Annotated in this window: 206 protein-coding genes (2 of these 206 only partly in view); 150 read left to right on the top strand and 56 right to left on the bottom strand. The window is 73.5% G+C overall.

What is annotated here, in order from left to right; translation table 11 throughout:
* The 3 genes in view from C1N80_RS13970 to C1N80_RS13960 are tightly spaced (at most 2 nt apart) and all read right to left on the bottom strand, a layout consistent with a single transcriptional unit that may run on beyond the window.
* A protein-coding gene (locus C1N80_RS13970; protein ID WP_137771330.1) for an ATP-binding cassette domain-containing protein crosses the window boundary here: on the bottom strand, nt 1-588 show its 5' portion. The gene continues 489 nt to the left of window position 1, outside the view; only the first 588 of its 1,077 coding nucleotides appear in the window; the start codon lies at nt 586-588; the stop codon falls past the left edge of the window.
* A 2-nt stretch (nt 589-590) separates the two neighbouring features.
* Entirely contained in the window at nt 591-1,448 is an 858-nt protein-coding gene (locus C1N80_RS13965; RefSeq protein ID WP_240811148.1) for an ABC transporter permease, read from the bottom strand.
* Nucleotides 1,441-2,244 carry an ABC transporter permease gene (locus tag C1N80_RS13960; RefSeq protein WP_370297010.1) on the bottom strand — a complete coding sequence of 268 codons (804 nt, stop codon included), beginning with the start codon at nt 2,242-2,244 and terminating at the stop codon, nt 1,441-1,443. Before C1N80_RS13960 ends, C1N80_RS13965 begins: the two co-directional genes overlap by 8 nt.
* Before the next feature lie 125 nt (nt 2,245-2,369).
* On the opposite strand from C1N80_RS13960, the gene C1N80_RS13955 reads away from it, so the two are divergent.
* From C1N80_RS13955 to C1N80_RS13915, 9 genes are all read left to right on the top strand, one after another.
* Complete coding sequence (locus tag C1N80_RS13955) at nt 2,370-3,650, top strand: dicarboxylate/amino acid:cation symporter (protein WP_137771328.1); 1,281 nt, start codon at nt 2,370-2,372, stop codon at nt 3,648-3,650.
* A 120-nt stretch (nt 3,651-3,770) separates the two neighbouring features.
* A complete protein-coding gene (locus C1N80_RS13950; protein ID WP_137771327.1) occupies nt 3,771-5,972 on the top strand; it encodes a molybdopterin oxidoreductase family protein in 2,202 nt (733 codons plus the stop codon).
* Nucleotides 5,969-7,447 carry an FAD-dependent oxidoreductase gene (locus C1N80_RS13945; protein ID WP_137771326.1) on the top strand — a complete coding sequence of 493 codons (1,479 nt, stop codon included), beginning with the start codon at nt 5,969-5,971 and terminating at the stop codon, nt 7,445-7,447. The genes C1N80_RS13950 and C1N80_RS13945 overlap by 4 nt, the downstream gene beginning before the upstream one ends.
* Before the next feature lie 48 nt (nt 7,448-7,495).
* Nucleotides 7,496-7,948 (top strand): metalloregulator ArsR/SmtB family transcription factor, encoded by a 453-nt coding sequence (locus C1N80_RS13940; protein WP_240811147.1) that lies wholly within the window; start codon nt 7,496-7,498, stop codon nt 7,946-7,948.
* On the top strand, nt 7,948-8,865 hold the full coding sequence (locus tag C1N80_RS13935) for a cation diffusion facilitator family transporter (protein WP_137771325.1): 918 nt from the start codon (nt 7,948-7,950) through the stop codon (nt 8,863-8,865). The genes C1N80_RS13940 and C1N80_RS13935 overlap by 1 nt, the downstream gene beginning before the upstream one ends.
* A gap of 99 nt (nt 8,866-8,964) precedes the next feature.
* Nucleotides 8,965-9,762, top strand: coding sequence for an SDR family oxidoreductase (locus tag C1N80_RS13930; RefSeq protein ID WP_137771324.1), 798 nt, complete (start codon nt 8,965-8,967; stop codon nt 9,760-9,762).
* Nucleotides 9,763-9,776: 14 nt separating this feature from the next.
* Nucleotides 9,777-11,597 carry an ABC transporter ATP-binding protein gene (locus tag C1N80_RS13925; RefSeq protein ID WP_137771774.1) on the top strand — a complete coding sequence of 607 codons (1,821 nt, stop codon included), beginning with the start codon at nt 9,777-9,779 and terminating at the stop codon, nt 11,595-11,597.
* Nucleotides 11,598-11,696: 99 nt separating this feature from the next.
* The gene (locus C1N80_RS13920) at nt 11,697-11,996 is read left to right on the top strand and encodes a hypothetical protein (protein ID WP_240811146.1); all 300 of its coding nucleotides are present in this window, start codon (nt 11,697-11,699) and stop codon (nt 11,994-11,996) included.
* 59 nt (nt 11,997-12,055) lie between these two features.
* Nucleotides 12,056-12,877 carry a phosphotransferase gene (locus tag C1N80_RS13915; protein ID WP_137771323.1) on the top strand — a complete coding sequence of 274 codons (822 nt, stop codon included), beginning with the start codon at nt 12,056-12,058 and terminating at the stop codon, nt 12,875-12,877.
* A gap of 176 nt (nt 12,878-13,053) precedes the next feature.
* Here C1N80_RS13915 and C1N80_RS13910 read toward each other — a convergent pair whose 3' ends face one another.
* A complete protein-coding gene (locus tag C1N80_RS13910; protein ID WP_137771322.1) occupies nt 13,054-13,959 on the bottom strand; it encodes a MurR/RpiR family transcriptional regulator in 906 nt (301 codons plus the stop codon).
* Complete coding sequence (locus C1N80_RS13905; RefSeq protein ID WP_137771321.1) at nt 13,956-14,909, bottom strand: N-acetylmuramic acid 6-phosphate etherase; 954 nt, start codon at nt 14,907-14,909, stop codon at nt 13,956-13,958. The genes C1N80_RS13910 and C1N80_RS13905 overlap by 4 nt, the downstream gene beginning before the upstream one ends.
* A 332-nt stretch (nt 14,910-15,241) precedes the next feature.
* Between C1N80_RS13905 and C1N80_RS13900 the strand changes: the two genes are divergently transcribed.
* Complete coding sequence (locus C1N80_RS13900) at nt 15,242-16,345, top strand: BadF/BadG/BcrA/BcrD ATPase family protein (protein WP_137771320.1); 1,104 nt, start codon at nt 15,242-15,244, stop codon at nt 16,343-16,345.
* Nucleotides 16,346-16,386: 41 nt separating this feature from the next.
* On the opposite strand, the gene C1N80_RS13895 is transcribed toward C1N80_RS13900, so the two are convergent.
* Together C1N80_RS13895 and C1N80_RS13890 are read right to left on the bottom strand one after the other, a co-directional pair.
* Entirely contained in the window at nt 16,387-16,659 is a 273-nt protein-coding gene (locus C1N80_RS13895) for a 2Fe-2S iron-sulfur cluster binding domain-containing protein (RefSeq protein ID WP_137771319.1), read from the bottom strand.
* Between the two features lie 124 nt (nt 16,660-16,783).
* A complete protein-coding gene (locus tag C1N80_RS13890; protein ID WP_137771318.1) occupies nt 16,784-17,191 on the bottom strand; it encodes a hypothetical protein in 408 nt (135 codons plus the stop codon).
* A gap of 179 nt (nt 17,192-17,370) precedes the next feature.
* Here C1N80_RS13890 and C1N80_RS13885 point away from each other — a divergent pair, with 179 nt between their 5' ends.
* The 5 genes from C1N80_RS13885 to C1N80_RS13865 all read left to right on the top strand — a co-directional run bounded on the left by C1N80_RS13885 (nt 17,371) and on the right by C1N80_RS13865 (nt 25,880).
* A complete protein-coding gene (locus C1N80_RS13885) occupies nt 17,371-19,239 on the top strand; it encodes a serine hydrolase domain-containing protein (protein WP_137771317.1) in 1,869 nt (622 codons plus the stop codon).
* Nucleotides 19,240-19,354: 115 nt separating this feature from the next.
* The gene (locus tag C1N80_RS13880; protein WP_137771316.1) at nt 19,355-20,098 is read left to right on the top strand and encodes a response regulator transcription factor; all 744 of its coding nucleotides are present in this window, start codon (nt 19,355-19,357) and stop codon (nt 20,096-20,098) included.
* Nucleotides 20,095-21,642 carry a cell wall metabolism sensor histidine kinase WalK gene (locus C1N80_RS13875; protein ID WP_137771315.1) on the top strand — a complete coding sequence of 516 codons (1,548 nt, stop codon included), beginning with the start codon at nt 20,095-20,097 and terminating at the stop codon, nt 21,640-21,642. Before C1N80_RS13880 ends, C1N80_RS13875 begins: the two co-directional genes overlap by 4 nt.
* A gap of 279 nt (nt 21,643-21,921) precedes the next feature.
* Nucleotides 21,922-25,221 (top strand): isoleucine--tRNA ligase, encoded by a 3,300-nt coding sequence (gene ileS / locus C1N80_RS13870; protein WP_137771314.1) that lies wholly within the window; start codon nt 21,922-21,924, stop codon nt 25,219-25,221.
* A 230-nt stretch (nt 25,222-25,451) separates the two neighbouring features.
* Complete coding sequence (locus C1N80_RS13865) at nt 25,452-25,880, top strand: hypothetical protein (RefSeq protein WP_137771313.1); 429 nt, start codon at nt 25,452-25,454, stop codon at nt 25,878-25,880.
* An 82-nt stretch (nt 25,881-25,962) separates the two neighbouring features.
* On the opposite strand, the gene C1N80_RS13860 is transcribed toward C1N80_RS13865, so the two are convergent.
* Nucleotides 25,963-27,492 carry a WXG100 family type VII secretion target gene (locus C1N80_RS13860; protein WP_137771312.1) on the bottom strand — a complete coding sequence of 510 codons (1,530 nt, stop codon included), beginning with the start codon at nt 27,490-27,492 and terminating at the stop codon, nt 25,963-25,965.
* On the bottom strand, nt 27,489-28,304 hold the full coding sequence (locus C1N80_RS13855) for a hypothetical protein (RefSeq protein WP_137771311.1): 816 nt from the start codon (nt 28,302-28,304) through the stop codon (nt 27,489-27,491). Before C1N80_RS13855 ends, C1N80_RS13860 begins: the two co-directional genes overlap by 4 nt.
* Before the next feature lie 233 nt (nt 28,305-28,537).
* On the opposite strand from C1N80_RS13855, the gene C1N80_RS13850 reads away from it, so the two are divergent.
* The 26 genes from C1N80_RS13850 (at nt 28,538) to C1N80_RS13725 (ending at nt 52,680) form a co-directional block, all read left to right on the top strand.
* Nucleotides 28,538-29,908, top strand: coding sequence for a folylpolyglutamate synthase/dihydrofolate synthase family protein (locus C1N80_RS13850; RefSeq protein WP_137771310.1), 1,371 nt, complete (start codon nt 28,538-28,540; stop codon nt 29,906-29,908).
* Nucleotides 29,909-29,910: 2 nt separating this feature from the next.
* A complete protein-coding gene (locus C1N80_RS13845; RefSeq protein WP_137771309.1) occupies nt 29,911-30,366 on the top strand; it encodes a DUF4233 domain-containing protein in 456 nt (151 codons plus the stop codon).
* A gap of 76 nt (nt 30,367-30,442) precedes the next feature.
* Nucleotides 30,443-30,868 carry a nucleoside-diphosphate kinase gene (gene ndk, locus C1N80_RS13840; RefSeq protein ID WP_137771308.1) on the top strand — a complete coding sequence of 142 codons (426 nt, stop codon included), beginning with the start codon at nt 30,443-30,445 and terminating at the stop codon, nt 30,866-30,868.
* Nucleotides 30,869-30,982: 114 nt separating this feature from the next.
* A complete protein-coding gene (locus tag C1N80_RS13835) occupies nt 30,983-31,201 on the top strand; it encodes a hypothetical protein (protein ID WP_137771307.1) in 219 nt (72 codons plus the stop codon).
* Nucleotides 31,202-31,292: 91 nt separating this feature from the next.
* Nucleotides 31,293-32,747: a signal recognition particle-docking protein FtsY gene (ftsY, locus tag C1N80_RS13830; protein WP_137771306.1), complete on the top strand. Its 1,455-nt coding sequence runs from the start codon at nt 31,293-31,295 to the stop codon at nt 32,745-32,747.
* 258 nt (nt 32,748-33,005) lie between these two features.
* A complete protein-coding gene (locus C1N80_RS13825) occupies nt 33,006-34,370 on the top strand; it encodes an ammonium transporter (protein ID WP_137771305.1) in 1,365 nt (454 codons plus the stop codon).
* Nucleotides 34,367-34,705: a P-II family nitrogen regulator gene (locus C1N80_RS13820; protein WP_137771304.1), complete on the top strand. Its 339-nt coding sequence runs from the start codon at nt 34,367-34,369 to the stop codon at nt 34,703-34,705. The genes C1N80_RS13825 and C1N80_RS13820 overlap by 4 nt, the downstream gene beginning before the upstream one ends.
* Nucleotides 34,695-37,040 carry an HD domain-containing protein gene (locus tag C1N80_RS13815; RefSeq protein ID WP_137771303.1) on the top strand — a complete coding sequence of 782 codons (2,346 nt, stop codon included), beginning with the start codon at nt 34,695-34,697 and terminating at the stop codon, nt 37,038-37,040. Before C1N80_RS13820 ends, C1N80_RS13815 begins: the two co-directional genes overlap by 11 nt.
* Before the next feature lie 82 nt (nt 37,041-37,122).
* Nucleotides 37,123-37,347 (top strand): hypothetical protein, encoded by a 225-nt coding sequence (locus C1N80_RS13810; RefSeq protein ID WP_137771302.1) that lies wholly within the window; start codon nt 37,123-37,125, stop codon nt 37,345-37,347.
* Nucleotides 37,348-37,620: 273 nt separating this feature from the next.
* Nucleotides 37,621-39,204 carry a signal recognition particle protein gene (gene ffh / locus C1N80_RS13805; protein ID WP_137771301.1) on the top strand — a complete coding sequence of 528 codons (1,584 nt, stop codon included), beginning with the start codon at nt 37,621-37,623 and terminating at the stop codon, nt 39,202-39,204.
* A gap of 44 nt (nt 39,205-39,248) precedes the next feature.
* Nucleotides 39,249-40,442 (top strand): amidohydrolase family protein, encoded by a 1,194-nt coding sequence (locus tag C1N80_RS13800; protein ID WP_137771300.1) that lies wholly within the window; start codon nt 39,249-39,251, stop codon nt 40,440-40,442.
* Nucleotides 40,443-40,467: 25 nt separating this feature from the next.
* A complete protein-coding gene (locus tag C1N80_RS13795) occupies nt 40,468-41,787 on the top strand; it encodes an Nramp family divalent metal transporter (RefSeq protein ID WP_137771299.1) in 1,320 nt (439 codons plus the stop codon).
* 212 nt (nt 41,788-41,999) lie between these two features.
* The gene (rpsP, locus tag C1N80_RS13790; protein ID WP_137771298.1) at nt 42,000-42,482 is read left to right on the top strand and encodes a 30S ribosomal protein S16; all 483 of its coding nucleotides are present in this window, start codon (nt 42,000-42,002) and stop codon (nt 42,480-42,482) included.
* Between the two features lies 1 nt (nt 42,483).
* Nucleotides 42,484-42,726, top strand: coding sequence for an RNA-binding protein (locus C1N80_RS13785; RefSeq protein WP_137771297.1), 243 nt, complete (start codon nt 42,484-42,486; stop codon nt 42,724-42,726).
* Between the two features lie 97 nt (nt 42,727-42,823).
* On the top strand, nt 42,824-43,672 hold the full coding sequence (locus C1N80_RS13780) for a hypothetical protein (protein WP_137771296.1): 849 nt from the start codon (nt 42,824-42,826) through the stop codon (nt 43,670-43,672).
* Nucleotides 43,669-44,229 carry a ribosome maturation factor RimM gene (gene rimM / locus C1N80_RS13775; RefSeq protein WP_137771295.1) on the top strand — a complete coding sequence of 187 codons (561 nt, stop codon included), beginning with the start codon at nt 43,669-43,671 and terminating at the stop codon, nt 44,227-44,229. The genes C1N80_RS13780 and rimM overlap by 4 nt, the downstream gene beginning before the upstream one ends.
* 3 nt (nt 44,230-44,232) lie before the next feature.
* Nucleotides 44,233-45,003: a tRNA (guanosine(37)-N1)-methyltransferase TrmD gene (trmD, locus tag C1N80_RS13770; RefSeq protein WP_137771294.1), complete on the top strand. Its 771-nt coding sequence runs from the start codon at nt 44,233-44,235 to the stop codon at nt 45,001-45,003.
* 278 nt (nt 45,004-45,281) lie between these two features.
* On the top strand, nt 45,282-45,632 hold the full coding sequence (gene rplS, locus C1N80_RS13765; RefSeq protein ID WP_103385149.1) for a 50S ribosomal protein L19: 351 nt from the start codon (nt 45,282-45,284) through the stop codon (nt 45,630-45,632).
* 15 nt (nt 45,633-45,647) lie between these two features.
* Entirely contained in the window at nt 45,648-46,232 is a 585-nt protein-coding gene (lepB, locus tag C1N80_RS13760) for a signal peptidase I (RefSeq protein ID WP_240811145.1), read from the top strand.
* A gap of 78 nt (nt 46,233-46,310) precedes the next feature.
* Nucleotides 46,311-47,081 carry a signal peptidase I gene (gene lepB / locus C1N80_RS13755; RefSeq protein ID WP_137771293.1) on the top strand — a complete coding sequence of 257 codons (771 nt, stop codon included), beginning with the start codon at nt 46,311-46,313 and terminating at the stop codon, nt 47,079-47,081.
* The gene (locus tag C1N80_RS13750; RefSeq protein ID WP_137771292.1) at nt 47,078-47,896 is read left to right on the top strand and encodes a ribonuclease HII; all 819 of its coding nucleotides are present in this window, start codon (nt 47,078-47,080) and stop codon (nt 47,894-47,896) included. Before lepB (C1N80_RS13755) ends, C1N80_RS13750 begins: the two co-directional genes overlap by 4 nt.
* A complete protein-coding gene (locus tag C1N80_RS13745; RefSeq protein ID WP_137771291.1) occupies nt 47,893-48,195 on the top strand; it encodes a DUF2469 domain-containing protein in 303 nt (100 codons plus the stop codon). The genes C1N80_RS13750 and C1N80_RS13745 overlap by 4 nt, the downstream gene beginning before the upstream one ends.
* A 93-nt stretch (nt 48,196-48,288) precedes the next feature.
* The gene (locus C1N80_RS13740) at nt 48,289-48,786 is read left to right on the top strand and encodes a YraN family protein (protein ID WP_137771290.1); all 498 of its coding nucleotides are present in this window, start codon (nt 48,289-48,291) and stop codon (nt 48,784-48,786) included.
* Between the two features lies 1 nt (nt 48,787).
* Nucleotides 48,788-50,356 (top strand): YifB family Mg chelatase-like AAA ATPase, encoded by a 1,569-nt coding sequence (locus tag C1N80_RS13735; protein ID WP_137771289.1) that lies wholly within the window; start codon nt 48,788-48,790, stop codon nt 50,354-50,356.
* Nucleotides 50,353-51,531 (top strand): DNA-processing protein DprA, encoded by a 1,179-nt coding sequence (gene dprA, locus C1N80_RS13730; RefSeq protein WP_137771288.1) that lies wholly within the window; start codon nt 50,353-50,355, stop codon nt 51,529-51,531. Before C1N80_RS13735 ends, dprA begins: the two co-directional genes overlap by 4 nt.
* A gap of 132 nt (nt 51,532-51,663) precedes the next feature.
* Nucleotides 51,664-52,680: a tyrosine recombinase XerC gene (locus C1N80_RS13725; RefSeq protein WP_137771287.1), complete on the top strand. Its 1,017-nt coding sequence runs from the start codon at nt 51,664-51,666 to the stop codon at nt 52,678-52,680.
* A gap of 75 nt (nt 52,681-52,755) precedes the next feature.
* Here C1N80_RS13725 and C1N80_RS13720 read toward each other — a convergent pair whose 3' ends face one another.
* A complete protein-coding gene (locus C1N80_RS13720) occupies nt 52,756-53,490 on the bottom strand; it encodes a murein hydrolase activator EnvC (protein WP_137771286.1) in 735 nt (244 codons plus the stop codon).
* A gap of 420 nt (nt 53,491-53,910) precedes the next feature.
* Here C1N80_RS13720 and rpsB point away from each other — a divergent pair, with 420 nt between their 5' ends.
* From rpsB to C1N80_RS13665, 11 genes are all read left to right on the top strand, one after another.
* Nucleotides 53,911-54,825 (top strand): 30S ribosomal protein S2, encoded by a 915-nt coding sequence (gene rpsB / locus C1N80_RS13715; RefSeq protein WP_137771285.1) that lies wholly within the window; start codon nt 53,911-53,913, stop codon nt 54,823-54,825.
* 99 nt (nt 54,826-54,924) lie between these two features.
* Complete coding sequence (gene tsf, locus C1N80_RS13710) at nt 54,925-55,749, top strand: translation elongation factor Ts (protein ID WP_137771284.1); 825 nt, start codon at nt 54,925-54,927, stop codon at nt 55,747-55,749.
* Between the two features lie 115 nt (nt 55,750-55,864).
* Nucleotides 55,865-56,620, top strand: coding sequence for a UMP kinase (pyrH, locus tag C1N80_RS13705; protein WP_137771283.1), 756 nt, complete (start codon nt 55,865-55,867; stop codon nt 56,618-56,620).
* 107 nt (nt 56,621-56,727) lie between these two features.
* Nucleotides 56,728-57,294 carry a ribosome recycling factor gene (gene frr, locus C1N80_RS13700; RefSeq protein WP_137771282.1) on the top strand — a complete coding sequence of 189 codons (567 nt, stop codon included), beginning with the start codon at nt 56,728-56,730 and terminating at the stop codon, nt 57,292-57,294.
* Nucleotides 57,295-57,307: 13 nt separating this feature from the next.
* The gene (locus tag C1N80_RS13695) at nt 57,308-58,234 is read left to right on the top strand and encodes a phosphatidate cytidylyltransferase (RefSeq protein WP_168198118.1); all 927 of its coding nucleotides are present in this window, start codon (nt 57,308-57,310) and stop codon (nt 58,232-58,234) included.
* Entirely contained in the window at nt 58,231-59,493 is a 1,263-nt protein-coding gene (gene rlmN, locus C1N80_RS13690) for a 23S rRNA (adenine(2503)-C(2))-methyltransferase RlmN (protein WP_137771281.1), read from the top strand. The genes C1N80_RS13695 and rlmN overlap by 4 nt, the downstream gene beginning before the upstream one ends.
* 79 nt (nt 59,494-59,572) lie before the next feature.
* Nucleotides 59,573-60,121: a DivIVA domain-containing protein gene (locus tag C1N80_RS13685; protein ID WP_137771280.1), complete on the top strand. Its 549-nt coding sequence runs from the start codon at nt 59,573-59,575 to the stop codon at nt 60,119-60,121.
* Complete coding sequence (gene dxr, locus C1N80_RS13680) at nt 60,118-61,329, top strand: 1-deoxy-D-xylulose-5-phosphate reductoisomerase (protein ID WP_137771279.1); 1,212 nt, start codon at nt 60,118-60,120, stop codon at nt 61,327-61,329. Before C1N80_RS13685 ends, dxr begins: the two co-directional genes overlap by 4 nt.
* Nucleotides 61,326-62,663: an RIP metalloprotease gene (locus C1N80_RS13675; RefSeq protein ID WP_137771278.1), complete on the top strand. Its 1,338-nt coding sequence runs from the start codon at nt 61,326-61,328 to the stop codon at nt 62,661-62,663. The genes dxr and C1N80_RS13675 overlap by 4 nt, the downstream gene beginning before the upstream one ends.
* A 112-nt stretch (nt 62,664-62,775) precedes the next feature.
* The gene (ispG, locus tag C1N80_RS13670; protein WP_137771277.1) at nt 62,776-63,930 is read left to right on the top strand and encodes a flavodoxin-dependent (E)-4-hydroxy-3-methylbut-2-enyl-diphosphate synthase; all 1,155 of its coding nucleotides are present in this window, start codon (nt 62,776-62,778) and stop codon (nt 63,928-63,930) included.
* An 8-nt stretch (nt 63,931-63,938) separates the two neighbouring features.
* A complete protein-coding gene (locus C1N80_RS13665) occupies nt 63,939-64,784 on the top strand; it encodes a DUF4081 domain-containing GNAT family N-acetyltransferase (RefSeq protein WP_137771276.1) in 846 nt (281 codons plus the stop codon).
* Nucleotides 64,785-64,799: 15 nt separating this feature from the next.
* Here the strand turns inward: C1N80_RS13665 and C1N80_RS13660 are convergent, their stop codons facing one another.
* Together C1N80_RS13660 and C1N80_RS13655 are read right to left on the bottom strand one after the other, a co-directional pair.
* Entirely contained in the window at nt 64,800-65,387 is a 588-nt protein-coding gene (locus tag C1N80_RS13660) for a hypothetical protein (protein ID WP_137771275.1), read from the bottom strand.
* Nucleotides 65,388-65,469: 82 nt separating this feature from the next.
* Nucleotides 65,470-66,771, bottom strand: a complete 1,302-nt coding sequence (locus C1N80_RS13655; RefSeq protein ID WP_240811144.1) for a hypothetical protein — start codon at nt 66,769-66,771, stop codon at nt 65,470-65,472.
* A gap of 113 nt (nt 66,772-66,884) precedes the next feature.
* On the opposite strand from C1N80_RS13655, the gene C1N80_RS13650 reads away from it, so the two are divergent.
* The gene (locus C1N80_RS13650; RefSeq protein WP_137771274.1) at nt 66,885-68,666 is read left to right on the top strand and encodes a proline--tRNA ligase; all 1,782 of its coding nucleotides are present in this window, start codon (nt 66,885-66,887) and stop codon (nt 68,664-68,666) included.
* Between the two features lie 36 nt (nt 68,667-68,702).
* On the opposite strand, the gene C1N80_RS13645 is transcribed toward C1N80_RS13650, so the two are convergent.
* Nucleotides 68,703-69,818 (bottom strand): DUF4439 domain-containing protein, encoded by a 1,116-nt coding sequence (locus C1N80_RS13645; protein ID WP_137771769.1) that lies wholly within the window; start codon nt 69,816-69,818, stop codon nt 68,703-68,705.
* A 153-nt stretch (nt 69,819-69,971) separates the two neighbouring features.
* On the opposite strand from C1N80_RS13645, the gene rimP reads away from it, so the two are divergent.
* The 7 genes from rimP (at nt 69,972) to truB (ending at nt 77,617) form a co-directional block, all read left to right on the top strand.
* On the top strand, nt 69,972-70,553 hold the full coding sequence (gene rimP, locus C1N80_RS13640) for a ribosome maturation factor RimP (protein ID WP_137771273.1): 582 nt from the start codon (nt 69,972-69,974) through the stop codon (nt 70,551-70,553).
* A 1-nt stretch (nt 70,554) separates the two neighbouring features.
* Nucleotides 70,555-71,544 (top strand): transcription termination factor NusA, encoded by a 990-nt coding sequence (gene nusA, locus C1N80_RS13635; protein WP_137771272.1) that lies wholly within the window; start codon nt 70,555-70,557, stop codon nt 71,542-71,544.
* A gap of 186 nt (nt 71,545-71,730) precedes the next feature.
* The gene (locus C1N80_RS13630; protein ID WP_137771271.1) at nt 71,731-72,030 is read left to right on the top strand and encodes a YlxR family protein; all 300 of its coding nucleotides are present in this window, start codon (nt 71,731-71,733) and stop codon (nt 72,028-72,030) included.
* Between the two features lie 96 nt (nt 72,031-72,126).
* The gene (gene infB / locus C1N80_RS13625) at nt 72,127-75,024 is read left to right on the top strand and encodes a translation initiation factor IF-2 (RefSeq protein WP_137771270.1); all 2,898 of its coding nucleotides are present in this window, start codon (nt 72,127-72,129) and stop codon (nt 75,022-75,024) included.
* Nucleotides 75,025-75,087: 63 nt separating this feature from the next.
* Entirely contained in the window at nt 75,088-76,221 is a 1,134-nt protein-coding gene (locus tag C1N80_RS13620) for a TRM11 family methyltransferase (protein ID WP_137771269.1), read from the top strand.
* Nucleotides 76,218-76,715, top strand: coding sequence for a 30S ribosome-binding factor RbfA (gene rbfA / locus C1N80_RS13615; RefSeq protein WP_137771268.1), 498 nt, complete (start codon nt 76,218-76,220; stop codon nt 76,713-76,715). The genes C1N80_RS13620 and rbfA overlap by 4 nt, the downstream gene beginning before the upstream one ends.
* Nucleotides 76,712-77,617, top strand: coding sequence for a tRNA pseudouridine(55) synthase TruB (gene truB, locus C1N80_RS13610; RefSeq protein ID WP_137771267.1), 906 nt, complete (start codon nt 76,712-76,714; stop codon nt 77,615-77,617). Before rbfA ends, truB begins: the two co-directional genes overlap by 4 nt.
* A gap of 112 nt (nt 77,618-77,729) precedes the next feature.
* On the opposite strand, the gene C1N80_RS13605 is transcribed toward truB, so the two are convergent.
* Nucleotides 77,730-79,265, bottom strand: a complete 1,536-nt coding sequence (locus tag C1N80_RS13605; RefSeq protein ID WP_137771266.1) for a L,D-transpeptidase — start codon at nt 79,263-79,265, stop codon at nt 77,730-77,732.
* A gap of 278 nt (nt 79,266-79,543) precedes the next feature.
* On the opposite strand from C1N80_RS13605, the gene C1N80_RS13600 reads away from it, so the two are divergent.
* From C1N80_RS13600 to C1N80_RS13575, 6 genes are all read left to right on the top strand, one after another.
* Nucleotides 79,544-80,560 carry a bifunctional riboflavin kinase/FAD synthetase gene (locus C1N80_RS13600; protein WP_137771265.1) on the top strand — a complete coding sequence of 339 codons (1,017 nt, stop codon included), beginning with the start codon at nt 79,544-79,546 and terminating at the stop codon, nt 80,558-80,560.
* Between the two features lie 150 nt (nt 80,561-80,710).
* A complete protein-coding gene (gene rpsO / locus C1N80_RS13595) occupies nt 80,711-80,980 on the top strand; it encodes a 30S ribosomal protein S15 (protein ID WP_137771264.1) in 270 nt (89 codons plus the stop codon).
* A gap of 200 nt (nt 80,981-81,180) precedes the next feature.
* Nucleotides 81,181-83,427: a polyribonucleotide nucleotidyltransferase gene (locus C1N80_RS13590; RefSeq protein ID WP_168198117.1), complete on the top strand. Its 2,247-nt coding sequence runs from the start codon at nt 81,181-81,183 to the stop codon at nt 83,425-83,427.
* Between the two features lie 170 nt (nt 83,428-83,597).
* Nucleotides 83,598-84,935: a pitrilysin family protein gene (locus C1N80_RS13585; protein ID WP_137771262.1), complete on the top strand. Its 1,338-nt coding sequence runs from the start codon at nt 83,598-83,600 to the stop codon at nt 84,933-84,935.
* A gap of 53 nt (nt 84,936-84,988) precedes the next feature.
* Nucleotides 84,989-85,759, top strand: coding sequence for a 4-hydroxy-tetrahydrodipicolinate reductase (gene dapB / locus C1N80_RS13580; protein ID WP_137771261.1), 771 nt, complete (start codon nt 84,989-84,991; stop codon nt 85,757-85,759).
* A 20-nt stretch (nt 85,760-85,779) separates the two neighbouring features.
* Nucleotides 85,780-86,205, top strand: coding sequence for a hypothetical protein (locus C1N80_RS13575; RefSeq protein WP_137771260.1), 426 nt, complete (start codon nt 85,780-85,782; stop codon nt 86,203-86,205).
* Between the two features lie 25 nt (nt 86,206-86,230).
* Here C1N80_RS13575 and C1N80_RS15670 read toward each other — a convergent pair whose 3' ends face one another.
* Both C1N80_RS15670 and C1N80_RS13565 read right to left on the bottom strand, forming a co-directional pair.
* Nucleotides 86,231-86,545, bottom strand: a complete 315-nt coding sequence (locus C1N80_RS15670; RefSeq protein ID WP_137771259.1) for an AzlD domain-containing protein — start codon at nt 86,543-86,545, stop codon at nt 86,231-86,233.
* The gene (locus tag C1N80_RS13565; protein ID WP_137771258.1) at nt 86,542-87,336 is read right to left on the bottom strand and encodes an AzlC family ABC transporter permease; all 795 of its coding nucleotides are present in this window, start codon (nt 87,334-87,336) and stop codon (nt 86,542-86,544) included. The genes C1N80_RS15670 and C1N80_RS13565 overlap by 4 nt, the downstream gene beginning before the upstream one ends.
* 82 nt (nt 87,337-87,418) lie before the next feature.
* Between C1N80_RS13565 and C1N80_RS13560 the strand changes: the two genes are divergently transcribed.
* The 11 genes from C1N80_RS13560 (at nt 87,419) to C1N80_RS13510 (ending at nt 100,802) form a co-directional block, all read left to right on the top strand.
* Nucleotides 87,419-88,162 (top strand): HAD family phosphatase, encoded by a 744-nt coding sequence (locus C1N80_RS13560; RefSeq protein WP_137771257.1) that lies wholly within the window; start codon nt 87,419-87,421, stop codon nt 88,160-88,162.
* Nucleotides 88,163-88,240: 78 nt separating this feature from the next.
* Nucleotides 88,241-90,847, top strand: coding sequence for an asparagine synthase-related protein (locus tag C1N80_RS13555; RefSeq protein WP_137771256.1), 2,607 nt, complete (start codon nt 88,241-88,243; stop codon nt 90,845-90,847).
* Between the two features lie 131 nt (nt 90,848-90,978).
* Nucleotides 90,979-91,917: a 4-hydroxy-tetrahydrodipicolinate synthase gene (dapA, locus tag C1N80_RS13550; protein WP_137771255.1), complete on the top strand. Its 939-nt coding sequence runs from the start codon at nt 90,979-90,981 to the stop codon at nt 91,915-91,917.
* Complete coding sequence (locus tag C1N80_RS13545) at nt 91,914-93,608, top strand: ribonuclease J (protein ID WP_137771254.1); 1,695 nt, start codon at nt 91,914-91,916, stop codon at nt 93,606-93,608. The genes dapA and C1N80_RS13545 overlap by 4 nt, the downstream gene beginning before the upstream one ends.
* Before the next feature lie 150 nt (nt 93,609-93,758).
* Nucleotides 93,759-96,689: a DNA translocase FtsK gene (locus C1N80_RS13540; protein WP_137771253.1), complete on the top strand. Its 2,931-nt coding sequence runs from the start codon at nt 93,759-93,761 to the stop codon at nt 96,687-96,689.
* A 61-nt stretch (nt 96,690-96,750) separates the two neighbouring features.
* Nucleotides 96,751-97,338, top strand: coding sequence for a CDP-diacylglycerol--glycerol-3-phosphate 3-phosphatidyltransferase (gene pgsA, locus C1N80_RS13535; protein WP_137771252.1), 588 nt, complete (start codon nt 96,751-96,753; stop codon nt 97,336-97,338).
* 4 nt (nt 97,339-97,342) lie between these two features.
* Nucleotides 97,343-97,855, top strand: coding sequence for a CinA family protein (locus C1N80_RS13530; RefSeq protein ID WP_137771251.1), 513 nt, complete (start codon nt 97,343-97,345; stop codon nt 97,853-97,855).
* Between the two features lie 272 nt (nt 97,856-98,127).
* On the top strand, nt 98,128-98,427 hold the full coding sequence (locus C1N80_RS13525; RefSeq protein ID WP_103384859.1) for a helix-turn-helix domain-containing protein: 300 nt from the start codon (nt 98,128-98,130) through the stop codon (nt 98,425-98,427).
* Nucleotide 98,428: 1 nt separating this feature from the next.
* Nucleotides 98,429-98,653 (top strand): DUF3046 domain-containing protein, encoded by a 225-nt coding sequence (locus tag C1N80_RS13520; RefSeq protein ID WP_137771250.1) that lies wholly within the window; start codon nt 98,429-98,431, stop codon nt 98,651-98,653.
* 298 nt (nt 98,654-98,951) lie between these two features.
* On the top strand, nt 98,952-100,064 hold the full coding sequence (recA, locus tag C1N80_RS13515; protein WP_137771249.1) for a recombinase RecA: 1,113 nt from the start codon (nt 98,952-98,954) through the stop codon (nt 100,062-100,064).
* A 3-nt stretch (nt 100,065-100,067) separates the two neighbouring features.
* Nucleotides 100,068-100,802 (top strand): regulatory protein RecX, encoded by a 735-nt coding sequence (locus C1N80_RS13510; RefSeq protein WP_137771248.1) that lies wholly within the window; start codon nt 100,068-100,070, stop codon nt 100,800-100,802.
* A gap of 111 nt (nt 100,803-100,913) precedes the next feature.
* Here the strand turns inward: C1N80_RS13510 and C1N80_RS13505 are convergent, their stop codons facing one another.
* The 4 genes from C1N80_RS13505 to C1N80_RS13490 all read right to left on the bottom strand — a co-directional run bounded on the left by C1N80_RS13505 (nt 100,914) and on the right by C1N80_RS13490 (nt 104,253).
* A complete protein-coding gene (locus C1N80_RS13505; protein WP_137771247.1) occupies nt 100,914-101,780 on the bottom strand; it encodes an amino acid ABC transporter permease in 867 nt (288 codons plus the stop codon).
* On the bottom strand, nt 101,777-102,424 hold the full coding sequence (locus C1N80_RS13500) for an amino acid ABC transporter permease (RefSeq protein WP_137771246.1): 648 nt from the start codon (nt 102,422-102,424) through the stop codon (nt 101,777-101,779). Before C1N80_RS13500 ends, C1N80_RS13505 begins: the two co-directional genes overlap by 4 nt.
* Before the next feature lie 138 nt (nt 102,425-102,562).
* The gene (locus C1N80_RS13495) at nt 102,563-103,438 is read right to left on the bottom strand and encodes a glutamate ABC transporter substrate-binding protein (RefSeq protein ID WP_137771245.1); all 876 of its coding nucleotides are present in this window, start codon (nt 103,436-103,438) and stop codon (nt 102,563-102,565) included.
* A 32-nt stretch (nt 103,439-103,470) separates the two neighbouring features.
* Nucleotides 103,471-104,253 (bottom strand): amino acid ABC transporter ATP-binding protein, encoded by a 783-nt coding sequence (locus tag C1N80_RS13490; protein ID WP_137771244.1) that lies wholly within the window; start codon nt 104,251-104,253, stop codon nt 103,471-103,473.
* Nucleotides 104,254-104,422: 169 nt separating this feature from the next.
* On the opposite strand from C1N80_RS13490, the gene miaB reads away from it, so the two are divergent.
* Nucleotides 104,423-105,982 (top strand): tRNA (N6-isopentenyl adenosine(37)-C2)-methylthiotransferase MiaB, encoded by a 1,560-nt coding sequence (gene miaB, locus C1N80_RS13485; protein WP_137771243.1) that lies wholly within the window; start codon nt 104,423-104,425, stop codon nt 105,980-105,982.
* A 68-nt stretch (nt 105,983-106,050) separates the two neighbouring features.
* Here the strand turns inward: miaB and C1N80_RS13480 are convergent, their stop codons facing one another.
* Nucleotides 106,051-106,536 (bottom strand): YbjN domain-containing protein, encoded by a 486-nt coding sequence (locus C1N80_RS13480; protein WP_240811143.1) that lies wholly within the window; start codon nt 106,534-106,536, stop codon nt 106,051-106,053.
* A 156-nt stretch (nt 106,537-106,692) separates the two neighbouring features.
* Between C1N80_RS13480 and miaA the strand changes: the two genes are divergently transcribed.
* Nucleotides 106,693-107,619 (top strand): tRNA (adenosine(37)-N6)-dimethylallyltransferase MiaA, encoded by a 927-nt coding sequence (gene miaA / locus C1N80_RS13475; RefSeq protein WP_137771242.1) that lies wholly within the window; start codon nt 106,693-106,695, stop codon nt 107,617-107,619.
* A 9-nt stretch (nt 107,620-107,628) separates the two neighbouring features.
* Nucleotides 107,629-108,525: a diaminopimelate epimerase gene (gene dapF / locus C1N80_RS13470; protein WP_137771241.1), complete on the top strand. Its 897-nt coding sequence runs from the start codon at nt 107,629-107,631 to the stop codon at nt 108,523-108,525.
* Between the two features lie 39 nt (nt 108,526-108,564).
* Here dapF and C1N80_RS13465 read toward each other — a convergent pair whose 3' ends face one another.
* On the bottom strand, nt 108,565-109,179 hold the full coding sequence (locus tag C1N80_RS13465; protein WP_137771240.1) for a class I SAM-dependent methyltransferase: 615 nt from the start codon (nt 109,177-109,179) through the stop codon (nt 108,565-108,567).
* 160 nt (nt 109,180-109,339) lie between these two features.
* On the opposite strand from C1N80_RS13465, the gene hflX reads away from it, so the two are divergent.
* Together hflX and C1N80_RS13455 are read left to right on the top strand one after the other, a co-directional pair.
* On the top strand, nt 109,340-110,881 hold the full coding sequence (gene hflX / locus C1N80_RS13460; RefSeq protein ID WP_137771239.1) for a GTPase HflX: 1,542 nt from the start codon (nt 109,340-109,342) through the stop codon (nt 110,879-110,881).
* Between the two features lie 35 nt (nt 110,882-110,916).
* Nucleotides 110,917-112,932, top strand: a complete 2,016-nt coding sequence (locus tag C1N80_RS13455) for an ATP-dependent DNA helicase (protein ID WP_137771238.1) — start codon at nt 110,917-110,919, stop codon at nt 112,930-112,932.
* Between the two features lie 160 nt (nt 112,933-113,092).
* On the opposite strand, the gene lexA is transcribed toward C1N80_RS13455, so the two are convergent.
* Nucleotides 113,093-113,803: a transcriptional repressor LexA gene (lexA, locus tag C1N80_RS13450; RefSeq protein ID WP_137771237.1), complete on the bottom strand. Its 711-nt coding sequence runs from the start codon at nt 113,801-113,803 to the stop codon at nt 113,093-113,095.
* Between the two features lie 278 nt (nt 113,804-114,081).
* On the opposite strand from lexA, the gene C1N80_RS13445 reads away from it, so the two are divergent.
* Entirely contained in the window at nt 114,082-114,369 is a 288-nt protein-coding gene (locus tag C1N80_RS13445) for a peptidoglycan-binding protein LysM (RefSeq protein ID WP_240811142.1), read from the top strand.
* Nucleotides 114,370-114,395: 26 nt separating this feature from the next.
* Complete coding sequence (gene nrdR / locus C1N80_RS13440) at nt 114,396-114,854, top strand: transcriptional regulator NrdR (RefSeq protein WP_137771235.1); 459 nt, start codon at nt 114,396-114,398, stop codon at nt 114,852-114,854.
* Nucleotides 114,855-115,068: 214 nt separating this feature from the next.
* Here the strand turns inward: nrdR and C1N80_RS13435 are convergent, their stop codons facing one another.
* Nucleotides 115,069-117,318 (bottom strand): AAA family ATPase, encoded by a 2,250-nt coding sequence (locus tag C1N80_RS13435; protein WP_137771234.1) that lies wholly within the window; start codon nt 117,316-117,318, stop codon nt 115,069-115,071.
* A 134-nt stretch (nt 117,319-117,452) separates the two neighbouring features.
* Here C1N80_RS13435 and C1N80_RS13430 point away from each other — a divergent pair, with 134 nt between their 5' ends.
* Nucleotides 117,453-118,412 carry a proteasome assembly chaperone family protein gene (locus tag C1N80_RS13430; RefSeq protein WP_137771233.1) on the top strand — a complete coding sequence of 320 codons (960 nt, stop codon included), beginning with the start codon at nt 117,453-117,455 and terminating at the stop codon, nt 118,410-118,412.
* Between the two features lie 126 nt (nt 118,413-118,538).
* Nucleotides 118,539-118,742: a cold-shock protein gene (locus tag C1N80_RS13425; RefSeq protein WP_137771232.1), complete on the top strand. Its 204-nt coding sequence runs from the start codon at nt 118,539-118,541 to the stop codon at nt 118,740-118,742.
* A 118-nt stretch (nt 118,743-118,860) separates the two neighbouring features.
* Here C1N80_RS13425 and C1N80_RS13420 read toward each other — a convergent pair whose 3' ends face one another.
* Nucleotides 118,861-119,709 (bottom strand): spermidine synthase, encoded by an 849-nt coding sequence (locus C1N80_RS13420; protein WP_137771231.1) that lies wholly within the window; start codon nt 119,707-119,709, stop codon nt 118,861-118,863.
* Nucleotides 119,710-119,859: 150 nt separating this feature from the next.
* On the opposite strand from C1N80_RS13420, the gene C1N80_RS13415 reads away from it, so the two are divergent.
* The 26 genes from C1N80_RS13415 to C1N80_RS13290 all read left to right on the top strand — a co-directional run bounded on the left by C1N80_RS13415 (nt 119,860) and on the right by C1N80_RS13290 (nt 149,608).
* Complete coding sequence (locus tag C1N80_RS13415) at nt 119,860-120,315, top strand: SAV_6107 family HEPN domain-containing protein (protein WP_137771230.1); 456 nt, start codon at nt 119,860-119,862, stop codon at nt 120,313-120,315.
* Nucleotides 120,316-120,372: 57 nt separating this feature from the next.
* Nucleotides 120,373-121,683 (top strand): DNA polymerase IV, encoded by a 1,311-nt coding sequence (dinB, locus tag C1N80_RS13410; RefSeq protein ID WP_137771229.1) that lies wholly within the window; start codon nt 120,373-120,375, stop codon nt 121,681-121,683.
* 136 nt (nt 121,684-121,819) lie between these two features.
* Nucleotides 121,820-122,215 (top strand): DUF3040 domain-containing protein, encoded by a 396-nt coding sequence (locus C1N80_RS13405; protein ID WP_137771228.1) that lies wholly within the window; start codon nt 121,820-121,822, stop codon nt 122,213-122,215.
* 488 nt (nt 122,216-122,703) lie between these two features.
* The gene (mraZ, locus tag C1N80_RS13400; RefSeq protein WP_137771227.1) at nt 122,704-123,135 is read left to right on the top strand and encodes a division/cell wall cluster transcriptional repressor MraZ; all 432 of its coding nucleotides are present in this window, start codon (nt 122,704-122,706) and stop codon (nt 123,133-123,135) included.
* Nucleotides 123,136-123,306: 171 nt separating this feature from the next.
* On the top strand, nt 123,307-124,296 hold the full coding sequence (gene rsmH, locus C1N80_RS13395) for a 16S rRNA (cytosine(1402)-N(4))-methyltransferase RsmH (protein WP_137771226.1): 990 nt from the start codon (nt 123,307-123,309) through the stop codon (nt 124,294-124,296).
* A 1-nt stretch (nt 124,297) separates the two neighbouring features.
* Nucleotides 124,298-124,813, top strand: coding sequence for a septum formation initiator family protein (locus C1N80_RS13390; protein WP_137771225.1), 516 nt, complete (start codon nt 124,298-124,300; stop codon nt 124,811-124,813).
* 113 nt (nt 124,814-124,926) lie between these two features.
* Nucleotides 124,927-126,618 carry a penicillin-binding protein 2 gene (locus C1N80_RS13385; protein ID WP_240811313.1) on the top strand — a complete coding sequence of 564 codons (1,692 nt, stop codon included), beginning with the start codon at nt 124,927-124,929 and terminating at the stop codon, nt 126,616-126,618.
* Nucleotides 126,612-128,180, top strand: a complete 1,569-nt coding sequence (locus C1N80_RS13380) for a UDP-N-acetylmuramoyl-L-alanyl-D-glutamate--2,6-diaminopimelate ligase (RefSeq protein ID WP_137771224.1) — start codon at nt 126,612-126,614, stop codon at nt 128,178-128,180. The genes C1N80_RS13385 and C1N80_RS13380 overlap by 7 nt, the downstream gene beginning before the upstream one ends.
* 2 nt (nt 128,181-128,182) lie before the next feature.
* A complete protein-coding gene (gene murF / locus C1N80_RS13375) occupies nt 128,183-129,649 on the top strand; it encodes a UDP-N-acetylmuramoyl-tripeptide--D-alanyl-D-alanine ligase (RefSeq protein ID WP_137771223.1) in 1,467 nt (488 codons plus the stop codon).
* Nucleotides 129,646-130,746 carry a phospho-N-acetylmuramoyl-pentapeptide-transferase gene (gene mraY, locus C1N80_RS13370; RefSeq protein WP_137771222.1) on the top strand — a complete coding sequence of 367 codons (1,101 nt, stop codon included), beginning with the start codon at nt 129,646-129,648 and terminating at the stop codon, nt 130,744-130,746. Before murF ends, mraY begins: the two co-directional genes overlap by 4 nt.
* Nucleotides 130,743-132,242, top strand: a complete 1,500-nt coding sequence (gene murD / locus C1N80_RS13365; protein WP_137771221.1) for a UDP-N-acetylmuramoyl-L-alanine--D-glutamate ligase — start codon at nt 130,743-130,745, stop codon at nt 132,240-132,242. The genes mraY and murD overlap by 4 nt, the downstream gene beginning before the upstream one ends.
* Entirely contained in the window at nt 132,239-133,618 is a 1,380-nt protein-coding gene (ftsW, locus tag C1N80_RS13360; protein WP_137771220.1) for a putative lipid II flippase FtsW, read from the top strand. Before murD ends, ftsW begins: the two co-directional genes overlap by 4 nt.
* Nucleotides 133,615-134,700: an undecaprenyldiphospho-muramoylpentapeptide beta-N-acetylglucosaminyltransferase gene (gene murG / locus C1N80_RS13355; protein WP_137771219.1), complete on the top strand. Its 1,086-nt coding sequence runs from the start codon at nt 133,615-133,617 to the stop codon at nt 134,698-134,700. The genes ftsW and murG overlap by 4 nt, the downstream gene beginning before the upstream one ends.
* 35 nt (nt 134,701-134,735) lie before the next feature.
* The gene (murC, locus tag C1N80_RS13350) at nt 134,736-136,238 is read left to right on the top strand and encodes a UDP-N-acetylmuramate--L-alanine ligase (protein WP_137771218.1); all 1,503 of its coding nucleotides are present in this window, start codon (nt 134,736-134,738) and stop codon (nt 136,236-136,238) included.
* A 230-nt stretch (nt 136,239-136,468) separates the two neighbouring features.
* A complete protein-coding gene (locus C1N80_RS13345; protein WP_240811140.1) occupies nt 136,469-137,461 on the top strand; it encodes a cell division protein FtsQ/DivIB in 993 nt (330 codons plus the stop codon).
* A 176-nt stretch (nt 137,462-137,637) separates the two neighbouring features.
* Complete coding sequence (gene ftsZ / locus C1N80_RS13340) at nt 137,638-138,939, top strand: cell division protein FtsZ (RefSeq protein ID WP_137771216.1); 1,302 nt, start codon at nt 137,638-137,640, stop codon at nt 138,937-138,939.
* Nucleotides 138,936-139,670: a peptidoglycan editing factor PgeF gene (gene pgeF, locus C1N80_RS13335; RefSeq protein WP_137771215.1), complete on the top strand. Its 735-nt coding sequence runs from the start codon at nt 138,936-138,938 to the stop codon at nt 139,668-139,670. Before ftsZ ends, pgeF begins: the two co-directional genes overlap by 4 nt.
* 167 nt (nt 139,671-139,837) lie before the next feature.
* Complete coding sequence (locus C1N80_RS13330; protein WP_137771214.1) at nt 139,838-140,320, top strand: cell division protein SepF; 483 nt, start codon at nt 139,838-139,840, stop codon at nt 140,318-140,320.
* Between the two features lie 6 nt (nt 140,321-140,326).
* Nucleotides 140,327-140,617 carry a YggT family protein gene (locus C1N80_RS13325; RefSeq protein WP_137771213.1) on the top strand — a complete coding sequence of 97 codons (291 nt, stop codon included), beginning with the start codon at nt 140,327-140,329 and terminating at the stop codon, nt 140,615-140,617.
* An 82-nt stretch (nt 140,618-140,699) separates the two neighbouring features.
* Nucleotides 140,700-141,434, top strand: a complete 735-nt coding sequence (locus C1N80_RS13320) for a DivIVA domain-containing protein (RefSeq protein WP_137771212.1) — start codon at nt 140,700-140,702, stop codon at nt 141,432-141,434.
* Complete coding sequence (gene lspA, locus C1N80_RS13315; RefSeq protein ID WP_240811139.1) at nt 141,431-142,039, top strand: signal peptidase II; 609 nt, start codon at nt 141,431-141,433, stop codon at nt 142,037-142,039. The genes C1N80_RS13320 and lspA overlap by 4 nt, the downstream gene beginning before the upstream one ends.
* Nucleotides 142,036-142,965 carry an RluA family pseudouridine synthase gene (locus tag C1N80_RS13310; protein ID WP_137771211.1) on the top strand — a complete coding sequence of 310 codons (930 nt, stop codon included), beginning with the start codon at nt 142,036-142,038 and terminating at the stop codon, nt 142,963-142,965. The genes lspA and C1N80_RS13310 overlap by 4 nt, the downstream gene beginning before the upstream one ends.
* A gap of 26 nt (nt 142,966-142,991) precedes the next feature.
* Complete coding sequence (locus tag C1N80_RS13305; protein ID WP_137771210.1) at nt 142,992-143,738, top strand: hypothetical protein; 747 nt, start codon at nt 142,992-142,994, stop codon at nt 143,736-143,738.
* A 151-nt stretch (nt 143,739-143,889) separates the two neighbouring features.
* On the top strand, nt 143,890-147,459 hold the full coding sequence (gene dnaE / locus C1N80_RS13300) for a DNA polymerase III subunit alpha (RefSeq protein ID WP_137771209.1): 3,570 nt from the start codon (nt 143,890-143,892) through the stop codon (nt 147,457-147,459).
* A gap of 13 nt (nt 147,460-147,472) precedes the next feature.
* Complete coding sequence (locus C1N80_RS13295) at nt 147,473-148,303, top strand: endonuclease/exonuclease/phosphatase family protein (protein ID WP_137771208.1); 831 nt, start codon at nt 147,473-147,475, stop codon at nt 148,301-148,303.
* Between the two features lie 93 nt (nt 148,304-148,396).
* Nucleotides 148,397-149,608, top strand: coding sequence for an acyl-CoA dehydrogenase family protein (locus C1N80_RS13290; protein WP_137771207.1), 1,212 nt, complete (start codon nt 148,397-148,399; stop codon nt 149,606-149,608).
* 72 nt (nt 149,609-149,680) lie between these two features.
* Here C1N80_RS13290 and C1N80_RS13285 read toward each other — a convergent pair whose 3' ends face one another.
* Nucleotides 149,681-151,282 carry a flotillin family protein gene (locus C1N80_RS13285; protein WP_240811138.1) on the bottom strand — a complete coding sequence of 534 codons (1,602 nt, stop codon included), beginning with the start codon at nt 151,280-151,282 and terminating at the stop codon, nt 149,681-149,683.
* Between the two features lie 181 nt (nt 151,283-151,463).
* On the opposite strand from C1N80_RS13285, the gene C1N80_RS13280 reads away from it, so the two are divergent.
* Complete coding sequence (locus tag C1N80_RS13280) at nt 151,464-152,801, top strand: MFS transporter (protein WP_168198115.1); 1,338 nt, start codon at nt 151,464-151,466, stop codon at nt 152,799-152,801.
* Between the two features lie 118 nt (nt 152,802-152,919).
* On the opposite strand, the gene pgi is transcribed toward C1N80_RS13280, so the two are convergent.
* On the bottom strand, nt 152,920-154,620 hold the full coding sequence (pgi, locus tag C1N80_RS13275; protein ID WP_137771206.1) for a glucose-6-phosphate isomerase: 1,701 nt from the start codon (nt 154,618-154,620) through the stop codon (nt 152,920-152,922).
* A 188-nt stretch (nt 154,621-154,808) separates the two neighbouring features.
* Here pgi and C1N80_RS13270 point away from each other — a divergent pair, with 188 nt between their 5' ends.
* The 7 genes from C1N80_RS13270 to C1N80_RS13240 all read left to right on the top strand — a co-directional run bounded on the left by C1N80_RS13270 (nt 154,809) and on the right by C1N80_RS13240 (nt 163,370).
* Nucleotides 154,809-156,458, top strand: a complete 1,650-nt coding sequence (locus tag C1N80_RS13270; RefSeq protein ID WP_137771205.1) for an ABC transporter substrate-binding protein — start codon at nt 154,809-154,811, stop codon at nt 156,456-156,458.
* Between the two features lie 119 nt (nt 156,459-156,577).
* Complete coding sequence (locus C1N80_RS13265) at nt 156,578-157,507, top strand: ABC transporter permease (RefSeq protein WP_137771204.1); 930 nt, start codon at nt 156,578-156,580, stop codon at nt 157,505-157,507.
* Nucleotides 157,497-158,453, top strand: a complete 957-nt coding sequence (locus C1N80_RS13260) for an ABC transporter permease (protein WP_137771203.1) — start codon at nt 157,497-157,499, stop codon at nt 158,451-158,453. The genes C1N80_RS13265 and C1N80_RS13260 overlap by 11 nt, the downstream gene beginning before the upstream one ends.
* A complete protein-coding gene (locus C1N80_RS13255) occupies nt 158,450-160,261 on the top strand; it encodes an ABC transporter ATP-binding protein (protein WP_137771202.1) in 1,812 nt (603 codons plus the stop codon). Before C1N80_RS13260 ends, C1N80_RS13255 begins: the two co-directional genes overlap by 4 nt.
* A 162-nt stretch (nt 160,262-160,423) precedes the next feature.
* The gene (gene typA / locus C1N80_RS13250; protein ID WP_137771764.1) at nt 160,424-162,340 is read left to right on the top strand and encodes a translational GTPase TypA; all 1,917 of its coding nucleotides are present in this window, start codon (nt 160,424-160,426) and stop codon (nt 162,338-162,340) included.
* Nucleotides 162,337-162,789, top strand: a complete 453-nt coding sequence (locus tag C1N80_RS13245; RefSeq protein WP_205750647.1) for a hypothetical protein — start codon at nt 162,337-162,339, stop codon at nt 162,787-162,789. The genes typA and C1N80_RS13245 overlap by 4 nt, the downstream gene beginning before the upstream one ends.
* The gene (locus C1N80_RS13240) at nt 162,786-163,370 is read left to right on the top strand and encodes a CDP-alcohol phosphatidyltransferase family protein (RefSeq protein ID WP_137771201.1); all 585 of its coding nucleotides are present in this window, start codon (nt 162,786-162,788) and stop codon (nt 163,368-163,370) included. The genes C1N80_RS13245 and C1N80_RS13240 overlap by 4 nt, the downstream gene beginning before the upstream one ends.
* Here the strand turns inward: C1N80_RS13240 and C1N80_RS13235 are convergent.
* Nucleotides 163,309-163,569 (bottom strand): acetyltransferase, encoded by a 261-nt coding sequence (locus C1N80_RS13235; protein WP_137771200.1) that lies wholly within the window; start codon nt 163,567-163,569, stop codon nt 163,309-163,311. The two genes, C1N80_RS13240 and C1N80_RS13235, sit on opposite strands and share 62 nt — an antisense overlap.
* A 140-nt stretch (nt 163,570-163,709) precedes the next feature.
* Between C1N80_RS13235 and fdxA the strand changes: the two genes are divergently transcribed.
* From fdxA to C1N80_RS13220, 3 genes are read left to right on the top strand one after another with little or no spacing between them, the layout of a single operon-like run.
* Nucleotides 163,710-164,039: a ferredoxin gene (gene fdxA / locus C1N80_RS13230; protein ID WP_137771199.1), complete on the top strand. Its 330-nt coding sequence runs from the start codon at nt 163,710-163,712 to the stop codon at nt 164,037-164,039.
* Nucleotides 164,039-165,199, top strand: coding sequence for a succinyldiaminopimelate transaminase (gene dapC / locus C1N80_RS13225; RefSeq protein ID WP_137771198.1), 1,161 nt, complete (start codon nt 164,039-164,041; stop codon nt 165,197-165,199). Before fdxA ends, dapC begins: the two co-directional genes overlap by 1 nt.
* A gap of 29 nt (nt 165,200-165,228) precedes the next feature.
* Nucleotides 165,229-166,626: a citrate synthase gene (locus C1N80_RS13220; protein WP_137771197.1), complete on the top strand. Its 1,398-nt coding sequence runs from the start codon at nt 165,229-165,231 to the stop codon at nt 166,624-166,626.
* Nucleotides 166,627-166,824: 198 nt separating this feature from the next.
* Here the strand turns inward: C1N80_RS13220 and C1N80_RS13215 are convergent, their stop codons facing one another.
* Nucleotides 166,825-167,760: a hypothetical protein gene (locus tag C1N80_RS13215; protein ID WP_137771196.1), complete on the bottom strand. Its 936-nt coding sequence runs from the start codon at nt 167,758-167,760 to the stop codon at nt 166,825-166,827.
* A 1-nt stretch (nt 167,761) separates the two neighbouring features.
* Complete coding sequence (dapD, locus tag C1N80_RS13210) at nt 167,762-168,739, bottom strand: 2,3,4,5-tetrahydropyridine-2,6-dicarboxylate N-succinyltransferase (protein WP_137771195.1); 978 nt, start codon at nt 168,737-168,739, stop codon at nt 167,762-167,764.
* A 179-nt stretch (nt 168,740-168,918) separates the two neighbouring features.
* On the opposite strand from dapD, the gene C1N80_RS13205 reads away from it, so the two are divergent.
* Nucleotides 168,919-170,298 (top strand): APC family permease, encoded by a 1,380-nt coding sequence (locus C1N80_RS13205; RefSeq protein WP_137771194.1) that lies wholly within the window; start codon nt 168,919-168,921, stop codon nt 170,296-170,298.
* Between the two features lie 10 nt (nt 170,299-170,308).
* Here the strand turns inward: C1N80_RS13205 and C1N80_RS13200 are convergent, their stop codons facing one another.
* Nucleotides 170,309-171,262 (bottom strand): hypothetical protein, encoded by a 954-nt coding sequence (locus C1N80_RS13200; protein ID WP_137771193.1) that lies wholly within the window; start codon nt 171,260-171,262, stop codon nt 170,309-170,311.
* 48 nt (nt 171,263-171,310) lie between these two features.
* Between C1N80_RS13200 and C1N80_RS13195 the strand changes: the two genes are divergently transcribed.
* From C1N80_RS13195 to C1N80_RS13175, 6 genes are all read left to right on the top strand, one after another.
* Nucleotides 171,311-173,092: an FAD/NAD(P)-binding domain-containing protein gene (locus C1N80_RS13195; RefSeq protein WP_137771192.1), complete on the top strand. Its 1,782-nt coding sequence runs from the start codon at nt 171,311-171,313 to the stop codon at nt 173,090-173,092.
* Nucleotides 173,089-174,225, top strand: a complete 1,137-nt coding sequence (gene dapE / locus C1N80_RS13190; RefSeq protein ID WP_168198114.1) for a succinyl-diaminopimelate desuccinylase — start codon at nt 173,089-173,091, stop codon at nt 174,223-174,225. The genes C1N80_RS13195 and dapE overlap by 4 nt, the downstream gene beginning before the upstream one ends.
* 10 nt (nt 174,226-174,235) lie before the next feature.
* Complete coding sequence (locus C1N80_RS13185) at nt 174,236-175,534, top strand: polysaccharide deacetylase family protein (RefSeq protein WP_137771190.1); 1,299 nt, start codon at nt 174,236-174,238, stop codon at nt 175,532-175,534.
* Between the two features lie 23 nt (nt 175,535-175,557).
* The gene (locus C1N80_RS13180; RefSeq protein ID WP_137771189.1) at nt 175,558-176,313 is read left to right on the top strand and encodes a TIGR00730 family Rossman fold protein; all 756 of its coding nucleotides are present in this window, start codon (nt 175,558-175,560) and stop codon (nt 176,311-176,313) included.
* Nucleotides 176,310-176,483 (top strand): hypothetical protein, encoded by a 174-nt coding sequence (locus C1N80_RS15585; protein ID WP_168198113.1) that lies wholly within the window; start codon nt 176,310-176,312, stop codon nt 176,481-176,483. Before C1N80_RS13180 ends, C1N80_RS15585 begins: the two co-directional genes overlap by 4 nt.
* A gap of 78 nt (nt 176,484-176,561) precedes the next feature.
* Nucleotides 176,562-176,732 (top strand): DUF3117 domain-containing protein, encoded by a 171-nt coding sequence (locus C1N80_RS13175; RefSeq protein WP_137771188.1) that lies wholly within the window; start codon nt 176,562-176,564, stop codon nt 176,730-176,732.
* Between the two features lie 74 nt (nt 176,733-176,806).
* On the opposite strand, the gene C1N80_RS13170 is transcribed toward C1N80_RS13175, so the two are convergent.
* Nucleotides 176,807-177,460, bottom strand: coding sequence for an O-methyltransferase (locus tag C1N80_RS13170; RefSeq protein WP_137771187.1), 654 nt, complete (start codon nt 177,458-177,460; stop codon nt 176,807-176,809).
* Nucleotides 177,461-177,606: 146 nt separating this feature from the next.
* Here C1N80_RS13170 and C1N80_RS13165 point away from each other — a divergent pair, with 146 nt between their 5' ends.
* A complete protein-coding gene (locus C1N80_RS13165; RefSeq protein WP_240811137.1) occupies nt 177,607-178,017 on the top strand; it encodes a twin-arginine translocase TatA/TatE family subunit in 411 nt (136 codons plus the stop codon).
* 34 nt (nt 178,018-178,051) lie between these two features.
* On the opposite strand, the gene C1N80_RS13160 is transcribed toward C1N80_RS13165, so the two are convergent.
* The 4 genes from C1N80_RS13160 to C1N80_RS13145 are packed head-to-tail and all read right to left on the bottom strand — an operon-like array spanning nt 178,052 to nt 182,660.
* Nucleotides 178,052-179,200 (bottom strand): P-loop NTPase, encoded by a 1,149-nt coding sequence (locus tag C1N80_RS13160; protein ID WP_137771185.1) that lies wholly within the window; start codon nt 179,198-179,200, stop codon nt 178,052-178,054.
* Nucleotides 179,197-179,811 (bottom strand): DUF1003 domain-containing protein, encoded by a 615-nt coding sequence (locus C1N80_RS13155; protein WP_137771184.1) that lies wholly within the window; start codon nt 179,809-179,811, stop codon nt 179,197-179,199. The genes C1N80_RS13160 and C1N80_RS13155 overlap by 4 nt, the downstream gene beginning before the upstream one ends.
* 3 nt (nt 179,812-179,814) lie before the next feature.
* Nucleotides 179,815-181,122 (bottom strand): magnesium transporter MgtE N-terminal domain-containing protein, encoded by a 1,308-nt coding sequence (locus C1N80_RS13150; RefSeq protein ID WP_137771183.1) that lies wholly within the window; start codon nt 181,120-181,122, stop codon nt 179,815-179,817.
* The gene (locus tag C1N80_RS13145) at nt 181,119-182,660 is read right to left on the bottom strand and encodes an aminopeptidase P family protein (protein WP_137771182.1); all 1,542 of its coding nucleotides are present in this window, start codon (nt 182,658-182,660) and stop codon (nt 181,119-181,121) included. The genes C1N80_RS13150 and C1N80_RS13145 overlap by 4 nt, the downstream gene beginning before the upstream one ends.
* A gap of 37 nt (nt 182,661-182,697) precedes the next feature.
* On the opposite strand from C1N80_RS13145, the gene C1N80_RS13140 reads away from it, so the two are divergent.
* Complete coding sequence (locus C1N80_RS13140; protein ID WP_137771181.1) at nt 182,698-183,594, top strand: PHP domain-containing protein; 897 nt, start codon at nt 182,698-182,700, stop codon at nt 183,592-183,594.
* Nucleotides 183,576-184,205: a MarC family protein gene (locus C1N80_RS13135; RefSeq protein ID WP_137771180.1), complete on the top strand. Its 630-nt coding sequence runs from the start codon at nt 183,576-183,578 to the stop codon at nt 184,203-184,205. Before C1N80_RS13140 ends, C1N80_RS13135 begins: the two co-directional genes overlap by 19 nt.
* Nucleotides 184,206-184,300: 95 nt before the next feature.
* Here C1N80_RS13135 and C1N80_RS13130 read toward each other — a convergent pair whose 3' ends face one another.
* The 4 genes from C1N80_RS13130 to C1N80_RS13115 are packed head-to-tail and all read right to left on the bottom strand — an operon-like array spanning nt 184,301 to nt 188,576.
* Complete coding sequence (locus tag C1N80_RS13130) at nt 184,301-186,043, bottom strand: DEAD/DEAH box helicase (protein ID WP_168198111.1); 1,743 nt, start codon at nt 186,041-186,043, stop codon at nt 184,301-184,303.
* Nucleotide 186,044: 1 nt separating this feature from the next.
* The gene (locus tag C1N80_RS13125) at nt 186,045-187,679 is read right to left on the bottom strand and encodes a metallophosphoesterase (RefSeq protein WP_168198110.1); all 1,635 of its coding nucleotides are present in this window, start codon (nt 187,677-187,679) and stop codon (nt 186,045-186,047) included.
* A gap of 13 nt (nt 187,680-187,692) precedes the next feature.
* Nucleotides 187,693-187,914 carry a DUF3107 domain-containing protein gene (locus C1N80_RS13120; protein WP_137771178.1) on the bottom strand — a complete coding sequence of 74 codons (222 nt, stop codon included), beginning with the start codon at nt 187,912-187,914 and terminating at the stop codon, nt 187,693-187,695.
* A gap of 47 nt (nt 187,915-187,961) precedes the next feature.
* Nucleotides 187,962-188,576 (bottom strand): TetR/AcrR family transcriptional regulator, encoded by a 615-nt coding sequence (locus C1N80_RS13115; RefSeq protein ID WP_137771177.1) that lies wholly within the window; start codon nt 188,574-188,576, stop codon nt 187,962-187,964.
* Between the two features lie 89 nt (nt 188,577-188,665).
* Here C1N80_RS13115 and C1N80_RS13110 point away from each other — a divergent pair, with 89 nt between their 5' ends.
* Both C1N80_RS13110 and C1N80_RS13105 read left to right on the top strand, forming a co-directional pair.
* Complete coding sequence (locus C1N80_RS13110) at nt 188,666-191,845, top strand: UrvD/REP family ATP-dependent DNA helicase (RefSeq protein WP_137771176.1); 3,180 nt, start codon at nt 188,666-188,668, stop codon at nt 191,843-191,845.
* Nucleotides 191,842-195,099, top strand: a complete 3,258-nt coding sequence (locus tag C1N80_RS13105; RefSeq protein WP_240811136.1) for an ATP-dependent DNA helicase — start codon at nt 191,842-191,844, stop codon at nt 195,097-195,099. Before C1N80_RS13110 ends, C1N80_RS13105 begins: the two co-directional genes overlap by 4 nt.
* 26 nt (nt 195,100-195,125) lie before the next feature.
* On the opposite strand, the gene C1N80_RS13100 is transcribed toward C1N80_RS13105, so the two are convergent.
* A complete protein-coding gene (locus C1N80_RS13100; RefSeq protein ID WP_137771175.1) occupies nt 195,126-196,178 on the bottom strand; it encodes a phosphotransferase in 1,053 nt (350 codons plus the stop codon).
* A gap of 49 nt (nt 196,179-196,227) precedes the next feature.
* Here C1N80_RS13100 and nudC point away from each other — a divergent pair, with 49 nt between their 5' ends.
* The 3 genes from nudC to C1N80_RS13085 all read left to right on the top strand — a co-directional run bounded on the left by nudC (nt 196,228) and on the right by C1N80_RS13085 (nt 199,890).
* Nucleotides 196,228-197,151: an NAD(+) diphosphatase gene (gene nudC, locus C1N80_RS13095; RefSeq protein ID WP_137771174.1), complete on the top strand. Its 924-nt coding sequence runs from the start codon at nt 196,228-196,230 to the stop codon at nt 197,149-197,151.
* Nucleotides 197,151-199,241 (top strand): ATP-dependent DNA helicase UvrD2, encoded by a 2,091-nt coding sequence (locus C1N80_RS13090; protein WP_137771173.1) that lies wholly within the window; start codon nt 197,151-197,153, stop codon nt 199,239-199,241. Before nudC ends, C1N80_RS13090 begins: the two co-directional genes overlap by 1 nt.
* Nucleotides 199,242-199,602: 361 nt before the next feature.
* Nucleotides 199,603-199,890 (top strand): WhiB family transcriptional regulator, encoded by a 288-nt coding sequence (locus C1N80_RS13085; RefSeq protein WP_137771172.1) that lies wholly within the window; start codon nt 199,603-199,605, stop codon nt 199,888-199,890.
* 144 nt (nt 199,891-200,034) lie between these two features.
* Here C1N80_RS13085 and C1N80_RS13080 read toward each other — a convergent pair whose 3' ends face one another.
* The gene (locus tag C1N80_RS13080; protein WP_137771171.1) at nt 200,035-200,193 is read right to left on the bottom strand and encodes a DUF5679 domain-containing protein; all 159 of its coding nucleotides are present in this window, start codon (nt 200,191-200,193) and stop codon (nt 200,035-200,037) included.
* Nucleotides 200,194-200,676: 483 nt separating this feature from the next.
* Here C1N80_RS13080 and C1N80_RS13075 point away from each other — a divergent pair, with 483 nt between their 5' ends.
* A complete protein-coding gene (locus tag C1N80_RS13075; protein ID WP_137771170.1) occupies nt 200,677-201,291 on the top strand; it encodes a M48 family metallopeptidase in 615 nt (204 codons plus the stop codon).
* Here the strand turns inward: C1N80_RS13075 and C1N80_RS13070 are convergent.
* Nucleotides 201,270-201,896 (bottom strand): NUDIX hydrolase, encoded by a 627-nt coding sequence (locus C1N80_RS13070; RefSeq protein WP_137771169.1) that lies wholly within the window; start codon nt 201,894-201,896, stop codon nt 201,270-201,272. The genes C1N80_RS13075 and C1N80_RS13070 overlap by 22 nt on opposite strands.
* The gene (locus tag C1N80_RS13065) at nt 201,886-203,349 is read right to left on the bottom strand and encodes a zinc-dependent metalloprotease (RefSeq protein ID WP_137771168.1); all 1,464 of its coding nucleotides are present in this window, start codon (nt 203,347-203,349) and stop codon (nt 201,886-201,888) included. Before C1N80_RS13065 ends, C1N80_RS13070 begins: the two co-directional genes overlap by 11 nt.
* A gap of 83 nt (nt 203,350-203,432) precedes the next feature.
* On the opposite strand from C1N80_RS13065, the gene C1N80_RS13060 reads away from it, so the two are divergent.
* The 5 genes from C1N80_RS13060 to C1N80_RS13040 all read left to right on the top strand — a co-directional run bounded on the left by C1N80_RS13060 (nt 203,433) and on the right by C1N80_RS13040 (nt 211,173).
* Complete coding sequence (locus C1N80_RS13060; RefSeq protein WP_240811135.1) at nt 203,433-204,509, top strand: PDZ domain-containing protein; 1,077 nt, start codon at nt 203,433-203,435, stop codon at nt 204,507-204,509.
* Between the two features lie 11 nt (nt 204,510-204,520).
* Complete coding sequence (locus C1N80_RS13055) at nt 204,521-205,207, top strand: HAD family phosphatase (protein WP_137771167.1); 687 nt, start codon at nt 204,521-204,523, stop codon at nt 205,205-205,207.
* A gap of 142 nt (nt 205,208-205,349) precedes the next feature.
* Entirely contained in the window at nt 205,350-207,032 is a 1,683-nt protein-coding gene (gene ettA, locus C1N80_RS13050) for an energy-dependent translational throttle protein EttA (protein ID WP_137771166.1), read from the top strand.
* Nucleotides 207,033-207,256: 224 nt separating this feature from the next.
* A complete protein-coding gene (gene glgP, locus C1N80_RS13045) occupies nt 207,257-209,824 on the top strand; it encodes an alpha-glucan family phosphorylase (protein WP_137771165.1) in 2,568 nt (855 codons plus the stop codon).
* A gap of 35 nt (nt 209,825-209,859) precedes the next feature.
* A complete protein-coding gene (locus tag C1N80_RS13040) occupies nt 209,860-211,173 on the top strand; it encodes an extracellular solute-binding protein (protein WP_137771164.1) in 1,314 nt (437 codons plus the stop codon).
* Nucleotides 211,174-211,252: 79 nt separating this feature from the next.
* On the opposite strand, the gene C1N80_RS13035 is transcribed toward C1N80_RS13040, so the two are convergent.
* Entirely contained in the window at nt 211,253-212,200 is a 948-nt protein-coding gene (locus C1N80_RS13035; RefSeq protein ID WP_137771163.1) for an acyl-CoA thioesterase II, read from the bottom strand.
* Nucleotides 212,201-212,241: 41 nt separating this feature from the next.
* Between C1N80_RS13035 and C1N80_RS13030 the strand changes: the two genes are divergently transcribed.
* Nucleotides 212,242-212,721, top strand: coding sequence for a thioesterase family protein (locus C1N80_RS13030; protein ID WP_240811134.1), 480 nt, complete (start codon nt 212,242-212,244; stop codon nt 212,719-212,721).
* A gap of 31 nt (nt 212,722-212,752) precedes the next feature.
* Here the strand turns inward: C1N80_RS13030 and C1N80_RS13025 are convergent, their stop codons facing one another.
* The 6 genes from C1N80_RS13025 to C1N80_RS13000 form a co-directional block, all read right to left on the bottom strand.
* Nucleotides 212,753-213,247 carry a globin gene (locus tag C1N80_RS13025; protein WP_137771161.1) on the bottom strand — a complete coding sequence of 165 codons (495 nt, stop codon included), beginning with the start codon at nt 213,245-213,247 and terminating at the stop codon, nt 212,753-212,755.
* A 13-nt stretch (nt 213,248-213,260) separates the two neighbouring features.
* Nucleotides 213,261-214,205 (bottom strand): mechanosensitive ion channel family protein, encoded by a 945-nt coding sequence (locus tag C1N80_RS13020; RefSeq protein WP_137771160.1) that lies wholly within the window; start codon nt 214,203-214,205, stop codon nt 213,261-213,263.
* 46 nt (nt 214,206-214,251) lie between these two features.
* Nucleotides 214,252-216,807 carry an aminopeptidase N gene (pepN, locus tag C1N80_RS13015; RefSeq protein ID WP_137771159.1) on the bottom strand — a complete coding sequence of 852 codons (2,556 nt, stop codon included), beginning with the start codon at nt 216,805-216,807 and terminating at the stop codon, nt 214,252-214,254.
* A 295-nt stretch (nt 216,808-217,102) separates the two neighbouring features.
* Nucleotides 217,103-217,720 (bottom strand): DUF402 domain-containing protein, encoded by a 618-nt coding sequence (locus tag C1N80_RS13010; RefSeq protein WP_240811133.1) that lies wholly within the window; start codon nt 217,718-217,720, stop codon nt 217,103-217,105.
* A gap of 234 nt (nt 217,721-217,954) precedes the next feature.
* A complete protein-coding gene (locus C1N80_RS13005; RefSeq protein WP_137771157.1) occupies nt 217,955-219,841 on the bottom strand; it encodes an ABC transporter ATP-binding protein in 1,887 nt (628 codons plus the stop codon).
* Nucleotides 219,838-221,610: an ABC transporter ATP-binding protein gene (locus C1N80_RS13000; RefSeq protein ID WP_240811132.1), complete on the bottom strand. Its 1,773-nt coding sequence runs from the start codon at nt 221,608-221,610 to the stop codon at nt 219,838-219,840. The genes C1N80_RS13005 and C1N80_RS13000 overlap by 4 nt, the downstream gene beginning before the upstream one ends.
* A 91-nt stretch (nt 221,611-221,701) precedes the next feature.
* Between C1N80_RS13000 and C1N80_RS12995 the strand changes: the two genes are divergently transcribed.
* The 4 genes from C1N80_RS12995 to C1N80_RS12980 are packed head-to-tail and all read left to right on the top strand — an operon-like array spanning nt 221,702 to nt 224,916.
* Entirely contained in the window at nt 221,702-222,310 is a 609-nt protein-coding gene (locus tag C1N80_RS12995) for a DsbA family protein (RefSeq protein WP_137771156.1), read from the top strand.
* Nucleotides 222,311-222,344: 34 nt separating this feature from the next.
* A complete protein-coding gene (locus tag C1N80_RS12990) occupies nt 222,345-222,833 on the top strand; it encodes a ribose-5-phosphate isomerase (RefSeq protein ID WP_137771155.1) in 489 nt (162 codons plus the stop codon).
* Nucleotides 222,833-223,885 (top strand): Fpg/Nei family DNA glycosylase, encoded by a 1,053-nt coding sequence (locus C1N80_RS12985; RefSeq protein ID WP_137771154.1) that lies wholly within the window; start codon nt 222,833-222,835, stop codon nt 223,883-223,885. Before C1N80_RS12990 ends, C1N80_RS12985 begins: the two co-directional genes overlap by 1 nt.
* Before the next feature lie 11 nt (nt 223,886-223,896).
* On the top strand, nt 223,897-224,916 hold the full coding sequence (locus tag C1N80_RS12980) for an alpha/beta fold hydrolase (RefSeq protein WP_137771153.1): 1,020 nt from the start codon (nt 223,897-223,899) through the stop codon (nt 224,914-224,916).
* Here the strand turns inward: C1N80_RS12980 and C1N80_RS15580 are convergent.
* Together C1N80_RS15580 and C1N80_RS12975 are read right to left on the bottom strand one after the other, a co-directional pair.
* Nucleotides 224,906-225,046 (bottom strand): hypothetical protein, encoded by a 141-nt coding sequence (locus C1N80_RS15580; RefSeq protein ID WP_168198108.1) that lies wholly within the window; start codon nt 225,044-225,046, stop codon nt 224,906-224,908. The genes C1N80_RS12980 and C1N80_RS15580 overlap by 11 nt on opposite strands.
* Nucleotides 225,047-225,080: 34 nt before the next feature.
* Nucleotides 225,081-225,416: a deaminase gene (locus tag C1N80_RS12975; RefSeq protein ID WP_240811131.1), complete on the bottom strand. Its 336-nt coding sequence runs from the start codon at nt 225,414-225,416 to the stop codon at nt 225,081-225,083.
* A gap of 60 nt (nt 225,417-225,476) precedes the next feature.
* On the opposite strand from C1N80_RS12975, the gene C1N80_RS12970 reads away from it, so the two are divergent.
* Nucleotides 225,477-225,944, top strand: coding sequence for a GNAT family N-acetyltransferase (locus tag C1N80_RS12970; protein WP_137771152.1), 468 nt, complete (start codon nt 225,477-225,479; stop codon nt 225,942-225,944).
* Here C1N80_RS12970 and C1N80_RS12965 read toward each other — a convergent pair.
* The 3 genes in view from C1N80_RS12965 to C1N80_RS12955 are tightly spaced (at most 10 nt apart) and all read right to left on the bottom strand, a layout consistent with a single transcriptional unit that may run on beyond the window.
* Nucleotides 225,917-226,309 (bottom strand): ankyrin repeat domain-containing protein, encoded by a 393-nt coding sequence (locus tag C1N80_RS12965; RefSeq protein WP_137771151.1) that lies wholly within the window; start codon nt 226,307-226,309, stop codon nt 225,917-225,919. The genes C1N80_RS12970 and C1N80_RS12965 overlap by 28 nt on opposite strands.
* Complete coding sequence (locus C1N80_RS12960) at nt 226,306-228,339, bottom strand: ATP-binding cassette domain-containing protein (protein WP_240811130.1); 2,034 nt, start codon at nt 228,337-228,339, stop codon at nt 226,306-226,308. The genes C1N80_RS12965 and C1N80_RS12960 overlap by 4 nt, the downstream gene beginning before the upstream one ends.
* Nucleotides 228,340-228,349: 10 nt before the next feature.
* Nucleotides 228,350-228,388 carry the 3' end of an ECF transporter S component gene (locus C1N80_RS12955; protein ID WP_240811129.1) on the bottom strand. The gene runs 552 nt beyond the window's last position, so 39 of the gene's 591 nt are visible here — the last part of the coding sequence; the start codon falls outside the window, past its right edge — the gene reads right to left on this strand; it ends in the stop codon at nt 228,350-228,352.

Raw genomic sequence — 228,388 nt, 5'->3', positions numbered from 1 at the left:
CCCGATCGTCGGCTCGTCGAGCACGACGAGGGCGGGGGAGTGCAGCAGCGCGGCGGCGACCTCGCCGCGCATCCGCTGGCCCAGCGACAGCTGGCGCACGGGCCGGTCCAGGAACTCCTCGAGGCCCAGGCCCTCCACGAGCCGCTCGAGCCGCCGCTCCCGCGCCGAGTCGGTCAGGCGGTGCATCGCGGCGAGGATCCGGTAGGACTCGCGCAGCGGCAGGTCCCACCACAGCTGCGAGCGCTGGCCGAAGACGACGCCGATCTCCCGCGCCAGGTGCCGCCGCTCGGGGACCGGCTCGCGGCCCAGCACGCTCACGCTCCCGGAGGTGGGGCGCAGGATGCCGGTCATCATCTTGATCGTCGTCGACTTGCCCGCGCCGTTCGCGCCGACGAAGCCGACGGCCTCCCCGCGCCGCACGGTGAGGGTGAGGTCGTCCACGGCGCGCACGGTGCGCCGCTCACGGCGCAGGGAGCCGGGGCGACGGGAGCGCACGGCGAAGTCGCGGCGCAGGGCGTCCAGGACGACCGCCGGGGCGTCGCCGGCCGCGGCGGGGGAGTCGGTGGTCGAGGTGGGGGACGTAATCATGGTCAGCCTCCGGCTCCGGTGTAGCGGCGCACCCCGGCGCGCCAGAGCAGCGACGCGAGGGTCCAGGTGAGGATCCCCGCCGGCACCCCGAGCCATCCCGACCATGCCGGGATGAGGGCGGGGCCCGGCAGGTCCAGCAGGGTCAGGGTGGGGGCGTAGGCGATGAGGGTCGCGGGGACGACGAAGGTGAAGAAGGCCCGCAGCGGCAGCGGGAACACGGCGCCCGGGTTCGTCGCGACGTAGTTGCCGCCGTAGGTGAAGGCGTTCGCGAACTCACGGCCGTCGACCAGCCAGAACTGCATCGCCCCCGCCGTCGTCAGCAGCGCCGCGAACACGGCCGCGCCGGCGAGCGGCGCGGTGAGGGCGAGCAGCAGGGTCAGCGGCGTGGGCGAGAACCCGGCGACCACGAGCGCGATCACGTAGGTGGACAGCCCCACCAGGATCCGGCCCAGGCGCCGCAGGGAGAGGTCCATGCTCGAGATCTGCAGCAGGACGGGCAGCGGCCGGATCAGCAGCGTCTCGAGCTTCCCCGAGCGCACCATGGTGGAGAGCCCGTCGATCTCCCCGAAGAAGAGGTCCGCGAGGCCGAAGGCGAGGGCGCCGAGACCGTACACGACCGCCACCTGGGTGAGGGCCATCCCGCCGAGCACCCCGACCTGCGAGAGGATCACCCACAGCTCGAGGAACTCGGTGCCCACCACGAGCATCTGGCCGAGGACGTCCGCGACGAAGCTCGTGCGGAACGAGGCCTGCGAGCGGATCCGGGACGCGTAGAGCAGGCCCATGACGCGGGGCAGGGAGAGCGGCCGCTCCGCGCGTGCGGCGGAGGCGGCGGGAGTGCTGCGGGCGTGATCAGCCACCCTGCACCTCCAGGGAGCGCACGCCGATGCGCAGCATGAGCACGGCGGCGACCGTGAGCACGAGCGCCCAGGCCGTCTGCTCGCCCAGCAGCGCGAGCGCCTCGATCGGCGGGATCCGGCCGGAGAGCGCGTCGATCGGGGTCTGCACCATCGAGGGGAACGGAGTCGCGCGGGCGATCGCGGCGAGCCAGTCCGGGAACCAGGCGATCGGGATGAGGAAGCCGGAGAGCAGGTTCATCACCGCCATGTAGACGACGCTCAGCCCGCGTGTCTCGACGAGCCAGAAGGAGGCGAGGTTGATCATCGCGTCCCCGAGGAAGGCGACGGTGATCGCGAGCAGCAGGCAGGCGGCGCCCACGAGGTAGGAGAGCGGGTCGCTCGGCAGGGCGAGCCCCGTGAGCACGGCGCCGACGAGCATCGGCGGGATGCCGCGGGCCAGCAGCAGGAACCCGGCGCGGCCCAGCTTCTGCGCGTAGAACATGCCGAGCAGGTGGGTGGGGCGCAGGAGGTCCACGGCCACGTCGCCCTGGTGCACACGCTGGGAGATCTCGCGGGTGCCGAAGGCCTCGATGGGGGCGAGCAGGGCCTGCCCGAGCCACACATAGGTCGCGGCCTGGAGGGCGTCGTAGCCGCGCAGCTCCCCGCCCGCGGCGTGGATCGCGGCGAGCAGGATCGAGGCGCGGATCAGCCCGAAGACCGAGTTGGTGAACACTCCCGCGGCCGTCGCCATGCGGTAGGTGGAGTACTGCCGGAAGGAGGCGCGGGCGACACTCCAGTAGGCAGACACTCGCGGCATAGTACGCAAGCGTGGCGCCGATCACAAGGGGCGTCGCCGTCGGATCCGCGGATTCTCCTGCGGCGCGCTCCCGCCCCCGCCTACCCTGACCCGGTCCCCACCCCCGCACGGAACCGGATCCCCGCATGACCTCCTCCGTCCCCGCGCCCGCACCCCTCAGCGCGCCCGACGCCCCCGGCGACCTCGCCGGCCCTGCCCGCCGCAGCCGGTTCGGCCTGCTCCCGCGCATCCTGCTCGCGATCGTCCTGGGCGTGCTCCTGGGCCTCGTGATGCCCGAGGCGATCGCCCGCGTCTTCACGACCTTCAACGGGATCTTCTCGAGCTTCCTGGGCTTCCTCATCCCGCTGATCATCGTGGGGCTCGTGACCCCGGCGATCGCGGAGCTCGGCCGCGGCGCCGGGAAGATGCTCGCCGCGACCACGGGCATCGCCTACCTCTCCACGATCCTCGCGGGCGGCTTCGCCCTCACCGTCGCGCTGCTCGTGCTACCGCGCATGCTCGACGGGGTCAGCGTCGGCTCCCTCGACAACCCCGAGGACTCCGCGATCGCCCCGTACTTCGAGATCGGGATCCCCCCGGTCCTCGACGTCATGACCGCGCTCGTGCTGAGCTTCTGCCTCGGCATCGGGCTGACGGTCGTGCGGCCCGGCGCGCTGCAGGAGTCCTTCGTGCAGCTGCGGGACATCGTCGTGAAGACCATCGAGGCGGCGCTCATCCCGCTGCTGCCGATCTACATCTTCGGCATGTTCCTGGGGCTGACCATGAACGGCCAGATCTGGATCGTCATCGGCACCTTCCTCGCGGTCATCGTGCTCGTGTTCACGATGACGATCCTCGTGCTGCTCGCGCAGTACGGCGTCGCGGGCCTCGCGACCGGCCAGAACCCGCTGCGCATGCTCGCCCGGATGGCGCCCGCCTACGCGACCGCGCTCGGCACGAGCTCCTCCGCGGCGACGATCCCCGTCACCCTCGAGTGCACGAAGCGCAACGGCGTGCCCGCGGCGATCGCGGACTTCGTCGTGCCGCTGTGCGCGACGATCCACCTCGCCGGCTCCACCCTGAAGATCACCACCTTCTCGGTGGCGATCATGATCATCACCGGCATGGACCTGAACCTGCCGGTGCTCATCGGGTTCGTGTTCATGCTGGGCGTCGTCATGATCGCGGCGCCGGGCGTGCCCGGAGGGGCGATCATGGCGGCCGCCGGGATCCTCTCCTCGATGCTGGGCTTCGGGGAGGCCGCGGTGGGGCTCATGATCGCGAGCTACATCGCGATCGACTCCTTCGGCACCGCGACGAACGTGACCGGCGACGGCGCGATCGCCGCGGTCATGGGGCGCCTGTCCCGGGGCCGCGTCTCGGGAGACCTCTCGGCCGACGAGGCCCCGCACGTCCAAGGCGTCTGAGCGCAGCGGCGGCGGCCCGGACGGCGAGATCGCCGGGCCTCCGTGACCGGATCGTGACCCGGCGTCCCGGGCGGTGACCCGGGGCCGACGCCACCCCGCCCCGCCGCGCACGCTCGGCCCATGCCGAGCACTCCGAGCGCCTCCGCGGGCACCGCCCCGTCGGGGACGGCGACGCACTGCCCCTACTGCGCGCTCCAGTGCGCGCAGACGCTCACCCCCGTCGCCGGGGGCGGAGCCGACGGCGCCCCCGTGCTCACCGTCGAGGGCCGTGACTTCCCCACGAATCAGGGCGGACTGTGCCGCAAGGGATGGACCTCCGCGGAGGTCCTCACCGCCCCCGACCGGCTCACCGCCCCGCAGCTGCGCGGCGCGGACGGCGTGCTGCGCGAGGTGAGCTGGGACGCGGCCCTCGACCACGTCGAGGCCCGTCTGCGCGAGCAGCGGGAGCGCCGCGGGGCGGACGCCGTCGCCGTGTTCGGCGGCGGCGGGCTCACCAACGAGAAGGCCTACGCGCTGGGCAAGTTCACGCGGGTCGTCCTCGGCTCACGGCTCATCGACTACAACGGCCGCTTCTGCATGTCCGCCGCGGCGACCGCCTCCAACCGCTCCCTGGGTCTGGACCGCGGGCTGCCCTTCCCGCTCCCGGACCTCGCCGGCGCGGACTGCGTGCTGCTGCTCGGATCGAACCTCGCCGCGACCATGCCGCCCTTCGTCCAGCACCTCGAGGGCGTGCGCTCCCGCGGCGGCCTCGTCGTCACGGACCCGCGCGGATCGGCGACCGCGGCGCTGACCGCGGAGGGCGCCGGCGTGCACCTCGCCCCAGTTCCCGGCACGGACCTCGTGGTGCTGCTGGCCCTCCTCCACGTGGTGCTCGCGGAGGACCTCGTGGACCACGAGTACCTCGCCGCGCGCACCACGGGCCTCGAGGCGCTGCGGGCGAGCGCCGCCGCCTGGTGGCCCGAGCGCGCGGAGGCGGTGTGCGGCGTCCCCGCTCGGCGGCTGCGGCAGGTCGCGCGGATGCTCGCCGACGCATCCCCGTCCCGCGGCGGCCGCGGCGCCTACGTGCTCACGGGCCGCGGGGTCGAGCAGTCCACCCAGGGCACCGCGACCGTCACCGCCGCGATCGACCTCGCCCTGCTGCTGGGCCTCGTGGGCCGTCGCGGCTCCGGCTACGGGCCGCTCACCGGCCAGGGCAACGGGCAGGGCGGCCGCGAGCACGGGCTCAAGGCGGATCAGCTGCCCGGCTACCGGAAGATCACCGACCCGGAGGACCGTGCGCACGTCGCCGCCGTCTGGGGCGTGGACCCGGAGTCCCTGCCCGGCCCGGGCGTCCCCGCCGTCGAGCTGCTCGGCATGCTCGGCAGGCCGGTCGGCCCCTCCGCGCTGATCGTGTGCGGGGCGAACCCCGTCGTCTCCGCGCCGGACGTCTCCCGGGTGCGGGAACGGCTCGCCGCGCTCGACCTGCTCGTCGTCATGGACACCGTCCCGTCCGAGACGGCGCTGCTGGCCGACGTCCTCCTCCCCGTCACCCAGTGGGCGGAGGAGGAGGGCACGATGACGAACCTCGAGGGCCGCGTGATCCGCCGCCGCCGGGCGCGGGAGGCCCCGGGCGGGGCGCGCAGCGAGCTGTGGATCCTCCGCGAGCTCGCCGCGCGGCTCGGCGTGCCGACCGGCTTCCCGGCCGAGGCCTCCGCCGTGTTCGACGAGCTCGCCCGGGCCTCCGCGGGCGGCCGCGCCGACTACTCCGGCCTGAGCCATGAGCGGCTGGACCGCGAGGGGTCGATGCACTGGCCCGTCCCCGGCCCGGACCATCCGGGGACGCCGCACGCGCTGCTCGACGGCTTCCCGACGGCCGACGGCCGTGCTCGCCTGCTCCCGGTGACCCACGAGGACCCGGCCGATCCGCTCCGGGCCGATGCCCCGCTGCACCTGGTCACGGGGCGCCTGCTCGAGCAGTACCAGTCCGGGGCGCAGACCCGCCGGGTGCCCTCCCTGCTCGCCGCGCGGCCCGCGGCCTTCGCCCAGATGCACCCCCTGCTCGCGGACCTCCTCGGCATCGAGGACGGCGAGGAGGTGCTGCTGCGCACCCGCAGCGGCGAGCTGCGGGTGCCGGCGGAGGTCACCGAGGAGATCCGGCCGGACACCGTCTTCATGCCCTTCCACTACCCCGGGGAGGGGAGCGCGAACCTGCTCACGGGCAGCGCGACCGATCCGCTCTCCGGCATGCCCGGCTTCAAGGTGACGGCGCTCGAGGTGCTCCCCGCGCCCCGGCCCGTCCCCGTCCCCGATGTGGTCACCGTCCAGCAGAGGAGCATCGTATGAGGATCGTCGTGATCGGCCACGGCATGGTCGGATCCCGGGTCGCCGCGGATCTCGCGGCGGCGGACCCGGGTGCGCGCCTGACGGTGCTCGGCCAGGAGGACCACGACCCCTACAACCGGGTCCAGCTCTCCTCGGTGGTCGCCGGGAAGGCGGATCCTGCCGCGCTCGCCCTCGAGCAGGTGGGGCCGGAGCGGGCGCGCGTGCTGCGCGGCGTGCGGGCCGTGCGCATCGACCGGGCCTCGCACCTGGTCCACGACGAGCTCGGGGAGGCGCATCCCTACGACCGTCTGGTGCTCGCGACGGGCTCGGCGGCGCGGATCCCCGACGTCCCCGGGCTGCGCGCGCCCGGGGGCGCCGCGGAGGAGTCGCCGCTCGTGGACGGCGTGAGCCCGCTGAAGGACCTCGACGACGCGGAGCGGATCCTCCGACGCTGCGACGGCGGCGGCGAGGTCGTCGTCCTCGGCGCGGGCGTGCTCGGCATCGAGGTCGCCACGGGACTCGCCGGCCGCGGTGCGCGGGTGACCCTCGTCCATCACCGCGAGCGGCTCATGGAGCGGCAGCTGGACCGCGACGCCTCGGAGATCGTGCACGGCGCGCTCGAGACGCTCGGCATCACGGTGGTCACCTCGGCGAGCGCGACGGGCGTCGACGCGCCGGAGGGTCGTCTCGAGACGGTGCACCTCTCCGACGGCTCGGCGCGGCCCGCGGACCTCCTCGTGCTGTGCACGGGCACGGTGCCGCAGACGGCGCTCGCCGAGGCGGCGGGCCTCGAGTGCGGGGCGGGGGTCCTGGTGGGGGAGGACCTCGCGTGCCCGGGGGACCCGGACGTCTTCGCGATCGGCGACTGCGCCCAGCCGCCCGAGGGGGCGAGCGGGCTCGTCGCCCAGGGCTGGGAGCAGGCGCGCCGGCTCGTCGAGTCCTGGAGGCCGCGGGAGGAGGAGTCGCGGGCGCCCGGGCCGCCGCGCGGGACGGGCGGGGACCTGGTGCGGGTCAAGGCGGTGGGCCTCGCACTCGTGACCATGGGCCGCATCGAGCGGCCGGGGCCCGGTCTGCACGCCCCGCGGTCCGTGCGGCTCGCCGATCCCTCGGGCGGCCGCTTCACCGAGGTGGTCGTGCACGAGGGGCGCCTCGTCGCGGCGACGATCGTGGGCGACGAGGACGCCGCGGCGGAGCTCAGCGCCGCGTTCACCCTGCGGACGCCGGTCCCGCGGGACCCGGTGCACCTGCTCGCCCGGCCTCTCGCCGCACGGGCCGCGGCCCCGGCGGCCTCCGCGGCGGACATGGCGGAGGACGACGTCCTGTGCCAGTGCAACGGCGTCACCAAGGGGACCGTGTGCGCGGCGGTCGCGGGGGGCTGCGGGAGCACGGCGGAGGTCTCGCGGGCCACGCGCGCGGGCACCGGCTGCGGCACCTGCCGCTCCCGGATCCAGGAGCTGCTGGACGCCTCCCGCGATCGGGAGCCCGCTCCCGTGTGAGCGGAGCCCCTCTTGCCCTCGCGGGAGGGCGACTCCTACCCTTGACGTATGAACGTCTCGTCAGATGATCAGGTGACGGTGGTCGACCCCGGCTCCGCCGTCGGCCCCGATCCTGAGGTCGTCGACGCCGTGGACTCCGACGCCGTGGACCCTGACGCCGTCGGGCACGCCCGCGCGCACCTGCCGGCGCCCGCCGCGGTCGCGGACGTCGCGGACGTCCTCTCCCTCCTCGGCGAGCCGCACCGGCTCACGCTCCTGCTCGCCCTGCGCGGCGGGGAGCTGTGCGTCCACGACCTCGCCCTCACGGCCGGCCAGTCCGAGTCCGCGACCTCGCACGCCCTGAAGCTGCTGCGCGCCCACCGCATCGTGACCCCACGCCGCGAGGGGCGCCGCATGTACTACCGGCTCGAGGACCCGCACGTCCTCGAGCTGCTTGACCTCGCCCTCACCCACACGGCGCACTCGCCGCTGCGCCATCCCGAGCGCGGGGAGGGAGCCTGATGGGACACAGCCATTCCCACGGCGGAGGTGCGGAGGCGCTGAGCGCCGGCGGCCGCCACCGCTCCCGCCTCGCGATCGCCCTGGTGCTGATCGGCGGCTTCTTCGTCGTCGAGCTCGTCACCGCCCTGCTCACCGGATCGCTCTCGCTGCTCTCCGACGCCGGTCACATGGCCGCGGACGTCCTCACCCTCGCCGCCGCGCTCGGCGCCGCGACCGTCGCCGGCCGCGGGGACCGCAGCGGGCGCCGCAGCTTCGGCCTCTACCGGATCGAGGTCTTCGCCTCCCTCTTCGCCGTGCTCGTCATGCTCGCCGTCGCCGCCTGGGTGCTCATCGAGGCGATCGGGCGGCTCGGGACCGCACCGGAGATCGGCACCACCGGCATGCTCGTCGTCGGCGTGCTGGGACTCGCCGTGAACCTCGTGGTCATGCGGATCCTCTCCGGCGGCGCGCGCGAGAGCCTCGCCGTCAAGGGCGCCTACCTCGAGGTCCTCGCGGACACCGTCGGCTCGATCGGCGTCGTCGTCGCCGGTGTGCTCGTCGCGCTCACCGGCAGCGCCCTCGCGGACACCGTCGTCGCCCTCGCGATCGGCGCCTTCGTCGCCGTGCGCGCCGTGATGCTGGGCCGCGAGGTGCTCGGCGTGCTCGCCCAGGAGACGCCACGCCACCTCGACCCCGCGGCGGTGCAGGCGGATCTCGCCGCCCTGGACGGCGTCACCGAGGTGCACGACCTGCACCTGTGGACCCTCACCTCCGGCATGGACGTCGCGACCGCCCACCTCCGGGTCGAGGAGCGGGCGGACGCCCACGGCGTGCTCGACGCCGCCCAGGAGCTGCTCCGCACCCGCCACGGTCTCGAGCACTGCACGCTCCAGATCGAGCCGGAGGCCCACCGCACCGACGAGGAGTCCGCGTGGTGACCCGTCCGCCCGCCGCCCGGTCCGCTGTCCCGCCCGCACGTCCCCGCGCCGCCGGGACGCCGGCGCCGCGCACCGACCCTGCGACGTAGGCTCGGCGCCATGACCTCCGCCGCTGCCGCAGACCGCCCCGCCCCGTCCTCCGCGCCCCTGACCGCCGTCGTCACCGGTGCCTCCTCCGGCATCGGCCGCGCGACCGCCGCCCGCCTCGTCGCCGACGGCTGGCGCGTGCTCGCGATCGCCCGCCGCGAGGAGCGCCTCGCCGCGCTCGCCGAGGAGACCGGCTGCGAGGTGCTCGCCGTGGACGTCACCTCCGACGACTCCGTCGCCGCCCTCGCCGCCCGCGTCGAGGAGCTCTTCGGCGGCACGCTCAACGCCGTCGTCCACGTCGCCGGCGGCGCCCTCGGCGTCGAGCCCGCCGCGGAGGCGGACCTCGAGAAGTGGCAGGGCATGTACGAGACCAACGTGCTCGGCGCCGTGCGCGTGACCCGCGCCCTGCTGCCCGCCGTGCGCCGCAGCGGCCGCGGCGACCTCCTCTTCCTCACCTCCGTCGCCGGGCACGAGGCCTATCCCGGCGGCTCCGGCTACAACGCCGCGAAGGCCGGGGAGCACATGCTCGCCGCCGCCCTCCGGCTCGAGCTGAACGGGGAGCCGATCCGCGTCATCGAGATCGCCCCCGGCATGGTCCGCACCGAGGAGTTCTCCCTCGTGCGGCTCGGTGACCAGGGGAAGGCCGACGCCGTCTACGACGGGGTCGAGAACCCGCTCACCGCCGAGGACTGCGCGGACGTCCTCTCCTACGCGCTGAACGCCCCGCACCACGTGAACCTCGACCTCGTGACCGTGCGTCCCCTCGCCCAGGCGGCCGCCCACCGCGTGGCCCGGCACCAGGGGCTGTGACGGTCCACCCCGGCATGGGCGGGCCCGGCACGGGCGGCGGCGGAGGCGGTCGCGGGGGCCCCGAGCTGCGCCTCGCCCCCGGGCAGAAGGCGGACGTCCGACGGGTGCTCTCCCTGTTCCGGCCCTACCGTCGGACCCTGCTCGCGGTGCTCGCGCTCATCGCCCTCGGCGCCGCCGCCGGCGTGGTCTCCCCGTTCCTCGTGCGGGAGATCGTCGACGTCGCCCTGCCCGATCGCCGCGAGGACCTCCTGCTGTACGCCGTCGGCGGGCTGATCGCCGTCACGATCGTCTCGAGCGCCCTCGGCGTCACCCAGGCGATGCTCTCCACCCGCGTCGGGCAGTCCGTCATGCACGACCTGCGCGTCGCCGTCTACGGTCACCTGCAGCGGATGGGCCTCGGCTTCTTCACCCGCACCCGCACCGGCGAGATCCAGTCCCGGATCTTCTCCGACATCGGCTCCATGCAGGCCGTCGTCACGAACGTCATGACCCAGATCGTCTCGAGCGGCGCCGGGATCCTCATGGCGGTCGTCGCGATGCTCGCCCTGGACTGGCGGCTCACGCTCTTCTCGCTCATCGCGCTGCCCTTCGCCGTATGGATGAACCGCCGCGTGGGATCGCGCCGCCGCGTGATCGTCAAGCAGCGTCAGGAGAAGGCCGCGGACCTCTCCGCCGGGATCCAGGAGTCCCTCTCCGTCTCCGGCATCCTGCTGGGGCTCACGATGGGCCGCACCCGCGCGCTCGTGGACGCCTTCACCGCGGACTCCCGCGGCCTCGGGGACCTCGAGGTGCGCTCCGAGATGGCGGGTCGCTGGCACATGGCCGTCTTCACGACCCTCATGGCCCTGTTCCCGGCGCTCACCTATCTCCTCGGTGGGCACCTGCTGCTCGCCGGCGGCGGCGTCACGATCGGCACCCTCGTCGCCTTCATCGCCCTCCAGTCGAGCCTGTTCCCCCAGGTGAACGGGATGCTCCGGGTCGCGGCGCAGGTGAACTCCTCGCTCGCCCTGTTCACCCGGGTCTTCGAGTACCTCGACGCGCCGCTCACGGTGGTCGACGCACCCGGCGCGGTCGCCCTGGACCCCGCACGGGTGCGCGGCGAGATCCGCCTCGAGCACGTCGACTTCACCTACCCCGGAGCGGATTCCCCGTCCCTGCACGACATCGACCTCACGATCCCCGCGGGCCGGCACACGGCGCTCGTGGGCACGACCGGCTCCGGGAAGACCTCCACCGGCTACCTGCTCGCCCGGCTCTACGACCCGAGCGGCGGGCGGATCACCCTGGACGGCCACGACCTGCGGGAGCTGACCCGCGAGTCGCTCGCCGCGAGCCTCGGCGTCGTCACCCAGGAGACCTACCTGCTGCACGCGAGCATCGCGGAGAACCTGCGCTTCGCCCGCCCCGGCGCGAGCGACGCCGAGCTCGTCGCCGCGTGCGAGATCGCCCAGATCCACGAGCACATCTCCTCCCTCCCCGACGGCTACGCGACCGTGGTGGGGGAGCGCGGCTATCGCTTCTCCGGCGGCGAGAAGCAGCGCCTCGCCCTGGCCCGAACGATCCTGCGGGACCCGCCCGTGCTGCTCCTGGACGAGGCGACCTCCGCGCTGGACACCGCGACCGAGCGCGCCATGTCCGGGGCGCTCGACGCCGTCTCCCGCGGCCGCACCGTCATCTCGATCGCCCACCGGCTCTCCACGATCCGCGACGCGGACCAGATCGTCGTCCTCTCCCACGGCCGGGTCGTCGAGCGCGGCACCTACGCGGAGCTGCTCGCCGCGGGCGGCGCCTTCGCGGAGCTCGCCGCGCGGGACACGGACCCCGCGGAGCGCTGAGGAGGCGGGGCGCGCCTCGTCGGACGTACGACGAAAGGATGACGGCGTCTCCTCCGGCGAGGGGATGTCCGGGGCGGCGGGGACGAGGAGGATCGGGTCATGTCGCCCGTCCTCGAGCCTCCCGGCCCGAGGAACCCTGCCGTCGACGAGGACACCATGACCACGCTCACGCACCACGAGGACCCGGACCTCCGCGAGGGGGCGACCCTCACCCGCGGCGGCCGCCGCGCCATGGGCCGTCCGCTGCTCTTCGCCGTCCTGCTCAGCGTCGCCTCGCTCGTCGTGCTGGGGCTGCTCGTCGCCGGGCCGGCGCTGCCGCTCGCGGCCGCGATGCCCGTCGCCGCGGGCGCCGCGGTGCTCGTGGTCCTCGCCTGGGCGCTCGCCGGCCCCCGCCTCTGACCTCCCCGCCGCCGTCGGCCACGTCCCGGGGCGTGCAGGGCCGCCACTACGCTCCCAGTATGGAACCGGAGATCCCGCTCGCGGGCGGGAACGCCAGCGCGGGCGTCATGCGGGTGGGGGACACCGTGCGCAAGCCCTGGACCCGGCACTCGCCGGGGGTGCTCGCGCTCATGGGCACGCTGCGGGACCGCGGCGTGGACCTGCCGGCGCCGCTCGGGCAGGACGAGCAGGGCCGCATGGTGACCGAGTACGTGCCCGGCGCCCTCGCGATGGACTCCCCGCCGCTGAGCCGCCCGCAGCTCGCCGAGGTCGGGGCCATGGTGCGCCTCATCCATGACGCCTGCGCCGGGCTGAGCGCCCAGGAGCTGGGCCTCGGGCCGGCCCTCATCCCCGTCGCCGACGCGGACCTCGTCTGCCACGGGGACCTCACCCCCTGGAACCTCGTGCTCGGGCCGCGGTGGGTCTTCATCGACTGGGACGGCGCCGGCCTGAGCACCCGCGCCTGGGACCTCGCCTACTCCGCGCAGGCCTTCACGCTCAACGACGTCACCGCCGATCCGCACCGCGCCGCCGAGGACCTCCGCGCCTTCGTGCTCGGCGTCGACGGGGCCGACGGGACGGCAGGACGGGGACACGAGGCCGACGCGGCCGACGGGACCACCGGGCGGGGCTACGGTGCCGATGCCGCGCTGCGGGCCGAGCTCGCGGCCCTGCTGCCGCGCCGGGCGCAGGCGATGCACGACCACCTCGAGCGCGCCCACCGCAGCGGCTGGGAGCCGTGGGGCTCGATGTACCTCGAGGGCCACGGCGCGCACTGGGCGGGAGTGGCCGCGCACCTCGAGCGGCACGCGGAGATCTGGCGCGACGCGCTCTGCTCCTGAGCCGGGTCCGCGTCGCCACCGGAGCCCAGGGGCCATCGGCACCCCAGAGGCGATGGGCACCTCAGGGAGCATGGCGGGCCGATCATGCTTCCTGACGTGCCAATACTGGGCCGTGGGCCGTGGGCCGTGGGCCGTGGGCCGTGGGCCGTGGGCCGTGAGCACCGACGGGGCCCGGCTCAGCGGCGGCGGCCGCCCCGGTCCAGGCGGCGCGCCGCGATCGCCTCGCGGGTCCGGTCGAGCGCCCTGCCCGCCTCCTCGTGGTGCCGCTGCGCGACCGTCACGAAGATGATGTCCACGAGGGTCAGCTGCGCGAGGCGGGAGGCCGTCGCGCCGGAGCGGAAGGGCGACTCCTGGGCCGCGGTGAGCAGAGCATGGTCCGCGAGGGAGACGAGCGGGGAGCCGGCGGTGTTGCTCAGCGCGACCGTCCGCGCCCCCGCCTCCTGCGCGATCCGCAGCGCGTCGACGACGTCGATCGTGTCGCCGCCGTGGGAGATGCCCACGGCGACGTCCCCCTCGCCGAGCAGCGAGGCGGCGGGCAGGCCCTCGTGGGCGTCGCTGTAGGCGGCCGCCCACAGGCCGATCCGGGAGAGCTTCTGTTGGAGGTCCGTGGCGGCGAAGGCGGAGGCGCCCACCCCGAAGGTCGCGACCCGGCGAGCGGAGGAGAGCAGCGCCGTGATCGCGGCGAGCTCGCCGGTGTCGACGCGCTCGCAGGTCTCGGTCACGGCGCGGGAGTCCGCGAAGGCGATCTTGGCGATCACCTGGTCCAGGGAGTCGGTGGGATCGATGTCGCGGTGGAGTTCCGCGGATCCCCCGTTCGAGGCGTCGCGGCCGGAGGCGTAGGCGAGGTCCGCGCGCAGGGCGAAGCGCAGCTCCCGGTAGCCGGAGAAGCCGAGGTCCCGGGCGAGGCGCACGACGGAGGCGGGGGAGGAGTCCGCGGCCTCGGCGAGACGGTCGATGGACAGCTCCGCGGCGGCCGCGGGATCGGCGAGCATGACGTCGGCGATGCGGCGCAGCGCCCCCTGCATCCCGGGGGCGATCGCGCGCAGCGTCGTGAGCACCTGCTCGTGCCCGGCGGCGGTCATCGGCGCGCCTCCGTCAGCAGCGCGACCGCGGCGCGGATCCCGGCCGGGTCGCCCGCCCGCGAGGGATCGGGGGGCCGGGCGGCGGCGGCGTCCCGGGCGGCGGGGACCTCGGCCCCCGCGAGCAGGGCGACGAGCGCCACCCGGATCGAGCCCTCCGCCTCCTCGAGCACCTCGGCGGCGTGCTCGGGCGCCGCGCCGCTCGCCTGCACGAGCATGCGGACGCTGCGGGCGCGCAGCTTCTGATTGCTCGCCCGCATGTCGATCATGAGGTTCGAGTAGGTCTTCCCCAGCCGGACCATCGTCGCGGTGGAGAGGGCGTTCAGCAGCAGCTTCTGCGCGGTCCCGGCCTTCATACGGGTGGAGCCGGTGACGACCTCGGGGCCGACGTCGGCGAGCAGGGCGTGATCGGCGAGATCGGCGAGCGGGGCCTGAGGATTCGCGGCGATCAGGGCGGTGACCAGTCCCTTCTCCCGGGCGGCGGTCAGCGCGCCGCCCACGTAGGGCGTGCGGCCGGAGGCGGCGAGCCCGATCACGACGTCGCGGGGGCCGCACTGCTCGCGCACGAGCGCGGCGCCGTCCTCGGCGGAGTCCTCGGCGCCCTCGCCGGCGACGACCATCGCGCGCGGACCGCCCGCGAGGTGCGCGGTGAAGTGGTCGGGGCCCACGTTGAACGTGGGCGGGAGCTCGGCGGCGTCGAGCACGGCCAGACGCCCCGAGGTGCCCGCGCCCACGTAGTGCACGGTGCCGCCGGCGGCGATCGCGGCCACGCAGTCCTCGACGAGCGCGGCGAGCGGCGCGGAGAGCGACTGCACGGCGGTGATCACGGCGGCGTCCGCCTCGAGGATCCTCGCGGTGAGCTCGGCGGCCGGCAGCGTGTCGAGGTCCTCGGTCGCCGGATTGCGCTCCTCGGTGGGGGAGGCGAGGTCCAGCAGCGACTGCCATGAGCTCATCGCCGGTCTCCTTCCGTCGCACGCACCGGGACGGGGCGCCGCTGCGTGGTCGTGCCGCACATCATCGCGTGCCGGCCGTCCGGGGCGCGTGCTGTCCACGGGATGGTGCGTGTGCCTCCGGGTGGGGAGGCACGACGGTCGCCGGCGCGGCTCCCCGGGGCGGACGATCCTTCATGATGGTCACCTCCGGGACGGGGTGCGGCGCGCACGCGTGGCCGGCGACGGGACCGCCACCGTGCGGAAAGAACTTTCGGATGAAAGACTTCGCAGGAAAATAGCATGCGGGATCGGGGATCTCCAGGAGACACCCCGGCCATGGACGAGGAGGCGCGATGGGCGGCGGGACGAGCCGGGGGAGCACGCTGCTGCTCGGGGCGGACGTCGGCGGGACCCACGCCCGCCTGCGGCTCCACCTCCTCGACCCCCGCAGCGGGGAGGCGGGGGAGGAGCTCCTGCGCCGCGAGGGGCCCGGCGCGAACCCCGGCTCCGCGGCCCCCGGGGCGCTCGAGGCGCTGCTGGACCTCGTCGCCGCCGCGCTCGTCGAGGGCGCCGCCCTCCTCGCCGGGGCGGATCCCGAGGGCGCCGCCCCGAGCGGCCCCGGTCCATCGTGGGCCGAGGGTGCAGGACCTGCGGTGCGCGCGGTGGTCGTGCTCGGCATCGCCGGGGCCGGGCCGGCCCGGCACGGGTGGGTCGAGCGCGCCGTGCGGGAGGGACTCGGGCAGCGGCTCGCCGCCCGTTCCTCGGCGCCGTGTGATCAGGACCTGCTGGACCCGGCTGACGTGCACGTCGTGGACGACATGGTCACGGCCTTCGCCGCGGGCGGGACCGGCGGGGACGGCCTGCTCCTGCTCGCCGGCACGGGCGCCGCGGCGGTGCGCTTCGCGGGCCACCGCCCGGTGGAGCGGTCCGACGGGATGGGCTGGCTGCTCGGCGACGCGGGCTCCGCGGTGTGGATCGGCCGGGAGGTGCTGCGTGCGGCGGCCGCGGACCTCGACCGGCGCGGCCCCTCCACGGCGCTCACGACGGCGGTGCTCGGGGAGCTCGGTCTCCCTGCGCCGAGGGAGCCGGGGGCGGGTGACGTGCGCCAGGCGATGATCGCGGCCGTCGACCCGCTCGCCCCGGCCGCCTGGGGGCGCTTCGCACCGCGCGCGAGCGAGGCGGCGGCCGCCGGTGACGCCGTCGCGGCGAGGATCCTCGATGGGGCCGCGGAGGCGCTGCTCGGCACGCTCGACGCGGTGCGGGACACCGGAGCAGGGGTCGGAGGGACCGTCGTCATGACGGGATCCGTGCTCGAGCGCAGCGGGACGGTCCGCGCGGGCGTCCGGGCCGGGCTCGAGATGCGGGGGCTCAGGACGGCGCGGGGCGCTGAGCCCGTCCACGGGGCGCTCCGGCTCGCGGCCGAGCACGCCGCCCGATCGGCGGGCCCGGCCCGCTGATCGCGCTCCCCGCCGGATGACCGGCGGGGTTCAGCGAAGGATCAGACGTCGATCTCGATCTCGCCCACGCCACGAGAGACGCACGTGGTCATCTGGGTGTCGTGCTCGTCGTCCATGAGGAACTCGTCGAGGTGCTCGACCTCGCCGGAGACCAGCGGCACGACGCAGGTGCCGCACACGCCGCCCTCGCAGGAGTAGTCCATCGAGATGCCGGCGTCGAGGAGCGCCTGGAGCAGGGATTGGCCCTCGGCGACCTCGACAGTGACCCCCGACTTCAGGCACTTGGCGGTGAAGGGCTCTCCGAACAGCGACATCCTCGCTCCTTGATGGTCGATCCGGGCCCCGGCCGATGCCGGGCGCCGTCGCACCAGCATCCCACGCACGGCCCCTGCGTCGCAGGTGAGGATCACCTCACCCGCGGCGCCGCGCAGCGGCGGATCAGGCCTCGAGCTCCTGCTCGCGCTGCGTCACGGCGGCCTCGGGCGCGGCATCGACCCAGTCGGCCGCGCGCACGGGATGGGGGGCCTCCGCCGAGGCGGAGGGCGGCGAGGAGGCGAGCGTGCTCGGCTCGAGGGCCAGGGCGGCCGGCCCGAAGGTCATCACGAGCAGCGCGGCGGCGCCCAGCGAGGCGGCGCCGGCGCCGAGGGCGGCGCGGGCGAGGGTCGACATCGACCGTCCCGTCGGCTGCACGACCTCGGCGAGCGGCGCCTCGACGGCGGCGGCCACGGGCTGCGCGTGCGCACCGCCGGAGTGCGCACCCGCCGCGCGGGCGAGCGCGTGGGAGCTCGCAGGCATGTGGGCGGGAGAGGGGCGGAGCGGGGGGTCGGGCTCGCGCGGACTGCTCATCGGGACCTCCGGTGATCGGGGCGACGAGGCGGCTGCCCCGTCGACGTGGTCCATCCGACCGTCGCGACCTGTGGGGGCTCTGTGCGAGGAGGGCCGGTTCCCTGAGAGCGTGCCGCACCGGCCAGGGGTGCGGGTGTGACGGTTGCCACAGGGCGGGCTCCGCCCTACGGTGGGCGGGCATGACCTCCTCCTTCCCTCGTCGCACGGGCCTCATGGCCGCCGCCTTCGCCGCAGGGCTCGCCGCGCCCGTCCCCGCCCTCGCGATGGGCGACCCCTCGCCGCCCAAGCCGAGCCCGCGGGCCGCCGCTGCGGCCGCCGTGCCCGCCTGGGACCGCGGGCGTCGCCCCGCCGGCCGTCACCCGTGGGACCGACGACCGGGGCACCCCCTGCATCCCTCCTCGCCGCGCGCCGCCGGCCTCGACGAGGCGTGGATCGAGAAGGTCCCGGGGATCCTGCGGGCCGCGATCGCGCAGGACCCGCCGCGCTTCGCTGGGGCGAGCGTGCTGGTCGCCGTCGGCGGCGGCATCGTCCTCGAGCACGCGGAGGGCGACGCCCTGCGCTGGGCGGACGCCACCACGCAGCTCCCGGAGACCGAGCGGATCCCCGCCCGCACGGACACGATCTTCGACCTCGCCTCCCTCTCGAAGCTCTTCACGGCGACGGCCGTGCTCCAGCTCGTCGAGCAGGGCCGCGTCTCCCTCGAGGACCCGGTGGCCCGGCACGTGCCCCGCTTCGGCGAGAACGGCGAGCAGCAGATCCTCGTGCGCCACCTCCTCACCCACACCGGCGGGCTGCCCGCCTTCCTGCCGCTGTACAGCGACTGGCCGGACGAGGCCTCGCGCTGGGACGCGGCGCTCACGGCGACCCCGGCCGCAGCCCCGGAGGAGGGGTACCTCTACAGCGACCTGGGCCTCATCGCGCTCGGCCGGATGGTCGAGGAGCTCAGCGGGCAGCGCCTGGACGCGTACGTGCACGACCACATCACCGCGCCGCTCGGCATGACGGACACGATGTACACCCCGGACGCCTCCCTGCGCCCCCGCATCGCCGCGACCGAGTACCAGGAGTTCTACGGCGAGCTCGTGCACGGCCGCGTCCACGACGAGAACGCCTACGCCCTGGGCGGCGTCGCGGGCCACGCGGGCGTCTTCTCCACCGCGAAGGACGTCGCGGTCTTCGCGAGCATGCTGCTGGGCGGCGGAAAGCACCGCGGCGCCCGCGTGCTCGAGCGGGCCACCGTCCAGGACATGTTCACCGACCGCATCGCGGGGATCACCGGGGAGGGCGGGGCACGGCGCGGCCTCGGCCCGGAGCTCGCCGCCTGGTCCTACCACGCAGGGCTCACGAGCCCCTTCAGCGGTGCCCACACCGGCTTCACCGGAACCTCGCTCGTGATCGACCCGCTCACCGACACCGTCATCGTGCTCCTCACCAACGCCGTGCACCCCACCCGCGAGTGGTCCAGCACCAACGCCGTGCGCCGCGAGGTCTCGACCGCCGTCGCCCGTGCCCACGGCCTGCTGTCCGCGGAGGCCGGATGGCTCGCCGGCCAGGAGGACGCCCGCACCGCGACGCTCACCGTCGCCGCCGACCTCCCGGCGGCGGCGGAGCCCGCGCGGCTCGAGCTCGAGCTCTTCGCCCACCTCGAGACCGCCTACGACACCCTGCGCATCGAGGCCAGCGCCGACGGCGGCGCCACCTGGGCGCCCCTCGCCGGTGCGCTCGAGCGCCGCGACCGCGACCGGGGCCGGCCCGTGGAGGACCTCGTCGAGGAGCGGATCGAGCTCCCGGACGGCGTCGTCACCGGCTGGGGCGGCCGCCTCACCTGGCGCGGCGGATTCGACCTCGTCGACGCCGGCGGCGCCGCGCTCGCCGGGGAGGTGCAGGTGCGCGCCGCCGTCACGACCGACAAGGCCGTCCGCGGTCTCGGCGCGCTCGTCGGCCGGATCGCGATCACGCGGGGAGGGGAGACGCTGCTGGACACCGACCGCGAGGCGGATGCCGCCGCCGTCAGCGCGGACGGCTGGGAGCGGGTCGGGCGGAGCTGACGCCTGTGCGCGCGCTGTGGGGACCGCCAGCGGTCGCTGTGACCTGCTGGGTCGCCGGTGTCCCGGGCGCGATCGCCGATTAGTCTCTGAGCAGCATCCCGCCAGGAGGTCCCCCGTGCCCGACAACGCCCTCGCCGCCCTCGCCGCGCTTCCGCGCCTCGAGCACCCCGACGGCAGCCCCGTCCGCGTGCTCGTCGTCGAGGACGAGCCCACCATCGCCGATCTCCTGCGCTTCCCGCTGCAGATGACCGGCTGGGACGTGCACCTCTCGGGGGACGGCCTCGACGCCGTGCGCCAGGCCCGTGAGCTGCGGCCGGACGTCCTCGTCCTGGACCGCATGCTCCCCGGGATCGACGGGGTCGAGGTGCTGCGCCGCGTGCGCGCCCTGCACCCGGACATCCCGGCCCTCATGCTCACCGCGATGGACGCTCCCACGGACCGCATCGAGGGCCTCGCCGCCGGGGCGGACGACTACGTCACCAAGCCCTTCACGATCGAGGAGGTGCTGCTGCGCCTGCACCGCCTCGTGCAGCGCTCCGGCGTCGTCGCCCAGGGGGCGGAGGAGCTCGTCGTCGGCGACCTCGTCATGAACGTCGACACCCACGAGGTGACCCGCGGCGGGGAGGTCGTCCCGCTGACCGCGACCCAGTACCAGCTGCTGCAGTACCTCATGGAGAACCCGCAGCGCGTGCTCTCCAAGGCGCAGATCCTCGAGGCGGTGTGGAACTACGACTTCGGCGGGCAGGCGAACATCGTCGAGCTGTACATCTCCTATCTGCGCAAGCGGATCGACGCGGGCCGGGAGCCGATGATCCACACGGTGCGCGGCGCCGGGTACGTCCTCAAGCCCGCCGGATGAGGCGCCGCCCGCTGACCCTGCGAGCGCGGCTCCTCGCCCTGCTCGCCGCGACGGTCGCCGTGGTGTGCCTCGCGATCGGGGTGATCGCCCACGTCTCCGTGCGCGGCCAGCTCTACGACGAGCTCGACGGCCAGCTCGAGCGCGCCGCCTCCCGGGCGCTGGTCCGCGAGGGCGTGGTCACGACGCCGCAGGACGGACCGGACCCCTCCGGTCTGCCCTCCGCGCCGACGGGCGGGGACCCCGGCAGCGGCGAGTACGAGCTGACCGTCGCGCTGGAGGACGGCGAGGTCACCTCCGCCACCTGGCGCGACCAGTCCGGGGACCTGAAGGACCTGGGCGCGGAGGACCTCGCCACGCTGCGCACGGCCCTCGCGGACCTCGACCCCACCCCGATCGGCTCGACCGGGCACGACGGACGCACCACCGTGTCCCTGAGCATCGGGACCTACCGGGTGCTGCTGACCGACGGCGGTTCCGGGGCCGGAGGCTCCGACGACGGCGGCGCCGGCACGGGAGGATCCGGTGCCGGCGCGGACGCCACCGCGATCGCGACCGGCCTGCCCGTGGACCCCGTCCGCGAGACCCTGCTGCGCCTGGACCTCACCCTCCTGGTCGCCACCCTCGCCGCGCTCGCCGCCGCGGGGATCGGCGGCTCCGCCCTCGTGCGCCGCACGCTGCGCCCGCTCGACGGCGTGGCCCGGCTCGCGGGGGACGTCGCCCGCACCCCGCTGGACCGCGGCAGCGTGACCCTCACCGAGCGGGTCCCCGAGCGCTACGCCGTGCCCGGCACCGAGGTGGGGGAGGTGGGCCGCGCCCTGAACCACCTGCTGGACAACGTCGAGGGGGCGATCGACACCCGCCACCGCAGCGAGGAGCGCATGCGCCGCTTCGTCGCGGACGCCTCCCACGAGCTGCGCACCCCGCTCACCGCGATCCGCGGCTACACGCAGATGCTGCGGCTCACGGAGGACCTCACCGAGCAGGGCGGGCGCTCCGTGGACCGTCTCGACGCGCAGTCCGCGCGCATGACCTCGCTCGTCGAGGACCTCCTGCTGCTCGCCCGGCTCGAGGAGGACGCCCCGCGCCAGCACGAGGAGGTCGACCTCGGCGAGATCGCGCTCGAGAGCGTCATGGACGCCCGTGCGACGGCCCGCGAGCACCGCGTCGACGTCCACGTGCCCGACGCCCCCGTCACCGTCCGGGGTGACGCCCGCCAGCTCACGCAGGTGATCGTCAACCTGCTCTCCAACGCCCGCAAGCACACCCCTGCCGGCACCCACGTCTCCGTGCGGCTCCGGGTCGCGGGGGAGCGGGCGGTGCTCGAGGTCGAGGACGACGGCCCGGGCATCGACCCCGAGATCCTGCCGGACGTCTTCTCACGTTTCACCCGCGCCGATCGCGCCCGCTCCGGGAGCGAGAACACGACGGGCCTGGGCCTGTCGATCGTCCGCGCGATCGCCGAGGCGCACGGGGGCACGGTCGAGGTCGCCTCCCGGCCCGGCCGCACCGTGTTCACCCTGTCTCTTCCGCTCGGCGCGGGATGACCGTGCGCGGCGCCGCGCGTACACTGTCGCGCATCGGCACCGACCCGGCCATCACCGGAGAGCCGCGGGAAGAACAGCGCACCGGCCCCGTGCCGCGCGCCCAGTAGAACCCGCCGGGACCAGCCCGTCACAGCTGAGGAACAAGGGGGCGCCCCGCACCGGCACGGCCGGCGAGGGACGCCAACCGAGGTGGTACCGCGCCACCGGCCCCGCGCCGGGAGCGTCCTCGGGCAGCAGATGTCCCGCCGCCGTCCCCTGTGCTTCCTCGGAGGTCCCCCCATGGTCTACCCGGTCTCCGGCGACCCGCTCGTCCCCTCGCCGAACCTGCCCGCCCTGGAGAACGCGATCCAGGAGTTCTGGCGCACCGACGACACCTTCCGCGCCTCGATCGCGCGGCGCGAGGACGCCGAGGAGTTCGTCTTCTACGACGGCCCGCCCTTCGCCAACGGCCTCCCGCACTACGGGCACCTGCTCACGGGCTTCGTCAAGGACGTCATCCCGCGCTTCCGCACCATGGACGGCCTCAAGGTGGACCGCCGCTTCGGCTGGGACACCCACGGTCTCCCCGCCGAGCTCGAGGCCATGCGCGAGCTGGGCATGACGGAGAAGGCGGAGATCGAGGAGATGGGCGTCCAGGCGTTCAACAACGCGGCGCGCTCCTCCGTCCTGAAGTACACGAAGGAGTGGGAGGACTACGTCACCCGCCAGGCCCGCTGGGTCGACTTCGAGAACGACTACAAGACCCTCGACGTCTCCTTCATGGAGTCCGTGCTGTGGGCCTTCAAGACCCTCCACGACAAGGGCCGCGCCTACGAGGGCTACTACGTGCTGCCCTACTGCTGGAACGACCAGACGCCGCTCAGCTCCCACGAGCTGCGCATGGACGACGACGTCTACCAGGACCGCCAGGACCAGACCGTCACCGTCACCTTCCCCTTCACCGGTCAGAAGGCGGAGGAGCTCGGTCTCGCCGGCGTCAAGGCCCTCGCGTGGACGACGACCCCGTGGACCCTGCCCACGAACTTCTCCCTCGCCGTGGGCCCCGAGCTCGGCTACGCGGTGCTGCCCGCCGGTCCGCTCGGCGCGGCCGACGGCACCGCCGCGGGGGAGGGCCGCTTCCTGCTCGCCGCGGCGCTCGTCGGCGCGCACGCCAAGGAGCTCGGCTACGCCGACGCCGAGGAGGCCGTCGCCGCGATCGAGCCGCGCACCTATCGCGGCGCCGAGCTCGAGCACATGGCCTACGAGCCGCTGTGGACCGTCTACTCCGAGGACCGCGAGCAGTGGGGCACGCAGAACGCGTGGATCGTCACCGTCGCGGACTACGTCTCCACGGACGACGGCACCGGCGTGGTCCACCAGGCCACCGCCTACGGTGAGGTCGACCAGCAGGTCAACGCCGAGTACGGCATCCCCGTCATCGTCTCCGTGGACGACGGCGCCCAGTTCCTGGACTACTTCCGCGGCACGGCCCTCGACGAGATCGCCGGGCTGCAGGTGTTCGACGCGAACCGCCCGATCATCCGCATCCTGCAGCGGCAGGGGCGGCTGCTGCGCGAGCAGTCCTACGTGCACTCCTACCCGCACTGCTGGCGCTGCCGGAAGCCGCTGATCTACAAGGCCGTCAGCTCCTGGTACGTGAAGGTCGCCGATCAGCGCGAGCGCATGCTCGAGCTGAACGAGCAGATCGACTGGGTGCCCGGCAACGTCAAGCACGGCCAGTTCGGCAAGTGGCTCGAGGGTGCCCGCGACTGGGCGATCTCCCGCAACCGGTACTTCGGCTCGCCGATCCCGGTGTGGAAGAGCGACGACCCGAACCACCCGCGCGTCGAGGTGTACGGCTCCCTCGCGGAGCTCGAGGAGGCCTTTGGGACCCTCCCGCGGGACGAGCACGGCGAGGTGAACCTCCACCGCCCCTACATCGACGAGCTCACCCGCCCGAACCCGGACGACCCGACGGGCCGCTCCACCATGCGCCGCATCCCCGAGGTGTTCGACGTCTGGTTCGACTCCGGGTCGATGCCCTTCGCGCAGGTGCACTACCCCTTCGAGAACACCGAGTGGTTCGAGTCCCACAACCCGGCGGACTTCATCGTCGAGTACATCGGGCAGACCCGCGGCTGGTTCTACATGATGCACGTGCTCTCCACGGCGCTGTTCGACCGCCCGGCGTTCACCTCGGTGATCTGCCACGGCATCGTGCTGGGCGAGGACGGGCAGAAGATGTCCAAGTCCCTGCGCAACTACCCCGACGTGCGCGAGATGTTCGAGACCTACGGGGCCGACGCGATGCGCTGGTTCCTCATGTCCTCGCCGATCCTGCGCGGCGGCAACCTCGTGGTCGACGAGCCGAAGATCCGTGAGGCCACCCGTCAGGTGGTGCTCCCGTTGTGGAACGTCTGGTACTTCCTGGCGCTCTACGCGAACGCGGCGGGGGAGAAGGACGCCGAGGGCCGGCCCACCGGGTACACCGGCCGGGAGCGGCACGAGTCGGACGACGTCATGGACCGCTACCTGCTCTCCCGCACCGGGGACCTCGTGCGGGTCGTGCGCACGTCCCTGCGGGAGCTCGCGATCGCGGACGCCGCCGAGCAGATCCAGGACCACCTGGACATGCTCACCAACTGGTACGTGCGCCGCTCGCGCGACCGGTTCTGGGAGGGCGACGAGCAGGCGATCGACGTGCTCTCCACGTGCCTGGAGACCCTGCTGCGGGTCGCCGCGCCCCTGCTGCCGATGGTCACCGAGGAGATCTGGAAGCAGCTCACGGGCGGCCGCTCCGTGCACCTCACGGACTGGCCGGACGACGCCCTCTTCCCGCGGGACGAGGCGCTCGTGGTGCAGATGGACGACGTCCGCGCGATCGCGAGCGCCGGCAACGCGGTGCGCAAGAAGGCGGGCCTGCGGGCCCGCCTCCCGCTCGCGGAGCTCACGGTGGTCCACCAGGATCCCGCGTCCCTCGAGGCGTTCACCGAGATCCTCGCCGACGAGCTCAACGTCAAGTCCGTGCGGCTGCTCGACGCCTCCGGCGACGAGGCCCGCGAGATGGGCGTGGAGCAGCGGCTGAGCGTCAACGCCCGTGCGGCGGGGCCGCGGCTCGGCAAGCAGGTGCAGGTCGTCATCAAGGGCGCGAAGAGCGGGGACTGGTCCCAGGCGGAGGACGGCACTGTCACCTCCGGCGGCATCGACCTGGTCGAGGGCGAGTACACCCTGGACCTCGTCGCGGGCTCCGGCTCCGCGACGCAGGGCCGGGCGATCGGCGTGCTCCGCGGCGGCGACTTCCTCGTGCTCGACACCGAGGTCACGCCGGAGCTCGAGGCGGAGGGCATCGCGCGCGACGTGGTCCGTGCGATCCAGCAGGCGCGCCGCGAGGCGGGGCTCGACGTCTCCGACCGCATCGCCCTCACGGTCGCCGGGGACGAGGCGGTCGTCGCCGCGGTCTCCGCGCACCGCGACCTGGTGGCCGGCGAGGTGCTCGCGACGCAGCTCGAGGTGCCCGCCGATCCTGCCGCGGGCGCCCATGCCGCGACCGAGAAGGTCGCGGGCGGCACGGTGACCGTGTCGGTGGCGCTCCTGTCCTGAGCGACGGTCCCCGGGGACCCCGCGCCGCACCCCGTCAGGGGCTGCGCGCGGGGCCCTCCCGTTCCGGGGGCTCTCCGCTCGGCGTCCTCCCGGCCGTCGCGGGCCGCCGGGCGGAGACCTCGTGCGCGGCGGACCCGCCGGGCAGCGCGGTCGTCCACATCCTCGGGCAGGCCGCGCGCAGTAGGCCGGGGGATGCGATGCTCGGACCAGGACCTGACGAGGAGGCGATGATGGTGGCACGACGCGGACTCCTGGGCGGCGCCGCCACGGCGGCGGCGCTGCTGCTGAGCGGATGCGGCCTGGGGAAGGTCTCGCTCGAGAAGGCGCTGAACCGCGCCGCCGAGGACGTCGACGGCGTGACCTCCGCCGGCCTCGAGGTCGGCTTCGAGGCCGAGTTCCGCCGGTACGTGCGCGGGAGCGTCGAGACCTCCGCCGCGTCCGCGGAGGAGGCGCTGGAGACCTTCGGCGCGGTGATGGCGGCGATCGTCGCCGCGGCCTACGAGCACAGCGGTCGCGAGGAGCAGCGCGACCGGCAGGCGGGGGCGATCACCCTGCTCGACGCGTCGGGCGCCGAGTACGACATGTGGGACCTGCGCCCGGAGCTCGAGGCCGAGCGCGGGCGGCTCGACGGGGTGCTCCTGTCCGACTTCGAGGGCTGAGCGCCCGCGTCCACCTGCGCACCGACCGTGCCCCCGGCGCCGTGCACGGCTCCGGGCACGCGCCCCGTGCCGCCCGCCGTCGTCACGGCTCCCCGCGCCCCACGGTCACGACCTGGGAGGAGAGCACCTCCGTCCCCTCGCCGAGGTACGTGCCGGTGAGGTCCCGCTGCAGCGCGGAGAGTGTGGGATCGCCCGCGGTCGCCCGGCCCACGCTGCCGGCGTAGCCCTGATCGGGGTCGTGACCGGGCCCGACGGTGTCGTGGTTCCGCTCGAGCACCGGCACCGGGTTCCAGCTCGTGCCCGGGTACGGGTCCAGCGTCACCTCGTGACGGTTCGGTGCGGTGAGGTGGCCGCCGTCGACCTGCAGCCCGCCGAGGTCCGTCTCCGCGATGAGGTCGCCGCCGAACCCGCCCGCGCCGAGCGAGGCCTCATGTCCCACGTTCACGCTCTGCGTGCCGGCCTGGGCGGGGACGACGGTCTGGATCGGGGAGCCGACGGAGAAGGTGTGCGTGACGTCGTAGCTGCCGGGCGCCCCGCTCGCGCTGTTGAACGTGGGATCGGCGGCCAGATGGCTCGCGATGATCCCGCCCTGGGAGTGGCCGACGATCATGACCTCGGCGCCGTCCGGCACCTGCGCCGCGGTGAGCGCGGCACGCACGTCGTCCATCGCGGCCGGGTCCTGCCCCGCGACGAGACGCAGGTTCGATCCCCAGTCGCGGGAGTTGCCCTGGCCGCCGTAGGCGCCGGGGACCTCGGTGATCCCGGATCCCTCGGTGGGCGGGACCTGCACGAGGTAGACGCTCTCGCCGCCGTCGGCCGGCCGGATCCGCTGGATCCCGATCTGCCCGGCCTCGACGGCGGCCGCGCCGCCCGGTCGCAGGGCGTCGTTCGCGACGACGAGGTCCTGCAGGGTCCGCGGTCCCTGCGCGGGCAGCGGCTCGGTGCGGACGTCCGTGACGATGCCGCCGGGGCGGTCGTCGAGGAACGGGGTGTCCTGCCCGGTCGCCGCCTCGTAGAGCCCGACCCCGGCGGATCCCGCGGTGAGCAGGGAGGCGGCGCCCAGCTCGGCGAGGGTGGGCACGCGCTCGCCGGTCACCCAGTCCTCGAGGATGCCGCCCAGGTGGTCGGCGTCCCGCTGGAACTGCGCGATGCCCTCGGTGCGCATCCCGAGCGCGTCGAGCCCGCCTTCGAGCAGGTCGATGCCGGCATCCAGCCCGTGCCCCAGGGCGTCGGAGGCGGCGCCGGCGAGGTCCGCGAGGGGGCCGTCGCCTGCGCCCGGACCGTCCGCCCCGGGACCGGGCGCGCCCGGTGACCGGGGAGCGTCCCCGCCGGGCAGCCCGGCGTCGTCGCGGGAGGCGGCGTCCTGGGCGTCGGCCTCCGCGAGCGAGCGGAGCGAGCGCGCCGAGAGCTGCTCGCCGAGATCGCGCAGGCGCGTCGTGGCCACGTGCTCCCAGCGCTCGCGGAAGGCGTGGGCGTCCTCGCCCTCCCAGGCGACGGCGTGCACGGCGGCGTCGAGCCGGAGGCGGAGCTGCTCGACCTGGGCCGAGGAGTCCTGCAGGTGCCGGGCATGGTCGCGCACCTGCGCGGGGTCCATGCCGCAGAACGCGCTCATCGCCGATCGCCCGTGCTCGGGGCGGTCGTCGCGGCGGCGGCGAAGCGCACGCCCTCCTCGATGACGGCCAGCAGGCTGCCCGTCACGTCCCCGTCGTCCACGGGGAGGACCGGGCCGAGAGGAGCGTCGCTCGCGTCGGTGCGGTACAGGCCGCGCGCTCCGCGCACCCACAGCCGCGACCAGCTGACCGGTCCAGCGAGGGCGCGGTGGCGCGGGTCGTGCAGCGTGAGGGAGGCCGCGAGCCGAGGGCCCCGCGCGGTGAGCGCGTCCCGCAGCGGGGAGGGGAGGTCCCCGAGGGCGCCGAAGGCCGCCTCCGGGGACGCCCCACGGGCGAGGGACTCCCGGGCGCTCGCGACCTGCTCATCGGTCAGGCGCAGCGCCTCCGCCTCGCGTCCCACCTCCTGCCGGGGCACCGATGGGGCGATCCCCGCCCGGTCGAGCAGGGCGGTGATCCGCGCGGGGAGCGCCTCGAGCTCCGCATGCTCCAGGAGCGCGGTCCCCGCCCCGTGGGACTGCTCGAGCGTGACCCGCTGCGGGGCGAGCGAGGCGCGCAGCCGGTGCGTGCCCTCGCGATCCGTCACGGCGAGCACGAGCAGGGCCCGTGCGGTCAGCTGCGCGGTGATCAGCGCGAGCTCCTCGGGCGAGCCGGGGCCGGCGGTCGCCCCGCTCGGTGCCGTGCCCGGGGACGCCGGGGCATGCTCGCCGCGACGGTCCAGCAGGGCCCGGTACACGGGGTGGAGATCCTCCGGAGGGACGCCGCCGGCGACCGCCCGGGCGGCGGCCTCCTCGAGCGTGACCTGCAGCTGGCTCATCGTGCGCCTCCTCGCTCCCGACCCGGGCGGTCCCGGATGCTGTGCTCCCGGCCGAGGCTACGGTCGCGCCCGCCGCCGGCCCATGGGGAGAACTCCCCGTGTGGACGCAAGGACGATGGGGAGGAACGGCCGCGGGGTCCGCCTCGTCACACGGCCGCTCCCGCACCGCCGGCGGCCGGGGCCGCCCTCGTAGACTGGCCGGCGTCCCGCTCAGCCGTCGAAGGAGCCCCTCCGTGCCCCCGAAGTCCCATCGGGTCCTCTCTCCCGAGCTGCGCGAGGTCTACGCCGCGCTCCTCCGGCGCGCCCCCGAGAACCGCATCGAGCCGGACCTCTCCCGCATCCGGAGGGTCATGGAGCTCATGGGGGACCCGCAGCGCTCCTACCGCACCGTGCGCATCGCCGGGACGAACGGCAAGACCACGACCGCGCGGATCCTCGAGCGGATCCTCCGCGAGGCGGGCCTGCGCACGGGTCGCACCACGAGCCCGCACCTGCACTCCCCGGCGGAGCGGATCGCGATCGACGGCGAGGCGATCGACGACGAGGGCTTCGTCCAGGCCTACGAGGACGTCCTGCCCTTCGCGCTGATCGTCGACGAGGAGTCCGCCGCGGCGGGCGGCCCCCCGCTGACCTTCTTCGAGTACCTCACCGCCATGGCGTTCCAGGCCTTCGCCTCCGCCCCCGTGGACGTGGCCGTCGTCGAGACGGGCCTCGGCGGGACCTGGGACGCGACCGGTGTCGCGGATCCGGACGTCGCCGTGATCACCCCGATCGGTCTGGACCACCAGGAGTACCTGGGGGACACGATCGAGCTGATCGCGGGGGAGAAGGCCGGGATCCTCACCGAGCGCGCCATCGCCGTGCTCGGGGCGCAGGTCGAGCCCGAGGCCATGGACGTGCTGCGCGAGCGGGTCACGGAGCTCGGCGCGGAGGCCGCCGTGCAGGACGAGCAGATCGGCGTCATCGCCCGCACCCCGGGCGTGGGCGGCCAGATGCTCACGCTCCAGGGGATCGCGGGTCGCTACGAGGAGGTGTTCCTGTCGCTGCTCGGCGAGCACCAGGCGAGCAACGCGCTGCTCGCGGTCGCCGCCGCGGAGGCGCTGCTGGGCGGGGGCACGATCCCGCTGGACGGCGAGATGCTCTCCGCCGCGCTCTCGACGGTGACCTCGCCGGGTCGCGCCGAGGTCGTGCGGCAGTCGCCGACCATGATCGTCGACGCCGCCCACAACCCGGCGGGCGCGGAGACCCTCGTCGCGACCGTCCGCGAGAACTTCCGCTTCACCCGCACCGTCGGCATCGTCGGCATCCTCCAGGAGAAGGACGCCGAGCAGATCCTGGCCGTGCTCGAGCCGCTCCTGGACCAGGTCGTCGTGACGGCGTCCTCCTCCCCGCGCGCCATCCCGGCCGACGTCCTCGCCGACCTCGCCCGGGACGTGTTCGACGACGAGGACCGGGTCGTCGACACCGCGAGCCTGCCCGACGCGATCCAGCTCGCGGTGGACCTCGCCGAGCAGGAGGGCGACCAGTTCGGCGGCGTCGTCGTCGCCGGGTCGGTGACCCTCGCCGCCGAGGTCCGCGAGCTGCTCGGCGCGGAGGGGGAGTGACCATGGCCGATCGCACCGCCGGCGCGCCCCGCCGCTCCCCGCTCGCCGCGCTCGCGCCCTCGGGGCGCGCGCACGGCGCCCAGCGCATGTTCGCCGCGACGACGCTCACCGTCGAGGCGGTCGTCGTGTTCTTCGCCGTCCTCGTCGCGCACCAGCTGGTGCCGGACGAGCGCGCCCTCACCTGGACCTGGGGTCTGCTCACCGTGCTCGCGCTCGTCGCCTGCGGCGGCCTGCTGCGGCGCGGCGCGTGGCCCTACCTGGTGGGCGTCGCGCTGCAGGTGCCCGTCATCCTGCTGGGGCTCCAGGTGGGGCTGATGTGGGTGGTCGGCACCTTCTTCGCCCTGCTCTACGTCTACGGCCTGTTCGCGGGGCACCGCTTCGACGCGGAGAAGGACGCCGTGGACGCCCGGGTCCTCGCCGAGCGCGGGGCCGACGGCGCCGAGGACGCCGACCGCTGAGCTCCGTCCCCTCGGCGCCCGGCGTCGGGGGAGGGGCGTCGGCCGTCCCAGTCCGCGTCGCCGGTACCCTGGTGCCATGACCGCACAGCGCACCCTCGTCCTGCTCAAGCCCGACGCCGTCCAGCGCGGCCTGCGTGGGGAGATCATCCGTCGCATCGAGGCGAAGGGCTACGACATCGTCGCCCTCGCCCAGCGCACCGCCACCGCCGAGGAGCTCGCCGCCCACTACGCCGAGCACGAGGGCAAGCCCTTCTACCCCGGCCTCGTGGAGTACATGGGCGCCGCCCCGCTCGTCGCCCTCGTCGTCGAGGGCGTCGAGGTCATCGCGGGCTTCCGCTCCCTCGCCGGGGCGACCAACCCCACCGCCGCCGCCCCGGGGACCATCCGCGGCGACCTCGCCCGCGAGCAGGACCTCCCCGTCATCCAGAACCTCGTGCACGGCTCCGACTCCGAGGAGTCCGCCGCTCGCGAGATCGGCATCTGGTTCCCCGAGCTGGGCTGATCCGCCCCGTCCCGGGCGCTCCGGCGCCCACCGAGCGATGAGAACTCCGTCGCACTGCGCCGCGCCCGCCCGGATCTCCCGGTCACGGGCGGGCTCGGCGTGCACAATGTGGGAATGACCATGACGCTGGTGACCGTCGTCTTCCTCCTGGTCGCCCTGGTGGTGGCCCTGGTGATCCTCGCCGCCGTCGCGCTGCCCAACCTGCGCGGTGACCGCGACGGGGATCCTGCCGCGTATTTCCAGGCGAGCGCGGAGCGCCGCTCCGCCGCGCGTCACAGCTCGCGCACCTCCCGCACGGACGTCTCCGGACGCTCGGGGACCGCGGATTCCTGATCCCGGGTCCGGGACGCCTCCCGGGGACCGCCGCCTAGACTGGCCGCTGGCCCGCCGCTTCGACCGGCTTCCCCGACCTCGGAGGTGACCCGTGGATCCGAACGACATCCTCGCCCTGATCGCCGGAGGCGGTGGCGTCTTCCTGGTGATCGGCGCCGGCGCCTGGGCCGTGCTGCGCGGCCGGGGCGGCAAGAGCCCCGACGCCGGCACGGACGACCAGCAGGGCCCCGAGGGCACCGGCTCGACCGGGGCGCCGACCGCCACGAAGGAGCGCCCCGCGGCGCCCACCTGGGCGGACACGCTCTCCGCACCGGCCGAGCCCGCGGCGCCGCCCGCCGAGGACACCGCCGCCGCCCCCACCGAGGACGCCCCGACCGCCGAGGCGCCCGAGCAGACCGCCGCACCGGCGGGCGACGAGGCGACCCGCGCCGACGCGCCCACCGCGGCGGAGCCCGCGACGGCGGCCGTCGAGCCCGATGCCGCGGAGCCTGCCGCGCAGCCCTCCGCGCAGGAGTCGGCCGAGGAGTCCGCCCCGGTCGAGGACGTCGCCGGCACCCCCACCACCGAGCGCCCGTCGGTCGCGGTCATCGAGACCCCCGAGGCCCCGCAGGACCGCATGGTCCGCCTCCGCGACCGGCTCTCCCGCTCCGGCTCGATCGGCCGCGGCATCCTCGGGCTGCTCACCCGCTCCACCGTCGACGAGTCCACCTGGGACGAGATCGAGGAGACGCTGCTGCTCGCGGACCTCGGCCCCGACGCGACCGACGAGCTGCTCGCGAACCTCCGCCGCCGCATCCAGGTGCTCGGCACCGAGGACCCGGCCGCCGTGCGCGAGGTGCTCCGCGAGGAGCTCGTGGGCCTCGTGGACCCGCAGCTGGACCGCCGGATCGCCGCGACCGTGCGCACCGCGCCGGACGGCGAGACCGTCCCCTCCGTCATCCTCATGGTGGGTGTCAACGGCACCGGCAAGACCACGACCGTCGGCAAGCTCGCCCGCGTGCTCGTGGCCGCGGAGCGCAGCGTCGTCCTCGGCGCGGCGGACACCTTCCGCGCCGCCGCCGCGGACCAGCTCGCCACCTGGGGCTCCCGCGTGGGGGTCGACACCGTGCGCTCGGACAAGGACGGCGCCGATCCCGCCGCCGTCGCCTTCGACGCCGTGAAGCAGGGCATCGACCAGGGCGTCGACGTCGTCATCATCGACACCGCGGGGCGCCTGCAGAACAAGAAGGGCCTCATGGACGAGCTCGGCAAGGTACGCCGGGTCGCGGAGAAGGGCCTGCACGGCGACCAGGTCGCCGAGGTCCTGCTCGTCATCGACGCCACCACCGGGCAGAACGGCATGCAGCAGGCGCGCGTGTTCTCCGAGGCCGTGAACATCACCGGCATCGTCCTCACCAAGCTCGACGGCACCGCGAAGGGCGGCATCGTCGTCAACGTGCAGCGCGAGCTCGGCGTGCCCGTGAAGATGGTGGGCCTCGGCGAGGGGATGGACGACCTCACCCCCTTCGACACCTACTCCTTCGTGGACGCCCTGCTGGGCGACTGAGCCACGGATCCGGCGAGGGCCGGTGCGCGTCCCCGGCCAGGGGCGCGCACCGGCCCTTCCTCGTCCCCCGGGCTCCGGGGCCCCGGGGAGACCCTGTCGTGTCCACCGTCCGGATCGTCGTATCACGGAATGATCACGGCGCCCTCTCGGCATAGGCGAATCTCGGCAGTGCTCACACCATGAGACACACGACCGATCCGGTCGGACGGTCCGTGCGCAGGCGCGCCGGCACCGCCCACTGAACAATCTGGAGCCGACATGGAGTCCTTCACCCTCGACACGGGGGCGACCGCGTGGATCCTCGTCAGTGCCGCCCTGGTGCTGCTGATGACCCCCGGTCTCTCCCTGTTCTACGGAGGCATGGTGCGTGCGCGCACCGTCCTCAACATGATGCTGATGTCCTTCGGGGCGATGGCCGTCGTCGCGATCGCCTGGGTCCTCGGCGGCTACTCGATCGCCTTCGGCAGCGACATCGGCGGGCTCTTCGGCAACCCGCTCGAGTTCCTCGGCCTCTCCGGCACCGACGAGCAGTCGATCCTCGCCGGGAGCGGCGTGCCCTTCCTCGTCGCCGCCGGGTTCCAGATGACCTTCGCGATCATCTCCACCGCGCTGATCTCCGGCGCGATCGCCGATCGCGTCAAGTTCGGCACCTGGATGGTCTTCGCGCTCGTGTGGGTGCTCGTCGTGTATGCACCCCTCGCGCACATGGTGTGGGGCGGCGGCCTGCTCGGCGCCGACGGCATCTTCGCCTCGATCGCGGAGCCCGTCGATTTCGCCGGCGGCACCGTGGTCCACATCAACGCCGGCATGGCGGGCCTCGTCCTCGCGATCGTCGTCGGCGCCCGCAAGGGCTTCGGCAAGGAGCCGATGAAGCCCCACAACCTGCCGCTGGTCATGCTCGGCGCCGCGCTGCTGTGGTTCGGCTGGTTCGGCTTCAACGCCGGCTCCGCCGGCACGGCCGACGGCACCGCGGGCCTCGCCTGGGTCAACACGACCGTCGCGACCGCGGGCGCCATGCTCGGCTGGGCGCTCATCGAGAAGATCCGCGACCGCCACGTGACGAGCCTCGGCATGGCCTCGGGCGTCGTCGCCGGTCTGGTCGCGATCACCCCGGCGGCCGCCGCGCTGAACCCGGTCACCTCGATCGTCCTGGGTCTCGTCGCCGGCATCGCCTGCGCCCTCGCCGTGGGCCTGAAGTACCGCTTCGGCATCGACGACTCGCTCGACGTCGTGGGCGTCCACCTCGTGGGCGGCCTCGTGGGCACCGTGCTCATCGGCGTCCTCGCCTCCGACGGCGGCCTGATCTTCGGCGGCGGCGTGAGCCTGCTGCTGGTGCAGATCCTCGTCGCGGCCTCCGCGCTCGTCTTCTCCGGCGTGCTCACCCTGGTGATCGCCCTGGCCCTGAAGTACACGATGGGCTGGAGGATCTCCGAGGCCGACGAGGCCGCCGGCATCGACATCACCCACCATGCGGAGTCCGGATACGATCTGGGCAGCTCGCTGATCACCCGGCGTGACCGCATCGCCCCGGCACCGGCGGCCCCCGCCGCGCCGACCGGCTCGGCGCCCACCCCGTCGACCACCGAGGACCCGCAGCCCGCCACCGCAGGAGACGCCCGATGAAGCTCATCACCGCCATCATCCAGCCGCACGCCCTGCAGGCGGTCACCGACTCCCTGCGCGAGTACGGCGTCAGCGGTCTGACCATCACGGAGGTCGCCGGATGGGGCCGCCAGGGCGGTCACACCGAGGTCTACCGGGGCGCGGAGTACACGATCGACACCATCCCCAAGGTGAAGGTCGAGGTGCTCGCCGATCCCGCCGACGAGAAGGACATCATCGACCTCGTCGTCGCCTCCTCCCGCACCGGCCGCATCGGCGACGGGAAGGTGTGGACCACCGAGGTCGGCACCGTCGTCCGTGTCCGCACCGGTGAGCGGGACGCGGATGCCCTCTGAGGAGCTCCCCGGCCGCCGGTTGACCCAGGTCCTCCACGCCGGCTTCGCGGATCCCACCGCCGGCCCCCAGCGCAGGCTCGATCAGGCGTCGCTCGTCGACTCCTGGCTGATCGAGCTCTGGCAGGGGGCCGGCGCCCCCGCGTCCGGCGCGGCGCTCGCGGCGATCGGCTCGCTGGGCCGGCGCGACCTGGGCCCCGGCAGCGACCTGGACCTCGTGCTCCTCGTGGACACCGAGGTGATGAGCGCCGAGGAGTCCGCCCGGCTCGCGAGCGCCCTGTGGTACCCGATCTGGGACTCCGGCACCTCGCTCGACCATGCGATGCGCAGCCCGCTCGAGTGCGAGCAGGTGGCCCGTGAGGACCTCCGCGCCGCGATCTCCCTCCTGGACCTGCGGCTCGTCGCGGGGCAGGCGGAGCTCGTGGACGACGCCGCGCACCGCGTGCGCGGGCAGTGGCGGCGCGGGGCGCGACGCCGCATCGGTGAGCTCGTGGACCTCGCCCACGACCGCTCCGACCGGTACGGCCCCCTCGCCCACTCCACGGAGCCGAACCTCAAGTCCGATCGCGGCGGCCTGCGGGACGTGACCGTGATCCGCGCGATCGCGGAGAGCTGGCTCGCGGACCACGACCACGCGGTGGTCGACTCCGCCGCCCGGGTCCTGCTCGACGCCCGGGACGCGCTGCAGGCCGTCACCGGGAAGTCCGGGACGCGGCTGGGCCGCGCTGACCAGGACGCCGTCGCCGCGCTCACCGGCCACGCCACCGCGGACGACCACCTCGCGGTGCTCGCCGAGGCCGCCCGCGCGGTGAGCTGGGAGCTGCACCGCACGATCCGCGCCGCGGAGGCGGCCGTCGCCCCCGGCGGCTCCTCGACCCGCGGCCAGGGCTCCGAGCGCCGGCCCGCGATCACGCGCGTGGGCAACGGTGTGATCGTGCAGGCGGGGGAGATCTCCGTGGACCCGCGCGGCACCGACCCGCTGCGAGACCTCGCCGCGGTCCGTCACGCCGCGACCACGGGCCTGCCGCTCGCGGACGCGACCCTGGACCGCATCGCCCAGAGCCCCGAGCGTCCGCTCTCCGCCGCCCAGCGGGACGTGTTCGTCGACGCCCTCGCAGGGGAGCACATCGCCGACGTCTACGAGGCCCTCGACGTCAAGGGCATCTTCGAGCGCTGGGTGCCGGGCTGGCACGACGTGCGCAACCGCCCGCAGCGCTCCGCGGTGCACCGCTTCACCGTGGACCGCCACCAGATCGAGACGGTCAAGGAGGTCCAGCGCTTCCTGCCGAAGGTCGCCCGACCGGACCTCCTGCTCATCACCGCGCTCGTCCACGACCTCGGCAAGCGGGCCGACGCCCGCGACCATGCCGCGGAGGGTGCTCCGCTCGCGGAGGCCGCCGCCCGTCACCTCGGCTTCGACGAGACGGACACGCGCACCATCACGACCCTCGTGCGTGAGCACCTGACCCTCGTGGCGCTCGCGACGGGCCGCGACCTCGCCGATCCGGCGACGCTCCAGGACCTGCTGACGAAGATCCGCTTCGACCCGACGATCCTCGAGCTGCTCCGCGCGCTCACCGAGGCGGACGCCATCGCGGCCGGCCCCGCCGCCTGGTCCACCTGGCGCTCGACCCTCGTCGACCACCTCACGGACCTCGCCCGGGACGCCCTCACGGGCAGCTCTCCCGCCCCGCGCCTGCTGCTCACGCCGCAGCGCTCGGTGCAGGAGGCGGTGCGTGCCTCCGTGGAGCGCAGCGGCAGCGCGCAGGTGCTGTACCCGGCGCCCACCGAGGACGAGCCGATCTCGCAGATCTGCCTGGGCGCGCCCGATGGTGCCGGCGTGTTCGCGGCCATGGCGCGTGTGCTCGCCCGCCAGCGGATCGACGTGCGCAGCGCCGTCGTCGTCACGATGAACGGGATCGCGGTGAACACCTGGTGGGTCTCCGGCACGCAGGAGGACCTCCCGCACCCCACCGTGCTGCGCCAGGCGCTGGATCGGGAGCTCAAGCACCGCGACCGGGCGGACGCCCGCGTGCTCGAGCTGCCGCCCGCCCCGCCGCCCCGCACCACGGACGACACGCCCGTCGTCACCCTGCTGCCGGGCGCCTCGAGCGAGGCGACCGTCGTGCAGGTCAACGCCCGCAACCGTCCGAGCCTGCTCGCGGACGTCGCGGAGACGATCACGGTGCACCGCCTGCAGCTGCGCAGCGCGCACGTGATGACGCTGGGTCAGCGCGCGATCGACGTGCTGTACCTGACCGACGAGCGGGGTCGCGCGCTGGACGCGCCGACCGTCGGCCGCATCATCGCCGGCCTCATGGACGCCGCCGCGACCTGATCGGGCTCCCGTCCCCGGGGAGCAGCTCCCCGGGGGTAGGGTCCTGGGCACGGGACGGACCATCGCGAGGAGGCGGTCGGCGATGCAGGAGCAGGAGAGCCGGAGGCCCCGGCTGCGGCGCGCACCGTCGCTGCCCGAGGTGTTCCCGGGGCAGAACGAGCGGGCCGACGGCATCGAGATCGCCTACGAGTCCGGGGCGACGGAGCACGTCGACCCGACAACGGGATCGTCGTTCCTGGACAGCGGGACGATCACGCTCACCACGTCGGCGTCCGACGAGGGAGACGCGCCGGCCGACCGGTCCTGACCGCTCCCGACGGTCGGAGGGGCGGCGGACCAGGCCGATGCACGGCGTGACATCGGCGACGGCCAACCGTCGGACCCGGCGCCGCCCGGTTACCGCACCTCGCGCCCTCCCCCTCCAGCTCCAGGGCGATCACGCCCCCACGGGCCGCCGGCGACGGGCACCAGGCGCGAGGGCGCTCCTGTGTCCCTCGACTCCGCGGGCACCGTGCGCCTCGGTCTCCCCGGGCATGGCCACTACACTGGGGCGGTCCACACGACCTAGGGGAAGCTCTTCGTGTTCAACAACCTCTCCGATCGCATCACCGCCAGCCTCAAGGGGCTGCGCGGTCACGGCCGTCTCACCGAGGCCGACGTCGACAAGACCGTCCGCGAGATCCGCCGCGCCCTGCTGGACGCCGACGTCGCCGTCCCGGTGGTGCGCGAGTTCACCGCCCGGGTGCGCGAGCGCGCGCTGGGCGAGGAGGTCTCCAAGGCCCTCAACCCGGCGCAGCAGGTCGTCAAGATCGTCAACGACGAGCTGGTGCAGATCCTCGGCGGCGCCACCGGCGAGCTCCACTTCGCCAAGAACCCGCCCACCGTGATCATGCTCGCGGGCCTCCAGGGCGCCGGCAAGACGACCCTCGCGGGCAAGCTCGCCCGCTGGATGAAGTCCGAGGGCCACACGCCGATGCTCGTCGCGGCGGACCTCCAGCGACCCAACGCCGTCAACCAGCTGCAGATCGTCGGTGAGCGGGCCGGCGTGCCGGTCTTCGCGCCGGAGCCCGGCAACGGCGTGGGCAACCCCGTGCTCGTCGCCATGAACGGCGTCTCCACCGCCCAGTTCCAGCAGCACGACGTCGTCATCGTCGACACCGCGGGCCGCCTCGGCATCGACGAGGAGATGATGCAGCAGGCGCGGGACATCCGCGACGCCGTCAACCCGCACGAGACCCTGTTCGTCGTCGACGCGATGATCGGCCAGGACGCCGCCCGCGTGGCCGAGGCGTTCCGCGACGGCGTCGGCTTCTCCGGCGTGGTCCTCTCCAAGCTCGACGGGGACGCCCGCGGCGGTGCGGCGCTCTCGATCACCGGGGTCACCGAGCGGCCGATCCTCTTCGCCTCCACCGGTGAGGGCCTCGAGGACTTCGAGCGCTTCCACCCGGACCGCATGGCCAACCGCATCCTCGACATGGGCGACGTGCTCACCCTCATCGAGCAGGCGGAGAAGAGCTTCGACCAGGCGGAGGCCGAGAAGGCCGCGAAGAAGCTCGCGAGCGGCGAGGACTTCACCCTCGACGACTTCCTGACCCAGATGCAGCAGATCAAGAACATGGGCAGCATCAAGAAGATGCTGGGCATGCTGCCGAACATGGGCCAGTACCGCGAGGCGCTGGACAGCTTCGACGAGCGCGAGGTGGACCGCATCGAGGCGATGATCCGCTCGATGACCCCCGCGGAGCGCAACGACCCCAAGATCATCAACGGCTCGCGCCGCAACCGCATCGCCAAGGGCTCCGGCACCACCGTGCAGGCCGTCAACCAGCTCCTCGAGCGGTTCAAGCAGGCCCAGCAGATGATGCGCACCATGGGCAAGGGCATGGCCGGCGGCGGCATGCCGGGGATGCCCGGCGGCCCCGGCATGGGCATGGGCAAGAAGTCCCGCGGCAAGCAGCAGGCGCCCAAGCAGGCCAAGAAGGCCAAGTCGAAGAACCCGGCGAAGGCCGCGCGCGAGCAGGCCGAGGCCGCGAAGAAGGCGAGGTCCGGCGAGGGCCAGGGCGGATCCGCCTTCGGTGGCGGCGCCCCGTCCGGCCAGGACGTGGCGGACTTCGACCCCGGCCAGCTCCCGCCGGAGATGCAGAAGCTGCTCGGCGGCCGCTGAGCCCGTCGGCGCCTCCGGGCGGCGGGAGTCGCTAGCCTCGGGGCATGCGCACCGAAGCACGCTCCGCACACGCCGCCCGTGAGGCCTTCTCCGCCGGGCTCCGCCCCGGTACGGAGAGCCCGTCCTACGCACGGGAGGCGCCGGACCACACCGTTCTCCACCTCACGGGCCCGGTCCTGACCGGCCCCGATCAGGAGATCGGCGGCGCCTGGGTCGTCGGAGGCAGGATCCACCACGAGCGCCCCGAGCTGCCCGCCGGGACGGAGATCCGGGAGATCGACGGCGTCGTCGTCCCCGGCCTCGCGGACCTGCACTGCCACATCGGCATCAGCGACGAGGGCACTGCCACGAGCCTCGACGAGGCCAGGGCGCAGGCCCGCACCGACCGCGACACCGGGGTGCTGCTAATACGCGACGCCGGATCGATCACCGACACCGCACCCCTGCAGGGGGAGACGGACCTCCCGCGGATCATCCGCGCCGGCCGGCACGTGGCCCGCACCCGCCGCTACCTCATCGGCTACGCCCACGAGGTGGACCCCGAGGACCTGCCCGCGACGGTCGCCGCCGAGGCGGAGCGCGGCGACGGCTGGGTGAAGCTCGTGGGGGACTGGATCGACCGAGGCGTGGGGGACCTGACGCCCACCTGGTCCGGGGAGGACTTCCGGGCCGCCGCCGAGGCCGCGCACGCCCACGGCGCCCGCATCACCACCCACACCTTCGACGAGGAGACGCTCCCGCTCGTCCTCGACGCCGGCTTCGACTGCCTCGAGCACGCGACCGGCCTCACCGCGGGGACGATCTCCCGCGCCGCCGCGGCCGGCGTCCCGGTCGTCACCACGCTCGTGAACGTCGACGAGTTCGAGACGTACGCGAGCCAGGGCGAGCGGAAGTTCCCCGCCTACGCCGCCCACATGCGGCGCCTGCGCGCGGCCCGCCACGAGCGCACTCGCGACGCGCACGACGCCGGAGTGCAGCTGCTGACCGGCACCGATGCCGGGGGAGTGCTCGGCCACGGCATCATCCACGACGAGCTCGACGCCCTTGCCGCCTGCGGGCTGGACGCCGCCGCGATCCTCGACGCGGCCACCTGGGCGCCGCGCGCCTACCTGGGCGTGCCCGGCCTCGAGGACGGCGACCCCGCGGACCTGCTCGTCCTGCCCGGCGACCCGCGGACCGACCACCGGGTGCTGCGCGAGCGCCGCCACGTCGTCCTCGCAGGTCGCGTCGTGGCCTGAGCCCGGGGCACGGTAGCGTGCAGGGATGCACTCCGACGACGCAGCGCACCCCGGCCCGACCACCGGAGGGACCGACACGATGCCCCCGCCCCGCTGGAAGCTCATCGGCCCCGGCCTGGTGGTCGCCGCGACCGGGATCGGCGCGGGCGACCTCGTCGCGACCCTCGTCGCGGGCTCCCGCTACGGCTACGCCCTGCTGTGGGCGGCCGTCGCGGGCGTGATCATCAAGATCGTGCTCGTCGAGGGCGCGGGCCGCTGGACCCTCGCCACCGGGCACACGATCTTCGAGGGCTGGCGGCGCGTGGGCCGCTGGACCTCCTGGTACTTCGGGCCCTACATCATGATCTGGGGCTTCGTGTACGGGGCGACCGCCATGAGCGCCTCCGCCCTGCCGCTCGCGGCGCTGGTCCCGCAGCTGCCGGGACTCGGGGACGTCGGCTGGATCGCGGACATGCCCTTCATCGTCTACGCGATCCTCTCGGGCCTGATCGGCGCCGCGCTCGTCTGGATGGGCCGCTACCACCGGCTCGAGAATCTCGTCGCGGTGCTCGTCGGCATCATGTTCCTCACGGTCGTCGGCGCCGCCGTCGTGACCCTGCCGAACATCCCGCAGATCATCGGCGGGCTCGTCCCGCGCATCCCCGACGGAGGCCTGCTCTACACGCTCTCCATCGCGGGCGGCGTCGGCGGCACGATCACGCTCGCCGCCTACGGCTACTGGCTCGCGGAGAAGGGCTGGTCCACGCCGCGCTGGATGAAGGTCATGCGGATCGACAACGCGATGGCCTACGTCATCTCCGGCGTCTTCGTCGTCGCGATGCTGATCGTGGGTGCGGAGCTGCTGTACTCCTCCGGCGTCGCGATCGACGAGGGCGACCGCGGTCTGCTCGACCTCTCCGACGTGCTCGCCGCGCGCTACGGCACCGCCTTCAGCTGGGTGTTCCTGCTGGGGTTCTGGGCCTCGTCGTTCTCCTCCGTGCTCGGCGTCTGGAACGGCGTGTCGATCATGTTCGCGGACTTCTGGGGCCACGTGCGCGGCAAGGAGGAGGGGCATCCGGACCGGCAGATCGGCGGGCGCTACTACCGCTTCTACATCCTCTGGCTCACCTTCCCGCCGATGCTCCTGCTGCTGCTCGGAAAGCCGGTGCAGGTGATCATCGCCTACGGCGTGCTGGGCTCGTTCTTCATGCCCTTCCTCGCGATCACGCTGCTCGTGCTCATGAACTCCCGGCACATGCCCGCGGCCTGGCGCAACCGCCCGCTGGGGAACATCGTCCTCGGCGTCGTGACGCTGCTGTTCGTGGTGCTCGGCGTCAATCAGCTCGTCGATGCGATCGCCGGTTGACCGGGTGCGGGGGAGCGGCGGAGCGCTGTGCCCCGCCGCACATCCCTCCCGGGTGGAACCGGTCGGGGGCGAGCTGGCATAATCACTCCCTGTATGCGCCGCGACCGGCCCTCTACCCGTCGCGGCACAGCACCCCGAGCACCGTCAGCGCCCGCATACCCCACAGGCAGCGGCGGGACTCACCCGAACATCCTGAAGGAGAGTCCACACACGTGGCTGTCAAGATCCGTCTGAAGCGCATGGGCAAGATCCGTGCACCGTTCTACCGCGTCGTGGTGGCCGATTCGCGCAAGAAGCGCGACGGTGCCGTGATCGAGGAGATCGGCAAGTACCACCCCACCGAGAACCCCTCGTTCATCGAGATCCAGTCCGAGCGTGCGCTCTACTGGCTCGGCGTGGGCGCGCAGCCCACCGAGCAGGTCGCCGCGCTGCTGAAGATCACCGGCGACTGGCAGAAGTTCAAGGGTGAGGGCGACGCCGCCGGCACCCTGAAGACCGCGGAGGCGAAGAAGTCCGCCGAGGAGCTCATCGCGGAGGCCGACAAGGCCGCCTCCACGTCCCGTGAGGGCGCGAAGAAGGCCAAGGCCGAGGCGGAGGCCCCCGCGGCCGCCGACGAGGTCGAGGCCGGCTCCGAGGAGGCCCCCGCCGAGGGTGAGTCCACCGAGGACGCCGCGGCCGCCGCCGACGAGGCCTGAGATGAGCTCTCGCGCCGAAGCCCTCGACCATCTGGTCCGCGGGATCGTCGACAGCCCCGACGAGGTCCAGGTGACCGAGAAGTCCACCCGTCGCGGTCCGCTGCTCGAGGTGCGGGTCGGCCCCGCCGACCTCGGTCGCGTGATCGGGCGCTCGGGCCGCACCGCCCGGGCCCTGCGCACCGTCACGGCGGCGCTGTCGGACGATGACGTGCGTGTGGACATCGTCGACGTCGACCGGCGCTGAGGTGCCTCACCCCTCTCACGAGAGCGGCATGGCCGGGTCCGCCCGGCGATGCCGCTCTCGTGCGTTGCCCGGCCGGAGGGCCTCGCTCTCCCGGACGGTGACGGGGACGCTCGCCGTCCTCACCGCGGCCGCGCTGATCTCCGGCTGCGACCCCGTCGGCGCGACCGGCGGCTCCGACGCGGGGGCCGGGAGCACCGGTCCCTCCACGGACCCGTCCCGCACCGCCGCGTGCACACGCTTCTTCGGGGACGCCGACTACGACGAGGCCCCGGCCTGGCGCGTTCTCGAGGCCGCCGCCGTGATCACCTCCACCGATGACGGCCCCTCCGACGGCAGCCCGGCGACCGCCGTCGCGAGCGGGGTCGAGACCGCCTTCGCCGACGCCCCGGAGGACACCCGTGGGGCCGCGGCCGACGTCGCGACCTGGCTGCGCACCGCTCCCGCCCCGGGGGAGCACGCCGACCTCGACACCTTCGCGGTCACCTGGCGGGGTCTCGCCGAGTCCTGCACCCCCGACTCGACGGCGGCCACCTGGGCCGCCGGCCACGGCCAGCAGGGCGCCAAGCCCGCGGCGCTCGTGTGCGCGGAGACCTTCACGGCCCCCAGCACGCTGAGCGTCTTCGCGGACCGCGAGCAGGTCGCCCCGCACCTGACCGCGATCGCCGGCGCCTCCCCGCAGGCCGTCCCCAAGAGCGCCGCGACCGAGGTCGCCGAGGCCTCCGACCTGCTCACCGCGCAGAGCGTCGCCGTGGACGATCCCGCGGTCGCCGCCGCGCTGCGCGAGGTGCGCACCCCCTTCCAGGACGCGCTGCAGGGAGACCTCGACTCGCCCGGGCTCCACGACCCCCTCACCGAGCTCGGCGCGGCCTGCACCGCGGCCGGCTACGACGTCCCCGACCCGCTCGCGGGCGCGGACCCCGACCCTTCCGACGGAGGAACCGCATGAGCACCCGAGAGGTCATCGTCGCGACGATCGCCCGCGCCCACGGACTGCGCGGGGAGGTGGGGCTGATCCTGCGCACCGACGTTCCCGAGGAGCGCATCGTCCCCGGCGCCGTCTTCACCGCGGTGACCGCGGGAGGGGAGCGCACGCTCACCGTGGCCTCGGTGCGCAGCCAGCAGGACCGCTGGTACGTGCGCTTCGACGAGGTCGCCGACCGCACCGACGCCGAGTCGCTGCGCGGCGTCGAGCTCCCGATGACCGTCGACGAGGAGGTCGAGGCGGAGGAGGACCCCGACGCCTGGTACCCCGATCAGCTGACGGGCCTCGCGGTGCGCCACGTGGACGGTCGCGAGCTGGGCACCGTCGTCGACGTCCAGCACTACCCGGCCCAGGACCTGCTCGTGGTGCGCACCCCTCAGCGCGCCCGCGTGCAACTGCCGCTCGTCGAGGAGCTCGTGCCGGAGGTCGACCTCGAGTCCGGTGTGGTGATCGCCGACCCCCCGGGCGGCCTCTTCGAGGAGCTGCCCGCCGACGTCGATGACGAAGCCGGTCGGGGCTGACCCGTGCGCATCGACGTCCTCACGCTCTTCCCGGAGTACCTCGCCCCGCTCGAGCTCTCGCTGATCGGGAAGGCCCGTCGCGAGGGGATCGTGGACCTCCACGTCCACCAGCTGCGGGACTTCACCCACGACCGCCACCGCACCGTGGACGACACGCCGCTCGGCGGCGGCGCCGGCATGGTCATGAAGCCCGAGCCGTGGGCGGAGGCCTTCGCGGCCGTGCAGGCCGCGGGCCGCGCGGAGCTGGGCGAGCAGGCACGCCCGCTGGTCGTCTTCCCGAACCCGGCCGGGGCGCCCTTCGCGCAGGCGACCGCCCAGGAGTGGTCGGGGCGGGACTGGATCGTCTTCGCCTGCGGGCGCTACGAGGGCATCGACGAGCGCGTCTACGAGCATCTCGCGGACGGCGGCGTCGAGGTGGCCCTCGCGAGCCTCGGCGACTACGTCCTCAACGGCGGCGAGGTCGCGGTGCTCGCGATCACCGAGGCGATCGTGCGCCTGGTGCCGGGCGTCGTCGGCAACGCGGAGAGCCTCGTCGAGGAGTCCCACTCGGAGGGCCTGCTCGAGTACCCGCTGTACACCCGTCCGGCGTCCTGGACGGATCCCGACGGCACCCTCCGCGAGGCGCCGGAGATCCTGCTCTCGGGGGACCACGGCCGCATCGCCGCCTGGAGGCGCGAGCAGTCCCTCGCCCGCACCGCGCAGCGCCGGCCGGACCTCCTCGAGGCGTCCGAGCGGCGCGGCGACGCCGGGGCCGTGACCAAGCCGACACGGTGACCGCCCGCTGACCAGCGTGTTCGGCGGGCCCGATGCTTGCCGCGGCCCGTGTGCGCTGGCACAATGGGTCCTCGTGCGTGTCGCGCGCCCCCCTGCCTCAGGGGAGGGGCGCAGGAAGCGGCCGGGCAGGTCCGTGGCGATGGGAGTCGCCGCCAGAGGCCCAGCACACCGGCACGAGGGGTCCGCCCCTCGCCGGATCGATGGTTCATCACGGTCCCCCGTCCCGGGAGACCCGCGAACATGCTGTCCGACCTGAGGCGGAGGGCTGGAGAAGAACGATGCAGAAGCTCGACGAGCTCGACAAGGCGTCCCTGCGCGAGGACATCCCCGCGTTCCGCGCCGGTGACAACGTCAAGGTCCACGTGAAGGTCATCGAGGGCAACCGCTCCCGTGTCCAGGTCTTCCAGGGCTACGTCATCGGCCGCCAGGGCCACGGCGTGGGCGAGACCTTCCGGGTCCGCAAGATCTCCTTCGGCGTCGGCGTGGAGCGCGTGTTCCCCGTGCACGCCCCGACCATCGAGAAGATCGAGGTCGTCACCCGCGGCGACGTGCGCCGCGCGAAGCTGTACTACCTGCGCAAGCTCACCGGCAAGAAGGCCCGCATCAAGGAGAAGCGCGAGCACTCCTGAGCCACGGCTCTCCCGGTGACCGATCAGGTCCACGACGGACGGCGGCGATCCCACCTCACGGTGGCGGTCGCCGCCGTCCTCGTCGTGCTGCTCCTGCTCGGCGCCCTGCTGGTGCGCCAGTTCGTGGCCCAGCCGTTCACGGTGCCCTCGGCCTCGATGGAGCCCGCCCTGCAGCCCGGCGACCTGATCCTCGCGGACCGCTCCGACCGCGACACCGCCGAGCGCGGCCAGGTCGTCGTGTTCGACGGCTCCGGCTACTTCGGGACCGACGGCGCCGGGGCGAGCGGCCGCTTCTGGGTGAAGAGGGTGATCGCCGTGGGCGGTGACCGCGTCACCTGCTGCACGGACGCCGGGGCGATCACGGTGAACGGGGAGGCGCTCGAGGAGCCGTACCTCCCCGCGGGCACCGTCCCGAGCGAGATCCCCTTCGACCTCGAGGTGCCCCAGGGGCGCATGTTCGTGCTCGGCGACAACCGGGGCGATTCCACGGATTCGCGGAACCTGCTCGGCGCGCCCGGCGGCGGGATGATCCCCGTCTCGCGGGTCGTGGGGAGCGTCGACGCGATCGCCTGGCCGCTCTCGCGCCGCGGCGCGCTCTGACCGGGGTGATCGGGTCACGCGGTGTCCCTCGCCGTGGCGCGGCGGGGCCATGCAGGAACCGCGGCTAGGATCGCGGTGATGAACGAGCCCGATGAACCCCGCAGCGACGTGACCTCCCCGGAGGCGCACGGCGACGCCGAGCACTCCCACCGCGCCGGCGCCCCGCGGGCGGCCCGCGAGCGCCGACGGATGCCGCTCTGGCTCGACATGGTCGTCACCATGGCGGTCGCACTGGTCATCGCGGTGCTCGTGAAGACCTTCCTGATCCAGCCGTTCTACATCCCGTCCGAGTCGATGAGCCCCACCCTCGAGACGAACGACAAGATCCTCGTCTCCAAGCTGACCCCCGGGGTCTTCGACCTCCAGCGCGGCGACGTCGTCGTCTTCGCGGACCCGGGGAACTGGGTCGAGGGGGACGCGACGGAGGACCCCACCCCGCGGGTGCGTCTGATGATGCTGCTGAGCCTCGTCGGCCTCGCACCGGATCCCTCCCAGGACCACCTCGTCAAGCGCCTCATCGGCCTCCCGGGCGACCACGTCGTCTGCGAGTCCGCGGACTCGCAGCTCGAGGTGAACGGCGTCGCCCTCGACGAGCCCTACATCAACCCGGCGACCACCGCCTGCCAGGGCGCCTTCGACGTCACGGTGCCCGAGGGGAAGGTGTGGGTCATGGGCGACAACCGGCACGCCTCCGCCGATTCGGCCTGGCACGAGATCCAGGGCGAGGACGGCTTCGTCCCCCTCGACGACGTCACCGGCACCGCCGAGGTCGTCTTCTGGCCCGCGAGCCGCTGGACGGGTCTGAACGACGGCCACGACGCCTTCTCCGACGTCCCCGACCAGCCGTGAGCCCGGCCGGCCCGGCCGTCGTCCCCACTCTCGACGTCGAGCGCGCCCTCGCCGCCGCCTGCGGCCCGGGGGAGCGGATCGTCGTCGGCATCGACGAGGTGGGCCGCGGCGCCCTCGCGGGCCCCGTGACCCTCGGCGCCTGCGCCGTGCGCGCCGTGGACGGCGAGATCACGCCGCTACCCGCAGGGGTCCGCGACTCCAAGCGCCTCACCGCGCGTCGCCGCGAGGCGCTCGTGGAGCCGATCCGCGAGAGCGCCCTCGCCGTCGCGACCGGCTGGGCGAGCGCCGCGGAGATCGACGAGGCGGGCATCATGACGGCCCTCACCCGGGCCGCGCTGCGAGCGCTGGACGGCCTCGAGCTCCCCGACGGCGCACGGATCGACGCGATCCTGCTCGACGGCGACGCCGACGTGCTCACCCCCGCGCTCGTCTCCCGCGGCGGGCACGTCCCGCGGATCGCGCTGCAGGTCAGCGCCGACCGCGACTGCGCGAGCGTCGCCGCGGCGAGCGTCGTCGCGAAGGTCGCGCGGGACGCCCACATGGTCGCGCTGGACGAGGAGCTGCCCGCCTACGGCTGGGCGGGGAACAAGGGCTACGGCTCCGCCGCCCACCGGGAGGCGATCGACGCCCTCGGTGCGAGTGACCACCACCGCCGCAGCTGGCGCCTGGGCTCCGCGCCGAAGCCCGCCCGGTCACCTGCCCCCGCTCCGGTCCGGTCGTCGGCGCGCGTCCAGGCTCCGGTGAGGCAGGCCCCTCTCACTGGCGTACTGTGGGACGACCCTGATCCCGGGACCGGCGTGGAGGAGCGAGAGTGAACAGTCAGGACCTCGAGAACTACGAGTCGGATCTCGAGCTTCAGCTCTTCCGGGAGTACCGCGACGTCGTCAGCCTCTTCACCTACGTGGTCGAGACGGAGCGCCGCTTCTACCTCGCCAACCAGGTGGATCTGCAGGTGCGCTCCGCGGGCGGCGAGGTCTTCTACGAGCTGCGCCTCGCGGACGTCTGGGTGTGGGACATCTACCGCTCCCACCGCTTCGTGCGGTCCGTGCGCGTGGTGACCTTCAAGGACGTGAACATCGAGGAGCTGTCCAAGCCGGACATCTCGCTGCCCTGACGCGGCATCCGATCGTTCCTCCCCAACGGCCCTCCGTCCCCAGTCCGGGATCCGAGCGGGCGCGGGAGCCTGGCACCGCCCAGGCTGTCCCGCATGAACAGCGCCACCGCCGCCGGCGGACCCCGGACCGAGGCCCCCTCCCATGCCGCAGGGCGACCACCGACCGCGCAGGGGCCCGCTCCTGCCCTCGTCCCGCCGCCCCTGCCGCCGCGTCCTCCCCGCCCCCTACGCTCCCTCTCCACGGCGGAGCTCGGCCGCCGCGGGGAGGACATCGCCGCTGAGCGTCTCGAGGCCGAGGGATGGCTCGTCGTGGAGCGGAACCTGCGCCTCGGCCGGCGCGGCGAGCTCGACATCATCGCCCTGGACGGGGACACCCTCGTCTTCGTCGAGGTGAAGACGCGCCGCAGCTTCGTCACCGGGGTCCCGCAGGCCGCGGTCACCCCGGACAAGCTCGCGCGGCTGCGCCGCCTGGTCGGCACCTATCTGATGGAGCGCTCGACCCCGCATCGCGACGTGCGCATCGACGTGATCGCCGTGCACGTGCACCTCGACGGCACGGTGCTCGTCGAGCACCTGCGGGCGGTCGGCTGAGATGGGCCAGGCGCGCACGCTCTCGGTCGCGCTCACGGGGCTCGAGGGGACGCTCGTCGAGATCGAGGCCGACGTCTCCCCGGGGCTCCCCGCCTTCTCCCTCGTGGGACTGCCCGGACCCTCGACGCTGCAGGCCCGTGAGCGGGTGCGGGCCGCCTCCGCGCGCAGCGGGATCCACCTCGCCCAGCGCCGGCTGACGGTCAACATGACCCCCGCCTGGATCCCCAAGCACGGATCGGGCTTCGACCTCGCGATCGCGATCGCCCTCGTCGCCGCGCAGGGCGACCTGCCCTCCCGGGGCATCGAGCGCACCGTCCACCTCGGCGAGCTGGGTCTCGACGGCCGGCTGCGGCCCGTCCCCGGTGTGCTCCCCGCACTCGTCGCCGCCCGCGGCCTCGGGATCGACCGTGCCGTGGTGCCGCTGGAGAACCTCGCCGAGGCCCGGCTCGTGGACGGCATCTCGGTGGACGCCGCCGGGGACCTCGCGACGGTCCTGCACCGCTGGGGCGCCCGGATCACCCCGGGCCCGGACCCCACGGACCGTCCGGGCGGGGGCGACGACGGCGGCCCCGATGGGAGGGACGGGGCGGACGCCGACGGCACCGGTCCCCGCTCCACCCTGGACTTCCGCGACGTGCTCGGGCAGGAGCAGGCCCGCTTCGCCGCCGAGGTCGCCGCCGCGGGCGGCCATCACCTGCTGCTCACCGGGCCGCCCGGAGCGGGGAAGACGATGATCGCCGCCCGGATCCCCGGGATCCTCCCCGATCTCGATACCGAGGACTCCCTCGCGGTCTCCGCCATCCACTCCGTCTGCGGGCGCTTCGACGCGCGCCAGGGGCTGCGACGGCGCCCGCCGTTCGAGAGCCCCCACCACACCGCCACGGCCGCCGCCGTAGTGGGAGGCGGATCGGGGATCGCCCTGCCCGGTGCGATCTCCCGCGCCCACGCCGGCGTGCTCCTGCTCGACGAGGCGCCGGAGTTCCCGGCGCGGGTGCTCGAGGCGCTGCGGGAGCCGCTCGAGACCGGCGACATCACGCTCCACCGCTCGGGCGGCGCCGCCCGCTATCCCGCACGCTTCCAGCTCGTGCTTGCCGCCAACCCGTGCCCCTGCGGCATGTCGTACGGGCACGGGGAGGCCTGCAGCTGCTCGCCCCTTCAGCGCCGCCGGTACCTCCACCGCCTCTCGGGCCCGATCATGGACCGCATCGACATGCGCCTCGACGTCCCACCCGTGGACGTGCACCTCCTCGACGGCGCGGCGGGGGAGTCCTCCGCCGAGATCGCGCTCCGGGTCGCCGCGGCCCGCGAGCGCCAGCGACGGCGCTTCGCCGACAGGCCCTGGCACCTGAACTGCCAGATCCCCGGGCCGGACCTGCGCCGTGACCTCGCCCCCGAGCCCTCCCAGTCCCGACTGCTCGACCACGCCCTCGCCCAGGGACGGCTCTCGCTGCGCGGCCACGACCGCGTGCTGCGCCTCGCCTGGACCCTTGCGGATCTCACCGGCGCCGAGAGGCCCGAGGCCGAGCACGTCGGCACCGCCCTCACCCTCCGTGACGAGGACCGACGATGAGCGGCCCCTCCCCGGACCTCCTGGCCCGCGTCACCTGGTCACTCATCGCCGAGCCCCTCGACGAGGTCGCCCTCGCGCTGCGCCGGCACTGCGGGCCGGTCGACGCCCTCGACCTGGCCCGCACCGGGACCGCCCGGGAGCTCCTGCGCCGCACCGGGACAGAGCCGAGACCGGGTGCCGAGCGCGCGGCGACGGAGGCGCTCTCCCGCTGGCGGCACCGGCTGAGCTCGCTCGACGTCGGCGCGGTGCTCGCCGACGCGGGCCGGCGCCGGCTGCGGGTGCTCACCCCCGAGGCCCCCGATTGGCCCGGGCAGCGGCTCGCGGACCTCGCGCACGAGCAGCCGTCCTGCCTGTGGCTGCGCGGGGACGGCGACCTCGGCGAGCTGCTGGGACGCCCCGTCGCGGCGATCGTGGGCTCCCGCGCCTCGACCCGCTATGGGGAGGACGTCGCGACCTCGTTCGCCGCCGGTCTCGCGGCGAGGGGTGCGGCCGTCCTCTCCGGCGGCGCCTACGGGATCGACGCCTCCGCGCACCGCGGAGCGCTCCATGCGACCGGCGGCGCGACGGCGGCGGTGCTCGCGGGCGGGCTGGACCGCCTGTACCCGCGGGGCAACAGCGACCTGCTCGAGCGGATCGCCGCGCGCCACGTGCTGATCTCCGAGGCGCCGCCGGGTACGGCCCCCACGCGCTGGCGGTTCCTCGCCCGCAACCGCCTCATCGCGGCGCTCGCGGACGCGACCGTGGTGGTCGAGGCGTCCTGGCGCTCCGGGGCGCTCTCCACCGCGCGCCGGGCCGATTCCCTGCGACGCGTGGTCGCGGCCGTGCCCGGACCGGTGACCTCCGCGGCGAGCGCCGGCTGCCACCGGCTGCTGCGGGAGAGCGACGCCGTGCTCGTGACCGAGGTGCAGGACGTCCTCGAGCTGCTGCCCGGCGGGGACCCCGCGGGGGAGGGCGGCTTCGCCGTGCAGGACCGGCTGGACCTTCTCGAACCCGCGGACCGCCGGGTCCTCGACGCGGTGCCTCCCCGCTCCTCCCTCGACCTGGCCGGCATCGTCCGCGAGGTCGCGCTCCCCGAGCCGCAGGTGGCCGGAGCGATCGCGAGGCTCGAGCTCCTGGGCCACGTGGAGCACGCCGGGGACCGGATCCGGCGCCCCCGGCCGGAGCGGCGGGAGTAGGGCATGGCCCGGACGCCGCCTCCGTCGGGGAGCGTCCGCGGCGTCGGCCGCGGAACGGGACGACCGAGTCGCCGGAGACGCCACAGGAGCGGGGTGCCGGCCCCGGCAGGGCACGTGGGGGACACTGGAGCCATGTCCGCCACCCGCGAGGAGCATCCCGAGGACCTCCGCGTCCTCGAGGCCTTCGCCGACCACCTCCAGCTCGAGCGCGGCCGCTCCGAGCACACCGTGCGCGCGTACCGGCGCGAGGCGGCGGATCTCCTCGCCCATCTGCGAGAGGTCGAGCGGATCGACCTCGCGGGTATCGACATCATGGCGCTGCGCTCCTGGCTCTCCGCCCGCGCGGAGACCGGGGCGAGCCCCTCGACGCTCGCCCGCTCCGCCGCCGCCGCACGCACCTTCTGCACCTGGCTCGCCGCCTCGGGACGGACTCCCCACGACGTCGGCTCCCGCCTCCGCGCCCCGCAGCGGGGCCGGCACCTGCCCACGGTGCTCTCCGCCCAGCAGGCCGGGCACCTGCTCGACGACACCGAGCATCCCGAGCCCTCCGGGCGCGTCCAGCCCCGCGAGCATTCCGGGCACTCCGAGCGCGGAGAGGCGACGGAGACCCCGGAGACCGCGGACCCGACGGAGCGGGCGCTCGCGCTGCGCGACGCCGCCGTGCTCGAGCTCCTCTACTCCTCCGGACTGCGCGTCTCGGAGCTCGTGGCGCTGGATCTGCGCGGCATCGACCGCGATCGCGGCACGGTGCGCGTCCGCGGCAAGGGGGACAAGGAGCGGGTGGTGCCCGTCGGGCGGCCCGCGCTCGCGGCGATCGCCCTCTGGGAGCAGGAGGGCCGCCCCGTGCTCGCGGCCGGACCGGGCCGATCGGGGGAGGCGCTCTTCCTCGGCGCCCGGGGGGCACGGCTCGGGGATCGCGCCGTGCGCACGATCGTGGACCGCTCCGCGAGGGCTGCCGGGATCGACAAGCGGATCAGCCCGCACACGCTCCGCCACAGCGCTGCCACGCATCTGGTGGAGGGCGGTGCGGACCTGCGCAGCGTCCAGGACTTCCTGGGCCACTCCTCCCTGCAGACCACGCAGATCTACACGCACGTCAGCGCCGAGCGGCTCCGGCGCACCGTCGAGCAGGCCCACCCCCGGGCGTGATCCGGGGCCGATCGCGTGCCCCGGGCGGAGTGGGCGCCGGCCGCACGAGGAGCGGGCGTCGGCAGCGGTGCCGTGTCAGTCCGCGGTCGCCGCGCGGCCACCAGCGCGCACCGACGACCCTCCCGGAACAGGGGCCACCCGTGACGACGAGGGCCCGGCGGTGGCGAGCGCATCCCCGCTGAGCAGGGGAGCGGGCCCCGCCCCGGCGCCGCCCGAGCCGACCCCGTCCCAGCGCACGAGCACGCTCGGCCCGCGCATCCCGAGCAGGAGCAGCGGGTCGAGGTACTCCTCCCCGCGTCGCGCCCCGAGGTGCAGGCAGGTCGACGGGGCGCAGTGCGACAGTGCACCGTCGACCGCCCCGATCGTCCCGAGCGTCGACCCCGCCCCCACCGGGTCCCCGGCGGAGACCGTCGCCGCCACGGGCTCGTAGGTGGACAGCAGCCCGTCGGCATGGCGCACCGAGACCACGCCCCGTCCGGCGACCTTCCCCGCGAAGTGCACGGTGCCCGCCTCCACGGCATGGACCTCGGCCCCTGCCGGGACGCCGACGTCGATACCGCGGTGGCCGCTTCCGTAGCGGTGCTCCGGGGCCTCGAAGGCGCGCAGCACGGGGTGCGGAGGGGCGGCGGGCCAGCGCCACCGGTCCGACCCCTCCGCGCCGGCCCCGGGCTCGGGGAGCGCGAGGAGGGTGAGCGCGACGAGCACGACCACCACGAGGAGCCGCCGCAGCACAGGCGGGGGCGCCGGGCGGGGGAGAGGCCGGAGGGGCGGCATCGGCGGGTGCGGGGAGGGCAGGCGTGACCGGGGCATGCCGCCATCGAAGCGGGCCGGGGCGCATCGCGGTCCCCGGGGAGCCCGGCGGTGGACGGTGCGCGCCGGGGGAGGAGAGACCGGCCGTCCCTCCCCGGGGCATGCGCATCCACCGCCGCCACGTGACGCAGGACGCGCCATGCGGTGCCTCGGCGTCGGATAGACTGCTCCCAGCATCCGGTCCGTCCGGATGACTTCGCGTGCCCACCAGGGTCCGCCGGCCGACGGTCCTCGATCGTCCTCGGAGCCGCTGATCCCCGGATCGGTGACCGGGGCGGGACGAGGCGGCCGGTGACCCGGGCACCAGGCCCCGCACCACCCGGTCGCGGGGAACAACCGAGAATGCAGGTCCTGCGCGAGGACCACGGATGCCCCGACAGGTACGCCGTGCGAGCCCAGGGCCAGAAGAGGACACCGATCATGGCAGTCGTCACCATGCGCCAGCTCCTGGAGAGCGGCGTGCACTTCGGGCACCAGACCCGTCGTTGGAACCCCAAGATGCGCCGCTTCATCTTCACGGAGCGCAACGGCATCTACATCGTCGACCTCATGCAGACCCTGTCGTACATCGACAAGGCCTACGAGTTCGTGCGCCAGACCGTCGCCCACGGCGGCACCGTGCTGTTCGTCGGCACCAAGAAGCAGGCCCAGGAGTCCATCCAGGAGCAGGCCACCCGCGTGGGCATGCCCTACGTGAACCAGCGCTGGCTGGGCGGCATGCTCACCAACCTGCAGACCGTCTCCCAGCGGGTCAACCGCCTCAAGGAGCTCGAGCAGATCGACTTCGACGATGTGGCCTCCTCCGGCCGCACCAAGAAGGAGCTGCTGATGATGCGCCGCGAGAAGGAGAAGCTCGAGAAGACCCTCGGCGGCATCCGCGACATGGGCAAGGCGCCGAGCGCCGTGTGGGTCGTGGACACCAACAAGGAGCACCTGGCCGTCGACGAGGCGCAGAAGCTCAACATCCCCGTCGTCGCGATCCTGGACACCAACTGCGATCCCGACGAGGTCGCGTACCCGATCCCGGGCAACGACGACGCGATCCGCTCCGTCACCCTGCTGACCCGCGTCATCGCCGATGCCGTGGCCGCCGGCCTGCAGGAGCGTCACGCGAAGTCCACCGGCGGCGAGAAGAACGTCTCCGCCGTCGACGCCGAGCCGCTGGCCGAGTGGGAGCGCGAGCTCCTGGCCCAGTCCGAGGTCCAGCAGCAGGATGCCCCGGCCGAGAAGTCGGTCGAGGCCGAGGCGCCCGCCGCCGAGACCGCGGAGGCCCCGGCCGCCGAGGCCCCGGCCGCGGAGGCCGCCGAGTCCACCGAGGCTCCCGCCGCCGAGTGACCCGGCGGGGACGGGGACGCCGCCCGGCGCCCCCGTCCCCCTCCGGGCGCTCCGCCCGGCCCCTCCCCTCACCACGCACCTCCCACCAGGAAGAGGACCATGGCTAACTACACGGCAGCCGACATCAAGGAGATCCGCGAGTCCACCGGCGCGGGCATGCTCGACGTCAAGAAGGCTCTGGACGAGGCCGATGGCGACAAGGCCAAGGCCGTCGAGCTCATCCGCATCAAGGGTCTCAAGGGCATCGCCAAGCGCGAGGGCCGCACCGCCTCCGAGGGCCTCATCGCCGTCGACGTGCGCGACACCGAGGGTGGCCAGACCGGCACCCTCGTCGAGATCAACTCCGAGACCGACTTCGTGGCGAAGAACGACAAGTTCGTCGCCCTCGGCGACGAGGCCGTGGCCGCCGCCGTCGAGTCCGGCGCCTCCGAGCCGGCCGAGCTGGCGGAGACCCCCTTCGGCGAGGCGCTCACCAACGCCGGCGCCACGATGGGCGAGAAGATCGAGGTGCGCCGCATCGGCCGCGTCTCCGGCGAGGCCGTCTCCTCGTACATGCACCGCACGAACAAGGACCTGCCCCCGCAGGTCGGCGTCCTCGTCGCGACCGACAAGGCCGGCGCCGAGGTGGCGCGCGACGTGGCGATGCACATCGCCGCGTACTCCCCGACCTACCTCACGCGCGACGAGGTCCCCGCGGACGTCGTCGAGAACGAGCGTCGCATCGCCCAGGAGACCGCCGAGAACGAGGGCAAGCCCGAGAAGGCGATCCCCAAGATCGTCGAGGGTCGCCTCAACGGCTACTACAAGGAGAACGTCCTGCTCGACCAGGCGTTCGCCAAGGACCCGAAGCAGACGGTCGGCAAGGTCGTCGAGGCCGTCGGCGGCACCGTCACCGGTTTCGTCCGCTTCCGCGTCGGCAGCTGACACCCAGCATCACCCGGCGCGCGTGAGCGTGCCCACCCGCGAGCGGCCCCGCACCATCGGTGCGGGGCCGCTCCGGTATCCTCGCCCAGGACCCAGTGCGCGCGGAAGGATCGTCATGACCCAGACCATCACCTCCACCCTCCCCGTCCTCCCGAGGAAGCAGGGGGGACGCCGCGTCCTCCTCAAGCTCTCCGGCGAGGCGTTCGGCGGCGGGAAGGTCGGCGTCGATCCCGACGTCATCTCCAGGATCGCAGCAGAGATCGCCGAGGGCGTCGCCCAGGGCGTCGAGTGCGCGATCGTCGTCGGCGGCGGGAACTTCTTCCGCGGCGCCGAGCTCTCCCAGCGCGGCATGGACCGCCAGCGCGCCGACTACATGGGCATGCTCGGCACCGTCATGAACTGCCTCGCGCTCCAGGACTTCCTCGAGCAGAAGGGCGTCACCACGCGCGTCCAGACCGCCATCACGATGGGCCAGGTCGCGGAGCCCTACCTGCCGCTGCGCGCCGTGCGCCACCTCGAGAAGGGCCGCGTCGTCATCTTCGGCGCCGGGGCCGGCATGCCCTACTTCTCCACCGACACCGTCGCCGTGCAGCGTGCGCTCGAGATCGGCTGCCAGGAGGTGCTGATGGCGAAGAACGGCGTCGACGGCGTCTACACCGCGGATCCGCGCACCGACCCGAGCGCGACCAAGCTCTCCGCCATCACCTACAACGAGGCCCTGCAGAAGGGTCTCAAGGTCGTCGACGCCACCGCCTTCAGCCTGTGCATGGACAACAGCCAGCCGATGATGGTGTTCGGCCTGGACGCCCCCGGCAACATCACCCGGGCCATGCTCGGCGAGCGCATCGGCACGGTCGTCACCGGCGACTGACCCCGCGTTCCCGGCTTCCCACCGGGTCGTCCCCGCGCGCACCGGCGCATGCGGGACAATGGACCTGATCCACGAGCAGATTCTGAGCAGAACGAGGACACAACGACATGAGCGACGACATCCCCGGCATCCTCAAGGACGCCGAGTCCAAGATGAGCAAGTCCATCGAGGTGACCAAGGACGAGTTCACCGCGATCCGCACCGGGCGGGCGACGGCCGCCATGTTCCAGGGCATCGACGTCGAGTACTACGGCGCGCCGACGCCGCTGAACCAGCTCGCCTCCCTGCAGTTCCCCGAGGCGCGCACCGTCATCGTCACCCCGTACGACAAGACCGCCACGACCGCGGTGGAGACGGCGCTGCGCGAGTCCGATCTCGGCGTGAATCCCACGAACAACGGTGACAACCTCCGCGTCGTCCTGCCCGCCCTCACCGAGGAGCGCCGCCGCGACTACATCAAGCTCGCGAAGAACAAGGCGGAGGACGGCCGTGTCGCCATCCGCGGCTCGCGCGGCAACGCGAAGAAGGCCATCGAGAAGCTGGTCAAGGACAAGGAGATCGGCGAGGACGAGGGCACGCGCGCCGAGAAGGAGCTCGAGGCGCTGACCAAGAAGCACATCGAGCAGATCGACGAGGCGCTCGCCGCCAAGGAGACGGAGCTCGCGACGGTCTGACCGTCCTCCTGCGATGACTGCGACCGCTGAGCCCGCGGGCCGACCGGCCGCCCCGATGACCCTCGGGGCGGCCGTCGCCGTGCCCGGCGAGGGGAGCGGCGGGGGAGCGGTGAGCGAGGAGGCGCCGAAGCGGCGCGGACCGGGACGCAACCTCCCGGCCGCGATCGCCGTCGGCCTCGTGCTCGTCGCCGTCGTGCTCGTGAGCCTCTTCGTCGTCCCGCAAGCCTTCCCGGTGCTCGTCGGGATCGCGATGGTCCTCGCGGGGCTCGAGCTCGTGCGCGCGCTCGGCGAGGGCGGCCTGCGGGTCCCGCCGGTGCCCCTGCTCGTGGGGATCGCCGGGATCGTCGTCTCGACCGTGGTGCTCGGACCGGAGGGGCTGCTCATCGCGACGGCCGCGGCGGTCTGCGTGATCATCCTGTGGCGCGTCACGGAGTCCATGGGGCTCTCCGCGCTGCGGGACGTCACCGGCGGCGTGTTCGCCCTCGCCTGGGTCGCCTTCCTCGGCTCCTTCATCCTCCTGCTCCACGACCGCGAGGACGGGGCGGTCCTCGTCCTGCTCGCGATCTTCGTCCCTGTCGGCAACGACGTGGGCGGCTACATCTCCGGCGTGCTCTTCGGCTCGCACCCCATGGCGCCGAGCATCAGCCCCAAGAAGAGCTGGGAGGGGTTCGCGGGCTCCCTCGTGCTCGGCACAGGCATCGCGATCGGCATCTCCGTCCTCGCCCTGGACCTCGACTGGTGGATCGGCGCCGTGCTCGGCGTGGTCCTCGTCGTGATCTCTACCTGCGGCGACCTCGCCGAGTCCCTGCTCAAGCGAGACCTGGGCATCAAGGACATGGGCCACCTGCTCCCCGGCCACGGCGGCGTGCTGGACCGCATCGACTCGATCCTCCTCGCCGCTCCCACCACGTTCATCCTGCTGGAGGTCCTCCTGCCATGACCAGTCCGTCCTCCGCCGCCCCCGGCGGCAACCCGGACCTCTCCCGCGAGGCCGTCCCCGGCCAGGCGATCGCGCTCGCGCCGGGGCAGCTGCAGCTGCGCCCCACGCGCCGCGGCAAGCCGCCGGCCCACCTCGCGGACCTCACCCTCGCCGAGCGCGTCGAGGCGGTGAAGGAGATGGGTCTCCCGGGCTTCCGGGCCAAGCAGCTCTCCGTGCACTACTTCGAGCACTTCACGACCGACCCCGAGGACCTCACGGACATCCCCAAGGACCTCCGCGAGCGCCTCGTGGAGCGCTTCTTCCCGACGCTGTTGGAGCCGGTCTCCCGGCAGTCCGCGGATCACGGAGCGACCCAGAAGTTCCTGTGGAAGCTGTTCGACGGCTCCCTCGTGGAGTCCGTGCTCATGCGCTACAGCGACCGGGTCACGCTGTGCATCTCCTCCGAGGCCGGCTGCGGCATGAACTGCCCCTTCTGCGCGACGGGGCAGATGGGCCTGACCCGCAACCTCTCCGCCGCGGAGATCCTCGAGCAGGTCCGGGTGGCGAACAGGCTGCTCGCGAGCGGCGAGCTGCCGGGCGGCCCGGGCCGCGTCTCGAACATCGTCTTCATGGGCATGGGGGAGCCGCTCGCGAACTACCGCCCCGTCGCGACCACCTGCAAGCGGCTGAACGCGCCCGCGCCGGAGGGCTTCGGCATCGGCGCCCGCCACATCACCGTCTCCACCGTCGGCCTCGCGCCGGCCGTGCGGAAGCTGATCAAGGAGGAGATCCCGGTGACCCTCGCCGTCTCCCTCCACGCCCCGGACGACGAGCTGCGCAACGAGCTCGTCCCGATCAACACGCGCTTCGACGTCGACGAGATCCTCGACGCGGCCTTCGAGTACTTCGAGGCGACCGGCCGGCGGGTGAGCATCGAGTACGCCCTCATCCGGGACATCAACGACCAGGCGCACCGGGCCCAGCTGCTCGCGGACCGCCTGATCGCGCACGGCGGCGCCCACTGGATCCACGTGAACCCGATCCCGCTGAACCCCGTGAAGGGGTCCAAGTGGACGGCCTCGGACCCGCGGGACGAGAAGCGCTTCGTGGAGATCCTGCGGGAGAACGGGATCTCGGCGACGATCCGCGACACCCGCGGCAGCGACATCGACGGCGCCTGCGGCCAGCTCGCCGCCGAGGTCATCGAGACCGACGAGCACCGCGCGGACCGCGAGGCCCGCGTCGCCCGCGTCGAGGCCGTCGCCTCCCAGGCGGAGTGACCGCCGCGCCGCCTCCCAGGCGGCCCCCGGCCCCGCCGCTACAGTGGGGCACCGACAGCACCGAGGAAGGACCCATCTGGTGAGCACATCGTTCGAGCGCGTCTCGCGGTTCAGCGTCGGGTACGACATGCACGAGGTCGACGAGTTCCTGGCCCGTGCCCGCACCGCCTACGAGGGCCGCGAGGCCGGCTTCGACGGGGCGGACATCACCTCCGCGAGCTTCGGCACCGAGCGCGGCGGCTACGACATGCGCGTCGTCGACGAGGCGCTGGACCGTCTCTCCGACGCCTTCGCCCTGCAGGCCCGTGACGATGCGATCGCGGAGAAGGGCGAGGAGTCCTGGATCGCGGAGCTCACCGAGCGCGCGGAGGTCCTCAAGGAGCGCCTCGAGCGTCCCGCCGGGGAGCGCTTCGCCCCGGGGGCCGACGGCGAGGCCGCGTACGACCGGGCCGACGTCGACGCCCTCTGCGACCAGCTCGTCGCGTACTTCACCGAGGGGCACCCGATGAGCGTGGACGACGTGCGCCGCGCCGCCTTCCGTCGGCGCCGCGGCGGTGACGGCTACCGCGAGGCCGTCGTCGACGTGTACCTCGACCACGTCGCGGACGTGATGGCCTCCGTGCCGTGACCTCCGCCCCGTCACGCCGGCTCGTCCTGCTCGGCTCGACCGGCTCGATCGGCACGCAGACCCTCGATGTCGTCTCCCGCTACCCGGGCACGGCCCGCGTCCACGGCCTCGCCGTTGGCGGCTCCCGCCCGGAGCTTGTGGCCGAGCAGGTCCTCGCGCACCGCCCGGAGCGGGTCGTCGTCGCCGATGCCGCACAGCTCGACGCGGTCGCCGCGGCCGTGACCTCCGCGTGCACCGCGGAGGGGATCCCCGCCCCGCACCTGGACGCCGGGCAGGAGCAGGTGACCGCCCTCGCGGGCGCGCTCGGCGACGGGGACGTGGTCCTCAACGCCGTGACCGGCTCGGTGGGCCTGCTGCCCACCCTCGCCGCGCTCGACTCCGGCGCACGGCTCGCCCTCGCGAACAAGGAGTCGCTTGTCGTGGGCGGCCCCCTCGTCACGCGCGCCGCGGCCCCCGGGCAGATCCTCCCCGTGGACTCCGAGCACACCGCGATCGCGCAGGCCCTCGCGGGCGTGCGACCCGACCAGGTGGGCCGGCTCGTCGTCACCGCCTCCGGCGGCCCCTTCCGCGGCCGCACGCGGGCCGAGCTCGCCGACGTCACCCCCGATCAGGCGCTCGCCCATCCCACCTGGGCGATGGGGCGCGTGATCACCACGAACTCCGCGACACTCGTGAACAAGGCGCTCGAGGTGATCGAGGCCTGCTTCCTCTTCGACCTGCCCGAGGACCGCGTCGACGTCGTCGTGCACCCGCAGTCGATCGTGCACTCCATGGCGACGCTCGTGGACGGCTCGACGATCGCGCAGGCGAGCCCGCCGGACATGCGCCACGCGATCGGCTGGGCCCTCGCGCATCCCGAGAAGCTGCCCGGCCTCGCGGCGCCGCTCGACTTCACGGCGGCGCAGTCCTGGACCTTCGAGCCGGTGGACGAGGAGACCTTCCCGGCGATCCGCCTCGCCCGCGGCGCCCACCGCGAGGGCGGCGGTGCGATGGCCGTGCTGAACGCCGCCAACGAGGAGGCCGTCGACGCCTTCTTCGAGGGTCGGCTCGGCTTCCTCGGCATCGTCGACCTGGTCGCGGAGGTCCTCTCCCGCCCCGACCGCCCCCGTGCCGATCTCGCGGGCGGCGCCGCCGCGCTGCTCGAGGTCGAGGCCTGGGCCCGCCGTGCCGCGCAGGAGCAGATCGCGCTCGCGGGGTCCGCCTCGTGAGCGTCCTGCTCTTCGTGCTGGGCATCGTGCTGGTCGCCCTCGGTCTCGGGGTGTCGATCGCGCTCCACGAGCTCGGGCACCTCCTGCCCGCCAAGCGCTTCGGCGTCAAGGTCACGCAGTACATGATCGGCTTCGGCCCCACGGTCCGCTCCTGGCGCCGCGGGGAGACCGAGTACGGCCTCAAGGCGATCCCGCTCGGCGGCTACATCCGCATGATCGGCATGTACCCGCCGCACAAGGGGGAGCCCGAGGGCACCGTCCGCGAGGACTCCACCGGCATGTTCCAGCAGCTCGCGGACGATGCGAAGGAGTACGAGTCCTCCCAGTACGGGCCGGAGGACGCGCACCGCACCTTCGTCGCCCTCAGCGTGCCCCGCAAGCTCGTGGTGATGCTCGGCGGGCCGGTCATGAACCTGCTCATCGCGACCATGCTCATGACGGTCCTCGCCTGCGGGATCGGCATGCCGGAGGTCACGCCCCGGGTGCAGTCGGTCTCGCAGTGCGTGCTGCCGGCGGACGCCGCGGCCGACGCCTCCTGCGCCGGCGAGCAGGAGGCCCCGGCGATGGCCGCAGGCATCCGCCCCGGGGACGAGATCCTCCGGATCGACGGCGCCGAGATCTCCACCTGGGACGACGTCACCACCGCGGTGCGCGCCGCGGGCGGCCGCGAGATCGACGTGGTCGTCGAGCGGGACGGGGAGCGCCTGGACCTCACGGCGACCCCGATCCTCGACGACCGCCCCGTCTACGCGGCGGACGGGAGCGCGGAGACCGACGAGAACGGTGAGTACGTCACCGAGGAGGTCGGCTTCCTCGGGGTCTCCGGCACCCCGGCGCTCGTGCGCCAGTCCCCGCTCGAGGTGCCGGGCATGGTGGGCAGCGCCTTCGTCGGCACGGCGAAGGTCGTCGTGACCCTCCCGGTGCGCCTGTACGACGTGGCCGTCGCTGCCTTCGGCTCCGGGGAGCGGGATCCGAACGGCCCCGTCGGTGTCGTGGGCGTCTCCCGTCTCGCGGGGGAGATCGTCGCGGCCGACGAGCCGGGCTTCGCCCTCCAGCAGAAGGTCGCGTCGCTGATCTCGATGCTGGCCTCGCTGAACATGGCCCTGTTCGTGTTCAACCTGGTGCCGTTGCTGCCCCTGGACGGCGGGCACGTGCTGGGCGCGCTCATCGAGGGCGTGCGCCGTGCGTTCGCCCGGCTGCGCGGCCGTCCGGACCCGGGCCCCGTGGACATGTCGCGGATGCTGCCGCTCACCAACGCGGTCGCCCTGCTGTTCATCGGGATGACGGTGCTGCTGATCTACGCGGACGTCGTCAACCCGATCACGCTGTTCTGAGGCGGGGCCGACGCGATGTCGGCTGTGCGCGGGGCCACGCGGGGCGTGGGGGAGTGGTGGAGGTGTCGCACCTCGCCTCCCCCTCGGGGCGCGGTGGGGCGATAATGGAGCGGTGACTTCCGTGAGCCTCGGCATCCCCTCCGTCAAGACGCCCCCGCCGGTCCTCGCCCCCCGGCGGAGGACCCGCAAGGTCAAGCTGGGCGACATCTTCGTGGGCGGCGACGCGCCGATCACGGTGCAGTCGATGACGACGACCCCCACCCACGACATCAACGCGACGCTCCAGCAGATCGCGGAGCTGACCGCCGCGGGCTGCGACATCGTCCGCGTCGCGTGCCCCCGGCAGGAGGACGCCGACGCGCTCGTCGCGATCGCCGCGAAGTCCCCGATCCCCGTGATCGCGGACATCCACTTCCAGCCCAAGTACGTCTTCGCCGCGATCGAGGCGGGCTGCGCGGGGGTCCGCGTGAACCCCGGCAACATCCGTCGCTTCGACGACCAGATCAAGGACATCGCGAAGGCCGCGAAGGACCACGGCACGGCCCTGCGGATCGGCGTGAACGCCGGCTCGATCGACCCCCGCATGATGAAGGGCGACCGGGTCACCCCGGAGGCGCTCGTGGCCTCCGCGAAGTGGGAGGCCTCGCTGTTCGAGGAGCACGACTTCCACGACTTCGGCATCTCCGTGAAGCACAACGACCCGGTGATCATGGTCGAGGCCTACCGGCAGCTCTCCGCGGAGGGCGACTGGCCGCTCCACCTCGGTGTCACCGAGGCCGGCCCCGCCTTCCAGGGCACCATCAAGTCCTCCGTCGCCTTCGGCATCCTGCTCGGCGAGGGCATCGGCGACACGATCCGCGTGTCCCTCTCCGCCCCGCCGGTGGAGGAGGTCAAGGTCGGCAACCAGATCCTGCAGTCGCTGAACCTCAAGCCGCGCAAGCTCGACATCGTCTCCTGCCCCTCCTGCGGCCGCGCCCAGGTCGACGTGTACACGCTGGCCGAGGAGGTCACCGAGGGCCTCAAGCACCTCGAGGTCCCGCTGCGCGTCGCCGTCATGGGCTGCGTCGTCAACGGGCCGGGCGAGGCGCGCGAGGCGGATCTCGGCGTCGCGTCCGGCAACGGCAAGGGCCAGATCTTCGTCAAGGGAGAGGTCATCAAGACCGTGCCGGAGGCGGAGATCGTCGAGACCCTGCTCGCAGAGGCGAACCGCATCGCCGCCGAGATGGGCGAGGGCGCCGAGGGCGCGCCGTCCGTCTCCGTGAGCTGAGGTCACCGGTGTTCCGCCGCGGGGGCCGCGTGCGCCCGCTGCGGGGCGCGGCGGTCGACCCCGCCCTCTCCCTCGCGCTCGAGGAGCCCGTGCTCAACACCCTGGGCGGTGCGCGCCTCGCGGAGCTCGCCCGTGCCGGCAGCACCGCCGCCGAGTTCTCCGTGCTGGGCGAGGACGACGCCCCCGAGGGTCTGCTCTGGCACGGGGTGAACCTGTCGCCGCTCGGGGCAGGGACCGAGGCGCTCGAGGAGTTCGGCCGCCATCTCGCGGGCCGCTCCCGGCGCTCGAGCTCCGTGGTGGGCCCGCGGCAGGCGGTCGAGGCGATGTGGGCACCGATGGCGCCCACCTGGGCGGGCCAGGTGCGGGAGTACCGCTGGAGCCAGCCGCTGCTCGTCGCGGACGAGACGCCCGCGGCCCTCGCGGACGTCGGCCTGCGCCGCGCGCGCCCGGGGGAGGAGTCCGCCGTGTTCCCCGCCGCGGTCGCGATGTTCCGCGAGGAGGTGGGCGCCGATCCCACGCGCGGCGACGGCGGCCGCTCCTACGGGAACCGCGTCACCGAGCTCATCCGCGCGGGCCGCACCTACGTCGTCATGCACGACGGGCTCGTGCTGTTCAAGGCCGACGTCGGCGCGATCTTCGGTCCGGTCGCCCAGGTGCACGGCGTGTGGGTGCGACCGGGGCACCGCAGCCGCGGCCTCGGGCGGGCGGCGATGGCGCAGCTCGTCTCGCAGGTGCGCGCGGACCTCGCCCCGCAGGTCTCCCTCTACGTGAACGACTTCAACGAGCCCGCGCGCCGTGCCTATGCGGCGGCCGGGTTCCACGAGGCCGGGGAGCTCTCCACGATCCTGTTCTGAGCGGTGAGCGCCTCCTCACCGGGTGCCGAGCCCCGTCCGGGGCCGGGAGCCGCGGTCGGCGACGAGGAACACGGCGCCGTAGGCGAGGGTGCACGCGGCGAGCGAGAGCCCCGCGAGGGCACGCGCCGCGGCCGCGTCGAGGGCGCCGGTCGTGGCGAGCAGCAGGGCGGCACCCGCGCCCGCGACGCCGAGGGCCGTGGTGAGCAGGTGCAGGCGGGAGCGCTGGACCAGCCGGAACAGGGCGAAGTGCGCTGCGACGACGAGGGCGACGGCGGGCATCACGAGCTCTCCGCGTCCGGCGCGGGCGAGCAGCAGGGTCACCCCGGCGATCACGACGACCTCGATGAGCGCGAAGAGCCCGACGACCGGGCCGGGGACGCCCCTGGACCCGGCGCGCCCTGGAGTCCCCGCCGGCGGGTCCTGGCGCCCGCGCCGGCCGGTCCCCAGCACGGCGGCCAGCGCGACGCCGGCCCCGGCGAGCAGGCCGAGCGCGGAGAGGATCGGAGATGCCTGCCAGGCGTTCGTGGACCAGGCACAGGTCATGACGCCCATGAACAGGGCCATCGGCAGGAGCGGGGTCGCGGGCGAGGGATCAGTGCGCATGACCTCAGCCTCGCTGGGCGAGCGCGCCTCCCGCCGTGGGTGCCGTCATGGCGGCACCGTGACAACGGTCAGGGTCGGGAGGTCAGCCCTCGCGCAGCGCGTCGATCGTGAGGATCGTGTTCGCGGCCGTCCAGGCGAGCGGGGCGACGGCCGCGGGGCGCCCGTCGTAGAGCACCTTCTCGCTGAGCGAGCCGGCGGCGGTGCGGTGCTCGGCGAGCCAGGTCAGGAGCGAGCCCGCCTCGTCGTCGGCGCCGGCGCGGGCGAGGCCCAGGGCGAGCAGGCTCGTGGACGGGGTCCAGCTGATGCCGTCCTGCTTCCAGCGGGCCCCGGGGGCGATGCCGCCGGCGGGCCGGCGGAGCAGGTCCCCGAGACGCGTGAGGTCAGCGGTGGGGACGAGGTCCGCGGCGCCGAGCGCCGTCGGCAGGGCAAGGGCGGAGTCGGCGCCCCCGCGCCGGGCGTAGCGCTGGTACCCGGCCGGCCCGAACTCCTCGCGCAGCAGCGCGGTGAAGGCCTCCGCGGCCTCGGCGTCCCCGCTCTCGCCGGTGACGGTCGCAGCGGCCTGCCAGCCGGCGAGGGTCGTCGCCATCAGGGCGAGCGTCACCGAGCGCTCGCGCAGCTCCCAGTAGTCGGGGGAGACGGGCGGCAGCTGCTCGCCGTGGCCGGTGCCCGAGCGCAGCAGGTCCCGCGAGCGGGTGACGAGGCGCTCGAGCCCGGCGGCGGCGGTCGCGCGCCGCTCGGGGGTCGGCAGCGCCTCCAGGACCTCCGCCACCGCCCAGAGGACGAGCCCGGTCCCGTCGAACTGCGGGGGCCGGTCGTCCGGGGCACGGCCGGTGGCGAGGTCGTAGCGGGCCTCGAACCAGCTCCCCTCCCGCTGCAGGGACTGCAGGTGGGAGAGGATGCCGAGCGCCTCGTCGTGCAGCCCGGCGCGGGCGAGGGCGACCGCGCAGAAGGCGCCGTCGCGCGGCCACAGGTAGCGCCAGCTGCGCGACCATCCGGCGACCGGGGCGGGGGCGTCGTCGCCCAGCACCCAGAGGTCCGCGAGGGCGGAGGCGGCGAGCTCGGCGTGCGCCGCGGGCACCGTGTCCAGCCACGGCCGTGCCGTCGCCATGAACGCGTCGGCGCGGCGGGCGGGCGCGGCGTCCTCGGGGACGGAGGCGAGCAGCCGGGTGCCCGGTCGCAGTCGGGAGGCGGGGATCGAGGAGTCGCCGCCCACCAGGTGGCGGCGACCGTCCGCGGCGATCGCGACGGTCGCCGAGAGCAGCGGCGCCTCGGTGCGGGGATCCTCGCGCAGGGCGAGGGCCCCGGCGCCGAGCGCGCCCGCCCCGAGCAGCCCGCCGCCCAGGAGCAGCGACCGGCGGGCAGGGAGGGAGGAGGTCCCCTCCATGGCATGCACCTCCCTGCTCGTCGCGCGTGCGCACCAGCGTACGTGCGCGCCCTTACCATGGTCCCGGTGCCCGCGCGAGAGCCGGCCGCCCCCCACGTCCGAAAGGCCCCTCCATGATCCGCATGTCCTCCTCGTTCGTCCGCACGCTGCGCGAGGACCCGTCGGATGCCGAGGTCGCGAGCCACAAGCTGCTGGTGCGCGCCGGGTACATCCGCCGCTCCGCCCCGGGTGTGTACACCTGGCTCCCGCTGGGCCTGAAGGTGATGCGCAAGGTCGAGCAGATCGTGCGCGAGGAGCAGGACGCGATCGGAGCCCAGGAGCTGCTGTTCTCCGCGCTGCAGCCCCGCGAGCCCTATGAGGCGACCGGTCGCTGGGAGGAGTACGGGCCCACGCTGTTCCGTCTCCAGGACCGCAAGGGCGCGGACTACCTCCTCGCCCCCACCCACGAGGAGATGTTCGCCCTCGCGGTGAAGGACCTGTTCAGCTCCTACAAGGACCTCCCGGTCATGCTCTACCAGGTCCAGCACAAGTACCGCGACGAGGCGCGCCCCCGCGCCGGGCTCCTGCGCGTGCGCGAGTTCGTCATGAAGGACGCCTACTCCTTCGACGTCGACGACGCCGGTCTCGACGCCTCCTACGACCGTCAGCGCCAGGCGTACCAGCGGACCTTCTCGCGCCTGGGCCTGCCCGTCGTCATCTGCCAGGCGGACGCGGGCGCCATGGGCGGCTCCCGCTCCGAGGAGTTTCTCCACCCCACGCCCGTCGGCGAGGACACCTTCGTGGTGACCGACGGCGGCTACGCCGCGAACGTCGAGGCCGTGACGACCGTGGCACCGGCGCCGCTGTCCGCGGAGGAGATCGCCGCGCTGCCCGCGGCCCATGTCGAGGAGACCCCCGGCGCCTCGACCATCGCGGCGCTCACCGACTTCTCCAACGCGACATACCCCGGTGGCGGCTACGTCGCGGAGGACGGCAGCTGGACCCGCTACGAGATGCTCAAGCACCTCGTCTACCTGCTCACCTACCCCGACGGCAGCACCGAGCCGCTCGTCATCGCGCTGCCCGGCGATCGCGAGATCGACGAGAAGCGCCTCGAGGTCGCGGTCGCCCCGGCGGTCGCCGCGCCCTTCACGGAGGAGGACTTCGCCCGTCACCCCGTGCTCGCCAAGGGGTACATCGGCCCGGCGGGCCTGGGCCTGGAGTCGACGTCGAAGATCCGTTACGTCGTGGACCCGCGGGTCTCCGAGGGGACGCGCTGGGTCGCCGGCGCGGGCGAGGCCGGCAAGCACGTCTACGACCTCGTCTTCGGCCGCGACTTCACGGCCGACGGCATGATCGAGGCGGCCGAGGTGCGCGACGGCGACCCCGCGCCCGACGGCTCCGGTCCGCTGCGCCTGACCCGCGGCATGGAGATGGGCCACATCTTCCAGCTGGGCCGCAAGTACGCCGAGGCGCTCGACGTCAAGGTCCTCGACGTGAACGGCAAGGCCGTCACGGTCACGATGGGCTCCTACGGGATCGGTGTGACCCGTGCGGTCGCCGCGATCGCCGAGCTGCACCACGACGACAAGGGCCTCGCGTGGCCGCGCTCCGTCGCACCGATGGACGTGCACGTGCTCGCGACGGGCAAGGACGAGGCGATCTTCGCGAAGGCCGCGGAGCTCGCGGAGCAGCTCGAGGCCGCCGGCTACGACGTGCTCTACGACGACCGTCCCAAGGTCTCGCCGGGCGTGAAGTTCAAGGACGCCGAGCTCATCGGCATCCCCACCACCGTGGTCGTGGGCCGCGGGCTCGCCGAGGGCATCGTCGAGGTCCGCGACCGCGTCGCGGGATCCGTCCAGGAGGTCGCGCCCGAGGCCGTCGTCGGGACGGTGCGCGCGCTCGCCGACGCCTGATCCCACGGACGGGACGACGCCCGGGGCGCCGACGGCTCAGCCGTCGGCGCCCCGCTGCGTGATGTCCAGGGAGGGCAGCGGATCCATCGCGCCGGTGAGCGGGGCGAGCACGCCCGCCTCCGCGAGCGCGGCCGCGATGCCGAGCGGGCGCCGAGCGAAGGGCGCCGCGCCGGTGAGGGCGAGATGCGCGTCGAGAAGCGCCGTGGAGACCTGTGCGGGGAGCTTCGCCGCGGTGTCCTCGTCGAGGGGCTCGACCGGCAGGGCGTAGACCGCCTTCCGCTCCACCACGGGGGCGCCGTCCTCCTGCGCGGCCGCCGCGAGGGCCGCCGCCCGGTCCCGGTGCAGCGTGCTCGCCTCCTCGTGCGCGGTGCGCTCCTCGTCCGCGGTGCGCGCTGCGAGGACCTCGTGCACGTATCCGGCGTACCACTCCTGGTCCTGCGCCGCCTCGATCGTGAGGTGGTAGTCGGACTCGGCGCCGATGGACGGCGGGTCGGTCTCGGGCACGGTCCGGGTGGGGACGATCTCCTCTGCCGGGGGCAGCGCGGCGACCTCGCCCGATCCGCTCGCCGCGACGAGCCGCAGCGCCGCCCAGTGCACGTGCGCGCCGATGGCGGCGACGGGCCGGGCGAGGGAGCCGGAGACCTGGCGTGCGGCCGCGGTGCACAGCACGCGCAGATCGGACAGCGCCGCGACGAGGGCGGCGGCGTCGGCGGCGGGGGAGGCGGAGGGGGAGACCGTCGCCGTCGGGGAGCCGGCGGCCTCGGCGCTCGCGGCGTCCTCGAGCTCCGCGCCGGTGCGCAGGGAGTCCCGCTGCGCCGGCAGGACGCCCACGAGCTCGGAGAGCACCTCGGCGGCCGCCGCGTCGGTCCCCGGATCCGTCGCCTCCTCGACGGCCCGGGCCCCGGCGAGGCAGGTCTCGAGGGAGGCGAGCAGGTCCTCGCGGTAGAGGTCGTCGATGCCGGGAGGGGGAGGGGTGTAGGGGGCCGGCCCGCCCAGGCGCACCGTGCCGCAGCCCGCGAGCGCGAGCAGACCGGTCGACGCCCCGGCCAGGAGCACGGCGCGGCGCCCCGGCCGCGGCACCGGGGCCGGGCGGGCGGGCGTCGCCCGGCGGCCGGGGGCCGGACGGCCGGGGTCTGAGGGATCGGCGAGCATGCGGAGCACGGGAGGATTGTCGCACCGGAGGCCTCCCGGGGCGCGTTCAGGGCGGTGGACCACTATCCTGGAGCGGTCCCCGCCGGCACCCCGGCGCCCGGACCCCACGCCCCGCCCCGCGCGGGTGCCATACGCAGGAGGAGAAGAGCGCCGATGAGCACCCTCGACCCGTATCCGGCCCTGCGGGAGGCCGCGGAGCGCCTGCTCGCGGACCACGATCTCGTGCTCGAGGACATCGAGGTGCGGCCCCGCTCCGGGACGCCGGAGATCCGCATCGTCGTCGACCTCCCCGAGGACCGCTCGGGCAGCGTGGACCTCGACACCGTCGCCCTCGTCTCCCGTGCGCTGAACGACATGGTCGACGAGGACGATGCGCTGCTGGGCCCCGATCCCGCGCTGCTCGAGGTGACCACGCCCGGTGTGGACCGCCCGCTCACCGCCGCTCGCCACTTCCGTCGCGCCCGCGGCCGCCTCGTCGAGCTGCGCACCGCGCAGGGCGAGGAGCACCGTGCCCGGATCCTCGCCGTGACCGAGGCCGAGGCGGTGCTCCTGCGCCCGGAGGCGGGCCGCGACGACCGCGGCCGGCCGCGCAGGCTGCCCGCCGGCACCCCCGACCGCCTCGAGATCCCCGTGGCCGAGGTCGAGTCGGCACGGGTGCAGATCGAGTTCGACCCGCCCGCCGATCTCGAGCAGCTGCTCGCCGAGGCCGGCCACACCGCACCGAAGGAGAGTTGAGATGGACATCGACATGGGGGCGCTGCGCGCGCTCGAGCGCGAGCGCGAGATCAGCCTGCCCGTGCTGCTGGACGCCATCCGCTCCGCGCTCCACGCCGCGTACCTCCACACCGACCACCCCGTGCGGGACTCCGAGGTGCTGATCGACGAGCGCACCGGTGAGGTCGCCGTCATCGCCCGCGAGCGCGACGCCGAGGGCAACGTCCTCGAGGAGTGGGACGACACCCCGGAGAACTTCGGTCGCGTCGCCGCCTCCACCGCGCGCCAGGTGATCTTCCAGCGCATCCGCGACCTCGAGGACGACGCCGTGCTCGGCACGTACGCGGATCGCGAGGACGACATCGTCTCGGGCATCATCCAGCAGGGCCGCGACCCGCGGATGGTGCTCGTGGACCTCGGCGAGGTCGAGGCGGTGCTCCCGCCGCACGAGCGCGTCCCCGGGGAGGACTACTCCCACGGCAAGCGCCTGCGCGCGTACGTCACCGAGGCCCGTCGCGGCCCCAAGGGTCCCCAGATCACGCTCTCGCGCTCCCACCCGAACCTCGTGCGGCGGCTGTTCGCCCTCGAGGTCCCCGAGGTCGCCGACGGCTCCGTCGAGATCGCCGGGATCGCCCGCGAGGCGGGGCACCGCACCAAGATGGCGGTCCGCGCGACCGTGCCGGGACTGAACGCCAAGGGCGCCTGCATCGGCCCGATGGGCGCCCGCGTGCGCGCCGTGATGAGCGAGCTCAGCGGCGAGAAGATCGACATCGTCGACTACTCGGAGGACCCGACCACCTACGTCGCCAACGCGCTCTCGCCCTCGAAGGTCACGAGCGTCGTCGTGGTCGACGAGGTCGGTCGGGCGGTCCGCGCGACGGTCCCCGCGACCCAGTTCTCGCTCGCGATCGGCAAGGACGGACAGAACGCGCGTCTGGCGGCGAAGCTGACCGGCTGGAAGATCGACATCCACCCCGACGGCCCGGCCCCCGCGGAGGACGCGGGCGCCTGACCGGCGCCGCGGGCCCGGCGGGCCCGTGCGCGGGGTGGTGTGTCGCACGACTCCCCGGTGCCCGGCGCCCCGGGCGTGTCCGCTACACTGGACCAGCTGTCCTTCCAGGATTCCTGGCTGGTCCGTGCCCTCCGGGGAGGCGGATCGTCACCGGGGAGGGCGCTCGGAACGGAGAGGGAGGGACCGATGGCTGGCCCTTCGCCCCACCGCCCCGAGCGCACGTGCATCGGCTGTCGTGAGACGGCCCCGCGCGATCAGCTGATGCGTCTGGTCCGGGAGCCCGCTCCCGATGGGACCGCACCGCAGATCCGGCTCGACCCCCGCAAGGTCGCCCCGGGTCGCGGGGCCTGGCTCCATCCCGATGCGTCGTGCCTCGACCTCGCCCTGCGACGGGGCGGCCTCGCCCGGTCCTTCCGCGGCGCGGTGCGCACCGATCAGCTGCTCGGGGATCTCGAGGCTTTCGAGCCCACCATCCAGTGGAAGTAGAAGAACCCATGGACATCCGATGAGTACTCACTCATGAGCACCCTCTGGAATTAATGGTCCGAGCCCTTCTGTCGGCCGGACCGAGACAGGAGAAAAGTGGCTAAGGTCCGCGTCCACGAGCTCGCCAAGGAGCTCGGACAGCCCAGCAAGGTCGTCCTGCAGAAGCTGCAGGACATGGGCGAATTCGTCCGTTCCGCCTCGTCGACCATCGAGGCACCCGTCGCCCGTCGTCTGCGCGGGGAGTTCCCCGCCGGCTCCGGCGGCTCCACCGCGTCGGCCCCGGCGCCGTCCGCCAAGCCCTCCGGCGCCCCGAAGCCCGGCGGAGCCCCCAAGCCCGGTGCCAAGAGCGCCCCGAAGCCGGGTGCCGCCCCGGCGCCCGCCGCCGAGCAGAAGCCTGCCGCCGAGGCCGCACCGGCCGAGCAGTCGGCTCCCGCCGCCGAGGCCCCCGCCGCGTCGGCCGCCTCCGCCGGTGCCGAGCGCCCCGCCGCGAGGCCCGCCGGAGCCCCGAAGCCGGGCGCCCCGCGCCCCGCGCCGAAGGACGAGCGCCCCGCCGCGAAGGAGGAGCGTCCCTCCGGCGCCCCGAAGCCCGGCGGTGAGCGTCCCGCGCCGCGTCCGGGCGGGGCCCGTCCCGGCAACAACCCGTTCGCCAGCTCGCAGGGCATGCCCCGTCCCGGTCGCAAGCCGGGCGGTGCCGGTGCCGGCGGCCGCGGCCCCCGCGAGGGCGGCGGCGCGCGTCCGGGCAACAACCCCTTCGCGAGCTCGCAGGGCATGCCCCGTCCGGGCGGCCCGCGTCCCGCGCAGCGTGACGGCCAGGGTCAGGGCCAGGGCGCGCAGCGTCCCGGCGGTCCCCGTCCGGGCGGTCCCCGTCCCGGCGGCCCGCGTCCGGGCATGCCCACGCCGGGCGTCATGAACCAGCACGCCCACGGCGGTCTCCAGGACGCCGCGAAGGGCGCCGACGGTCGTGGCCCCCGCGGCGCACGTCCCGGCGGCGGCCCCGGTGCCCGCCCCGGCGGCGGTCCCGGCGGCGGTGGCGGCCCCCGCGGCGGCCGCGGCGGTCGCGGCAGCACCCAGGGCGCCTTCGGGCGCGGCGGCAAGCCCGCCCGCTCGCGCAAGTCGAAGCGCGCGAAGCGCCAGGAATGGGAGCAGCAGCAGGCTCCCGCCCCGGGCGGCGTCTCGCTGCCCCGCGGCAACGGTGCGACCATCCGGCTGCGCCGCGGCGCCTCGCTGTCCGATTTCGCGGACCGCATCGACGTCAACCCCGCATCGCTGATCACCGTGCTCTTCGCGATGGGCGAGATGGCCACGGCCACCCAGTCCCTCGACGAGGACACCTTCGGCCTGCTGGGCGAGGAGCTCGGCTACAAGATCGAGATCGTCTCCCCGGAGGACGAGGAGCGCGAGCTGCTCGAGCAGTTCGACATCGATCTCGACGCGGAGCTCGCGGACGAGGACGACGAGGACCGCCTCCCGCGGCCCCCGGTCGTCACCGTCATGGGCCACGTCGACCACGGCAAGACCCGACTGCTGGACACGATCCGGTCCTCGAAGGTGGCCGCGGGCGAGGCCGGCGGCATCACCCAGCACATCGGTGCGTACCAGGTCGCGGTCGAGCACGAGGGCGCCGAGCGCGCGATCACGTTCATCGACACCCCGGGCCACGAGGCGTTCACCGCCATGCGTGCCCGCGGCGCCGAGGTCACCGACATCGCGATCCTCGTGGTCGCCGCGGATGACGGCGTGATGCCCCAGACCATCGAGGCGCTCAACCACGCCCAGGCGGCGAACGTGCCGATCGTGGTCGCGGTCAACAAGATCGACAAGCCGGACTCCAACCCGGACAAGATCCGTCAGCAGCTGACCGAGTACAACCTGATCGCCGAGGAGTACGGCGGCGACACGATGTTCGTCGACGTCTCCGCTCGCGAGAACCTCAACATCGACAAGCTGCTCGAGGCCGTCCTGCTCACCGCGGACGCGTCCCTCGACCTGCGGGCGAACCCCGACAAGGACGCCCGCGGCGTGTCGATCGAGGCGAACCTGGACCGCGGTCGCGGTCCGGTCGCGACGGTGCTGGTGCGCCAGGGCACGCTCCGCGTGGGCGATGCGATCGTCTGCGGCATCGGCCACGGCCGTGTGCGCGCCATGCTCGACGAGGACGGCACCCCGGTCGAGGAGGCGGGTCCGTCCCGTCCCGTCCAGGTGCTCGGTCTGACCTCGGTCCCCGGTGCCGGTGACAACTTCCTGGTCGCGGCCGACGAGCGCACCGCTCGTCAGATCGCGGAGAAGCGCGAGGCGGCCAAGCGCGCCGCGTCGCTCTCCAAGGTGCGCAAGCGCATCAGCCTCGAGGACATCACGCAGCACATGGCCGACGGCAAGATCGAGACCCTCAACCTCATCCTCAAGGGTGACGCCGCGGGTGCGGTCGAGGCGCTCGAGGAGTCGCTGCTGGGCATCGACGTGGGCGAGGAGGTGCAGCTGCGCATCATCGATCGCGGCGTCGGCGCCATCACGATGAACAACATCAACCTGGCCGTCGCCTCGGATGCCGTCATCATCGGCTACAACGTGCGCGCCGAGGGTCAGAACGCGGAGTACGCCGACCGCGAGGGCGTGGAGATCAAGTACTACTCGGTCATCTACAACGCCATCGACGAGATCGAGCAGGCCCTCAAGGGCATGCTCAAGCCGGAGTACGAGGAGGTCGAGCTCGGCTCGGCGGAGATCCGCGAGATCTTCCGCTCCTCGAAGTTCGGCAACATCGCCGGCTCGATCGTCCGCAGCGGCATCATCCGCCGCGGGGCGAAGGCCCGCATCACCCGTGGTGGTGTGGTCGTCTCGGAGAACATCGAGATCGCCGGTCTGCGTCGCTTCAAGGACGACGTCACCGAGGTGCGCGACGGGTACGAGTGCGGTATCAACCTGGGCTCGTACAACGATCTGCAGCTCGAGGACGTCATCACGACCTACGAGATGCAGGAGAAGCCCCGCAGCTGATCGTCGAGGGTCCGGGTGCCGCACCAGCGGCACCCGGACCTCCCGATCAGGAGGTGACCCGAGATGACCCGATCCCTCCTGGCGCTGCGCGCCCCGTCCGCGAACCGCGTCTACACCTCCGCCGCCGGGCCCCTCGTGCTCGCCGAGGCCCGCTGGGTCCTCGGTGCGCACCTGGGGTCCGGCGTCGCCGTGCGCGAGCGCCCGGTGGGTGGGATCCCCGCCCTCGAGGTGTCCCTGACCGGTGGTGATGCGGACTCCGCGCGCGACCTCCCCGCCCTGCTCTCCACGCTCTCCGCGACCTACGGGCTGTTCGAGCTCGTGGGGGATGAGCCGGGGGATCCGGAGGAGCCGTTGCTCCGGCCGCTCGCGGTCCCCTCGACCCTGCGTCACCGGGACGACCTCGAGACCATCCTGAAGTACCCCGGCAAGACCAACGAGCAGTTCACCGCCCTGCTCGTGAACCTCGCCGCCGCGCTCTCCACGCGCCGCGCCGGACTGCGCGACGGCAGCCTGCGGCTGCTCGACCCGATGGCCGGCCGCGGCACCACCCTGAACCGTGCGCTGCGGCTCGGGCTCAGCCCCGTCGGCGCGGAGATCGACCGCAAGGACGTCGACGCCTACCGGGCGTTCCTCTCCACCTACCTGCGCACCCACCGCTACAAGCACACGGTCGCCGCGAGCCGGCTCAGCGTGCGCGGCGAGCAGCTCGGCACCCGCGTGGACGTCGAGCTCGCGGAGGACAAGCGCGTCCAGCGCGAGACCGGCGGCCAGCGCCTCACGCTGCTGGGCTGCGACACCCGCCGCCTCGGCGAGCTGCTCCCGGACGCCTCGATCGACGCCCTCGTCGCGGATCTGCCCTACGGCGTCCAGCACGGCTCCCGCTCCGCCGGCGGCTGGGACCGCTCCCCGCTGACGGTGCTCGAGGAGGTCGCGCCCCGCTGGCGCGCCCTGCTGCGCGACGGCGCCGGGGTGGCGCTCGCGGTGAACCGGCATACTCTGGGCCACGCCGACGCCTCCCGCGCGCTCGAGGCGGCGGGCCTGCGCCTGATCAGCCACGACGGAGCGTTCCGCCACCGCGTGGACCAGTCCATCGACCGCGACGTCCTGCTCGCGGTGCCCACGACCCACCCGCGGCTCGAGGAGCTCACCGCCCTCGGCGCCGCGACGGATACCCGTCCCCAGGAGGACCCCTCATGACCGAGAACCCCCGCGTGCGGCGCCTCGCCCATCGCATCCAGCAGATCGTCGCCACCCAGCTCGACACGAAGGTCAAGGACCCGCGTCTGGGGACCGTGACCGTCACCGACGTCCGCGTGACCGGGGACCTCCAGCACGCGACGGTCTTCTACACCGTGTACGGGACCGACGAGGAGCGCGAGGGCACCGCCGCCGCGCTCGAGAGCGCGAAGGGCATGCTGCGCCGTGAGGTGGGCCGCGAGACCGGCGTGCGCCTCACCCCGACCCTCGAGTTCATCCTCGACGCGATCCCGGAGAACGCCCGCTCCATCGAGGACCTCCTCGTGACCGCCCGCACCCGGGACGAGGACCTCGCCCGCACGAAGGAGGGCGCCGCCTTCGCCGGCGAGGAGGACCCCTACCGGACCCCTCGTGAGGACATCGAGGACGACCTCGAGGACGACTCCGAGGAGCTCGACGCCGATGACGAGGTGCGCGGGGGCACCACCGCGTGAGCGGTCCCCACGGCATCCTCCTGGTCGACAAGGCGCCGGACCGCACGAGCCATGACGTCGTGGCCCGCGTCCGCTGGCTGCTCGGCACGAAGAAGGTCGGCCACGCCGGCACGCTCGACCCGATGGCCACGGGCGTGCTCGTGCTCGGCGTCGGCCAGGGCACCCGCCTGCTGACCTACCTCGTGGGTCTGGACAAGACCTACACCGCGACGATCCGGCTGGGCCGCGCGACGACCACCGACGACCGTGAGGGCGAGGAGATCGGCGAGGTCGTCCCCGCCGCCCACCTCACCGAGTCCCAGGTCGAGGCGGCGCTGGTCCCGATGCGCGGGGAGATCCAGCAGGTGCCGTCGACCGTCTCCGCGATCAAGGTCGACGGGAAGCGCGCCTACGCCCGCGCCCGCGCGGGGGAGGACGTGGAGCTCGCCGCGCGCGGCGTCCGCATCTCCCGCTTCGAGGTGCTCGGGCGTCGTGAGGAGGGCCCGCACCTCGACCTCGACGTCGTGGTCAGCTGCTCCTCGGGCACGTACGTGCGTGCCCTGGCCAGGGACCTCGGCGCCGCCCTCGGCGTCGGCGGCCACCTCACGGCGCTGCGGCGCACCGCGGTCGGCCCCTTCGGAGTGGACGAGGGTCTGCATGTCCCCGCCCGCGGCGAGGGCGACGACGTGGAGCTCCCGCTGCGGGGCCTCGGGACGACCGCCGCGGCGGTCCTCCCGACGATCACGGTCGACGAGTCCGGCGCGTCGGACCTCGCCGTCGGCCGGCCCCTCCCCGGGGCGGAGGGCACCTCCGAGCAGCCCGTCGCGGCCCTCGACGCGGCCGGCGCCCTGTGCGCCGTGGTCCGCGCCGAGAAGGGCCGCTGGAAGCCGCTGCTCGTCGTCCCCCTCGACGCCCGGAGCTGAGCGGAGCCCGGCGCCGCTCGGCCCGCCGTCGCTCGCTCCGTCCCCGCCGCACGCACAGCGCCCCCGCCCGGATCACCGGACGGGGGCGCTGCGCATGCGGGGGAGGGGATGGTCAGCGATGGACCTCGACCCGGGTGCCCATGCCGCCCCAGTCGTAGAGCCACTTCGCATCGGACACCGGCAGGTTGATGCAGCCGTGCGAGCCGGAGTAGCCGAAGGAGGAGCGCCAGGGCGCGCCGTGGAAGGCGTAGCCGCCGTGGAAGTACTGCACCCAGGGGACGTCCTCGGTGTAGTAGTACTTCTCGTGGCCCACCGGGTAGCGGGAGGCGTTGGTCATGTCCTGCTTCTCGTAGGTCAGGTAGACCTCGAACGAGCCCTCGACGGTCTCGTAGCCGGACTTGCCGTCGACCATCGAGCGCGGGCCCCACACGGGGGTGTCGCCGACGTAGGCGGTCACGGTCTTGTCGGAGAGGTTCACGTCGATCCACTTCTCGCCGGTCGGCGTGGCGTTCTCCTCCTCCTTCTCCTCGGAGTCCTCGGAGGTGGCCTTGTCCTTGTCGTCCTTGGCCTTGTCCTCGTCCTCCTCGGCGGGGGCGTCGACCTTCTGGATCTCGGCGGCGACGGACTTCGTCTCGAAGGTTCCCTCGAAGGGGCTCGTGCCCTGGAGGGAGGAGATGAGCTGGTCCGCGACGGCGTCGGTGTTCGTGATCTCGACGCCGTCCTGCTTCTCGGCGACGACCTTCACGGTCTTGCCGGACTCGTCGACCTGCTCGATGCCGTCTTTCTTCTCCTTGGTCCGCTTCTCGGCGCGCTCGGCGACCCAGTCGCGCACGGCGTCCTCGTCGACGGAGACCTCGAGGGCGGATCCGGCCTCGTCGGCGGCGACCGAGAGCCAGCTGCTCCGGCGCTCCTTCGAGATCTCGAGGACCTCGCCGTCGGCGTCCTTGATGACCATCGACTGGTCCAGGAGCGAGGCGATCTCGCCCACGGTCTTCTCCGCCTCGTCGGTGGTGATCGCGGGGGCGATCTCCTCGATGGGCTGCTCGACGGTGAAGGACTCGAGGGAGGCGGCCTTCTCGGTGACGGTGTCGACGAGGGCCGTCGGGTCGACGCCCTGGCCGGCGGTGCCGGGCACCGCGTTCCAGGTGCCGGCGTCCTCGTCGTACTCGACCTTCGCGTCGACCGGCTGGGTGCGGTCCGCGGGGACGAGCCCCTTCGCGACCTCGGCGGCCTTCTTCCGGTCGACGTCCACGACCGGCGTCACGGCGTGCTCGCCGGACCAGGTCGAGGCGACGACGTCGGGGAGTGCCCGGTCGCGGTCGAGCGCGGAGGCGGCGGTGGCGTCTGCGTCCACGCTCACGCCGAGATCGGCGAGGGAGACGTCCTTGCTGTTCTCGCCGGCGTCGATCGTGACGGTGACGTCGTCGGCCTTCCCCGCCACGAGGGCGGCGATCTCCTCGGCGCTCTTGCCGGAGACGTCCTGGCCGAGCACCGTGGTGCCGGGCAGCGCCTTGCCGTCGAACTGCTTGGCGTACGCCAGCGCGCCGCCCGCGAGGATCACCGCGAGCACCGCGAGGATCGCGAGCAGCACGAGGGCCACGCGCCGGCGGCCGTGGCGGCCCGTGGCCGTGTCGGTCACGTTCGTCATGGTCATCGTTCCGTTCCCGGGCGGCGTCGGTGCCGCACCGCGCGCTCGCGCGGAGGCGACGGGGAGAGCCCCATACCACCCTTTCCTGTCCACGATAGCCGAGCCCGGTACCCCGGGGTCCTGCAGGACTCTCCGATGTTCGTCACAGGGAGGTCACATCGTGGCCGCGCGGCCGCCCGCGGTCCGGGAGCACCGGGGTTACAGTGGCCCACGGCGTCCGGGAGCCCCCGCGCCACCGCCGTGGGCCGCGCGCCCTGCCCGGAAGGATCCGCTGCCCCGTGACCCCCACGCCCATCTGGCACTCCCCGGCGGAGGTGCCCGCGGACCTCGGCCCGACGGCGGTCTCGATCGGCAACTACGACGGCGTCCACCGCGGCCACCGCGCCGTGCTCGACCAGCTCGTGCGCCATGCCGAGGCGCGCGACCTCGCCCCCGTGGCCCTCACCTTCTGGCCCCACCCCCGCCACGTCATGACCGGCGTCGCGGAGCCGCCCCTGCTCACGGGCCACGCGGACCGCGACCGCCTGCTCCTGCTCGCCGGGGTCGCGGGCGTCCTGGATCTCGAGTACACCCTCGAGTTCGCTCAGCACAGCCCCGAGGACTTCGTGCGCACCTTCCTCGTCGAGGGGCTCGGCGCCCGCTGCGTCGTGCTCGGCGAGGACGCCCTCTTCGGCAAGGGGAACTCGGGGACCATCCACACGATGCGCGCGCTCGGCGAGGAGCTCGGCTTCGAGGTCGTCACCGTCGCGGACGTCGGCCCCGAGGGGGAGGGGAGCGGCCGCATCTCCTCCTCCGCGATCCGCGCGGACCTCCTGCGGGGCGACGTCGCCGCCGCCGCGGAGATGCTCGGCCGCCGCCACACGGTGACCGACACGGTCCACCACGGCTTCCAGCGCGGCCGGGAGCTCGGCTTCCCCACCGCGAACCTCGGCCCGCACCCCGCGGGACTCGTCCCGGCCGACGGCGTCTACGCGGGCCGGCTGACCGTCCTCGAGCAGGACCCCCGCCACGAGGGCTGCCCGCCGCTCGCGGGCGCGCCCGCGACGATCTCGATCGGCACGAACCCCACGTTCACCGTGGACGGCGTCCCCCAGCGGGTCGTCGAGGCCTACGTACACGGCGACCACACGCTGGACCTCTACGGGGACACCGTGCGGCTCGAGTTCGTGGACTACCAGCGGCCCACGCTGCGCTTCGAGTCCGTGGACGCGCTCGTGGTCCAGATGCACGAGGATGTCGAGGTGACCCGCCGCACTCTCGAGGTCGACGCCTCCCGGCCGGAGAGCGCCGGCTGATACCCTGGCCATGCCGTGACATCGGCCGCGGAGAGCAGTCCGCACCCCCTCGCAGCACCCCTCACGGGAGAGCCGCGCGCGGGCAGGACGCTCGCACAGAGAGCCCGGGTCAGCAGGACCCGCGGCGCCGCGCAACGACCAGGGAGAGCTATGGCATTCGACACCGCCACCAAGCAGCAGATCATCGCGGAGTACGGCACCTCGGAGGGTGACACCGGCTCGCCCGAGGTCCAGATCGCGCTGCTCACCCACCGCATCACCTACCTGACCGAGCACCTCAAGTCGCACAAGCACGACCACCACACGCGTCGTGGCCTGATGCTGCTCGTCGGCCAGCGCAAGCGACTCCTGAAGTACCTCCAGGGCGTCGACATCGAGCGGTACCGCGCGCTGATCCAGCGCCTCGGCATCCGCCGCTGATCCTCACCGCCGCTCGCCCTCCGGGGCGGGCGGCGGTTCGATGTGCCCGCACTTCGGCGGGCACCGGAACCCCGCCCCCGACCAGGTTCGGTCCTCGGCAGTGACCTGCGGAGCGGATCCCCGCGATCCGATCCCGCGCGTGACTGACGATGGCCGCACCGGCAGGGGCACCACCGAACACAAGGAGATACCTCATGGCCATGGAAGGCCCTGACATCACCGCGACCACCGCGGTCATCGACAACGGCTCGTTCGGCCGTCGCGAGGTCCGCTTCGAGACCGGCCGCCTCGCCCAGCAGGCCGCCGGCGCCGTCGCCGTCTACCTCGACGACGACACGATGGTCTTCTCGGCCACCGCCGTGTCGAACAAGCCCAAGGACCAGTTCGACTTCTTCCCCCTCACCGTCGACGTCGAGGAGCGGATGTACGCCGCGGGCCGCATCCCCGGCTCCTTCTTCCGTCGTGAGGGCCGCCCCGGCACCGACGCGATCCTCGCCGCGCGCCTCACGGACCGCCCGCTGCGCCCCGCCTTCGTCAAGGGCCTGCGCAATGAGGTCCAGGTCGTCCTCACGGTCATGGCCTGCGCCCCCGACGACTCGTACGACGTGGTGGGCATCAACGGCGCCTCCGCCTCCACCCAGATCTCCGGCCTGCCCTTCTCCGGCCCGATCGGCGCCGTGCGCATCGCGCTCATGCCGACCGCCCAGGGCGGCCAGTGGGTCGCGTTCCCGACCTTCGCCCAGCTCGACGAGGCCGTCTTCTCGATGGTCGTCGCCGGTCGCATCGTCGGCGACGACGTCGCGATCATGATGGTCGAGGCCGAGGCCACCGACAACTCCTGGAGCCTCATCAAGGAGCAGGGCGCGATCGCCCCCACGGAGGAGGTCGTGGCCGAGGGCCTCGAGGCCTCCAAGGTCTTTATCCGTAGCCTCTGCGAGGCGCAGATCGAGCTCGCCCGCACCGCCGCCAAGCCGGTCCGCGAGTTCCCCCTCTTCCTGGACTACCAGGAGGACGCCTACGGCATCGTCGAGGGCGCCGTCTCCGAGCGTCTCGCCGCGGTCATGCAGATCGCCGCGAAGACCGAGCGGGAGGAGAAGACCGAGGAGCTGCTCGCCGCGGCCCTCGAGGAGCTCGCCGGCGAGGGCAAGCCGCTCGCCGGCCGCGAGAAGGAGGTCTCCGGTGCCTACCGCGCCCTGACCAAGAAGCTCGTGCGCCAGAAGATCCTCACCGACGGTGTGCGCATCGACGGCCGTGGGCTGCGGGACATCCGCCAGCTCTCCGCCGAGGTCGAGGTGCTCCCGCGCGTGCACGGCTCCGCCCTGTTCCAGCGCGGCGAGACCCAGATCCTGGGCGTCACCACGCTGAACATGCTCAAGATGGAGCAGCAGATCGACTCCCTCGGGCCGGTCGACCGCAAGCGCTACATCCACCACTACAACTTCCCGCCGTACTCCACCGGCGAGACCGGCCGCGTCGGCTCCCCGAAGCGCCGCGAGATCGGCCACGGCATGCTCGCCGAGCGCGCCCTGGTGCCGGTGCTCCCGGGCCGCGAGGAGTTCCCCTACGCGATCCGCCAGGTGTCCGAGGCGCTCGGCTCCAACGGCTCCACCTCGATGGGCTCCGTGTGCGCCTCGACGCTCGCGCTGCTCAACGCCGGTGTGCCGCTCAAGGCCCCCGTCGCCGGCATCGCCATGGGCCTGGTCTCCGACCAGGTAGCGGGCGAGACCAAGTACGCCGCCCTCACCGACATCCTCGGTGCGGAGGACGCCTTCGGCGACATGGACTTCAAGGTCGCCGGCACCTCGGAGTTCGTCACCGCGATCCAGCTGGACACCAAGCTCGACGGCATCCCGGCCTCCGTGCTCGCCGCCGCGCTGTCCCAGGCCCGCGAGGCGCGCCTGCACATCCTCGGTGTCCTCGCCGAGGCGATCGACACCCCGGACGAGATGTCGCCGCACGCCCCGCGCGTGCTCGCCGTCACCATCCCGGTGGACAAGATCGGCGCGGTCATCGGCCCGAAGGGCCAGATGATCAACCAGATCCAGGACGACACGGGCGCGGACATCACGATCGAGGACGACGGCACCGTCTACATCGGCGCGACCGACGGCCCCTCGGCCGAGGCGGCCCGCTCCGCGGTCAACGCCATCGCGAACCCGCAGGTCCCCGAGGTCGGCGAGCGCTACCTCGGCACCGTGGTGCGCGTGGTGGACTTCGGCGCCTTCGTGTCCCTCACCCCGGGCAAGGACGGGCTGCTGCATGTCACCCAGCTGCGCAAGCTGAACGACGGCAAGCGCGTGGACAGCGTCGAGGACGTCGTCAAGGTCGGCCAGAAGATCGAGGTCGAGATCCGCGAGATCGACGCGCGCGGCAAGATCAGCCTCGCCGTGGTCGAGGACGACGCCCCGGAGTCCTCCGAGGCGCCGGCGGAGACCCCCGCCGAGTGATCCCCTCGGGGGAGCGGTGACCCGGAGCGATCCGGCCACCGCCCCCCCGCCGCCGAGGGCGGCACCCCGCACGGGGTGCCGCCCTCGGAGCGTCCGCGCCCGGCACGCGGCGCGTCCGCTGTGAGCGAGGACTCGGCCGTGACCCCCTGCGGGCGTGGAACAATCGATCGATGCCTCTCGACCTCGCCTTCGACGACCCCGCGTCCGACGTCCTGCTCGACCCCGCCGCCGGGGTGCGCCGCAGCGTCCTCCCCGGCGGTGTGCGGCTGCTGACCCAGACCGACCGCTCCGTGCGCAGCGCGACCGTGGGCCTCTGGCTGCCCGTCGGGTCCCGCGACGAGCGACCCGAGCACGCCGGCTCCACGCACGTCCTCGAGCACCTGCTGTTCAAGGGCACCTCCCGTCGCAGCGCCCTCGACATCGCCGCCGCCTTCGACGAGGTGGGCGGCGACTCCAACGCCGTCACCGCGAAGGAGCACACCCTCTACTACGGGCGCGTGCGCTCCGCGGACCTCCCCATGGCCGTCGACGTCCTCACCGACATGATCACCTCGAGCCTGCTCGAGGAGGAGGCGCTCGCGACCGAGCGCGAGGTGATCCTCGAGGAGCTCGCGATGGCGGAGGACGACCCGCAGGACGTCGGCTACGAGACCTTCCTCGCCGACGTCCTCGGCCCCGACACCCCGATCGGGCGCCCCGTCGGCGGCACCGCGGAGACCGTCACCGCGCTCGGCATCGAGCAGGTGCGCACCCACTTCCGCGAGCACTACCGCCCCGAGAACCTCGTGGTCACCGCCGTCGGCGACCTCGACCACCACGAGCTGGCCGCGTGGATCACCCAGGGCCTGCGCCGCGGCGGCTGGGACCTCGCGGAGGGCGCGCTGCCCCGCCGTCGCCCGCGCCAGGACGCGGCCCTTGCGGGCGGCCCCGCCCTCGGCGCGGGGGAGGTCGCCGCGCTCGCCCCGCACCGCCTGGACCGTCCCGCCGAGCAGAACCACATCTACCTCGGCGGCACCGGGATCAGCGCGGTCGACGAGGACCGTCATGCGCTGTCCGTGCTCATGTCCGTCCTCGGAGGCGGCATGTCCTCGCGGCTCTTCCAGAACATCCGGGAGCAGCGGGGGCTCGCCTACTCCGTCTACTCCTTCAGCGCCGGGTACCGCGACGCGGGCCTGTTCGGCCTGTACGCCGCCTGCCGCCCCGCGCGCACCGCGCAGGTCGTCGAGCTGCTCGCGGCCGAGCTCGCCACGATGGGGGAGCGGGGCGTGGACGAGGACGAGATGCGCCGCGCGCTCGGGCAGATCACCGGGTCCTTCGCGCTCGGCCTCGAGGACACGAGCAGCCGCATGGGCCGGCTCGGCACGATCGAGCTCGTGCACGGCCGCTACTCGGGCGTCGACGAGACGCTCGCCCGGATCGGCCGGGTCACCGCAGCGGAGGTCCAGGAGCTCGCCGCGCGCCTCTCCGCCTCGTTCTCCACGCGGGTCGACGTCGGCCCCGCCGCCTGATCCCCACCACCCGCCCCCTGTCGACCGCCCCGCTTCCGCACGAAGGAGCTCTCATGCCCGGCACCCCCGCCTCCCGTCCCCTCCGCGTCGCCGTCCTCGGCGCCTCCGGCCGCATGGGCTCGGAGGCCTGCCGCGCCGTCGACGGCGCCGAGGACCTCGAGCTCGTCGCCCGGATCGGCCGCGAGGACGACCTCTCCGCCGTCGTCGACGCCGGGGCGCAGGTCGCCGTGGACCTCACGGTCCCCGCCGTGACCGCGCAGAACGTCGACTTCCTCGTCGAGCACGGGATCCATGCGGTGGTCGGCACGACCGGCTGGGACGACGAGTCCCGCGGTGCCCTGCGCCGCCGCCTCGAGGAGGCGCCCGGGGTGGGCGTGCTCATCGCCCCGAACTTCGCGATCGGCGCGGTCCTCACCGCGCGCTTCGCCGAGATCGCCGCCCGCTACTACGAGAGCGCGGAGATCATCGAGATGCACCACCCGGACAAGCTCGACGCGCCGTCGGGCACCGCGGTGCACACGGCCGCGGCGATCGCCCGCGGCCGCGCCGCCGCGGGACTCGGCCCCGTTCCGGACGCGACTGAGAAGGATCCGCAGGGTGCGCGCGGAGCGGTCGTCGACGGCGTCCACGTGCACGCGGTGCGCCAGCGCGGGCTCGTCGCGCACGAGGTCGTCCAGTTCGGCGGGGTGGGGGAGCAGCTGGTGCTGCGCCACGACTCCTTCGACCGGGTCAGCTTCATGTCCGGGGTGCTGCTGGGCGTCCGCGAGGTCGGATCGCGGCCCGGTCTCACGGTGGGCCTGGACGGCTACCTGGACCTGGGCTGAGGGCGAGGGGGAGCGCAGCGATGCGTCAGAAGCTGATGGTGGCGGCGCTGGTCCTCATCACCGCCGCGTACGCCTGGGGCCTCGGCTGGATCGCCTGGGGGTTCTGGAGGGCGGGTGGCGGGATCGGGATCGGTCTCGCCCTCGCGGTGCTCGTGCTGCTCGTCCTCACGGTGTGGGTGACCTGGCGGGAGGTGCTGTTCGGCCTCGAGGCCGGGGGCCTCGCGCGGCGCTACGCCGGCACCGCCGTCGAGCACGAGGAGCCGCGCGAGGAGTTCGAGGCCGCGCGCGCCCACCTCGAGTCCGCCCCCGGCGCGGAGGAGGACTGGCGGGGCTGGTTCCGCCTGGCCCTCGCCTACGACGCCCTCCGCGACCGCAAGCAGGCCCGCGCCGCGACCCGCCGCGCGATCCGGCTGGCGCGCGAGGAGAGGGCGGGCGCCCGGTCCTAGCCCCGCAGCCCCCGGCGCGGCGGGCTCAGCCGATCCCCGCGGCCCGCAGCAGGGCGGTGACGGCCGCGGCGCCGATCACCACCGCGAGGAACGGGGCGCGCAGGATCAGCAGCACCACTGCCGCGGCGAGACCGGCGAGACGCGCGTCGAGCACGATCGCGGTGCCGGAGGTCGCGACCTGCACGGCGACGAGCGCTCCGAGCAGCGCGATCGGCAGCAGGGTCGTGATCCGGGCGATCCGCGGCCGCTCGAGGAGCTCGGGCGGCACCTGGTAGCCGATCCACTTCTGCACGAAGGCGCCGATCGAGGCGGCGATCACGCCGATCCAGAGCATGCTCATCGGGTCCCCTCCTCGAGGTGCTGCTGCTCGGCGCCCCTGGACCGTGTCCGCACCCGCATCCCGGCGGCGACCGCGACGAGGGCCGCGGCGAGCACGGGCAGGCCGGCGGGCAGCACCGGCGTGGTGAGCAGGGCGACGAAGGCGGCGGCGACGGCGATCGCCACGGCCTCGCGCCGCCGGAGGCGCGGCCACAGCAGCGCGAGGAAGGCCGCGGCCGCCGCCGCGTCCAGCCCCCAGGCCCCCGGATCGGCGATGTGCTGCCCGGCGATGGCCCCCACGAGCGTGAACAGGTTCCAGAACACGTAGACCGCGATGCCCGCGGCCCAGAAGCCCGCGCGGATGCCCGCGGGGGTGCGCCCGGTCGCCGCGGCCGCCGCGGACTCGTCGATCGTCAGCTGCGCCCGGGCGAGGCCCCGGAGACCGCCGCGGGGGAGGTCCCGGGTGAGGACCAGGCCGTAGAGCGTGTTGCGCACGCCGAGCAGGAGCGCGGCGAGCGCGGCCCCGATCGCCGAGCCGCCGCCGCCCACGACGCCCACGAAGGCGAACTGGCTGCCGCCGGTGAACATGACCGCCGAGAGCACCATCGCCTGCCACAGGTCCAGTCCGGAGGCGGTCGCGAGCGCGCCGAAGGAGAGTCCGTAGAGGCCGGTGGCCACGCCGATCGAGAGCCCGGTGCGGCGCGCCCTCGCGACCTCCGCGGCCTCGTCGGCCACCTCCGGACCGCCCTCCGCACCGAGGCCGCGCGCGGCGTCGCCGGACACGGGCTCGAGCGGGGACGGATCGGGGCGCATGATGCATCCCACTGTACGACCACCTGCACCGATACGGGCGCGGCGTCCGCGGCCGGGCGTCGCACCGTGAGACCGTGGAGGCATGACCACCCCCTCCTCCGCCCCGGGCCCCGCCGCCTCGGAACCGTCCTCCCGGGAGGACACGCTGCCGCTGGTCGCGGATGCCCTCCTGCTCGACATGGACGGCACCCTCATCGACTCGGGCCCCTCCGTGGAGCGCGCCTGGGGGACCCTGCTGGCAGAGCTCGACGCCCCGCGCCCCTTCGACCACACGATGCACGGGCGGCCCGCACGGCAGATCCTCGCCGAGCTGCTCCCGGAGCTGGACGCCGAGCAGATCGACGCCGCGCACCGCCGCATCGAGGAGCTCGAGATCGCCGACGTCGCCGGGATCGTCACGCTCCCCGGCACCCGCCGCGTGCTCGAGGAGCTCGAGGCCGCCGCGGAGCAGCTCGGCCGGCCCACCTGGACGATCGTCACCTCCTGCACGCGCCCGCTCTTCGAGGCGCGCTGGGCGCGCACCGGCCTGCCCGTCCCCGCCCACCTCGTCACGGCCGACCAGGTCACCCGGGGCAAGCCGGATCCGGAGCCGTTCCTGCTCGGCGCCCGCCGGCTCGGCGTCCCGGGGGAGCGGACGATCGTCGTGGAGGACTCGGCCGGTGGCCTCACCGCGGGCCGCGCGGCGGGTGCGCGGACGGTGGCGCTGACCACCACGACCCCGGCGGATTCCCTCTCCCCGCTCGCCGATGCCCTCGTGACCTCCCTCGACGACCTCGAGGTGACCGTCGTCGAGGGCACGCTGCGCCTCGGGCGGCGCGGGGCCTGAGGGTCCGTCGTTGATAAGCTCGAGCGGCCGATCGCGGTGCCTCCGCGCTCCGGTCGTCCCCCACGGAAGGACTCGTCCATGAGCGGAATCTCCGGCAGCCACGGATCCGGCGCCGACCACGACGCGATCGCCGCACGCCTCGGCGCGGCGCTCGCGGCACCTGCCGGGGGAGAGGCCGTCGGCCGCTCCGTGCCCGGCGGCGCGCTGACCCTCGTGGGGCCCGGCATCGGCGGCGCGCGGAGCGAGGCGATCGGCCGCGTGCTGCTGGCCGACGGCCTCACGGACGCCGCCGCCGCCGCGCTGCTGGACTCGCTGGGCGACGACCTCGCCGGCCTCGACCTCGCCGCGATCGAGCAGCCCTACGCCCTCGCGCTCCACGACGAGGCCACCGGCACGCTCCTGCTCGCGCGCGACGGGCTCGGACGCGCACCGCTGTACTGGTGGACGGACGCCGCGCAGGAGCACCTGCTGTTCGCCTCCCGGATCGACGCGCTGCTGGACGCCGGGCCCGTGCCCGCGCGACCCGACGAGCGCACGATCCACCGCTTCCTCCTCGACGGCGTCGCGGACACCGACGAGCGCACCTTCGTCGAGGGGATCCACCGACTGCTGCCGGGCCAGGTGCTGCGTCACGGGCCGGACGGGCTCTCGCTCTCCGATGCCGCCCCGCTCGCCGAGGAGCTCCAGGGGATCGCCGCCGCCCCGGGCCGACCTCTCGACGACGCGGCCGTCGCCGAGGTGACGAGCCTGCTCGCCGCCTCCGTGCGCCGCGCCACGACCGCCGGGGACGCGATCGCCCTGACCGGGGACCTCGGCTCGCTCGCCGTCGCGGCCGCCGCCCCCGAGGGCGTCCGCGCGGTCGCCGCGACGCGCCCGAGCGGCTCCGTGCCCTCCGCCGTCACCGCGCTGCACGCCGCCCGCGGCCGTGACATGGAGCTGATCACCGCCCGGGACTCCCAGGGCGACCTGCTCGCGGACCTCGACGAGCTCTCGACCGCCCTCGGCGAGCCGGTGCCCTCCGCCCGCGCGCACACCGCCCTCACCCTCGCCCGCTCCGCCCGCGAGGCCGGCGCCGGCGCGCTCGTGGACGGCGTCGGCGCGGAGCAGCTGCTCCCCTCGAGCGCCGCCCACCAGGTGTCCGGCCTGCGCCGGCTCCGCGCCGGCCGCCGGATCGGTGACCTCGCCCAGGGCGCCCTCGCCTCCCGCGGCGCGCTCCTCGGCGCCGCCCGGGGCGCCCTCGCCCCGCGGGCCGAGGTGCCCACCGAGGCCCTGCTCGCGAACGCCTTCGTCGCCTCCCACCGCAGCGAGCGGCGCGCCGCTCCCGCGAGCCTCCGCGCGGCCCTCGTCGAGGAGGTGCTGCACGGTGACCTCCCGGTGGCCCTGCGCGCCTCGCGCGCGGCCGCGCACCACGAGGGTCTGCGCAGCGCCTCCCCGCTCGTGGACGCCGGGCTGCTGCGGCTGCTCGCCTCCCTCGACGACGCGTCCCTGCTGCGCGCCGCGCGCGACGGCTCCCTGCTGCGCTCGGTGCTCTCGGGGCTCGCCCCCGGCGCCGATCTCCCCGCCCGCCCCGAGGCCGCCGTCCTGGACGAGCACGCCTGGATCGTCCGTCACGCCGACGACGTGCGCGCGATCCTCGCCTCCGAGTCCTTCGCCGCACGGCCCTACGTGGACGCGCGCAGCGTGCTCGCCTTCTTCGAGGACGTCGCCGCCCACCCCGAGCACCACCGCAGCGAGCAGATCTGGCGACTCCTCTCCCTCGAGCTGTGGCTGCGCGCCGTCATCGACCCGCGCACCGCAGCGGGGACCGAGGAGCAGGCCGCCCCCGAGACTGCGGGGGAGGATCTCGACCCCGACGCGATCGAGGCCGCCAAGGCCGATCACGAGCCGAACCCCGGCAAGCGCCTCGACCTCGTCTCCGAGACCGACGGGCACACCTGGCGCCGACTGCCCCTGCAGACGGAGCTCGTGGGCCGCGGCGACGACCTCGACGCGATCGTGCGCGAGCGGGTGGAGCGCTTCGCCGCGTCGGTGCCCGCCGGCACGGTCCCCGAGGGCGCCCCCTGGTACTACGTGATCAGCGAGAAGATCGTCGCCATCACCCAGGGCCGCTCCTGGTACACCTGGGAGATCCACCCGCGCCCCTCGGCGAAGGTGCTCAGCCGCTTCGTGACGCGCACCCCGGCCGGCATCGGCCTCGGGGACCCGACCACGATGGAGCTCGCGATCCGCGAGGTCGGTCTCCCGCGGGTGCTCATGGCCTCCGCGGCGGGCGCCGCCGGCAAGCTGCTGCGCCGCCGCGGCGTGTTCTACGAGGTCGTCGGTGACAACGTGCGGGCCATCGACGGCCCCACGCCGTACTCGGCCTTCCCCTCGAACGTCTCCGCGAAGCTCCCGCCGAAGGACCCCGACGTGGTCGCGGCGCGGCTCTCCGCGGCGATCCGCGCCGCGGACATCCCCGCGGCCCTGCGCGAGAGCTTCCGCGGCACGGTCGTCATGGACGCCAACGACATCGGCCGCAACGTGCTGGGCAGCGACGTGTCCACACCGAAGGCGGACCTCGAGGCGACCTTCGCGGACAACCCGCTGGGCCAGGGCCGACAGCGCACACCGATGGCGATCCTCGTGGACCGGGGCGAGCAGCCCGGCGACGGGGCCGCGCCCGCTCCCGCCGCGCCGAGGGGCTGAGCGCCCACCGCTGGACTAGGCTCGGGCAGCAGCGCCCGCCCCGCACCGATCGACATCCGCGCCGGACGCACGCCCGGCGCCCACCGCCACCTCTGACCGGCCCCGCCGGCCGCCCCTCCCGGGAGGAGACCATGACCACCTCCGACACGCGCCCCGCCCGCCCCTTCGGCGCCGTGGGCACCGCGATGGTGACCCCCTTCAGCGCGGACGGCCGCGCCCTGGACCTCGACGCCGCGTCCGCCCTCGCCGCGCACCTCGTCGAGCACGGCCACGACCAGATCGTCGTCTCCGGCACCACTGGCGAGTCGCCGACCGTCTCCGACCGGGAGAAGATCGAGCTGGCGAAGGCCGTGCGCGCGGCCGTCGGCCCGGAGGTCAGCATCGTCGCCGGGGTCGGCAGCAACGACACCGTCCACTCGATCGAGCTCGCCCGGGCCCATGCGGACCTCGGCCTCGACGGTCTGCTCGTGGTCTCCCCGTACTACTCCAAGCCCTCCCAGGCCGGCATCCTCGCGCACGTGCGCGCCGTCGCGGACGCGACGGACCTGCCGGTCATGCTGTACGACATCCCCGGTCGCACCGGGGTCCCCTTCTCCCGCGACACCCTCCTCGCCCTCGGCGAGCACGAGCGGATCGTCGCGGTCAAGGACGCCAAGGGCGATCTGCTCGAGGCGTCCCTGGTGATGGTGCAGACCGGCCTCGCCTACTACTCGGGCGAGGACGCGCTGAACCTCCCGTGGCTCGCCATCGGCGCCGCGGGCATCGTCTCCGTCGTCGGTCAGGTGGCCGGTGATCTCGAGCGGGCGATGATCGACGCCGTGGACCGCGGCGATCTCGCCGCGGCCCGGGCGGCGAGCACGTCCCTCGCCCCGCTGGTCGAGGCGATCATGACCCGCATGCCGGGCGTCGTCGCCGCGAAGCATGCCCTGCACCTGCAGGGCGTCCTGCCCCATGCCGCCCTGCGCGGCCCCCATGTCCCCGCCGACGACGACCAGGTGCGCGCTCTGGCCGCTGCCCTCGACGCCGCCGTCGGCATCCCCCCACTGGATCCCTCTCGGAGGCCCGAATGAGCACTGCCTACTCCCACCGGCTGAACCAGCCGCCCAAGCTGAAGAATGACACCATGCGGGTCATCCCGCTCGGTGGCCTGGGCGACGTCGGCCGCAACATGACCGTCTTCGAGTACCAGGGGCGGCTGCTCGTGGTCGACTGCGGCGTCCTCTTCCCCGAGGACGCCCAGCCCGGTGTGGACCTGATCCTCCCGGACTTCGACGTCATCTCCGACCGTCTCGACGACATCTCCGCGATCATCCTCACCCACGGGCACGAGGACCACATCGGCGCGGTCCCCTATCTCCTGCGGCAGAAGCCGGACATCCCTCTCGTGGGCAGCCAGCTCACGCTCGCCTTCATCGAGGCGAAGCTCAAGGAGCACCGCATCACGCCCTACACCTTCGCGGTGAAGGAGGGTCAGAAGGAGTCCTTCGGCCCCTTCGACTGCGAGTTCGTGGCCGTGAACCACTCGATCCCGGACGCGCTCGCGGTGCACATCGCGACCGGCGCCGGCACCGTGCTGCACACGGGCGACTTCAAGATGGACCAGCTGCCGCTCGACGGCCGCATCACCGACCTGCGCGCCTTCGCGCGGCTCGGCGAGGCCGGGGTGGACCTGTTCATGACGGACTCCACGAACGCGGAGGTCCCCGGGTTCACGCTCGGCGAGCAGGAGATCGGCCCGGTCCTGAACCAGATCTTCGGGCGCGCACGGCAGAAGATCGTCGTCGCCTCCTTCTCGAGCCATGTCCATCGTGTGCAGCAGGTGCTCGACGCCGCCGCCGCGCACGGCCGCAAGGTCGCCTTCGTGGGCCGCTCGATGGTGCGCAACATGGGCATCGCCGCGGACATGGGCTACCTCGACGTCCCGGACAACACGCTCGTGGACGTCCGCAAGATCGACAACCTGCCCGACGACAAGGTCGTGCTCATGTGCACCGGCTCGCAGGGCGAGCCGATGGCGGCCCTGGGCCGGATCGCGAACCGCGACCACCGTGTGAGCGTGGGCCCGGGTGACGTCGTCGTCCTCGCCTCCTCGCTCATCCCGGGCAACGAGAACGCGGTGTTCCGCATCATCAACGGCCTCATGGCGCTCGGCGCCGAGGTCGTGCACAAGAGCAACGCGAAGGTCCACACCTCGGGCCATGCGAGCGCGGGCGAGCTGCTGTACTGCTACAACATCGTGCGGCCGAAGAACGTCATGCCGGTCCACGGCGAGGTGCGCCACCTCATCGCGAACGGGCGGATCGCCGAGTCGACGGGCGTCGCCCCCGAGCGCGTGATCCTCGCGAAGGACGGCCACGTCGTCGACCTCAAGGACGGCGTCGCGAAGGTCGTGGGCGAGGTGCCCAACGGCTACGTCTACGTCGACGGCTCGAGCGTGGGCGAGATCTCCGAGGCCGATCTCAAGGACCGCCGCATCCTCGGCGACGAGGGCTTCATCTCCCTGTTCGCGGTCGTCAACTCCGAGACGGGCGCGCTCATCGCGGGTCCGGAGATCCACGCGCGCGGCGTGGCGGAGGACGACGAGGTCTTCGAGCGGATCCGCCCGGAGATCGTGAAGGCCCTCGAGCAGGCCGTCGCGGACCAGACCAACCGTCGCGACACGCATCAGCTGCAGCAGGTCATGCGCCGCGTCGTGGGCCGCTACGTCTCGCAGCGGCTGCGCCGCAAGCCGGTGATCATCCCGATCGTCGTCGAAGCCTGATCGACGTGCTGCGAGGGACGAGCGGTAGGAGATCAGGCAGGTCGAGCAGAGCGTAAGAGGTCGACGGGTCCGCTCTCCTGCGGGCCCGTCGGTGATGTCACCGCCCCGCCCTCCCGGGTCCCGGGAGGGCGGGGCGGTAGTCTGTGGGGCATGGCGACACGTACGTCTTCCCCCGCACGTGCGTCGAAAGGCTCCTCGCGGACCGCATCCGCCGGCACGTCCCGGACGTCCGGCGCCGCGGCCTCCGACCCCTCGACGCTTCCCCTGCCGGTGCGCGCAGTGCGCTCCGGCTACCTCGGCACGGCCCGGATGGTCGGCGGCGTGGTCCGCTCGATCGGCGTGGCCCGCTGGGAGGTGCCGCCGGAGCTCCGCCGCGACGGCTACGCGCTGGTGCTCCTGCTCATCGCGGTGCTCGTCGCGGTCGTCGAGTGGTGGAGCGCCGAGGGTCCCGTCCTCGGCGCTGTGCACACGGTCGTCGCGGGCACCTTCGGCATCGCCTCGATGGTGATCCCGCTGCTGGCGCTCGGCTGGTCGCTGCGCATGTTCCGCCGCCCGGACCACGTCCGCGCGAACACGCGCATCGTGCTCGGCGTCGCCCTGCTGCTCACGGCGATCGCCGCGATCTCTGCGGTCTCGGCGCGGCTGCCCGCCCCGGCGGACGGCGTCGACGCCCTCGCCCGCGGCGGCGGCGTGCTCGGCTACCTGGCCGCGGCGCCGCTCATCGCGCTGCTGCCGCCGGTCGCGGTCGTCGTCCTGTACTCCGTGCTCATCTTCTTCGGCGTGCTCGTCCTCACGGCGACGCCGGTCGAGGCGATCCCCTCGCGCCTGCGCGGCGTCTACGACGTGCTCGTCGGCCGCAGCGCCGAGGAGGACGAGGAGCGCGCCGCCTTCGGCCTGCGCCCCCGCCGCGTCGATCCGGAGGTCCACGAGCAGCCCACGACCGCGCAGGCCGCGGGCCGCACGCGCCGCCGCTCCCGCAAGGAGAAGGACGCCGAGGAGCAGGCGCGGATCGAGGCCGAGCGCGACCACGACGGCTTCGGCTACGCGGGCGACGAGGCCTTCGAGCAGGGCGTCGCCGAGGAGAAGGCCGCCGCCGGCAGCAGGCGCAAGCGCCGCGGCGGCAAGGCCCCGAAGGACTCCACCGAGGTCTTCGACGTGGTCGAGGAGGAGAACCAGCGCACGAAGTCGTTCCCGAGCGGCGGCGCCGACGACGGTGCCCCCCGGGCCGGGGAGTCCGGCCGCAAGGTCCCCACGAGCGCTGCGGAGAAGGTCGCCGCCGCGGCGGCCGCGCCGGTCGCCCCGGCGCGCTCGGCCACGGCGGAGGCTCCGGAGGCCCAGGAGCCCGACCTCGTGCACCCGCCGATGGGTGATCTGCCCCGGGCGGGGGAGCAGCTCGAGCTCGCCGGCGACATCGTCTACACGCTCCCCGAGTCGACCTTCCTGCTCGAGGGCCCGCCCCACAAGACGCGCTCCGAGGCGAACGACCACGTCGTCGCCGCGCTCGGCGAGGTCTTCGAGCAGTTCAACGTCAACGCCGAGGTCGTGGGCTTCACCCGCGGTCCGACGGTCACGCGCTACGAGGTGGAGCTCGCCCCGGGCACCAAGGTCGAGAAGGTCACGGCCCTCGACAAGAACATCTCCTACGCCGTCGCCAGCGCCGACGTCCGCATCCTCTCGCCGATCCCCGGCAAGAAGGCCATCGGCATCGAGATCCCCAATGCGGACCGCGAGACGGTCGCGCTCGGCGACGTGCTGCGCAGCCAGGTCGCCCACCGCAACGAGCACCCGCTCGTGATGGGCGTCGGCAAGGACGTCGAGGGCGGCTACGTGGTCGCGAACCTCGCGAAGATGCCCCACCTGCTCGTCGCGGGCGCCACCGGCGCCGGCAAGTCGAGCTTCGTGAACTCCATGATCACCTCGATCCTCATGCGCGCCACGCCGGAGGAGGTCCGGATGGTGCTCGTGGACCCCAAGCGCGTGGAGCTCACGATCTACGAGGGCATCCCGCACCTCATCACCCCGATCATCACGAACCCGAAGAAGGCCGCGGAGGCCCTCGAGTGGGTCGTGCGGGAGATGGACGCGCGCTACGACGACCTCGCGGCGTTCGGGTACAAGCACATCGACGACTTCAACAAGGCCGTCCGCTCCGGGGAGCTCACCGTGCCCCCGGGCAGCGAGCGCAAGATCGCGCCGTACCCGTACCTGCTGGTCGTGGTCGACGAGCTCGCGGACCTCATGATGGTCGCCCCGCGGGACGTGGAGGCGTCGATCCAGCGGATCACGCAGCTCGCGCGCGCCGCCGGCATCCACCTGATCCTCGCGACCCAGCGTCCGTCGGTGGACGTCGTCACCGGCATCATCAAGGCGAACGTGCCCAGCCGGCTCGCCTTCGCGACCTCGTCGCTGCAGGACTCCCGCGTCATCCTGGACACCCCGGGTGCGGAGAAGCTCATCGGTCAGGGCGACGCCCTGTTCCACCCGATGGGCAAGTCCAAGCCGATGCGCGTCCAGGGCGCGTGGGTCAACGAGTCGGAGATCCACAAGGTCGTCGACCACGTCAAGAACCAGATGAAGCCGACGTACCGCGAGGACGTCGTCGTCGCGACGACGAAGAAGAAGGTCGACGACGACATCGGCGACGATCTCGAGGTGCTGCTGCAGGCGGCGGAGCTCGTGGTCACCACGCAGTTCGGCTCGACCTCCATGCTCCAGCGCAAGATGCGGGTGGGCTTCGCGAAGGCGGGCCGGCTCATGGACCTGCTCGAGTCCCGCGAGATCGTGGGCCCGTCGGAGGGCTCCAAGGCGCGTGACGTGCTCGTGCACCCGGACGATCTCGCCGGCGCGCTCGCCCGCATCCGCGGCGAGGACGAGCCCTCCGCGGCCGGCGGGGGCTCCGAGCCCTACGACGACGGCGCCGCCGAGGTCGGGACCGAGGAGCCGGGTCGCCCCGGCGAGGGCGGTGGGGACCGCTACGGCTCGGACCCGCTCTCGCACGAGGACGCGGACGTCGCGACCGACTACTACGACGACGCGGACGACTCCGAGACCGAGGACGCCTGGCAGCTGACCGGCCGCTGAGCATCCTCCCGTCCCTCCTGTTCCACCCCACCCGCCCGCACCTCGACCTCCCGGAGCAGCCATGACCACCCCCGCCGCGCCCGTCCCGCTGTGGAACATCGCCAACATCCTCACGATGGTGCGGTGCGTGATGGTGCCCGTCTTCGTCGTGGTCGCCGCGCTCTACCCCGAGTCGGTGGGCGGCCGCTCGCTCGCGGCGGCGATCTTCGTGGTCGCGATGATCACCGACTTCCTGGACGGGTACCTCGCCCGGAGCCGGAACCTCATCACGGACTTCGGCAAGATCGTGGACCCGATCGCGGACAAGGCGATGACCGGCGCCGCCTTCGTCATGCTGTCGGTCTGGGACTACGTCCCGTGGTGGATGACGATCCTGATCCTGGTGCGCGAGTTCGGCATCACGATCATGCGCTTCACGATCCTCAAGTACGGGGCGCTCCCCGCGAACATGGCGGGCAAGGCGAAGACGATGATGCAGTCCATCGCGATCACCTTCTGCCTGCTGCCCTTCGAGCTGCTGTGGTCGCCCGCCCGCTGGATCGGGCTCGCGCTCGTGACGATCGCCTTCGTGCTGACGATCTGGTCGGGTCTGGTGAACCTCAAGGACGGCCTGCGCCTGCGCCGCGAGGCGCTCGAGAGCGGGGCCTGATCCCATGTCGACACCTCGCACGGACGCCGGGTCGGTTCCCGGTGCGGACGTCATCGCGGTCATCGATGCGGCGCGCGCCCAGGGCGTGCAGCTCGCCACGGCGGAGTCGCTCACCGCGGGGGCGGTCGTCGCCCGGCTGGTGGACGTGCCGGGCGCGAGCGCGGTCGTCGCCGGGGGAGCGGCCACCTACTCCTACGCGGCGAAGTCGCGGGTGCTCGCTGTGGACCCGGCGGAGCTCTCCGCCCGCGGCGCCGTCAGCGCGGAGGTCGCGCGGGAGATGGCGGCGGGAGCGCTCGAGCTCTTCGCCGCTGATCTCGCCGTCGCGACCACCGGCGTGGCCGGCCCGGGCGCGGACGAGCGCGGGGTCGGGGCGGGGACCGTGTGGATCGGTCTGGCGCGTCGCGGCTCCGCACCGGTGGCGGAGCTGGTGATGCTCGACGGAGATCGGCCGACGGTGCGCGCCGCGGCGGTGGACGCCGCGATCGCCGCTCTCGCGGGGGCGCTCGGCCTGGGCTGACCGTCCGTCCGAACCCGCCGCGCGCCCGACCGACCCCGATCGGGCACGACCGCTCCGCGGGCGCCGATGTCACGATCGTCCACATGCCCGGGTATTCCCAGGGGGCGTGGGAGCTCGCCCACTACACTCTGGGGAACACTCGACGGGGCAGCGACGTTGTGGAGATCGTGATGACTTCCATGACACCGATGACCCCGATCGCCCGGGCCGCTTCCGCGAAGCCGGCTCCGGGAGTGCTGACCGTGCATGACGCGAAGAAGGGAGGCAAGGCCATGGTCCTGTTCCGCCAGGAGCTCGGGGACGTCCTGCGCGACGCCCGCCGCTCCCAGGGTCGCACCCTGCGACAGGTGTCCTCCGATGCCCGGGTCTCGCTGGGCTACCTCAGCGAGATCGAGCGCGGGCAGAAGGAGGCCTCGAGCGAGCTGCTGCACTCGGTGACCGACGCGCTCGGCCTCCCGCTGTCCTTCGTGCTGCGTGAGGTCTCCGACCGCATCGCGGTGGCCGAGGGGGTCGCGGTGCCGGACACGGTCCCCGCCGAGCTCTCCGACGAGCCGCTGGTCGGCGCCCACTGAGGTGCGGCGCAGCGAGTTCGCCGAGCTGGCCGATCACGTGTTCGGCCCGACGTTGGCGCGCACCTACACCCGGGACCTCGTGCTCGAGGAGGTCGGCGGTCTGACAGCCGAGCAGGCCCTCGAGGCGGGGCGTCCCGTGCGCGCGGTCTGGACCGCGCTGTGCGATGCGATGGACGTGCCCGAGGGCTCCCGCTGGGAGGTGCCGCCGGCGGTCCGCCGGCGCTGAGCGGCAGGAGCGGCGCGGCATCGTCCTCCCGCTCCTCGGCGCAGCACCGGCACGGGGAGCGGCCCGGGACCCGCCGTGAGCGCGGGGGACACCCGGCGACACGCCGCCGCCACTGTTCGCTTCGAACGAGTGTTCGGGTATCGTGAGGCCCGACGGTTCCCGCCACCGTCGTCGTTCCTCCCCATGGCACCTCGGTCCACAGGTCGCCACGAGGGGCACGGCGTTTGTCCGGCGGCCCGCCTACTGTGGCCGCAACGGTCACGCCGCCGGCCCCCGGCCACTCGGAAGGAAAGCCCCCATGGCAGTTCAGAAGTCCGCACCGAAGTCCGCATCCAAGGATCGCGGCACCTCCCTCGACAACGCCCTCGCACAGATCGACCGTCAGTTCGGCAAGGGCTCGATCATGCGCCTGGGCGACGACACCCGCCCTCCGGTCGAGGTCATCCCGACCGGCGCGGTCGCGCTGGACGCCGCCCTCGGCATCGGCGGCCTGCCCCGTGGTCGCATCGTGGAGATCTACGGCCCGGAGTCCTCGGGCAAGACGACCGTGGCGCTCCACGCGGTCGCGAACGCCCAGCGCAACGGCGGCATCGCCGCCTTCATCGACGCCGAGCACGCCCTGGACCCGGAGTACGCGAAGAAGCTCGGCGTGGACACCGACGCCCTGCTCGTCTCCCAGCCGGACACGGGTGAGCAGGCCCTCGAGATCACGGACATGCTGATCCGCTCCGGCGCCCTCGACATCGTGGTCATCGACTCCGTCGCGGCGCTCGTGCCGAAGGCGGAGATCGAGGGCGAGATGGGCGACTCGCACGTCGGCCTCCAGGCCCGGCTCATGTCCCAGGCGCTGCGCAAGCTCACCGGCGCGCTCGCCGCCTCCGGCACCACCGCGATCTTCATCAACCAGCTCCGCGAGAAGATCGGCGTGTTCTTCGGCAGCCCGGAGACCACCACGGGCGGCAAGGCGCTGAAGTTCTACGCCTCGGTGCGCATGGACATCCGCCGCATCGAGACCCTCAAGCAGGGCCAGGACGCGGTCGGCAACCGCACGCGCGTCAAGGTCGTGAAGAACAAGATGGCCCCGCCCTTCAAGCAGGCCGAGTTCGACATCCTCTACGGCGAGGGCATCTCCCGTGAGGGCGGGCTCATCGACCTCGGTGTGGAGCACGGCGTGGTCCGCAAGTCCGGCGCCTGGTTCACCTACGAGGGTGATCAGCTGGGCCAGGGCAAGGAGAACGCCCGTCAGTTCCTCAAGGACAACACGGATCTCGCCGCGGAGATCGAGGAGAAGATCCTGCGCACGCTGGGCGTGGGCAAGTACGCGACGGAGCAGGCTCCCGCGGAGGATCTGGACGCGGAGCTCCCCGGCGAGGGCGACTTCCTCGACGAGGACGTCCCCGCCGCCATCTGATCGATGCCCCTGTCCACCGAGCACGACGGGCACGGCGCCCCGGAGCAGCAGGATCCGCGCGGATCCGCTCCAGGCGACGTGCCCGTCGCGCTGTCCCCGGCCGGCGCGCAGGGGCGCGAGCGCTCGGCGGTCCAGGAACGGCTGGCGCGTCGCACGCAGGAGATCCTCGAGCGCCCCCGGCCCGAGCAGGATCCCGACCGCGCCGAGCGCGAGAAGGCGGTCATGCGCGAGTGCCGCTACCTCATGCGGCTGCTGGCCACGCGCCGCCGCTCCCGCGGGGAGATGCTCGAGCGCCTTGAGCGCCGTGAGGTCCCCGGGTCCGTCACGCACGAGGTGATGGCCCGCATCGAGCGGGCGGACCTCGTGGACGACCGCGCCTTCGCCCACGAATGGGTGCGTCAGCGACGGGAGCTGCGCAGCCTGGGGGACCGGGCCCTGCGACGGGAGCTCGAGCAGCGCCACGTCGACGGGGAGCTCATCGAGGAGGCGCTCCGCGCCGGCGGCGCGGGCCGAGGTCCCGAGGGGGACCCGGTGAGCGGTGAGGAGGAGCGCTGCCGGGAGCTCGTGCGCTCCCGGCTCGGGGAGCGGGATCTCGAGCGGCTCGCCGCCGATCGCGACGGCAGCCAGCGACGACGCCTGTCCCGCCGACTCGATGCCCTGCTCACCCGCAAGGGCTACCCGGGGGACCTCGCCGTGCAGGTCATCTCGAGCGAGCTGCGCCGCGCCTCCGGCCGCTGAGCCCGCCGGGCTCGCGGGGCAAGCCGGCCGCTGAACCCGCGGAGCACCGGACCTGCGGGGCCCGCTGATCCTGCGGAGCGGGCGGCTACTGGAGTCCCGGATGCCGCCGGCTCAGACCTCGACGGTCGGCGTGCCCACCACGACGGGCGCACGGCGCCGCCGGCCGCTGCGTCGCTGCGCCCACACCGCGAGCCGCGAGAGCAGCACGTTCAGCGTCACGTACACCGCCGCGCCCACGGTGAGCAGGGGCAGCAGGTACGAGGCGTTCGTGAGGGCGTCGGCCACCCGGCTGATCGACCGCAGCAGCTCCGCGTAGGAGACGATGTAGCCCAGCGAGGAGTCCTTGACGAGCACCACGCCCTGCGCGATGAGGGAGGGCAGCATCATCCGCACCGCCTGCGGCAGCTGCACGTCGCGGTAGGTGAGCGCGGGCCCCATGCCGAGGGACTCCGCGGCCTCCGTCTGCCCTCGGGGAAGGGCGGCGATGCCGGCGCGCAGGATCTCGGCGAAGACCGCCGCGTTGTACATGACCAGACCGAATACGACCGCCATGAGCGGCGTCGAGCCGGGGATCACGAGGATCGCGAAGAACATCATGAGCACCACGGGCAGCCCGCGGCACACCTCGATGACGCCGATCGCGAGCCAGCGCACCGGGAGCAGGTGCGAGGTGCGCAGGGACACGAGCACCACGGCGAGCACGGCGGCGAGCGGGAGGGCGATGGCCGCGGCGAGCAGGGTAGCTCCGAGGCCGCGGAACACCGCCTGCCACACGTGCTTCGTCTCGTAGCCGGCGAAGTTCATCGGCACGTCCCACAGCACGCGCCAGCGGTCGTCGAACACGCCGTTCGCGGCGAGACGGGAGACGGCGACCGCGGCCGCGGCGAGGACCACCACGGTGAGCACCACCGAGATGATGCGGCTGCGTCGGCGCTCGGCGGGGCCGGCGACGTCGTACAGGACGGGTCCGCTGCTCATCGGGCGAACGCCACCTTCCGTTCGATGCCCGCGGCGAGACGCCCCAGGGGAATGCAGATGATCAGGTAGCACAGGGCGACGCCCGCGAGGATGCCCAGCACGTCACCGGAGTGGACGTTGGTCAGGCGCCGGGACATGGCGAACAGCTCGAGCACGCTGAAGGCGCCCGCGACGGAGGTGTTCTTCACGAGCGCGATGAGCACGTTGATGAGCGGCGGGATCGCGGTGCGGAAGGCCTGCGGGAGCACGACGATCGCGAGGTTCTGACCGAAGGACATGCCGAGCGAGCGGGCCGCCTCCGCCTGGCCGACCCCGACCGAGTTGATGCCCGAGCGCACCGCCTCCGCGACGAAGGCGGAGGTGTAGGAGCTCAGCGCGATGATCGCCGCGGCCTTGTACTCGAGCGTGAAGCCCATCGACGGGGTCACGAAGACGTAGAAGAAGAAGACGATCGTCAGCGGGGTGTTGCGCAGGAACTCCGTGTAGAGCGTCGCGACGGTGCGCAGGGGCAGGTAGGGGGAGACGCGGAGACCCGCGACGACCGTGCCGACGACGAGCGCGATCGCACCGGAGACGGCGGCGAGCATCAGCGTGGTGCTGAACGCCTGCCACAGCAGGTCGTGCTCGAGCAGGAGGCTGCGCATGCGGGGGCTCCTCGGGGCGGGAAGGGGCGCCGGTCAGGTCACGAGGACCGGGCCGGCGCCCGGGACGATGGCGGTGAGGTCGGGGTGACGCGGGCGGGCGCCGGCGCCGGGCGGGCGCGCGGGGCCGCCCGGGCGGCTTCAGTAGCGGTCGATCTCCGGCGGGTCCGGGGTGGGCAGCACCGCGCCGGCGGTCTCCTCCCAGGCCTTGGCCCAGCTGCCGTCGTCGTAGGCGGCCTGGAGGGTGTCGTTGACGAAGGTGCGGAAGTCGTCGTCGCCCTTCTTCAGGCCGATGCCGTAGGGCTCCTCGGTGAAGGTGGCGCCGTCACCCACGAGCTTGAGCTCCTCCTTGTTCGCGGCGACGAAGCCCGCGAGGATCACGTTGTCCGTGGTGACGGCGTCGACCTGGCCGTTGGTGAGCGCCGTGACGCAGTTGGAGTAGGTGTCGAAGGTCGAGAGCTCCGCCTCGGGGTGGTTGTCGGTCATGTACTGCGCGGGGGTGGAGCCCTCCACGGAGGCGACCTTCTTGCCCTCGAGGGTGTCCTCGCCGGTGATGTCCTCGTTGTCCTTCGTGACCATGAGCGCCTGGCCGGCCACGTAGTAGGGGCCCGCGAAGTCCACGACCTCCTTGCGGGTGTCGTTGATCGTGTAGGTCGCGACGACGAGGTCGACCTTGCCGTTCTCGATGAAGGGCTCGCGGTTCGCGGAGACCGTCTCGACCCATTCGATGGACTTCTTCTCGATGCCGAGGGCGGCGGCGATCAGCGTGCCGATCTCGACGTCGAAGCCGGCGGGGGTGCCGTCCGGCCCGGCCTGCCCGAACAGCGGCTGGTCGAACTTGGTGCCGATGGTGATCTTGCCGGCGTCGGCGAGCTTCTTCATGGTCGAGCCGTCGGCGAAGGTGGCGTCCTCGGCGACCGCGGGCTCGTCGGAGGAGGATCCGCCGCAGGCGGCGAGGGCGATCGCGGCGGCGAGTCCGGCGCCGCCGGTGAGGAGGAGTCGTCGGCTGGTGGTCATGGCATGCTCCTTGGCGGTCGGGAGGGGGGTCATCAGTGCTGCAGGATCTTCGCGAGGAAGTCCTGGGCGCGCTCGGTGCGGGGGTGGGCGAAGAAGTCCTCCGGCGGGGCGACCTCGAGGATCCGCCCGGCGTCCATGAAGACGACGCGATCTGCGGTGCGGCGGGCGAAGCCCATCTCGTGGGTCACGACGATCATGGTCATGCCGTCCTTCGCGAGCCCCGTCATGACCTCGATGACCTCGTTGATCATCTCGGGGTCCAGGGCGGAGGTGGGCTCGTCGAAGAGCATGACCTTGGGAGCCATGGCGAGGGATCGGGCGATCGCGACGCGCTGCTGCTGGCCGCCGGAGAGCTGGGCGGGGAGCTTCCGGGCCTGGTCGGCGACGCCGACCCGCTCGAGCAGCTCCATGGCGCGGGCCTCCGCCTCCTTGCGCGGCACCTTCTTCACCTTGATCGGGGCGACGGTGACGTTCTCGAGCACCGTCTTGTGGGCGAAGAGGTTGAAGGACTGGAACACCATGCCGACCTCGGAGCGCAGGCGCGCGAGTCCGGGGCCGGAGGTGGGCAGCGGCTCGCCGTCGATGCGGATCTCGCCCTCGTCGATCGTCTCGAGCCGGTTGATGGTGCGGCACAGCGTCGACTTGCCCGAGCCGGAGGGGCCGAGCACCACGACCACCTCGCCGGCGGCGACGCTCAGGTCGACGTCCTTCAGCACGTGGAGGTCGCCGAAGTGCTTCTGGACGCCCTCCACCGCGACGAGGGGGCGTGCGCCCGGGCTCCCGGCAGGCGGGAGCGCGGATGTGGTCTGGGTCATGTGCTGCACCGTAGACCGCTCCGCGGTGGGCCGCCGGGCGGACCGGGGACTGTCACCCCATCGTGACCTGCGCCGGCCGGCTGCGCGGGCGTGATCTCCCTCCGAACCCGCCCGTCGGGGCGCCGTCGACCCGCGCCGGGCGCCCCGCCCGCCGTACCCTGGGACCACCATGAGCACGCAGCAGATCGACCCGGCGCCGCGCGGCACCTATCAGGTGCGCACCTTCGGCTGCCAGATGAACGTCCACGACTCCGAGCGCCTGACCGGCCTCCTCGAGGAGGCCGGCTACGCGGCCGCGCCCGCCGATGCCGACGCCAAGCGCGGGGAGGTCGACGTCGTCGTCTTCAACACCTGCGCGGTGCGCGAGAACGCGGACAACAAGCTCTACGGCAACCTCGGCGCGCTGCGCCCCGCGAAGCGCGCCAACCCCCGCATGCGGATCGCCGTGGGCGGCTGCCTCGCCCAGAAGGACCGCTCGAGCATCGTGGACCGCGCCCCCTGGGTGGACGTCGTCTTCGGCACCCACAACATCGGCTCCCTGCCCACGCTCCTGGACCGGGCCGCGCACCGCCGCGAGGCGCAGGTGGAGATCCTCGAGTCCCTCGACGTCTTCCCCTCGACCCTGCCCACGCGCCGCGAGTCCTCCTACGCCGCCTGGGTCTCGATCTCCGTGGGCTGCAACAACACCTGCACCTTCTGCATCGTCCCCTCGCTGCGCGGCACCGAGAAGGACCGCCGGCCCGGGGACGTGCTCGCCGAGGTGCGCGACGTCGTCGAGGCGGGTGCCGTCGAGGTGACCCTCCTGGGGCAGAACGTGAACTCCTACGGCGTCGAGTTCGGGGACCGGGGCGCCTTCGCGAAGCTCCTGCGCGCGTGCGGGGACGTCGAGGGCCTCGAGCGGGTCCGCTTCACCTCGCCCCATCCCGCGATGTTCACCGACGACGTCATCGACGCGATGGCGGAGACCCCCAACGTCATGCCGCAGCTGCACATGCCGCTGCAGTCCGGCTCCGACGACGTCCTGCGCCGCATGCGCCGCTCCTACCGGAGCCGGAGATTCCTCGGGATCCTCGAGCGGGTCCGGCACCGCATCCCGGAGGCCGCCATCACGACGGACATCATCGTCGGCTTCCCCGGGGAGACGGAGGAGGACTTCGCGCGCACCCTCGAGGTCGTCGAGGAGAGCCGCTTCGCGAGCGCCTTCACCTTCCAATACTCGATCCGCCCCGGGACGCCCGCCGCGACCATGGAGGACCAGGTCCCCAAGGAGGTCGTCCAGGAGCGCTACGAGCGTCTCGTCGCCCTCCAGGACCGCATCACCTTCGAGGAGAACCGCACCCGCGAGGGCAAGGTCGTCGAGGTGCTCGTCGCCGAGGGCGAGGGGGACCGCGACGCGGAGACCCATCGCCTCTCCGGCCGCTCCCGCGACCATCGGCTCGTGCACCTCGCGCTGCCGTCGGACCTCCCCGAGGCGCAGCGCCCGCGCCCCGGGGACATGGTCACGACGACGATCACCCGTGCGGCGCCCTTCTACCTGCTCGCGGACTCCGCCCTCGAGGCCCCGCTCGCGCAGCTGACCCCGGAGCAGTTCTCGGTGCGCCGCACCCGCTCGGGGGACCTCTGGGAGCAGGGCGCCCTGGGGCTCGACGCGACCTGCGGCACGGGCCACGGCGGCGGGGGAGCGGGCGGGCCGGTCACCCTGGGCATGCCCTCCCTGCGCCGCGGCTGACGCCACCCCGGACGTGAGGACGGCCGGCACCCCGCGGGGTGCCGGCCGTCGTCATGCGTGGTGAGGGATCAGCCGTCGAGGTCGTCGAGCTCGGCGCCGAGGCGGTCCTCGAGGCTGTGGAAGAAGGCGATGACGGTGCTCAGCCCGCAGGTGAGCGCGCTGTCGACCTGGGCGTCGAGGGCGCCCGCGCGGAAGTCCGCGGCGAGCTCGCCGTAGACGCCGAGCAGGCCCTCGGACTCACGCCGCACGTAGACCTTGGGCCACACGCGGTTCATGTTCCACTCGTTGCAGAGCTTGATCATCTGCACCTTGCGGGACATGTCCACGCTGTGGTTCCAGCGCCCGCGGGTCTGCAGGACGCCGTGGTCCTCGCCGCTGAGCATGAACTGGAAGCGGTAGTCGTCGAAGCGCGCCCGGAGGATCTCGGGATGCGCCTCGTCCTCCACATAGGCGTAGCCGTGGCGGGTCAGCGCCTGCTGCACCCGCTGCAGGGACATCGGCGTCAGGCCCTCGGCCGAGTCCGCCAGCAGGCGGTCCTCGTTCGCGGTAGTCACGTGCACCTCGGTGGTCTCGCTCGGGAACGGTGGAGCCCCGGTGCCGGGGCGGGCCTCACCCTACCCCGTCCCCTGCAAGAAGGCCCGACCGCCCGACGTGATCCCGCTGACCCCTCGACGAGCTCGCCCTCGGACCCGGCGGATAGGGTGCTCGCCATGGAGAACGCCCCGCTGATCGCGATCGTCGGCGCGACCGCGACGGGCAAGTCCGACCTCGCGATCGCGCTCGCCCGGCACCTGGACGCCGAGGTCGTCAACGCGGACGCCCTGCAGCTGTACCGCGGCATGGACATCGGCACCGCGAAGGTCCCCCCGGCGGAGCGGCTCGGTGTGCCCCATCACCAGTTCGACGTGCTCGACGTGACGGAGGAGGCGAGCGTCTCCGCGTACCAGGCCGCCGCCCGGGCGGACCTCGCGGCGATCCGTGACCGGGGGCGGGTGCCGATCCTCGTGGGCGGCTCCGGACTCTACGTGCGCGCCGTCCTCGACGACCTCGAGTTCCCGCCCACCGATCCGGAGGTCCGCGCCCGCTGGGAGCGCCGCGCGGAGGAGATCGGCGCCCCGGCCCTCCACGAGGAGCTCGCCCGACGGGACCCCGGGGCGGCGAGCAGCATCGGTCCCGGGGACGTGCGGAGGATCGTGCGGGCCCTCGAGGTGGGCGAGCTCACCGGACGTCCCTTCGCCGCCTTCCTCCCACGGCCCCTGCACCGGGACCCCTCGACGGTGCAGATCGGGCTGCGGCAGGATCGCGGCGCGCTGCACGAGCGGATCGCGCGGAGGGTGGACGGCATGCTCGCGGCGGGGCTGCTCGAGGAGGTCGCCGCGCTGCGCGAGCTCGGCCTGGACCGCGGGGTCACGGCGCGGCGCGCGATCGGCTACGAGCAGGGGCTCGCCGTGCTCGACGGGACGATGACGACCGAGCAGGCGCGGGAGTCCACGGTGGTCGGCACGCGGCGGCTCGTGCGCAAGCAGGACACCTGGTTCCACCGCGACGCACGGGTGCGCTGGATCGACGGTGCCGATCCGGCGGCAGGACGAGCGCTGGATCACGTGCTCGAGGACGCCCTCGCCGCGCTGGCCTAGGCTCGGACCATGAGCACTCCTGCGCCGCACGGACGGTCCACCCCCGCGGGTCCGCGCCTCCCCGAGGGGCTCCGCTTCTCCAAGGGCCACGGCACCCGCAACGACTTCGTGCTGCTGGACGACCCCGACGGCGCGATCGACCTGGACGCGGCCGCGGTCGCGGCCCTCGCGGACCGGCGCTCCGGGGTGGGCGGCGACGGCGTGATCCGCGCGGTGCGCACGCGCGCCGCCGGGATCGACGCGCCCGCGGACGCCCCCGAGTGGTTCATGGACTACCGCAACGCCGACGGCTCGATCGCCGAGATGTGCGGCAACGGTGTGCGCGTGGTCGCGGCCTTCCTGCGCCGCGAGGGGCACGTGCGCGAGGACCGCTTCCCGCTCTGGACCCGCGCGGGCGTGCGCACCGTCGAGGTGCTCGCCGACCCGACGCCGGAGGAGCCCGCCTGGCGCGTGCGCGTCGGCATGGGCGAGGCGGGGATCTCCCGGACGGGCCGCACTGTCCACGTCGCGGGCCACGACCTCGAGGTCACCGACGTCGACATGGGCAATCCGCATGCCGTCGCGTTCCTCCCCGAGGGCGTCGCCCTCGAGGACCTCGACCTCACGCACCGGCCGGGGCTCTCCCCGGAGCCGGAGCACGGCGCGAACATCGAGCTCGTGGTCACGCGCGGTGAGCGGCACGTGGCGATGCGCGTCCACGAGCGCGGGGTGGGGGAGACCGAGTCCTGCGGGACGGGCGTCGCCGCCACGGCGGTCGCGGCCGCCCTGCGCGCGGGGGACGACTCCCGCCTGCCGTGGCGGGTCGACGTGCCCGGCGGCACCCTCGAGGTGGGCTGGACCGATCAGGGCGAGGTCACGCTCGCCGGCGCCGCCGAGATCGTCGCCGACGGCACCCTGCGCCTCTGAGCCGCGCGGGTCCGGGGCGACCGGTTCCCTCGGGCCGTCTCAGCGGGCGGGCCCCACCTCGAGGACCCGGAAGCCCTTGGCGCTCGCGACCTTGGCGACCTCGCGGCCCGGCAGCTGCTCGCCGAGCCACCGGGCCAGCGGGTCCGCACCGAGGTTCTTCCCCACCACCATCGCCGCGGTGCCCTCGGGGGTGAGGCGGCCGATCCACGTCAGCAGCAGCGCGTGGAGGGCCTCCTTGCCGATCCGGATCGGCGGGTTCGACCAGATCGCGTCGAGGGTGAGGCCGTCAGGGACCTCCTCGGGCGCGATGACGCGCACGTTCCCCAGCCCGAGGCTCGCCGCGTTCTCCGCCGTGAGGTCGCGGGCGCGCTTCGAGACGTCGACCGCCCACACCTCGGCGTCCGGGTGCAGCAGCGCCGCCGTGAGCGTGATCGGGCCCCAGCCGCAGCCGAGGTCCAGCAGCCGGGCGCCGGGCGGCACGGGGGTGATCTCGTCGAGCCGCGCGAGCATCACCGCCGTGGCCTTGTCCAGGCCGTGCCCGCTGAACACGGAGGAGCTCGAGACCAGGTGCCGCTCCTCGCCGGCGAGGCTCACCCGCAGCGGGAAGCGGGTGTCCTCGGTCGAGGGGGAGGGGGAGAAGTAGTGCTCGTCCACCCCGGCAGGATACGGAGGCCCGCGCCGGCGTGCGGCGAGCTCGGCGCCGGGGCGGGTGCGCCGTGGGCAAAATCCCTCGACCCCGGCGCGGGGGCGTGGGATTCTGGGACGACCCGGTGCCGCCGGGCCCCTGTCGTCCCCCATGAGGAGATCCCTGAACGTGCCCATCGCCTTCCATCCCGATTCCGAGCCCGACACCGACGTCGTGCCGAGCAGCGCCCCGGGAGCAGAAGCCGCCGAGAGCACGATCCCGGGCTCCCGCACCCGTGACCCGCTGACCGAGCGCATCCTCGCCCGCGGCGACGCCTCCGTCTCGTCGGTCACCTACGACTCCTCGACCGACGGGGACCAGCTCGACCTCGCGGACCGCCATGCCCTGCGCCGCGTCGCCGGGCTGCGCACGGACATCGAGGACGTCACCGAGGTCGAGTACCGCCAGCTGCGCCTCGAGCGCGTGGTCCTCGCGGGCCTCTACACCTCCGGCGACGTGGCGGAGGCGGAGAACAGCCTGCGCGAGCTCGCCGCGCTCGCCGAGACGGCGGGCTCCGAGGTGCTCGAGGGCGTCATGCAGCGCCGTGCCCATCCCGATCCCGCGACCTTCCTGGGCCGCGGCAAGGCCGCCGAGCTCGCCGAGGTCGTCACCGAGGTCGGCGCGGACACGGTCATCGCCGACGGCGAGCTGGCCCCCAGCCAGCGCCGCGCCCTCGAGGACATCGTCAAGGTGAAGGTCGTGGACCGCACCGCGCTGATCCTCGACATCTTCGCCCAGCACGCCAAGTCCCGCGAGGGCAAGGCGCAGGTGGAGCTCGCGCAGCTCGAGTACCTGCTGCCGCGACTGCGCGGCTGGGGCGACTCCATGTCGCGTCAGGCCGGTGGGCGCGTCGCCGCGGGCGGCGCGGGCATGGGGTCCCGCGGCCCCGGCGAGACGAAGATCGAGCTGGACCGCCGTCGCATCCGCGACCGGATGTCCAAGCTGCGCCGCGAGATCAAGGCCATGGCCCCGGGGCGCGAGGCGCAGCGCGCGGACCGCCACCGCAACCTCGTCCCCTCGGTCGCGATCGCCGGCTACACCAACGCCGGGAAGTCCTCCCTGCTCAACCGCCTCACCGGGGCGGGCGTGCTCGTCGAGAACGCGCTGTTCGCGACGCTGGACCCGACGGTCCGGCGCACCCGGACGCCGGACGGCCGCGAGTACACCTATGCGGACACGGTGGGCTTCGTGCGGCACCTGCCCACGCAGCTCATCGAGGCCTTCCGCTCGACGCTCGAGGAGGTCGGCGATGCGGACCTCCTGCTCCACGTCGTCGACGCGTCCCACCCGGACCCGGAGGGCCAGATCCGCGCCGTGCGCACCGTGCTCGGCGAGATCGAGGGCTTCGACGTGCCCGAGATCGTCGTGCTCAACAAGGCCGACATCGCCGCCCCGGAGACCCTCGCCCGGATCCGCTCCCAGGTGGGGCTCTCCGCGGTGGTCTCCGCCCGCACGGGCGCCGGCATCGAGGAGCTGCGCGATCTCATCGCGGAGCACCTGCCCCGTCCCGCCGTCGAGGTGGACCTCGTGGTGCCCTACTCGCGGGGGGACCTGATCTCGCGGGCGCACGACACGGGGGAGGTGCTGGGTGAGGAGCATCTCGCCGAGGGCACCCACCTGCACGCCCGTGTCGACGAGGCGCTCGCCGCGGAGCTGCGCGGCGCGGCCTGAGCCGGAGCGCGGGGGTGCGCGGATACCCTGATCCGATGACCGCAGCCCCCGCCTCCGAGGCCTCCGTCGCCTCCCTGTCCACCCTGATGGAGGCGGCCGTCGGGGCCATCGGCGGCAGTCCCCGCGAGGGGCAGTCCGCGATGGCGGAGGCCGTCGACACGGCCATGCGGGGACAGCGCCATCTGCTCGTCCAGGCGGGCACCGGCACCGGCAAGTCCCTCGCCTATCTGGTCCCCGCCCTGCGGCACGCCGTGACCTCGGGGCGCCCGGTCGTCGTCTCCACGGCGACGATCGCTCTGCAGACCCAGCTCATCCGCAAGGACCTCCCGCGGATCGTCGACGCGCTCGCCCCGCACCTCCCGCGCACACCCACCTTCGCCCTGCTCAAGGGGCGCGGGAACTACCTGTGCCGGCACAAGATGGACGGCGGCTACCCCGTCGAGGATCCCGGCTCCCTCTTCTCCGAGGCCGCGGTGGACCCCGCCTCCGGCGCGAGCGAACGGCTCGGGGACCAGGTCCGGCGACTGCGCGCCTGGGCGGAGGAGACGGAGACGGGTGACCGCGACAGCCTCGAGGACCCGGTCTCCGACCGCGCCTGGCGTCAGGTCTCCGTGCTCGGCAACCAGTGCCTCGGCCAGACCTGCCCGATGGTCGGGTCCTGCTTCGCCGAGCGCAGCCGCGAGATCGCGAAGGAGGTCGACGTCATCGTCACGAACCATGCGCTGCTCGCGATCGACGCCTTCGACGGCCACGGGATCATCCCCGAGCACGACGTGGTCGTCTTCGACGAGGCCCACGACCTCACCTCCCGCGTCACCGGCGCCGTCACCGAGGTGCTCGTCCCCGGCATGGTGCGGGGGACCGTGCGCGACCTCCGGGGCCTGGGCATGGCCGCGACCGCGCTCGACGACGCCGGCGACGAGCTGCGCGAGGCCCTCGCGCTCGTCCCCGACGGGCGGGTGATCGGGGACCTCCCGGAGCGCCTCGCCGATGCGATCGAGCAGCTTCGCGTCCAGGCCCGCACCGCCCACACCGACGCCAAGGACGCGGGGGACGAGGGCGTGGTCGGCACGGCCGGCGCGCGCAAGGCGGTGCGCTCGAGCCTGCAGGAGATCATCGACGTCTGCGAGCGTCTCCTGGACCCGGCGGAGGACGACGTCGTCTCCGTCTCCCACTCGCCCGTCACCGGGCGCTCGAGCGTGCAGGTCGCGCCGCTGAGCGTCGCGCTCGCGATGCGCGGGGCGATCCTCGAGCACCGCACGGCCGTGCTCGCCTCCGCGACCCTCGCCCTGGGCGGCCGCTTCGAGCCGCCCGCAGGGGAGGTGGGGCTCGCGCGCGCGGCCCGCACCGGGGTGGACGAGGTCCCCTCCCGGGAGGACCACGGCGCCTGGGCGGGCCTCGACGTGGGAAGCCCGTTCGCCTACCGCCGCCAGGGCATCCTCTACACGGCCGCGCATCTGCCGCGGCCGGGCCGCGAGGGGCCGAGCCTCGAGATGCTCGACCATCTGACCGAGCTCGTGGAGGCCTCCCACGGCGGTGCGCTGTGCCTGTTCTCCTCCCGCCGGGGCGCGGAGCTCGCCGCGGAGCACGTGCGCGCCCGGCTCGACCTCCCCATCGGCGTGCAGGGGGAGGACTCGATGGGGAACCTCGTGCGGGACTTCCGGGAGGACCCGGACACGAGCCTCTTCGGCACCCTCACCCTGTGGCAGGGCGTGGACGTCCCCGGTCAGGCCTGCCGCCTGGTGACGATCGACCGCATCCCGTTCCCGCGCCCGGACGATCCGCTGACGGCTGCGCGCCAGGAGCGCGTGGACCAGCGGGGGAGCAGCGGCTTCATGGCGGTCTCCGTGCAGCATGCGGCGCTGCTCATGGCGCAGGGCGCCGGCCGGCTGATCCGCACGCAGGAGGACCGCGGCATGGTCGCCGTGCTCGACCCGCGGCTGGCGACGGCCCGCTACGGGCAGGTGCTGAGGGCGGCGATGCCTCCGCTGTGGCCCACCCAGGACCCGCGCGTCGCGGTCGACGCGCTGAGGCGGCTCAGCGCGTCCTGAGCCTCGCGGTACGACGGCCCCGTGGCGTGACGGACGCTTGAGCCCAGCGGGTACTGAACCGGAGGGGCCTGAGCTGGCTGGGACTCGGCCGGCGGTAGCCCGGGCGGTGGGGTCTGGGCCGACGGTACCCGAGCCGGTGGGGTCTGGGCCCAGCGCCACCTCAGACCGCGCGGAGGACGGCGACGACCTTGCCGAGGATCTCGGCGGCGTCGCCGAGGATCGGCGTGAAGGCCGGGTTGTGCGGCATGAGCCAGATGTGGCCGTCCCGCTGGGCGAACGTCTTGACGGTCGCCTCGCCGTCGATCATCGCGGCGACGATCTCGCCTTTCTCCGCCGTGGGCTGCGAGCGGACCACGACCCAGTCGCCGTCGCAGATCGCCGCGTCGATCATCGACTCGCCGACCACCTGCAGCAGGAAGAGGTCGCCGTCGCCGACGAGCCGCTCGGGCAGCGTGAAGACGTCCTCGACCTGCTCATGCGCGGTGATGGGGACGCCTGCGGCGATCCGTCCCACGAGCGGCACGGGCACGGAGGGGCCGGCCATGACCTCGGCGGGATCGGCCTCCTGCTCGGGGGCACCGTCCTCCCCGGGCATGACGACCTCCATCGCGCGGGGGCTGCGGGGGTCGCGACGCAGGAATCCCTTGCGCTCGAGCACCTGGAGCTGGTGGGAGACCGAGGAGGACGAGGTGAGTCCCACGGCGTCGCCGATCTCCCGGATGGTGGGCGGGTAGCCGCGCGAGCGCAGCGACGCGGTGATGGTCTCCAGCACGAGCCGCTGGCGACGGGAGAGCGCGGCCGTGGCCTCGGACGGCGACTCCTCGCGCAGGCGGCGGAGCGGCTCGGGTCGGGACGGGATGCTCGGCGACATCGGGCGGTCCTCCTGGCTTCGTCTGTCTGACCCTCGCGGTTCGGTGGTCGTGTCACCCAGGGTAGGTCGGCCGGGAGCGAACTCCAAACATGTGTTCGAGTTTTCTCTTGCGTGTCGTGACGGTCTGCCCTAGAGTCGCACACAGATTCGATCGAACAGGAGTTCGTAAGATGCACACTCGTCAGGCCACCGTCACCGCTCTTCCCCTGCGTGGCACCTCTTCTGTCGCCCGTCCCGCTCGTGCAGGTGTTCGACTGAAGGTCACCCGTCGGGGCCGCATGCTCGTCACCGCGATCGCCTTCTTCCTCGGGCTGGCCGTCGCCGCCCTCGCCCTGCTCGTCCTCGACGTCCCCTCCGCCCTCGCGGGTGACGGGGCCGACGGCGAGCGGACGGTCACCGTGGCCGCCGGCGACGACCTCTGGTCCTACGCCGATCTCTACGCCCCCGAGGGCATGAGCGACGCCGACTTCGTCACCGAGGTCCGCGCGCTCAACGAGCTCCCCACCCCGCGCCTCACGCAGGGTCAGGAGATCGTGCTGCCCGCCGCGGATCCCGCCGGGCGCTGATCCCCCGGGCCAGGTACCCTGGCCCGATGCACTGCCCGTACTGCCGTCATCCCGATTCGAGGGTCGTCGACTCGCGCACGTCCGACGACGGCGGCACGATCCGGCGCCGGCGCCAGTGCCCCCAGTGCTCCCGCCGCTTCTCCACCACGGAGACGGCCTCGCTCTCCGTGCTCAAGCGATCCGGGGTGAGCGAGCCCTTCAGCCGGGCGAAGGTCATCTCCGGCGTGCGCAAGGCCTGCCAGGGTCGTCCCGTCTCCGACGATCAGCTCGCCGTCCTCGCGCAGCGCGTCGAGGAGGACATCCGTGGATCGGGCCAGGCGGAGATCGACGCTCACGGCGTCGGGCTCGCGATCCTGCAGCCGCTCCAGGAGCTGGACCTCGTGGCCTACCTCCGCTTCGCGAGCGTGTACCAGGGGTTCGAGTCCCTCGACGACTTCGAGGCGGCGATCCGTCGGCTTCGCGACGAAGGTCCGGCCTCGTCCTGAGACTCGTCCACCATGTGGTGGATTGTGGTCAGGAGACTCCCAGGGTGTGCGTAAGATAGCCCCCGTGCGCTCGCGCGGCGCACATCTGATCGGCGGTCGTGGAGGGGAAGCCACGGCCGCCGATCTCTGTCCGCGGGCCTGCCCCGAGCGGCGCTCGTCGACGGCCCTCGAGGCGCCGGGACGCCGGGCGCCGAGGGCCCACCGGGCGGGGGGCTCAGGCGCCGACGCCCTCCGGCAGGTCCCGGGCGTGCACCACGCCCAGATGGGTCGTGGGCCGGGTCATCGCGACATAGAGGTCTCCGGCGCCGTGCTGCTCCACGAGCTCCGCCGGCTCCACGACGACCACCGCATCGAACTCGAGGCCCTTCGCGTCCTGCGCGCTCATCACCGCGATCTCGTCGTCGACACCGGAGGAGCCGAGTCCGATCCGTCCCTGTCCGGACACCGCGCCCTGCTCCTGGAGCGCGCGGGCCACCTCGCCGATCCGCTCCGGAGCCGTGATCACCGCGGTCCGGCCGGTCCGGCCGTCGCGCCAGGACAGGACCGCGCGGGCGGCGCCCGCGGCGAGCTCGTCCGGTCCCACCCTGAGGATCTCGGGGTCGCTCTCGCCCTCGCGCACCGAGCTCACCGTCGTGACCGGCAGGTCGTGGGCGGCCGCCATGGCGAGGGCCCGCTCCATGATCCGGGCCGGCGTGCGGTAGTTGACCGTGAGGCTCTCGACCTGGAGGCGGTCCTGGACATACGGGGAGAGCGCGGCGGACCAGGAGGAGGTCCCGCCCGCGGAGGAGGTCTGCGCGACGTCGCCCACGACGGTGAACGACTTCGTCGGGCAGCGGCGCATGAGGGCGCGCCAGCTCATGGGGGAGTGCTCCTGCGCCTCGTCGACCACGACGTGGCCGTAGGTCCACGAGCGCTCGGAGGAGGCGCGCTCGGCGAGGGAGCGCCCGTCGCGGACCCGCGTGACCTGGTCGGCGAGGTCCTCGGCGCGGACGATCCCCGAGCTGTCCACGTTCTCGAGCACGCGCCGGGCGTATTCGACGTCCGCCGCACGCCGGGAGGCGGCCTCCTGGGCACGGGCCTCGTCGGGCGCGGAGTCCTCCCCGAGGAGCTCGGCGACCTCGTCGAGCAGCGGCACGTCCTCGACCGTCCAGGGCTCGTCCTTGCCGCGCACGAGCAGATGCACGTGATCGGCGAGGGAGCGCGGGGCGGCCTCCCGGAGGCGATCGGGCCGCGAGAGCAGGATCCGCAGGAAGCCCTGCGGCGAGTAGGGGAGCCAGGCGAGGTTCAGCGCCCGGCGCACGTCGGGATCGCTCCGCAGATCGGCGAGGAGGTCGCCGCGGTCCTCGGGGACGACGGTGCGGCCCTCGGCGGCGAGCGCCTTCTCGTAGCGGGTGACGAGCCGGTTCAGCGCGGCGCGCACGAAGACCGCGCGCGCGGCGTTGTGGGGCTTGTGGCCCGAGCGTGCCTCGCGCCGGGCGCCGCGCACGTCGTCCCGGCTGAGCACGAGCTCGGTCCCGTCGATGCGAAGGCGCACGTCCTCCGCGGGGATGCGCTGGCGCTGCTTGACCGCACGGGAGAGCAGCTCGGCCATGTCGGCGTGCCCCTTGACCCGCGCCACGGGGTCCGGATCGTGCAGCGTCGTCTCGACGCCCGGGTACAGGGTCCCGGGCGTGGTCATCACGACGCCGGACTCGCCGAGGCTCGGCAGCACGCGCTCGATGTAGCGCAGGAACCCCTGGGTGGGGGCCATGATCAGCACGCCCGTGTGCTCGAGGCGGCGTCGGTGGGTGTAGAGCAGGTAGGCGGCGCGGTGGAGCGCCACGGCGGTCTTGCCGGTGCCCGGCCCGCCCTGGACCACGAGCACGCCGCGGTTCTCGGAGCGGATGATGCGGTCCTGCTCGGCCTGGATGGTCGCGACGATGTCGCCCATGCGGCCGGTGCGGCGCTCGGAGACCGCGGCGAGCAGGGCGCCCTCGCCCTGCAGGACCACGTCGTCCCCCTCGGCGAGCACCGTCGGGTCCAGGACGTCGTCCTCCAGGCCGGTGATCGTGCGGCCGCGGCTGATGAGGTGGCGCCGCAGGCGCACCCCCTGCCGGTCGGCGCTGGTGGCCTGGTAGAAGGGGGCCGCGGCGGGGGCGCGCCAGTCCACGAGCATCTGCTCGCGCTCCGCGGTGAACAGGCCGATGCGGCCGATGTACCGCCGGGCGTCCTCCTCGGTGTCGAGCCGCCCGAAGACCACGCCGTGGGACACCGAGCGCAGCAGTGCGAGACGGTCCTCGTACAGCGCCATGAAGGAGTCCCGCTCGGAGCGGTTCTGATGGGTGGAGGCGTGCTGGGACGCCTGGATGCTCTCGAGGTTGCCCTCGACCTGGATGATGAGCTCGTCGAGCCGTGCGTAGAGTCGATCGGCGTGCGTCTGCTCACGCGCGATCTCGCGACGGATCTGCTCCTCGGCGTCGTCCACGGACCTGCTCCCCCTGACGTTTCCACTCCTGCCGGCCGCCGACCGAGGACATCGGGCCGGCGAAGCGCGGTGGTCCATTATGGTGGACGCGCCTGGGTGCGCGCGCCACCCGTCGGCCCGGGAGGAGGGGACAGATGCGTGATCCTCGGGATCTGTATTCGTTCGAGGCCTCGGAGCTGCTCGAGGCGGTGCCCCGTGAGGGCCTCACGCTCGTCCATGCGCTGCCGGGCATGGTCGACGCCGGGAACGCCTGCCGCATCGCGGCGACCTATCTCCGCGACGAGCTGCGCCACGTCCGGCTCGTGAGCTTCGACGTCGACGAGCTGCTGGACTATCGCGGCTCCCGACCGCAGGCGGTCTTCGACGGGGTCTCCTTCCAGCGGGTCGAGATCCCCGAGCTCACGCTCTCGCTCATGTACGACGATTCGGACCAGCCGTTCCTGCTCCTGGACGGTCCGGAGCCCGATCTCCAGTGGAAGCGGCTCGCCCAGGCGATCGTGGACCTCGTGGAGTTCTTCGGCGTGCGCCGGGTGGTGGGGATGCAGGCCGTCCCCATGGCCGTTCCGCACACCCGCCCGATCGGGCTGTTCGCCCATGCGAACGATCCCGAGCTGCTCGGCGGGCAGGAGCGTCGCCCGCCCGAGGGGTCCCTGCGGCCCGAGGAGGGCACGGAGATCGTGATTCCGGCCGGCTTCGGTGCGCTCCTCGAGGTCGAGCTGGGCCGCGCGGGTCATCCGGCGATGGGCTACGCGGCCCAGGTGCCGCACTACCTGGCCCGCACGGACTTCCCCGCGGGGGCGCTCGCGCTGCTGCGCCGGGTCTCCGGAGGAGCCGGGCTGGACCTGCCGCTCGTGGCGCTGGGGGATCTCACGGACGCCGCCGGCGCGGCGCTCGAGAGCACCCTGGAGCGCAACGCCGAGGTGGGGCAGGTCGTCAGCGCCCTGGAGGAGCAGTACGACGCGGACCGTGACGAGGAGGGGTCGCCGCTCGCGACGACGGTCGACATGCCGACCGCGGACGAGATCGGCGACCACTTCGAGCGCTTCCTCGCGGATCGTGACGGCGACGGACGGGACACCCCGCCGTCGCTGTGATCGCCCCGGCCCTTCGAGCTCGGGACCGCATGTGAACGGCGCCACCTCCGTGCCAGAATGGTCGCTCCGCAGCAACGGCGTCGCACGGGCGACCGCCGCAGGACGCACACGAGGAGACGGACAGGTATGGCACAGGGCTCGGTCAAGTGGTTCAACGCCGAGAAGGGCTACGGGTTCATCGAGATCGACGGCGGCGGCGCCGACGTCTTCGTGCATCACAGCCAGATCGACATGGACGGCTACCGCTCGCTGGACGAGGGCCAGCGTGTCGAGTTCGAGGTCGCCCAGGGCGACAAGGGCCCGCAGGCCGAGCAGGTCCGTCCTCTCTGAACCCGCGCGTCCCCGGACGCCCGCGTGGGCCGGCACGGAGCATCGCTCCGGGCCGGCCCTCGTCATGTCCCGGACCGGCCCCCGCCGAGGCCGGTGCTCGGGGCGCTGCGCTCGGCGATCATTGCTCGAGGACGCGGCCGGAGCGGCGCAGGGCGGTGACCTGCTCGGGTCGCGCGAGGCGCACCGAGACGGCATCGGAGCGGAGCGCGCGGTCCAGGCCGTCGGGGAGCGGGTGCGCGCTCGCGAGGAGCACCGCGTTCCCCCGGCGCTTCCCGCTGAGGTGGGCGGGCTCGGCGATGACGCCCACGTGCTCGAACACGGTGGAGAGCGTCGCGACCTCGTCCGCCAGGAGCCCGGTCCCGGGGGCGGCCGCGCAGTTCGCGAGATAGAGCCCGCCCTCGCGGAGCACGCGGTCGGCGTGCTCGGCCGCCCCGCGGGAGACGAGGGAGTCCGGGGTGCGGTCGCCGGCGAAGACGTCGCGCACGAGCACGTCGAAGCGGTCCTCGCGCCAGTCCGCGAGCGCGACGGCCGCGTCATCGACCCGGATGCGCAGCTGCGGGGAGCGGGGGAGGTCGAACCAGGTGCGCACGTGCTCGGCGAGCAGTGCGTCGAGCTCCACGACGATCTGGCGGGACCGTGGGCGCAGGGCCGCGATCGCCCGGGGAAGGGAGCAGCCCCCGCCCCCGAGGTGCGCGAGCTGCGGGGCGTCGTCGCCCGAGGTGTCGAGATGGAGGTCGATCGCGAGGAGCATCCACCGCATGTACTCGAAGACGAGGTGTCGGGGGTCGGGATGCAGATGCGAGGAGGGCACCCCGTTGACCTCGAGGAGCACGGAGCCGTCGCTCTCCTGCTCGAGCCGCACGACGCCGGTGGAGACGGGGACGACCTCGCCGAGGGGGCCGAGATGGGGGAAGGGACTCGAGCCGGCGGAGGAGGCGCCGGAGCGGCGTCGGGCACGTGGGGGCATCACCCCACTCTAGGAGGCGGCGACCGGATCGTTCCTCCCCATCGTCCCGTCGTCCCCATGCCGACGGCAGGAGGCTCGTCCGTCGCACCCCCTTCGTAGCGTGGGGGACATCCCGGGAGCGCCCCGGGGGAACGACGGCAGGAGGAGCGGATGACCGGCAGCACCACGACCCCGCGGGGCGGCGCACGGCGCGGCCCCCTCCACCGCTTCGACGAGGACCAGGCGGATCTCGAGCGTGCGCGCCAGCTGCTCAGCGCGGCGCGGGAGCGCGAGGTCACGGATCCTCGGGGAGCCTTCGAGCTCGTCCACCGCGCCGCGCTGCGCGGCGCCGGGATCCTCGTGGCCCGCGCGAACCGCGAGCGCCGCCGCAAGCTGCCGCTGAACGTGTGGGCGGCGCTCGAGCGGATGGGGCCCGCCGAGCGCGACCGCGCGCTCTCGCTGGTGCCCCTCGTCGCGGAGAGGATGCGGCTGGACCGCGACCCGCGGGCGATGCCGGAGCCCGAGCTCCTGTCGAGGCATCTCCAGGACACCGCCGTGCATCTCGAGGTGGTGGGGGAGATCCTCCTCGAGGATCTCCCGGGCTCCCTCACGGCGCTCGCCGGTTGAGTGGTCCTGCGCGCTACAGTGCGCGGGCGGGATCGAGCACACGAGTCAGGAGCAGTGATGAGCGCGCAGCACGGCGAGGTCACGCCCGGCCGTGCCCACGAGCCCGAACGGCCCGAGCGGTCCGAGTCGCCCGAGCCCCTCGAGCAGCCCGGCATCCTCCACCTCGACATGGACGCCTTCTTCGCCTCGGTCGAGGTGCGCGACGCCCCGGAGCTGGCCGGGCTGCCGGTGGTCGTGGGCGGGGACGGGCGTCGCGGCGTGGTCGCGGCGGCGAGCTATCCGGCGCGCGAGCGGGGGATCCGCTCCGCGATGCCGATGGCGACCGCCCGGCGCCTGGCGCCGGACCTCGTGATCGTGCCGCCGCGGATCGGCGTGTACCGCGAGATCTCCGCCCAGGTGATGGGCATCCTCGGCGACGTCGTCGCGGACGTCGAGCAGATCAGCGTCGACGAGGCCTTCCTCGACGTCCGCCCGGCGCGGCGTCTCTTCGGGCCGCCGGAGCGGATCGGCGCCCTGCTGCGGGAGCGGATCCGCTCGGAGCTCGGCCTGCCCAGCTCCGTGGGCGGCTCCGTCTCCCGCGCCGTCGCGAAGATCGCCTCCGCGCGGGCGAAGCCGGACGGCATGCTGATCGTCCCCGCGGCCCGGACGGCGGAGTTCCTCGCCCCGCTGCCGGTCTCCGTCATCTCGGGGGTCGGTCCGCGGGCCGTGCAGGGGCTCGAGCGCCTCGGCGTCCGCACGATCGGTCAGCTACGGGAGCTGCCGCCCGCGGCGCTCTCGCGGGTGCTCGGCCCGCAGGCCCCGCACGTCGCCCGGCTCGCGGACGGCACCGACCGCACCGGTCTGGGGCGCCGGGTGCGCGACAGGTCGCTCGGCACCGAGCGCACCTGGGACGAGGATCTCGTGGACCCCGTCGACATCCGACGCCGGATCACCGTCATGGCGGACGAGGTCGCCCGCCAGCTCCGCGCCGGCGGCTTCGTCGCCCGCACGGTGACGCTCAAGCTCCGCGGGCCGGACGGCACGACCCTCACCCGCTCCTCCACCCTCGCCCAGCCCACCTCGAGCGGCGAGCGGCTGAGGGAGCACGTCGTCGCCCTGTGGGAGCGGGAGCGGGCCGGCATGCCGAGGGTCCGGCTGGCCGGTGTGCGCGCCTCCCATCTGGAGCCCGCCGGGACCGCCGGGAGGCAGGCCGAGCTCGTCGGCCGCACGACGGGATGGACGGATCTGGAGGCCGCGATGGATCGGGCGCGGGACCGCTTCGGCAGCGGCTCGCTCTCCCGAGGATCGACGCTGCCCGGTGCGGCGCCGGCGCCCACGCCCCCGCCGCCTGGGCCCGATGAGAGCCCGAACGCCCTCGAGTTCCCATAAGGCGCATGCCCGTCCTAGAATGGGACGACCGCCGACGGAGGCGCACGGGACCGGCCATCCGGCCGGGACGAGGACGTTCTCCGGGACGACGGGGACGCCCCAGGGCGTGACAGGACGGGGACGAAGGAGCGGGACCATGCCGCTGTCGGAGCACGAGCAGAAGATGCTCGAGGAGATGGAGCGCCAGCTCTTCGCCGATGACCCGCGCCTCGCGCGGGCCTTCTCATCGGGACGCGCTCGGCGCCGGAGCGGCCGGCGGATCGCCGTCGGCCTGGCCGGTGTGGTCGTGGGCCTCGTGGTCCTGGTCCTCGCGGTGGCCCTTCCCGCCGTCTGGCTCGGGGTCCTCGCCTTCCTGATCATGCTCGCCGGAGCGGTGTACGCGGTGACGACCCCCGCGCGCCGCGGCGGGGACGAGTCCGGCGACGGCGCGACCCCGGCCTCGCCTCCCTCCCCGGGGGACCGCAACGGCCGCTTCATGAACCGCATGGAGCAGCGCTGGGAGAAGCGCTCCGGGGACGACCCCCGCCGCTGAGCCCCACCCGCGCCGGTCCTCCCGGGACGGCGCCCCACGCGGCCACGTCCGGCCGTCGCCGGCCCACGCCGGGCGATGACCCGTCCGGCCTCCTGACCCACCGCTGACACGCCCCGGCTCCCCGGAGCCGGGGCGTCGTCATGCCCGGCGCCGATCAGGCTCCTCCCAGGTCCCCACTTCGCTCCACCGGAGCCCTCCACCTCCCTCCACTCGCCGCCCTTGGACCGGGCGCGTGCCGATGACCTGCGCCAACGCAGCGGCGAGCGTGGGGGAGTGCTGCCGGGAGCGGCGCCCCGACCGTCCGTGCGGCGCGCGCGGCGCGATTTCCCTCCACTTCACACCCCAGCCTGTGACCTGCAGTGACAGGCTGAATCGGCAGCGAAAAGCGCCGTTCGCTGGCGGAGGGTGGGGGGTAGTGGGGTAAAGTGGAGGGCGTAGGGAGGAGAACGGTTCGGCTCACGAGTCCAGGCAGCTGAAGGAGGTCCGAGATGTTCCTCGGGACCTTCACGCCCAAGCTCGATGAGAAGGGCCGCTTGATCTTCCCCGCGAAGTTCCGTGACGACCTCGCCGGAGGACTGGTCATGACTCGCGGTCAGGAGCACTGCATCGCCGTGTACCCGATCGGGGAGTTCCGCCAGAAGCTCGAGGAGGCCCGTCGGGCGCCCACCACCGATCGGCGCACCCGCGACTACCTGCGAGTGCTGCTGTCCGGAGCGGAGGACGTCATCCCGGACAAGCAGGGCCGCATCACCATCCCGGGCCATCTGCGCACCTACGCGGAGCTGGATCGGGAATGCGCGGTGATCGGTGCGCTCGACCGGCTCGAGATCTGGTCCCTCCCGGCGTGGGAGACCTATCTCGAGCAGAAGGAGGAGGGCTTCGCGCAGACCGCGGAAGAGGTGGTTCCCGGCCTGTTCTGAGGTGGCCCCCACGGACCTCCGTCCTGCGAGACCTCTCGTCGTTCCCGCCCCGAAACAACTTCCCCGGTGGCGGGTCGGGAACGACGGGGCATCTGGCCGGACGGCCTCCGGGCCCACGCATCAGCCGGCAGTCAGCACGAGAGACACGAGAGCATGAAGGGGAGGGCAGCCATGGACAGCCACAGCGCGCCGGCCGACGACCGCCACGTCCCCGTCCTCCTGGACACCTGTGTCGAGCTCCTCGCCCCCGCGCTCGCCGTCGACGGCGCCGTGCACGTCGACGCGACCCTCGGCATGGCCGGCCACGCGATCGCCGTCCTCGACGCCGCACCCGGCGCGCGGCTCGTCGGCATCGACCGCGACCCGCAGGCGCTCGAGCTGGCCCGCGAGCGGATCGCCCGGGCCGGGCACGCCGAACAGGCGACCCTCGTCCACGCGACCTACGACGAGATCCCGGCGGTCCTCGCCGACCTCGGCATCCCCGCGGTGCAGGGCGTGATCATGGACCTCGGGCTCTCGAGCTTCCAGATCGACACCGCCGAGCGCGGCTTCTCCTACGCGGCGGACGCCCCGCTGGACATGCGGATGGACACCTCCTCCGACGGCCCCACCGCCGCGGACCTCCTCGCGGAGCTGCCCGAGGCGGAGATCGCCCGGATCCTCCACGAGCTGGGTGACGAGCGGTTCGGCCGTCGGATCGCCCGTCGGATCGTCGAGCAGCGGGAGACCGAGCCGCTCACCCGCAGCGGCGAGCTCGTGGCCCTGCTCGAGAAGGCGATCCCGGCGGCATCGAAGGCGAGCGGCGGCCATCCCGCCAAGCGCACCTTCCAGGCGCTGCGGATCGCCGTGAACGAGGAGCTCGAGATCCTCACCCGCGCGATCGACGGGGCCCTCGACTCCCTCGCTGTGGGCGGCCGGATCGTCGTGGAGTCCTACCACTCGGGGGAGGACCGCCTCGTGAAGACGGCGTTCGGCCGTCGGACCCGCTCGAGCGCGCCCCCCGGGTTCCCGGTCGAGCTCGACGAGCACAAGCCCACCTTCTCCCCGCTGGTCCGCGGCGCCCTCCAGGCCGACGAGACCGAGCGGGAGCACAACTCCCGCGCCGCCAGCGTCCGGCTGCGCGCCCTCACCCGCACCCGTCCCGACCACGGAGCACACTGACATGGCAAGCACCACCGCCGTCCGCGCCGCCGCGGTCCGACCCGCCCGCACCGCACCCCGCCCCGCGTCCGCCCCGCGCCCGCGGCTGACGATCCTCTCGAGGCCCCGCACCGCCGGCAGCCCGCTGCCGTTCACGGCGCTGTGCACGCTCATCGTCGTGGCGACCCTCGCGACGCTGCTCTACCTCAACATCCAGATGTCGGACACGAGCTACGAGATCACCCGCCTGCAGTCGCAGTCGCAGAGCCTCACGCAGGAGAAGCAGGCGCTCGCCGAGACGAACGAGCGCCTGGGCACCCCGCAGGAGCTCGAGCGGCAGGCCCGCGAGCTCGGCATGGTCCCCGTGAGCGAGCCCGCCTACATCGACCTCTCCACGGGGAAGGTGCTCGGGGAGAGCACGCCGACCGCGGGTGACGCGGCCGTCGCCGACACGCCGTCCGCCTCCTCCGCGGTGCCCCCCGCCGAGATCTACGATCAGCCCAGCAGCTATCACGGCATGGGCAACGAGGGGGACTGATCGTGGCCACGTCCCGTCGGACCGATCGACGCACGCGGACGTCCCGACCGCGCCTTCCCGCGGCCCAGGTGGGCACACCGGCCGTCCGGCACCGCCTCGTGCTCAGCATGATCATGGTGGCGGTGCTGGCGCTGTCCGGCCGCCTGCTGTGGGTGCAGGGCCTCGACGCGAGCGCGCGGGCCCAGGAGGCCATCGACGCCCGCACCACGACCCGCACCATCCCCGCGCTGCGCGGTGACATCACCGACCGCGACGGCACCGTCCTCGCGAGCTCGGTGGAGCGCTTCGACCTCTGGGTCAACCAGCGTCAGGTGAGCACCTACCAGCAGGACGACAAGGAGGCCGTGGCCGCCGGTGACACCGGCGTGAAGGCCGCCGCCGCGGATCTCGCCCCGGTGCTCGGCTGGACCGTCGAGGACACCGAGAAGGCGCTCACGGGGGACAAGGGCTTCAAGTACCTCCAGAAGAACGTCGAGCCGGCCGTGCGCAACGCCGTCATCGCGCTCAAGATCCCGGGCCTCGGCGCGGACCGCGTCGCGGACCGCCTCTACCCGGCGGGCTCCGTGGGCGGCAACGTGCTCGGGTTCGTCGGCGCGGACGGCGCCCCGCTCGCCGGTGCGGAGCTCTCCTACGACGACCTGCTCGCCGGCACCAACGGCAAGACGACCTACGAGCGCGGCGCGGGCGGCCAGATCATCCCCACCGCGACGCAGTCCACCACCGCGGCCGTGGACGGCTCCGACCTCGTGCTCACCCTGGACCGCGACCTCCAGTGGAAGGCGCAGGAGATCATCGCCTCCGCCGTGGACCAGTGGGGCGCGACCGCCGGCAGCATCGTCATCCTCGACGCCCACACCGGCGAGGTGCTGACCCTCGCCGAGGCGCCCACCTACGATCCCAACAGCCCCGAGGCGGACTCCTACCTGGGCAACCGCACGGTCTCGGACGTCTACGAGCCGGGCTCCACCGGCAAGCTGTTCACCCTCGCCGCCGCCCTCGAGGAGGGCACGGTCGACATGGACAGCCAGTACACCGTGCCCTACACGATGTCCTTCAACGGGGAGCGCATCAAGGACTCCCACTCCCATCCCACCCAGAAGCTGACGCTCGCGGGCGTGCTCAAGAACAGCTCGAACGTGGGCACCGTGCAGATCTCCGAGACGCTCTCCGACCAGACCCGCTACGACTACCTCAAGGCCTTCGGCCTGGGGGAGACGACGGGCGTCGGGCTGCCCGGCGAGTCCAAGGGCATCGTCCACGACCCGTCGGACTGGACCGGCCGCACCAAGTACACGACCGCCTTCGGCCAGGGCTACGCCGTGACCGCGCTCCAGATGGTCTCCGCGATCAGCACCTTCGCCAACGACGGCGTGCGCGTGCAGCCGCAGATCGTCAAGGGCGTGAAGGAGGAGGACGGCAGCGTGCGCTCACTCGGCGAGCCCACGCAGACCCGCGTCGTCTCCTCGGAGACCTCGCAGAAGATCCTCGAGCTCATGGACAACAACGTCGTGGACGACGGCAAGACCAACGGCGACGTGCCCGGCTACGCCGTCGCCGCGAAGTCCGGCACCGCCCAGGTGCCCGGGGAGAACGGCGGCATCACCTACACCGCCTCCTTCATCGGCACCGCCCCTGCCGACGATCCCGACATCGTCATCGGCGTGACCCTGTTCGGGCTGAACTCCTTCATCTCCGGCACCACGGCGGCCGCCCCCGCCTTCTCGCAGATCATGGCCTACACGCTGCAGAACCAGGGGATCGCGCCGACGGGCAAGCCCGGCCGCGAGCTGGAGAACGAGTGGTGAGCGCCCCCGTCCCCGAGCCCGCCCGCCCCCGCAGCCCGCGCGGTCTCGGCGCCCCGGAGCTCGCCCGCGCCCTCCACGCCGCGCTGCCCGCGGAGGCCGAGGGGAGCGTCCTCACGGGTGTCACCCTCGACTCCCGCTCCGTGCAGCCCGGTGACCTCTACTGCGCCCTGCCCGGCGCCGTGACCCATGGGGCGCGCTTCGCCGCCCAGGCCGCGGCCGCCGGCGCGCTGCTCGCGCTCACCGACCCCACCGGCGCCGAGGACTGCGCCCGGGCCGCCCTGCCCGCGCTCGTGGTCGACGACCCCCGCCGCGACACGGCCCGCGCCGCCGCGCTCGTGCTCGGCGACCCCGCCGAGCAGCTGGGCACGATCGGCGTGACCGGTACGAACGGCAAGACCTCCGTCACCACGATCCTCACCGGCGCACTCCGCCACCTGGGCCGCAGCGCCGGGGTCGTCGGCACCTCCGGCACGAGCTACCGCGACGCCCGCGGCGGGGACCACGCGATCGGCACCGTCCGCACGACGCCCGAGGCCCCCGAGCTCCACGGCCTCCTCGCCCGGATGGTCGAGGACGGCGTCGAGGTGGCTGCGATGGAGATCTCCTCCCATGCGATGGTGCTGCACCGCGCGGACGGCGTGGTGCTCGACGCGGCCTGCTTCACCAACCTCAGCCAGGACCACCTGGACTTCCATCCCACGATGGAGGACTACTTCGCTGCGAAGGCGATGCTGTTCACCCCCGAGCACGCCCGCCTCGGCGTGGTGTGCGTGGACGACGACTGGGGCCGCCGCCTCGCGGACTCGGCCCCGATCCCGGTGACGACCTACTCGGCGACGGGCCGGCCGGCGGACCACCAGGTGCGGGACATCCGCGCCGAGGGCTTCGGCAGCGAGTTCACCGTCGTCTCCGCAGCGGGGGAGCGCACGCTCCGCGCGGCCCTTCCCGGCGTGCACTACGTCGCCAATACCCTCGCCGCCGCCCTGCTGCTCGAGGCCGTCGGGATCGCCGGCCCGGAGGTCGACGCCGCTCTCGCGGAGGCCGGCACCGTCCCCGGGCGCATGGAGCTCGTCGCCGAGCGGCCCGTGCGCGGGGTCGTCGACTACTCGCACACCCCCGACGCGCTCGAGAAGGCCCTCGCGACCCTCCGCACCGTCCCCGGCACGCGGCACCTGATCGCCGTGATGGGCGCCGGCGGGGACCGCGACCGCGGCAAGCGCCCGCTCATGGGCGAGGTCGCCGCCCGACTGGCCGACGTGGTGATCATCACCGACGACAACCCCCGCTCCGAGGACCCCGCGGCGATCCGCGGCGAGGTCGCCGGAGGCGTCCCCGCCTCGACGAGCGCGCAGGTCCACGAGGTGGACGGCCGCGGCGAGGCGATCGCGCTCGCAGCGCGCCTCGCGGACGTGGGCGACACCATCCTCGTGGCCGGCAAGGGGGCGGAGTCCGGTCAGACGATCGGCGGTATCGTCCATCCGTTCGACGATCGTGCCGTGCTGCGCGACGCCCTCGCCGCTCGAGGCGCGTCGACGCGGACGGACCAGGACGGAGAAGGCTGAGCATGCTCGAGACCACCTCCCGCGACATCGCGGGCATCACCGGGGGCCGCCTCGTGGGCGGGGCGACCGGCGAGGAGACGGTCACCGGCGAGGCCCGGATCGACTCCCGCGAGGTCGCCGCCGGCGACCTCTTCGCCGCCTTCGACGGCGAGCACGTCGACGGCCACGGCTTCCTCGCCCGTGCGCACTCCGCCGGCGCCGCGCTGTCCCTCGTCTCCCGGGAGACCGACGGCGAGCAGTCCGTGCCCGCCGTGCTCGTCCCGGACGTCGGCGAGGCGCTCTCGGCCCTCGCTCGCGCCCAGCTCGAGCGCTCCCGCGCCGAGCGCGATGACCTCGTGGTGCTCGCGATCACCGGCAGCGCCGGCAAGACCAGCACCAAGGACCTCCTGCGCCGAATGCTCGGGACCGCCGGTGAGGTCGTCGCGACCCATGCGAGCCTCAACAACGAGCTGGGCCTGCCGCTCACGGTGCTCCGACTCACCCCGACCACGCGCTTCCTCGTGCTCGAGATGGGCGCGCGCGGCATCGGCCACCTCACGCACCTCACCGGGATCGCCCGGCCCGACGTCTCCCTCGTGCTGAACGTGGGCAGCGCCCACCTCGGCGAGTTCGGCGGGGTCGAGAACATCGCCGTCGCCAAGGGCGAGCTCGTCGAGGCCCTCGCGCCCGAGGGGCGCGCCGTGCTGAACGCCGAGGACCCGCGCGTCGCCGCCATGGCCGCCCGCAGCCAGGCCCCCGTGACCACCTGGGGCTTCGCCTCCGGTGACGTGCGCGGCGCCGCGCTCGGCCTCGACGAGGACGCCCGCATCAGCTTCACCCTCGAGGTGCCGGAGGGGCTCACCCGCCTGGACGGCTCGACCGTCCCCGCCGGATCCTTCCCGGTCCGGCCCGACCTCCTCGGCGAGCACCAGGCCGCGAACGTCCTCGCCGCGCTCACCGGCGCGCTCGTCGCCGGCGCCGATCCGGCCGCGGCGACCGCCGCCCTCGATGGCGCGCGCCTGGACTCCGGCCAGCGGATGGAGGTCCATCGCGCTGGCGGGGCCATGATCATCGACGACGCCTACAACGCGAACCCCGACTCCATGCGGCAGGCGCTCAAGACGCTCGCGCACCTCGGTCGCGGGCACCGCACGATCGCCGTCCTCGGCGAGATGCTCGAGCTCGGCCCGGACGGCGTGCGCCTGCACGACGAGATCGGCCGGCTCGTGGTGCGCCTGAACATCAGCCAGCTGTACGTGGTCGGGGACGGCGCCGCCGCGATCCATCACGGCGCGAGCCTCGAGGGCAGCTTCGGCGGGGAGTCGGAGTACCTGGACACGGTCGAGGAGGCCATCGCTGTGCTAGAACGGGAGGTGGCGCCCGGTGACGTGGTGCTGCTGAAGTCGTCCCGGGACGCCGGCCTGCGCCGGATCACCCCGCCCCTGCTCGATCACCTCGCGCAGCCCGTCCACGGAGGAGTCCAGGAATGATCGCGATCATCATCGCGGGGGCCCTCGGTCTGGCGCTCTCCGGCCTCGGCACCCCGCTGTACATCAAGCTGCTCGTCAAGCGCGGCTACGGCCAGTTCATCCGTGACGACGGCCCCACCTCGCACGCCACGAAGCGCGGGACCCCCACGATGGGCGGCGTGGCGATCATCCTCGCGACGCTGCTCGCCTACGGGATCACCCACCTCGTGCTGTGGACCAGCCCCTCCATCACCGTCGGCCTCGTGCTGCTGCTCATGGTGGGCCTCGGGATCGTCGGCTTCCTCGACGACTACATCAAGATCTCCCGCCAGCGGAGCCTGGGCCTCACCGCCCGCGCGAAGCTCATCGGCCAGTTCGTCGTCGCGACCGGCTTCGCGGTGCTCGCGCTGCTGTTCGCGGACTCCGACGGCAACGCCCCCGCCTCCTCGGCGATCTCCTTCGTCCGGGACATCCCCTGGCTGGACCTCGCCTTCGGCGGCACCGTCGTCGGCTTCATCCTCTTCGCGATCTGGGCGAACTTCCTGGTCGCCGCCTGGTCCAACGGGGTGAACCTCACCGACGGCCTCGACGGCCTCGCGAGCGGCGCGACGATCATGTTCACCGCCGCGTACCTGATCATCTCGTTCTGGCAGTGGCGCCAGGTGTGCAACGTCGACCTCGAGGCCGGCGGCCTCGTGCACTGCTACGGCGCCCGCGACCCGCTGGACACGGCGGTGCTGTGCGCGGCGATCATCGGTGCGCTCGTCGGCTTCCTGTGGTGGAACACCTCGCCCGCGAAGATCTTCATGGGCGACACCGGCTCCCTCGCCCTGGGCGGTGCCCTCGCCGGCCTGACGATCGTCACCCGCACCGAGATCCTCGGCGCGATCATCGGCGGCCTCTTCGTCATCATCTCGCTGTCCGTGATCATCCAGGTCACGAGCTTCAAGCTCACCGGGAAGCGCGTGTTCCGCATGGCACCGCTGCAGCACCACTTCGAGCTCAAGGGCTGGAACGAGGTGACGATCGTGGTCCGCTTCTGGATCGTGGCCGGCATCCTCGCGGGCGTGGGCCTCGGGATCTTCTACCTCGACGCGCTGCCGGGGCTCGCCTCGTGACCGCCCTGCCCGCCGTCGAGGACCGCCCCTGGCCCGGCCTCGACGTCAGCGGTGTGCGCGTGCTCGTCGCCGGCTTCGGGGTCTCCGGCTACGCGGTCGCGGACCAGACCATGCAGCGCGGCGCCCAGGTGCTCGTCGTGGACGGGAAGGACACCGAGGAGGTGCGCGAGCGCGCCCGCATCCTCGAGGTCCTCGGCGTCGAGGTGCGCCTCGGCGCGGAGCACACCACGGCGCTGCCCGCCGATCGCGAGATCGATCTCGTCGTCACCTCACCCGGCTGGCGCCCCGAGCAGCCGCTGCTCGCCGCGGCCGCCGCGGCCGGCATCCCCGTGTGGAGCGAGATCGAGCTCGCCCGCCGCATGCAGGCGGAGGGCGGCCCCGCGTGGCTCGGCATCACCGGCACCAACGGCAAGACCACCACGGTCACGATGCTCGAGTCGATCCTCCAGGCCGCCGGCCTGCGCGCGGTCGCCTGCGGGAACGTGGGCCTCCCGGTCATCGAGGCGGCGCTGGACCCCGAGGGCTTCGACGTGCTCGCCCTCGAGCTCTCGAGCTTCCAGCTGCACTGGACGGAGCACCTCGACTGCGAGGCCGCGACGATCCTCAACGTGAGCGACGACCACCTCGACTGGCACGGAGGCGCCGAGGCCTACGCCCGCGCCAAGGGCCGCATCTACGACCAGGTGCGCACCGCCTGCGTGTACTCCGTCGCCGATCCCGTGACGCTGCAGCTCGTGGAGGACGCGGACGTCGTCGACGGCGCCCGCGCGATCGGCGTGACCCTCGGTGCCCCCGGGCCCTCGGAGCTCGGCGTCGTCGACGGGCTGCTCGTGGACCGCGCCTTCGTGGAGAACCGACGCACCCACGCCGCGGAGCTCGCCTCCCTCGAGGATCTCGCGCACCTGGGCGCGCACGGCGCACCGCCGCACGTGGTGCTCGACGCCCTGCACGCCGCGGCCCTCGCGCGCGCCCACGGGGTGCCCGCCCACGCTGTGCGCGACGGCCTGCGCGCCTACCGCCTGGGCCGGCACCGCGCGGAGACGATCGCCCGGGTCGACGACGTGGTCTACGTCGACGACACGAAGGCGACGAACCCTGCGGCGGCGCAGGCCTCCCTCGCCGCCGCCGAGCGGATCGTCTGGATCGCGGGCGGCGACACCAAGGGGGCCGACGTCGACGCGCTCGTGTCCCGCGCCGCATCGCGGCTCGTGGGCGCGGTGCTGCTGGGCCGTGACGCGACCCCCTTCCTCGAGGCCCTCGCCCGACACGCGCCCGAGGTCCCCGTGGTCCGCGTCGAGGCGGGTGACACTGGAGCCGTCGCCGCTCGCGAGCGCCTCATGGGGGAGGCGGTGGGACACGCCCATCGCCTCGCCTCCGCCGGGGACGTCGTGCTGCTGGCGCCCGCCGCCGCCTCCATCGACCAGTTCCGTGACTACGCGGAGCGGGGGGATCTCTTCGCGGCGGCCGTGTCCCGACTGCCAGGAGAGCACCGATGACCATGCAGGAGTCACGTCGCTCCACGCGGGTCGTGCGCCCCGACGAGGAGCAGCCGCTCGGCAGCATCGGCTCCCGCGTCAAGGAGGGCGTGGGCAGCTGGCTGAAGTCCCCGGCCCTCGACTTCTACGGCCTGATCGTGGTGGGCGCGCTGCTCATCGGGGTCGGCCTCGTGATGGTGCTGTCCTCCTCGGCCGTCATCAACATCTCCAAGGGACTGTCCGGCTACGCGGGCCTGTTCCGCCAGGGCACCTTCGCGATCCTCGGACTCGTGGTGCTCGTCGTCGCCGCGCTGCTCCCGCCCTCCTTCTTCCGGAGGGCGGCCTGGCCGCTGCTGTTCCTGGGGCTCGTGCTGCAGTCGCTCGTGCACACGCCGCTCGGCATCGGCAAGGACGGCAACACGAACTGGATCCTCATCGGCGGGCAGACCCTCCAGCCCTCGGAGTTCCTCAAGCTCGCCCTCGCCGTGTGGCTCGGCGCGGTGCTCTCGACCAAGCAGAAGCTGCTCAACCAGCCCTTCCACCTCGCGATCCCGATGGTGCCCGGCGTGATCGCCGCCCTGGGTCTCGTGCTCTCCGGCCATGACCTGGGCACCGCCCTGGTCATGGCGATGCTCGTCGCCGGCGCAGTCTGGGTCTCCGGGGCACCGCGGCGCTGGTTCGCCCTCGCCGCGGGCCTGGGCCTCGTCGGCGTGCTCGCGCTGACGTTCACGAGCGCGAACCGCATGCACCGCATCGGCAACTGGCTCACCGGCACCTGCGAGAACGACAGCTGCTACCAGTCCGACCAGGGCCTCGCCGCCCTCGCGGGAGGCGGCTGGTGGGGCGTCGGCATCGGCGAGTCCCGCCAGAAGTGGGGCCTGCTGCCTGCCGCACAGGACGACTACATCTTCGCGATCATCGGCGAGGAGCTGGGCCTGATCGGTACGCTCGGCGTGCTCGCGCTGTTCACCGCGCTCGCCCTGTTCATGTTCCGCATGATCACCCGCATCGACGACCGCTTCCAGCAGATCACCGTGGCCGGCATCAGCTGCTGGCTGCTCGGCCAGGCCTTCGTCAACATGATGGTGGTGACCGGACTGCTGCCCGTGCTGGGTGTGCCGCTGCCGTTCATCTCCTCGGGCGGCTCCGCGCTCATCGCCTCCATGGCCGCGCTCGGCGTGCTGATCTCCTTCGCCCGCCGCGAGCCCGGGGCGGCCGAGGCGATCAGCGCCCGGATCGGCGTGGTGCGCCGCTCCACGAGCGTGCTCCCCGCCCCGCGTGATGCGAGAGCGGGCACCTCGCGCCGCGGCCGCCGCGGCACGGGCCGCGGCGGGTCCACCCGCACCTCCCGCTCCGATGCGGGCTCCCGTCCCCGACCCCGGAAGGGCTCCCGATGACCCGCGCACCCCGCGTGCTCCTCGCCGGCGGTGGCAGCGCCGGCCACGTCTCCCCGCTGCTCGCGACCGCCGCGCAGATCGCCGAGCAGAGCCCGGAGGCCGAGATCCTCGTCCTCGGCACGGCCGACGGCCTCGAGGCGGATCTCGTCCCCGCCGCGGGCCTCGAGCTCGCCACGATCGAGAAGGTGCCCTTCCCGCGCCGCCCGAACGGCGCCGCGCTGCGCTTCCCCGGCCGCTTCTCCGGCACCCTCCGGCGCGTCCGCGCGCTCATGGAGGAGCGGGGGACGGACGTCGTCGTCGGGTTCGGCGGCTACGTCTGCCCGCCCGCCTACCTCGCGGCCGCCCGCTCGCGGGTGCCGCTCGTCGTGCACGAGGCGAACCGCCGACCGGGCCTCGCGAACCGCCTGGGCGCCCGTCGCGCCGCCGCCGTGCTCACGGCCTTCCCCGGATCGACCCTGCCCGGCGCCCGCCGCATCGGCATGCCCATGCGCGAGGGCATCGCCCACCTGGACCGCGCCGCGCACCGCGCCGGGGCGCGGGAGCGGCTGGGCCTGGACCTCGAGCGCCCCTCCCTGCTCGTCACGGGAGGGTCCCTCGGCGCCCAGCGGCTGAACGAGCAGGTCTCCGCCGCCGCGCAGGACGTGCTCGACGCCGGTGGGCAGATCCTCCACGTGACCGGCAAGGGCAAGACCGCCGGCCTCCAGGAGCGGCCCGGGTACCGCGTCCTCGAGTACGTCTCCGCGATGGAGGACGCCTACGCCGCCGTGGACCTCGCCCTCACCCGCTCCGGTGCGGGCACCGTCAGCGAGCTCACGGCCGTGGGCCTGCCCTCCGTGCTCGTGCCGCTGCCGATCGGCAACGGGGAGCAGGCGCTCAACGGCGAGGACGTCGTCGCCGCCTGCGGGGCTCTCATGGTCCCCGACGCGCAGCTCGACGCCGCGTACCTGCGCGAGCAGGTGCTGCCCCTGCTCCTGGACCGGGACCGGCTCTCGACCATGGCCGAGGCTGCGCGCCGCTTCGGCATCACCGATGCCGCCGAGGTGCTCGCGGAGATCGTGATCAGCACCGCACGCCGCGCCTGAACGGCGGCCCGCGCGGCGCGGATTACGGTGGGTCCATGACCTCCGCGGCCCCTTCCCCTCGCACCGTCCTGCGTCCCGGGGCGGTGATCACCCGCTCGGCATGGCCGGAGGGTGAGGTCCGCTCCGTGCATGTCGTGAGGATCGGCGGGGCGGGGATGTCCGCCGTCGCCCGGCTCGCCCTCGAGGCGGGACTCGCGGTGAGCGGATCGGACTCCCAGGACGGCCAGTTCATCGCGCCGCTGCGCGAGGCCGGGGCACGCATCGGCATCGGCTTCGACGCCGAGCTCATCGCCCCGGACTGCGACCTCCTCATCGTCTCCACCGCCGTGCGGGCGGACAACCCCGAGATCATCGCCGCGCACGAGCGCGGCATCCCCGTGATCCACCGCGCGGCGGGCCTCGCCGGTCTGCTCGCCTCCCGGGACGTCGTCGCGATCGCCGGCACCCACGGGAAGACCTCGACCACGGGCCTCGCCGTCAGCGCCCTGCGCGGCGCGGGCCACGACCCCGCCTGGGCGCTCGGCGCGGCGGTGCCGGACCTGGGCCGCAACGCGGGCTTCGCGGCGGATCCGGCGACCGGCGCGAGCGCGGGGGAGTCCCTCGCGGTCGTCGAGGCCGATGAGTCCGACGGCTCCTTCCTCGCCTTCCGCCCCCGCGCGCTCGTCGTGACGAACCTCGAGGCGGACCACCTCGACTTCCACGGCGACGAGGAGACCCTGACCGCCGCCTTCGACGCCGTCACGACGCAGATCGTCGACGGCGGCGCGCTCGTGGTGTGCGGCGACGACCCCGGCGCCCGTGCGCTCGGGGAGCGCGCCGCGGCCCGCGGCACCCGTGTCCTCACCTATGGCACCGCCGAGGGATCGGACTGGCGCATCGTCACGGAGACGCCGGGCGAGCGCGGTGCCCGCGCCGAGGTGGAGAGCCCGCGGGGCCCGCTGCTGCTGGACCTCGCCGTCGCCGGGCACCACAACGTGCTCAACGCCGTGGGCGCCCTCGCGGCCGCCGCCGAGGCGGACCCGGAGTCGCCGCTCCCGCGGCTCGCCGCCGGGCTCGGCACCTTCACGGGTGCGTCCCGCCGCTTCGACGTCGCCGGGACCGTCGCCGGCGTGACCGTCGTCGACGACTACGCCCACCATCCCCGCGAGGTCGCCGCGACGCTCGCCGCCGCCCGCGGCATCGTCGAGGGCGCCGGGCGCGGGGGCCGGGTGCTGGCCGTCTTCCAGCCGCACCTGTACTCCCGCACCCGCAGCTTCGCCGGGGACTTCGCCGCCGCCCTCGGCGCCGCGGACCTCGCCTGGGTGCTGCCCGTCTACGGTGCCCGCGAGGATCCCGTCCCGGAGATCGACCAGCGCACGATCACGGACCTCGCCCCGGCCGGGACGCTCACGCCGCTGGAGGCCCGGGAGGAGGCCGCCGGGCAGGTCGCCGGCGCGGCCCGCGAGGGCGACCTCGTCCTCATGCTCGGCGCGGGCGACGTGGTCGAGCTGACCTCCGGCGTGCTCGCCGCCCTCGAGCAGAGCGCGCAGGAGCGCTGATGGCCCGACGTCCCTCGGCCCCGCGACCCGCCGCGCCGCGCACTCCGGCCTCGCGGTCCGGGGCTTCGCGTCCCGCCGCGCCCGGTGCTGAGTCCCCGCGTCCTGGGACGCCGCGACCCTCGTCCTCGACGGCGCCGTCGGCCCCGTCCCCGTCGGCCTCGCGCACGTCCGCCGCATCGGCGACCTCGGCGGCCTCGCCCGCGGAGCGCTCGGGCACGGACCGTCCGGTCGTGAGGACCGCGGGCGACGCACGCTCCACGACCGGGGCCTCCCGCCCCGGGCGGGCCCGACGCTCGCCGTCCGGCACGAGCCGTCGGCCCTCGGGCGGTCCCTCCTCGTCGCGGCCCGCGGCCCGCGCCGGCGGGTCCGATGATGCCGCCGCTCCTGCACCCCGTGGAGGGGGACGGGCCGTCGGCCGGCCCCGCACGGAGGACCGCACCGCGTCGTCGGAGCAGACCACCCGGCAGTCCGGCCGCGCCGGCGGCGTGATCCAGGCGGCGGACCGCTTCCGCGACCTCGTCCGCGCGCGGCCCTGGCGTCGCCGGCGTCGCGCGATCCTCGTGACCGCCGCGATCGTCGTGGCGCTGCTCGTGGTCGCGCTCGTCGCGGCCGTGACGCTGCCGGCGCTCTCCGTGCGGCAGGTGCAGGTCGAGGGCCTCGGCTATGTGCAGGAGTCGGCCGTCGACGAGGCGGTCGAGCCCTTCCGGGGTGACAGCGTGCTGCTGCTCGGCACCGGCGCCGTGGAGTCCGCGGTGGAGGAGGTGCCCGGGGTCGCGACCGCCGAGGTGCACCGCTCTTGGCCGGACGGCATGAGCATCACCGTGACCGAGCGCACGGCGATCGCGAGCGTCACCCAGCAGGACGGCGCGACCGTGCTGCTCGACGCCGAGGGGACCGAGCTGCCCGAGGGGGCGGGGGAGGGCGCCTCGCCGGTCCCGCTCACGGTCGCGGCCGACGCCGCCGATCCCGACGGCGCGCAGGCGGCGATGATCGACGTCCTCGCCCAGATGCCGAGCTCGCTGCGCAAGGGCATGACCGGGATGACGGCCTCCTCCCCGAGCGACGTCTCCTTCACGCTCGAGCTCGAGGACGGCGGCACGAAGACGATCGTGTGGGGCGATGCGGCGGACGCCGATCTCAAGGCGGAGGTCGTCCGGGCGCTGCTCGCCGAGCCCGGATCCGAGATCGACGTGTCCTCGCCGGTCGCCCCGGTGACCCGCTGACGTGAGACTCGTCCGTTCCCGCGCACGACACGCGGGTGTGGTCGTTGCGCCGGGACGGGAGGGTCCCTAGCGTCGAAGGGACGGAGAGGCGCCCCGATCCTCGAACCTCAGGTGGAGGTTGAGGGTTGAGGGTTCGGCCCTCTCGGCAGGCGAACGACAAAGAGCAAGGACCAAACGTGGCCGGAACCCAGATCTCCCTCGCAGTCATCAAGGTCGTCGGTGTCGGCGGCGGCGGCGTGAACGCCGTCAACCGCATGATCGAATCCGGCCTCAAGGGCGTCGAGTTCATCGCCATCAACACCGATGCGCAGGCCCTGCTCATGTCCGATGCGGACGTCAAGCTCGACGTCGGCAAGGAGATCACGCGCGGCCTCGGCGCCGGCGCGGACCCGGAGGTCGGCAAGAAGGCCGCCGAGGACCACGCCGAGGAGATCGAGGAGGTCCTCCGCGGGGCCGACATGGTCTTCGTGACGGCCGGCGAGGGCGGCGGCACCGGCACCGGCGGCGCCCCCGTCGTCGCGAGCATCGCCCGCAGCCTCGGCGCGCTGACCATCGGCGTGGTCACCCGCCCCTTCACCTTCGAGGGCCGCCGCCGCGCGACCCAGGCCGAGTCGGGCATCGCGGCCCTCCAGGCCGAGGTCGACACGCTCATCGTGATCCCCAACGACCGCCTGCTGTCGATCGCCGACAAGGCCGTCTCGATGCTCGACGCCTTCAAGAGCGCGGACCAGGTCCTGCTCTCCGGTGTCCAGGGCATCACGGACCTCATCACCACGCCGGGCCTGATCAACCTCGACTTCGCGGACGTCAAGTCCGTCATGCAGGGCGCCGGCAGCGCCCTCATGGGCATCGGCTCCGCCCGCGGCGAGGACCGTGCGCTGCAGGCCGCCGAGCTCGCGGTCTCGAGCCCCCTGCTCGAGGCCTCGATCGACGGCGCCTACGGCGTGCTGCTCTCCATCCAGGGCGGCAGCGACCTCGGCCTCTACGAGGTCTCCGAGGCCGCCCGCCTGGTGCAGGAGGCCGCGCACCCGGACGCCAACATCATCTTCGGCTCCGTCATCGACGACGCCCTGGGCGACGAGGTCCGCGTGACCGTCATCGCCGCCGGCTTCGAGAGCGGCGGCCCGCGCCCCCGCCAGGAGTCCGCTCCCGTGGTCGCGCGCCCCGCGCCCCGTCAGGAGAAGGCCCCCGCGCCGCGCCCCGCGGTCACCGAGAGCCGCAGCGCGGCCCCGGCGGCCGGCGGCACCGGCACCGGGGCGTGGAACGCCCCGCAGCAGACCTTCACGCCCTCGGCCCGCTCCGCCTCGGAGCCCGAGACGGAGCAGTTCGACCCGGCCGAGGTCGAGGAGCAGGACGCCGTGCAGAGCAGCGAGCCCTCGCCCGCGCAGCCGGTCGCGCCGCAGCCCGCGCGCCCGCCGCGCATCGAGGAGCCGCCGGCGGACGACGACGACCTCGACCTCCCGTCCTTCCTGAAGTGACGACACCCCTCACGGCACGGGCCCCGCGACTTCGCGGGGCCCGTTCCCTGTTCACGGGGCGCGCGGGCGGGGTAAGCGGCGGCGACTTCGCCGGCCTCAACCTCGCTCGGCACGTGGGGGACGAGGAGGCGGACGTCGAGCGCAACCGTGCGCTGCTCGCCGCCGAGGTGGGACTGCCGCTCGCCTTCGTCGATCAGGTGCACTCACCGGACGTCCACGTCCTGCCCGCCTCCGGCCCGGTGCCGGTCGTCACGGCCGACGCCCTCGTGACCGACCGCCGCGACGTGGCGCTCGCGATCATGGTGGCGGACTGCCTGCCTGTGCTGCTCGTCGATCCCGACGCCGGGGTGATCGGCGCCGCCCACGCGGGCCGTCGCGGCCTCCTGGACGGCGTCCTGCAGGAGACCGTCCGCGCGATGGCCTCGCTCGGGGCCGTGCCCGCCCGGATCGGGGCGGCGATCGGCCCGTCGATCTGCGGGGCGTGCTACGAGGTCCCCGCCGCCATGCGCGAGGAGTCCGCGGCGCAGCTCACCGAGCTCGCCGCGACGACGTCCTGGGGCACGCCGTCCCTCGACCTCACGGCCGGCGCGGTCGCCGCGCTCGTGGGCGCCGGCGTCCCCTTCGCCGCCATCGAGGACCGGCACCCCTGCACCCTCGAGGACGAGGACTTCTTCTCCTACCGGCGCAGCGCCCGGACCGGGCGCCTCGCGGGCGTCATCGCCCGGGCGTGAGCACACGGGTGTGAGCACGAGCGCATGTCGCGGCTCGCGGCGACACGCCGTGCAGGTGCGCCGTGCCGGGAGGGCCCTGCGGTACGTTCGTCGCACAGGGCCCCCGCGCACTCCCCGTGCTTCCCCGGGGTCCAGGTCAGCGTGAACAACGAAGTGGGAGAACAGCCATGGGAACCTGGCGCAACGCCATGGTCGCACTCGGCCTCGCCAACGAGGTCGACGACGAGTACTACGAGGACGAGCGGGACGCCCGCGACGAGGCCGCACAGCCCCGCCGCACCGAGCGCACCCCCGAGCCTGCCCCCGCCCGGGAGGCCCAGGTCACCCCGATCCGTCAGCGGTCCGTCGTGACCGTGGCGCCTTCCGTGGAGGAGTCGATGCACCGCATCACCACGATCCACCCGCGTTCCTACAACGACGCGAAGGCCATCGGCGAGTCCTTCCGCGACGGCGTCCCCGTCATCGTGAACCTCTCCGACATGCAGGACGGCGACGCGAAGCGCATGGTCGACTTCTCCGCCGGTCTCGTGTTCGGCCTGCGCGGCACCATCGAGCGCGTGACGTCCAAGGTCTTCCTGCTCTCCCCGGAGTTCGTGGAGGTCGACGGCGACACCACGCCCGACGAGGGCAGCTTCTACAACCAGAGCTGACCCTCGATGGCCGTGATCGCAGGAGTGCTGTACATCGCACTCCTGCTCTACATGATCGTGCTCGTGGCGCGCCTGGTCCTGGAATGGATCCAGGCGTACTCGCGCGACTTCCGGCCGACCGGCCTCGTGCTGGTGCTGTTCGAGGTGGTGTACACGCTGACCGACCCTCCCGTGAAGGGTCTTCGCCGCCTCATCCCGCCCATCCGGCTCGGGGCGGTCTCGCTGGACCTCAGCCTCATGATCGTGCTCCTCGTGGGCTGGATCCTGCTGGGAGTCCTGGGGCGCGTCGCGGTCTGACCGCGACGCCCTGCACGATCCGCTACTCTGTCCAGCAGCGCGCAAGCGCGTTCGGACCCAGACTGCAACGAGAAGGTGACCCATGGCTCTGATGCCCGATGACCTGCTGAACAAGCGGTTCACCCCGGTGCGGTTCTCCGAGGGCTACGACATGGACGAGGTGGACAACTTCCTCGACAATGACATCCTGCCGCGCCTGCAGGAGCTCATCGACGAGAACAGCCGGCTGACCAAGGAGCTCGAGGAGGCGCACAACCGCGTCGCCGAGCTCGAGTCCGCCCAGGCAGCCTCCACCGAGGTCCCGGCCGAGCAGGCCGAGGGGACCGCCGCCCCCGTCGCAGCCGTCGCGGAGACCCCCGAGGTCGACGAGACCGCCCCGCAGACGGTCGTGGACGAGGCCCCTTCGACCACCGAGACCGTCGCCGCCGAGCAGCCCGCTCCCGTGGTCGAGCAGTCCGCGGAGGCCCCGGCCGCCGAGGCTCCCGCCGCCGCCCCGGCGCCGACCGACGCCGCGGGCATCATCGCCCTCGCGAACCGCCTGCACGACGAGTACGTCAAGAACGGTGAGGACGAGCGCGACCGCCTCATCGCCGAGGCCAACGACGAGCACAAGCGCATCGTCGGCGAGGCCGAGGAGAAGTCGGCGAGCACCCTCGCGGCGCTCGAGAAGACCAAGGCGGATCTGGAGAAGTCGATCGAGGGTCTGCGCACCTTCGAGCGCGACTACCGCAACCGCCTGCGGAACTACCTCGAGAACCAGCTCCGCGAGCTCGACACCGACGAGACGCAGGACAAGCAGGCGAACTTCGGCCTGTGAGCCAGCCCGCCTCCTCCTCGACGAGCGCCGGACCCGTGGGGTCCGGCGCTCGTCGCCGTGCGGGCCTCCCGCTGCCCGCGGTGCTCGCGATCGTCGTGCTGCTCGGCGCCATGGTCCTCGTGCTCGACCAGGTCTCGAAGAACTGGGCCGTCGCGAACCTGCCGCTCCTGGAGCCGCAGCCGTTCCTCGGTGAGCTCCTCCAGCTGACGCTGCTGTACAACACCGGCGCCGCCTGGGGCATGGGCGCGGAGATCACCCCCGTGGTCACCGTCCTGCAGATGGGCATCGCCGCCGGCGTCGTGGTCTTCGCCGTGAAGGCGGTGCGCTCGCCCTGGTACGCGATCGCCCTCGCCCTGATCCTCGGCGGGGCCCTCGGCAACATCCACGACCGCCTGCTGCGCGAGCCCGGTCCCTTCCACGGCGGCGTCGTCGACTTCCTCGAGCTGCCCCACTGGCCCGTCTTCAACGTCGCCGACATGGGCGTGGTGGGCGGCGCGGTGCTCGTCGTGCTGCTCGGCGTCCTCGGCGTCGCGACCGACCCCGGCGCCACGGACCGCGAGGACCACACGACCGAGGCCCCCGCGCCCGAGGAGGGCGAGGCGTGAGCAGCGAGCGCACACTCATGGTCCCGGACGGTCTCGCCGGCGACCGCGTGGACGCGGGGCTCTCCCGGATGCTGGGGCTCTCCCGCACCCGCGCCGCGGATCTCATCGACGCCGGCCACGTGGAGATCGACGGCAGCGCCGTCGCCTCGCGCTCCGTGCGCCTCGAGCCCGGCATGATGCTCTTCGTGCACCTGCCGGACGAGGCGCCCGCCGTCGCGGTGCGCCCGCAGATCGCCCCCGGCATGAGCCTCGTCCACCAGGACGAGGACCTCGTCGTGGTCGACAAGCCGGTGGGCGTCGCCGCGCACCCGAGCGCCGGCTGGTCAGGCCCCACCGTGCTGGGGCACCTCGCCGCCGCCGGCGTCTCCATCCGCACGAGCGGCGACGGGGAGCGCCAGGGGATCGTCAGCCGCCTCGACGTGGGCACGAGCGGCCTCATGGTCGTCGCCCGCACCGAGCGCGCCTACACGACGCTCAAGGACGCCTTCCGGGCCCGTGAGGTCGGCAAGGTCTACCACGCGGTCTGCCAGGGCCGCCCGGATCGCGGCGCGGGCACGATCGAGGCGCCGATCGGGCGCTCCCCGCACCACGACTACAAGTTCGCGGTGCGCCAGGACGGCAAGCACTCGGTCACCCACTACTCGACGCTCGAGGAGCTCTCCGGCGCGACGCTGCTGCGGGTGAAGCTCGAGACCGGCCGCACGCACCAGATCCGCGTGCACATGGCCGCCCTGCACCACCCGCTCGTGGGGGACCCGCTCTACGGCGCCGATCCGACGCTCGCCGAGCGGGTGGGCCTGCGGCGGCAGTGGCTGCACGCCATGGAGCTGACCTTCGTGCACCCCGTCTCCCGGGAGCAGGTCACCTTCTCCTCGCAGTACCCGAGCGATCTCCAGCACGCGCTCGACGCCCTGCGCGACGCCTGAGCCGCCCGGCCGGATACGGTCGACCCATGAGCCCCGCGAGCGAGAACCCGCAGCGCCCCTCCCGCGACCGCGCCCTCGAGCGGGCGGCGTTCCCCTGGTCCCGGGTGGCCGGTGTGCTGGGCCTGGACCCTGAGGAGGCGGAGCTCGCGCTCCGCGACGAGGACCGCACGCGTGAGGCGGTGCTCGCCGCGAGCCGCGCCCACCTCGCCGCGGACGACGACCGCCGGGCGGGCCGCGTGCCGGACACCGCCATCGCCGCCCATCCGGACTTCCCGACCGGGATGGGCATGAGCCTCATCGGCGCCGGCGTGCTGTGGGAGGTCACGGACCTCGTGCCGCAGATCGCCCTGCGCGTCGCGAAGGACCATCACGAGGACGGCGACGAGGAGCTCGCCGCGAGCTTCGCGGCGATGGTGGCCGAGTTCGCCCGGCCCCCGGAGGACGACGCCGTCGCCTGGGCGGCGCAGTCGCTGCTCGTGGACGTGTTCACCCGCGCCGGCAGCCCCGACCGGGCGGACGCCCTCGCCCGGGACCTCGCCGCGCACGCCGTGCCCCTGGACCTGTGGCGGGACGACGACCCCGCCCTCCCGGACGACTCCATGGCCTGGCACGGCGGCGCCTTCGTCGAGGGCATGCCGCCCCGCCGCGACGGTCGCGCCCTCACCTTCGAGGAGGCCGCCGAGTACGTCGACTCCCTGCTCACGGACAGCCTGCGCGAGCGCGAGGCCGAGGGCGACGGCACCGGGGACGGCCCGGGCGAGCGCCCGGCCTGATCCCTGTCCCGGCCCGTCGGACGCCCCCCGGAGCCGCCGCCGAACGCCCCGCGGGCCCCGGGGATTCCCCTGCGCCCCGACCCGCCGGGGTGACCTCCGTGACCCCCGTCGCGCGGCACGTCGGGGCCGCGGGATGACTACGCTGGAGCGCATGGCTTCCGCGGGTAACGACGACTTCGTCCATCTCCACGTCCACACCGACTACTCCCTCCTGGACGGGGCGGCGAAGATCGACAAGCTCGTCGCCGAGGCCGCCCACCAGGGGCAGAGCGCGGTCGCGATCACCGACCACGGGTACCTCTTCGGCGCCTACGAGTTCTACCGCGCGGCGACGAACGCCGGGGTGAAGCCGATCATCGGCGTCGAGGCGTACGTGACGCCCGGGACCAGCCGGCACGACCGCACGCGCGTGCAGTGGGGGACCAAGGAGCAGCAGCTCGCCGGCGACGACGTCTCCGCGCGCGGCGCCTACACGCACATGACCCTGCTGTCGAGGTCGACCGAGGGCATGCACAACCTCTTCCGCCTGGGCTCCGCCGCCTCCCTCGACGGCCAGATGGGCAAGTGGCCGCGCATGGACCGCGAGATCCTCGCGAAGTACGCGCCGGGCCTCATCGCGACCTCCGGCTGCCCCTCCGGCGAGGTGCAGACCCGGCTCCGCCTGGGACAGGTCGACGAGGCCATCAAGGCCGCCGGCGAGTTCCAGGACATGTTCGGCAAGGAGAACTACTTCATCGAGCTCATGGACCACGGGCTCGACATCGAACGGCGGGTCACGAAGGGCCTGCTCGAGGTGTCGAAGGCCGTGGGTGCCCCGCTCGTCGCGACCAACGACCTCCACTACGTCACCGAGCAGGACGCGACCATCCAGGACGTGCTGCTGTGCATCAACTCCGGGTCCAAGCTCACCGACCCGGACCGCTTCAAGTTCGACGGCTCCGGCTACTTCCTGAAGTCCGCCCAGCAGATGCGCGAGCTGTTCCGCGAGTTCCCCGAGGCGTGCGACAACACGCTGCGGATCGCCGAGATGTGCGACGTCGCCTTCACGACGACCGCCGAGGGCGCGAACTACATGCCGCACTTCCCGACCCCCGGCGGCGAGGACGAGGACTCCTGGTTCGTCAAGCAGGTCCAGGACGGCCTCGAGTACCGCTACCCCGCCGGCATCCCCGACAACGTCCAGCAGCGCGCGGACTACGAGGTCGGGATCATCCTCCAGATGGGCTTCCCGGGCTACTTCCTCGTCGTCTCCGACTACATCAAGTGGGCCAAGGAGCAGGGGATCCGCGTGGGACCGGGCCGAGGCTCGGGCGCCGGCTCGATGGTCGCCTACGCCATGCGCATCACCGACCTCGACCCGATCGAGCACGGCCTGCTCTTCGAGCGGTTCCTCAACCCCGACCGCGTCTCCATGCCCGACTTCGACGTCGACTTCGATGATCGCCGCCGCGGCGAGGTCATCGACTACGTCGAGCAGAAGTACGGCGACGACAAGGTCGCCCAGGTCGTCACCTACGGCGTCATGAAGACGAAGAACTCCCTCAAGGACGCCGCCCGCGTCCTGGACTATCCCTTCGCCGTCGGCGACCGGATCACGAAGGCGCTGCCGCCGGCCGTGATGGGCAAGGACATCCCGATCAAGGGGATCTTCGACCCCGAGCACAAGCGCTATGCGGAGGCGACCGAGTTCCGCCGCCTCCACGACGAGGACCCGGACGTCCAGAAGGTCGTCGGGATCGCGAAGGGCGTCGAGGGCCTGACCCGCGGCTGGGGCGTCCACGCTTGCGCGGTCATCATGTCCAGCCACACCCTCACCGACATCATCCCGATGATGCGCCGCCCCTCCGACGGCCAGATCATCACCCAGTTCGAGTACCCGACCTGCGAGACGCTCGGCCTGCTGAAGATGGACTTCCTGGGGCTGCGCAACCTCACGGTGCTCTCCGACGCGGTGCAGAACATCGAGCGCAACGGCAAGGAGCCCGTCGACCTCGAGCAGCTGCCCTTCGACGACCCCGCCACCTACGACCTGCTCCAGCGCGGCGACACGCTCGGCGTGTTCCAGCTGGACGGCAGCGGGATGCGCACCCTGCTGCGGCAGATGAAGCCTGACAAGTTCGGCGACATCACCGCCGTCTCGGCGCTCTACCGCCCGGGCCCGATGGGCATGGGCTCGCACACGAACTATGCGCTGCGCAAGAACGGCCTGCAGCCGATCACGCCGATCCACCCGGAGCTCGAGGAGCCGCTCGCGGAGATCCTCGGCGAGACCTACGGCGTGCTCGTCTACCAGGAGCAGGTCATGCAGACCGCGCAGAAGGTCGCGGGCTACAGCCTCGGCGAGGCGGACATCCTCCGCCGCGCCATGGGCAAGAAGAAGAAGGCTGAGCTGGACAAGCAGTACGTCTCCTTCGAGGCCGGTATGAAGGAGCACGGCTACTCCGACGCCGCCGTCGCCGCGCTCTGGGAGACCTTGCTGCCCTTCGCGGACTACGCCTTCAACAAGTCCCACTCCGCCGCCTACGGCGTGGTCTCCTACTGGACCGGGTACCTCAAGGCGAACTACCCGACCGAGTACATGGCCGCGCTGCTCACCTCCACGCAGGAGAACCGCGACCGGCTCGGCCTGTACCTGGGCGACTGCCGCCACCGCGGGATCACGGTGCTGCCGCCCGACGTCAACGAGTCGGACCTGTACTTCTCCGCCGTCGGCGACGACATCCGCTTCGGCCTCTCCGCGATCCGCAACGTGGGCGCGAACGTCGTGGAGGAGATCATCAGGGCCCGAGAGGAGAAGGGCGCCTTCACCTCCTTCACCGACTTCCTCGACAAGGTGCCGCTCAGCGTCTGCAACAAGCGCACGATCGAGTCGCTCATCAAGGGCGGCGCCTTCGACTCGCTGGGCCACAACCGCCGCTCCCTCGTGCTCATCCACGAGGACGCCGTGGACTCCGTGGTCGACGTCAAGCGCAAGGAGGCCCAGGGCCAGTACGACCTCTTCGCGGACATGCTCGGCGGGGGCGGGGCCGACGACGGCATGGCCACCGGCTCCGCCGCGACCCTCACGATCCCCGAGCTGCCCGAGTGGGACCGCAAGGAGAAGCTCGCCTTCGAGCGGAACATGCTGGGCCTGTACGTCTCCGACCACCCGCTGTACGGCCTCGAGCACGTGATCGCGCAGAACTCCTCGATCGCGATCAGCGCCCTCGCGGACGACGGCGCGGTCGAGGACGGCACGATGGTCACGATCGCGGGGCTCATCACGACCCTGCAGCGCAAGACCACCAAGAAGGGCGACATGTGGGCGATCGCCACCGTCGAGGACCTCGAGGGCGCGATCGACTGTCTCATGTTCCCCTCGACGTACATGACCGTCGCCTCCGAGCTCGCCGAGGACCTCGTCGTGTCGATGAAGGGCCGGGTGGACACCTCCAAGGGCATGCCCGAGCTGCGCGTCATGGAGATGTCGATCCCCGAGGTGGGCTCCGGCCCGGACGGCCCCGTCACGCTCGTCCTGCCGGCGATGCGCGCGACCTCGAAGGTCGCCGAGGGCATCCGCGGGGTGCTCGAGGACAACCCGGGCTCGAGCGAGGTGCACCTGCGGCTCCAGGAGCCGGGCCGCACGACGCTCATGCAGCTGGACAAGCGGCTCTCGGTGACGCCCTCGCCCGCGCTCTACGCCTCGCTGAAAGCGCTGCTGGGTCCCGGCTGCCTGATGTGACCAGGGCAGCGCCGTGCGCGTCGCGACCTTCAACATCCACCACGGTGCGGACGCCCGCGGTCGCCTCGACCTGACCCGCACGGCCGCGGCGATCGCCGCGACCGGTGCGGATCTCGTCGCCCTCCAGGAGGTCGACGTCCGCTTCGGCGTGCGCTCCCGGGACCAGGATCAGGCGTCGCTGCTGGGCGAGGCGCTCGGCATGCACGTGCGCTTCGGGCCCGCGATCGTGCGCGGGGAGGGCGGCGGCTACGGGGTCGCCCTCCTGAGCCGTGCACCGATCGGGCAGGCGGTCATGCATGTGCTGCCCGGGGCGCCGGGTCCCCGGCCGCTGCGGGAGCCCCGCGGTGTGCTCGACGCGCGGGTGGAGGTGCCGGGGGCGGGGCCGGTGCGGGTGCTCGTCACCCATCTCGACCACGACCACCGGTCCCATCGAGACGTCCAGGTGCGGGAGATCCTGCGCCTCGTCGCGGAGGACGCGGGGCCTGTCGTGCTCCTGGGGGATCTCAACGCCGATCCCTCCGCCCCCGAGCTCGGGGGCCTGCGGCGGTGCGGCTTCCGCGACGCCGCGATCGAGGTGGCGCGGCAGCGCAGGCGGGGGACGGTCGCTCGCGCCCCGGACGGGACGCCTCCAGGCGGCGCCCCGTCGCGCGCAGCGCGGGTCCTGTCCCTCGCGCGCGCGGTGGTCCCGCACGGGCCCGTGCGGGCGACCTGGCCGGTGCGCCTCCCGGTGCGACGGCTCGACGCGATCTGGCTGCGCGGCCCCGTCCGGGCCCGGGAGCTGCGCGTGGTGAGGAGCACGGCCTCCGACCACCGCCTCATCGTCGCCCACCTCGACCTCGGCTGAGCCGCGCGGGGACCCGTGGGAGGCGGGGGTGACCTGCAGGAAGAACGGCCCCGGAGCGCGCCGGTGCGGGGCCCGTCGGCCTACGGTAGGACCATGAGCCTCGAGACCGATCTGCTGCCTGATGCCCTGCTGGCCACGATCCGCGAGCGTGCCGTCGTGCACGACCGGGAGAACACCTTCCCCGAGCAGGACCTCGCGGACCTCCGCGAGCGCGGCTACCTGCGCCTGCTCGTGCCGGAGGAGCTCGGCGGGCTCGGCGCGAGCCTGCTCGGGGCGACCCGCGTGCAGCGCCGGCTCGCGCAGGCCGCCCCGGCCACCGCCCTCGCCATGAACATGCACCTCGTCGTCACCGGCGCCGCGCTGCACGCCCACCGGCTGGGTGTCACCGCGGTGCGCACGGTGCTCGAGGAGGCCGCGGCGGGGGAGCTGCACGCCTTCGGGATCTCCGAGGCCGGCAACGAGGCGATGCTCTTCGACTCCTCGACCCATGCCGTGCCGGACGGCGAGGGCGGCTTCCGCCTCACCGGCACCAAGATCTTCACGTCCCTCGCCCCGGTCTGGGACCGGCTCGTGGTCCACGGGCGGATCGCCGAGACCTCGGAGAGCGACCCGCGGCTCGTGCTCGGCGTCCTCGAGCGCACGGACGCCGTCGAGGTGCTCGAGGACTGGGACACCCACGGCATGCGCGCCTCCCAGTCCCGCACGACGCGCCTGCACGAGGCGCCGCTGAGCGCCGACCGCGTGCTCACGCAGACCCCCGTCGGCCCCCACGGGGACCCCTTCGTCATGGGGATCTTCGGCGCCTTCGAGCTGCTGCTGGCCGCGGTGTACACGGGCCTCGCTGAGCGGGCCGTCGAGCTCGGCGCGGGGGTCGCGACGACCCGCCGCAGCGTGACCCGCGGGATCCTCCACGCCGACGACCCGGACGTGCGCCGGCGCCTCGCACGCGCGGCGATCGCCCTGGACGGCTCCGTGCTCCAGATCGAGAAGCTCGCCGCGGATCTCGACGCGCTCGGCACGGGGGAGCGGGGCGCGGGGACCACCGACCACGGCCCGCGCTGGTTCCTGCAGCTCTCCGGCGTGAAGTCCCGCTCCACCGAGGCCGCGATCGCTGCCGTGGACGAGGTGCTGCGCGCGAGCGGCGGCGCGCATTTCTTCCGCCGCAGCGAGCTCGAGCGGCTCTCCCGCGATGTGCGCGCGGGCATGTACCACCCCTCGGACGAGGAATCCGTGCAGTCCTCCTACGCGAAGGCGCTGCTGGGCGAGATCGGCGACGCGGAGCGACCGGGAGCCGATCGCTCCTGATCGGACGACCGGGAACACGGCGCGCCCCGGCACCTCGCAGGAGGGACCGGGGCGCGCCGTGCGGTGGGGAGGTCAGTCCTCCGCGGGGGCATCCTCCTCGGAGGGGGCCGGCCGGACCGCGGGAGCCGCTGCCGGTGCCGACGGGGCGGACGAGGCGGACACGGCAGGAGCCGGGGCGGAGGAGCTCTCCGCCTCGGCACGCACCGCACGGCCGCCCTCGGAGGCCCGCTGGAGGGTCTCGCCGAAGTCGATCCCGGTGGTGGAGCTGACCATGTCGAGCACCTGCGCGAGGCCCACGGAGATGTTCTGCCCGATCTTCGCCTCGCCGTCCGTGGAGAACACGGAGAGCTTGTCGATGTTCGAGTAGGGCTTCGCGAGCTCGCCGGCGACCGTCGGCAGCACCTCGAGCACCTGCGCGAGCACGGCGGCGTCGTTGAACTGCTTGTACGCCTCCGCGCGGGCGCGGGTGGTCTCCGCCTCCGCGTCGCCCTTGGCGCGGATGGATGCGCCCTCGGCCTCGCCCTGGGCGCGCAGGGAGTCGGCGCTCGCCTGACCCTCGAGGCGCACGGCCTCGGCGTCCTTCGAGCGGCGCTGCAGCTCGACCTCGGCCTCGGCGCGGCCGCGGGCCTCGATCGCGTGGGCCTCCGCGTCGGCGGAGACCTTGCGGGACTCGGCGCGGTTGCGCTCGTCGGTCAGCTGCGCCTCGGAGTCGGCGATGCGTGCGTACTTCTTGGAGTCCGCGTCCTGCTGCTCGGCATAGCGCTTGGCCTCGGCCGGCTTGTGGACCTCGGCGACGAGCTGCTTCTCGCGCAGGTCGTTGTTGCGGACCGCGATGAGCTCCTCCTGCTCGATGATCTTCTGCTGCTGGGCGGCGCGGGCGAGCGGGCCGGCGGCGTCGGCCACGGCCTGGCGGGCGTCGGTCTGCTCCTTGATCTCCGCCTGGCGCAGGTCGAAGGCCTGCTTGGACTCCGCCTCCTGCTGGAGGTTGAGGTTCTTGGCCTGGGTGGACTCACGGTTCGCGTCGGACTCGGCGATCGCGGCGCGCTTGGCGACGAGCGCGGCCTCGGGCCGTCCCCAGTCGCGGAGGTAGGAGCCGTCGTCCTCGACCGCGGAGATCTGGAAGGTGTCGATGACCAGTCCCTGGTTGTTCATCGAGTGCTCGGCCTCGGCCTGCACCTGGCTCGCGAAGGAGGCGCGGTCGCGGATGATCTGCTCGACCGTCAGGGTGCCGACGACGGCGCGCAGGGTGCCGGAGAGGATCTCCTGGGTGTAGTGGTCGATCTGCTGCTGCTGATCGAGGAAGCGCTGCGAGGCCTTGCGGACGTCGTCCACGTTGCCGCCGACCTTCACCTGCGCGACGCCCCGCAGGCGCAGGAAGATGCCGTTCATCGAGTATCCCTCGACCTCGACGGGGATCTGGCGCGAGCTGAGGCTCAGCACGAAGGCGCGGTCGACGATGGGGCGCACGATCGCGCGGCCGCCGATGACGACGCGGGCGCCGCCGGACTCGAGGTCGATGTCCCCGGTGGGGGTGGCCTTCGCGCCGCGGCCGGTGATGATGAGCGCCTCGTTCGGCGCGGCGATGCGGTAGCTGCGCAGCAGCACGAGCAGCAGGATGAGCAGCACGACGATCACGACGGCTGCGATGCCGATGATCGGCACCAATGCTTCCATGGGGTCCCCCTCCAGCGATGGCACAGCGCGGCCCCGGGCACGCACTGTCGGTCCCGGTGATCCTCCCAGGTGGGGGAGGCGAGCGGCGAGCGCTGTCCGAGGTCGGGACCCAGCCGTGACCCGGGTCCAGGATGCGGATGGCATGTCCCGGATGGTGAGACCCGGGCGTATCGTCGCGCAGGTGAGTACGACAAGCACCTCCTCCGCGCCGGCAGCGGCGCCCGCGAACACCCGAGGGCGGGTGATCGGGGCCTCGATGATCGGCACGACCATCGAGTTCTTCGACTTCTACGCCTACGCGACCGCCGCCTCGCTCGTGTTCCCGGCCCTGTTCTTCCCCAAGCAGGACACCACCACGCAGCTGCTGAGCTCCTTCGCGATCTTCGGCGTCGCTTTCTTCGCCCGGCCCATCGGCTCGATCATCTTCGGGCACTTCGGCGACCGGATCGGCCGCAAGAAGACCCTCGTGGCGAGCCTCCTCGTCATGGGCATCGCGACCTTCCTCATCGGCCTGCTGCCCTCCGCCTCGACGCCCGGCTTCGCCGTCGTCGCCCCGACCATCCTCGTGCTGCTGCGCTTCTGCCAGGGCATCGGCCTCGGCGGCGAGTGGTCCGGCGCCGCGCTGCTCGCGACCGAGAACGCCCCCGAGGGCAAGCGCGCCCTCTACGGCACCTTCCCCCAGCTGGGCGCCCCGATCGGGTTCATCCTCTCGAACGTGCTGTTCGTGATCCTCAGCCTCACCCTCGACGAAGCGCAGTTCGCCTCCTGGGGCTGGCGGATCCCGTTCCTGCTCTCCGCGGTGCTGGTCGTCGTGGGCCTCTGGGTGCGCCTGAAGCTCATGGAGACCCCGGCCTTCCAGAAGGTCCTCGACGAGCAGCGTGTGGCGACCGTGCCGCTCGCGCGCGTCTTCACGACCGCCTGGCGCCCGCTCATCGCGGCGACCCTCGCGATGGTCGCGACCTACGTCCTCTTCTACCTGATGACGGCGTTCCTCACCGTCGTCGGCACCACCCCGGCGGACGCCGCGGTGCCGGGCCTCGGCTACGAGCGGGCGGGCTTCCTCACCCGGCTCATCATCGGCGTCGTGTTCTTCGGGATCTTCACCCTGGTCTCCGGGCCGATGGCGGACCGCCTGGGCCGCCGTCGCCACCTCATCGGCGTGACGATCGCGATCGGCGTCTACGGCTTCCTCGTGCAGCCGCTGCTGCACGCGGGCGACGCCGGCGTCATGGCCACCCTCATCATCGGCTTCTCGCTCATGGGCCTGACCTTCGGCCCCATGGCGTCCTTCCTGCCGGAGATGTTCAAGGCCGACGTCCGCTACACGGGCAGCGCCATCAGCTACAACATGGCCTCCGTGATCGGTGCGGCGCCCGCGCCGTACGCGCTCATCGCCCTGTGGGGCGCCGGGGACGGGAAGCTGTGGCTCGTGGGCGGCTACCTCACCCTCGCCGCGCTCATCACGCTGATCTCGATCACGATCGGCAAGGAGACCAAGGACGTCGACTTCCTCCAGTGAGGGCCCTGCGCCACCGACGCCGACGGGGCGCCGTCACCGGGATGCTCCCGGCGACGGCGCCCCGTCGTCATGCTGTGCTGTGCTGTGCTGTGCTGCGGTGCCGCCGTGAGCGCTCCGCTCAGGCGCGGTGCTCGCGGTAGTAGCGGATGAGCCCCGCGGTGGAGGCGTCCTCCGCGGCGATCGCGGACTCGTCACCCGCGACCGCGGGGGCGAGGCCCTTCGCGAGCTGCTTGCCGAGCTCCACGCCCCACTGGTCGAAGGAGTTGATGCCCCACACGGCGCCCTGGACGAAGGTGATGTGCTCGTACAGCGCGATGAGCTGGCCCAGCACGGACGGGGTCAGCGCGGGCGCCATGATCGAGGTCGTCGGGCGGTCGCCGGAGAACTCGCGGGCCGCGACGAGCGCACCCTCGGTGCCCTCCGCGCGGACCTCGTCGGCCGTCTTGCCGAAGGCGAGGGCCTTGGTCTGCGCGAAGAAGTTCGCGAGGAACAGCTCGTGCACGTCCTGCTCGCCGTCCTTGAGGGGGCGGGCCGGGGTCGCGAAGGCGATGAAGTCCGCCGGGATGATCCGGGTGCCCTGGTGGATCAGCTGGTAGAAGGCGTGCTGACCGTTGGTGCCGGGCTCGCCCCAGAAGACCTCGCCGGTCTCGGTGACGACGGTCGAGCCGTCCCAGCGCACCGACTTGCCGTTGGACTCCATCGTCAGCTGCTGGAGGTAGGCGGGGAAGCGGTGCAGGTACTGGGAGTAGGGGAGGACCGCGTGGGTCTCCGCCTCGAGGAAGTTCACGTTCCACACGTTCAGCAGGCCCATGAGCAGCGGCACGTTCTGCTCCGCCGGGGCGGTCGCGAAGTGCTCGTCCATCGCGTGGAAGCCGGCGAGCAGCTCCTCGAAGACCTCCGGGCCCAGCACCGTCGAGAGCACGGTGCCGATCGCGGAGTCCACGGAGTAGCGGCCGCCCACCCAGCTCCAGAACCCGAAGGCGTTCTCCGGGTCGATGCCGAACTCGGCGACCTTGTCGAGCGCCGTGGAGACGGCCACGAAGTGCTTCGCGACGGCCTCCTTCTCCTGCTCCGCGGTGAGGCCCTTCGCCCGGAGGCCGTCGAGCAGCCAGGTGCGCACGAGGCGCGCGTTGGTGATCGTCTCGAGGGTCGTGAAGGTCTTCGAGGCGACGATGACGAGAGTGGTCTCGGGGTCGAGGTCCGCGGTGGTCTCGTAGGCGTCCGTCGGGTCGATGTTCGAGATGAAGCGGGCGGTGAGGCCCTCCTGCGCGTAGGGCTTCAGCGCCTCGTAGACCATGACGGGGCCCAGGTCCGAGCCGCCGATGCCGATGTTCACGACCGTCTCGATGCGCTTGCCGGTGACGCCGGTCCACTCGCCGGAGCGGACCTTGGTCGCGAAGTCCGCGATGCGGCCCAGCACCTCGTGCACGTCGTGGTCGACGTCCTGGCCGTCGACCACGAGGGCGGGGGAGGCCCCGGCGGGGCGGCGCAGCGCGGTGTGCAGCACGGCGCGGTCCTCGGTGGTGTTGATGTGGGCGCCCGCGTACATCGCGTCGCGGCGCGCGAGCACGCCGGTCTGCTCGGCGAGCTGGAGGAGGAGGTCCACGGTCTCGGCGGTGACGAGGTTCTTGGAGAGGTCAACGTGGAGGTCGGCCGCGTCGTGGGTGAAGCGGACGGCACGCTGCGGGTCCTCGGCGAACCACTCGCGCAGGGAGCCGCTGATCTCGGCGTCGTGCGCCTCGAGCGCCTCCCACGCCGGGGTGGTGGTGGGATCGACCGGCGCGGTGGCGCCGCTGACAGGGGCATCAGGAGAAGTCATGGCCCCATTCTCCACCCGGAGCGCGCGGGCGGGTGTGCGCGTGCCCTGTGTTCCTGGGAACCGTCCTGGGGTATCCGAGACCGAAGCGTTACCGCCGGGTGGACAAAGGTTGACAACCCCTGGTGCACACTTGACGTCACGGCGCCCGGTGTAGTCGGCGCCACACACAGCACTCCCAGGAGATCCCCATGGCCCTTTCGCGCCGCTCCATGATGCTCGGCACCGCTGCCACCGGCGTCGCCGCAGCCACGCTCGCCGCCTGCACCGGTGGCTCCTCCGGCGGTTCCGGCGGATCCGACGGCGGATCCGGCTCCGGTGAGATGATCTTTGCGAACACCACCGAGCCCGAGAACCCGCTCGTCCCGACGAACACCGGAGAGGTCGGCGGCGGTCGCGTCGTCACCTCGATCTTCGCCGGCCTCGTGTACTACACGGCGGACGGCAAGGCCGAGAACGACCTCGCGGAGTCGATCGAGTCCGACGACAACCAGCACTGGACGATCAAGATCAAGTCCGGCCTGAAGTTCTCCGACGACTCCGACCTCACCGCGCAGTCCTTCGTCGACGCCTGGAACTTCGGTGCGAACGCCGCGAACGCCCAGCTGGGCCAGTACTTCTTCGAGCCGATCGAGGGCTACGCGGATCTGTCCAAGGAGGACGTCGCCGCCGACGCGAAGCTCCCCGGGCTCGAGGTCGTCGACGACACCACGTTCACCGTGCAGCTCGTCTCCGCGCAGTCCGACTTCCCGAACCGCCTCGGCTACTCGGCCTACATGCCGCTCCCCGCGAGCGCCTTCGACGACATCGAGGCGTTCGGCGAGAAGCCGGTCTCGAACGGCCCCTACATGGTCGACTCCTGGACCCATGACAAGGAGATCGTCCTCGTCCCGAACCCGAACTACGACGGCCCGCGCAAGGCCAAGAACTCGGGCATCACCTTCGTGGTGTACGACAGCGACGAGACCATGTACAACGATCTCCTCGCGGACAACGTGGACGTCATCGACCAGATCCCCACGTCGCAGCTGCAGAACTTCGAGAGCGACCTCGGCGACCGCGCGGTCAACGATCCGGGCGCCGTCTTCCAGTCCTTCACCCTCCCGGGCTACGACTCGAACTTCGAGGGCGAGGCCGGTGCGCTGCGTCGCGAGGCGATCTCGCGCGCGATCGACCGCAAGAGCATCTGCGACAGCCTCTTCTTCGGCACCCGCACCCCGGCGACGGACTTCGTCGCGCCGGTGATCCCCGGTGGCGGTGCGACCGACATCGAGGGCGCTGACGTCCTCGAGTTCGACGAGGCCAAGGCCAAGGACCTGTGGGCGCAGGCGGAGGCGAAGAGCCCCTTCAAGGGACCGCTCACCCTCGCGTACAACGCGGACGGACCCCACGCCGACTGGGTCGAGGCTGTCTGCAACTCGCTCAAGAACACCCTCGGTATCGAGGCGAACCCGACCCCGTTCCCGGCCTTCGGCGAGATGCGTGAGCAGATCCGCGCGCGGAAGCTCATGGGCACCTGGCGCTCGGGCTGGCAGGCGGACTACCCGTCCATGTACAACTTCCTGGGCCCGCTCTACGGCTCCGGCGCGGCGGACGGCAACGGCTCGAACGACGGCGACTACAAGAACCCCGAGTTCGACCAGCTCCTCTCGGACGGTCTCGCCGCCGAGAGCGAGGACGAGGCCATCAAGATCTGGAAGCAGGCCGAGGCGCTGATCATGCGCGACCTGCCCGTCGTCCCGCTCTGGTACCAGAACACCTTCGGCGGCTACTCGTCCCTCGTGTCGAACGTCGAGTACGGCTGGGACACCGTCCCGCTGTACTACGAGATCACGAAGTGATCGCCGCTTCCCACGAGTGACCTGCTGAACCACCCGACAGCGGGAACCGGATCCCTCCGGTTCCCGCTGTCGCACGCCCGGGGGTCCTCGCGCCCCGCCCGACTTCGAAAGAGAACGACGTGATCTGGTACATCGTGCGGCGACTGCTGCAGATGATCCCCGTCTTCCTCGGCGCCACGCTCATCGTCTACCTGCTCGCGTTCGCCGCCTCCGGCGATCCGATCCTCACCCTCGCGGGGGACAAGCCGATCTCCCCGGCCGTCGAGCAGCAGCTGCGCGCCCAGTACAACCTGGACAAGCCCGTCATCATCCAGTGGCTCATCTACCTCGGCAACGTGGTGCGGCTGGACTTCGGCGTGGGCTTCAACGGCCGGCCGATCGCCGATCAGATCGCCGCCGCATTCCCGGTGACGATCCGTCTCGCGATCATCGCCGTGATCGTCGAGACGGTGTTCGGCGTCATCGCCGGAGTGATCTCCGGCCTGCGCAAGGGCAAGCTCATCGACACGACGCTCCTCATCCTCTCGCTGCTCGTGATCGCCGTCCCGACCTTCGTGCTCGGCTTCGTCGCCCAGTTCATCCTCGGTGTGAAGCTCGGCATCGCCCCGATCAACGTGGGTCGCGACCCCAGCTGGCAGAACCTGCTCGTCCCCGGGTTCGTGCTCGGAGCGGTCTCCTTCGCCTACGTCCTCCGGCTGACGCGCACCTCGATCGCAGAGACGGTCGGAGCGGATCACGTGCGGACGGCGACGGCCAAGGGCCTCTCCCGGGGCGGAGTCGTCACCAAGCACATCCTGCGCAACTCCCTGATCCCCGTGGTCACCTTCATCGGTGCGGACCTGGGCGCGCTGATGGGCGGTGCGATCGTCACCGAGAGCATCTTCAACATCCCCGGAGTCGGGACCCTGCTGTTCCGCTCCATCAATGCCGGCGAAGCCCCGATGATCGTGTCCCTCGTGACCCTGCTCGTGATCATCTTCCTGCTGTCCAACCTCATCGTGGACCTGCTCTACGCCGTGCTCGACCCGAGGATCCGCTATGCGAAGTGATAACCGCGCCCCTCAGCGCCCGAAGGCCCAGCACTGGGTCGCCCCGCTCGACGAGACCCCGCTGCAGGAGGTCGATGCTGCGGACACCTCATCGACGCCTCGCTCGCTCTGGGCCGAGGCCGTGCACAATCTGGTGCGCAACCCGGTGTTCATCATCTCCGCGCTGCTGATCCTGCTCGTGCTCTTCGTCGCCGCGTTCCCCGGCGTGTTCACGAGTCAGGACCCCACGTACGGCAACCTCTCCTCGGCCAACAAGCCTGCGAGCGCGGAGCACCCCTTCGGCACGACGAGGCAGGGCTACGACACGCTGGCCCGCACGGTGTGGGGAACCCGCACCTCGGTGATCATCGGCTTCTTCACGATGATCTGCTCGACGATCCTCGGTGGCGCGATCGGAGCCCTCGCCGGCTACGTCGGCGGCTGGATCGACGAGATCGTCTCCCGCATCACGGACATCTTCTTCGCCGTCCCGATGATCCTCGGGGCGATCGTCATCGCGACCCGACTCGGCGAGATGAACATGTGGACCGTCATCATGGTCCTGAGCATCTTCGGCTGGACCAACGTCGCCCGCATCATGCGCGGCGCGGTGATCTCGACGAAGAGCCAGGACTTCGTCACCGCGTCGACGGCGCTCGGCGCCGGGAGCCTCACGAACCTCCTGAAGCACGTGATCCCCAACGCGATCGCCCCCGTGATCGTCACGGCCACGGTCAACCTCGGCGTCTTCATCGTCGCGGAGGCGACCCTGTCGTTCCTGGGGGTCGGGCTCCCCACGTCGGCCGTCTCCTGGGGCGGCGACATCTCCCGTGCGAGGGATGCCCTGCGCAACCAGCCGATGATGCTGTTCTACCCCTCTGTGGCGCTCGCGATCACCGTGCTGAGCTTCATCATGCTCGGTGACGCCGTCCGCGACGCCCTGGACCCGAAGGCGAGGAAGCGATGAGCGCCGCACCTGACAGCGCCACGAAGCAGCCCCTGCTCGAGATCAGGGATCTCGAGATCACGTTCACGACCTCGACCGGGCCGGTCCGAGGTGTGCGCACCGCGAATCTCGAGGTGTACCCCGGGGAGACCGTCGCGATCGTCGGCGAGTCCGGCTCCGGCAAGTCGACGACCGCGATAAGCATCGCGCACCTGCTGCCCAAGAACGGGAGCATCACCCGCGGCCAGGTCCTCTTCGAGGGTCGCGACATCACGCATGTCTCGGAGAAGCAGATCCGGGCCCTGCGCGGCGACCAGCTGGGCCTGGTCCCGCAGGACCCGATGAGCAACCTCAACCCCATGTGGAAGGTGGGGTCGCAGATCACCGAGGCGCTCGCCGCGAACGGCGTCGCCAAGGGCGCCGCCGCGAAGCAGCGCGCCGTGGAGCTGCTCGAGGAGGCGGGCCTGCCGGACGCGAAGCGCCGCGCCGGCCAGTACCCCCACGAGTACTCCGGCGGCATGAAGCAGCGAGCGCTCATCGCCATGGGTCTCGCCGCCCGCCCCAAGCTGCTCATCGCCGACGAGCCGACCTCCGCGCTCGACGTCACGGTGCAGCAGCAGATCCTCGACCACCTCGACACCCTCACGGGCGAGCTGGGCGTCGCGGTGCTGCTGATCACCCACGACCTGGGACTTGCCGCCGAGCGCGCCCAGCACCTCGTGGTGATGTACAAGGGGCAGGTCGTCGAGTCCGGTCCCGCGCTCGAGATCCTGCAGTCCCCGCAGCATCCGTACACCAAGCGCCTCATCGCGGCCGCGCCGAGCCTCGCCTCGCGCCGCCTGGTCTCCGTGGCCGAGCGCGAGGAGGTGCGCGAGCAGGCGCAGGAGCACGCCGCCGGTCAGCCCTCGGAGCAGGCGAACGGCCCCATCATCGAGGCCCGCAACCTGACCAAGGTGTTCCCGATCCGCGGCAGCGTCCCGTGGCGCACCACGCCGTTCACCGCCGTGGACGACATCTCCTTCTCCCTCGAGCGCGGCACCACCACCGCGATCGTCGGCGAGTCCGGCTCGGGCAAGTCGACCGTCGCGCAGATGGTGCTGAAGCTCCTCCAGCCCACCTCGGGCCGGGTGCTCTTCGAGGGCAAGGACGTCACCACCTACAAGGGGTCTGCGCTGAAAACGCTGCGCCGCCGCGTGCAGCCGATCTTCCAGAACCCCTACGGGACGCTCGACCCGATGTACTCGATCTTCAGCACGATCGAGGAGCCGATGCGCCTGCACGGCATCGGCGACGCGAAGGGCCGCGAGGCGAAGGTCCGCGACCTGCTCGACAAGGTCGCGCTGCCGGCGGCGATGATGCGCCGCTTCCCCAACGAGCTCTCCGGCGGCCAGCGCCAGCGCGTGGCGATCGCCCGCGCCCTCGCGCTGGACCCCGAGGTCGTCGTGTGCGACGAGGCGGTCTCCGCCCTCGACGTGCTGGTCCAGGACCAGGTGCTGCACCTGCTCAACGATCTCCAGGCCGAGCTCGGGCTGTCCTACCTCTTCATCACCCACGACCTCGCCGTGGTCCGCCAGATCGCGGACCGCACCCTGGTCATGGAGAAGGGGAAGCTCGTGGAGCAGGGCTCGACCGACGAGGTCTTCCACTCCCCGCAGCAGGACTACACCCGGCGCCTGCTCGCCGCGATCCCCGGCGGCTCCATCCCGCTCGCGGGCGCGGAGACGATCGACGTCGAGGCGCCCGCGGGGCCGGCCGACGAGACCGTCACGGAGCACGGCGAGGGCCCGGAGGACATCATCGATCCCTTCTCCCAGGCCGGTCACGTCTGAGCCGTGAGCGCGGAGGGCGTCGAAGCTCTCATCCCTGACCCCTGAGGAATCCTGGGCCGGACCGTTAGAATCGGTCCGGCCCAGGAGCATGTCGTGCGGGGGACCCGCGACGTGAGCAGCTGGACCGTGCCCCGCACCTCCGTCAGAGACGAGCTCCCGCGCATGACCCTCCAGCACCGCAACGACCTGCGAAACGTCGCCATCGTCGCCCACGTCGACCACGGCAAGACCACCCTGGTCGACGCCATGCTCACCCAGGGCGGCGCCTTCGGCGACCACGACAAGCACGACGAGCGGGCGATGGACTCCGGCGAGCTCGAGCGCGAGAAGGGCATCACGATCCTCGCGAAGAACACCGCCATCCGCTACACCGGCCCCTCGGCCGAGGCGATCGGTGAGCCCGAGGGCATCATCATCAACGTCATCGACACCCCCGGCCACGCCGACTTCGGCGGCGAGGTCGAGCGCGGCCTGTCGATGGTGGACGGCGTCGTGCTCCTCGTCGACGCCTCCGAGGGCCCGCTCCCGCAGACCCGCTTCGTGCTCCGCAAGGCGCTCGCCGCGAAGCTCCCCGTGATCCTCGTGGTCAACAAGGTGGACCGCCCCGACGCCCGCATCGACGAGGTCGTCGGCGAGGCCACCGACCTCCTCCTCGGCCTCGCCGAGGACCTCTCCGACGAGGTCCCCGACCTCGACCTGGACGCGCTCCTGGACGTGCCCGTCGTGTACGCCTCCGGTAAGGCCGGCCGCGCGAGCATGACGAAGCCGGCCGACGGCGAGCTGCCCGACTCCGAGAACGTCGAGCCGCTGTTCAAGACGATCCTCGAGTCGATCCCCGCCCCGAGCTACGACGACGAGATGCCGCTGCAGGCCCACGTCACCAACCTCGACGCCTCTCCGTTCCTGGGACGCCTCGCGCTGCTGCGCGTGAAGAACGGCGAGCTCACCAAGGGCCAGCAGGTCGCCTGGTGCACCCAGCACGGGACCACCAAGACCGTGAAGATCACCGAGCTGCTCGAGACCAAGGGCCTCGCCCGTGAGCAGATGACCCGCACCGCCCGCCCCGGTGACATCGTCGCCGTCGCCGGCATCCCCGAGATCATGATCGGCGAGACCCTCGCCGACGTCGAGGACCCGCAGCCCCTGCCGCTGATCACGGTCGACGAGCCGGCGATCTCCATGACCATCGGCATCAACACCTCCCCGCTCGCCGGCAAGAACGGCAAGGGCCACAAGCTCACCGCCCGCCAGGTGAAGGACCGCCTGGACCAGGAGCTCGTGGGCAACGTGTCCCTGCGCGTGGTCCCCACGGACCGCCCGGACTCCTGGGAGGTCCAGGGCCGCGGCGAGCTCGCGCTCGCGATCCTCGTCGAGCAGATGCGCCGTGAAGGCTTCGAGCTCACCGTCGGCAAGCCGACCGTGCTGACCCGTGAGATCGACGGCAAGACCCACGAGCCCGTCGAGCGGATGACGATCGACGTCCCCGACGAGTTCCTCGGCACCGTCACGCAGCTCATGGCGAGCCGCAAGGGCCGCATGGAGACCATGAGCAACCATGGCTCCGGCTGGGTGCGCATGGAGTTCGTGGTGCCCTCGCGCGGCCTCATCGGCTTCCGCACCCGCTTCATGACGGAGACCCGCGGCAACGGCATCGCCTCCTCCTACGCGGACGGCTACGAGCCGTGGATGGGCGCGATCGAGTTCCGGGCCACCGGCTCGCTCGTCGCGGACCGCCCGGGCGTCGTGACCCCCTACGCGATGATCAACCTCCAGGAGCGCGGCTCCTTCTTCGTGGAGCCCACGAGCGAGGTCTACGAGGGCCAGGTCGTCGGCGAGAACTCCCGCAACGAGGACATGGACGTCAACATCACGAAGGAGAAGAAGCTGACGAACATGCGCGCCGCCAGCGCCGACTCCTTCGAGAACCTCGTGCCGCCGCGCAAGCTCACGCTCGAGGAGTCCCTCGAGTTCACGGGCGAGGACGAGTGTGTCGAGGTCACCCCGGAGATCGTGCGGATCCGCAAGGTGATCCTCAACGCCGGGGAGCGGGCCCGCTCCCGTTCGCGCGCGAAGAAGTGAACATCCGTCGCACCGTCGGGCACGCGGCCTTCGCCGTGCTGCCCACGGTGCTGTCGGTGCTCGTCCTGGTCACCGTGCACCGCCTGACGCTGGACCTGCTCGGGATCACGATCCCGGCCGGCCTGCTGCTGTGCACGGTCTACCAGGTGATGACCTGCGCGTTCCTCTGGGCGGTCACCGGGTCCCGGCTGCCGCTCGCGGTCTCCGGGGCGCTGTGGGGCATCCTCGCCACGCCGTTCCTCGGCAACGGGGCCGGCGGGGGAGTGCTCCTGCCCGGGGTGATCGGTGACCAGGCGCAGTACTCCGGCTGGATCGTGCAGGGCCTCGGCATGGGGATCCCGTTCCTCGCGGCGGGTCTGCTGAGCCTCCCCGCGGTGCGTCGCCTCGAGCAGGCGCGCACCCGTGCCCGGGAGGCGCGTGCCCGCGCGGAGGAGGGGCAGCGGTCGTGAGCACGGACGCGGCGGATCGCGACTGGGCCACGCTGCCCAACGCCGTGACCCTGCTGCGGCTCGTCCTGCTCGCCCCCGTGTGCGTGCTGCTCGCGCGCGGCCCGGACACCCTCGCCGTGGTCCTGCTGCTGGTGTGGGCGAGCACCGACTGGGTCGACGGCCTGCTCGCCCGCACGCTCGGGCAGACCAGTCGGGTGGGGGAGATCATCGACCCGATCGCGGACCGGATTGGGCTGGTCGCGATCGTGCTGACCCTCGCCCTCGCCGGGCTGCTCCCGTGGGCGGCGCTCGTCGTGATCCTGCTCGTCGACCTCGCCGTCACCGCGCTCGCCTCGGGCGCCGCGCTCGGAGGCCGGATCCGCGTCTCCTGGCTCGGGAAGATCCGCACGGCGCTGCTCATGACCTCCGTGTTCCTGCTGGCCGCGGCCGCCGCCTGGGCCCCGGGTCTCGTGGGCGCCGTGCAGGTGCTGCTGTGGGTCGGCGTCGCGGTGCACGTGGTGAGCGGGGCCGGCTACGTGCTCAGCGCCCGGAGCTCCCGTCACGGCGCTCCGGCGGAGGCGGGACCTCCTTCGCGGCGATGACCAGGGGGCGCGGTACCCGCATCTCGCCGCGCCGGGTCATGACGGTCACCGCGCGCTCGTCCGTCGCGGTGATCGTGCCGAGCGCGTCGCTCATCCGCTCGCCGCAGGGAGCGGTCGCCGGATCGATCGCGTGGCGAAGTGTGACACGCCGTCCCACCTCGAGGAACGGTGCCCATCCGGGGCGGGTCTCGCTGGTCATCCCCCGAACATAGCGCCCGCCGCTCGGCGGCCGCGGTGTTCGACGGATCACGTCTGCGCGGCATCCGGCGGTCGGGGCTCCGCCGCCCGCCCCGTCGGTGCGATGATGGTGCGGTCACCCCGTGGAAGGAAGCCGCCCTCATGACGTACGTCATCGCCCTGCCCTGCGTCGACGTCAAGGACCGTGCCTGCGTGGACGAGTGCCCCGTGGACTGCATCTACGAGGGGTCCCGCTCGCTGTACATCCAGCCCGACGAATGCGTGGACTGCGGCGCCTGCGAGCCCGTGTGCCCCGTCGAGGCGATCTACTACGAGGACGACCTCCCCGACCAGTGGGCGGAGTTCTACAAGGCCAACGTCGAGTTCTTCGACGAGCTCGGCGCCCCCGGCGGCGCCGCCAAGATGGGCGTGATCGACAAGGACCACGCGATCATCGAGGCGCTCCCGCCGCAGTCCGGCGCCGAGGACTGATGCACTCCCCGCGTCGCCCCCTCGCCGCCCGCCTCCCCGCCTTCCCGTGGGACGCGATCGCCGGGGCCAAGGAGCGCGCCGCCGCCCACGAGGACGGCCTCGTCGACCTCTCGGTGGGCACGCCCGTGGACCCGACCCCCGCCTCCGTGCAGCAGGCGCTCGCCGCCGCCGCGGACAGCCACGGCTACCCGACGACCGTCGGCACCCCCGCGCTGCGCGCGGCGCTCGTGGACTTCGTCCGCCGGCACCGCGGCGCCCCCGGGACGATCGACGTGGACGGCGTGCTGCCCACCGTCGGCTCCAAGGAGCTCGTCGCGCACCTGCCCTTCCAGCTGGGCATCGGGCCGGAGGAGATCGTCGCCTTCCCCGCGATCGCCTACCCCACCTATGACATGGGCGCCCGGTTCGTGGGAGCGCAGTCCCTGCCGCTGGACCTCGTCACCCTCGCCGAGCACGGCGACGCCGCGCTGCCGGACCCGGCCGCCGTGTCGCGGATCCGGCTGCTGTGGCTGAACTCGCCCTCGAACCCCACGGGCGACGTGCTGACGGTCCCGCAGATGGCCGCGCTCGTCACCTGGGCCCGGGAGCGGGGGATCGTCGTCGCCTCCGACGAGTGCTACGCCCTGCTGCCGTGGACCGTCGACGAGGTCCCCTCCGTGCTGGACCCGCGGGTCAACGGCGGCTCGCTCGACGGCGTGCTGTGCGTCTACTCGCTGTCCAAGCAGTCCAACCTCGCCGGCTACCGCGCGGCCTTCGTCGCCGGCGACCCCGCCCTCGTGGGGGAGCTGCTGGCGATCCGCAAGCAGGCCGGGATGATGATCCCCGGGCCCGTGCAGGCGGCGATGGCCACGGCGCTCGGCGACGACGACGCGGTGGCGGCCCAGCGTGAGATCTACCGCGCACGCCGCGCGATCCTCGCCCCGGCCCTGCGCGCCGCGGGCGGCGAGATCAGCGGCTCCCAGGCCGGGCTCTACCTGTGGACCTCCTTCGGGGAGGACGCGATGGTCACGGTCGAGCGTCTGGCAGGTGCCGGTGTGCTGGTCGCTCCGGGGATGTTCTATGGTGAGGGGGGCGGCTCCACCGTGCGCGTCGCGCTCACCGCGACGGACGAGCGGATCGCCGCCGCCGCCGGGCGCCTCGAGCACCTCGAGCGCCCCTGAAGGATCCGACAACGCACAACGGAGAGCCCATGGATCACGCGACGCCGACCTCACGCCTCGCCTACGGCGACCACACCCTCGACCTCCCCGTCGTCGACGCCGTCGAGGGGAACCCGGGCATCGCGATCGGTCCGCTGCGCAAGGAGACGGGGGCGGTCACCTTCGACCCCGGCTTCATGAACACCGCCAACACCACCTCGGCGATCACCTACATCGACGGCGACGAGGGCGTGCTGCGCTACCGCGGCTACCCGATCGAGCAGCTCGCGGAGAAGTCGACCTTCCTCGAGGTCGCCTACCTGCTCATCAACGGCGAGCTGCCCACGCAGGGACAGCTGGAGAACTGGACCACGCAGGTGGAGCACCGCTCCATGCTCGACGAGCGCTTCAAGCGCATGTTCGAGGCGTACCCGCGTGACGCGCACCCGATGGCCGTGCTGCAGGCCGGCGTCTCCGCGCTGTCCACCTTCTACCAGGACTCGCTGGACCCGTTCGACGAGGAGCAGGTGCGCCTGTCCTCGGTGCGGCTGCTCGCGAAGGTGCCGACCATGGCCGCCTACGCGCACCGCATCGCGCAGGGCCACGCGCTGCTCTACCCGGACAACCGGCTCTCGCTGATCGAGAACTTCCTCCGCCTGACCTTCGGCTTCCCGGTCCAGGAGTACGTCGCGGACCCGGTCATCGCGCGGGCGATGGAGCAGCTGCTGATCCTCCACGCCGACCACGAGCAGAACTGCTCGACCTCGGCCGTGCGCCTCGTCGGCTCCGCGCAGGCGAACCTGTTCACCTCGATCTCCGCGGGCATCGGCGCGCTCTCCGGCCCCGCCCACGGCGGCGCGAACGCCGCGGTGATGGAGATGCTCGACACCATCAGCGCCGAGGGCATGGACCCCAAGGTGTTCATGGAGAAGGTGAAGAAGCGCGAGGACGGCATCCGCCTCATGGGCTTCGGTCACCGCGTCTACAAGAACTACGACCCGCGCGCGAAGTTCGTGAAGACCATCGCGGACGACGTCCTCGAGCGCCTCGGCGTGCAGGACGAGCGTCTCGAGCTCGCCATGAAGCTCGAGGAGATCGCCCTCAAGGACGACTACTTCATCGAGCGCAAGCTCTACCCGAACGTCGACTTCTACACGGGCATCATCTACAAGGCGATCGGCTTCCCGACCGAGATGTTCACCGTGCTCTTCGCGATCGGCCGCCTGCCCGGCTGGATCGCCCAGTGGCAGGAGATGGTGCACGACCCGGACACGAAGATCGGCCGCCCGCGCCAGATCTACACCGGTGAGCCGCGCCGCGAGTACGTCGACATGGCCGCCCGCACCGGCACCACCGAGCTGCGCCTCGAGCAGCTCCACGAGGAGCTCGCCGCGCAGCACCGCGAGCACCAGGAGAAGCTCGCCAAGGAGCGCCGCTTCGACCACTGAGGCCGGGTGGGCGGCGGCATCGCACCGCGCCCGCTGAGCGCCCATGCGAGAGGGGCCGGGGACGCACGTCCCCGGCCCCTCTCGCGTTGCCGGTTCGTGAGGTTCCGGCGTCACGGCTCAGCAGGACGACGGCGCCGTCGGCCATGACCCGCACGTCGATCTCGACGGGGCTCCTGCGGGTCCTGTCATGTAGCTCCTTCAGCCTCCGGAGACCAGGATGACGACGCGGCCGTCGGCGGCGTCCTCGGCGGAGCCCCAGGTGGTCGCGTCCTCGCCGCGGGCGGAGCGGTCCCAGACCCGCCCGGCGTGCTCGACCTGGACGACGGAGTCCTCCGCCGCGCGGGCCACGGCCCAGTTGGCGACGGCCCAGCCGAGGGCCTCGTCGTCCCCGGTGTCGACGACGAGGGCGGTCGCCCCCGCGCCGTCGGGCGTCCCTGCGCTCACGGAGGATGCGGATTCGAGGGTGGTGCGGAGCGAGCCGGCCTCGGTGAGCCGCGGGAACTGGCGGGCGAGCTCGGAGCGCACGCCGTCCGGGGAGACGGTGCCGGTCGCCGCGTCGAGGGTGCACACGAGGTTCGCCTGGGAGCGGCCGGTGAGGGCGGAGGCGTAGATCCGTCCCTCGGTCTCGTGGTCGCGGTAGGCCTCGGGGTGCCCGCTGCGCTGCACCTTCTGGGCGACGTCGTTGATGTCGCCGCTCTCGTAGTTCGCGACCTTCTCGAGCGCGTCGTAGAAGGCGTTCGTGGAGTGGATCGGGTCGAGGATCTCCGCCTCGGTGCCCCATCCCTGGGAGGGACGCTGCTGGAAGAGCCCCAGCGAGTCCCGGTCGCCGTGCTCGATGTTCCGCAGCTGCGACTCCTGGTAGGCGGTCGCGAGGGCGATCGACGCGGCACGCGGCGGCATGCCGCGGTCCACGGCGATAGCGCTGATCAGGGCCGCGTTGGCGACCCTCTCGGTGGAGTAGCGGTGGCTCGTGCCGAGGCCCGTGGCGACGCAGGTGCCCGCATGCGCGGGGGAGCCGTAGCGCTGCAGCGCGACGTAGGAGCCGCCGGCGATGCCGCCGAACAGCAGCAGCATCACCAGCGGGACCACGAGGCCGCGCCACGGCGAGCGGCGCGGGGAGCGGCCTCGTGCCATGTCAGTTCGCGTGCAGGGCGGCGTTGAGGGAGACCGTCTGCCCGGCGCGGGCGACGGCCTCGACGGCGCCGGTGAGGGAGTTGCGGCGGAAGAGCAGGTTGCTCACGCCGGAGAGCTCGCGCGCCTTGACCACGTGCGGGGCGTCCGCGTCCTTCTCGCCGACGAGCGTGACCTTGGTGCCGGCGGTGATGTAGAGGCCCGCCTCGACGACGCAGTCGTCTCCGAGCGCGATGCCCACGCCGGCCTCCGCGCCCACGAGCGACCGCCTGCCGATGCGCACGCGTTCGGTGCCGCCGCCGGAGAGGGTGCCCATCGTGGAGGCGCCGCCGCCCACGTCGGAGCCGTCCTCGACGATGACGCCCTGGGAGATGCGGCCCTCGACCATGGAGGTGCCGAGGGTGCCCGCGTTGAAGTTCACGAAGCCCTCGTGCATGACGGTGGTGCCGTCCGCGAGGTGCGCGCCGAGGCGCACGCGGTCCGCGTCGCCGATCCGCACGCCCGAGGGGAGCACGTAGTCGACCATGCGCGGGAACTTGTCGACGCTGAGCACGGTGGGGGTGCGGCCCGCGGCGCGCAGGCGCAGGCGGGTCTCCTCGAAGCCGGCGACGGCGCAGGGGCCCTCGGTGGTCCACACGACGTTGGTCAGCGCGCCGAAGAGACCGTCGAGGTTCTGGGCGTTGGGCTGGACGAGCCGGTGCGAGAGCAGGTGGAGGCGCAGGTAGGCGTCGGAGGCGTCCGCGGGCGCGGCGGCCAGCTCGATCGCGCGGACCACGACCTCCTGGGTCGTGCCGCGCACGCCGTCCACGGCGGCGGCCGCGGCGAGCTGCGCGTGCAGCGGCTCCGCGGTGGGATCGGCGGGCGCCTCGCCCAGCTGCGGGGCGGGGTACCAGGTGTCGAGGGTGGAGCCGTCGGCGGCGAGGGTCGCGAGGCCGATGCCCCAGGCGTGGGTGGCGGGCTCGGGCGTCGTCGTGGAAGTCATGGCGGTGATTCTACGGAGCGACCTCCCCCGCGGGCTGTGAGGTCTGCAGGGCGGTGATGATCGTCGCGGTCCGGATCCGTCGAGCCGGGGACAGGGCACCCGGATGCCGGCCACGCCCCGCGTGCCCCCTGCGCCGATACGAGGCGGTGCGGGTGTCGCAGGAGCAGAATGGCCGCACCATGACTGCAGACTCCACCCCCGCACCCGCCGTCCCTGCCGCCGGGCAGCCGGCCCTGCGCCGCGAGATCGGCTTCGGCCAGCTCGTCGCCTACGGCCTCGTCTTCATCGGCCCCGCCGCGGCGGTGGGGGTCTTCGGGACCCTCGACGCCCACTCCGGCGGCGTCGTCCCGATCGTCTACCTCGTCGCGACGCTCGCCATGGCGCTGACCGCCTCGAGCTACGTCGTCATGTCCCGCGCCGTGCCGCGGGCAGGATCCGTCTTCGCCTACGCGAGCGAGGGGATCGGCCCGCGCGTGGGGCACATGGCGGGTTGGATGATGCTGCTGGACTACCTGCTCATCCCCTCCGTCGCGTATCTCTTCTCGGGGATCGCGCTGAACTCGCTGATCCCCGCGGTGCCGATCTGGGTGTTCGTGCTCGCGGCCGTCGTCCTCACGACCGCGCTGAACCTCTCCGGCGTCAAGGTCACCGCCCGCGTCTCGATGGCCGTCGTGATCGTCGAGGTGGTCGTGCTGCTCATCGTCCTCGCCGCCGCGGCCGGGGTGCTCGCCACCACCGGGCCCGTGCGCGGCTGGCTCGAGCCGTTCACGGGCGGCGCGGCCGGGATCTCCGTCGCCGCGGTGCTCGGCGCCGTCTCGATCGCGGTGCTGTCCTTCCTGGGCTTCGACGCGCTCGCGACCTTCGCGGAGGAGACCCGCGGGGACTCCCGGGCGATCGGCCGCGCGACCCTCGTGTGCCTCGTGATCATCGGCGTGCTGTTCATGGCGCAGACCTACGTGGGCGCCCTGCTCAGCCCCACGAGCGCCGAGGAGCTCGCGGCGCATCCCGAGCTGCAGGGCGACGCCTACTACGCGATGGTCGACTCCGCGCTCGGCTCCACGCTCCACGGCGCGCTCGCCGCCGCGAAGGCCGTGGGCGCCGCGTTCTCCGCCCTCGTGGGGCAGGCCGCCGCCTCCCGCGTGCTCATGGACATGGGCCGCTCCGGCTCGCTCCCGAAGGGCCTCGCGCGGGTCTCGCCGCGCACCGGCGCGCCGCTCGTGGGGACGCTCGTCGCCGCGGGCGGCAACGTCGCCGTCGCCCTGTGGGCGGCGACCCGGGCCGACGGCCTCGACCACGTCGTCTCCGTTGTCGACGTCGGCGCGCTCACCGGCTTCGTGGTCCTCCACGTCTCGGTGATCGGCTACTTCGCGGTGCGGCGCCGCGGCGGGGGAGTGGACCCGCTGCGCCACCTCGTGATCCCCGTGCTCGGGGCGCTCGTGCTGCTCGCCGTGGTCGTGAGCGCCTCCGTGATCGCGCTGATCGTCGGCGGCCTGTGGGCGGTGATCGGGCTCGTGATCCTGCTCGTGCGGGGCGTCGGCCGCCGACCGGAGCCCGCCTGAGCGGGTCCGTTCAGACCGCCTCGTCCCCTCCCGGCTCCCGGGCGGCGGGATCCTCGTCGAACCAGCCCTCGGCCCGCCACTCGATCGCCTGGCCCCGGCGCAGCAGCAGCTCGGTGCGCCGGGAGCGGAGGGCGCCGAGGGCGACCACCACGACCAGGCCCACCGCCCCCGCGACGAGCAGGGTGAGCGTCGGCGCGAGGCCCAGCAGGCCCTTGCGCAGCAGCAGGTCCACGAGCAGCAGCGCGGCGCCCACGAACACCGAGAGTACCGAGGCGACCAGGAGCGCGCCGAGTCCCAGCGAGATCGCGAGCTCCGTCGGGGCGGAGGCGCGCTGCAGGGGGTGGCGCACGGGCACGCCCCGACCCAGCTGCCCGGGCCGGGCGACCGCCCAGTCGAGCATCGCCCTCGAGCGGCGGTGCACGGCGAGCGAGGCCGCGACCGCCGCGACCACGAGCGCGAGGACCGCGCCCGCGAGCAGCGGACCGACCCGCACGGCGAGCTCCGTGGGCGGTGCCGGGTCCCGCAGGGTCGTCACCGCCGCGAGCACCACGAGCAGCAGCAGGGCGGTGACGGCCACACCCTCGAGGACCCGCAGGCCCGTCTGCCGCGCGGCGTCCTCCGCTTGCGCGGCCGAGCCGATCTCGTCGCCGACGGGCTCCGCGCCTTCCTCGAGCACCACCCGCCGCTCCTCGGCGAGCCGGGACACGAACGCGTCGAGGTCGCCGACGGCCCGCAGGCTCGGGGCGTACCGCTCGCGCTGCCCGGGGGAGAGCCAGGCGGCGAGCACGGTCGCGTCCGCAGCCGCGCGGTCCCGCGGCTGGGCGTCCGAGGCCGCCTCCGCGCGCAGCCGCGCCGTCTGCCGGCGCATCGCCGCGCCGAGCTCCGGCCCGCCGGCCGCGTGCCGGAGGTGCCGGGCCGATCCCGTCGGCCCCGTCGGATGCGTCGACCCCGTCGTCCCGCTCATGCGTCACATCGTCGCAGACCATCCGCCGATCCGCGCGATACTGGGCGGATGACCGCGAGCTCCGATTCCCCCGCCCCTCTCCGGACGGTGGCCGTCGTCGGCGCCGGGCCCCGGGGCACGGCGATCGTCGAGCGCCTCGTCGCCGCCTCGACGCTGCCCGACTGGCAGGGCCGCCTCACCGTCCACCTCATCGACCCGTACGTGGGCCTCGGCGGGGCGGTGTGGCGCCACGACCAGTCCGAGGTGCTCCTGATGAACACCGCGACCTGCCAGACCACGATGTACCCGGATCCTTCCTGCCACCCGCGGCTGCCCGTGACGCGCAGCGAGACGCTCGCCGACCACCTCGCCGGCGAGGGCCTCGCCCCCGCGGACATCGCCTCCCGCGCCGCGCACGGCCGCTACCTCGCCCACGTGCTCGACACCGCCCAGGCCGACGCCGACCCCGCCCGGCTGCGGATCGTGCGCCACACGGCGGAGGTCGTCGACGTGACCGGTGCGCCCGACGGCCCCCAGCGGGTGCGCCTCGACGACGGTCGCGTGCTCGCCGCCGACGCCGTCGCCCTCCCGCTCGGCCACCTCTCCACGGCGCTCGGCCCCCGCTCCCAGCAGTACGCCGACGCCGCCGACCGCCACGGCCTCGTGCACGTGGGCCCCGCGAACCCGCTCGAGGTGGACTACCGGCGGCTGCTGGGCCGCGAGGCGATCGCCGTGGCCGGCATGGGCCTGAACTTCTACGACATGATCGGCATGCTCACCGAGACCGCGGGCGGCCGCTTCGTGCCCGACCCGGACTCCGCGGCGGGGCTCCGGTACGAGCGCGGAGGCGGCGAGCCGCTGCTCGTCGTCGGCTCCCGCTCCGGCATGGTCTACCGGCCCAAGCCCGACCTCCGCCCCGCGCTGCCCGAGCCGTACACCCCGCAGGTGCTCACCTCCGAGCGTGTCCTCGAGCTCGCCGTCCGCAGCGCCGGCGTGGACCACGAGCGGGACGTCATGCCGCTCATCCTCGCCGAGCTGCGCCGCGCCCTCCAGGGCATCGGGGAGGACGAGCTCGCGACCGACGAGGCCCTCATCCACCTGCTGTTCCCCTTCGGCCGCCGCGGCGGGGTCACCGACGACGCGCACCGACGCACCCGGGAGGCGCTCCGCGAGGCGCTCGCCGCGGCCGCCGGCCCCGACCCCGTCTGGCTGCTCGTCTTCCGCGTGCTCGTCGCGATGCGGGTGCAGGTCAACCGGCTCATCGACCTCGGCGCCTATACGACCGAGAGCCTGCGCCGCGACATCGACGGGCACCTGCGCAACGCCTTCGCCTCCTGGGCCTCCGGCCCGCCCGTGCTGCGCGTGCGCCAGCTCGTCGCCCTCGAGGAGGCCGGGCTCGTACGCTTCCTCGGTCCGCGCATGCACGTCGACATCGACGAGGAGGCCGGGCGCTTCGCGGTGCGCGGCGGCGAGAACCCGCCCGTGCTGTGCGACGGCGTGTTCGAGGCGCACCTGCCGCCCGTGGACCTGCCCGCCTACCGCAGCCCGCTGCTCGGCGCCTGGCGCGAGCGGGGCGAGGTGCGCAAGGACTCCTGGGCCTCGCGCGGCAGCGGCACCCGCGTGCTCACCGGCTCGATCGAGGTGGACGGCCTGTACTGCCCGATCGCGGTGGACGGCACCGTCCACGAGCGGCGCCTGCTCACCGGGGTCCCCGTCTCCACCGCGCAGCCGGGATCCGCGATCACCGCCGAGCCCGGCACCTCCCCGCAGCTGCTGCAGCACGCCGAGGCGGTCGCCCTGCGCCTCGCCGCGCACGGCGGCGCGCTCGAGGAGCCGCTCGTGGCACGATGACGGGCATGCCCGTCACCCCCGCCGCTCCCGCCCCCGTCCTCGACCCCTTCGCCGACATCGTCGACCTCACGGCCGCGATCGTCGACGTCCCCAGCGTCTCCGGCGACGAGAGGGCCCTCGCCGACGCCGTCGAGCAGGCGCTGCGCACGCACGCCCCGCACCTCGAGGTGATCCGCGACGGCGACACGGTCATCGCCCGCACCGACCGGGGCCTCGACCGCCGGGTGCTGCTCGCCGGCCACCTCGACACCGTCCCGATCGCCGACAACCTCCCCTCCCACCGACGGGAGCGGGACGGACGCGAGGAGCTCGTGGGCCGCGGCAGCTGCGACATGAAGGGCGGGGTCGCCGTGCTGCTCGCCCTCGCCGTGCGCGCCGACGCCGCCCCCGTCGACCTCACCTGGGTCTTCTACGACCACGAGGAGGTCGCCGCGGCGGACAACTCCCTCACCCGCCTCGCCGCCGAGCGCCCCGAGCTGCTGCAGGCGGACTTCGCGATCCTCGGCGAGCCCACCTCCGCGGGCGTCGAGGGCGGCTGCAAGGGCACGATGAAGCTCCAGGTCACCGCCCGCGGCGTCGCCGCCCACTCCGCCCGCGACTGGGTGGGCGACAACGCCATCCACCACCTCGCCCCCGTGCTCGTCCGGCTCGCGGACTACGAGGCCCGCCGTGCCGTGATCGACGGCCTCGAGTACCGCGAGTGCCTCAACGTCGTCGCGATCTCCGGCGGCATCGCCGGGAACGTCATCCCCGACCGCGCGAGCGCGACCCTCAATTACCGCTTCGCCCCGGACACGAGCGTCGCGCAGGCGGAGGCCCACGTGCGCGAGGTGCTCTCCGGACTCGATGTCACCATCGAGGTGACCGATGCCGCCGCCGGCGCGCTGCCGGGGCTGGACACCCCCGCCGCCCGCGACTTCCTCGCCGCGATCGGGGAGGGGACGAGCGTGGCCGCGAAGCAGGGCTGGACCGACGTCGCGCGCTTCTCGGCGCTCGGCACCCCCGCCGTGAACTTCGGCCCCGGGGACCCGCTGCTCGCCCACACCGACGACGAGCACGTGCCCACCACGGACCTCCGACACGCCCTCGCCGGGCTCGCGCGATTCCTCGGCACGGAGGTGCCCACCGCGTAGCGTGGCGGGCATGGGAGCGCTGACCCGCCGCACGCTGACGACCTCTCTGATGGTGGCCGCGCTCGCCGGCTGCACCGACGGCTCCGGATCGGCCCCCGGCTCCGGGTCCGACGCCGGCGGGGCCTCGGACTCCACGGCGGCGCCCGCCGCGGGCGGCGCCGCCCCCGATCCCGCGGCGAAGCTCGCGACCGCGACCCGCCAGGCCGACCAGTTCGACTACGACGCCGCCCTGGACACCGTGGACGGGGTCGACGGGAAGGACGCCGAGGACCTCCGCACCCGCTGCCACGAGGAGAAGGACGCCCTCGTCCCGTGGCCCGAGGACGAGCCCGTCAGCCACCTCTTCTTCCACAGCCTGATCGTGGACCCCTCCCGCGCCTTCGACGGCGACGACACGGAGCTGGGCTACGACGACTACATGTGCACGATCCCCGAGTTCACCGCCGTCATCGAGAGGATGCACGAGGACGGCTACGTCCTGATCAGCCCTCACGACCTCGCCGAGCCCGCCGAGGACGGCACCATGCGGCCGCGCGAGCTTCTGCTCCCCGAGGGGCGCACCCCGCTCGTGCTCTCGCAGGACGACGTCTCCTACTACGAGTACATGGACGGCGACGGCTTCGCGGCGGACCTCCACCTCGACGCCGACGGCGCCGTGCGCAGCCGCTACGTCGACGCCGACGGGACCGAGCACGAGGGCGCCTACGACATGGTCCCGCTGCTCGACGACTACCTCGCGGCGAACCCCGGCTTCTCCTACCGCGGCCGCAAGGGCATCATCGCGCTCACCGGCTACAACGGGATCCTCGGCTACCGCTCCTCGCCCCGCGAGTACGGAGAGGACCCCGACGCGCTCTCCGCGGCGCGGGACGCCGCCGCGGAGGTCGCGGGCGCGCTCACCGACTCCGGCTGGGAGATCGCGAGCCACACCTGGGGCCACATCGACATGGGGGAGAAGCCGCTCGAGAAGGTCGACGCGGACCTGCAGCGCTGGGACGAGGAGGTGGGCACCCTCGTGGGGGACACCGACCTGCTCATCTATCCCTTCGGCGCCGACATCGCCGGCCCCGAGCAGTACGAGGAGGGCGACGTCCGCTACCGGCGCCTGCGCGACCACGGCTTCTCCTACTTCTTCACCGTCGACGGCTCCACCCTCGCCTGGCAGCAGCGCCACGGCGAGTACCTGCGCCAGGCGCGGATGAACATCGACGGCATCCGGCTGCGGGCCACGGCGGCGGGGGAGGAGCACGTGCTCGATCCCGTGCTCGACGCCGGCGCGATCCTGGACCCCGCCCGCCCCGGTCTCTAGGGTCCAGCCGCTACCCTCGGCCCATGAGCGCATCCGACGAGAACGCCCACCGCAAGGGCCCCATCACGCTGCGCGGACGACAGCGTCCCGACCGCACCACCGACCAGCGACTGCTCGAGGACTCGGGCCCCGGCGATTGGGTGCACGGCGACCCCTGGCGGGTGCTGCGCATCCAGTCCGAGTTCGTCGAGGGGTTCGGCGCGCTCGCCGAGCTCGGCCCCGCGGTCTCGATCTTCGGCTCCGCGCGCGTCGCGCCGGACCACCCGGACTACCGCTGCACCGAGGAGATCGCGCGCGGCCTCGTGGAGATGGGCTACGCCGTGATCACCGGCGGCGGGCCCGGGATCATGGAGGCCGGCAACCGCGGCGCCCGCGAGGCCGGCGGGGTGAGCGTGGGGCTCGGCATCGAGCTGCCCCACGAGCAGGGGATGAACGCCTATGTCGACCTCGGCGTCGACTTCCGCTACTTCTTCGCGCGCAAGACGATGTTCGTGAAGTACTCGAGCGGCTTCGTCGTCATGCCCGGCGGGCTGGGCACCCTCGACGAGCTGTTCGAGGCCCTCTGTCTCATGCAGACCCACAAGATCTCGATGTTCCCCGTGGTGCTCGTGGGCCGCGCCTACTGGCAGGGCCTCATCGACTGGATCTCCACGACGCTCGTGGAGCGCGGCATGATCGCCCCGACCGACCCCGACCTGTTGCGGGTCGTGGACACGGCGGAGGAGGCGCTCGCCGTGCTGCGGGAGGCCTCCCGCCGCGAGGAGGAGTCCGGCCGATGACCGCCGCGAGCCCGATGGTGATCCTGCTGCTGCTCGTCGCGATCGGCGTCGCGGTGGCCTTCGTGGGCATCGCGACCGGCCGGTTCGGGGGCGGGATCGCCCTCCCGCCGAGGCCCCCGCGGCGCTCCCGACGGGCGCGGCGCACGACCAGTGGTCAGGACCTGAGATAATAGCCACCGTACCCGCGCTGCCCGAGGTCCCGTCCGGGGGATCGTACGAGAGGCAGCGACAGCACAAGGAGGCACGCCATGGCTGCTATGAAGCCGCGCACCGGTGACGGTCCGCTCGAGGTCGTCGAGGAGAGCCGCAGCATCATCATGCGCGTTCCGCTCGAGGGGGGCGGTCGCCTGGTCGTCGAGATCGCCGCGTCCGAGGCGGTCGAGCTGCGTGATGCGCTCGAGGGCGTCATCAAGGAGTGATCCCTGACGAAGGGGCCCCGCACCATCCGGTGCGGGGCCCCTTCGTCATGCCCGGCGGTGGGCGGTGAGGCGGCTCAGGGGCGCAGCACCGCGGCGAGCACGCCGTCGCCGCTGCCGGTGAGCGCGGTGACGAGATCCTCCGCCTCGGTGACGGCCTTCAGCAGCTCGCGCACCGCGCGGGTGCTCGCATCGCGCGCCGCGGGATCCGCGACGCGGTCGTGGAACAGCGCGTGGGGGATGACGAGCACGCCGCCCGGGCGCAGCAGCCGGCGGGCGTGCTCGAGCAGGTCCAGGGCGTGCGGGGCGTGCGCGGGGAACGAGACGAGGTCGTAGGCGTGGTCGGTGAGACGTCCGACGACGTCCCGCGGGGCGCCGGCGATCGTGCGCACGCGCGGCCCGCGGATCCTCGCCTCCGCGAAGGACTCGCGCGCGGCGCGCTGGTTCTCGACCTCGGGATCGATCGTGGTGAGCACCCCGTCCGGGTGCATCCCCGCGAGGAGGTAGAGGGAGCCGACGCCGGCCCCGGTGCCGATCTCCACCGCGGAGCGCGCCTGCACCGCGGCCGCGAGCACGCGCATCAGTGCGCCGGCCCCCGGCAGGACGGGTGTCGCCCCGAGCTCCGCACCGCGCTCGCGGGCCCGCTCGAGGACCCCGGCATCGGCGAACAGCCCCGCCTCGTCGACGAACTCCTCGCCGTGGGCCCAGCTGGCCACCTTTCCCGACGCCATCGCGCTTCCTTCCCCGTGTCCGGACAGTCGCCTAAGGGTACGACAGGCACGGCCGGCACCCAGCCTCCGCACCCTCCCCCTCTGCCATAATGGGCCGGCAGGACGCGTGCACGACCGTGCGCGCGAGGACCAGGACAGGTGACGACGTGACGTTCTTCGGGATCGGCGGCTGGGAGTTCATCGTCATCCTGCTCATCTTCGTGCTGATCGTCGGTCCGCAGCGCCTGCCCGAGTACACCCGCAACATCGTGCGCTGGGTGCGCCAGGCCCGCCGCTGGGTCGAGGACTCGCGGGCGACGGTCGAGGACGAGATGGGCATCGCCATCGACGACCTGCGTAAGTACGACCCGCGTCAGTACGATCCGCGTCGCATCATCCGCGAGGCCTGGGGCGACACGAGCCCCGAGGACCTGCTCCCGTCCAAGGAGGCCCTCGCGATCGGCACCGGGGCGGCCGCCGCCGGTGCGGGCGCCAAGCGCAAGCCCTCCGGCAGTGCCAAGAAGTCCGCCAAGGATGCGGCCCCGCAGGGCACCCCCTGGGACCCCGAGGCCACCTGATCCGCGGCTGAGCCCGCCCCTCGGGGCGGGAGCCTCAGCGCCGCGAGACCGAGAGCGGCAGCTTCATCCCCGTCAGGCCGCGCGGCCGGTGCGTGAGCGCGCGCGCGACGTCCCGCAGCGCGATCGCCGCCGGGTTCTCGGGATCGGAGACCACGAGCGGCAGGCCCGTGTCCGCGCCGTGCCGCAGCGCCGGCTCGAGCGGGATCCGGCCCAGCACCGGCACCGGATGCTCCACGGCGCCCGCGAGGGTCGCCGCCACGCGGTCCCCGCCCCCGGAGCCGAAGACGTCCATGACCGTGCCGTCGGGCAGGGTCAGCCCCGCCATGTTCTCGACGACCCCGGCGATCTCCTGCTCCGTGGAGGTGGCGAGCGAGCCCACCCGCTCCGCGACCGCGGCCGCGGACTGCTGCGGGGTCGTCACGACGACCATCTGCGCGCTCGGCAGGAGCTGCGCCACGGAGATCGCGACGTCGCCCGTCCCGGGCGGGAGGTCCAGCAGGAGCACGTCGAGGTCGCCCCAGAAGACGTCCGAGGCGAACTGCTCGATCGCCCGGTGCATCTTCGGGCCGCGCCACACGACGGCCTGCCCCTCGGGGACGAACATGCCGATGCTCATGACGGCGACGCCGTGCGCCTGCGGCGGCATGAGGAGGTCGGAGACCTTCGTCGGCTGCTCGGTGATGCCGAACATGCCGGGCATCGAGAAGCCGTGGATGTCCGCGTCGATGACGCCCACCCTCAGGCCGTCCGCCGCCATCGCGGCGGCGAGGTTCGCGGTGACCGTCGACTTGCCGACGCCGCCCTTGCCCGAGGAGATCGCGAGGATCCGCGTGAGCGAGCCGGGCTGGTTGAAGGGGATCTGACGGCGGCCCTGGCGCAGGCGGGCCGTGAGCTCGCGGCGCTGCTCCTCCGTCATCGCGGAGGTCGAGACCTCCACCCGGGTCAGGCCCGGCACGGTCGCGGTCGCCTCCGCGGCGTCCCGTTCGATGCGGTCCCGCATGGGGCAGCCCTCGATGGTCACGAGGACCTTCACGGTCGCCGCGCCGTCGGCGTCGACCTGCACGTCCTCGACCATGCCGAGCTCCGTGATGGGCCGGTGGATCTCCGGGTCGATGACGTGCGCGAGGGCCTCGTGGATGAGGGCGACGCGCTCGTCACCGCCCGTGGTGTCGATGGTGCTCATCGCTGCTCCTCCTCCGTCGCGGGCTCTCCGGCCCCGCGGCCCGTGCCCGGTCCGTCCGTGGTGCCGAGCGCCGCGGCGATCTCCTCGCGGACGATCCCGCGCATGCGCTCCAGCTCGTCCTCCCGGGAGTCCTCCTCGAGCTCCTCGAGCAGGTCCCGCAGCTCGCCGCGCACGAAGTCGCGGGTCGCGACGTCGTTCAGGGCGAGGCGCAGGCCCGCGATCTCCCGGGTGATGAAGTCCGTCGTCGCATGGTTGCGCTCGTTGGACTGGCGGTCCTGCTCCGCCTGCACGCGGTCGCGGTCGTCCTGACGGTTCTGCGCGAGCAGCAGCAGCGGCGCCGCGTAGGACGCCTGCAGCGACAGGATCAGCGTGAGCAGGGTGAAGTTCATGGCCCGCGGGTCGAACTGCGCGGACTCCGGCATGACGGAGTTCCAGGTCAGCCAGACGGCGCAGATGACGGTCATCCCGACCAGGAAGGCGGGGGTGCCCATCGCGCGGGCGAAGGTCTCGGCCATGCGGCCGAAGGTGTCCCCGGAGAAGGGGCTGCGGGGCAGGAGACGACGGTTCCGGGGTGCCGGGTCGTCGAGGGCGGGAGCGTTCTTCTCCGCCATGGCTCACCCCTTCCTGGTGGCGCGGGCGATCTCGCTGAGGTCGATCTGTCCCGTGGTGGTCATCGGCTCGTCCTGCTCGCGCCAGTCGTCCGGGAGGACGTGGTCCAGCACGTCGTCCACGGTGACCGCGCCCAGCAGGCGGGCGTCGGCGTCGACCACGGGGATCGAGACGAGGTTGTAGGTCGCCATCTCGCGGGTGACCTGCGACAGCTGCATGGTGGGCGGCACTGTGACGGTGTCCTGCGCGATGAGGTCGCCCACGAGGCGGTCGGGGGGTTCTCGCAGCAGCAGCTGGAAGTGGACGATGCCCAGCAGGCGGCCGGTCGGCGTCTCGAGCGGGGAGCGGCACACGTGCACGGTCGAGGCGAGCGCGGGGTGCAGCTCCTCGCGGCTGATCATCGCCAGGCAGTGGGCGACCGGGGTCTCGGGGGAGACGATCAGCGGCTCGGTGGTCATCATGCCGCCCGCGGTGTACTCGTCGTACGCGAGCAGGCGGCGCACGTCCTCCGCCTCCTCGGGCTCCATGAGGCTCAGCAGCTGCGAGGCGACGGACTCGGGGAGCTCCTGGACGAGGTCCGCCGCGTCGTCGGGGTCCATGACGTCCAGGACGTCCGCGGCGCGCTTCGCGTCGAGACCGGTGACGACCTCGACGCGGGTGTCCTCGGGCAGCTCCTCGAGGACGTCCGCGAGGCGCTCGTCCGGCAGCTCGTCCGCGAGCTCGACGCGACGCTTGGAGTCCATCTCCTGGAGGATCTCGGCGAGGTTCGCGGGATTGAGGTCCTGGTAGGAGGCCGCGAGCAGGTGCGCGGACTGCTCCGCCTGGGTCCCGTACAGGCCCGTCACCTCGGAGGGGCGCACGGTCACCGTCTCGCCGCGCGAGACGAGCCGCGAGAGGGACCCGCCGCGGCGGCGGCGCACGTGCAGGCGGGACAGCTCCCAGTCCTGGTGGCGGTTGCGGTCCAGCGCGACGTCCTCGACGGTGCCGGTGCCGGTGCCGTCGAGCAGGGTGACCTCGCGGTCCAGCATGTCGCCGATCACCAGCAGCTCACCGGGGCGCTTCTCGAAGCGGCGCACGTTGATGACGCCGGAGGAGATGACCTGCCCCGGCGAGATCGAGGTGACCCGGGTGGCGGGCAGGAACACGCGCCGCTTCCCGGGCACCTCGACCACGAAGCCGACGGCCCGCGCCTCCCCGCGCGGCTGCGGCATCACCACGACGTCGCGCACCTTCGCCACCGAGTCCCCGATGGGGTCGAAGACGGTGGTGCCGGCGAGGCGGGCCGCGTAGAAGCGCTGGAGGTTGGTGCTCACGCCCTCAGACTAGCGATCCAGGCCTCGACCTGGTCGGCTCCGCGGGGTGCGTTGATGGAGAGGTTCTCCACTCCGTCCTCGGTGACGAGGACGTCGTCCTCGATGCGCACGCCGATGCCGCGCAGCTCTTCGGGGACGAGCAGGTCGTTCTCCTTGAAGTACAGCCCCGGCTCGATCGTGAAGACCATGCCGGGCACGAGCTCCGCGTCGAGGTACATCTCGCGCCGCGCCTGCGCGCAGTCGTGGACGTCCATGCCGAGGTGGTGGCTCGTGCCGTGCACCATCCAGCGGCGGTGCCACTGGCCCTCGGGGGAGAGGGACTCCTCGGCGGTGCCGGGCAGCAGGCCCCACTCCTCGAGCGTCGCGGCGACGACCTCCATGGCCCGCGCGTGCAGGTCCCGGAAGCGGATGCCGGGGCGGGCGATCGCGAAGACCGCGTCGGAGGCCTCGAGCACGGCCTCGTACACCTTCCGCTGGGCGGGGGAGAAGGTGCCGGAGACCGGCAGGGTGCGGGTGACGTCGGCCGTGTAGAGCGAGTCGACCTCGACGCCGGCGTCGACGAGCACGAGCTCGTCCCCGCGCACGGCGCCGTCGTTGCGGATCCAGTGCAGGGTGCAGGCGTGGTCGCCGGCCGCGGCGATCGTGTCGTAGCCGACCCCGTTGCCCTCGGCGCGCGCGTTCGCGGCGAACACGCCCTCGATGATCCGCTCGCCGCGGGGGTGGCCCACCGTCTCGGGGAGGTGACGCACGACGTCCTCGAAGCCGCGCAGGGTCGCGTCGACCGCCTCGCGCATCCGCTCGATCTCGAAGGCGTCCTTCACGAGGCGCTGCTCGCTCGCGGCCTCGCGGAGGCGGTCGTTCTCCGCCTCGAGCTCGGTGCCGCCGGGCAGGCCGTTCTGCGAGCGGATCTCGGAGACCATCGTCTCCACGCCCGCGTCGACCCCGGGCATGACGGCGAGGGACAGCTGGGCACCGACGTCCTTGGCGAGGTGGTCGCGCAGCTCGTCGATGTGCCGCACCTCCACGCCCATGCGCTGGCCGGCCTCGGCGATCGTGAGCCGGCGCCCCACCCACATCTCGCCGTAGCGGGAGTCGGAGAAGAACTCGGCGGAGTCGAAGCCCGCGCGGGGACGGAAGAAGTACGTCGCCACGGAGCGCTGCGGGTCCTCCGGATCGGGCTCGACGACGAGCACGCTGTCGGGTTCCTGGTCGGTGCCGAGACCCGAGTAGTACGCGAAGGCCGTGTCCGGACGGAACGGGTAGTCGGTGTCGTTCGAGCGCACCTTCAGCACGCCGGCGGGCAGCACCAGGCGGGTCGACGGGACGGCGGCGACGAGCGCGTCGCGCCGGGCCGGGGTGAAGGCGGCCGACGGGAGCGGCTCCGCCTCCGGCACGGTCTCGTCCCAGCCGGAGGCGATGAAGCGGCGGAACACGTCGTTGGTGGGGCGCTGCGAGCGCGAGTCACCGCGCGAGGCCAGGTCGTCGGCGGAGGGCCCCGCCGCGGGGCCGGATTCGATCTCAGGGTTCTGGGTGTTCACCCCAGGATCGTCCCACACGCCCCACTACGCTGGGGCCATGAGCGATGCTGCTGATCCCGTGCACGACCGCATCGACCTGCATGCGCACTCGACCTGGTCCGACGGCACCCGCGACGTCGTGGAGCTGTTCGAGGACGCGAGGGAAGCAGGTGTGACCGCACTGGCGCTGACCGACCACGACACCACGGCGGGCTGGGCGGAGCTGCCCGACGCCGTGAGGGCGACGGGCGTCGCCGCGGTGCCCGGGATCGAGGTCTCCGCGGAGCACGAGGGGCTCAGCGTGCACGTGCTGGCCCTGCTCGTCGACCCCGATCCGGGCTCAGGGCTCGCCGGTGAGATGGCGCGCGCCTGCCGGTCCCGCGCGGAGCGCGCCCGCTCCATGGTCGAGCTCCTGGGACGCGACGTGCCCATCAGCTGGGACCTGGTCCAGGAGCAGGTGGCCGACGAGACCACGGTGATCGGCCGGCCCCACATCGCCGACGCCCTCGTCGCCGCCGGCGTGGTCCCGGACCGCTCCGCGGCCTTCGCGGAGCTGCTGGCCCCCACGGGCCCCTACTACGTCCCCTACTACGCCCCGTCGCCGACGGCCGTCGTGGAGCTCATCCACGCGGCCGGCGGTGTCGCGGTGATCGCGCACCCCTCCTCGTCGAGCCGCGACGGGGGACTGCCGCGGGGGCTGCTGGAGGACATGATCGCGGCGGGCCTGGACGGCATCGAGGTGGACCACCGCGAGCACGACGACGCGGAGCGCACCGCGCTGCTCGAGCTGGCGGACCACCACGGGCTCCTGGTCACCGGCGGCAGCGACTACCATGGCGCGGGCAAACCCAACCGGCTCGGGGAGAACCTCACGCAGTCGGACGTCCTGGCCGCGATCACCCGTCGCGCCACGAGCACCACCGAGGTCATCCGTCCATGGACCTGGTCGACCTGAGCTTCCTCACGGGAGTCTTCGTCACCCTCTTCGTCATCATCGACCCCCCGGGGACGATCCCGATCTTCCTCTCGCTGACCAGCAGCATGACCGCGAAGCAGCGGTCCCGCGCAGCGCTCGTCGCCGTGGGCGTCGCGATGCTCATCATCAGCACCTTCGCCCTGTTCGGCCGGTTCATCCTCGACTACATGCACATCTCGCTGCCGGCGCTGCAGTTCTCCGGCGGCCTCCTGCTGCTCATCATCGCGCTGCAGCTCCTCGCCGGGAAGGAGGGGGAGATGGCCGCGAGCGAGGGCGTGAACGTGGCCCTCGTGCCGCTGGGCACCCCGCTCCTCGGCGGTCCGGGCGCGATCGTCGCGATGATGCTCTTCGTGGACCAGACCGGCGGCGAGGGCCCGCGGATCGCGGCGCTCGTCATCGCACTCGCCCTCATGGCCGTGGTCATGTACTCGGTGATGCGCTTCTCCGGGATCATCGCCCGCATGCTCGGCAAGGGCGGCGTCACCCTCGTCACCCGCATCTCCGGTGTGCTGCTCGCGGCGATCTCCACGCAGATGATCTTCGACGCCGTGCACTCGTTCATCGAGAGCTGGGGCGTGCTCGGCGCCTGAGGGCCCGCGAGCGGACTGCCCGCGACCGGACGAGGGAGGGCCCGGACCACGCGCGTGCGTGATCCGGGCCCTCCCTCGCTGTCCGGTGCCGGGGCTCAGCCCTCGGCGGGAGCCTGGCCCTGCTCGCCGCCGGTGCTCGCGCCGCCGTTGCCGCCGCGACCGCGACCGCGGCCGCCGCGCGAGCGACGACGCCGGGGACGATCACCCTGCTCGCCGGAGCCACCCTCGGTGCCCGCGGCGCCGCCCTCGACGACCTCGCCGTTGACGCGGCGAGTACGGGTGCGGCTGCGCTCACGACGAGGACGCTCGCCGCCCTCGGCCGGCGCGGAGCCCTCGGCCCGCTCGACCTTCTCGGTGCGCTGACGACGATCGCCACCGCGCCCCCGGCCCTCGCCGCGGCCGCCGTCACGGTCCCGACCCCGGCCGCCGCGATCACGATCACGGTCGCGCGGGCCCTCGGGGCCGCCGAGGTCCTCGATCTGCTCGGCCTCGAGTCCCGCACGGGTACGGGCCTCCTTGGGCAGGGTGCCCTTCGTGCCCGCGGGGATGTCGAGATCGCTGAACAGGTGGTCCGAGGTGGAGTAGGTCTCCACGGCCTCGGTGGACTCGAGCCCCAGCTGGCGCGCGATGAGGGCCCAGCGCGCGAGGTCCTCCCAGTCCACGAAGGTGACGGCGGTGCCCTTCTTGCCCGCGCGGCCGGTGCGGCCCGTGCGGTGCAGGTAGGTCTTGTCGTCGTCGGGGCAGTTCCAGTTGATGACGTGCGTGACGTCGTCCACGTCGATGCCGCGGGCGGCGACGTCGGTCGCGACGAGCACGTCCACCTTGCCGTTGCGGAAGGCGCGCAGGGCCTGCTCGCGGGCGCCCTGGCCCAGGTCGCCGTGCAGCGGAGCGGCCGCGAAGCCGCGGTCCGCGAGATCGCCGGCGACCTTGTCGGCCTGACGCTTGGTGCGCATGAAGATGATCGAGAGGCCGCGGCCGCGGGCCTGAAGGATCCGTGCCATGACCTCGATCTTGTCGAGCTGGTGCGCGCGGTAGACGACCTGCTTGATGTCCGCCTTGGTGCGGGAGACGTCGCCCGGGTCATGGGCGCGGATGTGCGTGGGCCGGCTCATGAAGCGGCGCGCGAGGGCCATGATCGGCCCCGGCATCGTCGCGGAGAACAGCATCGTCTGGCGCTGCTCGGGCACGGCGCGCAGCAGCTTCTCGATGTCCTCGAGGAAGCCCAGGTCGAGCATCTCGTCCGCCTCGTCGAGCACCGCGGTGCGCACGTGCGAGAGGTCGAGGTACTTCTGGCGCATGAGGTCGATGAGACGGCCCGGGGTGCCGACGACGACCTCGACGCCCTTCTCGAGGGCCTCGATCTGCGGCTCGTACGCGCGGCCGCCGTAGACGGTGAGGATGCGCACCGGGCGCTTCGCGGAGGCGGCGATGAGATCCTCCGCCACCTGCACGGCGAGCTCACGGGTGGGCAGGACCACGAGGGCCTGCGGCTTGCCGATCGGGCGGTCGTCGTGGTTGGGCTCGCCGGGGGCGACGGTGCGCTGCAGCAGCGGCAGGCCGAAGCCGAGGGTCTTGCCCGTGCCGGTCTTCGCCTGGCCGATGATGTCGCGGCCCTTGAGCGCGACCGGCAGGGTGAGGGACTGGATCGGGAAGGGGTGGATGATCCCCTTCGCGGCGAGCGCCTCGACGATGTCGCTGCGGACGTCGAAGTCGGCGAAGGTCTGTGCGGGTTCGCCGGAGCTCTGCTCGACGGCGGGGGAGGCCGACACGGCCTCGTCGGTGGTCAGTGTGGTTTCGGGCACCGTTGGACTCTCTGATATACGGATGTGCCCGGCCATCCTATCCTTCGCCGGAATCGCTCGGGCCGGGGAGCGGGCTGGACGGGTCCGTCGGCGTGACGCGCTCCTCGTCCGGGAGCCCCTCGCCGGGGGCGACCTCCTGCTCCGTGGGGACGGGTGTGGCCGGGGTCTCCGCATCCGCGGGGACCTCGAGCTCCGGGGTCTCGGCGGGCATCCGCGTGCGGTGGATCGCGACGGAGACCATGCCCAGGCCGCCCATCGTCACGTCGTCGTAGGAGACCAGCCGGCCCGTGGCCGCGTCGAAGCGCAGCAGCCGCGCCGTGAGGTCGAGCGGCTCCCCGCCCTCGAGGACGGGGCGCACCCCGCCCGAGGCGAGCGCGCCGCCCGTGGAGCCGACCGTCAGCCAGTCGGTGCCGGAGCCGTCGCGGTCCAGCTCGACCTTCGAGGTGTGCATGTGCCCGGAGAGGACGAGCGGCACCCGGCCCTCGAGGCCCGCGGGCTGGGTGGGGTCGTGGAGCAGGGCGAGGTCCACCGGGTCCTCGGGATGGGACGCGTCCCAGTCCTCGACGGTGTCGCCCAGCTGGAAGGCGGCTCCGGAGACGGCGTCCTTGCCCGCGGTCCAGCCGCCCTTGTCGGAGTCGTCGTCCGCCGCGAAGCGCGGGTCGCCGATCCCCGCGATCGTCAGGCCTGCCACCTCCGTGACCTGGTTGTCGAGCACGGTCGCGTTCGGCTGGGCGGCGATCACCGCGGAGGTCGCGGCGCCGTCGTGGTTGCCGGAGACGAACACGTAGGGCACGTCGAGCGTGCCGATCCGGGCGACCATGTCGTTCTCCCACGGCGTGCCCCAGGAGATGATGTCGCCCGTGTCGATCACGAGGTCGAGGTCGAACTGGTCGTCGAGCTGGGCGATGACGTCGAAGGCCTGCGGGTTGTCGTGGATGTCGGAGACGTGCAGGACGGTCACGAGGTCGGCGTCGGCCCCGGCCGAGGGCAGCGAGTCCGCGGCGATGTACAGGGCGGAGACCTGCCCCACGAACTCGGCGAGCGTCGCCCGGTAGTCCTCGTAGTCGGCGAGGGTGCCCGCGCCGATGTCTGCGACGTTCGCGGCCTCGGAGAGCAGCCCCTCGAAGGTGGGCTGGTACAGCGCCTGAGGCCGGAAGGTCACCGCGGTCGCCGCGACGGACAGCGCGACGAGTCCCGCCGCGGAGCCGCCGGCGACCAGGGAGCGACGCGCCCGGCGGAACGTCAGGGCGACGGCGAGCGCCGCACCGCCCGCGGCGAAGAGGGCGTTCAGCAGCGCGTTGATCGCGGCGGCCCGAGTGAGGTCCTCGGGCGCCGTGCGGGCGAGGTCGCTGAGCCCGCTCGCGGAGGAGACCAGCTGCTCGGCCGCGGCCACGTCGACCCCCTGCACGCGCGCCTCGATGCGCACGGGCGCCGTGTGGGTGTCGAAGTGGACCTCGCCGACCGGCGGCAGCAGGATCACGGTGTCCGAGGCGAGGGAGGGGATCAGGTGCACGGACGCGGTCAGCGGCCCCACCTGGGTGGTCGTGGCGGGGACGAGCAGCACCCCGATCACGGCGCCGAGCACGGCCACGACGAGCGTCGCCGCCCGTCGCCGGATCCGCGGGGAGCGGAGCAGACGACGGGCGGCGACGAGGCGGGCCGGTGCGGTCACGCAGGGGGCGACGTCAGCCGAGGAAGCCCACGCGACGGGGCTCCTCGGTGGAGACCTCCGCGTAGGCGAGCTTCGCGCCGGGGACCAGCACGAGGCGGCCCTTGGTGTCGCGCAGCGTGACGGGGGAGCCGTCCTGGACGGCGGAGGCGAGCGAGCTCAGGACGTCCTCCGAGGACTCCTCGGACTCGATGACGATCTCTCGCGGGGAATGCTGGATGCCGATGCGGATCTCCATGACCTGCGCCTTTCTGTGTCCGACGGATGCGCCGCCACTCTATCGGCTCACTCGGCGGGAGCGGGGGCGTCTTCGCGCAGGGCGAATCCGGTCAGGCCGTCCACGACGAGCGCGGTCGTGGTGCGGAGCAGGTCCTCGCGGCTCGCCTCGTCCCCCGCCTCATGGGCGAGGCGGGCAGTGGACTGGGCGATCGCGATCATCATGCGGCCGATGACCCGGGCGTGCGCGGGGGTGACGTCCCGGTACGCGATGAGCACCCCGGCCACCTCGAGCGCGAGCGCGTCCAGGAGACCGGCGACCTGCTGCTCGATCTCCTCGGAGACGTCGCCGCGCCCCGTGAACAGCCGCAGCGTGTTCTCGACCTCGACCATCTCGGTGAAGCGTCGCAGCCCCTCCTCGACCCGGGCCTGCGGCGGGCCGGGGACGTCCCGCAGCGAACGGGCGACCTCGAGGAGCGACGCGCCGAGCACGTCGATGACCTCCTTGTAGAGGGTCTCCTTGGAGGTGAAGTGCTGGTAGAGCACGGGCTTCGTCACCCCGGCCGCGGCGGCGATGTCGTCCATCGAGGTGCCCTGGTAGCCGCGGGCGCGGAACACCTCGGTCGCGATCGCCAGCAGCTGGGCGCGCCGCTCCCGGCGGGGCATGCGGACGGTGGGCGCCATGGCTGTCCTCCAGGACCAGGGAGAGATGATCCGCCACACTCTAGCCCCGTGTCCCGTTCGTCCGCCTCATGGGGTGGAATGGGGGAGCCATGACCAGCACCGCCCCCGCCCTCCGCCTCCTCGGTCCCGATCTCGACGCGCTGCCCGCCCTGCGCACCCCGGCCACGCTCCGGGCTCCTCAGCGGGAGGCGCTCGAGCGGTTCGGGGCGGGCGCCGACGTCCTCGTCCACGGGGCGCCCCGCGCGGGTCGCACCGCGCTCGCGCTCGCCGCCGCGGCGACGGGGGAGCCGGTGCTGCTGCTCGCCCCGCGCCGCGCGGCCGCCGCCCGGCTGCGGGACGCGCTCGCCGTGCACGGGGCGCGGGAGGCGCGGGTCATGACCCCCGCCGCGCTCGGCTTCGCCCTCGTGCGCTCGGACGCCACCCGTCGCGGGCTCGGGGAGCCGACCCTCGTCACGGGCGCGGACCAGGACGCCCTGCTCGCCGAGCTGATCGCCCAGCGCACCGACTGGCATCTCGAGGTCGACCCCGCGGCCCGCACCCTGCCCGGCTTCCGGACCGAGCTGCGTGACCTCGTCACGCGGGCCACCGAGCTGGGGCTGGGACCCGACGACCTCGAGGAGCTCGGGCGGCGGCGCGGGCGGCCCGCCTGGCGCGACGCGGCCGCCCTGCTGCGCGACTACCTCGGCGTGCTCGACCTCGAGGCGGCGACCGCGCTGGACGCGGGGCCGCGCCTGGACAGCGGCGGCCTCGTGCGCCGCGCCGCCCGGCTCGTGGCCGCCGGGGCCGTCGAGCTCCCTGCCCCGAGGGTCGTCGTCGACGACGCCCAGGACCTCACGAGCGCGGGCATCGCGCTGGTCCTCGCGCTCGCGGGCGCCGGGGCGCGGGTGCTCGTCACCGCGTGCGCCGACGAGGCGGTCGACACCTTCCGTGGCGCGCTGCCCGACGCCGCGGCCCGCCTCGCCGAGGCCCTCGGCCGGCCCTTCACGGAGGTGGTCCTCGACGGGGGAGGCGCGGACGGCGTCGTCCCCGCCGGGCCGGCGCTCGCCGTGGACTCCCTGCGGTCCCGGCTGCCGCTCGCCGGGGCCCCGGGCGCGCTGCGCCGCCCGCGGGACCTCGAGGGCTCGCACGACGGCCTCGCCGTGCTGCGGGCGCGCTCCCCGCTCGATGAGGCCCGGCTGCTCGCCTCGGCCCTGCGCGACCTCCACCACCGCGAGGAGATCCCCTACGACGACATGGCGGTCGTGTGCCGCTCGGGGAGCGCCGTCGCGGACGTCGCCGATCTGCTCGCCCGCAGCGGCCTCCCGGTGCGCACGCCCCGCCGGCCGCGGCCGCTGCGCGAGGAGGCCGTGGTCGCGGACCTCCTGCGCATCGTCGAGCTGGGGCTGGACGAGCTGTCCCGGGAGCCCGATCCGCTCGAGGCGCTCGAGCTGCTGCGCGGGCCCTTCGGCGATGCGGACCAGCTGCGCCTGCGCCGCATCCGGCGGCTCCTGCTCGCGGCCCGCCCCGAGGAGGACGAGACGCCGAGTGAGCAGCTGCTCGCTCGGGCCCTCGTCGCCGAGGAGGTCCCGGGGTTGCCGGCCGCCGAGGCGCGCGACCGCGCCGCGGCGCCGGTGCACCGCGTGCGCGCCATGATCGCGGCCGTCCGCTCGCGCGCCGAGGAGGGCGCCCAGGAGGTGCTGTGGGCCGCGTGGGACGCCTCCGCGCTCGCCGGCGGCTGGCGGCGAGCGGCCCTCGGCGCGGCGGAGGACGCCGACGGCGCCCGTGCCCGCCTCGCCTCCGGCCGCCTCGACGCCCTGCTCGAGCTGTTCGCCGCCGCCGAGCGCCTCGCGGACCGCCGGCCGGGCGCCGGGGCCCTCGACCTCGTCGAGCAGATCCGCGGCCAGGCCGTGGTCGAGGACACCCTCGCCGCCTCCGCGGCGCCCCGCGGACGCCTCGCCGTGCTCACCCCGGCGCAGCTCGCCGGGGAGGACCGCGACACGATCGTCCTCGCGCGGCTCCAGGAGGGGGCCTGGCCGAACCTGCGCCTGCGCTCGACGCTGTTCGGCGCGGCCGAGCTCTCCCTCGTCGGCGCTGCCCGGCCCGGGCAGGAGCCGCCCCCGGACCCGGACACGCTGCACGCCGCCCAGCGCGCGCAGGTCGTCGCCGACGAGGTGCGCCTCGCGGTGAGCGCCCTCTCCCGGGCCCGGACCCGCGTGCTCGTCACCGCCGTCGAGGACGGGGAGACGAGCCCCTCGGCGCTGCTCGAGGCGCTCGAGGCGCTCGGCCTCCCCGCCTGGACGGACGCGGAGACCCTCCGGCAGGACCCCGGACCCGCCCCCGATGCGCGCACCCTCGTCGCGACCCTGCGACGTCGCCTGCGGGAGGCCGACGACGCCTCTGGTCCCGACCTGGATGCCGCGGTCGCGCTGCGCGCCCTCGGCGAGGCCGGGGCGCCCGGCGCGGACCCCACCGCCTGGTACCACCAGCGCCCCTCGAGCGAGGAGGCGCTGCAGGAGCCCGGGACCGCCGTGCCGCTGTCCCCCTCCGCCCTCGAGCGCGCCCACGCCTGCCCTCGCGCCTGGCTGTTCGAGCGGGCCGGCGGCTCCCGCGCCTCCGGCCCCGCCCAGGTCCTCGGCACCGCCGTGCACCGCCTCGCCCAGGAGGACCCGCGCGGCGAGGCGGGGGAAGAGGACCTCCTCGCCCGCCTGCACACGCTGCTGCGCGGCGTCCCCGGGCTCGACACGTGGTCCGGCCGACGCCGCGTGCGCCGGGCCGAGGACGCCGCCCGGCTCCTCGCCGAGCACCTTCGCACGGCCGCCGCGCCCCCGCTCGCGATCGAGGCACCCTTCGAGGTCGAGCTCGCGGGCGAGCACCCCGTGCGCCTGCGCGGCACCGTCGACCGCATCGAGGGGGACGCGACCGGGCTGCGCGTCGTCGACCTCAAGACCGGCGCCCCGAAGACGAAGGCCGCGGCCGCGGAGGACCTCCAGCTCGCCGCCTACCAGACGGCCGTGCAGGAGGGCGCCTTCGCCGAGGCGCTCGGGGAGGACGCGGGCGAGCGCCTGGGCGGGGCGGAGCTCGTCTACCTCGGCGGCGGGGGCCGCCGGGCCGCCGTCCGCGGCCAGGGCGCGCTCACCGCCGCCGAGGACCCGGAGTGGTTCGCGCGCGCCGTCGCGCTCGTCGCCGAGGAGGTCTCGGGGACCCGGGTCGTCGCCCGCCGCAACCCGCACTGCACGCACTGCGCGGTGCGCGCCTCGTGCCCGCTCCAGCCCGAGGGGGAGCAGCTGTGACCGCCGCGCCCGCCGTTCGCCTGCCCGCGCTCGAGCTCGCCGCCCTGCTCGACCAGCCGCCGCCCACCGAGGAGCAGCGCGCCGTCATCGAGGCGCCGCTCGCGCCGATGCTCGTCGTCGCCGGCGCCGGATCCGGGAAGACGGAGACCATGGCCTCCCGCGTCGTCTGGCTCATCGCCAACGGGATCGTCGAGCCCCGCCACGTGCTCGGGCTCACCTTCACCCGCAAGGCCGCCGGGGAGCTCTCCCATCGGATCGGGGCGCGGCTCTCCGCGCTCGCCGACGCGCTGCGCGCCGAGGGGCTCGCCCTCCCGCCGGGGCTCGAGCGCGGGGCGGACGAGCTCGTGGGTCAGCAGCCGACGGTCGCGACCTACAACGGCTTCGCCCTCGACCTCGTGCGCGAGCACGCGCTCGCCGTCGGCCTCGACCCGGAGCTGACGATGATGTCCGCCTCCGCGTCCTGGCAGCTCGCGCACACCCTCGTCGAGTCCGCGGACGACTCCCTCGACCTCGACGCCTCCCCGGCGACGCTCACCGCCGCGCTCATCTCGCTGACCTCCTCCCTCTCCGACCATCTCGTGGCGCCCGAGCAGCTGCGCGAGCACCTCGCCCGGGTCCGGGACCACCTCGCGGGGATCCCGCTCCAGGCCGAGGGACGGCGCCGGGTGACGCCGAAGAAGGTCGCCGGCGTGCTCGACGCGCTCGAGCAGCGCCTCGCCCTGATCCCCCTGCTCGAGCGCTTCGCCGAGGTCCGCCACCAGCGCGCCGCCCTCGACTTCGCCGACCAGATCGGGATCGCGGCGAGGATCGCGGCGGAGGTCCCCGCCGCGGCGGAGGACGCCCGACGCCGCCACCGCGTGGTCCTGCTCGACGAGTTCCAGGACACCTCGGTGGCGCAGCTGCGCATGCTCACCGACCTCTTCGGCCCCGGGCACGCCGCCTGCGCGGTGGGCGATCCGCAGCAGGCGATCTACGGCTGGCGCGGTGCCTCCGCCGCCTCGCTCGCCGGCTTCGCCCGCTCCTTCGCGGCGCCGGGCGCCCCCGTGCTCCAGCGCTCCCTGTCCACGTCCTGGCGCAACGACGAGGCCCCGCTCGCCGTCGCCAACCGGCTCGCCGGACCGCTGCGCGCGGCCGGTGCCGGGGTCGACATCCCCGAGCTGCGCTCGCGCCCCGGCGCGGGGGAGGGCGCGGTCGAGGTGCACGAGGCGGCCGACGAGTCCACCGAGGCGGCCGCGATCGCCGCCTGGGTGCTCGAGCGGCGCGCCGAGGCCGGCCCGGACGAGGACGTGCCGAGCGCCGCGGTGCTCGTGCGGGCCCGTCGGCAGATCCCCGCGCTCGTCGCGGGTCTCGAGGCCGCGGGTCTCGAGGCGGCCGTCGTGGGGCTCGGCGGGCTCCTGCACCGGCCCGAGGTCGCGGACGTCCGCGCCCTGCTCACGTGCGCCCACGACCCCTCGCGCGGCGACGCGCTGATGCGCCTGCTCACCGGACCGCGCGTGAGCCTGGGCGCCCGGGACCTCGCGGTCCTGGGCCGCTGGCGCGACCACCTCGCACGCCGCGCGGGAGGAGGACCGGGCGCCGCCGACGAGGCCGTCCAGGTGTCCCTCGTGGACGCCCTCGACGACCTCCCGCCCCACGGCTGGGAGGACCCGCAGGGCCGGGAGCTGGGGGAGGAGGGCCGGGCACGGCTGGTGCGTCTGCAGGCCGTGCTGCGCACCGTGCGCCGGCTGCTCCCGCTGCCGCTGCCGGACCTCGTCACCGCGGCCGTTCGCGCGCTCGACGTGGACCTCGCGCTGCTCGAGCGGGACGCCGACCCGGCCGTGCTGCGCGACCTCGAGGCGCTGCGCGACCACGCCGCCGCCTTCGAGTCCGGGGCGCAGCAGGGCGGTCTCGGCGCCTACCTCGACCTCCTCGAGATCAGCGAGGACGAGGAGGCGGGGCTGTCCGTCTCCGCCGCCGCGCAGACCGAGCCGCCGCCCGGCGCGGTCACGGTCGTGACCATGCATTCCGCGAAGGGTCTCGAATGGGACCTCGTCGCGGTCGCCGGGCTCACCGAGGGGTCCGTGCCCTCCTACGACCTGCGCCGCGCGCGCACCGACGAGGAGGGGCGGGTGCGCGTGCCCGCGAGCGGCTGGCTGGGTCCGCTCGCCGACGCCGCCGTCCCCACCGCCCTGCGCGGCGACGCCGAAACGCTCCCCGAGCTGCGGTGGGCCGAGGCGGACACCCAGGTCGACGCCGAGGAGCTCGTGGACGAGTACCAGCTCGCCCAGGGGGAGGAGTCGCTGCGGGAGGACCGCCGGCTCATGTACGTCGCGGTGACCCGGGCGCGGCGCCGGCTGCTGCTGACCTCCGCCGCCTGGCGGCAGGACGCGAGCCGGCCCCGGCCCCGCTCCCGCTATCTCGCCGAGATCGCGAACCTCGTGCCGCCGGCCTTCCGCCGGGTCGAGGAGGTCCCCGAGGAGAACCCGCTGGTCTCCTCCCGGCGCACCGCGCTGTTCCCCGCCGACCCGGGGCCCGAGGAGGCCGCCCGCGATCGTGCGGCCCGGCTCGTCGCGGAGGCGGGCGCCGCCGATCGGGAGATCGCGGACCCGGCGCTCGCGACCCTCGTGGAGCGGGCCCTCGCCGACCTCGCCGAGCATCGCGCGCGCCCCGAGGTGCACTCCCCGGCCCGGCTGTCCGCCTCGCAGGTCGTCGCGCAGGCGCAGGACCCGACGGGCGCCGCGCTGGACCTGCTGCGCCCGCTCCCGCGCCGGCCCTCCGCCGCCGCCTCGCGGGGCACCGCCTTCCACGCCTGGCTCGAGCACCGCTTCGACGCGGGGGCGCTCCTGGACCTCGAGGACCTCGCCGATCTCGCGGACCACGACGACGAGGGGCCGGCGGGCTCCGCCGCCGCGCTGCGGGACGCCTTCGCCGCCTCGGAGTGGGCCGACCGCACCCCGATCGCCGTGGAGCACCCCGTGACCACGCGGATCGGCGAGGTGGCGGTGCGCGGCGTGATCGACGCCGTCTTCCCCGATCCGGACGGCGGGGACGGCGTGATGATCGTGGACTGGAAGACGGGGCAGGTGCCGCCCCCGGCGCGGCTGCGGGCGCTCTCGCTGCAGCTCACGCTGTACCGCCTGGCCTGGCACGAGGCGACGGGCACGCCGCTGTCACGGATCCGCACCGCCTTCCACTACGTGGCCGCAGGCGTCACGCACGAGGTGACGCGTCATCCCTCGCGTGCGGCGGTCGAGAGCAGGCTCCGCGGCGACTGAGGCCGGGCGCGGGGCCCGTCACCCGGTCAGTGCCCGGGACGCTCGGAGGTCCCGGGGTGCTCGACGTCCTCGGGGGCGGCGGACCGCTGCTCGGGCGCGGGGTCCTGGCCCGCGGCGACGGGCTCGCGCCGATCGGCGTGGAGCTCCTCGTAGGTGCGCTCCGCCTCCTCGCGCGCGAGCTGCGCGAGGTCGTGGTCGAGGTCGGAGATCATGACCCGGGCGTCCTGGACGATCTCCTGGTCCTCGGTGTCCAGCCCGTGCAGGAGCCACTCGCACACGGCGAACTCGCCGATCGCCTGCGCGCGCTCGACCAGGCGCGGGTGCACCTCGGTGGGGAGCTCCTCGCGGTAGGCGGCGTACAGCTCGTCGAAGCGCTCGGTGTCGAGGGAGGAGATGAGCCAGGCGAGATCCGTGGCGGGATCGGCGACCTTCGCCCCGTGCCACGAGAGCACGGCGCTGATGCGGTCCTCCGCGGCGAACAGCGACTCCTCGGAGAGGTCCGCGTGGATGAACTGGGGCGTGAAGTCCCACAGGTCGGCGTCGGCCAGCAGGGACTCCCAGCGCTGGGAGACCGCGGCGGGGAGGTGGCCGCCCTCACGGGCGCGGCGCACGCGGTCCGCGTGCTCGGAGAGCAGGGCGGCCGCGGTGAAGCTCTCGACCCCGGCCGCCTCCGCCGCGTAGCGGGGCACGGTGTGGATGCGGGCGAGCACCTGGCCCAGGGAACGGGCGAGGCCGGGGGAGTCCTGCAGCTCGTCGAGCATGAGCGGGTGCCCGGCGGGGGCGGCGCTCACCGCGGCGCGGCCGCCCTCGGCGAGCTTGACGAAACCGAGCACGGGCGGGACGACGCCGCGCAGGGGGGTGCCGGTCAGGGCGTCCGCGACGGTGAGATCGCGGTCCAGTCGCACCCCTGCGGCGGTCGACGCCGGGGAGCGGACCACCACGCGCTGGGAGTCCTCACCGACGACGCCCGCGACGTCGAGCTCCTCGGCGGGCGTGGCGATCGGCGTGGTCAGCGCGGGCACCAGGCCCGGGACCGCAGCAGCGGCGAGGGCGGCCAGGGAGAAGGAGTTGCGATGCACTCGTCCACCGTACCCGCCCGGCCTCCGTGGTCCGCGTAGGCTCGAGGCCATGCCGACGCTCCGTGGACCGCACCTGCGCACACCCCTCACCCTCCTGGACCCCGACCGCAGCGCGCTCGAGCGCTCGGACCCCTCGATCCTCGAGCCGGGGGAGGACGCGCGCTACGTCGTGACCCGTGCCGGAGCGGCCGCGATGAGCGAGGACGAGGACGGCCTGCTGCACGTCGTGCTCGAGACCGACGACCCCCGCGGCGGCACCGTCCAGCCGCTCGTGCTGCTGGGTCGCCGTGACGGCCGGCGCGTGCTGGGCGTCGAGATCGCCGAGCCGAGCCCCGAGCTCGACGACCCCGGCCGTGATCTCCGCGACCTCCGTCACGTCGCCTCCGATCTCGCCGAGGACGACGCCGATCTCGCCCTCGCCGCGACCTCGATGGGTGCCTGGCACCGCTCCATGCGCCACTGCCCGCTGTGCGGGGCGCTGCTCTCCGCGGAGATGGGCGGCTGGGTGCTGCGCTGCACGGAGGACGGCAGCGAGCACTTCCCGCGCACCGATCCCGCCGTGATCATGTCCGTCCGCGACGGCGCCGGCCGCCTGCTGCTCGCCCGCAACGCCCACTTCCCCACGGGCTTCCACTCCGTGCTCGCCGGCTTCGTCGAGCCGGGGGAGACGCTCGAGGGCGCGGTCGCGCGCGAGGTCGCCGAGGAGGTCGGGCTCGACGTCGCCGAGGTGCAGTACGTGGGCAGCCAGCCCTGGCCCTTCCCCCGCTCGCTCATGCTCGGCTACCGCGCCTGGATCCGCGGCACGGACACCCTCACCCTGGCCGACGGCGAGATCGCCGAGGCCCGCTGGTTCACCCGGGAGGAGCTGCGCGCCGCGGTCGAGGACGGCTCCGTGGGCATCCCCGGCACGGCGTCCCTGGGCCGCGCCCTCATCGACGACTGGCTGGACGAGGCGGAGGACCCGCGCGCCTGATGGACGAGACCACCCCTCCCACCGCCGAGCAGCTCCTGGAGGCGCTGGACCCCGAGCAGCGAGAGGTCGCCACGAGCTTCGGCGCGCCGCTGTGCGTGCTCGCCGGCGCCGGCACGGGCAAGACCCGTGCGATCACGCACCGCATCGCCCACGGCGTCGCGACCGGCCGCATGGACCCCAAGCACGTGCTCGCCGTGACCTTCACCGCGAAGGCCGCCGCGGAGATGCGCTCGCGGCTGCGCGACCTCGGCGTCCCCGCCGTGCAGGCCCGCACCTTCCACTCGGCGGCGCTGCGCCAGCTGCGCCACTTCTGGCCGCGCGTGGTGGGCGGCCCCATGCCGGAGCTCATGCCGCAGAAGTACGCGGGCATCGGCGAGGCCTGCCAGCGCCTGCACATGAGCGTGGACCGCGCGGCGCTGCGCGACATCGTCGCCGAGGTCGAGTGGTCCCGCGTGTCGATGCTGACCCCCGAGTCCTACCCGGCCGCCGCGGAGGCCGCCCAGCGGCCCGGGGTCGCCGGCTTCGACTCCCGCTCGATCTCCCGCATCCTCACCCAGTACGAGGAGGTGAAGAAGGAGCGCGGCGTGCTCGACTTCGAGGACGTCCTGCTGCACATGGTCGGCTTCCTCACCGAGCGGGCCGACGTCGCCCGCGAGGTGCGCTCCCAGTACCGCCATCTCGTCGTCGACGAGTACCAGGACGTCTCGACGCTCCAGCACGCGCTGCTGCGGCTGTGGCTCGGCAGCTCCGACGACCTCTGCGTGGTGGGCGACGCCGCGCAGACGATCTACACGTTCGCCGGGGCGCGCGCCTCGTTCCTGCTGGACTTCGGCAAGGAGTTCCCGCGCGCCCGCACCATCCGCCTCGAGCGCAACTACCGCTCGACCCCGCAGATCGTGCGGGTCGCGAACACGGTGCTCGACGGGGCGCGCGGCCGCACCCGCGCCTCCCGGCTGACCCTCGTCGCGCAGCGGCCCGCCGGCCCCCCGCCGGTGGTCGAGCACTTCGCGGACGACGACGCCGAGGCGCAGGGCACGGCGGCACGCATCGCGGAGCTGATCGAGGAGGGGCGCAGCGCCTCCGACATGGCGGTGCTCTTCCGCACCAACAGCCAGTCCGAGGCCCTCGAGCAGGCGCTCACCGCGCGCGGCATCGGCTACCTCGTGCGCGGCGGCGACCGGTTCTTCGACCGGCAGGAGGTGCGGCGCGCGATGGTCACCCTGCGGGCCGCGACCCGCGTCGAGCAGCTCGAGCCGGATCGCGCGGTGCGGGACGTGCTCACCCAGCTGGGCTGGTCCCCGAACCCGCCCGAGGGGACGGGGGCGCTCCGCGAGCGCTGGGACTCCCTGCAGGCGCTCGTCGGCCTCGCGGACACCGTCCTCGCCCGGCCCGGCGCCGGGCTGCCCGAGGTGGTCCGGGAGCTCGAGGAGCGGGCCGAGGCGCAGTCCGCGCCGGTGGTCGACGGCGTCACCCTCGCCTCCGTGCACGCGGCGAAGGGCCTGGAGTGGCCGGTCGTGCACCTGGTCGGGGCGAGCGACGGCCTGCTGCCGATCTCCATGGCCCGCACGGCGATGGAGATCGAGGAGGAGCGACGGCTCTTCTACGTGGCGCTCACCCGCGCCCGCGACCTCCTGACGATCAGCTGGGCCGCCGCGCGCACGCCGGGGGCCCGCGGGTCCCGCAAGCCCTCACGCTTCCTCGACGGCATCATCGCCGCCCCCGCGGAGCCAGCGGGCGGGGGAGGGGCGACCGCGCGCCGCACGGGGCGCCGCGGCGCGACCGTGTACAGCGAGTGCACGGTGTGCGGCGAGGCGCTGGTCTCCGCACGCGAGCAGCGGGTGGGCCGCCACGGCGGCTGCCCCGCCGGCGCGGGGGAGAAGGTGCGCGACGCGCTCCGCACGTGGCGCGCGCAGCGGGCACGGGAGCAGGGCAGCCCGCCCTTCGCGGTGCTCACCGACGCCGCGCTCGAGGCGATCGCCGAGCGGAACCCCCGCACCGCCCGTGAGCTGCTGGCCGTGCCGGGGCTCGGGGCGACGGCGATCCAGCGCCACGGGGAGGCCATCCTGGCCGTCCTCGATGACATGCGCTGACATGCGCTGACATGCGCTGACATGCGCTGACGGGCTGCCGCAGACGGACGAAAACCCAGGTCAAAAAAAGATTGGCCCCGTCCTGCGGGGTGTGTAGACTCGCCGTCGTCCATCGTTGATCGTCGTGAACCGGGAGACCGGGCCGCGCGCAGAGAGAGAAGGAGGTGTCGTCGTGATCGATTATGCAGATCTCATCGGAGGAAGCTCCGTGCCCACCGGCGGCACTGCCCGCCTGCGCACGCTCTCCCCCGTGGTGCCCACGCGCAGCTGACGAGAACGCTCTCTCGCTGCCGGGGCCGCCACCACCGCCGCCCCTCGGAGCCCACCGGCTCCCCACGACGATTCCTGAAGCAGCGAGACGATGACCTCCTCCACCTTCACCACCGCATTCCCGTTCCCGACCGCTCTCGCAGCGGATCTCCTGCCCTGCCATGAGCCGGAGGCGGCCGACCTCTTCTTCTCGGAGCGGCCCGCCGATCTCGAGCAGGCGAAGGTCCTGTGCACCGGCTGCCCGCTCCTCGAGGAGTGCCGTCGCGGCGCTCTCGAGCGCTCCGAGCCCTGGGGCGTCTGGGGCGGGGCCATCTTCGACGCGGGCCGCATCATCGCCGTCAAGCGCGGCCGTGGGCGTCCCCGCAAGAACGCCGCCTGAGCCGATGCGCGCGACGCACCGACCGGGCGCGCGCACCGACCCCCGACGCCTCCGACGTCGCGGATGTCGTGGCACACCGCCCGAGAGCACCGACGGGGCGGGACACCAGCTGGTGTCCCGCCCCGTCCGGCGTCGTGGTCGCGATCAGGCCTTGCCGAGGATCCGGTTCAGCTTGGTGCCGCACACGGGGCACACGGCCTTCGCCATGCGCCGACCGTTGGAGACGACGACGTTGCCCTCGGCCTCTCGCTTCTCCCGGCACTTGACGCAGTAGAACTCTCCGGCGTAGGTCTCGTCGGCCATACCCGCTCCTTGAAATCGGTGATTCGGTGGAGGCGATCCGCTCAAGGGGACCGCCGGCCGTTCACTGTAACGCTCCGTGGGGCGGCCCGTCGCACGCTTCGGGTTCAAGGGGCTCCCGGAGGAGCGGAGGAAGTGCGTGCGACGGGCCCGCGTCGGGTCCGAAGGAGGCCGACATCGGCCCTTCGAGCCGTGGGGCCCCGGGGGCGCTCAGCACCACGCGCACCTTCCCCGTGTGCGTCCTGCTAGTTATCCCGGGGCCCCACGTCCTGCTGAACGTATCCCCACCGGGCGCCGTCGGTCAAAGCTGCGTCGGGGATGGATTGTGGACAAGTGCCCACGGGCTGTGGACGACACGTGGGCGGTGGTGCGCCTGCTGTGGAGGAGAGGCGGGATATCCCCTGGAAAGGCCTGTGACCTGCAGATCTCGAGCGCACAGCTGTGGACGGAGAAAAGATCCCACACTCACGTGACAGGCTGTGCGCCATGCCCCGTCGCGCCTCCGCCGTCCCTGCCCCGTACCGCGTCGACGCCCGCGGACCGCGCGGGGAGGAGGTCTGGGTGCGCCGCTCGGCGCAGCGCCGGCGCAGCGTCGAGATCCGCCTGCGCGAGGGTCGCCTCGTCGTCGCGATCCCGTCCACCTACAGCGCGGCCCAGGAGCGGGAGGCGGTCGAGGGGCTGCTGGTGCGGTACGGGGCGAAGATGGAGGCCCATGCCCCCAGAGCCCGCAGTGACGAGGACCTCGTCGCGCTCGCGCGGGAGCTCTCGGCCGACCACCTGGAAGGGCGCGCCCGTCCGCGCTCGATCACGTGGACCTCGCGGCAGAACCAGCGCTGGGGATCCTGCACCCCCTCAACGGGGACGATCCGTCTCTCCGACCGTCTCCAGGGCATGCCGGACTGGGTGGTGCGGGCCGTGGTCATGCACGAGCTCGTGCATCTCCTGGAGCCGGGGCACGGCCCCGCCTTCCAGGCGCTCCTGCACCGCTACCCGCTCGCCGAGCGGGCGGACGGCTTCCTGCGCGGCTACGCCTGGGCGCTCGACGAGGCCGGCGGGGAGCAGGGTCTCGGGGACCCCGATCAGGACGACGTCGAGAGGTAGCGCGCGATCGCCGCGAGCTTCTCCGGCATGTCCTCGACGGTCCCCTCGGGGAGCTCCGCCACTGAGCGCTCGGGGCCGGTGCTGAGCAGCGGCCAGGGCACCCAGCGCACCTCCGGCGACTCGTCGCTCGGACGCAGGGTCAGCTCCGCCGCGGGCGCTGCGGCGCGGAAGAGGTGCTGCACGTCCCAGTGCTCCCGGCAGCTCCCGAAGGCGGCCGAGAGCGCATGGCGGTGCAGCACCGCGGGCCCGGGGCCCACGCGCTCCAGATCGTCCAGGCCGATCTCCTCGGCGACCTCGCGCCGCGCGGCGGCCTCGAGGGAGGGGTCGCCCGCCTCGAGGTGACCGCCGGGCTGCACCCAGAAGCGGCCCTTGCGATGCCAGACGAGCGCCACGTGCTCCGCCGGCGCGTCGATCACCACGGCGCTCGCGGTCAGGTGCCGCGGGCCGCCGTCGCGCCACAGGGCATCGGGCTCGGCGCGGAGCACCGAGAGGTAGTCGGCCGCGCCGTCGATGCCCGCGTCACGGGCCGCCGCGAGCTCGAGGAGCGCCCGGTCCCGCAGGCCGTCGACGCTGCTCGGGCCGGCGGGCGCCGGCTCAGCGCCCATCGCCGGAGGCGTCGGTGCCGCCCTCCTCCTCGCGCAGCAGCTTCTCGAGCTCCGCGTCGAAGTCCGCGGGCAGCTCCACGGCCTCCGCGCCGTCGCCGGCGCCCTCGGGGGCCGGCCGCGGCGCCTGCGGCGTCCCGGAGAGCACCTCGGAGCCCGGCAGCAGGTCCGGGTGCGCCCACTTCGCCTCACGGCCCTCGATGCCCTCCGTCGCGAGGACGCTCTCCCACCAGCTGAGCGCCTCGCGCACGCGGCGGGGACGCAGCTCGATGCCGACGGTGCTCGCGAGCATCTGCTCGGCCGGGGAGCCGGAGGCACGGCGGCGCCGCAGGACCTCGCGCAGCGCGTCCAGCTGGGGCAGCTTGCCCTCGAGCGCGCGGGAGGTCACGTGGTCGACCCACGCCTCGATGAGCGCGAGGGTCGTCGCGAGCTCCTCGAGCGCTCGCTCCTGGGCGGCCCGGCGGGTGAAGACGAAGAGGTCCTCGGGGCGCCGGGACTGCAGCGACTCGGGGTCGGAGAGGTCGAGCTCCCGCACCGCCTCGTCGAGCGCGTCGAGGTCCAGGGTGATCCCGCGGGCGTAGTCGTCGATCGCGGAGAACAGCGCCTTCCCGAGCCAGGGGGCGGCCGCGAACAGGGCCGTGTGCGCGATCTCCCGGGCGGCGAGGAAGATCCGTGCCGCGGGCGCGTCCAGCGAGTTCTCGTCCACGAGATCGGCGACGTTCGCGGCCACGAGGGCCGGCTCGCCGTCGCGGCCCAGCGGCAGCGAGAGATCGGTGGTGCCCATCGCCTCACGGGCGAGGGTGCCGATCGCCTGGCCGTACTGGACGGCGAAGAGCGTTCCGCCGATCCGCTCCATCATCCCGGCCGGATCCGCGCCGCCCGGCAGCGCCGCCTCGCCCATCTGGGCGGTCTGCGCGGCGATCGCCTCGCCGATCGCCCCGGCCATGTACGCCGCGACGGGCTCCACGAGGGAGCGCCAGCGGGGGAGCGTGCGATGCAGCCAGGTGCCGCGGCTGAACACGGCGAGCTCCGCTGCGGGCACGTCGATCGCGAGCACGGGGTCCAGCCACAGCCGTGCCACCTGCGCGGCCTCCCGCAGCTCCTGCACCTGGGCGGGGGTGGGATCGGGATCCCCCGGCGAGCCCGTGGGCGCGGGAGCCCCGGGCGCTCCGGGGATCTGGAGAGAGCCCACCGCGGCGCGCCGCGCGAGGTCCTCCGCCATCGTCCAGTTCACGGGGCCCTCCCCGGAGCCCATGAACATCTGCTGCATCTGCGCCGCGGCGGCGCGCAGCTGCGCCGGGTCCTGCGGCAGGTTCGCCTGCGCCGCGATCGCGCCGAGGTCGAGGCCGTCCAGCGCGCCCTCCGGCAGCGCGTCGCCGAAGGTCTCCTTCAGCAGGCGCTTCAGGGCTTCCTCGTCCATGTCGCCGGACCCTCCCGGCATCGGGTTCTGGCTCATCGCCACCTCCAGAGGTTCGTCGCCGCCCAGCGTACCGAGCACAGCCTGGGGGTGGTGTGCGCGCGGTGCGGCACAATGTCCCGGTGAGCTCTCCCGCCCCCTCCACCCTGCACCGCCCGGTCCTGGCAGGGGTGAGCCTCGCCTCCCTGTGCGTCATGATCCTGGGGGCCTCGCTGCTGCCGGTCCCGTACGTCATCGAGAGCCCGGGCCCGGCGATCGACGTCCTCGGCGACTACGAGGACGAGAAGATCCTCACGATCGACGGCGGCGACGAGCACCCCACCTATCCCACCGACGGCGAGCTCATGATGACCACGGTCTCCGTCGACGGCGGCCCCGGCTACCGGGTCACCGCCGCGGAGGTCCTCGTCGCCTGGTTCGACGGCACCCGCTCGGTGCTGCCGCGCGAGCTGCTCTACCCCGAGGACCAGAGCGCCGAGGAGAGCAGCCTCGAGACCTCCGTGCAGATGAGCACCTCCCAGCAGGACGCCGTCGCCGTGGCCCTCGACGAGCTCGACATCCCCTACGAGGACACGGTCATCGTCGCCGGCGTCGAGACGGGCGCCCCCGCGGACGGCGTCCTCGAGCCCGGCGACCGCGTGCTCCGCATCAACGGGGAGTCCGCCTCGGACACCGCGGGCTTCCAGGCGCTCGCCGCCGCGACGCCCGCCGGCCAGGACGTCGAGATGACCGTCGAGCGCGAGGGGGAGGAGCAGACGCTCCAGGTGCCCACCGAGCAGGCCGACGGGAAGCCCCGCATGGGCATCGTCCTCGGCGCCGGCCACGACTTCCCGATCGACGTCGGCATCTCCGTCGGCGACGTCGGCGGTCCCAGCGCCGGCACCATGTTCGCGCTCTCGGTGTACGACGAGCTCACCCCCGGCGCGCTCACCGGCGGCAAGGACATCGCGGGCACCGGCACGATCGACGCGGAGGGCGCCGTCGGCGCGATCGGCGGGATCCGCCAGAAGATGGTCGGCGCCCGGGACGCCGGCGCCGACTACTTCCTCGCCCCGGCGGAGAACTGCGACGAGGTCACGGGACACGTCCCCGACGGCCTCGCCGTCGTCAAGGTCTCCACCTTCGAGGAGGCCCGACACGCGGTCGAGACGATCGGCTCCACCGGCAGCACCGACGACCTGCCCACCTGCAGCTCCTGAGGAGGACACCCATGGCCCGCAAGCGCCGCACCCCCGCCCGCCCCACCGTCGTGCTCGACTTCGGCGGTGTGCTGAGCGCGGGGCACGACCCCGTGCCGGACCTGCACGAGCTGCTCGGCGGCGACGCCGCGACCCTCGGCGAGTCCCTCTGGTCCCACCGCCCCGACTACGACCGCGGCACCGTCGACGCCGCGACCTACTGGGGGAGCGTGGCCGCCGCGAGCGGGATCGAGACCCTGAGCGCCGAGGAGGTCGCCGAGCTGCAGGCGGCCGACGACCGCTACTTCCTGCGCCTGGACCCCGAGTCCCGCGCGCTCCTGCACGACCTCGCCCGCAACGAGGTGCGCCTCGTGCTGCTCTCCAACGCCTCGGTGGGCTTCGGCGAGGCCGTGCGCCGCACCGACTGGTTCGAGGCCTTCTCCTTCGCCGTGATCTCGGGGGAGGAGAAGGTCGTCAAGCCCGAGCGCGAGATCTACGAGATCCTGCTCGAGGTGCTCGCGCACGAGAACGGCGGGGTGGCGCGGCCCGGGGACGTCGTGTTCTTCGACGACCGCGAGGACAACGTCGAGGCGGCCCGCGCCCTCGGCATCGACGCGCACCTGTGGCCGCGCAACGGCGACCCCCGCCCCGAGGGCGTCGAGCATGGCGCGGTCCAGGCGCGGCGCGTGCTCGCCGAGCGCGGCATCCCGCTGGACTGACACGACCCTCCCCGCTGCTGCGGGCGGTCTGGGTGAGCCGGGGACGGGCTCCGGGTAGAGTCGGGGATCGCCCGTCCCGTGCGGCGCCCCGCTGTGGCGCGCCGGTGCGGACCCCCGACCCCTCTTCGAGAAGGAACCTCAGGTGGCAGAGTTCATCTACACGATGTACAAGGCCCGGAAGGCCGTGGGAGACAAGGTCATCCTCGATGACGTCACCATGAGCTTCTACCCCGGCGCCAAGATCGGCATGGTGGGCCCCAACGGCGCCGGCAAGTCGACGATCCTCAAGATCATGGCCGGTCTCGACCAGCCCTCCAACGGCGAGGCCCGCCTCAGCCCCGGCTACAGCGTCGGCATCCTGCTCCAGGAGCCGCCGCTGGACGAGACCAAGACCGTCCTGGAGAACGTCCAGGAGGGCATGGGCGACCTCTACCGCAAGGTGCAGCGCTTCAACGCCATCGGCGAGGAGATGGCCCTGCCGGACGCGGACTTCGACGCGCTCATGGAGGAGATGGGGAAGCTCCAGACCGAGATCGACGCGGCGAACGGCTGGGACCTCGACTCCCAGCTCGAGCAGGCGATGGACGCCCTGCGCTGCCCGCCCGGCGACGAGCAGGTCACCCATCTCTCCGGCGGTGAGCGCCGCCGCGTGGCGCTGTGCAAGCTCCTCCTGGAGAAGCCGGATCTGCTCCTCCTCGACGAGCCCACCAACCACCTCGACGCGGAGAGCGTGCTCTGGCTCGAGCAGCACCTCCAGCAGTACGAGGGCGCCGTCATCGCCGTGACCCACGACCGGTACTTCCTGGACCACGTGGCCCAGTGGATCGCCGAGGTCGACCGCGGCCACCTCTACCCCTACGAGGGCAACTACTCCACCTACCTGGAGAAGAAGGAGGAGCGCCTCGCCGTCCAGGGCAAGAAGGACGCGAAGCTCGCCAAGCGCCTCAAGGAGGAGCTCGAGTGGGTGCGCTCCTCGGCCAAGGGTCGCCAGGCGAAGTCCAAGGCGCGACTGGCCCGCTACGAGGAGATGGCCGCGGAGGCCGAGCGCACCCGCAAGCTCGACTTCGAGGAGATCACCATCCCGCCGGGCCCGCGGCTCGGCAACCAGGTCATCGACGGCAAGGACCTCAAGAAGGGCTTCGGGGAGCGCGTGCTCATCGACGGCCTCTCGTTCTCCCTGCCGCCCAACGGCATCGTCGGCGTCATCGGCCCGAACGGCGTCGGCAAGACGACGCTGTTCAAGACGATCGTGGGGCTCGAGGAGCTCGACGGCGGCGAGCTGAAGGTGGGCCAGAGCGTCCAGATCAGCTACGTCGACCAGAACCGCGAGAACATCGATCCGGAGAAGAACCTCTGGGAGGTCGTCTCCGACGGGCTCGACTTCATCCAGGTCGGCAAGGTCGAGATCCCCTCGCGCGCCTACGTCAGCCAGTTCGGCTTCAAGGGCCCGGACCAGCAGAAGAAGGCCGGCGTGCTCTCCGGCGGCGAGCGGAACCGCCTGAACCTCGCGCTCACCCTCAAGCAGGGCGGCAACGTCCTCCTGCTCGACGAGCCGACGAACGACCTCGACGTGCAGACCCTCGGCTCGCTCGAGAACGCGCTGCTCGAGTTCCCCGGCTGCGCCGTCGTCGTCTCCCACGACCGCTGGTTCCTGGACCGGGTCGCGACGCACATCCTGGCCTACGAGGGCACCGAGGAGAACCCGTCGAACTGGTACTGGTACGAGGGCAACTTCGAGGCGTACGAGAAGAACAAGGTCGAGCGCCTGGGCGAGGACGCGGCGCGTCCCCACCGCGTGACGCACCGTCGCCTCACCCGCGACTGAGCGGGTGCCGGGGCATGACCGCCCCGGCGACCCTCCCGACCTGACGCGGCCCCGTCGCGACCGGCTCCGGCCGGCCGCGGCGGGGCCGTCGCCGTCGACCGTGCCCGCAGGCTGAAAGAACTTGCAGAAACCGGGGGGAACCTCCGAGCTTCGGGGTGAAGTGCCAGGTCAGGGGCTTGCGGCAGAGACGCAAGAATCGGCGTCCCCTCGGGTATCGTGGTGCCATGAAGCCGATCTCGACGATCACGGTGTCCTCGGACCTGCCCGCCGCCCTCTCGCCGCTGCGGGAGCTCGCCATGAACCTCCGCTGGACCTGGCGCCGCCAGACCGCGGACCTCTTCCGCACGCTCGACCCGGCGGCCTTCGCCGCGAGCGACGGCAACCCGATCGCCATGCTCCCCACCGTCCCCGCCTCGCGCCTCGCCGAGGCCGCCCGGGACGAGTCCTTCCTCTCCCGCATGCGCGGAGAGATCGGCGACCTGCGCACCTACCTCGACTCGGGCCGCTGGTTCCAGCGCACCGCGGGCAGCACGGGCGGCGGCGCCGGCGCGCCGACCTCCGTCGCCTACTTCTCCATGGAGTTCGGCATCACCCCGACCCTGCCGATCTACTCCGGCGGTCTCGGCATCCTCGCCGGTGACCACCTGAAGTCCGCCTCGGACCTCGGCGTGCCGCTCACCGCGATCGGCCTGCTCTACCAGTGGGGCTACTTCTCGCAGTCACTGGACCGCGAGGGCTGGCAGCAGGAGGAGTACAAGCTCAACGACCCCGCCTCCCTGCCCGTGCAGGAGGTGCGCGGCGAGGACGGTGAGCAGCTCACCGTCTCCGTGACCCTCCCCGGCGGCCGCGAGGTCGCCATCGCCGTGTGGGTGGCGCAGGTGGGTCGGGTGCCGCTGCTGCTCCTGGACACGAACGTCGCGTCGAACGACGAGGACCTGCGGGCCATCACCGACCGCCTCTACGGCGGCGACCACGAGCACCGGATCGTGCAGGAGATCGTGCTCGGGATCGGCGGCGTGCGCGCCGTCGAGGCCTACTCGCGCCTCACCGGCGCCCCTGCGCCCACCGTCTTCCATCTCAACGAGGGCCATGCCGGCTTCTCCGGCCTCGAGCGCGTGGGCACGCTCATGCAGGGCGGCGCCTCCTTCGCCGAGGCCCACGCCGAGGTGCGCGCCGGCACGGTCTTCACCACCCACACCCCGGTGCCCGCGGGCATCGACCGCTTCGACACGGATGAGCTGCGCCGCTACCTCGACGCCGACGAGTCCGGTCTCTCCCGGCTGATTCCCGCGCTGCCCGTCGAGGCCGCGCTCGCGCTCGGCACCGAGGAGGGCGGCGAGGTGTTCAACATGGCGCACCTCGGCTTCCGCATCGCGCAGCGCGCGAACGGCGTCGCGAAGCTCCACGGCGCCGTCTCCCGGGCGATGTTCCAGGAGCTCTACCCCGGCTTCGACGTCCCCGAGGTGCCGATCACCTCGGTCACCAACGGCGTGCACCGCCGCACCTGGACCTCCCCGGTGATGGACGACCTCTACAAGAAGGCCCTCGGCGACGTGGACGTCTCCGCGCTCTCCGACTGGAGCGCGCTCGCCGCCCTCACCGACCACGAGCTCACCGGCGCCCGGGACCGCCTCCGCAGCGACCTCGTGGACATGGCCCGCAAGCACGTGAAGCGGGCCTGGCTGCGCCGCGGCGCAGACGAGGCGGAGCTCGGCTGGACCGAGCACATCCTCGACCCGCAGGCGCTCACCATCGGCTTCGCCCGCCGGGTGTCCACCTACAAGCGCCTGACGCTCATGCTCTCGGACCCCGAGCGCCTGCGCCGCATCCTGCTGGACCCCGAGCGGCCCGTGCAGTTCGTCATCGCCGGGAAGTCCCACCCGGCGGACCGCCCCGGCAAGGAGTTCCTCCAGCAGCTCGTGCGCTTCGCCGACGAGGCCGGCGTGCGCCACCGGATCGTGTTCCTGCCGGATTACGACATCCGCATGGCCTCCGTGCTCATCGCGGGCGCCGACGTCTGGCTGAACAACCCGATCCGCCCCGAGGAGGCCTCCGGCACCTCCGGTATGAAGGCCGTCCTCAACGGCGGGCTCACCTTCTCCGTCTCCGACGGCTGGTGGGACGAGATGAAGGACGACGAGGCCGGCTGGACCATCCCCACCGCCCAGGTCGCCGACCAGCACGAGCGCGACCGCCTCGAGGCGAACGCGCTCTACGAGATCCTCGAGAACCGGATCGTCCCGCTGTTCCACGAGCGGGACGAGCGCGGACTCCAGCACGGCTGGATGGAGACGGTGCGCACCTCGCTCGTGCGGATCGCGCCGCAGATCACCGCGGCGCGCATGGTGCGCGACTACGTGACCGATCTCTACACGCCGGCGGCCCGGGCCGCCGCGCGCTTCGCGCAGGACCCCTCGACCGCCTCCTCCTTCACCGCCTGGAAGGAGCGCGTGGGCGCCGCGTGGTCGCAGGTCGCGGTGCAGGACGTGCGGCTTGAGGGCGTCGAGGGCGGCCGGGTCGCGACCGGCGGCGAGGTGAGGCTCTCCGCGGAGGTGCAGCGCGGCGGGCTCGAGGAGCAGGACCTGCTCGTCGAGGCCGTGCTGGGCCCGGTGGACGAGAAGGGTGAGATCATCGGCGGACAGCTCATCCCGCTGCGGCGTGGGGAGGACGGCCGCTGGGCCGCCCGCTTCGCGCTCACGGTCCCCGGTGAGATCGGATGCACCGTGCGCGCCACGCCGCAGCATCCGGTGCTCGCCTCCCGGGCCGAGCTCGGGCTGGTCGCCACCGCCTGAGCCGCCGCAGCACCCCGACGGAAGGACCCCGCCCCGTGCTCACCCGCCGCCAGCTCCTGCACACCGCCGCCGCTGCGACAGGGGTGGCCGGGGCGGGCGTCCTCTCCGCCTGCTCGAAGCCCGAGGAGTCCGCGGAGCTCGCCGACGGCGACGCCCTGCGCATGCGGGTCTGGGACGACGCCGCCGCCTCCGCCTATCGCACGGCGCTCGCCGCCTTCACGGAGGACACGGGCCTCGAGGTGGAGGTCGAGGTGCTCGCCTGGGACGAGTACTGGAAGCAGGTGCCGCTCGACGCCGCGGCCGGCTCCCTGCCGGACGTGCTGTGGATGAACACCGCGAACCTCGCCCAGCTCGTCGACGCCGAGTCGCTCGTGGACGTCGGCGCGGTCGTCGGCAAGGACGTCTCCTCCTGGGAGACCGCCGCGACGGACCAGTACCGCCGGGCGGACACGCTCTGGGGCGTCCCGCAGCTCTACGACCGCAGCGTCCTGATCGCCAACCGCGATCTCCTGGACCCGACGGGCGCGGACCCGGCCGAGCTCGAGGCGGATCCCGGGGCGAAGAGCGACTCGCTGCGCGACGCCGCCCGGGCCGTCGCCGGGGGCGGGGCGAGCGACGACGGCGGCGGCTCCGGTCGGATCGGCTTCAGCGCCCAGCCGGACCGCAGCGGCGTGCTCGGACCGTTCCTCGCGGGTGCCGGCGGCACCTGGCAGGACGAGGACGAGGCCTTCGACTTCGCCTCCGACGAGGGCGTCGCCGTCGTGCAGTACCTCGCCGACATGGCTGCGGACGGTCTCGCCCCCGCGGGCGCGGAGACGACGACGGACACCGCCTTCTGCCGCGACCTCTTCACCCAGGGCCGCCTGGCCCTGCTGCAGACCGGCACCTACGATCTCGCGGCCGTGAGCGACGGCGTCCAGGGCACCTTCGGGTGGACGGTGCACGAGGTCGTCGCCGGCACCGACGGCGCCCGGCCGCTCGTGCACACGGTCGCGGCGGTCGGCGCGGTCACGAAGGATGACGACCGCACCGCGGCGATCGCGAAGCTGCTGCGGTTCCTCGGGGGCGCGGACGCCCAGCGGCCCCTCGTCGAGGCGCGCCTCGGGGTGCCTGCGCACCGCGACCTGCGCTCGGCCTGGTCCGACGCTTGGGCGGAGCTGAAGGTCGACGTCTCCGAGATCGCGGAGCTCCCCGATGCGATCGCGACACCGGAGGTCGGCGTGCGCTCGGCGGACGGCACCGGCGCCGCGCTCGAGATAATCGCGACGATCTTCACCGGCGAGGCGACCGCCGCGGAGGCGCTCCCGAAGGCGCAGAAGGCCGCGACGGAGGCCGTCGGCCAGGGCTGAGCCGGCATCCCCCGGGAGCCGGCCGGGACGGCGGTCGGATCCGGTCAGACCAGATCAGATCAGGTCGGGTCGGGTCATGTCAGGGCCGCTGCTTGACCCGGATCATGCCCTCCTGGGTCACGGTCGCCACGAGATCGCCCTCGCGGTCGAACACCTGCCCGTGGGTGAGCCCGCGGCCGCCCGAGGCGCTCGGGGAGCGCTGCACGTACAGCAGCCACTCGTCGGCCCGCACGTGGCGGTGCCACCAGATGGCGTGGTTGATCGTCGCCATCCGCAGGCCCGGCGTCACCCAGCTCAGGCCCTGCCGGCGCAGGATCGGCTCGAAGGGCGTGTAGTCGCTCGCGAAGGCGAGGATCGCGTCGTGCAGCAGCGGGGTCGCCGGCACCGGGGCGAGGGTGCGCATCCACACCATCTGCGTGTCCGTCGTGTGCGGGTCGCCCGCGCCGCGCGGGTCCGGGCCCAGGTAGATCGGGTCCGTGACGTGGCGGATGTCGATGGGGCGCTGGGTCGCCCAGTAGCGGGCGACGGGGTGGTCGATGCCCGCGAGCACCTCGGCCGTGGTGGGCAGGCCGTCGGGGGAGGGGGCCTCGGGGGCGCGCTCGGAGTGCTCGAGACCGTCCTGGTCCTCCTGGAAGGAAGCGGTCATCGCGAGGATCGTCCGCTCCTCCTCGCCGTCCTGCCGGCCGGGCTGGGTGGCGAGCACGCGCCGCACGGAGAAGGAGCCGCCGTCGCGGAGGTTCTCGACCTGGAAGCGGATCGGATGCTCGGGGTCGCCGGGGGCGAGGAAGTAGGAGTACATCGAGTGGATGCGGCGTCCCTCGGGGACCGTGCGGCCCACCGCCGTGACCGCCTGCCCCATGACCTGGCCGCCGAACACGTGACCGCCCGGCTGCGGGTTCGAGCCGCCCTCGAAGGCGGCGACGGTCGACGGGGTCGCGTTGCGCTCGTCGAGCTCCGCGGGGCGCAGGTCCAGGAGGTCCAGGAGTCCCTGGGCGATCGTGGCGGGGGACGGGTCCGGGGTGCTCATGCGGGGAATCGTACTGGTCGCAGCCGCCTACGATGGCTCCCATGCATCTCGACCTCACCATCCCCGTTCGCTGGACCGACCTCGACGCCTACGGGCATGTGAACAACGCCGCGATGCTGCGGCTGCTCGAGGAGGCCCGCATCGCGGCGTTCTGGCAGGTGCCGGAGGACCAGATCGCCCTCGGCGCCGAGGCGCCCCCGGCCGCGCTGCCCGTCTCGGGCGCCGGCGCACCGGTGAGCACGGTCATCGCCTCCCAGCGGGTGGAGTACGCCCGCCAGCTCGGCCACCGCCGCGACGGCGCCGTGGTGCGGCTGTGGATCTCGCGGATCGGCGGGGCGAGCCTCACGGTGGACTACCTCGTGCTCACCGCCGACGACCCCGACGGCGCCGCGCCGTACGCGCGGGCGCGCACCGTGGTCGTCATGGTGGACGCCGTGAGCGGGCGCCCGGTGCGGCTCGACGCCGCGGCCCGTGAGGCGCTCGCGCCGTTCGCGGGCGAGGGGCTCGTCTTCCGCGACTGACGCTGCGCGCGGGGCGGGTCGCCGCCGGCGCTCAGGAGAGGCGGTCGGGGATCTGCTGGCCGGCCATCGGCGCGGCGCCGCCGTCGACCGTGTTGACCATCGAGTGAGCGGCGCGCTCGAGGTAGTCCCACAGGGTCGCCTCGTGCAGCGGCGAGAGCTCGAGCGAGTCCACGGCCGCGCGCATGTGCGCGAGCCACGCGTCCCGGGCGGCGGGGGAGACGGGGAAGGGTGCGTGGCGCATGCGCAGCCGCGGGTGGCCGCGCTGCTCGCCATAGGTCTTGGGGCCGCCCCAGTACTGCTCGAGGAAGGTCTGCAGGCGCACCTTCGCGGGCCCCAGGTCCTCCTCGGGGTACATGGGACGCAGCAGCTCGTCCTCCGCGACGCCCGCGTAGAAGCGGTCCACGAGCGCGGTGAAGGTCGCATGCCCGCCCACCGCCTCGAAGAAGCTCGGGGAGGGTCCGGAAGGCTCGGCGGGTCCGGCGGGTCCCGCGGGGCCGACGGGGAGGCTGGGACGGGGATCGGTCATGACCGGGATGCTCTCACTTCGGGAGGGTGTCGGAGAAGCGGGGCTGCGCGAAGGCGACCCCCGCCTCGTGGAAGGCGGCGCGCACGCGCCGGCGCAGCTCCTGCTCGGCGTCCCACTGGGCACCGGCCTCGACGGGCACGACGATCCGGCGCTGCACGCGCGAGCCGTCCACGCCGAGGATGCCGCTCACTGCGGGGTCGCCGGTGACGCGGTCCGACCAGGCCGGATCCGCGACGAACTCGTCGGTCACGCCCTGCAGCAGATCGGTCACGGTGGCGTGTTCCGCCTCGGTGTCGATGTCGAACAGGGCGACGGCGTTGGAGTAGCCCTGGGTGAAGTTGCCGATCCGGATGATCTCGCCGTTGCGCACGGTCCACAGGGTGCCGTCGAGGGAGCGCACCTGGGTGACCCGGAGGTTGATGCCCTCGACGGTGCCGGTCGCGTACTCGAGGTCCACGGTGTCGCCCACGGCGACGAGGTCCTCGAAGAGCATGACGATGCCGGCGACGACGTCCTTGATGAGGGTCTGCGCGCCGATGCCGGCGGCGAGGCCCACGACGCCGAGGGAGGCGATGACGGGCGCGACGTTCACGCCGATCTCGCTGAGGATCATCACCGAGGCGATCGCCCAGATGACGAGTCGTGAGACGTTCCGGGCGACGCTCGAGAGCGTCTCCGTGCGCTGCTCCCGCCGGGAGCGGGCGGCCTTCGCCTGCCGGGAGTCCCGCTTCGTCATCGAGCCCGCGACGGTGGACAGCCGTGCGGAGGACTGGCTCATCGTGCGGAAGAAGCGCCGGATGAGCCAGCCCGTGACGGCGCTGATCACCGTCGCCGCCACGAGGATGACGACGATAGTCAGGCCTGAGCTCAGGAGCCAGCCCCAGGCGGAGTCCAGAAGGGTCAGCGCGGCGTCCGGGGAGGCCGGCGCGGACAGGTCCGGGAGTGCGCGATCGTCCATGCCGCGACTCTATCCATGCCCACGCCGACCGTCGTCCAGGGCGTCCTCAGGCGTGATCCGCCTCGCGCACCCGCAGCTGGCGGGCCACCGTGTCCCGGCCCTCGATGATCACGCGGCGCAGCCCGAAGGGGGCGTCCTCGTGGTCCGCGAGCCAGGCGTCGGCGTCGTCGAGCACGGACTGCCCGCCGAAGGTCGAGGGGAAGTAGCCCTGGACGAGCCGGTTGGCGATCTCGCTCGACCGGTCGGCCCAGACCCCGTCGATCATCGAGAAGTACGCGCGCTCGTAGGGGGCGAGCAGGGCCGGGTCGACGACGCGGCGCAGCCCCATGACGACCGCGGTGACGGACTCGTTGGCGAGCTCGTCACGCTCGACGGTGCGCCGCCAGGCGTCGGCCTTGGCCTCGGAGGTCGGCAGTGCGGCGTGCGCCGTGAGGGCGGACTTCCGGCCGGACTGCGTGTCGTCGTCCGCGAGCACCGCGTCGATCCCGGCGGCGTCGATCCCGCCGAGCGCCGCGAGGCCGATGACGAGCTTCCAGCGCAGGTCGGTGTCGATCGTGCGGCCGGGGAGCGTGCGGGAGCCGTCGAGCAGGCCCGCGAGCACCTCGCGATGCTCCTCGGTGGAGGCGAGGCGGGCGAAGGTCTCCACGAGCTGCAGCTGGGTGTCGGAGCCGGCCTCGGCGGCCTCGGCGAGCTCCCACACGGCGCTCGCGGCGCCCGCGGAGCGGGCGGCCCGCTCGGACTCCGCGGCGAAGGGACCGGCCACGGACTCGAGCTGCTGGAGCAGGGTGCGCACCACGCTCGAGGAATCCTCCCCGGTGAGGTTCGCGAGCACGAGCTCCTGGAAGCGGCGGCTGGGCAGCTCGGCGTCGCGCACCATGTCCCACGCGGCGGACCACAGCAGCGTGCGGGCGAGGGGGTCCTCGAGGTCGCGCAGGTGCTCGGTCGCGAGGGCGAGGGAGGCGTCGTCGAGACGGATCTTCGCGTAGGCGAGGTCGTCGTCGTTGACCAACCAGAGGTCCGCGCGCCTCCCGACCAGCTGCGGCACCTCGGTGAGCGGGCCGTCCACGTCGAGCTCGACCTGCTCGGTGCGCACGAGGCGCCCGTCCTGGAGGGAGAAGCCGCCCACGCGCAGGCGGTGCGCGCGCAGCGTCGGGTGCTCCTCCGCGGCCTCCTGGGCGATCGCGAAGCGGGTCACGGCGCCCTGGGCGTCGCGCTCGACGACGGGGCGCAGCGTGTTGACCCCGGCGGTCTGCAGCCACTGCCGGGTCCAGGCGCCGAGGTCGCGGCCGCTCGTCGCCTCGAGCTCGACGAGCAGGTCCTTCAGCTCGGTGTTGCCCCAGGCGTGCTTCGCGAAGTAGGCGCGCAGACCCTCGAAGAAGGAGTCCTTGCCGACGTAGGCGACGAGCTGACGCAGCACGGAGGCGCCCTTCGCGTAGGTGATGCCGTCGAAGTTCGTCTCGACCGCCTCGAGGTCCACCATGTCCGCGACGATCGGGTGGGTCGAGGGCAGCTGGTCCTGCCGGTAGGCCCAGGCCTTCTCGGAGCTCGCGAAGGTGGTCCAGGAGTCCGTCCAGCGGGTCGCCTCGGCGCTCGCGAGGGTCGAGGCGTACTCGGCGAAGGACTCGTTCAGCCAGAGGTCGTCCCACCAGCGCATCGTCACGAGGTCGCCGAACCACATGTGGGCGAGCTCGTGGAGGATCGTGAGGTCGCGGCGCTCACGGATCGCGTCGGAGACCTCGGAGCGGAACACGTAGGACTCCACGAAGGTGACGGCGCCCGGGTTCTCCATCGCACCCATGTTGTACTCCGGGACGAAGATCTGGTCGTACTTGCGGAACGGGAAGTCCTGGTCGAAGGCGTCCTCGTAGAACTCGAGGCCGCGGCGGGTCATGTCGATGACGTACTCGGCGTCGACGTGCTCGGCGAGCGAGGCGCGGGCGTAGACGCCCATCGGGATGGTGCGGCCGTCGCGCGAGGTCACGGTGCCCTCACCGCCGCGGTAGTCCCCCGCGATGAGCGCGACGAGGTACGTGGAGATCGTCTCGGTGGGCTCGAAGGCCCAGGTCGCGACGTTCTCGCGGTGGGAGAGCGGGACCGGCTCCGGCGTGGGGGAGTTGGAGATGACGCGCCAGTGGTCCGGGGCGGTGACGGTGAGACGGAAGGCGGCCTTGAGGTCCGGCTGCTCGAAGCAGGCGAACATGCGGCGCGCGTCGGAGACCTCGAACTGCGTGTACAGGTAGACCTCGTCGTCGACCGGGTCCACGAAGCGGTGCAGGCCCTCGCCCGTGTTCATGTAGACGCCGTCGGCGAGGACCCGCACGGTGTTCTCGCCCTCGCGCACGGCGGGGAGCTTCACCCGGGCGCCGTCGAAGCGGGAGGAGGGGTCCTCGAGCAGCTCTCCGTTGAGCTCGATCTCGTGGACGGTGCGGGCGATGAGGTCGAGGAAGGTCTCCTCCGCGGCGCTCGCGGTGAAGGCGATCGTGGTCTCCGTGCGGAAGGTCTCCGGCCCGGTGGTGAGGTCCAGTCGGATGTCATAGGTCGCGGTGGAGAGGAAGGAGGCGCGGCGGCGCGCCTCCTCGCGGGTGAGGTTCTCAGAGGTCATGGGTGCCATCCTGCCACCGCTGTGTCCGGGGTCTCCCGCGCTCGCGCGGCCGAGGGCTGATGGTGGCCGATCTGTGACGTGAGGCTGTCACGTCCGCGGTGGGCGCCATCGGCCCGGCGGGGTGTCCGGAGCGGACCATCACGAGCCAGGGGCACCCTGGACCGTCGCCGACGCGCTGCTCGCCGAGGACGCGATCTGCTCCCGCGCGAACGGATCGCCGCGAGCCCCGGCCTCCCGCGCCGGGAGCGGGTGTGTTGCGCCGTCCGCCCCGTGACGGGCGGGGCCCTCCAGGAGGTCAGCGCCGCGTGAGGTCCACGTCCCAGGTGTAGTGCGCGGGAAGGCGCGGGACGGGCCAGCGCGGGTCCGGGAAGAAGTACTCGTAGCCCGCGGAGAACGGATACGCCCAGCGCTCGATGTGCTCCTCCGCCTGCCGTCCCGCCGCGCGGATCTCCTCGACCTCCTCGGGGGAGAAGTAGCCGGTGCGCTCGGCGCCCTCGAGCTCGTCCTCGTCCTTGTAGTGCCAGTCCCGGCGGGGCAGGACCACGAGGTCGAGGACGAGGTCGCGCGTGCGCACGCCCTCCTCGGTCCGCTCGTAGGGGGTCTCGAGGTTCACGTAGTAGCAGCCGAGCGAGCCGTCGTCCTTGTAGAACAGCCAGACCGAGTAGGGCGAGTCCGGCAGACCGATCATGAGGATCCCGTTGCCGGTCCACAGCTGCTTGGACTGGATCCGCGGCGCGGTGAACATGCCCTCGTCGCCGGCGCGGCGCAGGGCCGCCCCGGATTCGAGGACGGGCAGGAGCACCTCGGTGCCCGGGGCGATCCAGACGACGATGCCGCGCTCGTCGTCGAGCACGACGGTGCCCGGCCTGACGGTGCGCGTGGGGTGCTGAGGGGTGTAGTAGGTCCAGGTCACCTGGTCTCCAGGCGACCACCGTGATGTGGTGGACATGGTGGGGTTCCCGGCCGGCTCGGCCTCCACGGGCGCCCCGTTCCGTCCGGCCGCGGGGCCGGGGCTTCACTGCCCGCGAAGGGGAAGGAGTATGGGCCGACCATACCGCGACCACCCCGTTCGCGGTGCGGGCGACCCGCCGTCGATCCGCGCCGGGGTCCCGGGGGTGGGAGCGCCCCGGGACCGGAGAGCGTCGGCTCAGTCCTCGCCGCTCCAGGCGGCCCAGAGCCGGGCGTACACGCCGCCGCGGTTCACGAGCTCCCGGTGGGGGCCCTGCTCGACGACGGCGCCGTCGGCCATGACGAGGATCCGATCGGCGTGCTCCGCCTGGGAGAGGCGGTGGGCGACGATCACGGTGGTGCGGCCGCGGGCCACCTCGAGCGCGGCGCGCTCGAGAACCCGGGCGCCCGAGGAGCCCTCGTCGGCCGTGGCCTCGTCGAGGACGAGCACCGCCGGGTCCTGCAGTGCGATGCGCGCGAGCGCCAGCTGCTGGGACTGCTCCGCGGTGAGCCGCTCGCCCTTCTCGCCCACCTCGGTCTCCAGACCCTTCGGCAGCGCGAGCGCCCACGCCTCCGCATCGACGATGCGCAGCGCCTCCCGCAGCTCCTCGTCGCTCGCCTCCGGGCTTGCGAGGCGGAGGTCATCGGCGAGGGTCCCGCGGAAGACGTGCACGTCCTGGCTGACGATGCTCGCGTGGCCGCGCACCGACTCGAGGTCGGCATGGGCGAGATCCGCCCCGCCGTGGAGCACCCGGCCGTGGCGCGGCTCGAGGGTGCCCGCGATGATCGAGGCGAGCGTCGACTTGCCCGCACCGGAGGCGCCCACGAGCGCGATCGTCTCGCCCGCGGCGATGTCGAGGTCCATCTCGCGCAGCACCACGCGCTCCTCGCCCTCGGCATCGGTCCCGTAGGCGTGGGAGACGCCCTCGAGGCGGATGCCCGCCCCGGCCGGGACCTCGTCGCCGGGGGAGGAGGCGGGGTCGATCGCGTCGATGACGCCCACCATGCGGGTGAGCGAGGCGGCGGCGGACTGCACGTCGTCGAGGCTGAAGATGAGGTTCATCATCGGCCACAGCAGGCTGATGAGGTACAGCGCCGCCGCGGTCACGAGGCCCACCGGCGCACCGGAGACGTTGACCATGACGTAGCCGAGGATCAGCACGAGCGCGATCGCGATGTTCTCCGGCCACACCATGACCCTGACGAGCTTCGTCACGAGGGTCATCACGCGCATGCCGAGCACCACGGCGGTCTCGGAGAGCACCGCGACGTGGCGGGTCTCCCGCTTCTCGATGCCGTACGCGTGCACCGTGGGGATGCCGTGGATCGCGGAGAGCAGGCCCTGGGCGCGGGCGCCCATGGCGACCCGCTCCCGGCGGTAGATCGGCGCCGTGCGGCGCAGGTACCAGACCGCCGAGCCCACGTACATCGGCACGACGACCACGACGAGGATCAGCAGCCACGGCGAGAGCACGACCATGCCGACGAGGGTCACGACGACGTAGAAGCCCATCTGGATGAGGTTCGGGACGACGTTGTTCACCGCACGGGCGGTGACGTCGACGTCGTCGGCGACGCGGGAGAGCGCGTCGCCGATCCCCGTGATCTCCATGGTCTGCGCGGGCAGGTCCAGGGCGCGGTCGATGACGTCCTCGCGCATGCCGGCGAGGATCCGCTGGCCGAGCGCGCTCACGAGCGACCAGCCGAGCGCGGCGAGGACCGCCTGCAGCACGCCCGCGAGCATGATCAGGCCGCCCTGGCGCCAGAGCGCCGCGGAGCCCTCGCCGGACTGCACGACGTCCACCGCCCCGCCGATCAGGCGCGGCATCCAGGCGGCGGCGATCGCGCCCGCGGTGACCACGAGCAGCGTCGCGAGCGTCATCCAGCGGTAGCGCCAGAGGCGACCGCCCACGTGGCGCAGTGCGGTGGGGACGTCCGCGATCGGGAGGATCTGGGCGTGCTCGTCGAGCTGGCGGCGGGCGGTGGCGTCCGCCGCGAGGACGTCGTCGGTCGAGGCGTCCCAGTCCACGAGGCGGAGGTCGGCCAGGCCGGTGGGGGCCGTGGGGGCCGTGCGCTGAGCGGTCATCGCTGCACCATCTCCCGGTAGTCGTCGCGGTCCATGAGGTCCTGGTGGTCGCCGGCGGCGGTCACGCGGCCGTCGCGGAGGTAGACGACCTCGTCGGCCGCGCGCAGCAGCGCGGGCGCACGGGTCACGAGCAGGGTCGCCCGGTCCTCGAGGTGGCGGGCCGCGACGAGCGCCTCGGCGATGTGCTGCTCGGTGACCGCGTCGACCGCGGTGGTGGGGTCGTGGAGGACGAGCACGGGGGCGTCCGCCGCGACGGCGCGGGCGAGCGCGATCCGCTGGCGCTGGCCGCCGGAGAGGTTCGCGCCGCGGTCGAGGATGCGGGTGTCGTAGCCGTCGGGCAGGATCCGCAGGAGGTCGTCGGCGCCCGCCGCGTGCAGCGCACGGTCCTCCCAGCCGGGACCGGAGCCGTCCGGCACCCGGGTCGCGAGCTGCTCGCGCAGCGTGCCGTCGAAGAGGTCGACGACGTGCGGCTCCACGAGCATGTCCGCGCGGGTGGTGAAGCGCGTGGCGGCGGTGACCTCGACCTCGCCGAGGTGCACGCCCGTGTGCGCGCCGCGCCCGCTCACGGCGGCCACGACGGACTCCGCGTCACGTGCGTCGGCGCACGCGAGGGCGATCACGCGGCCGTCGGGCACGACGAGGTCCAGGCCCTGCAGGGTGCCCGTGTCCACCCCCTCCAGGCGCAGACCGCCCACGCCGGGGCGGCGCTCGCCGCGGCGCTGCTCGCCGCGGTCGTCATGGGCGTCGCGGAGCGCGGTCAGAGTGAGCTCGGGGTCGTCGATCGTGCGGCCGAGGTCCGCGAGCAGGTCGCGGACGCGCCGCCCCGAGGTGGACATCGAGGCCCACCACACGGGCAGGCCCGAGAGGCCCTGCAGCATGCCCATGTTCGAGCGGGCCACGCCCACCACGGCGATGAGCGTGCCGATGGTCATCTCGCCGGTGATCGTGCGCTGCGAGGCGATGATGACGACGGCCGCCATCATGCCGGCGGTGACGAGGGTCGTCAGGCCGCCGGCGACGCCGGAGAAGCGGGCGTTCACGAGCGCCGCGTCGAGCGCGGTGCGCGAGCGGCGGCGGTACTGGGCGCGGGCGCGGGACTGCACGCCGAGGCCCTGCAGCACGCGCAGGCCGTGCACGAGGTCCGTCGCGGTCGCGGCGGCGTCGGCCGCCTTGGACTGCTGGGCGTCGTAGCGCGCGGAGAGGATCGGGGAGATCACCCGGATCACGATGATCATCACGACGATGCCGATGAGCGTCGCAACGCCGAGCCACGGATCGAGCCAGGCGAGCCAGCCGCAGGCGACGAGCACCACGGCGGAGGCCGGGAACGCCCAGGGCAGCATGTCCATGACGTCGGAGGCCTTGTCCGCGTCGGAGGTCGCGATCGAGAGGACCTCGCCGGAGGGCCGCTGGACGGGCGTGGAGCGCGGGTCGAGCACGGCTCCGGTGACGGCGACGCGCAGCCGGTGCCGCTCGAACATGCGGGCGCGCTGCGAGGCGGCGAACATGACGGTCCACGCCCATGTGCTCACCAGGCGCATAGCGAAGATGCCGGCGGCGCCCGCGATCGTGAGGACGAGGTCGCCGCGCACGATGCCGGCGTCGATGATGAGGCCGACGAGCACGGGGACGAGCATGTCCACGCCCTCGACGACGAAGGACAGCGCCATGATCCAGGGGATCCGGCGGCGGTGGCCGCGCACGATCGACCGCATCACCGAGGGAGCGGCGGAGCGGGAGGGCGAGGGGGAACGATCACGGCGGGGCACCAGGGAATCCAACACCGGCGGACGCCCCTGCGCAACGCCTTTTGCGGGGTGACAGAATGGGGGCTCACCACCGCGAGAGAAGGAGCCCTCCATGAGCGCGCGTCCCGTCGAGCTGTTCTTCGATCCGATCTGCCCCTGGGCCTGGATGACCAGCCGCTGGCTGATCGAGGCGTCGCAGGTCAGGGAGGTGGAGATCACCTTCTCGATCATGTCCCTGGCCGCGCTGAACGAGGGCCGCGATCTCCCCGAGGGCTACCGCCGCTCCATGGACGACGCCTGGGGCCCCGCCCGCACCGCGCTCGCCGTCGCGCAGCAGGGCTCGCAGGAGGACCTCGCCGCCTTCTACACGGCCTTCGGCACCGAGTTCCACGTGGGCGGGAACGGCGACCGCCGGGCCGCCGCCCTGGCGGGCCTCGCCGCGACCTCGCTCGGCGCCGATCTGATCTCCGCCTACGACGACGAGTCCTTCGACCCCGAGCTCCGCTCGCGCCAGAAGGCCGTCATCGAGCTCGTGGGCGACGAGGTCGGCACCCCCGTCATCTCCTTCGGCCCCGGCCGCGCCTACTTCGGTCCCGTCATCTCGCCCGCCCCCAAGGGCGAGGAGGCGGGCATGCTCTTCGACGGCCTCGAGCTGATGACCCGCACCGAGGGCTTCTTCGAGCTCAAGCGCACCCGCACCGTCGGCCCCATCTTCGACTGACCCGCCCCACCCCGCGAAAGGCACCGCCACCCCCATGCGCGTCCACATCGGCACCGATCACGCCGGCTTCGAGCTGAAGAACCGGCTCATCGCCTCCCTCACCGCGAAGGGCCACGACGTGGTCGACCACGGGGCGTTCAGCTACGACCCGCTGGACGACTACCCCTCCTTCTGCACCGATGCCGGCGAGGCCGTCGTCGCGGACCCGGGCTCGCTCGGCGTCGTGATCGGCGGCTCCGGCAACGGCGAGCAGATCGCCGCGAACAAGGTCAAGGGCGTGCGCGCCGCGCTCGTGTGGAACGAGGACACCGCGCGCCTCGCCCGCGAGCACAACGACGCGAACGTCGTCTCCGTGGGTGCCCGCCAGCACTCCGAGGAGGAGCTCGAGCACCTCATCGACCTCTTCCTCGCGGAGCCCTTCAGCGGCGAGGAGCGCCACCAGCGCCGGATCGACCTCGTGGCCCGCTACGAGACCACCGGCTCCTACGACCAGGGTGCGGGCTCCGCCGACGCCGCCTTCTGATGCCGGAGGGGCACACCGTCCACCGCCTCGCCGCGGCGCTGCGCCGCGGGTTCGGCGGGCAGCGCCTCCGCATGTCGAGCCCGCAGGGCCGTTTCCCGGAGGCCGCGGCGCTCTCGGGAATGGTGCTGCTCGAGGCGGAGGCTGCGGGCAAGCATCTGCTGCTGCACCTCGGCCCGGAGGAGGGGCTCGCCCCCGGTGTGCCCGGCACCCGCATGGTGCACGTGCACCTGGGCCTGTACGGCTCGTGGACCTTCGCGGGCGAGTCGGGCTTCGCGAGCGCCCACGCGATCGGCGCCCCGCGGCTGCGGGTCGGCGAGCGGGAGGAGGCCCTCCCCTCGGATGGCGGCACCGGGGCCGACGACGCCGCGACCGGGTCCTGGCGGGAGATCGTCCCGCGGGGGACGGTGCGCCTGCGGATCGTGGGGGAGAAGGGCCTCGCCGACCTCACCGGCCCCACCGCCTGCGAGCTCTATGACTCGTCCCAGCGCACCGCCCTGCTCGAGCGGCTGGGACCGGACCCGCTGCGCGCGGACGCGGATCCGGACCGCTTCGTGGACCGCGTGCTGCGTTCCCGCACGGCGATCGGCACACAGCTGATGGACCAGTCCGTCGTGGCGGGGATCGGCAACATCTACCGCGCCGAGCTGCTGTGGCGCGCGCGGTTGGATCCCTGGGTGCCGGGCCGGGACCTGTCCCGCGGCCTCGTGACCGGGATCTGGGAGGATCTCGTGCCGCTGATCGGCTACGGGGCCCGCACGGGCCGGATCGTCACCACCCAGCCCGAGCACCGCGGGATCGAGGCGAGGATCGTGGAGCCGCGCCGCGCGACCCGCCAGAACGGGGACGAGCGTGAGGGCGTGGTCCCGCGCGAGCAGTCCTTCTACGTCTACCACCGCCAGACCCTGCCCTGCCGGGTCTGCGGCACCACGGTGCGCAGCGCCGCGATGGCGGGGCGCACCGTCTACTGGTGCCCGCGCTGCCAGGGCATGCGCACGCGGCGCTCGCCGTGGGTGCGCGAGCACCCGGCGGCGGGATGGGCGGCGGCGGGTTAGGGTCGCCGGTCATGGACCCCGATGCGCTCCCGCCGCTCGCCCCGCTGCTCGGGACCGGCCGCCTCCCCGTCGGCGACGGGCACGAGATCGCCTACGAGACCTCCGGCGACCCCGACGGCGTGCCCGCCCTCTACCTCCACGGCGGTCCGGGCGGGCGGCTGAGCCCCGGCTACCGGCGCAACGTCCCCGCCGATCGCACCTACCTCGTGGGCCTCTCCCAGCGCGGAGCGGGGGAGAGCACGCCGAGCGCCGGGGCGCCCGGGCCCGTGGACGTCTCCGCGAACACGACCGCCCACCTCGTCGCGGACATCGAGGCGCTGCGCGAGCGCCTCGGGATCGACGCCTGGATCGTCCAGGGCGTCTCCTGGGGATCGACCCTCGCGATCGCCTACGCGCAGGCGCATCCCGAGCGGGTGCGCGGCGTGGTGCTCATGGCCGTCACCTCGACCTCCCGCCGGGAGGTCGAGTGGATCAGCGAGGGCGTCGGCGCGCTCCTCCCCGAGGCGTGGGACGAGCTCGCCGCGCTCGCCGAGGAGCACACCGATTACCGCCGCGGCGGGGACCTGCCCCTGGTCGAGGCGTACCGGCGGATGCTCACGGCGGAGGACCCCGAGCTCGTGGACGCCGCCGCCCGCGCCTGGAACGTCTGGGAGGACGAGCACATCCGCATCGGCACCGGGCAGGCGGCACGCTCCCACGCCGTGCCCGAGGACGAGCCCGTGACGGAGCACGCCCGCGGCTTCGCCCGCCTCGTCACCCACTACTGGGCGCGGGACGGCTTCGTCGCGGACTGGGCCGTGCCCTGGGGTGCGGCCCCCGGCAGCGGCCTGCTGGGGGGCATGCACCGCATCGCCCATGTCCCCGCAGTGCTGATCCACGGCCGCCGCGACGTCTCCGGCCCCGTGCTCACCGCCTGGGAGCTGCACCGTGCCTGGCCCGCGAGCGACCTCGTGGTGGTCGAGGAGGAGGGCCACGGCGGCCCCGTGATGGTGTGCGCCTGGCGGGAGGCGATGGACCGCCTCACGCGGTGACGGGCTCCGCCCTCCCCGGCGTCCGGCTCCCGGTGACGCGGCCCAGCTGCCATGCGAGCGCGAGCGCGACGAGGATCCCGTTCAGCGGGGCGATGCCGAGCGGGAGGTCGGCGCCCGCCCCGTCGGTCATCTCCGCGTCGGGGGTGCCGAGCGGGGAGGGGGGATCAGCGCTCGAGCTCCGCGGCCTCCATGCCGATGTCCTCGCTCCAGATCTCGGGGCGCTCGGCGATCATGCGCTCCATGAGCGCCACGCACTCCGCGTCGTCCGCGACGTCGACCTGCCCACCCCGATCGCGCAGCAGCGCCTCGGACATCTCGAAGCTCCGGTTCTCGCCCACCACGATCCGCGGGATCTCGTACAGCAGGGCCGTGCCCGCGCACATGATGCACGGCGAGAGCGTCGTGTAGAGCACACGCCTGCGATACACCGAGGCGCTGCGCCGGCCGGCCCGCTCGATCGCATCGGTCTCGCCGTGCAGGATCGCGGAGCCGCGCTGCACGCGCTGGTTGTGGCCCGTGCCGAGACCGGATCGACGCCTCCGGTGTCGTACCGTGGGCCCATGTCCGACCTGCACTCCGCGCACCTGCGCGACATCGATCCCACCACCGTGTACCTCCTGGCGAAGCTGCGTCAGGACGTCTTCACGATGGAGCAGGGCGCCACTGATCCCGACCTCGACGGCCGGGACCTCGAGGACGGCACGACCATCCTGTGGATCGAGGCGGGCGGTGTGCCCGCGGCCCACATCCGCGTGCTGACGGAGGCCGACGGCACCTTGCGGATCGGCCGTCTCGCGGTCGCCGCCGCGCACCGCCGCGACGGGTTCGGCGGGCGGATCATGCGCGCGGCCCTCGACCTCACCGAGCGCCTCGCCCCCGAGGCCGAGGTGCACATCGACGCCCAGGCCTACCTCGAGAAGTGGTACCAGGGCATGGGCTACGAGACCGTGGGCCCGATGTTCCTCGAGGCCGGGATCGAGCACGTGCCCATGGTGTTCCGTCACCCCAGCAGGTCGACGATCTCCTGACGCCCGAAGTACGCGGCGGTGTCCCTCGCGCTCGGGGTGCCGGCCGCCGGATCGGCGCCCGCGTCGAGCAGCGCCTGCACCACGGCCGTGTCGCCCTTGAAGGCGGCGCCCGCGAGCGGGGTCTGCCGGCGGTCGTTCGCGAGGTCCACGTCGGCCCCGCGCGCGGCGAGACCCCGCACGAGCTCTGCGTGCCCGTGGTAGGCGGCGAGCATGATCGGGGTGTTGCCCGCGGCGTCCTGCATGTCCACCGGGACGCCCTGGTCGATGACGGGCAGCAGTGCGAGGTCGCCGCCGCGGGCGAGGTCCATGATCTGCTGGGCGAGGGCCACGACCTGCTCGTCGACAGGATCGGTCTGGTCGTTCATCCGGGCAGGCTAGCCCAGAGCAGCTGCGCGAGGGCGGGCCAGACCAGCAGCAGGACCGCGACCGCGCCGCCCACGAGGTCCGCCCGGGTGAAGCGGCTGGGCAGCGCCCAGGTGCGCCGGGTCGCGGTCGCGAAGCCGCGCGCGTCGAGGGCGAGGGCCTGCTGCTCCGCACCGCGCAGGGAGTCCACGAGCAGGGCGAGGGTCGCGCCGGCGAGCATCCGCGGGGAGCGGCGGCCTCCGCGGCCGCGCAGCACCCGGGTCGAGGTGATGATCTCCCACTGGCGGCCCGTGTGCCCGGCCCGCACGAGCGCCGCGACGACCGCGACGACGGGCCGCGCCGGCCAGCGCAGCCGCCCGCCCAGCGCGTCGCCGAGGGCCGTGACGTCCAGGCTCGTGAGCGCGATGACCCCGGGGGCGACGAAGGCGGTGATCCGGCAGGCCTCCTTGAGGCCCAGCAGCCAGGCCTCACCGCTGAGCGCCGGGGCCTCGCTGAGCAGGGCCGTCGTCCAGGCGATGCTCACGGCGGAGAGCAGCACCGGGGTGAGTCGCCACACCGCGCCGCGCACGGAGCGGAGCGCGAGCGGGGCGAGCAGCACCGTGGGCAGCAGAGCGAGCAGCCCGCCCTGCCAGGTGGAGACGGCGTAGGAGCCGACCGCCGCGAGGATGCCGATCAGGCAGAGCATCAGCGGGTTCAGGGCGTCCGCGGGCCGGTGCGCGGCGCGGGGGACGGGCAGGATCCGACGATCGGGTTCGGCGGAGGCCTCGGGGGCGGGGGTCGTTGCCCCGGCCGACGCGCTCGCCGCCGTCGGGGCGGGGGAGGGGGTGCCCTCCAGGTGGTGCCGGGACCCGGCGGCCGCGACGAGCACGGGGTCGTGGGAGGCGGCGACGACGGCGGTGCCGCGGTCCCGGGCCTCCTCGAGCAGGGCGAGCACCGCCGACCGCCGCTCGGCGTCCAGGCCCACGGTCGGCTCATCGAGCAGCAGCACCTCGGGCCGCGCCGCGAGGGCGGCGATGATCGCGAGGCGCCGCTGCTCCCCGCCGGAGAGCCGATGGGGGTTGGCACCGGCGAGGTGCGCGAGGCCTGCGCGGTCCAGCAGGGACCGGGCATCCGCCGCGGCCGCGGGATCCGCCGCGTCGCCGAGCTCACCGCGCACGGTCGAGGCGAGGAAGAAGTGCGCCGGGTCCTGGGGGACCAGCAGCAGCGAGCCGCGCCGCCGGCCGGCCTCCGCGGCGAGGGAGCGCAGCAGGGTCGTCTTCCCCGCGCCGCTCGCCCCGGTGACGACGGTGAGCAGCCCCGGCTCGATCCGCAGCTCGGCCTCCGGGGCCGGGCCCGGGGCGGGCTCCGTCTCCTGCAGCTCGGGACGCCGGGCGAGGACCTCCTCGGGCGGTCCGTCGGCGAGCACCTGCGCGCCGGGGCCCAGCACGACGATCCGGTCGAGGTGCTCCCGCCACGGCTCCACGTGGTGGTCGGCGATGACGAGGGTCCGCCCGGCGGAGGCCGCGAGCACGGCGCGGCGCACCGTCGCGGCGGCCTCGGGATCGAGCATGCTCGTGGGCTCGTCGAGCAGCATCGCCTCGGGGTGCAGGGCGAGGGCGCCCGCGAGGGCCACCCGCTGCTGCTGCCCGCCGGAGACGGCGAGCGGATCCCGGGAGCCGTCGACGTCGACCGCCGCGGCCTCCAGGGCGCGCCTCACCCGCTCGTGGATCTCGGGGCGGGGGAGGGCCGCGTTCTCCGGGCCGATCGCCGCGTCGCGCGCGACGGTCGCGCCCACCACCGCATGCGCGGGGTTCTGCAGCAGCAGCCCCCGCTCCCCGGGGCGGGAGGGCCCGGTGGGGGCCTGCTCGAGGTCCCCGGCCTCGGGGTCGAGCAGGCCCGCCAGGGCGCGCAGCACGGTGGACTTCCCGCTCCCGCTCACCCCCGTGAGCAGCACCTTCTGCCCGCCGGGCACGTGCAGGCGCAGGCCGTCGAGCGTGGGCTCGTCGCGGCCCGTGGGGCGCCAGCGCACCCCGTCCAGGAGCAGGTCCCTCACGCAGCCGCCCTCACGCGGCGGTCGTGGCGGCGGCGCGGCGCTCGCGATC

The sequence above is a fragment of the Brachybacterium sp. SGAir0954 genome, from assembly GCF_005490785.1.
In the GTDB taxonomy this organism is placed as follows: domain Bacteria; phylum Actinomycetota; class Actinomycetes; order Actinomycetales; family Dermabacteraceae; genus Brachybacterium; species Brachybacterium rhamnosum.
This window is presented reverse-complemented; position numbering and strand designations above follow the sequence as displayed.

Coding starts and splice junctions, on each gene's coding strand:
- C1N80_RS13195 (WP_137771192.1), top strand. CDS start 171,311: ATGACCGCGAGCTCCGATTCCCCCGCCCCTCTCCGGACGGTGGCCGTC.
- lepB (WP_137771293.1), top strand. CDS start 46,311: ATGAACGAGCCCGATGAACCCCGCAGCGACGTGACCTCCCCGGAGGCG.
- rpsB (WP_137771285.1), top strand. CDS start 53,911: ATGGCAGTCGTCACCATGCGCCAGCTCCTGGAGAGCGGCGTGCACTTC.
- dinB (WP_137771229.1), top strand. CDS start 120,373: ATGAGCGCGCAGCACGGCGAGGTCACGCCCGGCCGTGCCCACGAGCCC.
- C1N80_RS13510 (WP_137771248.1), top strand. CDS start 100,068: ATGCCCCTGTCCACCGAGCACGACGGGCACGGCGCCCCGGAGCAGCAG.
- pgsA (WP_137771252.1), top strand. CDS start 96,751: ATGACCACCCCCGCCGCGCCCGTCCCGCTGTGGAACATCGCCAACATC.
- C1N80_RS13455 (WP_137771238.1), top strand. CDS start 110,917: ATGACCGCAGCCCCCGCCTCCGAGGCCTCCGTCGCCTCCCTGTCCACC.
- pyrH (WP_137771283.1), top strand. CDS start 55,865: ATGACCCAGACCATCACCTCCACCCTCCCCGTCCTCCCGAGGAAGCAG.
- C1N80_RS12990 (WP_137771155.1), top strand. CDS start 222,345: ATGCGCGTCCACATCGGCACCGATCACGCCGGCTTCGAGCTGAAGAAC.
- C1N80_RS13815 (WP_137771303.1), top strand. CDS start 34,695: ATGCCCTCTGAGGAGCTCCCCGGCCGCCGGTTGACCCAGGTCCTCCAC.
- C1N80_RS13915 (WP_137771323.1), top strand. CDS start 12,056: ATGGAACCGGAGATCCCGCTCGCGGGCGGGAACGCCAGCGCGGGCGTC.
- glgP (WP_137771165.1), top strand. CDS start 207,257: ATGAAGCCGATCTCGACGATCACGGTGTCCTCGGACCTGCCCGCCGCC.
- C1N80_RS13865 (WP_137771313.1), top strand. CDS start 25,452: ATGGTGGCACGACGCGGACTCCTGGGCGGCGCCGCCACGGCGGCGGCG.
- C1N80_RS13950 (WP_137771327.1), top strand. CDS start 3,771: ATGCCGAGCACTCCGAGCGCCTCCGCGGGCACCGCCCCGTCGGGGACG.
- C1N80_RS15585 (WP_168198113.1), top strand. CDS start 176,310: ATGACCGCCGCGAGCCCGATGGTGATCCTGCTGCTGCTCGTCGCGATC.
- murG (WP_137771219.1), top strand. CDS start 133,615: ATGACCCGCGCACCCCGCGTGCTCCTCGCCGGCGGTGGCAGCGCCGGC.
- pepN (WP_137771159.1), bottom strand. CDS start 216,807: ATGACCTCTGAGAACCTCACCCGCGAGGAGGCGCGCCGCCGCGCCTCC.
- C1N80_RS13835 (WP_137771307.1), top strand. CDS start 30,983: ATGACCATGACGCTGGTGACCGTCGTCTTCCTCCTGGTCGCCCTGGTG.
- rimM (WP_137771295.1), top strand. CDS start 43,669: ATGAGCACCCGAGAGGTCATCGTCGCGACGATCGCCCGCGCCCACGGA.
- C1N80_RS12965 (WP_137771151.1), bottom strand. CDS start 226,309: ATGAACGACCAGACCGATCCTGTCGACGAGCAGGTCGTGGCCCTCGCC.
- C1N80_RS13385 (WP_240811313.1), top strand. CDS start 124,927: ATGGTGGCGGTGCTGGCGCTGTCCGGCCGCCTGCTGTGGGTGCAGGGC.
- C1N80_RS13630 (WP_137771271.1), top strand. CDS start 71,731: ATGGCTGGCCCTTCGCCCCACCGCCCCGAGCGCACGTGCATCGGCTGT.
- C1N80_RS13735 (WP_137771289.1), top strand. CDS start 48,788: ATGGGCCAGGCGCGCACGCTCTCGGTCGCGCTCACGGGGCTCGAGGGG.
- C1N80_RS13270 (WP_137771205.1), top strand. CDS start 154,809: ATGGCCCTTTCGCGCCGCTCCATGATGCTCGGCACCGCTGCCACCGGC.
- C1N80_RS13185 (WP_137771190.1), top strand. CDS start 174,236: ATGGGAGCGCTGACCCGCCGCACGCTGACGACCTCTCTGATGGTGGCC.
- C1N80_RS13885 (WP_137771317.1), top strand. CDS start 17,371: ATGACCTCCTCCTTCCCTCGTCGCACGGGCCTCATGGCCGCCGCCTTC.
- nrdR (WP_137771235.1), top strand. CDS start 114,396: ATGCACTGCCCGTACTGCCGTCATCCCGATTCGAGGGTCGTCGACTCG.
- C1N80_RS13785 (WP_137771297.1), top strand. CDS start 42,484: ATGAGCTCTCGCGCCGAAGCCCTCGACCATCTGGTCCGCGGGATCGTC.
- C1N80_RS13200 (WP_137771193.1), bottom strand. CDS start 171,262: ATGAGCGGGACGACGGGGTCGACGCATCCGACGGGGCCGACGGGATCG.
- dnaE (WP_137771209.1), top strand. CDS start 143,890: ATGGCTTCCGCGGGTAACGACGACTTCGTCCATCTCCACGTCCACACC.
- C1N80_RS13900 (WP_137771320.1), top strand. CDS start 15,242: ATGGGCGGCGGGACGAGCCGGGGGAGCACGCTGCTGCTCGGGGCGGAC.
- murF (WP_137771223.1), top strand. CDS start 128,183: ATGCTCGAGACCACCTCCCGCGACATCGCGGGCATCACCGGGGGCCGC.
- C1N80_RS13930 (WP_137771324.1), top strand. CDS start 8,965: ATGACCTCCGCCGCTGCCGCAGACCGCCCCGCCCCGTCCTCCGCGCCC.
- fdxA (WP_137771199.1), top strand. CDS start 163,710: ATGACGTACGTCATCGCCCTGCCCTGCGTCGACGTCAAGGACCGTGCC.
- C1N80_RS13585 (WP_137771262.1), top strand. CDS start 83,598: ATGCCTCTCGACCTCGCCTTCGACGACCCCGCGTCCGACGTCCTGCTC.
- miaB (WP_137771243.1), top strand. CDS start 104,423: ATGAGCACGCAGCAGATCGACCCGGCGCCGCGCGGCACCTATCAGGTG.
- C1N80_RS13505 (WP_137771247.1), bottom strand. CDS start 101,780: ATGAGCAGCGGACCCGTCCTGTACGACGTCGCCGGCCCCGCCGAGCGC.
- C1N80_RS13905 (WP_137771321.1), bottom strand. CDS start 14,909: ATGAGCTCATGGCAGTCGCTGCTGGACCTCGCCTCCCCCACCGAGGAG.
- C1N80_RS13080 (WP_137771171.1), bottom strand. CDS start 200,193: ATGGCCGACGAGACCTACGCCGGAGAGTTCTACTGCGTCAAGTGCCGG.
- dapB (WP_137771261.1), top strand. CDS start 84,989: ATGCCCGGCACCCCCGCCTCCCGTCCCCTCCGCGTCGCCGTCCTCGGC.
- C1N80_RS13070 (WP_137771169.1), bottom strand. CDS start 201,896: ATGGGCGCTGAGCCGGCGCCCGCCGGCCCGAGCAGCGTCGACGGCCTG.
- mraY (WP_137771222.1), top strand. CDS start 129,646: ATGATCGCGATCATCATCGCGGGGGCCCTCGGTCTGGCGCTCTCCGGC.
- lexA (WP_137771237.1), bottom strand. CDS start 113,803: ATGTCGCCGAGCATCCCGTCCCGACCCGAGCCGCTCCGCCGCCTGCGC.
- C1N80_RS13825 (WP_137771305.1), top strand. CDS start 33,006: ATGGAGTCCTTCACCCTCGACACGGGGGCGACCGCGTGGATCCTCGTC.
- C1N80_RS13800 (WP_137771300.1), top strand. CDS start 39,249: ATGCGCACCGAAGCACGCTCCGCACACGCCGCCCGTGAGGCCTTCTCC.
- C1N80_RS13895 (WP_137771319.1), bottom strand. CDS start 16,659: ATGTCGCTGTTCGGAGAGCCCTTCACCGCCAAGTGCCTGAAGTCGGGG.
- C1N80_RS13620 (WP_137771269.1), top strand. CDS start 75,088: ATGACCCGATCCCTCCTGGCGCTGCGCGCCCCGTCCGCGAACCGCGTC.
- C1N80_RS13605 (WP_137771266.1), bottom strand. CDS start 79,265: ATGACGAACGTGACCGACACGGCCACGGGCCGCCACGGCCGCCGGCGC.
- C1N80_RS13695 (WP_168198118.1), top strand. CDS start 57,308: ATGACTGCGACCGCTGAGCCCGCGGGCCGACCGGCCGCCCCGATGACC.
- C1N80_RS13180 (WP_137771189.1), top strand. CDS start 175,558: ATGAGCGCATCCGACGAGAACGCCCACCGCAAGGGCCCCATCACGCTG.
- recA (WP_137771249.1), top strand. CDS start 98,952: ATGGCAGTTCAGAAGTCCGCACCGAAGTCCGCATCCAAGGATCGCGGC.
- C1N80_RS13940 (WP_240811147.1), top strand. CDS start 7,496: ATGAACGTCTCGTCAGATGATCAGGTGACGGTGGTCGACCCCGGCTCC.
- C1N80_RS13590 (WP_168198117.1), top strand. CDS start 81,181: ATGGAAGGCCCTGACATCACCGCGACCACCGCGGTCATCGACAACGGC.
- murC (WP_137771218.1), top strand. CDS start 134,736: ATGACCTCCGCGGCCCCTTCCCCTCGCACCGTCCTGCGTCCCGGGGCG.
- C1N80_RS13330 (WP_137771214.1), top strand. CDS start 139,838: ATGGGAACCTGGCGCAACGCCATGGTCGCACTCGGCCTCGCCAACGAG.
- C1N80_RS13560 (WP_137771257.1), top strand. CDS start 87,419: ATGACCACCCCCTCCTCCGCCCCGGGCCCCGCCGCCTCGGAACCGTCC.
- C1N80_RS13530 (WP_137771251.1), top strand. CDS start 97,343: ATGTCGACACCTCGCACGGACGCCGGGTCGGTTCCCGGTGCGGACGTC.
- C1N80_RS12995 (WP_137771156.1), top strand. CDS start 221,702: ATGAGCGCGCGTCCCGTCGAGCTGTTCTTCGATCCGATCTGCCCCTGG.
- nudC (WP_137771174.1), top strand. CDS start 196,228: ATGCCGACGCTCCGTGGACCGCACCTGCGCACACCCCTCACCCTCCTG.
- C1N80_RS13115 (WP_137771177.1), bottom strand. CDS start 188,576: ATGGCGCCCACCGTCCGCATGCCCCGCCGGGAGCGGCGCGCCCAGCTG.
- C1N80_RS13955 (WP_137771328.1), top strand. CDS start 2,370: ATGACCTCCTCCGTCCCCGCGCCCGCACCCCTCAGCGCGCCCGACGCC.
- C1N80_RS13555 (WP_137771256.1), top strand. CDS start 88,241: ATGAGCGGAATCTCCGGCAGCCACGGATCCGGCGCCGACCACGACGCG.
- C1N80_RS13175 (WP_137771188.1), top strand. CDS start 176,562: ATGGCTGCTATGAAGCCGCGCACCGGTGACGGTCCGCTCGAGGTCGTC.
- mraZ (WP_137771227.1), top strand. CDS start 122,704: ATGTTCCTCGGGACCTTCACGCCCAAGCTCGATGAGAAGGGCCGCTTG.
- C1N80_RS13055 (WP_137771167.1), top strand. CDS start 204,521: ATGGCCCGCAAGCGCCGCACCCCCGCCCGCCCCACCGTCGTGCTCGAC.
- C1N80_RS13890 (WP_137771318.1), bottom strand. CDS start 17,191: ATGAGCAGTCCGCGCGAGCCCGACCCCCCGCTCCGCCCCTCTCCCGCC.
- C1N80_RS13140 (WP_137771181.1), top strand. CDS start 182,698: ATGAGCGATGCTGCTGATCCCGTGCACGACCGCATCGACCTGCATGCG.
- C1N80_RS13205 (WP_137771194.1), top strand. CDS start 168,919: ATGACTGCAGACTCCACCCCCGCACCCGCCGTCCCTGCCGCCGGGCAG.
- C1N80_RS13650 (WP_137771274.1), top strand. CDS start 66,885: ATGATCCGCATGTCCTCCTCGTTCGTCCGCACGCTGCGCGAGGACCCG.
- C1N80_RS13720 (WP_137771286.1), bottom strand. CDS start 53,490: ATGCCCCGGTCACGCCTGCCCTCCCCGCACCCGCCGATGCCGCCCCTC.
- pgi (WP_137771206.1), bottom strand. CDS start 154,620: ATGACTTCTCCTGATGCCCCTGTCAGCGGCGCCACCGCGCCGGTCGAT.
- C1N80_RS13020 (WP_137771160.1), bottom strand. CDS start 214,205: ATGGACGATCGCGCACTCCCGGACCTGTCCGCGCCGGCCTCCCCGGAC.
- C1N80_RS13320 (WP_137771212.1), top strand. CDS start 140,700: ATGGCTCTGATGCCCGATGACCTGCTGAACAAGCGGTTCACCCCGGTG.
- C1N80_RS13945 (WP_137771326.1), top strand. CDS start 5,969: ATGAGGATCGTCGTGATCGGCCACGGCATGGTCGGATCCCGGGTCGCC.
- C1N80_RS13920 (WP_240811146.1), top strand. CDS start 11,697: ATGTCGCCCGTCCTCGAGCCTCCCGGCCCGAGGAACCCTGCCGTCGAC.
- rsmH (WP_137771226.1), top strand. CDS start 123,307: ATGGACAGCCACAGCGCGCCGGCCGACGACCGCCACGTCCCCGTCCTC.
- C1N80_RS12980 (WP_137771153.1), top strand. CDS start 223,897: ATGGACCCCGATGCGCTCCCGCCGCTCGCCCCGCTGCTCGGGACCGGC.
- C1N80_RS13860 (WP_137771312.1), bottom strand. CDS start 27,492: ATGAGCGCGTTCTGCGGCATGGACCCCGCGCAGGTGCGCGACCATGCC.
- C1N80_RS13445 (WP_240811142.1), top strand. CDS start 114,082: ATGCTCGTCACCGCGATCGCCTTCTTCCTCGGGCTGGCCGTCGCCGCC.
- dapF (WP_137771241.1), top strand. CDS start 107,629: ATGAGCACTCCTGCGCCGCACGGACGGTCCACCCCCGCGGGTCCGCGC.
- C1N80_RS13255 (WP_137771202.1), top strand. CDS start 158,450: ATGAGCGCCGCACCTGACAGCGCCACGAAGCAGCCCCTGCTCGAGATC.
- C1N80_RS13110 (WP_137771176.1), top strand. CDS start 188,666: ATGACCAGCACCGCCCCCGCCCTCCGCCTCCTCGGTCCCGATCTCGAC.
- tsf (WP_137771284.1), top strand. CDS start 54,925: ATGGCTAACTACACGGCAGCCGACATCAAGGAGATCCGCGAGTCCACC.
- C1N80_RS12970 (WP_137771152.1), top strand. CDS start 225,477: ATGTCCGACCTGCACTCCGCGCACCTGCGCGACATCGATCCCACCACC.
- C1N80_RS13655 (WP_240811144.1), bottom strand. CDS start 66,771: ATGGAGGGGACCTCCTCCCTCCCTGCCCGCCGGTCGCTGCTCCTGGGC.
- rplS (WP_103385149.1), top strand. CDS start 45,282: ATGCAGAAGCTCGACGAGCTCGACAAGGCGTCCCTGCGCGAGGACATC.
- C1N80_RS13305 (WP_137771210.1), top strand. CDS start 142,992: ATGAGCCCCGCGAGCGAGAACCCGCAGCGCCCCTCCCGCGACCGCGCC.
- C1N80_RS15580 (WP_168198108.1), bottom strand. CDS start 225,046: ATGACCGACGGGGCGGGCGCCGACCTCCCGCTCGGCATCGCCCCGCTG.
- C1N80_RS13545 (WP_137771254.1), top strand. CDS start 91,914: ATGAGCACTGCCTACTCCCACCGGCTGAACCAGCCGCCCAAGCTGAAG.
- C1N80_RS13130 (WP_168198111.1), bottom strand. CDS start 186,043: ATGGCCGGGCACATCCGTATATCAGAGAGTCCAACGGTGCCCGAAACC.
- C1N80_RS13875 (WP_137771315.1), top strand. CDS start 20,095: ATGAGGCGCCGCCCGCTGACCCTGCGAGCGCGGCTCCTCGCCCTGCTC.
- C1N80_RS13035 (WP_137771163.1), bottom strand. CDS start 212,200: ATGAGCACCCCGGACCCGTCCCCCGCCACGATCGCCCAGGGACTCCTG.
- C1N80_RS13500 (WP_137771246.1), bottom strand. CDS start 102,424: ATGCGCAGCCTCCTGCTCGAGCACGACCTGCTGTGGCAGGCGTTCAGC.
- miaA (WP_137771242.1), top strand. CDS start 106,693: ATGGAGAACGCCCCGCTGATCGCGATCGTCGGCGCGACCGCGACGGGC.
- frr (WP_137771282.1), top strand. CDS start 56,728: ATGAGCGACGACATCCCCGGCATCCTCAAGGACGCCGAGTCCAAGATG.
- C1N80_RS13290 (WP_137771207.1), top strand. CDS start 148,397: ATGAGCCTCGAGACCGATCTGCTGCCTGATGCCCTGCTGGCCACGATC.
- C1N80_RS13740 (WP_137771290.1), top strand. CDS start 48,289: ATGAACAGCGCCACCGCCGCCGGCGGACCCCGGACCGAGGCCCCCTCC.
- nusA (WP_137771272.1), top strand. CDS start 70,555: ATGGACATCGACATGGGGGCGCTGCGCGCGCTCGAGCGCGAGCGCGAG.
- C1N80_RS13155 (WP_137771184.1), bottom strand. CDS start 179,811: ATGGCGGAGAAGAACGCTCCCGCCCTCGACGACCCGGCACCCCGGAAC.
- C1N80_RS13025 (WP_137771161.1), bottom strand. CDS start 213,247: ATGACCGATCCCCGTCCCAGCCTCCCCGTCGGCCCCGCGGGACCCGCC.
- C1N80_RS13090 (WP_137771173.1), top strand. CDS start 197,151: ATGGACGAGACCACCCCTCCCACCGCCGAGCAGCTCCTGGAGGCGCTG.
- rpsO (WP_137771264.1), top strand. CDS start 80,711: ATGGCATTCGACACCGCCACCAAGCAGCAGATCATCGCGGAGTACGGC.
- C1N80_RS13065 (WP_137771168.1), bottom strand. CDS start 203,349: ATGAGCCAGAACCCGATGCCGGGAGGGTCCGGCGACATGGACGAGGAA.
- C1N80_RS13120 (WP_137771178.1), bottom strand. CDS start 187,914: ATGGAGATCCGCATCGGCATCCAGCATTCCCCGCGAGAGATCGTCATC.
- C1N80_RS13575 (WP_137771260.1), top strand. CDS start 85,780: ATGCGTCAGAAGCTGATGGTGGCGGCGCTGGTCCTCATCACCGCCGCG.
- C1N80_RS13170 (WP_137771187.1), bottom strand. CDS start 177,460: ATGGCGTCGGGAAAGGTGGCCAGCTGGGCCCACGGCGAGGAGTTCGTC.
- C1N80_RS13795 (WP_137771299.1), top strand. CDS start 40,468: ATGCACTCCGACGACGCAGCGCACCCCGGCCCGACCACCGGAGGGACC.
- C1N80_RS13215 (WP_137771196.1), bottom strand. CDS start 167,760: ATGGCACGAGGCCGCTCCCCGCGCCGCTCGCCGTGGCGCGGCCTCGTG.
- C1N80_RS13135 (WP_137771180.1), top strand. CDS start 183,576: ATGGACCTGGTCGACCTGAGCTTCCTCACGGGAGTCTTCGTCACCCTC.
- C1N80_RS13565 (WP_137771258.1), bottom strand. CDS start 87,336: ATGCGCCCCGATCCGTCCCCGCTCGAGCCCGTGTCCGGCGACGCCGCG.
- C1N80_RS13960 (WP_370297010.1), bottom strand. CDS start 2,244: ATGCCGCGAGTGTCTGCCTACTGGAGTGTCGCCCGCGCCTCCTTCCGG.
- C1N80_RS13540 (WP_137771253.1), top strand. CDS start 93,759: ATGGCGACACGTACGTCTTCCCCCGCACGTGCGTCGAAAGGCTCCTCG.
- C1N80_RS13420 (WP_137771231.1), bottom strand. CDS start 119,709: ATGCCCCCACGTGCCCGACGCCGCTCCGGCGCCTCCTCCGCCGGCTCG.
- rlmN (WP_137771281.1), top strand. CDS start 58,231: ATGACCAGTCCGTCCTCCGCCGCCCCCGGCGGCAACCCGGACCTCTCC.
- rimP (WP_137771273.1), top strand. CDS start 69,972: ATGAGCACCCTCGACCCGTATCCGGCCCTGCGGGAGGCCGCGGAGCGC.
- C1N80_RS13415 (WP_137771230.1), top strand. CDS start 119,860: ATGACCGGCAGCACCACGACCCCGCGGGGCGGCGCACGGCGCGGCCCC.
- C1N80_RS13030 (WP_240811134.1), top strand. CDS start 212,242: ATGCATCTCGACCTCACCATCCCCGTTCGCTGGACCGACCTCGACGCC.
- dapD (WP_137771195.1), bottom strand. CDS start 168,739: ATGACTTCCACGACGACGCCCGAGCCCGCCACCCACGCCTGGGGCATC.
- ndk (WP_137771308.1), top strand. CDS start 30,443: ATGACCGCACAGCGCACCCTCGTCCTGCTCAAGCCCGACGCCGTCCAG.
- C1N80_RS13235 (WP_137771200.1), bottom strand. CDS start 163,569: ATGACCAGCGAGACCCGCCCCGGATGGGCACCGTTCCTCGAGGTGGGA.
- C1N80_RS13160 (WP_137771185.1), bottom strand. CDS start 179,200: ATGAGCACCATCGACACCACGGGCGGTGACGAGCGCGTCGCCCTCATC.
- C1N80_RS13260 (WP_137771203.1), top strand. CDS start 157,497: ATGCGAAGTGATAACCGCGCCCCTCAGCGCCCGAAGGCCCAGCACTGG.
- ftsW (WP_137771220.1), top strand. CDS start 132,239: ATGACCATGCAGGAGTCACGTCGCTCCACGCGGGTCGTGCGCCCCGAC.
- C1N80_RS13005 (WP_137771157.1), bottom strand. CDS start 219,841: ATGACCGCTCAGCGCACGGCCCCCACGGCCCCCACCGGCCTGGCCGAC.
- C1N80_RS13390 (WP_137771225.1), top strand. CDS start 124,298: ATGGCAAGCACCACCGCCGTCCGCGCCGCCGCGGTCCGACCCGCCCGC.
- C1N80_RS13075 (WP_137771170.1), top strand. CDS start 200,677: ATGCCCCGTCGCGCCTCCGCCGTCCCTGCCCCGTACCGCGTCGACGCC.
- C1N80_RS13910 (WP_137771322.1), bottom strand. CDS start 13,959: ATGACCGCCGCCGGGCACGAGCAGGTGCTCACGACGCTGCGCGCGATC.
- C1N80_RS13925 (WP_137771774.1), top strand. CDS start 9,777: ATGGGCGGGCCCGGCACGGGCGGCGGCGGAGGCGGTCGCGGGGGCCCC.
- rbfA (WP_137771268.1), top strand. CDS start 76,218: ATGACCGAGAACCCCCGCGTGCGGCGCCTCGCCCATCGCATCCAGCAG.
- C1N80_RS13430 (WP_137771233.1), top strand. CDS start 117,453: ATGCGTGATCCTCGGGATCTGTATTCGTTCGAGGCCTCGGAGCTGCTC.
- C1N80_RS13525 (WP_103384859.1), top strand. CDS start 98,128: ATGGTCCTGTTCCGCCAGGAGCTCGGGGACGTCCTGCGCGACGCCCGC.
- C1N80_RS15670 (WP_137771259.1), bottom strand. CDS start 86,545: ATGAGCATGCTCTGGATCGGCGTGATCGCCGCCTCGATCGGCGCCTTC.
- dprA (WP_137771288.1), top strand. CDS start 50,353: ATGAGCGGCCCCTCCCCGGACCTCCTGGCCCGCGTCACCTGGTCACTC.
- C1N80_RS13845 (WP_137771309.1), top strand. CDS start 29,911: ATGGCCGATCGCACCGCCGGCGCGCCCCGCCGCTCCCCGCTCGCCGCG.
- dapC (WP_137771198.1), top strand. CDS start 164,039: ATGCACTCCCCGCGTCGCCCCCTCGCCGCCCGCCTCCCCGCCTTCCCG.
- C1N80_RS13645 (WP_137771769.1), bottom strand. CDS start 69,818: ATGCTCGCCGATCCCTCAGACCCCGGCCGTCCGGCCCCCGGCCGCCGG.
- dapE (WP_168198114.1), top strand. CDS start 173,089: ATGACGGGCATGCCCGTCACCCCCGCCGCTCCCGCCCCCGTCCTCGAC.
- C1N80_RS13425 (WP_137771232.1), top strand. CDS start 118,539: ATGGCACAGGGCTCGGTCAAGTGGTTCAACGCCGAGAAGGGCTACGGG.
- C1N80_RS13325 (WP_137771213.1), top strand. CDS start 140,327: ATGGCCGTGATCGCAGGAGTGCTGTACATCGCACTCCTGCTCTACATG.
- C1N80_RS13855 (WP_137771311.1), bottom strand. CDS start 28,304: ATGAGCCAGCTGCAGGTCACGCTCGAGGAGGCCGCCGCCCGGGCGGTC.
- C1N80_RS13810 (WP_137771302.1), top strand. CDS start 37,123: ATGCAGGAGCAGGAGAGCCGGAGGCCCCGGCTGCGGCGCGCACCGTCG.
- C1N80_RS13220 (WP_137771197.1), top strand. CDS start 165,229: ATGGATCACGCGACGCCGACCTCACGCCTCGCCTACGGCGACCACACC.
- ileS (WP_137771314.1), top strand. CDS start 21,922: ATGGTCTACCCGGTCTCCGGCGACCCGCTCGTCCCCTCGCCGAACCTG.
- C1N80_RS13285 (WP_240811138.1), bottom strand. CDS start 151,282: ATGGAAGCATTGGTGCCGATCATCGGCATCGCAGCCGTCGTGATCGTC.
- C1N80_RS13725 (WP_137771287.1), top strand. CDS start 51,664: ATGTCCGCCACCCGCGAGGAGCATCCCGAGGACCTCCGCGTCCTCGAG.
- C1N80_RS12985 (WP_137771154.1), top strand. CDS start 222,833: ATGCCGGAGGGGCACACCGTCCACCGCCTCGCCGCGGCGCTGCGCCGC.
- C1N80_RS13405 (WP_137771228.1), top strand. CDS start 121,820: ATGCCGCTGTCGGAGCACGAGCAGAAGATGCTCGAGGAGATGGAGCGC.
- C1N80_RS13085 (WP_137771172.1), top strand. CDS start 199,603: ATGACCTCCTCCACCTTCACCACCGCATTCCCGTTCCCGACCGCTCTC.
- typA (WP_137771764.1), top strand. CDS start 160,424: ATGACCCTCCAGCACCGCAACGACCTGCGAAACGTCGCCATCGTCGCC.
- C1N80_RS13935 (WP_137771325.1), top strand. CDS start 7,948: ATGGGACACAGCCATTCCCACGGCGGAGGTGCGGAGGCGCTGAGCGCC.
- C1N80_RS13820 (WP_137771304.1), top strand. CDS start 34,367: ATGAAGCTCATCACCGCCATCATCCAGCCGCACGCCCTGCAGGCGGTC.
- dapA (WP_137771255.1), top strand. CDS start 90,979: ATGACCACCTCCGACACGCGCCCCGCCCGCCCCTTCGGCGCCGTGGGC.
- C1N80_RS13490 (WP_137771244.1), bottom strand. CDS start 104,253: ATGACCCAGACCACATCCGCGCTCCCGCCTGCCGGGAGCCCGGGCGCA.
- C1N80_RS13495 (WP_137771245.1), bottom strand. CDS start 103,438: ATGACCACCAGCCGACGACTCCTCCTCACCGGCGGCGCCGGACTCGCC.
- C1N80_RS13660 (WP_137771275.1), bottom strand. CDS start 65,387: ATGCGCACTGATCCCTCGCCCGCGACCCCGCTCCTGCCGATGGCCCTG.